The sequence below is a fragment of the Shewanella sp. SM71 genome (genome assembly GCF_025653905.1).
In the GTDB taxonomy this organism is placed as follows: Bacteria; Pseudomonadota; Gammaproteobacteria; order Enterobacterales; family Shewanellaceae; genus Shewanella; species Shewanella oncorhynchi.
In genome coordinates this window covers 173015-403700 of record NZ_JAKKRW010000001.1, presented here as the reverse complement: position 1 = coordinate 403700, position 230686 = coordinate 173015, and the positions used below count along the sequence as shown (strand labels likewise).

Genomic DNA, 230686 nt, shown 5'->3' with positions numbered 1-230686 from the left:
TGGGATAACTGGCGGCATTAGGAATAAGTTCAACCACTTTGGCCGTGTTCGTCACAAAATAGGTGAAATCGGTGGCCGCATCTTGATAGGATTTTACAGGCCAGAGTCCAACTTGATTACAATATGCCGCCCCAGATTGCACGCCATCAGTGCAGTTATGCAGCATATGATCGTAACTGTGATTTGCCAGAATATGACCATCATCTAGCAAGCGTTGTAGGGCGACAGCCGCTAACGCCTCGTTTTCATCCCCTTCACCATACATATGAAACGCATTAATAAAGAACGTCGCCTTGATATTGGCATCCTTTAACGCATCTAACAGCCCTAAGGTCGCGTCAATTGGACCATCATCAAAGGTAAGGTAAATGATTTTATCGCTGGCGTAGGCCGCACTTAAGCCAGTACTCAAGCTCGCAACACAAAGCCCAACTGAAACGGCTATCGATTTCAGTTTCATGATTTCATCCTATAAATAATGTTTAAAGATGAATAAGTTAGTTCTCTTTACGCACTGGTTAATTCATAACCTGTAGACAGCGAGTTCACTCATCCGTTTAGCTTATCTATAGTGAGTAATCCCACCAGCATTAGTTATACCATCCTAGCAACAAGCCATACTTTTCTACGCTAAGTCAATAAATCCTGCCTTTGCACCAGTTATACCAATCACATTAAATATCTAATCAGTTCAGAGCCTCACAGGCATTTCAATCCAAGGCGCATTGACGCAGAAATGGTCATTCCCTTTTAAGTCAATGCAACACCGGAGTGGGATGCCTGTGTGGCTCCCAAAGGGCGAGTTTCAACGCGCTTTATACTGCGTTTAAGGCTTTCGACAGAGCACCACTATGCCTTCAAGCCTTCGCCTTGTCTAAAGCGCGTTGAATTCCCGCTGAATGAACAGATATTTAATACGATTGGTATTAACTATCCCCTTACCCAAGGCTTCAAAGACAATAGAAAAATACCAATCCTAGTGTGAAAAGTACCGCATCAACAATTCGATAACAGGTAAGTTAACTGGAGAAAAAAACAACATAAAAGCACTACAGGGATGCAATAACATGTCAGAAGGTCAACTATTTAAGAGCTCTTTGCTCGCATTATGTATCGCTAACGCCTTGTTCGGGATGAGCTCAACCGCAGTCGCGGCGGAGCAACAAGAGGCAACCGCAGAAAATATTGAGGTAATCCAAGTACGCGGCATACGTCGCTCGATTGAAGCCTCAATGAATACCAAACGCTTCGCCGACTCCACGGTCGATGCCATCACCTCGGAAGATATCGGTAAGTTTCCCGATAAAAACATTGGTGATGCGCTGCAGCGCATTTCTGGGGTGACGGTCGATAGGCAATACGGTGAAGTGAGCGGAGTCACCATTCGCGGTACAGCGCCAGAACAGAGTCGTATTTTGCTGAACGGTCAAACCGTTGCGAGTACCTCTTGGTATGATCTTGGTCCTGCCACTCGTACCTTCAATATGGAATTATTGTCAGCCGAGCAAGTCAGTGCGGTTGAAGTCCACAAAACGCCAACCGCTAGCCTTGAAGAAGGTGCGCTAGGCGGCACTGTCAATCTCAAAACCCGTAAGCCCTTAGATCTCGATGCTCACACATATCAAGTGGCAGGTGAGTTGAGCCAAAGCAGCCTGTACGATGAAACAGATCCGAGTGGATCTTTCGTCGGAAGCTGGAAAAATGACGATGAAAAATTTGGTATTTTAGGCGCTTACTCAGTAGAAAAACTCACCAGTGGTCGGCATGTATTAGAATCACTCAGCGGTTACTATGAATACTTTGCCGCGGATCCTGCACAAAACCAAGAATCAACTGTCGGGGCGTGGGGGATTGGCTCACAGGCATTTAGGGCCGAACGTGAACGGACCAGTGCCCAAGTCACACTGCAATTTGTACCGACTGAAAAAACAGAGTTCACCTTAGATTACTTTAATTTTGAACTCGATATCCCCCACGTAAACCATAACTTCTTAACCGTTGGTGCCCGCGGTTCGGGCTCCACCAACGTAGTAAATAACGCCCAAGGCGGCACAGCATCGGCAACGATTCTGCCAGCGTATGCGTCGATTATTTATAACCCTGTGGTACGCCACGCGGTCAATATGAAGTCTGACGTACTCAACTTAACCGGAAAATACGTCGGAGACAGTTTTACGGTAAGTGGCGTCATTGGCCAATCGACCTCAGATGGCGGCACCCAAGGCGGCTCATCTTCTTGGTGGATCCCTGCAACGGATCAAGGTGGAAAAATTGGCGATCCTACCTTCCCTAATGGTCAAGGCAGTGTCGATGGTGGCTTTAGTTATGATGCCACAGGTCCCTATCAAGTGGTGCTGACGAGCTTAGATGCCAACGATGCTAGCCAGTTCAAGCATGCGCAGGAAGCCAACTACGAAACCACAGTGCAAGATCATAAAGTCACCTACGCGCAGTCTGACTTCGAATATCAACTCGATCATGATTTTATTAATAAAATTGCGGTCGGGATTAAGTACAATACCAGTGATTTCGAGCGTAATGCTTTCAACCGTAACCCCGCAGAAATCCTAGGTTTCGTGCCCAATGGCAACCTCGCTAACTGGAGCGATGGCGTGCTGTCTGGGCTACATTCCCAGAGCGGCGGCAATGTACTCGACTCCTATGCCAAGTTAGATGAAGACAAATGGTGGGCCTTTATCAGCGAGAAATACGCCAATGGTGAGTTAGTGGAAGTCGCCGATCTCGGTAACACCTTCACTGTCGAAGAGGATATGTTGGCCTTGTACGCCCAAGCGGATTTCAGCGGCGAATTCTATCGTGGTAACTTTGGTTTGCGTTACGTTAACACAGACCAAACCTCAACCGGTTTTGCCGATGGCAAACCCTACAATGAATCCGTTAATTACGATAATTGGTTACCGAGTATCAACGTCGCCTTTGATCTACAAGAAGATCTAATCCTACGTGCCTCGGCCTCTGCCGTGATGGCACGTAACAACTACAGCGATCTTAAACCTGGGTTAGCGATAGCGAAAAACTTTGGTACTGCGACTGGCGGTAATCCCAATTTAAAACCCTATAAGGCGAATCAAGCTGACCTTGGCATCGAATGGTACTTCACTGAATCTTCTATGCTGTCGGCAGCCTTGTTCTACAAAGATATTGATAACGTAGTGTTTGTAACTGAGTCGACTCAATACATTGAAGGTTGCGGCGCGTCAGAATCCGAGTGGGATAAATGCCGAGTCACAGCCCCAGCCAACGGCGGTAGCGGCTCTGTTACTGGGCTTGAAATCCAGCTACAACATAACTTTGAAAGCGGTTTTGGCTTCTTAACCAACTACACCTATGTGGACAGTAAGAGCACTCGCCCCGATGGTACCGAGCAGATGATTGAAGGCGTATCAGAAAACTCCTTCAACGGCTCACTCTTCTACGAAGATGATCTGTTCAGCGCCCGTATCGCCTATAACTGGCGTTCAGAATACTTAGGCGTAGGTAATATTCAAAACGTGTTAAACGACAGCTATCAACAAGTGGATGCCTCGATTATTTGGCATGCAATGGAGAACTTAGATATCTCACTCGAAGGGGTTAACTTAACCAATGAAGTGGTGCAATCCTATGATGTTAAATACGGATTAACCCAAAACACCATCGAATTTGGTTCACGTTATTTCGTCGGTGCCAGCTACAAATTTTAATCTTGAGTCACAGCATAGCCGACCTTAGGGTCGGCTTTTTGCGTTGATACTACAGAGATATAAACCATGAAAGTGAAGCAAGCAATCAGAAAAATCATTATCTTAGGGGGTGGCACCGCAGGTTGGATGGCAGCGGCTACACTAGCAAATAACCCCGTATTTGCCGCCATTGAACTCTGTTTAGTGGAATCGGACAACATAGGCACCATCGGCGTTGGTGAAGGTTCAACGCCACACTTGAAACGCTTTATGGACAACTTAGGCATTAGCGAAAAAGATTGGATGGAACAATGCCACGCCAGCTATAAAACTGGCATCGATTTCATCAACTGGAATGGGGACGGGCAGCAATACTTTCATCCCTTCTATTTTCAACTGGATGTGAAACCCGCCGAGGTTTTCTTTATCAACGCCAATGCAAGACGCCGCGGTCATGGCAGTGCCGTTAAACCCGATGCGTTTTTCTCCAGCGGTGTACTGGCCAAACATAATCTCAGCCCTAGGCCGAATAAAGCATTGCCCTACGCTAACGAATACGGCTATCACTTCGATGCCACTGAACTTGCCAACTACTTAAAAGAATACGCTTGCCAACGCGGCGTAAAACACCTCATCGGCGATGTCATTGAAGTTTCAACAACCCAAAACCAACATATAGACGCCTTAATGCTGGCGAATGGCGAACGACTTAACGCCGACTTTTTTATCGATGCCAGCGGCTTTAGCGCTAAGTTAATTCATAAAACCCTAGGCGTACCCTTTCAATCCTTCGCCAATGAACTGCTCAACGACAGCGCCGTCACTGTACCTGTTCCTGTACCTGCATTAATGGACTCCGCTCAAACACAGCAAACCCATGATCTACAAAACCATGCATTGCAAACCCAAGCACAGCAAGCCAAGTACCATACCCGCGCCACGGCGCTCAGTGCGGGCTGGCTATGGCAAATCCCACTCACCCACAGGCTTGGTAATGGCTATGTTTATAGCAGTAGCCACCTCAGTGCCAATGCCGCGGCCAAAGAATTATTGCACAGTGTTAATCTGCCTGAATCAACCCAAGTACGGTTTCTCAAGATGCGGGTCGGTGTCAGTGACAAGGCTTGGCACAACAATGTGCTGGCGATAGGACTTGCGCAAAGTTTTATCGAACCGCTCGAAGCCACGTCGATCATGATGACCCAATTCACCCTTGAAAAATTTATGTCGTTATTCGAGCGCTATCAATTGAATAAGCAGGCAGAGACCTTAAGTCGACAAACACTCAATCAGGCGGTCATGCAGTTAGTACTCGGCATAAAGGATTATATTCAGGCCCATTATGTCACCAGCCAGCGCAGCGAACCCTATTGGTTGGCGGCGAGAAAAGTCACCATTTCCCAAAGGCTGACACAACTATTGCAAGCTTGGTATCAAGGGGAAGACTTTGATTTACTGCTTTACCAATACGATCAGCAACTCGCCTACTTTCGCCCTTCTTGGTATGCGCTGTTAGCGGGGATGGATTATCGCGATCCTAAGCTTAAGCGCCCATTTGAGCCGATTTCAGCGGAGATCACGGCGCAAGCGATACGCTACAGCCAAACCTTAGTGGAGCAGTATTTTCAGCCTAAGCATCCGTGATAAGAATGGTTAAATTGCCCTTTGTTTACTGCTAAAGCACTGACGAAAACGACTCGGCGTGACACCTTTAAATTGAATAAAGCGCCGATTAAAATTGGATAAGTTGTTGAAACCACACTGATCGCTGATGGTTGATATCGGACTTTGATTTGACAGCAGTAACTTGCACGCCTTAGCTATCCTGAGTTGATTGATAAACTCAGTTAAGGTTTTCTCGGTGCGTTTTTTAAAGAAGCGATGGAAATGATTGGTGCTCATGTGCGCTAACTTTGCCAAATCCTGTGCCGACAAGGCCTGAGTGTAATTGTCATAGATATGCTCAATCACTTTATCGAGCTTTTTCACGGTAAAGTCGAGTTTACTACCGTGGGTAAACAAGGTGCTCGACAAGAGTTCTTGCTGACTATCCTGTTGTAATAACGCTAATAATTCCAATAACAAAATATAGCGTCTAAAAGGATTGGCCGTCTCCATCGCGATAAACACACTATGGGCCTTACGCGCCGTTTCCTCACTAAACAACACACCTCGTTTGGCATGGGTCAAAAGTGAATGCAAAGACGCTAACTCACGTTGCTCATTCACAATTTGGTGTAGCCAGACCGCTGGAATTTGTGCCACATAAACGACTTCCTGCACCCTCGCATTCGAAGTGCCGTCTTTTAGCGCGTTGCCATTTGATATCTCGTCAGTTGAAACACCAAGGTTCGCCTCGGATTGCCAGCCGTGGGGCATATCTGGGCCTATGATCACTAAATCATAATCGCCATAACGGGCAATATGGTCGCCCACATAACGCATACCATAACTGTTGAGGGTTAAGCAGATTTCGTACTCGGGATGATAATGCCAATTGAGATCCATGTGGTCCCATTCATAACGAAAGTAACGCCAAGAGCTGTTTTCATCGGGGATCACTTTTTCACACAGAGGTTTCATCCATTAAACTCCAGTTGCTCATTCCTTTACCTTAGCTTCAATCAGCTCTTATAGTTCAACGCCATTCACTCAAGCTAGCCGTTATGCCAACCTGTTAAATTATTCAATTACTTAGACCTTATTTTTAATGCCAGCCTTGACCTATCAGCGCGGCGAAATAGCTGTGCCTTCGCGCACTATTGTCTATAGCAAGTCAGCCTTGCAGTGATACTAAAATCCGCCACTCCAATACTATTCTATCCAATGTTAATTAAAGGTAACTATTTTACAAGTAAACACATTATCAGCAGAGGCTAAAACACCGTTTTATCTATGCTCATCCGCAGCAGCTATCTGCTGCCCACTATCTACAGCAAGTATTTACAGCACCTGATGTAAATCAGCCCAATCAGCGCGAACACGATTTGACTATGTGAGAAAAGTATCGACAGAGGCACCATTCGTATCACCACCAAGGCGAGCGTCAAGCCACAATGAATTTCACTTAATTCAATTGGCTAAGCACATGAAACACAAACTCATCATTCTGTTTGTCCTCTGCACTTTCTTTGTGATTTCCTTGATGACCAACAGCATGGGGCCGATTTTCCCTGCGTTAATTGACAGTTATGCTATCGGCCTGACGTTAGCGGGGTTATTTCCCTTTGCGTTTTTTATCGCCTACGGCGTGACATCGATTCCTGCGGGGATTTTGGTGGACAAGTACGGTGAAAAGCAGGTGATCATCTTAGCCTTTAGCCTAGCGTTTATCGGCGCTGTAACTTTTGTGTGTCTACCCACCTTTAGCATCGCCATGTTTAGCCTGTTTTGTATTGGCACTGGCATGAGTTTATTGCAGGTGGCAGTCAATCCCTTACTGCGCCAAGCCGCGGGGCCAGAGCATTTTGCCTTTTTCTCCGTACTGGCCCAACTTGCCTTTGGCGGCGCCGCAACCTTAGCGCCGCTGGTGTACCAGCATTTTGTCGCCTTAGATCAAGCCAGTGCAGCATCAGCCAACTATGTGCAACAGCTATTGCCAGAGAGCATGAGTTGGCTCGCCATGTACTGGTTATTTGCCGTGGTCGCACTCGCCATGGTGCTCTTTGCCAGCCTAGTGAAGATGCCCAAAGTGGATAAATTGGCAGATGAGTCGGCGGGTGCACTGGAGACCCATTTACGCCTTTTCAAAGATAAAACCGTTTTGAAATTCTTCTTCGCTATCGCCGCCTACGTTGCGCTTGAGCAAGGGCTTGCTAACAGTATCTCAGTCTTTTTGCTGCAATATCATGATCTTGACACCTTAAGTGTCGGCGCCAATGTGGTTAGCGATTTTTGGTTTTACATGACGCTCGGCTGCCTACTCGGTTTACTGCTACTTAAACTTATCGACAGTCAGATCTTGCTGCTCAGTTTTTCCCTTAGTTCACTGGTTTGTTTTCTGGTGGCGATTTGGGGACCGAGCCAACTAGCATTAATTTGTTTCCCATTGGTTGGCTTTTTCATTTCTATCATGTGGTCGGTGATCTTCTCGTTGGCGCTCAATTCGCGCACTCAAGATCATGGATCATTCGCTGGCATTCTCTGTACCGGCATTATCGGCGGCGCGTTTATCTCGCCGATCATTGGTGTTATCAGTGAGCTGTCCGGCGAGTTACGGCTCGGGATGTTAGTGCTGTTAATCCCTATGGCTTACATAGGTTATGTGGCCATAACGGCTCGCCCCTTGATTAAAAACACTACCCTATTTTCAACAAAAGCGGCCTCAAAGAATGACGAGCCGATGGCAACAAACAACACGAGAGGCAACAAGCTATTATGAGCGTCCTATGTTTAGATCTTGGGGGAACTAAACTGATGTTGGCACAGGTGGAAGGTAAAACCTTACTCGACACTTGGCGGTATCCTGTTCCCGCCGATGGCAATTTCGAACAGTTATTCGATTTCCTCGTGACCTGTATCCACAGCCACCTCACGCCTGAAACCAATGGAGTTTCCATCGGAGTGCCCGGTATGGTGGATATGCACAGCGGCACTTTACTCGAAGTGCTCAATATCCCTGCGTTGACGGCAACGCAGTTAGCCCAGCAACTTAAAAATACCTTTGAAATGGATGTTGTTGTGAATAACGATGCGAATCTCTTTGCCCTTGGCGAAGCTGTGCTCAATCGCAATCAAGACATGCTCGGGATTACCTTAGGCACAGGCGTGGGCGCTGGGGTGATTTTTAATGGTCAGTTGTATTCGGGTAAACATTGCGCCGCAGGTGAAATCGGCAGTTTGAGTTATCGCGATGGCATTATTGAGCACTACTGCTCGGGGCAATACTTCACCACTCATCACCAGATGAGTGGTGAGCATTTGTACCAAAAAGCCTGTGAAGGTGACAGCCAAGCGCTACAAGCCTTCGCCCATTTTGGCGAACACTTGGCGCACATGATCGCCCAAACCTTACTAGTATACGATCCCAAAGATATCATCCTTGGCGGCTCAGTCAGCCAAAGCTTTCCCTTTTTTATTGAAGCGCTTAAACAGAAATTGCAAAGTTTAGTCTATGGCCCGCAACTGACAGACTTGACGATTTCAGCCAGCCAACATCACAATGCAGCCCTCATAGGTGCCGCGCAGTGGTTTTTACAACAAAAGGACTCCGCTAAGTGAAAGGACAAATAACACAGAAAGGGAAAATAAAGTGGCAGAGGATTAAGACGGCCTTAGTCAGCGGCGTCATGGCAGTGCTTCCCTTGGCGTCGGTGCTTTCGATACTTGCTATACCATCAGTACAGGCCGCCAATGCTGTGCAGGAGGCAAATCATGTCGCGCTGAATCAATTGGCCGATAAACTCCAATTAAATTATCAGTTAACCGCCAGTTATCTTGAAACCTGTCCCGCTAAAGAAGCCCAATGCTATCGCTCCGCCATTGAGCTAACCCTGCCCACTCAGCTATCCAACGACAAGTTATCCAGCGAAGAGTTAAATCACGGCGACTGGCAAATTTATTTCAGCCAATTATCGCCCGTTTATTTCGTCGATGCGGGTGACTTTAGCATTGAGCATATCAATGGCGATTTACATAAAATCACTCCTAAAGCCAGCTTTAAGGGCTTCGTCGCCAATCAAGTTTATCGTATTGAGTTTTATAGCAAAGGCAGCCAAATCACCCGTTCCGAGTTTATGCCAAACTTCTTTATCGCTATGGGCGATAAGGCGCAGGTCATAAAGAGCACTCAAACAAGGCGCGATAAAGAAACAGGTTTAGCCGAGCAAGCCTACCTGGCGCCTTTTAATGCCGAAAAACAATTCTTACTGGCAAAAAACGATGCAACCCCCTTTGCCGATGGCCAGTATTTAGCTGAGCAATATCAAGCCTTAGCCGCAGACAAAGCACCTGACATTAGCGGCAAACTCATCCCCACGCCACTTCATAGCCAAAGCCTAAACTCGGCGCCTTTATCCCTTGCTAAAGGTTATCGACTCACGGCTGCAACTGTCGATTTTAAGGGACGGCAGGCGGCATTTGATTACCTCGATTATTTAGGCTTTTCGGCCAAGGACAAAGGCACGCCGCTATTATTGCAACTCGATGCTCAAGCTCCTAAAGTCGCAAGCACTGAAGCCCATGATAGTGAAATTAAAAGCAGCGAAGCCTATCGGTTAACCATAACAGCTGAGCAAATCAGTATTCGAGCGGGCACTGAGGCGGGACTCTTCTATGGCCTACAAAGCCTAGCTGGGCTAATCAGTTTAAGTGACGATCAACTCGTCGCCATCGAGATCCAAGACCAACCTCGCTACGCCTTTCGTGGCCTGCATATCGATTTAGCCCGTAACTTTCACTCGCTCGATTTTATTAAACGCATTATCCCACAGCTCGCCGCCTATAAAATCAATAAGCTGCATTTGCACTTAGCCGACGATGAAGGTTGGCGTTTAGCCATCCCCGGCTTACCTGAACTGACCGATGTGGGTGCAAAACGCTGTTTCGATTTAACCGAGCAAACCTGTTTATTGCCACAACTGGGCAGCGGCATAGCGGACGTAAACCCCGTCGATGGCTACTTAACCGTGGCGCAATACCAAGAAATATTACAACTGGCAGATGCTCACCACATCGAAGTGATCCCTTCACTGGACATGCCGGGGCATTCACGCGCCGCAATAAAATCCATGGAGGCGCGTTATCACCATTACCTCGCCAAGGGAGACAAAACTAAGGCGGAGGAGTTTTTACTGACTGAATTTGCCGATAAAACCCAGTATTCGTCGATTCAGTATTACCACGACAACACACTCAATGTGTGTCTGCCGAGCACCTATCACTTTATCGATACTGTGATTGATGAAGTTAAAAAGATGCACCAAGCCGTAGGCATTCCTTTAGTGCATTACCACATAGGCGCCGATGAAACCGCGGGCGCTTGGGTAGAATCCCCTGCGTGTATCGCAATGAAAAAACAAAAAGCCGATGAGTTAGCCGGACTGCATTCGCTCAATGGTTACTTTATTGAGCGCGTTGCTAACATGCTGGCGGAGAAAGGGATTATTGCCGCTGGTTGGAATGATGGCATGGGTGAAGTGCGCCCCGAAAACATGCCAGCCCAAGTGCAATCTAACGCTTGGTCGCAGATTTCAAACAACGGCCATCAAATCGCCCATAAGCAAGCAAATCTTGGCTGGAAGGTCGTTATCTCAACGCCAGAAGTCACCTATTTCGATTTCCCCTACGCTAGCCATCCAGATGAGCGCGGCAATCATTGGGCCTCGAGGGCAATAGACAGTTTTAAGGTGTTTAGCTTTATGCCCGACAACCTGCCCGCCCATGCCGAGCGCTGGCACAATAGCTTAAATCAGCCATTTGTGTCGGACGATAGCCACAGCCAGCTTAAACCGGGACACCGTTTTTACGGCTTGCAGGGGCATCTTTGGAGCGAAATGGTGCAATCGGACGAGCAAGCAGAATACATGTTATTCCCGCGCATGGTCGCCCTCGCCGAACGGGCATGGCATAGGGCGCCATGGGAATTAGCCTATGATTATCAAGGTAAAATCTATAGTCAGCAAACTCAACATTTCGCCCGCCAACTCAAGGGCCAAGCCGAGCAAGTGCTCAAACAGGATTGGCAAATTTTCGCCGCAGTTTATGCCAATAAGGTACAACCTAAGTTAGCTAAAGCGGGAATTTTCTATCGCATATCACCGCCTGGGATACGTGTTGAACATCAGCAGTTAGTGGTCAATAGCTTATATCCCAATGCCGAGTTGGAATACCAACTCGACTCAGGACCTTGGCTAAGCTACCGCCAAGCTTTCAAGCTTAATGATGTCAAACACATCCGCGCCAGAGTCAAAGATGGCGCACGTTACTCTCGCCCATCGACTTGGCAAAGCTCCCTCTAATCGTTCATCGCACAATGTCGGCCATCACATGTGATGGCCGATACGTTAATTGACTATTAATACCACTGGTCGATAGGTTAAGCATGAGCTTACATTGAGGCTTTTCAATAACAGCGTAACTCAGGCTATAATCTCGCTATTCGCGATGACACTCTCGTGATAATACTTTATCAAGCCTAAGGATCCGCCAACCGATGACAACTGCTTCTACTAGCCCCTTTGCCGTGTTAAACCAAACCACAGCAACCTCGTTCAATGAGCAGAAAAATCTGATTAAACGGGTATTTAAAGGTAAGCCAGTGCAATGTCCTAGCTGTAAACAGACACTTAAAGTGATATTGCCAGAGCAGGCAAAAGCAGAACAAGCGGCAGGGATCTACTGTGCTAAAGGCTGCACAGATATCGAACTCGATATGGAAGCCGTCGCGGGACTCTAATCATTCCAGATCCAACCCACACTGGCATTAGCTTCACATCGACGGCCAAGCGACGATTACAACAGTCACTGTAATTCGCCGTTATAAAGTAAATATCTTTCTAATTATCAATGAGATTATTTAAACTAATCACGGCAGTTGCTTAAGCTGCCCACGAAAATAGTGTCGATAATAGCCCACCAAATTACTGCCAATAAAGAGTACCTCCATTAACACTGCCACAGGCGATCCCACTAAGGCATTGTGAACGAGCCAAAAACTAGTTCCGACTATCATAAGCAGTCTGAGATCTTTATCACTTTGACAGAATGCGGCGCGGGTTTGAAACAAGGTGCCTATACAACTGATCACAGTCGTTACCCCATTAAAGGTCACAATGCTCATCACAAGTGCAGCAATAGAGAAACACCATAGGGCTACTTTTGAGGTGGTAAAAATACTGGTGAGATAACGCACTGTGGCTATGCCCATTAAGCCTGCGGCAGTCCATTGCTCCAGCAAACAAAAATGAATTGAAATCAAGATGCCAGACACAAAAAGGCAGGCGACTATCCGCTCCCGCGCCTTAAATTGAAACGAAATCAGATCGAAGATAATGGCTATCGCCACCAAAACTTGAGACAAAGTAAACGCAGTCAACTTATTAAGCTCCTTCGCTTTAAGCAATAATGCGCACTCTGATTGAAAGCCTTATAGACTTGAGCGCGCAACTTAAGGCGCAGCATCATGGGAATCGCGCTTTAGCGCATTAACTTAAGTTAACTGGGAGCAAAAACCGTTAAAGAGAGTCTTGAAGTCGTCGACGCATACGCGACAAACTGATTGCCGTAATGCCAATATAATTAGCTAGCTGACCTTGGCTTAACCGCTCAAGCCAAAGTGGTGAATGTTCGCGTAAATACAGATAACGTTGCTCAGGTGTGTGCAGCAGTAAAAAGGCTTCCTTTTGTTCTTTATACAATAATTGCTGTTTAAGTAACCCAAGTTGCACTGACTGCAGCGAAGAATCATCCAACACAGATAACGGCATTTGGATAAATTTACAGGCGCTTAAGGCTTCTAATTGGTAACTAGCGGGAATTTGCTTAAGCCAACTGACATACAAAAAACACAATTCACCCTCGAAATAAAACTCCTTACAGCGCTCTGTGCCCTCCTGAGTATAATGGCAAGCGCGCACTATACCATCCACAACAAAATATGCCTGTGACTGCGCCTCACCTTGGCTAAGAAGCACCTCTTCCGCCGGCACGTTCAACGCTTTAAACTGTGGTAAGTAACGTTCAACAGCAGCTTGACTCGCCCCTAACGCAATCAAATATTGTTGCAGTGGCTGGCAAGTTGACACTTGCAATACAGCAGTCTTTTTTACGTCATCAGGTTCAATCATGCGAGCAACTCAGCGATTTATCACTAAACACTTAACCACTGCCATTCGAGTAAGGGTGCAGCAGTCGCTTGCAGGCCACGGCTCAGCGTGACGTTAAATACACTTTTAGCGGGAATGCTTCCCACGCCCTTAGGCGTGCCTGTCATTACAATATCGCCCTCATCGAGACTGATAAATGCCTGTAGCTCGGACAATATGGTCTGAGGTTTGTAAATCATTAAATCGATATGCCCCTCTTGGACTAGCTTGTCATTGATACTCAAGGTGAAATGCAGCTGTGCCTCTGCATCATCAATCGCCACAAACGGACTGAATAACGCTGCACCATCAAAGGCTTTTGCTCGCTCCCAAGGCAATCCCTTAGCTTTTAACTTAGTTTGCAAATCACGTTTTGTGAGATCTAAACCGACGGCGACGCTACTGAAACGGCCATTTTGAAACATAAAACACAGCTCGGTTTCATAATGCAAGGTTTCCCCTTGATGCTCAGAATGAAGCACAGTCGAAATGGCCGAGTTGGGCTTTAAAAATACCACCATATCCTCGGGGATTTCGTTACCTAATTCATGGATATGCTCAACATAGTTACGCCCAATGCAGAGAATTTTTGTCGGTACGATAAGGTTTTCACCTAACATGACTGATTTCATCTTTAATCCTTTTCAAGATAGGGTTGAAATAATTTTAAATAATAAAACCAACTAGTTAACCTAAATTAAATCTAAACGTTCAATTGAACTAATCACTGTACTTATGACGAACTCTGCTACACTTAAATCAATATTTCAACGAAAACAGCGATCTAACCATTAATAAACCCATTTTACAGGGACAGTCATAGAAGAGGTTTTCGCACTATGTTAACGCTTACCATAAAACAAAAAATCATCTTTAGTTTTAGTGCAATTGGCGCGCTGCTCATCGCTGGTAGTAGCTTTTTCTACTATTCACTCTCCCAAGTACAAACCGCCTATCAAAATATTGAAACCTTAGCCGTACCCGTGCAAAAGCAGAGTAATAGCTTACAACTAGTGCTATTAAAAATGTCACGCCTTGCCACCTTGGCCCATAGTCAGCAAGACACTGCCGCCTTAACCAAAAGTCAGCAAGCATTTACCGCGCTGCAGAAGAAATATCAAAGTATCGAAAATGAGTTAATTGAGCGAGTTGCAGATCAACCTAAGATGCAAACATCCCTAAACGAAGCGCAGGCAAGATACCAAGCCTATTTGCAGCAAAGCCAAGCCATGTTTAGCGCTAAACTCGCCAATGAACAAGCAAAACGGCAGTACCTGCAACTCTTTGAGCGCTTTAACCATGCCAAGACCAACGCCAGTAATGCGATGATTGATCTCGAAACTCTTTCCATCCCCGATAATCCGACTTTACTCGAAGAAATTGTCGGCACAGGTACTCGCATTGACGACATGCTCTATACGCTAGCCAACACTATGGGGGAACTGATCCACACTCAAAGTTTGGATGTTATTCAATCGCACCAACAGGATGTCGGTATTTTACTGGGGAACCTCACCACTAACTTTACCTTTTTAAAACAACAAACTGATGGGCTTGATACCTTAGGCCTACTGCAAACATTCGAGCAAGAATATGCGATTATCAATACCTTACTCGCAGCGCCTGCCGAACTTTATAAAGTGCAGGAAGCCGTAGTTGAGGCACAACGACAAGCAGAGCAACATTACCTCGATGCCGATAAAGAGTTTAATGCGAATAATCTCGCCTTAGATAAGTTAATCAACTTAGCCGACCGCCGATTTACCAGCCTGCAAACCATCGCCAGTAATGATATTCAACAGGGTCAAACCTTAGCGATTGTACTAGCACTGGTATTTATCATCATGGTGAGCTTTATCTCTTTCTTCACCTCCAAGGCCATGCTCAATCCCTTGGCCTTAGTGAACGGCGCACTCGCCAGTATCGCCCGAGGGGATTTATCTAAACGCATTCGTAAACGCCATAACGATGAATTTGGTGCCCTAATCGATAACATGAATACCTTGAGTGACGATCTTGCCAAGCTGTTAACCAATATCAGCCAAAATGCCCATTCATTGGACAGCTCTGCCACGCAAACCAATGAGCAAGGCCAGCGCATCGCCAATGCCGCAACGGCGCAAATCAGTCGAGTCGATGAAACTAAAGCCTTGGCAGAACAGATGTTTACTAGCTCAAATCTAGTGACAGAACAGGCCAGTGAGTCGGCGAGACAAATCAGTCAAGCCTCGAAATACGGTAATCAAGTGAAGCAAATTGCCGATGATAATCGCAATAAAATTGCCGAACTGAGCGCCCGTTTAAGTAGCTCAGTTGAAGTCATGTCTCGCTTGAGCATTCAAAGCGATAATATTGGCAGCATTTTAACCACCATCAGCAGCATTGCCGAACAAACCAATTTGCTGGCACTGAACGCCGCCATTGAAGCCGCCAGAGCGGGGGAACATGGTCGTGGTTTTGCCGTAGTGGCCGATGAAGTGCGATCACTTGCCTCACGCACCCAAGCCGCTACCGCCGAAATTCAAACCATGATCACGGCCCTGCAAAAAGAAACGTCCACGGCAGCCGATGCAATTACTACGGGGCAAAATCAAGCAAATGAGTGTGTCGGACAAAGCCAAACCCTGCAGGATGCTATCGCTCACATAGAAAGCACCTTACATACCCTCAATAAAATGAGTCTAGAGATCACCCACGCCGCCCACGAGCAGTTAGATTACAGCCAGCGGATTGAGTCGAGCATGAGTGAAGCGGCACAATCTGCAGACCAAAATGCCAATGAAGCTATGGACATGGCCAAACGCAGCAACGAAGTCACTCTGCTTGCCCATTCACTCACCAGCTCAGTGGAACGGTTTAAACTATAGAGGTGATGGGACCTAGAATCTAGGCATATTCCATCAGGAATTCATCGAGCTGTTCGTTGGCAATTTCAATCTCGTCACCTTCGAACTGGGCGATATGAAACATGCCCTCACCTTCGTTAGTCACAGGGATATTACTTATTCCTATGATAATACCGTCGGTTGGCGCGCGAATGGCCACACTGTCACCGCCGTGGGGGCTGACGATATGGGCAATGATATAACCCTTAGTCACCCGCTGGCCAAGTTTAAGCTTCATATTCACTAAACCATCGGATTCACTGCGAACCCAATAACTGCGAATAGCACTGACACTCGCGCCTTTGTTACTCACTCGCCCTTTAAGCATGTCTAAACTGCGCATCACATTGAGCACACCTTTGAGGCCAGATTTTATCGACAACTCGCTAAAACGTAACGCCTCTCCAGCCTCATATAAAATGCAAGGAATGCCCTGTTGATTAGCATAACCTCGCATAGAAACACTGCGCGCTTTAGAATGCATAATAAGCGGTGCACCAAAGGCATTCGCCATGGCGAGCATAGTCTCATCATTAGTATCACAGCGAATTTGCGGCAAATTATCCCTATGGACGGCCCCAGTATGTAAATCAATCACATGGGTTGCATGAACTAATAACTGAGTGGCAAACAGATTAGCTAAACGGCTTGCGAGGGCCCCTTTGCTAGAACCAGGAAAGCAACGATTTAAATCACGACGATCGGGTAAATAACGGGATTGCTGAATAAAACCAAACACATTCACTATTGGCACCACAATTAACGTGCCCGTCAGATTCTTTGGATTTACTCTGGCTAATAAACGCCGACAAATTTCGATACCATTAAGTTCATCCCCATGAATGGCGGCACAAACCAGTAAAGTCGGGCCAGGTTTGGCTCCGTGAAACACTTCCACATGAATATCGAGTTGCGTATCGGTATACAACTTAGCGGCAGGTAGTTTGATCCCTAATTGCGTCCCGGCTGTGACTCGTTTTCCCGCTAATTCAAATGCTTCACGTCTTTTTACCATGGCAACTCCCTTGTTCTATCAAATGTTATCCCGCGCGGTTGGCTCATGTTTACCGCATTTTGCCAAAGTGATCCGCTATTGCATATCAGCCTACTTTAAAGACTAAAGTGGGATTTTAAACGAATTATTGCGGCTCAAATTGGTTCAGCCAAGATTTTAAAATCTGCAGCAACACAGGCCTATCTTCAACGCTCACGCCCGCAAACAACGCACTTTGACATTGAATATGCTGAGGTAATGCCTTATCAATGAGCGCCTTACCCTCAGCAGTTAACGAGACATGGACGGCGCGGCGATCTTCCTTACTGTGCTCCCGCTCAATCAGCCCCTTATTTTCGAGTCTGTCTAAACGACTGGTCATAGCGCCAGAACTTAGCATCATGCTCTGATAAAGTTGCGAAGGCGAGAGTGTGAATGGTTCTCCCGAGCGCCTTAACGTCGCGAGCACATCGAACTCCCCCTGACCTAAGCCAAATTCGGCGTGGCATTGCAGCAGTACCACTTCGATATATTTCGTTAAACGAGCGATTCGCCCGAGCACAGCCATAGGGATCAAATCCTCAGTCACCCCTTGCTGTTGCCACTGTTCAACAATTCTATCGAGGCCATCTTCTTTGGTATTCGAATCCGCTTTCTTTGTATCCGTAGAACTCGCGTTAGTATCCGCAGGACTGGCATTAGTTAGCGTCATTTTAGCTGTCATAGATTTATCTCAATATAAAGATTCTTTACATCATTCTTTACATCTTAGTCATTTTCTCGCAGAATTAAAATATCTTTATATCGAGATACATCTGAAAGAGATTCTTTTTGAATTGTAGTGATGTGGTTTCAACCTACTGTTGTTGAAAGGAAAGCATCATGAGTATGCTAAATGCTGCTACAAATCACTTTTTCAGCAAATCAAACTCAGCTTATTTTTGGAGACAATCCATGCGATCCCCCCAGACAGAAAAAGCGAATTTATTGCTGCTCGGACTCGCGTTCATCCTTATTGGTCTAAATCTACGACCCATTCTCGCCTCCGTTGGGCCTTTACTGCCCAGCATACAAAAGGATATCAGCTTAAGTTTTACCTTAGCATCTATGCTGACATTGCTGCCCGTGCTCGCCATGGGACTGGGCTGTTTTGCAGGCTTTAGTATCGCCAAACGTTTAGGATTCAATACCGTAATGACAGGATCATTGCTACTGCTGATCGCCGCTACTGCAATGCGCTTCTGGGCGATAGATGCCAATTGGCTTATCTGCTCGGCATTACTGGCAGGGGTCGCAATCGCCCTCATTCAAACCATCATGCCCGCCATGATTAAGCTTAATTTCGGTGAACGGGTGCCCTTAATGATGGGGCTTTACGTCACCGCCATTATGGGCGGCGCCGCATTAGCGGCGAGCAGTGCGCCTTTTATCGGGATGAACTTAGGTTGGCGCGCGGGTCTAGGTCATTGGACTTGGTTAGGCGTATTCGCACTCGTGCTGTGGCTCCTGATTAAACATAAAGCCGCATTACCGAGCCAAGCAAAAGAGCAAGCTTTGCAACTTAACTTTTGGCGTTTTCGTCGCAGTTGGCTATTGGCGATATTTTTTGCATTAGGCACAAGTTGTTATGTCTGCGTACTTGCATGGTTAGCCCCCTACGCGGTCGAGCTAGGTTATAGCCAAACTCAATCGGGATTAGTGTTAGGTTTCTTAACCAGCATGGAAGTGATCGCAGGCTTAGTGTTTCCTTGGCTTGCCAGCAAGTCGACGGACAGACGCGCCATCATAGCCCTACTATGCTTGCTACAACTCATTGGCTTTATGGGACTCGCACTCGCCCCTCAAGTATCGCTATTTTTATGGGCGGGACTTGCAGGATTAGGTATTGGCGGGATTTTTCCACTCGGGCTGATTGTCACTATGGATCATCAACAAAATCCTATGTTAGCAGGTAAATTAACCGCCTTTGTACAAGGTGTGGGATATACCATAGCGGCTATCTCCCCTTGGATTGCCGGATTAATTCGCGATAATTTCAACAGCTTTAACAGTGCTTGGTTATTACTCGGTGGCTTAAGTGTGATCGCGTGGATATTATCTTGGCAATTTAATCCGCAGGGCTATGCACGCCAATATCAAATCACCCGCTGCGTATCTTAAGCACCTAACTCAACATAAAAAAACCGCCATGTCGGCTAACGATCATGGCGGTTTTTATTGTGTTGAGCTAAATAAATCGCGCTCACACTAAGCGAAACTTAAGACTTTTTAACGAAGCATGTCAGAATCACAATACGAGTACCGTTAACGCGGCCTTCGATATGCTCTGGGTTGTTGGTCAAAGCAATGTTACGCACAGCTGTGCCACGCTTAGCCACAAAGCTAGTGCCTTTCACGTTTAAGTCTTTGATGATGACCACAGTATCGCCCGCATTGAGCACTGCACCATTACTGTCTAACGTTGGCGTCGCATCGTCACCTGCTGCGGCAACTTCGGCATCACCCCACGCTTTTAAATCGTCTTCAAGATAAAGCATATCCAGCAAATCTTGCGCCCAGCTTTCGCCATTTAAGCGCTTAAGCATACGATATGACATCACTTGAACTGCCGGTACAGGACTCCACATGCTGTCATTCAGACAACGCCAGTGGTTCATGTCCATGGTATCTGGTGCCGCAATTTGGCCACTGCAGGTTTCACAAATCATGATCTCATTGTCACGGCCATCGGAGGCTGGCAGATCATAAATAGAGAGTTCAAGCTCGCTGCCACACAGTTCACACTTGCCGCCACAGCGACTTAGCAATTCATTTTCAGTCATTTTTCTGTTCTATATGCCTAGTAAAACGCGGATTATGCCATAAACTGGCATTTTTCGGCAGGGGGCTGAGGCAATATAACCCTATTTTTTATGAGCTATATACCTAGTCCACACAGCCTTAGTGATTAGTCTTTAAAATTCATAGGCTAAACTCAAACGGACATCACGCCCAGCTGCGGGTATCCCATCGGAGAGAAACGGCACCACTTGCAGATCCGTAAGATTTTTTACCATCAAACGCACACTTAATCCCTTTAAGATGGCTTGAGGTTCATAGGCGAGATACACATTCTGTAGGAAATAATTCTCGCTTGGCGACTCGGCATTAAAGATATCACCGTGGGGAACATTGGTTTGCGCATCATACCAAGTGCCCTGCCAAGCGATAGAAATATCATCTGTGATATACATGCCTAAACGCAGACGAATATCGAGCGGGGCTATGTTAGCTAAATATTCATCGTCATCTTGGCTATCTCTGAGTGACCCATTGTGCTGTCCTTGCAGCCATGAAACCGCAAGATCACTGAACACATCTTGATAGCGATATTGGGCTTCAAAATCGGCACCGTAAATATGGTAACCATCAAGATTTGTGTAACCACTTTGAATTAACTGGTTTTTATCAGACTTAGCTCCGCGGCGCTGGGCAATATCATCACGACCTAAATTGGCAAACAGGGTGATTTGCGTCGACAAGGCATCCTCATTGGCAAGTACATGCTGATGCTGCGTCATTATGCCTAATTTGAAGGCATGTAAGCGTTCGACATCAATGTCGCGGCTCGTGCCGGTAATGCTGGCTTTAGCGTATTGCACGGCATAAATCTCATCCACCACAGGGGCTTGCAAGCTATAAGCGTAATCAAAGTTTAACCGAGCGTGATTTGTCAGTTGATAATCTATGCCTAATCTTGGTGAGAACCCCGAATGATGGGTTGAGCTATAATCATGGCCCGCAGCAATATCGTTGTAATCTGGTGCAATATTTGGTCGACCTATGCTGTAGATAAAGTCATATCGCAGCGAGGGAGTCACAGTTAAGTCATTAGTAAGATGAATTGCATCGCGAATATAGGCAGCATAGGTATCTTGACGGCCTTCAGGTTGGTAGTAAGGTGTGTACCAGCCAAAGTTTTTCTCGGGATTTGTTTCATAACTTTTGTTAAACACGAGCGAAGTGCGGTCAAGACTACGGTACTGTAATCCTGTGGTGATCTCATGATCGCCAATCAAGCTCAAGTTGTTGATATCAATGTAGTCACGTTTATAGTCTAGCCAAGATTCGTGACCGAAGTTGCCTACGGAAACCGTCATTTTCTCCCACGCGATATCGGGTCTTACCCAGTGGCGTGCATTCGCCGAATGGGAAATCACCACTTGAGTATCGATCAGGGGATTACTCGGCGAATAGCGATAATTAGCCGACCAAGTGTTGTCTTCATAGGTGTTGTAGGCGGTTGTGGCATACAGAGCCTGCTCGTAGGAGCCGTACTTTTTGATGTTGTAGTCCGAGATGGCAGGCATAGGGCCACGGCGATTAGCCCAAGGTTTGCGGCCCTCATCAAGATAATGGGTCACGCTCAAGGCTAATTGGTGATCGCCCTGCGCGTAATCCATCTTACCTAGGTAGTTATTTTGCTCATAACCTGAATATTCAAACTCTTCACCATTGGCTAAAGTGACATCCCCCGCATCGCGACGCGTAAGATGCAGCAAGCCAGATAGATGTGAATTCACGCGGCCATAAACTGTCCCCGTATAACCCATAGCGTCATTATTGCTGGCGTAGCTGGTTTTGGCTCGCGCGCCAAGTGATTGATCATATTTAAGAAAATCATCGGCCGATTTAGTGACCACATACATGGCACCACCAAAACCCCCATTGCCCGAGCGCACATCATGGGCACCCTTAATCACTTCCACTCGCTTGATGAGGTCAGGATCGAGGAAAAATGAGCCGTAGCGATACTGCTCAAATCCCACCGGAGCATTATCCACATAAACGTTAAAATCTTCAGTCTCGCCAAAGCCCCAGATATTAATCCGCTCACCGCCGCTGCGGGTACCACCATCGACATGCGCCCCCGCCATATCATCGATCACTTCGGCGAAAGTTGTCGCCTGCATCTCCTCGATTTGATCCATGGAAATAATCGCTTCACCGGGTTTAGCGACTGTGATGGCCCTGCGATATTGCTGCCCATGAACCTGCAGGATCTCAATCGGCTCAACCTTAGGCTCGCCCAATACCTCAGCGGCGTACAACGGTATTGAGGGCAATATACATAATCCCATAAGCGACAGATTTCTATTCGCTTTCCACTTATCACACTTAGGCAGGCAACCCATTCAACGTCATCCTATTAACAAACCAATCTAAAAATAGGGCGGCATTATAGGCACTAACGAACAAGATAAGAATAGTTCTCACTTAGCTTTACGTGTAAATAACCGACTAATTGAAAACAAGGTAGAAGCGGCACAATGCAAAAATTTAAGTGAAGATCTTGCCGAAGGATGGCAGTATTGGCACCCAACTTGGCAGTCTTAACTATCGTGTCTTAACTATCGTGAGTAAGAACGAGCGGGCGATACGGGAGGATATGTCAGCAACTCACCTTGCTCCTCAATCGGCATTAATACTGCTTATGCTCGGTTTATCTGCATTAATAAGGTTCTCTGATAATGGCCACTCTAACAACTAAAATCCCTATTGCGACTGGTGCAACGTTCAGCGCGGCGAGCCTGCAATTTTTAAATCAACTGGTACATAACAACTCCCGCGACTGGTTTAAAGCCCATCAGGCGGAATACGAAGAAACAGTGCGAACGCCTGCGCTGCAATTTATCGAGCAAATGCAGCCCAGTATTCTCGCCCTCTCGCCTAGGCTCACTGCCGTACCAAAAAAAGTCGGCGGCAGCTTGATGCGTCCCCAGCGAGACAGCCGTTTTAGCAAAGATAAAACGCCCTATAAAACCAATGTTGGCATTCAATTTCGCCATTTTCAGGGCAAAGACGTGCATGCGCCGGGACTATATTTACACATTGCCGAAGATGGCTGTTTTATTGCCGCAGGGATTTGGCACCCAGAATCGAAAGCCTTAAATGCCATTCGCACTTGTATCGATGAGAATCCCAACGGCTATAAAAAGGCGCTACAAACCTTACAAAGTCATGGATTTAATATGGATGGCGATAGCTTAACTCGACCACCAAAGGGATTTGATAAAAACCACCCTATGCTGATAGAGCTAAAACGAAAAGATTTTATCGCAGTTAAAAATATCGCCTTTGAGGAACTCTGCCGCCCAGATGCAGCCAGTTTTTGTGCCGAGCAATTTGCACACTGTACTCAACTGATGGCCTATCTGTGTTTTGCGCTGGACTTGGACTTTTAGAAATAGGCTTTTAGAAATAAACTTTTAAAAATAGATTTCTAAAAACATGGCCTAGGCAAAAACCTAGGCCAATCAAACTATGTCATTTGCAGTTATGCAGTCTGATTAGCACTCAAACTACGTAAATAGTCTTGCAATACAACAAACGCATTGTCTAACAACTCATATTCGCCCGCCTTGCCTAACACTCTAATCCCTTGTAATTGCAGCACTAAAAAAGCAGCAACTTGATGTGGTTGCACATGGGCTAATAGCTCTCCACGCGCTTGGCAAACTTGTAACACTTGGGTGAATGAGGTCTGTAATCGACAAAATAATCGCTGACATTCCTGCAGCACACTTTCATCGTTAAGGCTCTTTTCGAGCACAGCATTTTGCATAAAACAGCCGTACTTTTGCTCCCGCTGCAAAGCAACAAAGCGCGCTAAATAAGCTTCTATTTCAGCTAAGCCCGCTTTTTCATGCAGCAAAGTATCTGAAGCGCCAAAAGAATAATGATCAAGGTAGAAACTGAGGCACTCGCGGTAAAGATTCTGCTTGTCGCCAAAGCTGTTATAGAGACTAAATCGATTAATGCCTAAATGGCCGACGAGATCGGAAATTGAGGTTTCAGCAAAGCCCTTTTGCCAAAAAAGCTCCATCGCCAATATGAGTTTTTCTTGCCGATCAAAATTACAACTCCGTGCCATAGCCTGCGACCTAATCTCTTGAATACGCGTTCATGTTCAGCTTCACCATTCCTCTTTACTACAGAAAGTTGAGGGGTAAATCATTCTTGACTGTTCGTTTAGATATGGCGTAAATTCTAACCTAACCGAACGTTCAGAAAAAGCCTTATATGCCCGAATCGAGCATAAAGCACTGATAAAAACTACAGGACTTTAGATGAAACTCTACGAATTAGCTCCGACTCCCAGCGCACGCCGCGTCAGTATTTTTCTTGCGGAAAAAGGTATAGAAGTGCCAAGAGTGAACGTCGATATCCGTGGAGGAGAAAATTTAAGCGCTGAGTTTAAAGCCAAAAGTGTAAATGGCCGCATTCCACTGCTCGAACTCGATGATGGCAGCTACCTGTGTGAATCTGTTGCCATTTGCCGCTATTTAGACGAAATTCACCCGAGTGAGCATTCACTGTTTGGTAATACACCGCTTGAGCGCGCCAAAGTAGAAATGTGGCAACGCATCATAGAGTTACAAGGATTAATGGTCGGGTTTCAAGCCTTTCGTAATTTAAGCGGTGTCTATAAAGACAGGGAAAATTGTGTCGAGTCTTGGGGCGTAGAATCACGCCAAAGGGTCATTGACTTCCTACCAACCTTAGACCAACAATTGAACACGTCAGCCTTTGTGGCAGGCGATGCATTCAGTATTGCCGATATTTCGGCTTACGTTTTTATCAGTTTTATTAAAAATTTAGACATCGAAGTGGCTGATAACTTGCCGCATCTCAAGGCTTGGTTCAACACTATGACGCAGCGTCCTGCCATAGTATCGTTAACCCCTAAAAAATAGCGGCGCTAATGCCTGATGATGAATATTCATGGGCACTAAAGTGAGTAGCTATAAGCGTTATAACCTTAAGGAATCATCATGATAGATTTATACACAGCCGCGACCCCTAATGGTTTTAAAATTTCCATCGCACTGGAAGAAATGGGACTTGAATATCGCGTCCATAAATTAGATTTCAGTACCAGTGAGCAAAAACAGCCCGAGTTTATTGCCATTAATCCCAATGGTCGCATTCCCGCCATTATCGACCGCGATAACGAGGATTTTGTGGTATTCGAATCAGGTGCGATTCTGCTGTATCTAGCCGAAAAAACAGGTAAATTCCTGCCAGCCGATCCGAAAAAGCGCTCACAGGTGATCCAATGGTTAATGTTCCAAATGAGCGGCGTCGGCCCCATGATGGGACAAGCCAACGTATTCTTTAGGTACTTCCCTGAAAAAATCCCCGCAGCCATTGACAGGTATCAAAAAGAAGGTCGACGTTTATTCGAGGTTATGAATACTCAACTAGCTACAAATCAATACCTTGCTGGTGACGAATACACGATTGCCGACATCGCAACTTGGCCTTGGGTGCGGATCCACGAGTGGAGCGGCATCAATATGGAAGGTCTGACACATTTGCAACGTTGGTTAGATGAGTTAGCACTCAGACCCGCGTGCCAAAAAGGCATAGTCACGCCACCACCGGTGGAAATGAGTGATGAAGAACGGGCTAAGCAAATCCAAAAGATGGTGACGAAATAATCACCTTCTAAGCGGTAATTGAGCGATAGCCTGCAAATAACCCTTTGGTACTGAATACACCATGAGTCTAAGTGACTCAACCACAAAAAGCCCCGCAAGTTGATGCGACTTTGGGGCTTTTTTTCTGCCTGTTATCGGGCAAAACTGCTACACTCTGCGCCACTTATTTTTCCCCTCTGTTACAGTTATGCCTCCTACATAAGGCGCAGCCACAGAGAGCATAATTCAGGCTAAATTTATGGGTAATCCAAGCAGCTTCTCTTCCGGTAAAGCATCCAACTCAAACACATCGTCAGCATTAAATGCAGAGGCTAGCACCCCAGCGCAAAAACGTGCGCTCAGTTACGCCAGTACAATTAAGCAATTATTCGATGAAATTCAAAGCAGCAAAATGCCCGCCGACCGTATTCTGGCCAACTACTTTAGAGAACATAAAAAACACGGCTCGAAGGATCGTAAAGTCATTCGTGAATCTTTGTTTGGTCTGTTTCGCTGGTGGGGTTGGTTTCAGCGATTAGGCGATCAACAAGAATCAGCGACTTATTTTGCCAGCCTAAGTGCCAGTGCGTTATTGGAAGCCCATGCTTGGCAAGATATCGCCACTGCTTGGCATGAGTTATCGCAGTCACCTATCGATTATCAGCAGGCTCAAGCACTTGCCGTTAAAAGCCTCGACGACAAACTCACGCTAATGCAGCATTTATTTCCCGCGGCTGAGTTTAAACCACAGGACTTATTACCCGAGTGGTTCTGGCAAGTGTGCCCTGTAGATGCGGCGCAGCAAACCCAATTAATTGCTGCTATGTCCAGTCGCCCGCCGATTTGGGGACGCGCACAGGGGATCACTAGCCAAGATGCGGCGACACAACTGCAAGCGCTCGGTATAGAAGCGAGTTATGGTCATTACTTTAGCGATGCCATCAATCTTGGCAGCAAGAGTATGAATCTTAATGAAATCGCCCTGTATAAAGACGGTAACATTGAGATCCAAGATTTGGCTTCACAGGTCATAGGGCAAATTTGCGCGCCAGAACCCGATGCCCATTGGTGGGATGCCTGCAGTGGTGCAGGCGGCAAAACCCTGCAGCTGCGGTCTTTGATGTTGACCAAGGCTGCTGATAATAAAACACCCTCTACGGGCAGCATTATATCGTCAGATATTCGCTCCAATGCCCTAGAAGAACTGACTAAACGTGCCCAAAGAGCCCACTTTAACGGCATTAGCGTTGCCCGTTGGAAGAGCGATGCCCTGCCGGTACCAGCGGATCATTTCGACGGTGTGTTAGTCGATGCCCCGTGCAGTTGCACTGGCACTTGGCGACGTAATCCCGATATGCGTTGGTTGGATGGTGTTGAAGCCGTGGCCGATAAAGCCGCGTTACAGCTCGATATTTTAAGCCGTAGTAGCAGCGCAGTTAAAGCGGGCGGCATCCTCGTTTACGCCACGTGTTCCTTGTCGCCGCTCGAGAACCAAGACGTGGTGACAGCGTTTTTACAGCAACATCCAGAGTTCACGCTCACGCCAATACGCCATCCTTTTACGGGTGAACAAACAGAAATGTTGACCGTATGGCCCTTTGAAGCGAATAGTGATGGTATGTTTGTCGCGCGTATGCTGCGCGTCAAGTAACACTAACTCATTATTTTGTATCAAAACTTGGCGCCTTTCATTCTGGGCGCCAGTTTCAATCATATAATATAATTTCCGATGATAATTACACTTATCCTTTAATTATCATAATGATAATCCACATATTCCCCATTGAAATCTCAGATACGGCCATTTCAGTGGCAAGATATAGCCTTTGGACAAAACTTTTCACCATCAGTGATGAAATATTTCGCTTTAGCTTCATCTCTCCTTTGGGTAAAAAGATCGGGTGCTGCGAATGGCACAGGTATTTTTGGAATTTTGACCATGTCACACTCCTATGAATTTGACGACGATGATGCGCCATGGGGCGATAACGTCAAAGGTAAGCAAAAGAATAAACGCGTGAAACAGCGCCGCAGAGATACTAAGCGACGTTACTCGGACGATAATACAGAGGTGGATTTCTACCAAAATAAATCGAAGTAACTAAATCTAAGTACCCTTGCTCTCACGGGTTTGTTTTACAAATTCGTTCTGTGCTAAACCTGCCAAATCTGAGCAAGTTGGATAATATCCAACTTGCTACTCAACCCCGTTATCCCCTATCAAATACTTAATCACTCCAGTGTAAAATCAATGGGCTTAATTGCTTATTTGCCCTATGCTTTTTGGGCTATAACTCCCAAATCATTGGACTTACACTGAAATTTAAGGATGAACGCCATGGAAAAACAGCGCCCCGACTTTATTTATCCCCAAGGCAGTATGTTGATGCACTCGCCCTTAGTGCTAAATAAAGCCGATATGTACGGTTTTTTTCTTAAGGGGAAACAGGAAAACCTGCAACGCTCTATCGATAAAACCCTGAATCAAGTTGCCGGTAGCGCAATGTATTTTAAGGTGCTGTCTCCCTACGTACTGACAACCTTCACTCAAATTGAAAAAGCCTACTCCGCTTATCCAGAGGACAGAGCTAAGGGCTGGATCCAAGAAACGGACATCATCACTTGGGTCATGGTCGGGCGCCAAGATAGCAGCGACAGTAAACAAATCAGCCAAGTGTATTTTCAGCCACTACATATTTGGGTGAACGATGCCATGGCCTTAATTAATGGCAGAGAACTCTTTGGTTATCCTAAGTATTTATGTGAATACACTATGCCAGCGGTTGGCGAGCCTCTGACGCGATTATCCCTTGAGACCAAAAGTTTTTTACATTTCTCACCCGAAACCGAACTTGCCCTGCATCCATTAATTGAAGTGAATTGCAATGCCAAACCCGAGGCACAGCTCTCAACCCTTGAAGCGATAACCCAAACTTGGCAACTCTTTAAAGAACAAACCGATTTTATTCCAGAACTTGACCAGCTTGGCGAAGAGCAGCTATTTCATCTGTTATTTAAACCCGCTATCGATCAAGTATTTCTAAAACAGTTCCCCGACTCGTCAGGGCAAAAAGCCATTTATCAAGCCATCGTTGCCGCGCCAGCCCAAGTGAATAAAGTGCACAGTGTTGCCCTGCTAAAAAATGATTTTGTCGCGACCATTTTTGATAATGCCAGCTTCCCGTTAAAAGATACGCTCGGGGTCGAGATTGGTGAGCAGCACGTTTTACTCCCTTACCATGTGAACTTCGATTTTGAAGTGCCGCCCGGCGAGGTATTAGTCGATAACTCCGAAATCAAAAAACAGAAAATAGCCATTCTCGGTGGAGGTGTCGCGGCAATGACAGCAGCCTGTTATCTAACCGATAAACCCGGCTGGCAGAATCAATATGAGATTGATGTCTATCAACTCGGCTGGCGTATCGGTGGTAAAGGGGCAAGTGGCCGCAATGCCGCTATGGGGCAACGCATCGAAGAACATGGTTTACACATCTGGTTTGGTTTCTATCAAAACGCGTTTGCCTTAATGCGCAAAGCGTATGAGGAATTGGATAGGCCAGCAAACGCGCCGCTTGCGACTTTTTTTGATGCCTTTAAACCCCATAACTTCATCGTCTTACAGGAAGAAGTTGATGGCCGTTCTGTAAGTTGGCCAATCACTTTCCCAATGTTACCAGGCATCCCAGGTGATGGCACCGAAACCCTCACCTTCTGGAAAGTCGTTAAAGTCGCCTTTGCGTGGATCAAAGAATGGCTCAAAGACATGGATGACCTGCTCGATGCAGATGAAAATGCCATGGGAACACCTAAAAACTGGCTCGATAGCAGCTGGTTTGAACGCTTAAAAGATAAGTTAGAGGATTCGGTCGAAGATGCCAAAGAATCACTCGACGCGCTCGGTGATAAGCTTGAATGCCATTTTAATCAAATGATTGGCCGCGAGTGCGATGAGCATGTACACAGTGAAAGTGACGATGGTTTTGTAGAATCGGCCGTCGATGCCCTGCATCAAAGACTCGTGAAACGTTTTAGCGGACATTTAGATAATAATGACGAACTGCGCCACTTATATATAGCCGCCGATCTGGGGCTCACGATCCTCAAGGGCATGTTTGCCGACGATGTGTTTGAGAAAGGCTTTGACGCCATCAATGGTTATGATTATCGCGAATGGTTAACCAAACACGGCGCCAGCCTTAAGTACACAGTCGACAGTGCGCTAGTGCGCGGTTTTTACGACTTAGTGTTTGCCTATGAGAAAGGCAACTTCGACAAACCTAATGTCGAAGCGGGCACAATTATCCGCGCTATGTTGCGTATTGCCCTGTGCTATCAAGGTGGCGTGATGTGGAAAATGCAGGCGGGCATGGGTGATGTTGTGTTTACACCTTTTTACGAAGTGCTCAAACGCCGCGGAGTCAATTTCCACTACTTCAATCGAGTTGATAATCTCGAATGCCGTAATCAAAGTATTCAAGCGATTGAGATCACTGAGCAAGTAGCTCTGGCGCCGACTGTCACAAACTACGATCCTTTAGTCGATGTGAAAGGTCTCGCTTGCTGGCCGAGTACGCCCAATTATGAGCAGCTTGAGCCTGAGCAATCGGCACTGCTTAAAGCCCATAATATCAATCTTGAACACTTCTGGAGCGATTGGGACAGCGTGTATGAAACTCACTTTGGCAAAGCCCTGCCGAAAAAGCGTTTAGTCAAAGGCGTAGATTTCGACAAAGTGATCTTCGGTCTATCCATAGGTTCTGTGCCCCACGTGGCGAGTGAAGTCATGGCACAAAGCCCAGCCCTCAAGCTTTGCGTTGATAAGGTGCAAACTGTCGCCACTCAAGCCTATCAACTGTGGATGAACCAAGATCTGAATGGGATAGGCTGGCCTAATTACTCTGAAGATAGCGAGGAGCCCGTATTATCGGGCTTCACCGAACCCTTCGATACTTGGGCATCGATGAACCAACTGCTAGACAAAGAAGATTGGCGCGGCTTAGAACCTAAAAATGCCAGTTACTTTTGCTCGGCATTGCCTGTCGAGGCCTATCCACCAAGCTCGGATGTAGATTTCCAACAACGGAAAACCTTAGAAGCAAAAGCGGGTGCTATCCATCAACTCAATACCGAAATCCATAAACTTTGGCAAAATGTCGGTGATAGCTTCCCTTGGGAATGGTTACACGATGAACAAGACCGTCAAGGTGTTGCCCGCTTCGATAGCCAATATTGGCGCGCAAATGTAGACCCATCCGAGCGTTATGTCTTATCGGTTAAAGACAGCTCGCAGTATCGCATCACGACAGATGGCACAGGGATAGATAACCTGTATATGACGGGCGATTGGATAAAGACAGGCCTTAATGCGGGCTGCGTCGAAGCGGCGACGATGGCGGGAATGCACACATCAAAAGCGATATCGGGTCATCCTGCGGTGATTAAGGGCGAAAAAGACTTCTAAGCTCGTCCTTAAATCTAGCTAAGTCGTAAACTTGGACACTGCTCAGTCCAAGCAAGATGAAGCTAATAAATCTAAGATAAAAACATAAACGGCGCAGATAAATTCTGCACCGTTTATGTTTTCTAATGCTCTAATAATACCAATCATATTAAATATCTGTTCATTCAGCGGGAGTTCAACGCGCTTTAGACAAGGCGAAGGCTTGAAGGCATAGTGGTGCTCTGTCGAAAGCCTTAAACGCAGTATAAAGCGCGTTGCCATGTAGTAAACATCAGCCGCCCTTCGGGAGCCACACAGGTATCCCACTCCCGTGTTGCATTGACTTAAAAGGGAATAACCATTTCTGCGTCAATGCGCCTTGGATTGAAATACCTGTGAGGCTCTGAACTGATTAGCTATTTAATGTGATTGGTATAAAACGATTATTTTAAATTTTTCAATAGCTAGCTTAAATGTAGCCTCACATCGACACCGCGAGTATCTGCATACTCTTGACGACGCTTATCCATACGCGATTGATATAAGTGAGTGTCAGCAGAACGCAACCACTCATGGGGATCTGCGACCTCAGTGTTTAACGACATCCCAAAACTACACTGGCAATCTTTAAAACCATGGCTTGCTAATTCTTCACCTAAGCCACTCAAAGCACTCTGTAATAACTGGATACCAGCAGAAGGCGTCACAATCACAAACTCGTCACCACTAATCCGATAAACCTTCATGTGCGCTAAGTCTGTTGCTTGCAATAACTGCACTATCAACAGCAATAATCTATCGCCTTCTTGATGGCCGAGTGTTTCATTGACACTTTTCAGACTATCGATATTCAATAGTGCTAACGCCATCGGTTGCACGACTTTATCGGCAAATCCTAATTGTGAGTTCATATATTCGTCAAAGGCATAACGATTACCGACTCGCGTTAATCCATCTAAACGAGCCTTTTCCCATGCAATCGCTAACTCTTCAATATGCGCCTTACGTTCCTCAGCAAGTAATTTCAGCTTATTCGCTAACGCTAAGGACAGTAATAACGCATCAGCCGTACCGCCCATCAGAGTCGCAAGCTCTGCATGTTCAATGAAATCAGGAGTGAGCCCCATATTTCCGGGTAAAATAATCACCGCAGGCAACAGCAAGCAGGTAAAAGCAAGAATAAAATAACGTGCAGGAGCAAAGCCTTTCATCAAGCACACATTACCGCAGGTAATCGCTAAAGCAATCCATAGCATGATCAGTACAGAGGCAATAATTGCCGTATAGGACAACAACCAAATACTGGTCGGCAGAGCCACAATACAGGCAAACATTAAATACTGACTAAGACGCCACAGCCGCGGTGAGTAACTAGGCAACTGCAGGAAGTGCTTGTAAAACATGATATTAAAAATGGGCAAACTGATGAAAAACAGATGATGCAACTCAAGGTAATGAAAATTAAATAAGTGTGCGGGCAAATGGAAAGTCAGTGCCCAGCCACCAAAATAAGCAAATACGTAGAGGCCATAGTAGAGAAAGGCTTTATCAAGAATAGAGATATAAATCAAAATATTATATAAGGCGATAAACAATAATCCGCCTAAACACAGCAGCACTGCCATTGCGAGACGGTCAGACATAAGTTGATGATCCGCCACACTTTGCAATGCTATCTCAGGGGGAGAGGAGTAATAACGGCTACTCAGCTTCACCACCAGCCAATAATCCGTGCCCATATTCAAGGTGACCTTACGGCCATAATCGAATAAAAACTGGTATGGAGCACTGTAGCCACTGTGGGCATGTTGTACGCTGCCGTCACTGCCGAGTATCCAATAATCTACGGATTCAATAATCGAATTACTTGCATCCACTACCCAGTTTGATTGACGTTGATTGACCATCACAGGCGTGATCATCCAATAATCGCCACCGGTTAAGCTGACCGAACCAGCTTCGTCGAGTTGCTCCATCCAATGGGGCACGGTTTCAAACCGATCAGGAGGCTGTTGATCCGCTTTAGCATGGAACAAATACGGGGAGTCCAACGCAATTTCAGCGCTTAATACAGAGGGACTTAATGTCCACAAGAAAAGTAAAAAACACCAAAATAGAGTTTGTTTAAGTTTGTTCATCGGCTTATTTAGTTAAAGGGCCATAGATCATTTTTACAGCTATGAAGAAAATGCTAATGCTGTCAATCTTAGTCGATAGTTGGATTTGTAGGTTAACTTTATGGCTACATTTAGTTTTTTACAATCAGTTAGGCTAAATTAGTCGGATATACCATGCCTTATGATGCTATTTTAGTCTCAAAGTCCAAACAGCGGCATGAAATTCAAGATACACCTTAATACTGACTTATTTTTGCTGGGATCCTATGCAGCCTCTATTGATGATTTTAGCCGCACAACTACTGATTGCCAGCGGTAACCTATTGGTTAAGTTGCTTGAAACCAATGTGCCTGTTTTTCAACTGGTGCTCTACAGGCAATTATTTGCCACTCTGCTTGTACTGCCTTTTGTGTGGCACTTACAGGGTAATCTTAAACTGAGTCCTTTTTACAAAGTGCATCTCGCCCGCGCACTATTGATTGGACTGGGCAACGCCATTTTTATGCTTGCTATTCTGCATCTTCCGCTCGCGACAGTAACAGCGGTGATTTATACCTCACCCTTGTTACTGCTAGTACTATCGGCCATTTTTTTAAATGAACGTATTGGTTATCGACGCATGGTCGCAGGTCTTATCGGCTTTAGCGGCATTTTGCTTATCAGCCAACCAACAGAATTTAACCTGTATATAGGTTTAGCCTTTTTCGGTGCCATAACATCAGCATTGAATAGTTTGATTTTAAAGGCCTATTCGACCCATGAACATCCTTTTTCCATGCTCTTTTGGTCTAATGCCTTTGCGATGATATTTCTGATACCTGCGACCTTATACGAAGGCGCCGAATTTAGTTTACCAGTGGCGCAAGTGGGGCTGACTTTGGGACTATTTTACATTGCCATGACCTATCTCATCATCCATGCCTATCGACGTGCCGATGCGAGCCAAATGGCACCAGTAGAATATACAGGATTGATTTTTGCAGCCTTGTTAGGCTGGTGGATACTCGATGAAGAACTCAGCCTAGTGATTTTAATCGGGATTGGATTAGTCATTTTCTCATCCATATTGCCAAGCTACAGTGAGCTAAAGGCGAAATGGAAAAGCCGGCGAAGTTAACCTCGGCCGGCTCTTTAATTCGACATCTCGATCGCAATACAGCTAAATCAATATGCCTTGTGCTTAGAAACGGAATTTACCGCCAATATACACACCATCTTCGAAAGTAAAATTGCGGGCATCATCGTATTCGAAGGCAATCTTGCGGTAACCAACATAAAGTGCCATGTTTGGCGTTATACGGTATTGCACTTTTGAGTCTAATTCATAATGACCATCAACATTGCCAAATGACAATACAGACGGCGCATAGTAAGCCGCGGCGTGCAGTGAAATATTGGGTCCCATTGATAGTGCATAACGACCACCAACAGAAACGGCACTGCCATTGGGTGAATAGTCAGACCAAAGCTGGCTTAACTGAGCACCGACCTCAAAGTGATGCACACCCGCATCATGGGTCATGTGCATTGCACCTTGAGCGATATGGCCGCCTTCATCAGCATAGATATAACCCAAAACCGCGTTAGTATCTTTGTTCAATTGCAGTTCTAACTCAGTTGAAACCACATCGTTGTTCAACCCAAGATTAAATTCTGACGCATTCACTTGCAGCGCTGCGGCACTCAATAATAAGACACTTGCTACTCTGAACTTAGTCATAAAAAAACACCTCAATAATGACTGTGGGTAATAGCCGCGGATCATACCGAATAAATAAAGAAAATCAGCCTATTTGCGTATAAAGAGGAATTATTTGCGAGGAATATACAAATGTAAAACAAGATGAAAACACATTAAGATCTAAGTCTTTTCACTTAAAACACAATTAGACCACTGGGGTACGATCGCCAACTAAAGACTGCATTATCGCTTCAGCATCGACACTAGCGCTTAAAGCTAAGTAATACCAACCCACAGTATTTCCTGTGCCACGGATACTCAAATAATTACGCCAAAACTGAAAACCTGCCTTCAATAAATTAGCTTGACTCGACGTGTTCTCGGCGCGAATTGTGGCGTATAAAATCAATATCCCTAAAGCCTTAGCCACTTCGATACGTTTTTGCGTTAAACCTTGAGCTATGCCTTGACGCCGATAATAGGGCGATACCACCAGATAACCCAATTCACCGACAGTGCCTTTATCAACAGTGCCTTTACCGGCTTTTATCGCGGCGCAACCGACAATCTCACCCTCGATAGTTTTCGCTAAGATCACCGCACGAGAATGGAAAAAGACCTGATGATCCAACGGATGAGCATTATCATCACGTCCATCAATTAATTGTGCCGCCAGCGCTAATTCTTCCGGCTTTTCACCTATAACAAACTGAATGTTATTCATATCCAGATTAAACCGTTAATGTTCCCAACATACGGTGAATGCACACCAAATTGCCGTGCATTCATCTTCCAAACTCACCCAAGAGCCCACGCTACAGATATAACAACGTCGCCATACCTAAGAAAGTAAAGAAACCCACCACATCGGTCACAGTCGTTAAGATCACTGAACCCGATAACGCCGCATCTTGATTAAACTTCTGTAACACCATAGGCACTATCACCCCAGCAATAGCGGCAACGGCCATATTAATCAATATCGCACAGCCGATCACTATACCTATCGTCGCTTCACCGAACCACCAGCCAGAGACTAAACCTATCACTATCGCCCACAAAAATCCGTTAACTATGCCAATGCCGAGTTCGTTTTTCATTAGCGAAAACAAGTTACCCGCCGAAATCTGTCCCATGGCCATGCCACGGATCATTAGCGTTAGAGACTGGCTCCCCGCGATACCGCCCATAGAAGCGACAATCGGCATCAACACAGCTAATGCAACCACTTGCGATAGGACATTTTCAAATAAACCAATAGTCGCTGAGGCAAGGAAAGCCGTCAGTAAATTGATCCCAAGCCATACAGCACGGCGTTGAGCACCTTTCATAATCGGGGCGAACAAGTCGTCGGATTCATCCATACCCGCTGTTGCCATCAACTGCGCCTCATAATGCTCACGCACTAATGCCGTTGCGGTTCGTAGCGTCACGCGGCCGATTAACTCTCCGGACTCATCAATCACAGGCAATTCAATTTCGCGGCTGTGCTCTATCGCTTCAGCCGCTTCTAAAAGACTCGTATCGGCGGATAACGCACGGCAGTCCTCAGACAAAAGTGAAATCAATAATTCATCGGGATTATGTTTAAAAATATCATAACGACGAACAGTACCTTGATACTTATCCAGATCATCAACGATAAACAAATTGTCGTTACAATCGAGCTCTATACGACGAAAGAAGCGCTGCGCTTGAGCAACTGTCGCCTTATCACTGAGCACCAACATTTGATGATCGGTATAACGGCCGATTTCATTCTCAGAGTATTGATCATAAAGTTCGAATCGTTGTCGCTGACGCTCCCCCATCTGAGCCAAGGCACGATCGGTAAAACTTTCAGGAAGATAATCACTCCACTCAATTAAATCTTCTGGGCTTAATTGCGCAAATAACAGATCCACTTCATTGTCAGGCATCCGCTTCAGGATCCCCATGCGCGGATCGGCACGCATTAAGCTCAACACTGTCACTCGGTCAGCAAATTCAACTTGCTGCCAACGCTCGTAACGCTCATCCAAGGGCAAGGATTCAAGCGCTAAGGCTATGGTTCCAGGTTCTGAGTCATTCAGAATTTCACTAAACACTTCAGCCTGTTCTTCGCCTTCAACTTCAGTGAGTTGTTGAACGACTTGCCCCACATCAGCTTGCATGTTTGTTTCGTATTCTGCGTCATTTTCTATCACACAGATGCCCTTTTCTTTAGCCACAAAATTGCTGTAACTATATTGATAATTAAGTAAATTAGCAAACCCACAAAATAAATTGCGCGCAATTATATTGCTGAAAATTGTTTTAAGGTTTATGCTGTTTGGCTAAGATCCTACGGAGGTGAACATGACTACGAATATATACAGCCAATCAGCAACAGACATTCAAGGCAACGCGGTAAGCTTAGAGCAGTATCGGGGCAAAGTACTCTTAATCGTCAACACCGCCAGTGAATGTGGATTTACACCGCAATACAAAGGATTAGAAACGCTATATCAAAAATACAAAGATCAAGGATTAGTGATTTTGGGCTTTCCTTGCAATCAATTTGGCGCCCAAGAAAAAGCCGATGAACAAGGCATTCAAGCCTTTTGTGAATTGAATTTTGGCGTGACGTTTCCGCTATTTTCTAAAATAGAAGTGAATGGCGAACATACCCATCCACTTTATCAATACCTTAAGAAAGCCGCTCCCGGCGTATTAGGCACTCAAGGTATCAAATGGAATTTCACTAAATTTTTAGTTAATCGCCAAGGCGAAGCAATCGAAAGATTTGCATCAACGACCAAACCCGAAGCATTAGAAAGTAAAATTGCTGCTTTGCTAAAATAATTTAATCACTATCTATTTGAAATCTTGCAGTTTATAAAAATTTAGATTTATTTTAAATTTTTTATGGAACTTTAACCGTACAAGGCCCCTCAAATGTATTGAACAGTGAATGTCTTTTTCATGTTCATCATCTCCCTGGGGCTTCTAGCGCAGTCCCCTTGACCTAGGAATAGGTCATTAGGCAACCATTAGGTTGCCTTTTTTTATCCCTTTATTTTATATGTAAAATAAATGTAACAACTAAGTGTGGGCACTCAATATCTCTCAAAAACTTTTTTTGTCTTTTTTCTGATATCGGTGAACTTAATTAAAAATGGCGACTCTGAGTATAGGTAAGGATTAACGGATAAGATTAAATGCACCTTGAGAATGAAATATGTGAAGTCGCAGTTTCATGCACTCAAATGACACAGTTTCTGTTTTATCGCATTGAGTCGAATTGGTTGGTCGTTCATCATCATCTCCCTTTTGGGACACAATAGAAAACACGCTAGCGCACTGAATTCTATTTGTATCCCGCACTGATTTCCTTGTGGCAACCTTAGGTTGCCATTTTTTTTGCTCAAATTTCAACAAGCGCTAACGCTAGCTCATAGATTAATAAATCTGGCACGCATTTAATTTTTTATCCCCATGATTTTAATGTAAAACAAATGTAACACTTAAGTGCGAGTACTCAGTATTCCCCAGAAAAATGTCCCAGAAAATCTTTTTGAAACTTTTTGAGATTTTTTTCTGATATCAGTGAACTTAATTAAAAATGGCGACTCTGAGTATAGGTAAGGATTAACGGATAAGATTAAATGCACCTTGAGAATGAAATATGTGAAGTCGCAGTTTCATGCACTCAAATGACACAGTTTCTGTTTTATCGCATTGAGTCGAATTGGTTGGTCGTTCATCATCATCTCCCTTTTGGGACACAATAGAAAACACGCTAGCGCATTGAATTCTATTTGTATCCCACACTGATTTCTTTGTGGCAACCCATAGGTTGCCATTTTTTTTACCTAAATTTCTATAAGCTGAGTGATTTGTCCAATTGAACTTGAATCGAAGGATGATAGCCTGCACGCGCCTTTGTATAGATGTCTTTTAATTCAGAGTGATATCCCGCAATTTGTAACTCAGCATAGAGTGGCCGTACAAATTTACCGCGTCCAATACGCACTAAATAGGCACTTAATGCCGGCAACACAGGATCATAATGATTACGAATCGCGACTCGAAACCAATCACAGGCAATTTCTGCATTAGTCGATTGGGTTAATTGGAAGGTCTCATCCAGATCCATCAATTGAACTTGACTAACGACTTCAGGTAATTGGGTCAGAAAATATTGCCAATGGTGCACTCGCCAATCTTTAACGCTTAATCGGCCCGCTGCTGTTCCCTGTAAAAAACACGCCAGCGCATCATCGACTTTATCTAAACTCATGGATGTTGGTCCGCAATAGCCCTTAGGTAAGCCTTCACCATAAATCCACGTTAATAGTTCAGCTTCAGTGATTTTATCTGCATGTAATTGCAGTAAAGTTTGTTTTGCGTACTCGACAAACACTTCGGTGGTAATGGCTTTAAACGCAAAATGATTCACATAAGTGAGTAAAAATTTATCAAATTCTACTCGCCCTAGCCTGCGCTCTAAATCATGGACAAACATCGAAGCCTTATCATAAGTAAAACGATTAAAGGCAAGATTAGGATCGTCCTGCTGCACATTAGCGGGTAAAGTTTGCTTACCCTTAGGCAAAGACGCTATTTCTTCTTTTAAGCGACCAAACTCTATTACCCATTCTAATTCTGCCTGTTCTTTTCCGTAGACAGCCTCGACAATACGGTTAGTAAAATAGGTCGTGAAACCTTCGTTTAACCAGAGATCACGCCAAGTCGCATTACTGACCAAATTGCCCGTCCAAGAATGTGCTAACTCATGGGCAACGGTTGACACTAAGCTTTTATCGCCGGCGATGAGTGTGGGCGTTAAAAAGGCTAAACGCCGAGTTTTCCATTCCACCGAATGGGAAACTCGGCGGCAAGATAATCATGTCATAGCGGCCCCATACGTAAGGACCTAACAATGACTCAGCAACATCGAGCATATTTTCAGTATCTTCAAACTCTTTTGCGGCGGCCACTAACATGCTCGGCTCGGTATACACGCCGCATCTTGGACCTATCGCTTGAAAGGCAATATCACCCACAGCCAACGCCATTAAATGGGTCGGAATAGGCTGTTCCATCTCAAAGTGAAACACACCATTAAGTGGCGTATCGGGATGATTCATCGCGCTCATAACGGCGCGCATGCCTTTGGGCACTTGCACCTTAGCATCAAAAGTGATCCGCGCCTTAGGCGTATCTTGTAATGGGATCCAACTGCGGGCATTGATCGGTTGCGATTGACTAAAGAGGTAAGGTAACTGTTTACCCGCGGTTTGCTCAGGCGCTAGCCACTGTAATCCTTGGGCGGACGGCGAGGTTTGATAGTGAATACAAACCTGCTTGCATGGAGATTCTGGTAACGTGATACACAATTTTTGCCCGAGTATGGGGTCAGCTTCATTAAGCACAAAGTCGAGCGGTGCTTCATCCATTTCTGTTAATGCATTCACCCCCTCTGTAGCATTAAAGCAAGTCACAGCAAGTATGGTTAGATCTCGACTATCAAGCCAAAGCTCTGTTACATCACACTCAAGAAAATCCAAGGACAGCGTCGCTTTAGCGAAAAGACGCTGCGCGTCAAAATCCACCATGACATCCAAAGAGACATGGGTCACTTGCACTTGTTCGGTATTCGCAAAAGAATGGTAATCTCGGGCTAAATCCCAAGGGGCTACATCAGCTAATGTACTCTTAGTTGCTTGCAACACTGTCGCCTCGATATTCAAGTTTTGAGCGGTATGTTCTAAATAGTGAGTTATGAGTTACCTTGCTGTGGTGACGGGCTTGATAACTTATCACTAATCATTGGGAGGTATTATCGACTGCAAATTTACTCAGAGGCAAATCGTAACTGAACTCTAGAGCTCCTTAGGAACAAGTTTTTTGTAACAGTTCATCTTTAGGTGTAGGTACCGAGTTTGCAATAAGCTATCTCTAGCTTGCTGGATTTATCGGTAGTCACAGTAGAAGCAGCTAAAATTGAGACGTGCAAACTTGGCAAAAATCGAGTCAGCCTCTTTTTATAAAAACAAAATGCAAAATTATTTAAAATATTTCGCACTTTCCCTGAACTAATTTGATGATGCTGAGTCAGATATTATGAACCGAATCTTTGTAATGAGTTTCTTCGTTCATCATCATTCTCCTTTAGATGGTTTCTAGCGCGACCGTCCCAAGATTCCGAATTGGAATTTACAGCAACCTACTTAGGTTGCTTTTTTATGTCTTTAATTTGGTCTAAACCTGACATCATCACACATTTAAAACCACAAAAACAAAAAGGACCTCCTGAGAGGTCCTTGATTAACAAGCCGTTTGGCTTACAAGCGAATACCTACTTGCTCTAAATCTTTAGCAACTACGCTATTAGGCACAGGTACATAACCGTCTTTTTCTACCACTTGCTGACCTTGCTTAGACAACACATAACGCAGGAATTCTTTTTCCATTGGTGCTAAGTCTTTGTTTGGTTGCTTGTTCACGTAAACGTATAAGTAACGTGATAGTGGGTAAGTACCATTAGCCGCGTTTTCAGCTGTAGCTTCGATAAACTCATTGCCTTTCTTAGCGATGGCAACAGCTTTAACACCTGCAGTTTTGTAACCGATACCTGAGTAGCCAATCGCATTCAGAGATTGAGAAACAGATTGCACAACAGAAGCTGAACCAGGTTGCTCGTTTACGTTAGCTTTAAAGTCACCTTTACAAAGCGCGTGCTCTTTAAAGTAACCGTAAGTGCCCGATACTGAGTTGCGACCGTAAAGTTGAACGTCTTTGGCAGACCAGTTACCGTCTAAGCCTAAATCGCCCCAACGTTGGATGTCACTGCTACCACATTTGTGAGTTGAAGAAAAAATGCCATCAACTTGCTCAACGCTTAAGCCTTTGATTGGGTTATCTTTGTGCACGAATACGGCTAAAGCATCGATAGCTACACGAATCGCAGTTGGTTTATAACCAAAATGCTTTTCGAACGCTTCAACTTCATTAGGCTTCATCTTACGGCTCATAGGACCGAACTGTGAAGTGCCTTCAGTCAACGCTGGTGGCGCAGTAGAAGAACCCGCCGCTTGGATCTGAATGTTGACGTTAGGGTACATTTGTTTAAATTCTTCTGCCCAAAGTGTCATCATGTTGGCTAAGGTATCTGATCCTACAGATGATAAGTTGCCAGATACACCGCTCGCTTTTTCATAAGTAGGCAGAGATGGATCAATCGATGCCATCGCAGTGGCAGAGAATACACCAGCGGCTGTTAGAGTAATCGCGCCGACAAGCTTTTTCAGTTTCATTATGTGCTCCAGTAGTAAGCTAACTAATTTGTAACTTAAGTTTCTTCAGACGCAGCCAGTATCAATCGCTACAATGACAATTCTATGTCCGTGATATGACACTTAAATGACAATGCACTATTTATCGCTTTTTTCTGTCATTTATTAAAGACTCAATAAATCTAGAAATAAAAACAGGCCCTAATGGCCTGTTTTTATTATTTATTGTAAATATTTCACTCACACATACTATTTCTTACGTTCGATAAGATGCAAAGGGATAATAAAGCTAAAAGTACTGCCTTTACCGACTTCACTGCTGATTTTAAGCTTACTGTGATGGTGGTTAAGCGCATGTTTTACTATCGCTAAACCTAAACCACTACCACCGGTTTGCCTTGAGCGCGCACTGTCTACCCGATAAAAGCGTTCCGTTAATCGACCAATATGCTGAGCCGCAATACCTTCACCCGTATCCGTTACGCTAAAGATGGCACCCGTAGCCACACTGCACCACTGCACTGTAATTTTCCCGCCAGGTTCTGTGTAACGAATCGCATTAGAAATCAAGTTAGAACAGGCACTTCTCAGCTGCAATTCATTGCCGTGAGAATCAAGTCCAGGCTCACAATAGAAACTCAACTCATACTTATCTTGTGCCAGCGCCTTAGCTTCCTCCTTGAGCACCTCCATCAACTGCGTCATATTCACAGTGTTTTCGAGGTTAATATCAGCCGCATCTTCAATTCGCGATAACATCAATAGCTGTTCGACCATAGATTGCATTCGTCGTGTCTGCTGCTGCATCAATGCTAACGGCTTGACGTTCATCGAATCAGGCTCAGCCATGCTTTGCATCATTTCGAGGTAACCCTGTAGCACAGTGAGCGGCGTTTTTAATTCATGCGACACATTCGCGACAAACTCTTTTCGCATTCCCTCAAGCTGACGTATACGAGTGATATCCCGCGCAATTAACAGTAACTGCCTGTCACCGTAAGCCATGATACGGATTTCAAGCAAACGCCTATCCGATACCGGCGAAGGTAACTCCAGCGGCTCTTTGTATTGTGCGGATTTAATGTAAGCAGAAAAATCAGGATGACGAATTAAATTATCGATTCGTTGACCATTATCCTGTGGCCACACAAAACCGAGAATGAGTTGCGCTAACTTGTTACACCATAAAATATTATGCTCTGAATCAAGCACGACAGCGGCATCGGGTAACGCCTCAGCACCTTGACGAAATCGTGCCAGCAGTGCGGCCAGTTGACCGACTCGTCGACGATTCTTCCCTTGAAGGCGATAAATACCGTTAAATACACCTTCCCAGCTCCCACTGCCCTGCGGCGGCGTGAGTTTCCTATCCCGCCATAACCAAAAGTTAAGCCGTGATAATTGTCGGTAATGCCAGCAAACTAACCCTAGCGTGCCGATAAAGAGTATCCAGAGAAGTTTCCCTACCAATAAACCTATTAGCGCGCAAAGCAGTAGATATAAACCTAAGCGCGTAAACAACCGATACCCTGAATAAGAGTCAGACATAAATAAACCCAAACATCAGGCTAAATAAGAGGAGCACAAGATAGCGTAAAAGCTAACTTGTGCCTAACAGTTATTCAGCACTAAATGCGTGTAGAGAAACGATAACCAGCGCCACGAACCGTTTGGATCAAGCGGTCATGACCAGACTCTTCAACGGCTTTACGAAGGCGTCTGATATGCACGTCAACGGTTCTGTCTTCAACATACACATTGGTGCCCCACACATTATCGAGTAGCTGTTCACGGCTGTAAACACGCTCAGGATGGGTCATGAAAAAGTGTAATAAACGAAATTCGGTTGGGCCCATATCTAATACAGTTTCACCCACACTCACCCTGTGACTCACAGGATCGAGCATTAAGCCCTGTACATCAATGGTTTCTTCTAAACGAGTCGGTGCACTGCGACGCAATACGGCTTTAATACGTGCGACCAGCTCTTTAGGGGAAAAAGGTTTAGTGATGTAATCATCGGCGCCAACTTCGAGGCCTTTGACTTTATCTTCCTCTTCACCGCGGGCGGTTAACATAATGATCGGAATTTGGCGCGTAAACTCATCTTGCTTTAAGCGTTTCGCCAATTGAATACCACTTCCGCCAGGAAACATCCAATCCAATAAAATCAGATCGGGGTAAGGCTCCTTTAGCAGCGCAATGGCCGAATCAAAATCTTCCGCCGCAGAGGTGGTAAACCCATGCTGTTCCATTACAAAAGTCAGCATCTCGCGGATGGCCAACTCGTCTTCTACTATCAATATCCTTGCAGTCATAAGTGATTTTCTGTCAGTGAATGTCAACACGGCTATTATTAGTCATTTTTATTACAGATTTATGAATAAGCACGCCGCTTGAGCCATATAGTAGTAATATTTGTCATAATAAGTTTATATAACTGTTTGTTTATAGCAATAAAAAAGGAGGCTATATGCCTCCTTAATTGAGTTTTAATGCTAGATTTAGAATTTGTGTTCTAAGCCAACACCAATGTATTTGTCATCATCTGTAGACGCTTCTAACGAACGGTTCGTGTAGAAAGCGAATAGTTTAGTTGGCTTACCTAAGCTGTAGTCTGCACCTACCGACCATGAATCACCAAGTTCTTCCATATCTTGGAACTGAGCTTTTAAAGTAACAGCATCGATATCATAGGCAGCGCTTAATAGATAGCCGTTAGCACTTTCTGCAGTGACTTCAACTGGCATCGACGTTGCAGAATCAAATTTATAGGTTTGCTCTTGTTGCTGGTACATACCACCCAGTTTAATACCGGCTAACTTAGCTTGTAAGCTGGCACGAACAATCTCATATCCAGACACATCTGAGTCATAAGCAAGAGATGCATAAACGGGTGTTTTCTTCAGTTTCGCATCACCATACATGGCCGCTAAGCTAAAGCCATCTTGAGCAAATTGACCTTTTACATCATTTCCTTCGGCAACATAGGTAACACCAAATACAAAATCACCAAAGGAAGGCGTAAGGTAAGTCGCCGTTTGAGCAGCGCGAACTTCACCCTTGAACAGCTTACCTAAGTCACCTGAAAGGTCGTTAAACTGATCAACATCACCTTGAGAAATTTTCAACAAGGTATCATTACGACCCACAGAGAACGAACCAAATGCGCCTTTCAAACCAACAAATTGGTTACGTGCAGTAAAGTTATCGCTTGATGCTGCACCTGTATCAACTTGATATTCCACTGTGTAGAAAGCTTCCAGCGAGCTAGACAGCGCAAAATCACCCTTCACACCAAAACGAGAAGCATTACTTTGAATAGTTGTTGTAGCATCACCTTTCTCATCATTTGATTGAGCAGTGACATTCAACTTACCATAAACAGTCAGTGGCTCAGCGGCATTAGCTGAAGCCAGAGTTGCAGAAGCTAGCGCAGAAGCAAGTAGAGTTTTACAAAAAACGTTCATCATTTAATCCTTTCGACGTTATGTTCGTCTTGGTTATTGGTTTGGAACGACCGAAAGTTTGCAATGAATGTGTTTCAATTTTATTTCAATTGTGACCATTAACGTTGGCGTGCAAAAAAGCTGACGCGAAGCCAGGCATAAAACCCAGTAAAAATGCGGGCTGCAGCTAAGCTAATTATTATGTTACAGTTTAATGAATTCTGATCCTCAGTTAAAAATCAGCTATTGAACACAGGTTTACCCCGCCCAAACTATGCCGTAAACTGCCACTTTAATTTTCAATGGGCGCCTCTTATGTGGTTTAAAAATCTTACTCTTTATCGTTTCAATAAACCTTTTGCCGTCGAAACCGAAGCGCTAGAAACTGCGTTGGCCGATTTCACTTTTTCCCCCTGCTCAAGCCAAGATGTCAGTAAATTTGGTTTCTCAAATGCGTTAGGCAAAAAAGGCAGTTCTTTGGTCCATAGCGCTGACAATCGCCATCTGATCTGCGTGACTAAAGAAGAGAAAATTCTGCCAGGCCAAGTCATCAAAGAAGCCTTAGAAGAAAAAGTGGCTCTCATTGAAGATGAAGAAAATCGTAAACTGGCGAAAAAAGAAAAAGATGCGCTAAAAGATGAAATCATCACTAGCCTGCTGCCACGCGCTTTCTCGCGCCGAAGCCAAACCCACGCCTTGATTTTGCCTGAGCTAGAAATGATCCTCGTTGATAGTTCAAGTGCCACTAAGGCCGAAGAATTATTAGCGTTATTACGTAAAGCTCTCGGCAGTTTACCTGTGATCCCACTGAGCTTTAAAGCGCCAGTCGAATCCAATTTAACTGAATGGTTAAAACTTGGCAGCGCGCCATTACCCTTTGAAATGCAAGACGAAGCCGAGCTAAAATCTGAAGCTGATGAAGGCGGAATTGTGCGCTTTAAGCAGCAGGATTTGAAAGAAGACGAAGTGTTAGCTCACTTAGCAACAGGTAAGCAAGTACACAAGTTAGCGCTGCATTTCGGCCAATCGATTGCACTATTATTGCAATCAGATGCCAGCGTGAAGCGCCTTAAATTCTCTGAAGAGTTTAGAGCAGGGAACGATGAAGTCGGCACTGACGATCCTATGGCCCGTTTAGATGCAGACTTTGCCCTAATGGGCAGCGAGTTAGTCGCCTTGATGCATGCACTCGTGGCCGCCCTTGGTGGACTCGAAGACGCACAAGTTTAAGCAAAACTCGTTAAGCAGACGAGAGCTACGACTCGCTTGTTAGACTGAGCCGTACAAGATAAGAAAAGGCGCCCCCATCAAAATAATGGTTGCGCCTTTTTTATGACGATTTCACTTTAGGTGGCTTTAAGACAAAGGCATTTAAATGCTAAAGATGAAGCCCTAACCACATTAAGCTTTAATCGCTAACTCGCCTTTATTGTCAAACGGCCAATCAATGCCTAACCAAGTCTTGAAGAAAGCTTTTTGCTGTTTAGTCGCTTTTGCATCCCCCTTGAGCACTAGCTTACCGCTTTGCTGCTCGCCAAGGATGAGCTGTACGTGCTTGATTTTATCGTTGCTAAATAATACCACCTCTACACTATCGCCAACCTTAAAGTCTTTGATGCGCTTATAGAAACCCGCAGCAGTCACCTTGAGACCATTAATCGCTAATACTTCATCCCCCGCAACTATGCCCGCTTGCCAAGCAGGACCATTACGCAACACTTGGTCTAACACTAAAGAGCCATGGGTACTCCTCAAGGTCATTCCCGCAAATGCCTCAGCTTTTGAATCTTTACCATAGGACAGATTTAACCCTGCCTGTGATAATAACTCTGGGAAATCTAAACTCATGGGACGATTCACATTGGCTTGCCACCAAGGTGCATAATCTTTGCCGGATAAGTCTTTAAGAATATACTGAACATCACTAACACCATAGCCTTTTGGTACGCGATGTTCTTGATATAAACGACGGTGCACATCGCGATATGAATACTTAAGTTCGGAGTCTTGCAGTAATGAAAAATCTAAGGCTAAAGAGGTTAAGTAACCCTCTGAGTAAATATTTACACTGTGGTTAATAGCATAATCGCCACCGATGCTGCTCCACTCCCCTGCACTCGCCTCTGCCACAGATTGAGTTTCACGACCTGGATTGAGTTGGTTTTTCTCGACGCGCTTGGCTAAATCTTCGAGGAACTCTTTAACTGTTATGACTCCAGCCCGCAACAGCAACTGATCTTGAAAATAACTGGTAGAACCTTCAGCCATCCACAGTAATTCCGTCATGTTTTCATGTTGATAATCGTAGGGAACTAATCCCTCGGGACGATAAGCCTTCACGTTCCAGGTATGGATAAACTCATGGGATGCCGTGCTAATAAAGCGCAGGTAGTCCTTGCGTTCACGGAAACTAAAGCGCGGCAGCTGAATGACAGTAGAGTTTAAATGTTCAGTCGCACCACTGGCACCACTCGTTGCATGTACCATATAAACATAACGATCAAAAGGATAATCATCCCAAATCACCTTGGCTTGACCGCTTAAGGCTTTAAGATCTTTTACTATTTTATCCGTGTCATAGTTACCTTCCCCCCAAAACACCAATTCATAGTTTTTACCATTAGCACTAAATTGTTTATGGGTACTCACACCAGTTTCAATCGGGGAGTCGATCAACACATCATAATTAGGGGCAATAAAGGAATGAGCGGCTTTACCCGATGACATCCCAGAGTAACTTTGCCAATTTTTAGGTACTTTTAATTCTACGGATATTGGTTCAGAGCGAAATTGCGGACTGTACATGAACACACCGCTAGCATCTAAATAGGCATGGCTCGCGTCAATATGGCGCACCCTTTGGCCTAATTCATTAGCATACAATTGATAACTGACGGTAACACGGGTTGGCTGCGTGAGCGCCACTTGCCATTCACCGCTCGCGGTGCGCTTCCATTGCAGTTCATGACCTTGACTATCTTTAGCACTAAATAAGCGCACACCATCGGCCAAAGGCAATACTTGATATTTGCCCGTCCGCCACACAGGGAGATTCACCGTAAAATCGTTCGTCTTCACTTCAGGAAAAGTGACACTCACTTGGGCAATATGGTGTTCGGGTTTAATAAGGTCGATTTGGTATTTCACATCGGCCAATACTTGACCCGAAAATAATGCGCTTAATATCAAGATTGATAGTCTGTTGGGTTTCACTCTTGCTTCCTTCTGTTATTATGCTTCTTATGATTTTTCCAAGTATAACAAGTCGATGTAGCATCCTCATTAGGCGCTAACAAAAGCTAACAAAATAAGTTCCTTGACTAAAGGAATGAGGAATCACAGTTCAAATGCAAAAACTCACGGTTATTTTATTTACTTTGTTGCTGTCACTGCCTTTTACAGTCCAAAGCCGAGATCTCGAAGCGGATGAGGTTGAGTTAAGAGAATCACCGCAGCAAATGTATGATGCGCTCAACAAAACGATTTCCTTTCCCCTCGCATTTCAAAACCGTGACCAATTTGAGCGCGCAGCCCAAGAACAAGGCTACAATCCACTCGAATTTGAACAGATTTTGTATTTACTGGCCCGCCTCAATATGGAGCCGAACGTTAAAACCAAGGTCGATTTTCAAAACGCAAAAAGCTTGATTGAACTCCTATCGACTGCGGCGCAATCGCCCTATGAACTTGCCATGGTCGCCATGTTAAATGGCCGTTACCTTGGCCGTACGGAACAGAAATATCAAGAAGCGATTGGTCTTTATAACGAAGCGCTCACCCGCATCAACGACAGCTATGACATCGAAGCATTGATTCTTAAACACAATATTCATGAACATCTAGGTGGCTTACATTTATTGATCCGCCAGGAAGTGCCTGCACTGATGCACTTCCACACATACCGCGACATTGCCTATAAACTCAGAAACGATTACTTAATCGCGGCGGCTGAAGCGAGGCTTGGCTTTTATTACAATTTTAATCAGCAGCTTACAAAATCACTACAGCATTATAGTGAAGCGATTCGGATCTCCAATCGTTCTAATTACCCTTCAATGAAAACCAATCTGCAATTGCAACTTTCTAAGGTATACCGTGACTTAAAGCAGTGGGATGAAGCGCTTAAAAACGCTCATGAAGCCGCGGCTGGCTTTAAAAAGATGGGCAATGACACTTATCTTTCAAGTTGTATGACAGTGATCGCTATGGTCTATGGCGAACAAGGGGATTGGCATAAAGCGATTGATTACTACCTAAATGCCCAGCAATTAGATGCAAAACGCGGTAACTACATCGCACAGGGGCTTAATTTCCATAATTTAGGACAAGCCTACTCAAATATTAAAGACAATGTTAACGCCCTAAAATATTTACTGATGGCCAATCAAATATTCAAAGAAAAACAAAGCCATCACTATCAAGTTTATAACGAACTCTTAATTGGTGAAATCGCCCAAACCAACCAAGATTGGCCGCTGATGATGGCCCATGCCGATATCGCATTAGCACTCGCGGTCGATTTAAAACTGGTCGATGAACAAAAATCCGCACTCACCCTTATCGCCTCGGCGGCGCAAAAATTAGGTGAATTATCAAAAACCATCGATGCCCAAGCCCGTATCATTGAGCTAGGTAAAAAGCCAGCTGAGACAGATAAAGACTCCCCAGTGTCGGCCTCTGCCCTTGCAGAGCAACAACTTAAACTTGAGCTCAACATGCTACAGGGAAAACTCGTTGAGACAGTGAAAGAAAGCAACAACACTCACACGCTACTGCTCATTTGCAGCCTTATTGCCGGACTCTTGCTGCTCGTGATTATTTTCATGCTACAAAATCGTCGCAAAATAACAGCTAAAAACGCGGCATTAACTCAATTAACGCTACAGGAACCCTTCACTCACAATTTAGGATATGCCGCATTATTAGCACATTTAAGCCATAATCAAAGTCAGGAATCCACAACGGCACTCGCGATTATCGCCTTCCCCACCCAACTTACGGCGGATCTGGACTATGGCCAATATTTTAGTGATGCAGTAACAGCGCAAATTGCCAATCATCTAACGGATGCACTCGCAGCATCTGTTTATGTGGTACGCCAAGGGGTATTTGCGGTTCGTTTCACGCAACCTATTGAGCCGACACAAATACTCAGCCAAGTACGCCTGAAACTCGATCAACAGCAAATCACACATCATTTCCGTCTTGGCTTTGCGCATTTGCCACTTTTAGCGAAATCAGAAATTAAAATGGCCGCGAAATTAAAATTTGAAACAGTGCAGATGGCGCTTGCCTGTGCCCGTAGTTTAGGTGGTAATAACGACTATTATGTCGCTCTCAGAGCCCTCGACTTTGTTCCTTTGAGCTTATTTGCAAACCCGTTATTTTTGCACCTTGAAAAAGGCATTGAGCGTGGATTAATCAGATTAGAGACCAACGGCAATAAAGAGGATATTCGCTGGCCTTGCTGGGAAAATAACCAAGATAGGCAATTACTGGAAAATATTTGATCAATATCGGTAATTAATCACAGAGTCACTGGTAAATCGCATTTGCACTCTACGCCCAGTGTTATAACATTAGTATCATATGAGTTAACAGCTAATCTGGACATAGGATGGTCATGTTTTTTAGCCTTGCAGAGTTAGGACAATACTCAGGATGAAGGATTCAAGCGCTACAGTTTCACAACTTGCCTTGCTGCAACAGAAACTCCATTCGGCCAAACTTGCCCTTGATGAAGTTAATGAAGATAGAAATGCAAAGTTACAGACATTACTCCAATTTATTGGTCACTTAAGCCTCGCCTGTAAAGGGCAAAATCTTGAGCTGGATAATAAACTCGCCAAACTTCGCCATAACTTAAATACGTTTGAGCGAGTCGATGAGGCATTGCCAGAATTAGTTGATGTCGAGCGCCTGCTAAAAGGCCAATATCACCATGTGATGGTACAACTCGAAGAGAGTCGTACTGGTTTGTCACAGGTGATCCGTCAGATCCAACGCGTTAACTCTGCACCTGAAAAGCTCAAAAAAGAAGTCAATTACTTCAAGCAAGATCTGGCTAAACCTTTTCATACTGTGTGGGAATATATACCTAAAGTTAAGCAAATCATTGGCTTCTACGAAACCATATTACAGCTACAATTTAGCGAATCTGAAAAACTTGATGTCTTACCAAAGCACAGGCAACTAGCCCATGAGCTGGCGCAGATGATTTCGGAAATCGAGTTCCGTAAAGATCAACGTGACCAAGTATTAGTGATCAAAGAAGTACTCTCTTCTGAGATTGAAGTTGATAGCTTGCTCGAAGCCTACCAAACCATTTTAGCATTATTGCTTGATAACATCGCCCGCGAGAAATCGGCATCCCAAGAGTTTTTGTTTGCACTCAATGATGCCTTAACCGCGGTGCGTGAGGTGGTGAGCGAATCTTACAATCACAATCAACGTAGCTTCCAATTAAAAACCCAGCTAAATCGTGAGATTAACACCCGCGTCGACAACGCCGGTGAAATCATTATCGATGTGGAAGACGTCGTTGACCTTAAAGCTCAACTAACAGAGCAACTTAACTCTATCCGCTCGGCATTAGCCCGTAAAGAAGCCCTAGAGCAAAGAGAGCAAGCTCTGCTGCGCAAGTCGATGGAGACAATGCGCAAAGAGCTTAATGAGTTAAGTAGTGAGGCTAACACCTACAAAGAGCGTTTGTTTGAACAACAAAAACTCAACTTACTCGACAGCTTAACTCAATTGCCTAACCGTGCGGCATTAGAAGAGCGCATGGAGCTAGAATACCGTAACTATCAACGACATAAGTCCCCGTTGTGGGTTGCCGTTGCCGATATCGATCACTTCAAAACCATCAACGACAGTTTTGGTCACAGCACAGGTGATAAAACCTTGCAAGTTATAGCAATGGCATTGAAAAACTCCCTGCGAGATACAGAATTTGTAGCCCGCTATGGCGGTGAAGAATTTGTACTGCTATTACCTGATGTGGCCCCTGCTGATATCGCTCAACTTTTAAACAGAGTGCGCGAGAAAGTAAAAAATATTCCATTTAAATTTAAAAATCAGAGAATTACAGTTACAGTATCTATAGGGGCTGCGCAAGTTATGGGAAGTGAACTCATACATGAGACCTTTGAACGCGCCGATGCAGCACTCTACAAAGCGAAACACGAAAGCAGAGACAGGGTTGTGATTGACGTATAATTAAGCCCCACTATACGCCTCCTCTAATCACTCCTGTCATGACGAAGGAGTGGTAAATGATAGTAAAAGTCAGCCCAAAAGGCAGCATGGATCAGCTTTCGCAACTTGAAGTTGATCGACTCAAAAATAGTGCCAAAAGTGCCCTATACCAACTGTACCGCAACTGCTCCTTAGCAGTGCTTGCCGCGGGTTTAAAAACCGACAACTCTAAAGCCCTATTCGAGCAATACCATGATTTCGACATCAACGTTCTACAACGGGAGCGTGGTGTAAAATTAGAACTGATCAACCCCCCCGAACAAGCCTTTGTCGATGGTCAAATTATCACGGGAATTCAAGAACATCTATTCTCAGTCTTACGCGATATCCTTTATATCAGTGATAGATATGACTCACTAAAACACATTAATCTGACCAATGCCCACCATATCACCAATGTGGTGTTTGATATTCTGCGTAATGCGCGGGCGATAGCACCGATGAAAGACCCTAATGTGGTCGTCTGTTGGGGAGGACACAGTATTAATGCCAGCGAATACCAGTACACACGTGAGGTAGGTTATCAACTTGGCCTGAGGGAATTAGATATTTGTACTGGCTGTGGTCCTGGCGCGATGGAAGGTCCGATGAAAGGTGCGGCGATAGGTCATGCCAAACAACGGATTAAAAATGCACGATATATTGGTTTAACTGAACCAAGTATTATTGCCGCCGAACCACCGAATCAAATTGTCAATGAACTGGTGATCTTACCCGATATAGAAAAGCGCCTCGAAGCTTTCGTGCGCTTAGGCCACGGCATTATTATCTTCCCTGGCGGTGCTGGCACGGCTGAAGAATTGCTCTATATATTGGGTATTTTACTTAACGAAGAAAACCAACAAACGCCTTTCCCGCTGATACTCACAGGCCCAACGGAGAGCGCAGATTACTTCATTAAGATTGATGAGTTTATTGCCTCAACCTTAGGACCCGAAGCTCAGAAAAAGTACCAAATTATCATTGATAATCCCACTGAAGTGGCACGCATCATGAAGCAAGGAATGGAGCAAGTAAAAGCCTATCGCCGCTCAACAGGTGATGCTTACCAATATCAGTGGGCACTGAAGATTGAGTCTGAGTTTCAGTTACCTTTTATCCCAAGCCACGAAGTGATGGCAAACTTAGATCTACACTTCCAAACCAACAAAGCCGAACTTGCCGCCAACCTGCGTAAAGCGTTTTCGGGTATAGTGGCGGGTAACGTCAAGTCGGAAACAATCAAGCACATAGAGCGTGATGGCCCCTTCCAATTAAAAGGCGATCCTAAGCTCATGGATATGATGGATAAACTCTTAAGTGCATTTGTACAACAACAAAGAATGAAGCTTCCTGGAAGCGCCTATATTCCTTGCTATCAAATAGTGAAATAGAGAGCGAAGCAACAACACCCCATGAACAAGTTTTTAATCATCGATGGTCTCAACTTGGTTCGCCGCATCTATGCGGCGATCCCCAATGAATCCGATATGCAAAGCCTCACAGAGCGCGTCAGTTTAGCGTGCACTAAACTGCTGCGTGTGCATCGCCCAACCCATGTAGCTATCGTGTGGGATGGGGATGAAGTCTCATGGCGTAAACAGCTTTACCCCGATTACAAGAAAGGCCGTAAACCTATGCCGGAGCCGCTGGCAAAAGGCCTTGCTGCGCTGCAAGATCACTTAACCATGATGAACATTGGCTCTATTTATGCGGCGGCTGAAGCCGATGATGTGATTGCCACTCTAGCGATAAAAACCGCCAAAGCGCAGGGTGAAGCCATAATTGTGTCCACCGACAAAGGTTTTAGTCAGCTCAATCATCGCCAAATCAGCCAGTGGGATCACTTTAATCAGCAGTACTTAGATATCGCTGTATTGGAACAAAAACTCGGTGTCGAACGCAGTCAATTTCTCGACTTGATGGCATTAGCGGGCGATAGCGGTAATAAAATTCCCGGAATTGCAGGCATAGGCCCTAAATCAGCCGCCGAATTATTGAAAACCTTTAGAAGCTTACCAACCTTGTTTTCATCGCTATCTAACTTAGGTGCTAAACAAGCCAAAAAACTTGCCGAAGGTAAGGAGATGGCAAGACTCAGCTATAAGCTCGCACAGTTACAAACAGACCTGCCACTCAATATTAATTTAAAAGATTTTCGCGTGATGAACTCATTACCTGATAATAACTGCCTGCCTGAAAACCCAATCAATCCAGCCTAAACATCTGTTAATATAAAGTTGCAATTAACGCATTTACCTTAGAACAACAAAAGCGTATTTTATGGACGTAATAACGTGACTCATTTAATGAGGTAAAGGAATAACTGTAAATGAAATCAAAAGTTTCGGTAATCATCGGTAGCATTTTCGCCGCCTACGTCGCCTTTGTCGCTGTGGTGGTACTCGTTTATGAACCTACGCCAGATGACATGAGTTGGGAGGACCGACAGTCCTATAACAGCCAAAAAATGAACGAGTTAGCGCTAGGGCAAAATATCGTTTCAGTAAAACAGTTACTAGGTAAAGCTGACTTTTCAGAGGCCAAAGCCGTAAAAGAAACCAAGCTACAGGTGCTCTTTTATCGCACTCACCATGAAAAATCAGACGGTGTGACCACGAAAGAGGAATGTACCCCACTTATTTTTAAAAATGATCAATTGATTGCTTGGGGTCAAGATACCTATAAGCAATATCTCGATGCAGATACTGACACAGCCCTCAACTCTGCCCAAGAGACATTAACCAGTAAATAAATACGACTGACAGTTAAATAAAAACGCCACCGAATCGGTAGCGTTTTTATTTTGACAATCAATGAATTGACTCAATTGTAAAACAACTAAGCCAATTTCCTATTCATCATCGGCCTTATACTCAACATAGGCTTCACCTTTGCTGAGCCATTCTGGCGCAGGTTTTCCCTTCAGATAATGGTCGAAATATTGCATCATGCGAATGCTGTAATCGAGCTTGTTCGGGTACTTTTTCAAGTGATGCGGCTCATCCTCGTATTGCAAGAACACCACCTCTTTACCCGCACGGCGCATGGCTAAGTACATTTCAACACCTTGTTCCCAAGGCACTGCATCGTCCTTATCACCAAACATGATCATCAAAGGCGTTTGAATACGGTCAGCATAAAATACTGGCGAGTTTTCAATATACTTTTGCGGCGCGGCAAACAAACTTGCGCCAATACGACTCTGTCCGGTTTCATATTGGAACTGACGCGCAATACCTGTGCCGTGGCGAATACCGCTATAGGCACTGGTCATGTTCGATACTGGAGCACCTGCAACCGCCGCCTTAAACATCTTAGTTTGAGTAATGGCAAACGCCGTTTGATAGCCACTCCAAGAATGACCTTGCAAACCAATAGCATCGGGATCGGCAATGCCTATCTCAATCAGCTTTTGCACGCCAGACGTGAGCGCTTGTACTGAGCTCGCCCCTGGGTAACCAATTTCAAAGCGAATGTCCGGTAGGAACACCGCATAACCATTATTGATGTACCAAGCAAAGTTAGGTCTGTGGTTAATGTTCATCTGCGGAAAGGCGTGCAGTCTATCCGTCATAAAGCGATAGTAATAAACCAGTACAGGATAGCGCTTACCCGCTTGATAATTCGTCGGCTTGATCAGCACGCCATCTAACGGTTTACCATCGCCATTTGTCCAGTGAACTAACTCGGATTGGCTCCAGTTAAAGGCTTGACGCTGCTTATCTAAATCGGTTTGCTTAACTGCATTTTGCGGTGCGCTATAGCTGGTCGTATATAAGTCAGGGAATAAGTCAAAACGCTCCTTAGAAAACACGATAGTATCGCCGTCTTTACTGCGGCCTAACACGGTCAACTTATACTCGCCTTGCATCAGCGTTTTCACGCCCGCTTCGCCCAAGGTGGCTTGATAAAAACCATCGGCCTTGGTTTTATCACTATAACCGTGGAGTAACACAGTGGCGTTATAGGCAAGCTCTGTCGGCTCATCGGGATTATCGACTAAGCCCTCAAGGCGATATTGAATTTTCTGGGTACGCCCTTTACCTGCGGTTAAGGCAAAACCCGCCTTAGATTCGGTATTAAACTGCCAAACATCGTATTTGTCGTAAACCAAGAAACCTGCATCATTTTTAAGCCAAGGACCAAAACCATATCCTGGAGCACTGGATGGATAATCGTGGTCTTCATCGGCAAAACTGACCTTTAGGGATTTTGTAAGATTAGTACGACGATCCTCTGCAATATCATAGAGATACACATTACCTTGCTGATAATAAGCTACATACTTGCCGTTACCCGACAAACTTGGTTCGGCATCGCTCGGCTGCTGAGTCAAAAAAGGCACCTTACTGCCAGTGTTAATGTCGACCAGATAATAGTCTTGATAGAAGCCCGCCCACGTCGCCATCTTGCGATAGGGCAAATCTGAACTCGCCAACATAAAGCGCTTATGTTGCGAAATCGTCACATCTGGCACAGTTTTATCGCCAAGCTGCACCACGTTATTTGAGCCTAAATGCAATACCGCAAGGTAAGTCCGTTTTTGCTCATCATCATATTGCTTGATTTCGTGGGGTTTAATCCGTGGGTCGTCACCATGCCATACCTTAAGCCCGCGCTGTCCGGTAACAATATCGGCATTAAACAGGTCTTTTTCTTCGGTGATTTTCTGCAAACTAAGCTGCTGGCTCACCTCTGGCACACGGCCGAAGAACAGCCGTTCGCTGTCCAATGAGAAGCTTAAACTTGTGTGGCGATTAAGTTTCCACTCAGGTGACTCAGGAGTTTTGCTGATTTTACCCGATTGCAAATCGACCAGCGATAACTGATAGCTTCGACCATAGGGCAACTCGCTATCTTTGCCCTGCGTAAACGCCAGCCAACGACCATTTTTAGCCAGCGCTAACGCACCAACCTGTTGGCTAGGCGAATCAAAAACGACAGTTTTTTGGTGGGTATGTAAATCCACTAATTGCAATTGATGCTGTTTATTGGCGATATCATTCACCGCTAACGCAAGTCGGCGGCTCGCCTTATCAAACACATAACCTGTCACTTGCTCAACATCGATGCGCTTAGTTTGATCGTCTAAACTGATCAAACTAAAACGGCGGCCTTGGTCAAACTTATCAACCTTTGGCTTATCCGCTTTCGCTGGGGTTTGTGTGCCTGCTTCAGCGAGTTTTTCGCTGGCTTTAGGCTCAGCATCTTTTTTGGACTCTTCATCAGCCTCAAACCAAATCGCCAGATGCTTACCGTCATCACTGAACACAAATTCCTTCACACGCTCGAAGCGAGTTTGCGTGCCAGTTTGAGTATCGAGCAACACCATGTCGGACTTAAGTTTTTTCTTCGCCTTGGCATCACTCGTTTCACGCGTGAGCAAACTCGGTTTAACCACCACAGCTACATAACGACCATCGTGGTTCACCAAGGGATCTGACCCCCCCGCGATTTGATAGCTTTGCTGCGACAGGACATTTTTCACAATGACGTGACTATCCCCGCGATCGGGCGCAGACTCGACCGCGATGACTTGCCCCTTATCTGAGATAACCGGCTTTTCAAGGGATTCAAAATGCATAATGTCTGTTAGGGTGAGCGGTTTAGTGCTGGTTTCAGCCTGCACTGCTGGCAATATTCCAAGGGATAACAAAACCAGAGATGTGATAGGGATTAACTTCAATGTCTTCCTCTTTTATATATTTGTTAGACTAAAGTAGACTTTTTTAACCATTGGCTCTCCATCATGGTGAGAACCCAGTATTTTTACAAGTTATACCACATAAAAAATCGTGATATTGCTCACTATTTCCTGTGAAGTTTGACCAAAGATGGTTAAAATAATAGGCAGAAAAAATACCAAATTCATAGTCCTGCTATCCAGTTAGCACTGGGGCAGACAATTGCAGTAACGACGAACCGTGGAAGGACTTCTCCATGTCAAAAAGAACGATAACCGTAATTCCAGGTGATGGAATTGGCCCAAGTATTATTGATTCAGCCTTAAAAATTCTTGATAAAGCGGGCTGTGATTTTGAATATGAATTTGCCGATGCCGGCCTGACTGCACTTGAAAAGCAAGGAGAGTTACTGCCAGCACGCACTTTAGAACTCATTGAAAAAAACCGTATCACGCTGAAAGGGCCACTGACGACTCCCGTTGGTGAAGGCTTTACTTCTATAAACGTAACCTTGCGTAAGAAATTCGGTCTGTATGCTAACGTACGCCCAGTACTGTCTTTCAAAGGTACCCAAGCCCGTTACGAAAATATCGATATCATCACAGTACGTGAAAACACCGAAGGCATGTATTCTGGCCATGGTCAAAAAGTGTCTGAAGATGGTTTAACAGCAGAAGCAACCAGTATCGTCACTCGCCAAGGTGCTGAGCAAATCGCCACTTTCGCCTACGAACTAGCTCGCAAAGAAAACCGTAAGAAAGTCACTATTGTACACAAAGCTAACATCATGAAGTCAACGTCAGGCCTGTTCCTGAAAGTGGCCCGCGAAGTGAGCCTACGTTACCCAGACATCAAGACAGAAGAAATGATCGTCGATGCAACGTGCATGAAGTTAGTGATGAACCCAGAAAACTTCGATGTGATCGTGACGACTAACCTATTCGGTGACATTTTATCGGACCTGTGTGCCGGTTTAGTGGGTGGTTTAGGTATGGCACCTGGCGCAAACATTGGCCGTGATGCTGCGATTTTCGAAGCCGTTCACGGTAGTGCGCCTGATATCGCTGGCAAAAACCTCGCAAACCCAACCTCAGTGATTTTAGCGTCTATCCAAATGCTGGAATACTTAGGTATGGCTGACAAAGCTGAGCAAATCCGTAAAGCGGTATCTGCAGTGATCGAAGAAGGCGACCGTACGACTCGCGATTTAGGCGGCACTCACGGCACGACTGACTTCACGCAAGCTGTGCTTGAGCGTCTGTGATCTCAATGCTAAGCGCGTTTAAGACGAGCCTATAACGCGCGTTTTCAAGTAAAAGCTTAAAAGAAGCAAGCGCTTGAAACTCAAATGAGTAAACACGAAAAAGCCCCAAAGTTTCCTTTGGGGCTTTTTGTTATCTAGCTTTTAAACCTGCGTGGCTTTATACCCGCGTGACAATTACCATTCTAGCGACAACAAGCTCACCGCAGGGTTAGCACTGGAATTAATTCCAAGCGGTATTAGGGCGTAGCCATAAATGCACTGTCACTTCATCACGGTCGTGATAAAGATGCTTACACTGCACTTTAAAATCAGTCACGCCATTCTCTTTAAGAATCGTCTGCATGGTCTCAAGGATAGCAGTCACTTCTTTATAGCGGCTCTTCATCGGTAATTTAAGGTTAAAAATCGCTTCCTTAAACCAACCGTTAATCGCCCAAGCTTCAATCAGTTCGGCAACACGCGCAGGTTTCTCAACCATGTCGCACACCAGCCAATAGATATTTTTACGTTGCGGTTCGAAACGGAAACCGTCTTCACGGTAATGTTTCACTTGGCCCGTTTCCATCAGTTTTTCATCCATAGGGCCATTATCAACTGCCGACACAAACATGCCGCGACGCACCAGTTGATAAGTCCAGCCACCAGGGCAAGCGCCCAAATCCACTGAGTTCATGCCACTGCGAATACGCTCTTCTTGCTCTTCCTTAGGCACGAATTGGCCAAAGGCTTCGTCGAGTTTCAGACTTGAACGACTCGGTGCATCCGCCGCCATTTTAAGGCGTGGAATGCCCATAAAATGTGGCGAACTGTTATTACTGTAGGAATAACCCACATAGGCACGGCCGGGGCCAATAAAACACACGTGGATAATCGGACGTTTGGGATTTTCCTGCGCGAGCAAACTGCCCGATTTTTTCAAATGCTGGCGTAAAGGCACAGTGAACTTACGGCAAAAAGCCGAGAGCTCTTTCGCTTCGTTAGTGTCAGGTGTTTCAACCCGCACTTCACCCGCTTTGCTGACGTCACTGAGCGCCGCAACGATTGGGCTTATTCTGTCATTTTCAGGCAAGTCAACTAACAAGTCGCTAGCAGCAAACATCTGGCGGGCGAAAATGAGCGAATCTAAAGGTAATTGTTTGACTAACGTATCAGCAGCGTCGTCTTCAAAACATTGGTATACAACATAAGCGTCGTTATTGTTGGCCTTAACAAAGCCACCCACATTGAGCTCACCGGCTCGCTGTTGGATTTCTGCAGCGCATTCTTTTTCAAAGCCTGCGCGGCAAAATAAAAATAGGTTTTTCATGGGGATCCCTGAGAAATCCAAGCCAAAGCATTGGCTGACTATCGATTTGGGCGCCAGTATACCAATTTCAATCCACAAATGCCCTATTTGCCTACTGCTGAACCTTGAATTGCGATTAGAGAAATAAAAAAGGCTTAGGTGCGCCCTAAGCCTGTTAACTCACATAAGCATCAGCGATTAAGACTCATGGCCGTCGATAACTTTGTGACGCCATACCGCGGCGGCAAATAATAACCAACCGAGTAAAAAACAACCACCACCCATAGGCGTAATAGGACCTAACCACTTAGTCCCAAACAAAGCCAGTCCATATAGTGAGCCTGAAAATAGTACTATGCCTGCGACAAAGAGATATGCCGACCAGTCCAGTAAACGCGAGGTTAACCATTGGCCCGAGAAGGCAACCATGATGAGGGCAAAGGTATGGTAGAAATGATATTGCACACCTAAGTTAAAGACTTCAATTAAGTTTGGTGGCGCGACCGCTTTTAAACCATGGGCACCAAAAGCCCCTAAGGCGACGGCTAAGAATCCGCTCACGGCGGCGAGTAACAATAGACCTTTACGCATTTAACGCTCCTGCTGGAATGGGATTAACTCATTCAACATTTATTCGCTCAACATCAAGCTCACGAATAAAATCACTTGATAAATCAATAGCACGTGCAAGGTTAGCGGCTTCACTGGTGCCTGATGACTTTCTTGGGACAAAACTATGATCGCCATCGGTTATCCAAGCCAATCCTATCGCAGCTTTCAAGGGCCAGCTTGGGATCTGCGCTTTGCCACCAAACTTATCCCGCTCACCCTGTACGACTAATACTGGGACTTGGCATTCATTCAAAGGTTCCAATCTAGGCTCGCCGCCTTTGAGTGGCACAAAAGGATAACCTAAACAAATCACCCTATCGATGTGCGCCGCTGATGTAGGATCGCAGGCTAATAGGGCCGCCATACGACCGCCCATGGATTTCCCCATTAACACCACACGTTCAACTTGTGGTTGTGAGTGGGCGATATCGAGCATCTGTGTAAAACACGCGAGCAATTTAGGCGCACGGTCCGGTGGACGCCGTTTACCATCTACAGCATTCGCCTGCATATAAGGAAAATTAAAGCGCATCACTCGGAAGCCCTGAGCAACGAATCCCGCCGACATGGCCTGCATAAAATCAGAATCCATGTTAGCACCCGCACCGTGGGCCAATAAAATCAAAGTACTCGCAGGCTCCCCTTCTAATACATAACTCGGCTTATCCGGGCAACAACTCACTGCGAGACTCCTCGGCAAACATGTCTAACATCCATTCACGAAACGCCACCACTTTACCCAGCTCAGCATGGTTTTGCTGGCAAACTAAGTAGTAAGCATCTTTACTGACCAAGACTTCTTGGAATGGGCACACAAGCCGCCCAGCTTTGATATCGGGGCGTGCCAGCACGCTGTAACCCAGAGCAACCCCTTGACCGTGGGCCGCCGCCTGCAATACCAAAGACGAATGACTGAAAATAGGTCCTTGATTCACATTAATATCGGTAATGCCACATTGCCTAAACCACGCCTGCCAATCGTGACGATTCATATCATGTAATAGCGTGTGATACTTTAAATCACTCGGTTTTGAGAGTGGTTTAGGACCGTTGAGCAACATGGGCGAACACACGGGAATAAGCACTTCGTTTCTGAGCTTATCCGCACGTAGCCCAGGCCAATTACCTAAGCCATAATAAATAGCCACATCCACATCATCGGTTAATGAACTCGCTTCGGTATCAACGGCCTTAATTCGCACATCGATATCGGGATTTTTCTCACTGAATTTAGCCAAACGTGGCACTAGCCATTGAATCGCAAAACTGGGTGACATACTGACCGTCAGCGAACCAATCGCACTGCGGGCGAGTAATCTGTCGGTGGCATCGGCAAGCTGAATAAAGATATCTTTGATGTCGAGAAAATAGCTTTGCCCTTCTTCGGTTAATAGCAAAGAACGGTTCTTTCGACGAAATAATTTTAATCCGAGGAAATCTTCTAATGCCTTTATTTGATGGCTCACCGCAGCCTGTGTAACAAACAATTCTTCCGCTGCCCGCGTAAAGCTCAAATGCCGCGCGGCTGCCTCAAAAGCTTTAACCGCATTAAGCGGTGGTAATCGTCTCGACATAGTGATCTCAGTCTCGTTTTTTAATTAGTTTTTCTAATCCGTATTGTTACATTTAATCGTTTGTAAAGGCCAGCGTTTTTGGTTAAATTTTGCGCCAATGAAACAGCTTATCAACGAAACACCAATAGCGATGAAACATCCATAGCTATGAAATACCTAAGTTAGACAATCTCAAAGTTGATGATGGGAATGTCTGACAGCGTTAATTTGTCAGCCCGGAGGCGACTATGTTCAATTTAAAATCGGCGTTTGCGTTAATATTAGTCTCAGCACTCAGCTTCAATGCCAGTGCAAATGTACTCGTTGACGAAATCGTCATTGACACAAGCGACTTGCAAGCCAATATCACTGCAGATTTAACCGCTGCAATGAATAAAATGCACCAAGAAGTGCTACAAGAAGCCACTCTGCTGATTGCCACAGACGATGTCGCATCTCATCAGCAAGTCGTTAAAGCCGAATAACCTAAACGACACTGAAACTCAGGTCGCGCTCAGTAAGAGCAAAGAAAAAGCCGCATTAATATGCGGCTTTTTTGTACTTAAATAGCAAATCAATCCCACTGACGATATACGGCAATGGGCAGGTTTTCGCCCGACTTATGGACGATACACTTTCACGTTCGTGTAGCCTTGCTCGATTAAATACAATGCCTGCAATTTACTCATCACCCCACGCTCACAATAGAGCAAATAAGTCTTTTGCTTATCGAGATCGGCAAACTGAGTCGCTAACTTGAAGAATGGGATGCGCTTTATCTCAATACCTTCAATTTGCAGCGGTTTGCTTTCCTCTTCTTCAGGAGCACGAATATCAATGACCACTTGGTTAGTATCGATACTGGCAACCGTTTCTGTCTCAGTAATCCGAGTATCCATTTGTTCTGCGATCTCCCTGATATCGATAGTGACAGATTGGGCGATGATCTGATCGATCAAATCCTCAGAGAACTTTTTCTCTTCCGCTTCAACCTTAGCTAATACCGCTTTTACCGTCGGCTTTTGCGAAATTACGCCGCAATATTCAGGCATTGATTTAGCAAAATCTTCGGTGCCGATTTTACGGCTCTCGTTGATAATGTCTTGCTTATCCATGGCGATTAAGGGACGTAGAATCAATAACTCAGTACAACGGTCGATGACGTTTAAGTTGGTCAGGGTCTGGCTAGACACTTGGCCTAAACTTTCACCGGTAACTAAGGCTTGAATGCCCATACGCTCGGCGATACGCGCCGCGGTACGCATCATCATGCGTTTCAATACAACGCCCATTTGACCGTTATCGATACGCTCTAAAATCTCAGCAACCACAGGCTCAAAAGGCACAGAAATAAACTTCACTTTGTGGGATTCACCGTAGGTTTTCCACAAATGGTAAGCCACTTGTTTTACACCAATTTCGTGCTGTGCGCCGCCCAGATTGAAGAAGCAGTAATGGGTACGAGCGCCTTTTTTGATAAATTGATAGCTAGATACGCCAGAGTCAAAACCACCCGAAATCAAGGACAATACATCTTCCTGTGTTGCCATCGGAAAACCGCCTAGACCTTCAATACGCTTAGTCACCATATAAAGATTATCGCGCTCAATCTCTAAATTAACGGTAATGTCCGGATTCTTTAAACGCACGCCCAGCGCATCAGTAAACTGGTTTAAGCCACCACCGACATAACGTTCAACTTCAATAGAATTAAAATCATGATCGCCAGTACGCTTGACTCGCACGCAGAAGGTTTTACCCGCGAGTTGGTCACGGTAAACAGGCAAGACTTGCTGATAAATATCATCAACAGATTCAAAGCTGTACTCATCCACTTGCACTACGTGTGCAATGCCAGGAATACACGCCAGACGCTCACCGAAAGCTTGGGCCAATTCAGGCTTATCCTTTGGTACCATCACCATAATGCGGTCCCATTGACGCTGCACTTTTGCATCTTCGTCAACTTTTTTAAGCACATTACGGATGTTAGTTTCGAGCATTTTGGTGAAGCGCATGCGTACAGGCTTGCTCTTCATCATGATTTCTGGATACAGCTTTACAATAAACTTCATGGGATTTCCGCGGGCAATTTTAAAACAGCAAAATTGGTTAAAAGAATAATCGGGGGATTATATACCCAAGCAACCTAAAAAGGCGAGTTTCAGCGCACATAGCCAACAGCGACACAGGCCAAATTTGTGGCGTATTCATCGCGTATTAATGACTAAATCACGGCAGCTAATTAGGCTGAAATAATGTCACTAAAGCCTATTCGAATGGTGTGAATTTCCCTGCTTAAAATAAGTGATTTGAGATAAATTATTAACAATAAGTCGTTGAGGGATGGTCAAGGAAACTTAGGGATTACACACTCAATGTGATTAACGTAAAGCCCAAATGGATTTAAATCAACCACAGTGATTTGATGCATAACACGTTAACTAAAAGGGAAAAGTCCACATTAGCTCAATAAAAAAGCCGCAAGATTATTGCGGCTTTAAATTGGGAGAGTATCTAAACACTTAAGGCGAATTACCGATCTGAATTTCTTCAGACTCCTTAGCTTTACCTTGCTCAATAGCAATTTCAACCCTGCGGTTACGGGCACGATTTTCCGGAGAATCGTTAGGCACAATCGGATTGTTAGACGCCATACCAACCACTTTCATTCGATTAGAATCAAAGCCGCTGACCTGTACTAACTCATGGGCCACTGCCACGGCACGTTTGCTGGATAAATCCCAATTAGAACTATAGAGCTCATCGCTTATTTGCATATCATCCGTGTAACCTGACACTGTGATGACGCCTGGCACATCTTTTAACAATTCGCCGACTGAGCGTACCACAGGTTTAAATCGAGGCTGCAGGAAACCTGAGCCAGAAGCAAATGAACCCTTCTCACGTATACGAATAATAATCTGCTGACCTAATGACTCAATTTCAATCGCTCCATCGGTAATCTCTTTATTGAGCTCCTGCGCCATCTTCTTCACTTGCTGATTGATCTTTTCTTGCGCCGCTGCCGCTTCCGCTTTAACCGCATCGGCCACTTCTTGCGCCGTAGCACTCGCTTCGCCACCCCGCTGAGAACCATTTTGCTGCTGCACGCCGCCCGCACTATCGTCTTCACCCGCTTGGAAATCCAATACAGGTTCAGTCATTTCATTCGTTTGCTGGTTAATGATTTCAATCGGAGTCGGATCGGGGCGTCCTGGTCTAAATTCTAAGGCAATGACAGAAGTCCCTTTCGGGATATCTTTAACTTCCACCTTATTTTGCACACCAAAGGCATACTTCATTGAGCCCGCGATCTGCTTAAACTTCATCACGTCCATTTCAGAAAATGACAATAACAATACGAAGAAACACATCAACAGCGACATCAAGTCGGCAAATGTTGCCAACCAGAGCGGTGCTCCGGGCGGTGGACAATTGCACTTAGCCATGGGCTACTCTCCGTCCGTTGTATCGATTTTACGATTTTTTTCAGCGAGATAATTTTTCAAAAAGCCTTCAATCACCCGCGGGTTTTGTCCGTCTTGAATCGCCAATACCGCATCCATAATAAGGTTACGATTGAGCATTTCCTCCCCCATCCTGAGCGTTAGCTTATCCGCGATAGGAAGACAAACCATGTTAGCGACCATAGCGCCGTATAATGTGGTTAACAACGCAACAGCCATCGAAGGACCAATAGATTTAGGATCCGCCATATTTGATAACATGGCCACGAGACCAACGAGTGTGCCTATCATCCCCATAGCTGGCCCAACATCACCAAAGGCTCTAAATATGCCAATCCCCGTCCGATGACGTTCTTCCGTTAGAGCGATATCCTTCTCTAGAGCTGCACGCACTACTTCACCATCATGACCATCGACCAACATATCGACAGCCTTTTGCATAAAAGTATTGCTAATTTGCGCTTCTTCTAATGCCAAAAACCCCCCTTTACGGGCAGCATCCGCCATAGTCACTGACTGTTCAATCAAGTCTTCTGGTTTATCAATCTTAAATACAAAAGCTTTCAAAGCAATTTTAACGGCGCTTAAAAACTGTTTAAGAGTGAACTTCATCATTACCACGAAGAAGGACCCACCGAACACAATCAGGATCGAGGGCACATCAACGAAAATCATCAAGCCGCCACTGGTCACCATAGCGCCGAGAATAAAACCAAAGGCTCCCACAATTCCGATTATTGTTGCTAAATCCACAACGGCTCCTCAATTTTCGTAATAGACGACATAATACTTACTCTGGGTAAGCAAGAACACTCAGTTATTCTACCGAATAAGATAATCCCACCGACACACATACGAGCCTTGTTTATCCAGTTAAAAATTACCATACAAATGATGATACTATTGTCAGTTATCGGACACACACTAAGCAAGTTTAGCGACAATTTATATTTTCTGGAAAAATTTCAGTAACAAACCGTGCTATTGAGCAAATATCTTTAGTCTGAATTTGACCCTTACGCCGCCCTGATATACCTTGTGTCCGCTAAATCAAAGGAAACCTGAACGTGGCGAAGAAACCCGAAAATCTTAGTTTTGAAGAATCCCTTGGCGAACTTGAACGCATCGTTGCCGATCTAGAACAAGGCGATATATCCCTCGATGACGCGTTAAAACAATTTGAACGTGGCATCAATCTCGTTCGAAATAGCCAAGCAAAACTCGAACAAGCCCAACAAAAAGTGGCCATTTTACTGAAACAAGATGAAAATGCGCCCCTATCCCCCTATGCCGTTGAGGGCGAATAAGCGTGTTAGTCAGTACCATTCAAGAATATCAACAACGAGTTGATGATCAATTAAAACAGCGTTTTAGTACGCTTGAAGATACAGCTCTCCAATTAAAAGCCGCTATGACTTACGGTGCCTTATTGGGAGGGAAGCGCATTCGACCGTTCCTCGTATACAGTGTGGGACGCATGTTTGGTGTCGAACTCGAAAAGTTAGATGCTTGCGCCGCAGCTATTGAATGTATCCATGCTTATTCATTAATCCACGACGATTTACCCGCCATGGACGATGACGAGCTCCGCCGTGGCCAGCCGACAGTGCATATCGCCTTTGATGAGGCGACGGCCATTTTAGCGGGGGATGCTCTGCAAACCTTAGCCTTTGAAATTGTCACCGAAACCGTACCAGGGATCAGCAGCGAACAACATATCGCTATGGTAAGAGTATTGGCCAAAGCCTCAGGTTATCGTGGTATGTGTGGAGGTCAAGCGATAGACTTAGCCTCGACCGATAAACATATTGATCTTAACGCGTTAACTCAGCTACATAATATGAAAACTGGCGCCCTTATCAGCTGCGCCGTTGAGTTAGCTTTGATCGCCGCAAACGCGCCAAAAGATCAGTATGCTGCTATGATGGATTTTGCCCGTGCGGTCGGACTCGCCTTCCAAGTACAAGACGATATCCTTGACATAGTAGCCACCACCGAAGAGCTAGGTAAACCGCAAGGCTCTGATACTGAATCGAATAAGAGTACGTTTCCACAACTACTTGGACTACAAGGTGCACAAGACACCGCCAAACAACTGATCCAAGAGGCACTATCAGCGCTGGCTAAATTGCCATACAATAGCCAGTTAATTGCAGACTTCGCCCGCTATATCATTGAGCGAAGAATATAATAAGAGTCGAAGTATCTCGCTATGAGTTTGGACATTTCTCAGTTTCCCGTGTTGGCGCAGGCCAACACCCCCAATGAGCTCCGCCAGCTTCCTCAGGCACTTTTACCACAAGTAGCCGATGAACTGCGCGAGTTCCTTCTTAAGTCTGTTGGCATGTCCAGCGGACATTTTGCCTCTGGGCTCGGCACAGTAGAACTCACTGTGGCACTGCACTATGTCTACAATACCCCCTTTGATCGACTGATCTGGGACGTAGGCCATCAAGCCTACCCCCATAAAATTCTCACGGGTCGACGTGACAAGATGCACACCATTCGGCAAAAAGATGGCTTACATCCTTTCCCATGGCGTGAAGAAAGTGAATACGACACTTTCAGCGTTGGCCATTCAGGCACGTCGATTAGCGCCGCGCTGGCGATGGCGATAGCTGCAGAAAAAGAACAAGCAGGTCGTAAAGTTGTAGCTGTGATCGGCGATGGCGCTATGACTGGCGGCATGGTGTTTGAAGCCATGAACCACGCGGGCGACTTGCACAATGACATGCTCGTGGTACTGAACGACAACGAAATGTCGATTTCAGAAAATGTCGGCGCCCTCAACAATCATTTAGCACAACTGATGTCAGGCCGTTTCTACACCACACTGCGCGAAGGCGGCAAAAAAGTGTTAAAAGGTATGCCAGTCATCAAAGAAATGGCCAAGCGCACTGAGGAACACCTCAAAGGTATGGTCGTTCCTGGCACTCTATTTGAAGAGTTAGGTTTCAACTACATAGGTCCTATCGATGGCCATGATGTAGACGCTCTGGTCGAGACCATGCGCAATATGCGTAATCTGAAAGGTCCACAGGTGCTGCACATCATGACCAAAAAAGGTCGTGGTTATGAACCTGCTGAAAAAGATCCTATCGGTTGGCATGCTGTGCCTAAGTTTGACCCATCACTCTTTAAAAAGCCGGCCACCAAACCCGGTTTACCGACTTTTTCTCAAGTCTTCGGTAAATGGTTGTGCGACATTGCCGAACAAGATGAGAAAGTGTTAGCGATTACTCCTGCTATGCGTGAGGGTTCTGGCATGGTGGAGTTTTCCCAGCGCTTCCCGAAACAATATTTCGATGCAGCGATTGCCGAGCAGCATGCCGTCACCTTAGCGGCGGGTTTTGCCTGCGAAGGTTTCAAGCCTGTAGTCGCGATTTACTCGACTTTCCTGCAACGCGCCTATGATCAGCTTATTCACGATGTCGCACTACAACAATTGCCCGTATTATTTGCCATTGACCGTGGCGGTATCGTCGGTGCCGATGGTCCAACCCACCAAGGTGCATTCGATTTAAGTTTTATGCGTTGTATCCCTAATATGGTGATCATGGCGCCGTCCGATGAAAACGAATGTCGTCAAATGCTCTACACAGGCTATTGCTATGATGCGGGCCCAAGTGCGGTGCGTTACCCAAGGGGTAGTGCCACGGGAGCGATGCAAGTCGAGTCCATGACTGCGTTGCCAATTGGTAAAGGTGTCATTAAGCGCATCGGTAAGCGTATTGCCATACTTAACTTTGGTACCTTGCTCGCATCAGCATTAACCGCTGCCGAAAGCTTAGATGCGACGGTTGTCGATATGCGCTTTGTGAAACCACTTGATGTTGATCTGATAAAAGAAATGGCACTAACCCATGAAGTGTTAGTCACTGTGGAGGAAAATGCCATTATAGGCGGTGCGGGTGCCGGAGTGCTTGAACAGCTTCAAAAGCTAAAAATGCCTAAAGCCGTACTCCAAATTGGTTTGCCAGACGAGTTCATTAAACATGGCTCGCCAGAGGAAGTCATCCACGACTTGCAACTGGATGCCGAAGGCATACTGGCGCAAATCAATGCTTATCTAGCGCAATAGGCTGAACTTGCTTATCTCGTTAAGACGCTAAATGTTATCAATAAAAAATTCCGCCCATAAAAAAAGGACTGCAATTGCAGTCCTTTTTTGTTGCTGTCTTTTATAACAGCGGCTGATCCAATAAAGCTTAAGCTTCGATATCTATCGTTGCGCTTTCTTGGTTAGGGCCACCCTGTGACACCATCACCATAGCAGGGCGCAGCAAGCGACTGTTCAGCTCATAACCCTTTTGCATCACCAACATCACAGTGTTCGCAGGGAACTCGGCGCTTGGCTGCATGCCAATCGCTTGATGTTGGTCAGGGTTAAATGACTGACCTTGTGGATCAATTTGCTTAACACCAAATTTAGCCACCGCAGTGAGTAAGCTTTTTTGAGTTAACTCAACACCTTGATAAATCGCTTTCGTCGCTTCATCTTCTGGGTTTGTACCCATTAGCGCGCGCTCCATGTTATCAAGCACAGGCAAAAGCTCATTGGCGAACTTTTCCAAGGCAAACTTGTTCGCCTTTTCCACATCCATTGCGGCACGACGACGAATGTTATCGACCTCGGCTGCGGCGCGGATGACTGAATCCTTCTGCTCTTCAACTTTCGCCAAAGCTTCAGCGAGTAACTGTTCCAGCTCTTCAATACGGAAATTGGCCTGGGTAAGCTCATCGATCAGACTTGCTTCTGCGGTAGATACTTCAGACTCTACACCCTCTTGGATCAGATCCTGTTCTGCTTTAATCGATTCGTTGCTCATTTTCACTCCAGCTAAAAATGCTTTGTTTCTGAAATACTCTGGGCATATTATGGGGATCAATTTTGACGTTTCAAGGCCTAAGGCCAGATCTAGCATAAATATGACCACAAAGTTTCATACTATCGGCCTTATCGGCAAACCTCACCACCAAGGGACCAACCAAACCTTAAAGCGTCTGCATTATTGGCTGACAATGCAGGGCTTTGAAGTCTTAGTGGAAGAGCGTGTTGCTACCGAATTAGGACCCAATATCATAGCGGTCGATTTACTAGAAATTGGCGCGCGTTGCGACTTAGCCATAGTCGTCGGTGGTGACGGTAACATGCTCGGCGCGGCAAGGGTATTAGCCCGCTTCGATTTAGGCGTGATTGGGGTTAACCGCGGCAATTTAGGCTTTTTAACCGATCTGCCGCCCGATGCCTTCGAAGAGGCGCTCGCCAAGGTACTCGATGGAGAGTTCGATACCGAGCATAGATTCTTACTCGAAGCCGAAGTCTATCGCCACGGTATGCTCAAGGCGAGCAACACCGCCGTCAACGAAGCCGTACTTCATCCGGGTAAAATTGCCCACATGATTGAGTTTGAGGTCTATATTGATGATCAGTTCATGTACAGCCAACGTGCCGACGGCATGATAGTGTCAACACCGACCGGTTCAACGGCCTACGCCCTCTCCGCTGGCGGTGCTATCCTGACGCCTAATTTACAGGCCCTAATCTTAGTACCTATGTTCCCGCACACTTTGTCGTGCCGCCCGATTGTTGTCGATGCGTGCAGCACGATAAAAATGGTTGTGTCACCTGAAAATGGCGAAAACCTCGAAGTCAGCTGTGATGGCCACGTGCATTTAGCCGTGTTACCCGGCGATGAAATCATAGTGCGCCGCAGCTCTGAACGTTTACGGCTTATTCATCCTAAAGGACACAACTATTTCCACGTGCTGCGGACCAAATTAGGCTGGGGCAGCAAGTTGTTTTAAGTCTGTATCTGTTGGCTAAATCACCAATAAAAGAGACATATCACGTCTCTTTTTTATTTTGTAAATTTAACCTAGAAAGTTGCGATTAAAGCCTTATCTTTTCCCCTGCACAGTCTTTGGTGAACTTTTTAGCACTTCTCACAAACAACTAATATTCGCATTAATGGCGTTTGAGCATTAATGACACTAACCAGTCTGATAAAAGTTCAAACAGTATTTTTTAGTTTTGTTACTTAAAATTTCTGCTTCAATTTCACCCTGTTCTCTCAATTTCCCCTCTTAACCCATTAGAAGCGGTCACTTTTTATTTCAACTTTTCTGTTATTCGCTCAATATACTTGAATATTTGGGCTGGCTGTTCGCTCAAATAAACTGAAACTAAATTAAACAATGGTTATTAAATTTCATATTAAAGTAAAATTCATTAAGTGATATCCATCACAATAAAATCCCACCATTTTAAAACGTGCTCTAGATCACTATAAAAAACCATTCCAAAATGGACATATTAGGCAAACATTACAATAGCTTGATGAAAATAGAAGTAAATGAGTTAATCTAGCCACAACAATCTATGCGACCTTAATCACACCTTAAAAATGACTGAAAAAACCAATAACAGACTATTAATGAAATAAATGGATCAGTTAATTGCAATAATGACGATGAATATGAGTGATAGCTCTACTTTTAATAACCAGAAAAACAACAAATTTAATTTAATATAACCAAAGTAGATATGCACCCAACAGCCTAAGTGATCATTGTCACATATAAGAAAATCCCCCGAGAGAAGCACCCCGCAGCACTGTAAATTAGCATTTCATATAACAGCCAAGATGATCTAGATCATATTAGTCAAGCTCACAATAGCGTCTAGTACACAACACAGAATGTCGAGACCGTAAGTACTTGCAGTATTAACTGCTGATTTATTGGTCTGGGAAGTCGACATGAAGGCAGATGAAAAATCCTAATATCAATAATAAGACAGACCACTTTATGAAGAGGCAAGCATGACAATACTTCAACTCCTCGCTAGCTTGACGCCAGTGCTCAGTGTAATGCTATTTCTAGTGTTACTCAGAATGCCTGCATCTAAGGCTATGCCTATCTCCATGATAATCACAGCGCTCGCCGCCGTGTTTATTTGGCAAATGGATACCACATTACTGGCGGCATCGGTCCTCGAAGGACTGCTCTCAGCCATCACACCGTTAACCATCATTTTTGGCGCCGTATTCCTACTCAATACCCTGAAATACTCAGGTGCCATGGACACTATCCGTGCTGGGTTTACTAACATCAGTGCCGATGCCCGTGTACAAGTCATCATCATCTGTTGGTTATTCGGTGCCTTTATTGAAGGTAGTGCTGGTTTTGGTACTCCCGCAGCCATTGGCGCACCACTACTGGTATTGCTTGGTGTACCACCCGTTGCCGCAGCTGTCGTGGCTTTGATTGCTGACTCGGCCTGTGTATCCTTCGGTGCAATTGGCCTACCCGTACTTTTTGGGATGGAACAGGGTCTGATCCAAGGTGGCGTGAGCATGGCGGCGGAGCAATTTGCTGCCCATGGGGGTAACTATGCTGGTTATGCTCGATATATCGTCATGCATATGATCACTATCGACTTAATCACAGGGTCATTAATTCCTCTCGTAATGGTGACCATGCTAACTGGATTCTTTGGTCGCAATAAATCCTTTAAGGAAGGCTTAGCAATTTGGAAATTTGCGATTTTCTCAGGTCTTGCCTTTACCGTCCCCGCATGGATCATCAACTACCTTGCAGGCCCAGAATTCCCTTCGGTTATCGGTTCATTGATCGGTATGGCCTTAGTGATCCCGGTTGCGCGTAAAGGCTACTTACTGCCTAAAACGCCATGGAATGATTTCGCAGAGAATGACAGTCAAGAAAGCGGAAAAGTCGAAACAACGGCTAAGTTTTCCCAAATTGCCGCTTGGACACCTTACATCATCATGGCTGCGCTTTTGGTACTGTCGCGTACAGTGGCACCGTTAAAAGCATGGTTATCAAGCTTTAACATCAGCTGGACAGGCCTAATGGGCACTGAGCTTAAAGCCAGCTTCGCAACCTTATATGCACCAGGTGCCTTCTTTGTTGCCGTGTGTATTCTAGGTTTCTTCCTGTTCAAAATGAAAAGCCCTGCGATTCAGCAAACGGTCGGTGTTTCATGTAAGTCCATGTTGCCAACCATTATTTCATTAGGCGCATCAGTGCCTATGGTGAAAATCTTCTTAAACTCAGGCGCGAATGGTGCAGGTCTTGCCTCAATGCCTGTCGCTTTAGCGGATATGTTGGCAGGTTCCATGGGCGCAGTGTGGGCTTGGATGGCGCCTATCGTGGGGATTTTTGGTGCCTTCTTATCGGGTTCAGCCACCTTCTCAAACATGATGTTCTCCAGCCTTCAATACAGCGTGGCCGACAATATTGGCATGAACCACACACTGGTATTGGCACTACAAGGTATCGGTGCAAACGCCGGTAACATGATGTGCGTAATGAACGTGGTTGCCGCTGCAACAGTAGTGGGTATGGCAGGTAGAGAATCAGAAATTATCCGTAAAACAATGCCTGTTGCCATTGGTTATGCCTTACTGGCGGGCACAATAGCTACCCTGTGGGGTGGATTCTAAGCCGTTTTATTTTATTGAATGCCCGAAGTCACTCCCAGTGACTTCGGCTTTAATCTATTAATAAAGAGAATGATGCTATGTCGATTAACTATAAACTGGTCATCGATGATCTAAGAACGCAATTAGGTGATCATCCCGTGACGGATGATCCCGTTCGCCGTTTTGCCTGGTCCACCGATGCAAGCTACTTCAGGATAGTCCCAGAAGTGGTTGTCCATGCAGAAACCCTAGAACAGGTAAAGCTCACATTAGCCGTTGCCCGTAAGCATGATGCACCCGTCACGTTTAGGGCCGCTGGAACCAGTTTATCTGGCCAAGCTATCGGTGAAGGTATTTTGTTGATCCTTGGCCATGATGGTTTTAGAAAGATTGAAGTCAGTAGCGATGCCAAACAAATCACCTTAGGTGCGGCTGTCATTGGTTCCGACGCTAACGCCGTACTCGCGCCGCTTAACCGCAAAATTGGTCCCGATCCCGCCACCATAGGCTCCGCCAAAATTGGTGGTATTGTGGCAAACAATGCTTCGGGAATGTGCTGTGGTACTGCGCAAAACAGTTACCAAACTATCGCTTCCGCGAAACTTCTTTTTGCAGATGGTACTGAACTCGATACAGGCTGTGAAAAATCAAAAGCTGCCTTTGTTAAATCCCATGGAAAAATACTGGATGCGCTGACAGAACTGTCGCACATGACTCGCCATAACACAGTGTTAGCGGACAGAATTCGTAAAAAGTATTCCATTAAAAATACCACCGGCTACGGCATCAATTCGTTACTCGATTTTACCGACCCATTTGACATCATCAACCACTTAATGGTGGGGATGGAAGGCACCTTAGCCTTTATTAATGAAGTCACTTATCACACAGTGAATGAGGCTAAATTTAAAGCCTCAGCTATGGCCGTATTCCATAATATGGAAGATGCCGCACGAGCCATACCACTGATAAACGGTGAAAGCGTTTCTGCTGCTGAACTCCTTGATTGGCCATCAATCAAAGCAGTAACGGGCAAGCCTGGCATGCCAGATTGGTTATCAGAATTACCGGCCCTATCCGCTATTCTACTGATAGAATCCCGTGCTGATGACGACAAAACCTTAGAAAATTATACTCAAGATGTCACCGCGAAACTCGCCGGCTTTGACTTTATCCGCCCAATGGAATTTAGTACTAATCCAGCGGTTTATGACAAATACTGGGCAATGCGCAAAGGCTTGTTCCCGATTGTAGGTGGTGAGCGTCCAAAGGGAACCTCAGTTATCATCGAAGACGTAGCCTTTGAACTAGAGCACCTTGCTGCTGCGGCGCACGATATCACTGAGCTTTTCCATAAACATGGTTACCCTGAAGGCTGTATTTATGGCCATGCTCTTGCGGGGAACTTCCACTTTATCATTACCCCCACCTTCTCGACTCAAGCCGATATCGATCGTTTCCATGCCTTTATGGATGATATTGCCGACATGGTGATTAACAAGTACGACGGTTCAATGAAAGCCGAGCATGGTACTGGCCGTGCTGTCGCGCCGTTCGTCGAAAAAGAATGGGGACAAGATGCTTACACTTTGATGAAGAGCATCAAACAAGTATTTGATCCACAAGGCATTCTAAACCCAGGCGTTATTCTTAACGACGATAGCAATGTCCACGTTAAAAACATCAAGCCCTGCCCTGTGGTCGATGATTTTGTTGATAAATGTATCGAATGTGGTTTCTGTGAAAAAACCTGCCCAACATCGGCACTCAACTTCTCACCTCGTCAGCGTATTGCGACTCTGCGTGAAATCGAACGTTTAGAACAATCCGGTGATAAAGCCGCCGCAGCAGAAATGCGCGCCGCCGCTAAATACGATGTAGTTGATACCTGTGCCGCCTGCCAGCTTTGTACTATTGCTTGCCCAGTGGATAACAGCATGGGCCAACTGGTGCGTAAACTGCGCACGCCGTACATCAGCACTACTGAACAAAAAGTCTTAGATTTCCAAGCCAAACATTTTGGCGCAGTTAACCAAGTGATCAGCTCAGGTTTTGACATGCTCGGCGTGATCCACAAAATCACCGGCGATGGCATCACCAGTGCGCTGATGAAAACCGGCCGTCTGATTTCTAAAGAAGTGCCGTATTGGAATCCTGATTTCCCTAAAGGCGGCAAACTGCCAAAACCATCACCTGCAAAAGTGGGCCAAGAAACTGTGGTCTACTTCCCTGCCTGTGGCGGCAGAACCTTTGGCCCGACACCAAAAGATCCCGATAACCGCACTTTGCCAGAAGTAGTCGTCACGCTACTGGAACGCGCGGGTTATAACGTGATTACCCCTGAGAAAACCCGCGATTTATGCTGCGGCCAAATGTGGGAGTCTAAGGGCGATTTTAAAAACGCCGATGCCAAACGCCAAGAACTTATCGATGCGGTGAGCAAGATGACCAATGGCGGCAAGCTGCCTGTGGTCGTCGATGCGCTGTCTTGTACCTACCGGACTTTGTCGGGTAATCCAAAAGTGCAGATTATCGACTTAGTTGAGTTTATGCACGACAACTTGCTAACTAAGCTCAACATCAGCAAAAAAGTCAATGTGGCACTGCACTTAGGTTGTAGCGCACGCAAGATGAAACTTGAGCCTAAGATGCAAGCGATTGCCGATGCCTGCTCTATGCAAGTGCTCAAACCGGCGGGAATTGACTGCTGCGGTTACGCGGGGGAAAAAGGCTTGTATAAGCCTGAAATCAACGCCAGCGCGCTGCGTAATATCAAAAAGCTCATTCCTGTCGAGATCAAGGAAGGCTATTACGCCAACCGTATGTGTGAAGTCGGCCTCACTCAGCACAGTGGCATTTCCTATCGCCACTTAGCTTATCTGCTCGAAGAGTGCAGCCGCTAATCTGGTATGACAGTAGTAAACAACGGGGCGATATTTAGCCCCGTTTGTTTATATAAGCGAACTATTCTCATTTATTCATTTTTTAATATTATTGATAAATCTAAAGCTGAATAAATACATTTTTAAACCAACATAATCAGCAAGTTAAAATATTCTCATTTTTGCAAAAATCTACAAGCTCATTTACTAAATTAGGGCTACTTATTCCGCATAGATAGGCCTATATTTGATCAACTACCTTAGCATTTGTGTGGACTTTGGGGTCGCACAGCAAGGCAATGTCGTTCACTAACAAGAAAGAGAAAACACAATGAAAATCGCCCTTTTCATCCCGTGTCTAGTCAATCAAATGATGCCAGAGGTTGCCATTGCCACCTTGGAATTATTAGAGAAACTCGGGCACCAAGTGATTCTACCCGCGGGTCAAACATGCTGTGGCCAGCCGATGACAAACTCAGGTTGCTTCGATGCAGCGCGCAGCACCACCCTTAAATTGCTCAACGCCTTTAAGGGAGTGGAATGCGACGCTATTGTTTGCCCTGCCGCCTCTTGCTTAGTGGCCGCCAAAGAAAACTTCCACGAGTTTGATAGCAGCCCAGAAGCACAAGCTGTGATCAACAAACTCTATGAACTGACTGAGTTTTTACACGATATCGCGCCGATCCCCGCCTTTACCAAGCCCTTCGCGCACAAAATCAGCCTGCAACTGAGTTGCCATGGTATCCGCATGTTGAACCTCGCCACTCCGAGTGAGCAAATGGGGCCAAGATTCAACAAAGTCGAAGCCGTGCTCGCCAATATTGCTGGCATAGACATAGTGTATCCCGACCGCCGTGACGAATGCTGTGGCTTTGGTGGCACCTTCGCCGTCGATGAAGGCGCAGTGTCGGCCAAAATGGGCAAAGACAAGGCCCAAGCCCATGCTGCAACGGGTGCTGAATATGTGGTGGGTTTTGATCCCTCATGCCTATTGCACCTCGATGGCATGATCCGCAGACAGCAATTGCCGATTGAAATTCGCCACATAGCGCAAGTGCTGAACGCCGCGCTCTAGGAGACTCACCATGGCTTACAATCATAATCACGGGGCTCAAGGCTCACAGGTCCATGCCCATAAAGCCGATATTTTTTGCCGCGACGAAACCCGTGTCGACTGGCATTCAAAAGCCCTGTGGATGCTCAGAGAAAAACGCGACCGCGCCGCGGGTAGCATCCCAGAGTGGGAACAACTGCGTCAGTTAGGCTCAGAAATTAAGCTGCACACGCTAACCCATCTTGCTCAATATCTTGAAACCTTTGAACAAAACTGTATCGCCAACGGCATACAAGTCCACTGGGCCAAAGATGGCGCCGAGCACAATCGCATCGTCCATGACATTTTATCCCGCCATAAAGTCAAAAAATTGGTGAAGTCTAAGTCAATGCTGACCGAGGAATGCCACCTCAATCCGTACTTAGAACAGCGCGGCATTGAAGTCATAGATACCGACTTAGGTGAGCGGATTATTCAGCTCGCTAAAATGCCGCCATCACACATAGTCGTGCCCGCGATCCATATGAAGAAAGAAGAAGTCGGCGACCTCTTCCATGAGAAAATCGGCACTAAAGCGGGGGGATCCGATCCCTTGTATTTAACCCGCGCCGCCCGTGCCCACCTGCGTGAACAGTTCCTTAGCGCCGATGCCGCGATGACAGGCGTGAACATGGCGATTGCCGATAAAGGCGCCGTGGTGGTTTGCACCAACGAAGGCAACGCCGACATGGGCGCTAACCTGCCTAAGCTGCAGTTGCATTCAATGGGCATCGACAAAGTGGTGCCCGATATCGATAGCGCAGCCGTCTTGCTACGCACACTGGCGCGCAACGCCACGGGCCAACCTGTCACGACTTATAGCGCCTTTTACCGTGGCCCACAGCCCGAAGGTGAGATGCATATTATTATCGTCGACAATGGCCGCACTGAGATGCTCAAGGATAAAATCCTTGCAGAATCGTTGAAGTGTATCCGTTGTGGTGGTTGCCTCAATACCTGTCCTGTGTATCGTCGCTCTGGCGGTTACAGCTACAACTACACCATCCCTGGCCCAATTGGTATCGCAGTGGGCGCTAAGATTGATGACACTAACTCGATTGCTTGGGCTTGTACCTTGTGTGGCAGCTGTACCTATATCTGCCCGACTAAAGTGCCGCTCGATAAGATTATTTTCCATCACAGACGCCTTAAGGCCGAAGCCGGAAAACTCCCCTATGGCAAAAACAGTTACATGCCATTAGTGGGTAAATTTATGGCAAGCGAAACCATGCTGAACTGCTCTATGAGTATGGCGAGAACTGCGCTGCGCATTCTACCGGGTAGTCTGTTAAAACCCTTTAGCGGTGCATGGGGTAAATACCGTGAACTGCCCGTCGCCCCGAACTCCAGCTTCGAAGCTTGGTTTAAGAAACACAGGAGCCTATAAGATGTCTAGTAAACTTGAAATTCTCAATGCGCTCAAACTGTCGGCCTTAACAAATCATCCTATGCCAAGCATAGATGTGACGCCAAGGGTCGAAAATCTCGTCGGCCAGTTCGAGACCAACCTCAATACTGTCGCGGGTACGCTGCATAAAGATGGTGGCTTAGTCGCCCTGCAAGCCAAAGTCGATGAACATATCGCCCAAGGGTTACAGGTCATCTCCCTTGTAGAGGGTGTCACGGCAAACCGTGAAATGCCACCCACTGCCCACGAGCTCAAAAACATAGATTATGCAGTGATCCCAGGTGACATTGGCGTTGCCGAAAACGGTGCCATTTGGGTGAACAATAAGAATCTAGGCCACAGAGTCACGCCTTTTATCTGTGAAAACCTGATCTTAGCCCTGCCAGCGAATAAGATTGTGCCGACCCTACATCAGGCAGCTAAAGAAATCACGTTAGCCTCAGGTGAGTTCGGGGTGTTTATCGCGGGTCCATCAAAAACCGCCGATATCGAACAAGCCCTCGTCGTCGGTGCCCACGGCGCCTGCAGCTTGAACGTGTATTTGCTCTAATGCCTCGAGATTTAATGTAACCGAGAAAATTCAAGGGTTACAGGACAATCGAACACGAAAGCCGCCTTCATTAGCGGCTTTCTTATTGAGACTTCGCTGAATGATATTTGAGTTGTAGGCTGATAAACCACTAACACAGCTTACCAATTAACGTTTATTGACGAGCAGTTTACAGGCTTGCCATGGCATTCACTCGCCGACTCGGTGAATAGAAACCTAGGGCCTCTAAGCTTATGAACGAGAGCCATGGTCGTTCTCATGCATCCCTGCATTGCACGACATTCAGGCGTCCTGCCTATCAGATAGCGAACTGGTAGTTAAACACGGATGTTGTTCAAGTCAATCCGCGGATGCAGGGTCGCCCCGTCCAGCTCTTTGATGAACGGCGCCATCTCTGACATTTATCTGCATACGTTAGTGAACACTTAAATATCAATCCAATATTAAGATGTTGATTTAAAATGTGATATTGCTACGACCTATGGCAATCGCTAGTGATAAGTAGGGGATCTTTATCAAGTCGCTTTAACCACGTGCGATAGCGCACATACTGAGGATACCTTAGTAGTATCCTCGACTCGGTTGGCTGTATTCTCGACTATGTCTATTAGGCATTTATAGTAAAGGTGAGTAAATGAACGAGGTATTACTACAAATAAAGGCGCTCACCAATGGTGATCCTTTGTTGACGGCTGTCATTGTTGGAGTATTAACATTAACGTTAATTGGACTCGTAGGCTACATGCTAAAAGATGTCCCCGCGAAGCTGTTAAGTTGGCTCAGTTGCCTGCTGTTTGTGCGGCTCACTATCGACGATAGCCATCAGGCGCGCACAGAGGTATTCAATAAACTGTCCTTTTTGATCAGTAATACTACCATTCCGTTTTTTTCACGCTCTATCTCTGAGGCTGTGTACTTTGACTATAGTATGAGTTACGACGGGCGTGTCAGTGTTAAGTCTATCGGCTATGGTATGCATCTGTTTAAATACGGTGGTTGTTTTATGTTGGCAACCCGTACTAAGGTCGATAGTACGATGGCATACGATTCTATTACTGTAAGAGCACCATGGTGGGCAAAAGATAAACTATATAGTTTTTTAGAACATACTCGTGGAGACATCTCTACCGAGCCGAAAGTGAATATTTTCGAAGAAACCGAATGGTGTCGCTATGGCACATTGAAATCATCGGGTTTTAGTGAATTAGTGTTAGATGAAGAGTTTAAGCAGAAGTTGATGGGAGAAGTTGATAACTTCGCAAGTAGAGGGAAATCGGTTGTAAGTAAGCTAACCATACTGTTACATGGAAAAACGGGTACTGGTAAGACGGGTATAGCGAGAGCCTTAGCTGTTGAGTATCATCGCGATCTATACATATTGAATCTATCGACTGTAAATGATGCCACTATTCATAAGGCTATTAGAAAGGTACCGCCCGGAGCTATGTTGTTAATAGAGGACTGTGACTGTGTAAAGGCTACGGTATCACGTACTGCTGAAAGTAATGCAGATAACCCACCACTCACTTTAGGTGGCGTTCTAAACGCGCTAGACGGAATCATTCCTCTTGATGACTGCCTTGTAATAATGACCACAAATCATCCTGATAATCTTGACCCAGCGTTGATACGTAAAGGTCGTGTAGATGTCAGTATTGAAGTACCACTTATAAGTGCAAAACAAGTTAATGAAGACTACTTTGAACGTTTTGGCGCAGTTCTTAATAGAACTGAGCCATTGTTAGGTTGTGAAGTCTATGAACTCCATCGCAGAGCGAACTTAAGATATGGTGTGTGTTGTAAGCCAGTGTAGATGCTCTGGATTCAACAAACCATGAGGTCATGATAGCCATGAATAACAATAAACTGATCGTCTTCAATTAGTGGTAACTGGCCGAGTTGCTGTAATCTGATTTTTAATTCAGCAAGCAGAAATACATTGTCATCCGCCAAACCGGCGGGAAAAACGGTTTTCGCAATTCTAATCGCGTTAATGGATTTATAGCGAATACACCTTTGCACAAAAAGACAATCAGTAGCCATGATCTCGGATAACACTTGATTTGAGGCTTCATAATCGAGAGGAAAGTCCTCTTCACCGACCAACTGTAGTTGCAAATACACAGGACGAGAAGCTAACAGCGTCATACATTCGCGCCATTTAGTATTATTCATCATAGAACTCATAATGTTAAATTGCTTTTTTACCCCTGATGATTAACAAGTTACCTTTGGTGTTTAACTGCCCGTATAGGGATTAAAAATGGTAGCGAATAAAGTAAGCCGCTTAAAGTAATGGGCTAGACGTAAACTCGTTTAGTACATCTTCTGAGGTTGACTCATATTCAACCACCAGTTTATGGGGTGTAAGCCGATACACTCTCACCTCAATATTCCCTCGCACAGCATAAATTAAAGCGCCGCCATAGGTTGTTTCAGGCCCAAGATCTCCTGCTGGAACTTGCTCGGCGGCGCCAATATACAGGCACCCTGACAATATTGTTAAGTTTGCAGAGAGATAATTCGAATTGAGCCCAGCCCCACCTAGCTTACGGAAAATTTCAACCTCATAACAGCCATCGGCGCCAAGTCCTACGAATAGCACATGACCTTGATTGATTTCCAAAATTTCGTCACTCGGCACAGACCACCAATCAGCCGTATCTTCACAGCGATGAGTTAATGCCGCGGGATCAAATATCGCCATTGTGGCGGTATCTGTGTCAAACCGAGTTGTTGTATAGGGTTTACTCATCATCCTTGCCCACTAACAGAAATGATTCTGACTACCTGTTTTATCCTTGATAACTCCAAACCTAAAATAGAAAAATCGCCATAATTTTAGGCCGTTACTACCACTTACTTACAACAATCCTTTACATAAAGGCTTTAGTGAACGCTTCCTTCGACTGGCGAATGTAGTTACGGGCGCTTTTGGCGTGCTGCTCCCACACGGCGCGATCGCTAGGATCAGTAAAGGGGTTTTGCTCAGCGGCAATTGAGCGCTCAAATTTGTCGTAGAAGGTCAGCATGGCCGAAGTGATCTGATTAAAACGTTCCTTGAACTCTTGAAATTCATCAATCTTCTCAGTGGTTTTAATCATGTACTGCACTAACTCTGCATTGCTGTTCGAAGCCAATAGCGCCTCAGCTTTAGCACTGATATTGGCACTCGCCTCGGCAATCACCAGCGCGCGTGCCTGCTCGTCTTTACTCATCACTCGGCTGTAATTTTCAGGTGTGCGGGCAATACTGGCATGCTGTAAGTAACTGCGCAGATGCTTGTCGAGATCCTTACGGAAATTATCTAAGTTCTTCTGCATACTGACTAAATCATTGTCGAGTGCAGTGACTTGTTGCAGTTCTTTTTCGATTTCAGACATAAACCGTTCGGCCTGCTGATAAATTTTCAGGCCATTTTCTTCAGCAAACTTTTTATCACTACGGCTTAAGTCACTGTTGTCATAATTAGAACGATCAAAAGTCGCAGCTAAGAATGACTTAAAGGGTTCGGCAAAGGCAGAATACGCACCGGCACTGACCACGTTTAAGGTGGCAGTAGCCAAGTCACCAAAGGGTTTCACCATAGAGCCTAAACGCGCCTGTTGGAGAGGCGATGCCACACGTTTAGCGTCAGTTAAAACCGACCTAAAGGTGTTATATCCCATAGGGTTAGACATTTTATTGCGCTCAGACGTCGCCAACACAAAGGTGATACTTGAATAAATAGCATTCGAGTACTCGAGGTATTGTCTTTGGCTCTCGAGCTGGGCGGCATAATTTTTACCTAAAGTACGAAATGACTCAGACTGCACTTCGTAATTCTTATCAGCTTTCAGCTTATCTAAAATCCCGCCGATAATTTTCTGCTCATTTTTTTGCAGGGCCATATCAAGGCGAATTTTACCTAAGCTCAAATCGTCCAAACTGATAGGGCCATTAATGGCCTCAATATCAAGACGGATATATTGGCGACTCGGATCATCAATAGACACTCGGTGTGCTAAATATTCGTTAGCCCCAGGGGTGATATCGATTAAAGCAACATGCTGCCACTGGGCATCGAGCTTTAATACCGGAGAGGTCAATACATTGATTCGATATTGGGTTTGAGTATTCTGGGTTTTGACCCAAAACTCTAATAGACCCGCTTCAGAAATAGGGTACTTACTGACGATACTGCTATTGCCTTCGACGCAAAGCAGTGCACTTTCACCTGTGTGAGGTTCAGCGCCTTCAAATTGACAACCCATGATCCACGACCAAGGTTGAGATAAACGATTGCCTTCGAAGTCGCTGGCAAACACTAACTCATTCTCTTTGGCACTGGCATTAACTGTCGTTAACACGCCAAGCAACAGCATAGAAATGACTGCAGTGGTGCGCATAAGGGCCTCATAAAACATAAATTACTAAAATCAACGAGCGAGTCATTCGGCTCAATACCCAGTCATATCAACAATCAATCGACCCAAAAGCCTAAGCGAACTCAGTCTGTTAATTGAGGGCTATAGCCTCGGCTCAACAGCACGCTTGGATAAGTCATTTTTGATTGCAGATTAAACCAGCGAAATGTACCAGAGGCCATCATCCCACGCTAGCCCTAAGTCATGTTTAACGACGAAAGATATGTGGGCAATTACAATCGGGGCCATTAATCACCCCAATTGTAAAATTTACGTAAAACTAAACACTTATGCCCAAGCTACAGGTTACTTGCCTCGCCCCTTGTCTTGTCAATAAATCAGGCGAAACCAATACAAACCAAAGCAAGGATTAATGCAGACGTGCCTCGACTCGCTTCATGGCGTAAAACATCCATATCGTCAAGATAGTGCTACAGGTCGCGAGCGACACCCACACACCAATCACGCCGAACGCCCATGCAAAGCAGTAGATAATCGCAGCGATAAGAATAAGCTTAGCGCCCGTCAGCATAGAAGCTTGTTTCGAACAGTTAATCGCTTGGAAGAAACTCGCACCGACTAAGATTAAGCCTTCCATAGGCAAGCCCCAAAAATACCAGCGCATACCTTCAATCGCCACTGGTGTTAAATTCGGATTATCACCGGCAAACAAATACACTAACCATTCAGGGCGAGAATAAATCAGCGCTAAACCTAAAGCAGCGGTGAGTAACGTCATACCAAAGGCAATATTGCGCGCTTGTTTAACCCTGTCAAAGCGCCCAGCTCCCGCGTTAAAGCTATAAATGGGTTGAGTACCAAGCGCAATGCCCTCAAAAATCAGATAGAAAAACGCTTCGGTGTAACTCACCACACCATAGGCGGCCACATGTAATGGACCGCCAACCCACAAAAAAGCCGTATTATGCAGGGTTAACACTATCGACAAATACAGATTCATCAAAAAGCTGGGGAAACCAACGCGGGCTATATTAAGGCAATTATCGAGCTTGAGCTTCATCTGCTCAAAAGTGATTTTAAGCTGAGTGCGCGGACTGAAAAAATGCTGTAAACACAAAAGCCCCGTTACCGCCTGCGACAACATAGTCGCAATCGCTGCACCCGCTAAACCAAAGGGGAAAACCACAATAAACAGCCAGTCTAAGAAAGTGTTTAATACACCACCCAAAATCAGCACCCAAGTCACCATGGATGGCCTGCCATCATTACGCAGCAGTGTGGTGAAGGTCATTGAAATTATGGGGAAATGACACAGTGCAAAATACCAGAATAAGTATTCGTTAGCATTTTCGAGCATCTCACCTTGCGCCCCAAGGGCAACCAAAATATCTCGCGAGAATATCCCACCAACAAGGGCAAAAAAGCATCCCGTTAATAAACATAACGTAAAGGCATTACCCAGTAGTTTACGGGCCTTGACTACATTACCTTGGCCAAGATTGATTGACACTAATGCCGCACTACCCATACCTATCATGGCGCCAATAGCGTATAAAATCGCGCCCACAGGGTAAGCTAGCATCATCCCCGCCAGCCCTGTTTCACCTAAATAGTGGCCAACAAAGATGCCATCAATTGTCACATATACACCCGTGACCAACATAGAGGCTATGGTGGGTATGGTATAGCGCCAAAAAAGCTTCGCAATCGGCTCCTCGAGCAAGCTCATATCCGCAGGAGCATGATTAGATGTTGTTGCTGTCATTAGCGTTTCTCACAAAAAGGGGGGCTAGAGTCGTATCTATTTAGAAAAATGATCGGGTGAACAAAAATGCGACAATGGATTGTACCTAAAAATAGCGAGAACTCAAAGCATGTTCATTATGAATAATTAACAATAAAGATTAATCATCACAATGACTTAAGCGGAAACAGTCCAATTTCAGCCAAATGACAAACTCAGTACAGTTCAATAACAGATGTGGGTTAATTCATCATTTTCTGCTACTTTTTTGGTGTTTAAGGCCGAATTAGGTAAAGTATCCGTTCAAGCAAGCCCATTAACGTATTTAAGCAAGATGAAATCATTAACTTCATAAATTTAAGCTTTTGATAATTAATGGGTTAAACAGAAATAAATTCAATAACAATAATAAGGGAAGGACATGAGTCAGAATAGTCCAAATGCAGGCAACGATCTGCGAGAAGTCAAACAGCTCGGCATGTGGGCCTCCATTACTAGCTTAGGTTATGTGTTTTGGTTAGTTGGTGGTATGGAGTTAGTCGAGCGTATCGCCTACTACGGTGTTAAAGCCAGTGCTGGACTGTACGCTAAAGCGCCAGAGTCTGCGGGCGGCCTTGGGATCAGCCTAAGTGACTACGGCATTATTATTTCCCTCTGGGCGATCATGCAAACCTTTGTGCCCGTGTTCACCGGTGGCATGTCTGACCGAGTGGGCTACAAAGAAACCATCTTCGGCTCCACCATCATTAAAATCTTTGGCTATCTCGTCATGGCATTCTTCCCCAGCTTTTGGGGCTTCCTTGTCGGTGCATTACTCCTTGCCATAGGCACAGGGATATTTAAACCGGGCATTCAAGGCACCTTAGTGCTGTCCACTAATCGCAATAACACTTCAATGGCTTGGGGCATTTTTTACCAAGTTGTAAACATTGGCGGTTTCCTCGGACCCTTAGTTGCCGTGCATATGCGCCAATTGTCGTGGGACAATGTATTTTTCGCCTGCGCCGCGATTATCTCACTCAACTTCTTATTCTTACTCACCTATACCGAGCCAGGTAAAGCCGAGCGACTGGAACGCAATAAGCAAATAAAATCAGGTGAAGTCGAACAAGAATCCCTGTGGCGTGATGCTTGGCGCGAGTTGAAAAAGCCGATTGTAATCTACTATATGCTCGTTTTTTCAGGATTTTGGTTCTTGTTCAATGCCCTATTCGATGTGCTGCCTATCCATATTTCCGAATGGGTCGATACCAGCGTAATCGTCACATCCCTTTTTGGTAGCGAAGGCACCAGTAACGGCATTCTACAATTTTGGCTCGGCCTCAATAACGAAGGCACTAAGGTGATGCCAGAAGGCATGCTCAACCTTAATGCGGGCCTGATCATGACCTGCTGCTTTATCGTCGCGGCGCTGACGGCTAAATACCGAATTACCACCGCCATGTTTATTGGTTGTTTGCTGAGTATTTTAGCTTTTGTGTTTATCGGTGCTTTCCATGCGGCATGGTTTATCGTATTCGCGATTGCCATGTTCTCCATTGGCGAAATGATGATTAGCCCGAAGAAAAACGAGTTTATGGGTAATATTGCTCCCGAAGGCAAAAAAGCCATGTACTTGGGATTTGTGATGTTGCCCCAAGGGATCGGCTGGGGATTAGAAGGCTATTTTGGCCCTAAACTCTATGAGATTTATGCATCAAAGGAATTGTTTTCGCGGGATTTATTGCTAGAGCGCGGCATGAACAGCACTGAGGTCAGTGCCATTCCTCAAGGTGAAGCCTTTACTACCTTGGTGAGTTACACAGGTGAAAACGCACACGATCTCACCCAATTGCTGTACCACAGCCATAACATTGGCATGGCGTGGTACATCATCGCCGCCATAGGGACTATCTCAGCGGTAGGGATTTACATCTATGGTAAGTGGTTACTCACACTACAAAGAGCCCAGCAAGCCGCATAAGTGAAACTCGCTGACCTCATTCTGGGCAAGGACGACAAAGACAAGATAAGGGCTAGATATGGCAAGGTGAGGAGCGATCCTCAGCTTGCCTCGTCAGTGTCAGAAAGATCTTGTCAGCAACTCAGGCGTAAATTGTTCGGGCGAAAGCAATAGGCCTAAGCTCTCGATTTGCGCATTCAGACGATTAAGATCTTGAGTCAGTGCCGGTAAGGTCAGCGTATTGTCATCGAGTTCATACACTTGCCTTAAACTGGTGTAATAAAACAGCAGTATAATCAAAGCATTCACGTCATTTTGCGCCGCAGCGGCTTTAATCTTTATCAGCTTGCGATAAATACGATTATGGAGTTGCTTTAATTGCCACACATAATAAATTTCACTGAAAAAAGGTCGGTCTTTTAAGTTGTAAATCACAGCGCTACATAGACCCAGACTGAAAATTACGCCTAAGAGATTCAAGTGAAAATTACCTGTTGGCTCACCTGGCACTGGCGTCGCCCCAAACAGCGCAATGAGTCCAGTACCAAAAATCAGCGATAACACGACTAAGCTAACAACTAGAATCACAATGAATAAATTCATATTTTTACGATACAAGGTTTTATCTATTTCCTGCAGCTTCATAACATCCCGCTCAAATAAACCGCCCAGCATTGGCGTATAAATCAATGAATGGCAGAGCATACCGCAATCCCCTTTATTCGGCCTTAACTGATTTAAACGCATAAGGAAAATACATTTCTCCACCCCATCAGTGAATGATACAAACTGAAACCTTATAAGCGTAACTAAGCTGACTGAGGGATAGGATGACGTATCGATTGAAGATCAACGGCTTAATGCCCTTACGATTAATCTTCCATTTATTTCAAAACATTAAAATGTTAACGTGCAATCAAATCTGGGTAAAATTTGCTAACCTTAACCCTAGTGAATTGCATAACGATATCGCCGCTTTTACGAGAGACAGTGTTCTAACCTCCCGCATTCAAACCACACAAGGAATGCCATGATACTCAGCAAAGGCTTTGCACAAGTCGTCCTTTTGGCGCTCAGCTGCCTTTGCTTGACTGCACAGGCCAAAGACCTGCTCGCAGTGGGTTCGAGTTTCAGCCAAATTTTTGAACTACAAGCCAATGGAGAATATACAGGCTTAGGTGTCGATATTTTGAATCGCTTCGCCCAGCAGCAAAGTGTGAACATTCACTATCAAATTACCCCATGGCGCCGCGCTATCTCTATGGTTGAACGTGGCCAAGCGGATATTCTTATTGGTCCCTACGATACCCCAGAGCGTAATGCCAACTTGGTTTTTGCGGCGAAGGCATTTTACCGCGATGATATGGTGTTTTATGCTCGGGCAGACAATGAAATAGTGTGGAATGGCGACTATGCCAGTATCAAAACGCAACGGATTGGAAAAATGCAGGGCTGGAGTTATGGCACAAGGTTTACTGAACAAACTAAATCATTAAATATCAATGAATTTGTCGATATTAAAAGTGGCATAGAACGGCTTTCGCGGGGTGATTTAGATTTACTCGCCACCAATAGTCGCAATACCTATGCAGTGCTCGCCCAAATCAAAATCCCTAAAGCAATTACGCCAATCATGCCGATAATCGATGTCCGAGACGGCTTTATGGCTTTTCCGAAACAAGCTAAATTTGATCCGCTAAGAACTCGTTTTGACAGCTTCTTCGAGGAGATGATCCAAAATGGCACACTCACGACACTCGGCCAAAAATACCGCGTGACCTTGCCTTACTGAGCCGGCCTTACTATTCCCACCAAATCTGCCCCCTCTTACCTATGCTCACACCTGTAATAAAGAGTGATGGGGAACTCTGTTAGCTAAGACAAGCAATCAACTGCAGCTCAATCTCGTTCCAATTGACGTCGTCCATGGTAATCATTTCTAGTCTGGAATCTAAGGTGTCATCGAGTTCAACTACAGTAAACTCATGGTCAATCCAGTTAAATCCTGCAATTCCATCAGTAGTGATCATCACGGCCTTTAATCTAAGCAACACTTGCCCAACGTTGGATGACTGAGCTTGCCGCTGAATAAAATCCATTAATTTATCAAAATCAAATTCTTGACTCGGTTCAAACACCCAGCCGCAGCTAAAACAACCTTCACCTTGATTCTGCTTTCGCACTATACCGCGATCATCAAAATCAAGTGCGGCTTCGATTGCACCTTCGGCAAAGAGGCTCAACTCACTCAAGCGAGAACCACCAGCACGAAACAAGCTTGGAGCCGTCGTCGGTAGGCTGCCCAGCTTTAGGCCCGCGCTAGCATGCCCATTTATATTGAGTGACACGCGCCTTGGTTGGTTAAGATAGTCCAGCAAAGCGCTAGGTAAAGGCTGTTGATTTGAGTGGCTCACTACAGGAATATCAGTACGTTCAATATGGCTTAAATAAGTCTGCAATTCATAGAGTAACTTAGTATTTTCAGCATCATACAAGTCAGACTTAGTTGCGATGATCACATCGGCCACTTGCAACTGTTGGATAAAATTTGCATGTTCGCGATAGCGAGGATCGTGGATCTTACGCGCGTCCACCAAACATAGGGTGCTACGCAGTGAAATCACATTCTGATAATGGGGCGCACTCAATACTTTAATGATTTCATTAGGATGCCCAAGCCCAGTCGGTTCAATCAATAAGCGGTCAGGTTTCGCTTTCGCAATCAACTGATTGATGGCCACTTGTGTCGGTACGCCTGCTGCGCAGCACATACAGCCACCCGCAACCTCACGAATTTGTATGCCGTTATCAGAGGAATTAAGTAACCCCGCATCAATGCCGACCTCACCAAATTCATTGACCAACACAGCCCAAATTTCATCCGCGGGTTTAGTCGCCAGCAATTGCTTAATCAGAGAGGTTTTACCTACACCTAAAAAACCTGTAATGATATTGGTGGGAATCGCTTTGATAATCATAAGGAAACTCGCTCGAATAGAAAGCTTAGCGCTCGAGTGTAGAAGTATTGGCTTTGAAGCTCAACAAAAAGCGCATCGGTGAGGATGCGCTTTTAGAATCGCGACAGGCTATGTAGCAAAATATGCAACTGACTATTCAACAGTCAAATCAACAAACTAGGTAACCGTTAAACGGCTAAGCTAATAGGCACTTTGCACTTATTAGCCTTGATTGTTGGGCTTAGCTTATTTTGACTTATTGGTGCGAGAGCCAAAACCTGACTTATTGCTCACCAAATTCGACTTAGGTTTAGTTGCATTAAACGGCTTACCTGAGCCAGAAGCTGGCTTAGCACGGCTAGAGGATTTCTCTGCACCTGCTTTGCTGTCCAGCGCTTTACCTTTCGCGTACTTCCCTTGACGAGACTGACCAATAGTACGATCCTGCGGCGCCTTATGGCTCCACTTTCCAATAGGCTTAATCGGTGCCGCGGGCACATCACGGTAACGGGCAGGCAAAGGCGTGCCTTCTTCATAACCCGGTTGTACCGACACGGGCAGTTTCTGCTCAATCAAGGCTTCAATTTCAGCGAGCATTTCATCGTCAGAAGGTGAAACAAACGAAATCGCGCGACCCGTTAATCCTGCTCGGCCAGTACGACCAATACGATGGATATAGTCTTCGGCGAGGAAAGGTAATTCAAGGTTGATCACCATAGGCAAGGCATGAATGTCTAAACCACGAGCGGCCACATCGGTCGCCACCAGCACCCGCAATTTACCGGCTTTAAACTCTTCCAACACCCGATTACGGGCGCCTTGTGTTTTATCGCCGTGGAATACACCTGCGGCTATGCCATCCAGCTTTAATTCTTGTAACAAATGCTCGGCGCTTTCTTTCGTGCTGGCAAACACCAGCACTTGGCGCCAATTGTTGCGGCCAACGAGTTCTGACAACAGCTCGGCTTTGCGACGTTTATCAACGCGATAGACTTCCTGCACAACTGTGGATGCGGTAGTCGTGTCAGCAACATTCACCCACTGAGGTTCATTCAGCATTTTCTCGGCGAGTTGTTTGACGGCATCACTATAGGTCGCTGAAAACAACATGGTTTGATGCTGCGGCGCAATTAAGCGTTTCACTTTTTCAATGTCGCGCACAAAACCCATGTCTAACATGCGGTCGGCTTCGTCGATCACTAAGGTCGTGACACTCGACAAATCTAACTGGAATTGGCCGATAATATCGAATAAACGACCAGGAGTTGCCACCAAAATATCAACGCCCTGCTCTACCCCTTTACGCTGAGGATTCATGTTAGCACCGCCGTAAACGGCCAAGGTTTTCAGTGGTAGGAACTGGCTGTATTTTTGGATATTTTCGCAGACTTGAATCGCAAGTTCACGGGTGGGAGTCATCACCAACGCGCGTAAAATCGGTTTATCATTGCTGTCGCTTGTTAAAGACTCAGCCGCCAACTTTTCAAGTACAGGCAGAGCAAAGGAAGCCGTCTTACCTGTACCCGTTTGGGCGCAGGCCATAATGTCTTTGCCTTCAAAGGCAAGCGGGATCACTTTCTCTTGCACTTGAGTGAGTTGCTGATAGCCACACTCAGTTATCGCATTCAAAATAGGAGAAGATAAACCGAGTGTTTCAAATTTCATAGGGACTCTTTAGCTAAGTAGTAAAACTTTGATGCGAGGTGATACTCAATGCCCCAACGCGGGGCCGCGGAGTCTAGCAAAATTCGCGGCGTTTTTATAGGCAATTATCGCCACTAAGTTAATATCTCCTCAGACATGGGAGACTAAAAGCGGATCCTGTAAGTATTTTTGGCTAAATTCACCCGCAGGCACAGGTCTTGAGAACAAGTAACCTTGGCCGTAGTCACAGCCTGCAGCCAACAAGACTAGCCGCTGCGCATCGGTTTCGACACCTTCGGCAATCACCTTCATTCCCAACTTGTGGGCCATCACGATAATCGCCTCGCAGAGAATTTGATCGTTTGAATCGGTATCGATATGGCGGGTAAAAGATTGATCAATTTTAAGATAATCAATGTCAAACTTTTTCAAATAGGCGAGTGACGAATAGCCCGTACCAAAATCGTCCAGCGACACTTGCACACCCGCATCGCGGTAGGCCAGTAGTTTTTCGGTTACCCCCATACTGGCGTCCAATAACAGGCCTTCGGTAATTTCAACACAGACTCCCGCGCCTGTAATATTAAGATCTTGCAATAACTTCAACCAATCATTGAGCAGCGTGCCTTCATCACGAAATTGAATTGGGGATTTATTGACGCTGATTTGGATTTCAATCCCTAATTCATGACGCCACGCCGCACTCTGGCGAGCGGCTTGCTCGAACACCCAATTGCCGATTTCAACAATCAAGCCAGTATCCTCCGCCACAGGAATAAACTCAGCAGGCGACACAGCACCACGCTCCGCATGATGCCAGCGGATCAAGGCTTCAGCCTTAGTCACTTCACCCGTTGCTAAGGCAACAATCGGCTGATAATGCAGTTCAAATTCTTTATTCACGACCGCTTGACGTAAGTCTTGGATCAAGCGCATGCGGTATTTGGCGTATTCCTGCATCGATGGGGTGAAATAGTTGAAGCGATTACGCCCTTGATCTTTCGCCGCATACATAGCCTGATCCGCATGCTTGAGAAGCCCTTCAATACTGGTCGAATCATCGGGATACAAAGTAATCCCGATACTGACGCTGATATAAGCGGTTTCTTCCCCTAACACATAGGGTTCGGCAATTCTTCGCAAAATATTCTCGGCGACGCGCTCAATCCCCTTATGGTCTTCCATCGAACTTAACACCACAGTAAATTCATCGCCGCCAAGACGCGCCACGACGTCGGCATCACGCACACAGGATTTCAATCGACTCGCGGTTTCTATCAACAGTAAATCGCCCATGGCATGGCCTAAGGTGTCATTCACTTCTTTAAAGAAATCTAAATCCAAGAACAATAAGGCAAAGTGGTTGCGATTGCGGTCGGCATTTTTCACTTCACTGCTTAAATACTCCAACAACATGCGCCGATTAGGCAACCCCGTCAGCGTATCGTAGTTAGCCTGTTTCCAAATCAGATGTTCATTTTGCTTCTTATCGGTAATGTCTGAGAACAGGGCAACACGTCGATAGGGATGGCCTTCTTTATCATTAATCGTATTGATGGTTAACCAGATGACATATTCCTCGCCATTTTTGCGCCGCTGCCACATTTCCCCCTGCCATTGGCCCTTTTCACGGATCTCATTGTTCATTTGAGTGTAAAAATCACGGCCATTAAGGTCACAATAAAGCAGCCGAATATGTTGGTCCCGCACTTCAAATTCGCGATAACCCGTCATCACACTAAAGGCGGCGTTGACGGTAATAATCACGCCCTTTTCATCGAGGACACTCATGGCTTCAGAGCTGTTATCGTAAACCAGTGCCGACAACTTTAAGGATTCTTCGATAAGTTTTGCGTCGGTAATATCGGTATAGGTTCCACACATACGCAGGGCATTGTTGTTTGCATCTCTGCTCACGACTTTACCTGTATCAAGGATCCACCGCACCTTACGGTTTACGGTATTTAAGCGGTACTCCATCTTATGTTGCGCCGTTTCGCCACGAATATGGGCCTCAATCGAATGCAGCACTTTAGGCCTGTCTTCGGCGACTATCGCATCCATCCATTGGCGACTATTGGCGTTGAGCATATCAACATCGCAACCAAGAATATCGGCGCTGCGGGCGTTACGTTCGATACGATCATTACGAATATCCCAATCCCACACCCCAAGATCGCTACTGCTTAACACCAGTTCGAGTTGTTCACGGCTAGCGAGCACCTCTTGGTCAGCAATGGCCTGTGAGGTGATATCTAAATATCCAGCAATAACAAGCAACACGGCATTATTACCACCACGCTTACAGGCGACAGTCATATGGGTGTAAACCACGCTACCGTCTTTAACGATAAAACGTTTATCCATCTCGTAATTATCGATATCCCCCCGCAGCATAAGCTCAAATTTCAGGGCATCCGCTTCTAAATCATCGGGATGAGTAATTTGTGCCCACGTCATCCGTAGCAATTCAGCTTCTGAATACTTGAGCATTTGACATAATCGTGGATTCACCTTTATCCACTTTTGATCTATCCCCGTTATTGCAATACCAATATTGCCCGCGTTGAATTGGCTCCTAAAAAGAAAATCATCCTGCAGACGAATTTGTTCATCACGCTCTAATTCAAAACGTCGCGATAACAAGCGGCTCAATAGCCAAGTCGCAATCGGGAAAATGGTCAATACAGGGAGGGTCACTTTGGCGAGTAATGGCATTGCTATGCCATCGGGTAGAAATAAGAACCACAACAACATCACGATATGAACGGTATAGGCAAAGAGAAAAATTTCTCCACCTGAAATATTGGCTAACAGAGACTTACGATATTGACGCCAGATCACCCCGATTAAACCGGATGACACTATGACGCCGACGCCAATCCATATACCAGCGCCACCGATACTGATGCGATACAACGCCGTCATCACGACAGCCACTAAGGTCGGTAAACCACCGAAAAATAGACCAGAAATACAAAGAATAACCGAACGGGTATCAAAGAAAACGCCAGGCAAATATACCCAAGGCGTACTCATAATAGTGATACCAATGCCACCGATGAGCATCCCAATAATGATGCGCCACAGTAAAAAATACTGCCGCTGGTGTTTTTTAGGGATCACATCGTACAAAAATACCAACGCCAGCAATAAAGCCGCATTTTGTACTAACGGAAAGAGAATACCTTTATCCATAACTCAGAGAGCGACTCCAAAAATGAGGGGGCTTGATACCATTTTAACATTCCCCCACAAGTGTAGCAGAATCACTTAGAAATCATGCGTTAATTCCCTTTGCCGCATCACACTTTGGACTTACCACATTACATTTTGCAATAGAGTTGTTGACGATATTGCTCTGCAATAGAATGCCAGTCAAAACGCTGTGCCATGGCCGCAGCACGCACTTGTGGCCATGTTTTCCCCTCGAAACAAGCAATGGCTTGCATCAACCTTTGCAAAAACGCTTCGGCTTGCTCATTTAAGCTATTGCCGTTAAAAGCAAAACCATTAATTCCATCCTCAACGGTATCCTTTAAACCGCCTACACTATGCACTAAACATGGCTGTCCCGCGCGCATGGCCAACATTTGACTGATGCCACAGGGCTCAAAGGAACTTGGCATCAAAAATAGATCGCCATGCTGATACAGCGCTTCGGATAACGCCTCGTTGTATCCTTGCAAAAATAATAGGTTATCGTATTTAGCCCCTAACGCTTGGAAAGACTTAGCAATCGATGCATCGCCACTGCCGAGTAAAATCAGCAGTGCCGTCGGTTTTGTCTGCTTCAATGCTTTAAGTAAGGTCTCAAGCACAGATAAACCCGAGGGCAATTGATGGCGCAGCAGTAAGACTTTTTGATCGGTCAAGCGGCCCACCGAAGTCAATAACAGACTCGGTACTTGCTCCGCCATTGCTTGACGCCAATGGGCTTGAGTGCGCGCAAAGGCGATCATGTCCACGCCACTCACTTGCGTTTGATGCCCCTGCCATTGCACTAACGCAGTTTCAATCGCACTGAGCAATTGCTTGAACTCGGGTACTTGAATACGCGCAGGTGGCTTAGCGGGTAAATCCGATACTGACGAATACACACAGCCATTTAAAATCCCCACCACTTTGCCGTCATTGGCCTTGGCCTGTAAGTCTTGCTCTAACCCTTCACCACCAAAAAATCCCGCTTCGGGTTTGGAGGGCTGCAACACTTCCTTGGCATAACTGGGTGAGACTAAATGCACTTTGTCGCTCAGCACTATGCCCATGCGCATAGGGTTAACACAGTAGGGATAACGGGGATCGGTGATCAGCTGTTTTTGCCCCTGCGTCAAAGTGGCAAACAGCTCGGGAAACCAAGCCGCAAAGGAGGATGAGTCTTGGCTTAAGGGACGTATCCCCTGCAGTGCAAGATTGTGGATAGAGAACACACACTCAATTTCTTTGAGAACACTGAACCCAGGCACGAATGCTCTTAACATGGCTAAGCAGCCCGCATGCCAGTCATGTAAATGCAGCACAGTCGGCATAGGCACTCGGCCAGTAACTAATGCTGTCGCGACGCTCGCACAAAGGAAAGCAAACTTAGTCGCATCGTCGGCGAAAGGACGCTCGGCGCTGCCTTGGCTATAAATCTGCCCAGGTACGGATTGCCATAATGCATGTTCGAGCAGATAAATCATCGCCTCTGGCACATGGGGATGGGGCATGGCAAACACATGCACCCGCTCCAATCGGCCGCCAAAAGCCACAGTTAACTCACCCAGATCTTGGGGTTGATTCGCTACCGCAGTCAAAAAGCCATAGCTTGGCATGATCACATCGGCGCACAAATCAACACCCGCCAAAGCGGCGGGTAAATCACGGATGACATCCGCCATACCGCCAACCTTGGCGCCCGCAAGGGCACCGTTTTCAGCCGCGACCATCAAAATGCGTTGTTTCAATTAATTGGATACTCCCGCTACTTCAACTGTGCAGCTTTTATTAAGCTGCCTATACCTAAGCCATTTTTACTTTAATGATCAATTTACTTTAATGATCAAAGCACTATTCATAGCCTACAGGCAAACCTAGCATGTCACGGGTCACTAAAGTCACGCCTTTTTCGGACACCCTAAAGCCTTTAGCTCTGTCGTGATCATGGTTATAACCTATCACCATGCCTTCGGGAATAATGCAGCCACGGTCAAGTATCGCATTCTTGATTTTGCAATGGCGCAGCACGACTACATCGGGTAGCACTACTGAATCTTCAACCAACGAATAAGAACAAACGCGTACTTCGTTAAACAATACGCTACGGCGCACTGTCGCCCCCGAAATAATACAACCGCCCGAAACAATCGAGTCCAACGCCATACCACGTCTGTCATCGTCATCAAACACAAATTTAGCGGGAGGTAATTGTTCTTGGAAAGTCCAAATTGGCCATTTCGCATCGTACAAATTCAGTGCTGGCGTGGGCGATAACAGTTCCATATTCGCTTGCCAGAAAGAGTCTAGCGTACCCACATCGCGCCAATAGGCTTGCTCATTTGGGAAAGCACTCTTAAAGGGATAGGCAAACACATTATGTTTTTCGATGATCGCAGGAATAATATCCTTACCAAAATCGCGATCTGAGCTTTCATTTAAGGCATCTTTCTTGAGCTGGTCAAACAAAAACTCTGTGTTAAACACATAGTTGCCCATAGACGCTAAACACATTTCAGGATTACCCGGAGAATGTTTAGGCTGCAGCGGCTTTTCTTCAAAGCCTAAAATGCGCATATCTTCGTCGACTTCCATCACCCCAAACGAACCCGCAGCTTCGGCAATCGGCACTTCAAGGCAAGAGACTGTCATATCTGCACCCGACTCGGCATGGGCGGCTAATAACCCAGCATAATCCATGCGATACACGTGATCGCCAGACAACACCATTACGTATTTAGGCAGCTCGTGGCGAATGATATCGATATTTTGAAATACCGCATCGGCCGTGCCTTGGTACCAGTTTTCCGAATAGCGTTGTGAAGCGGGTAAAATCTCCACCGACTCGCCCAGCTCCTTCTTAAAATGGCCCCAACCGCGCATCACATGGCGGATCAAAGAATGCGACTTATACTGAGTCACAACCCCGACACGACGAATACCCGAGTTGATACAATTTGAGAGCGGGAAATCGATAATACGAAACTTACCACCGAAATACAGTGCAGGTTTAGCACGCCAATCCGTGAGTTCATGCAAGCGAGACCCGCGCCCACCAGCTAAAATCAACGCATAGGTTTCACGAGTTAAATTACTGATATAACGAACATTAGACATAGGCTCTTACTCCGAAATCGGCAAACTGATTGCCCATAAATGGCTTATCGATACGGCAGACACTGCCGTACTCCCCTGAGTATTTCTCACTTGCATTCCCCATTCCTTCCATTGATTGCTGCATTCCTTTCAAACACTTAACCTTTATACCCAAGCTACCTGAAGATACGAGTCCTGCATCTTCAGGTTGTTTGGGTATATACTCATCCGCTATAACAAGACTTATAACCCAGAGCCCAACCCCTACAGTTTCCAAATTTCATCGCGATAACCCGCGATCGTCACATCACTCGAAAAACGTCCACTGGCGGCGGTATTGCGAATACTCATCTGCGTCCACACCTGCGGATCTTTATAGGCCCGCGCCACGGCTTCTTGCACGACTCGGTAACTGTCAAAGTCGGCGGCCGTCATCCATTGATCGTCGCTACTTTCGATGGCGGCAATAATGGGATCGAAAATCCCCGGCTCAAGCAGATTGAAGTGACCACTTTTGAGTAACTTCATCACCTCAGATAACGCCGGTGAATCATCAATAATACTGCGCGGATGATAGTGACTACGTACCTGCGAGACCTGCTCCGCATTGAGTCCAAACAGGAAGAAGTTCTCAGAGCCCACTTCCTCTAACATCTCGATATTGGCGCCATCCATAGTGCCGATTGTCAGGGCGCCGTTCATCATGAACTTCATATTGCCCGTGCCCGATGCCTCTTTGCCCGCGGTTGAAATTTGCTCGGACAAGTCAGTCCCCGGACAGATTTTTTCCATGGCGCTGACGTTGTAGTTTGGTAAGAAAGCAAAGCGTAGGTAAGGCGTCACCATAGGATCGGAATTGACCATATGAGCAACATTGCTGGCGAGTTTGATGATCAACTTAGCCATAAAGTAACCGGGCGCCGCTTTACCGCCGATCAATACACAACGTGGCACCATGTTTTCGGTGTGGCCTTGCTGGATCTGATGATAGAGATGAATCACATGCAATATGTTGAGTAACTGACGTTTATATTCGTGAATACGCTTCACTTGCACGTCAAACAGCATAGCCGGATCGAACTCAACCCCACATTCCTTAACAATCATCTTAGCCAGCAAAGCCTTGTTGGCTTGCTTCACATCACGCCATTTTTGGATAAACGCATTGTCCTGTGTGAGAGCATTGAGCGCCGTTAACTGGCTTAAGTCTGTCACCCATTCTTGACCTAAATGGGCAGTCAGTAACTTAGCTAAGGCAGGGTTACAATGGGCAAGCCAACGCCTTGGCGTCACACCATTGGTACGGTTATTAAACTTATGCGGCCACAACTCATAGAAATCCTTAAACAACCCAGATTTGAGTAGTTGCGTGTGTAAACCCGCGACACCGTTGACCGAGAAACTCGCCACAATCGCCAAATACGCCATACGTACATGGGGATGTGGGCCATCTTGAATAATTGACATACTCGCCAATTTCTCACTATTTCCAGGCCAATGGTGGGCGACTATATCTAAGTAACGGGCGTTGATTTCATAAATGATTTCTAAGATGCGTGGCAACATTTGCGCCATCATACGCACGGGCCAACGCTCTAGTGCTTCAGGCAACAGGGTATGGTTAGTGTAAGCCATGGTCTGACTGGTAATCGCCCACGCACTGTCCCATTCCAAACCGTATTCGTCGATCAATAACCGCATCAACTCAGGCACGGCAATGCTAGGGTGAGTGTCATTCAACTGCATGACATTTTTAGCGGCAAACTGCGTAAAATCATGACCATGACGACTCACCCAACGTTTGAGTAAATCCTGCAAGCTAGCGGAGGATAAAAAGTATTGCTGACGTAATCGCAGCTCTTTGCCGTTCTCGCTCGCATCATTTGGATAGAGCACCATAGTGATCTGCTCGGCCAAGTTTTTACGGGCCACCGCTTCCGTGTAGTCGCCTTGGTTAAACTCAGCTAAATCAAAATCATCGGTGGCTTCAGCCTTCCACAATCTCAGGGTATTTACCCGCCCATTGCGATAACCGGGAACTGGCATGTCATAGGCGACGGCGAGCACATCTTGGGTTTCAACCCAAATAATGTGCCGACGGCCTTGTTTATCGACATAGGATTCGGTATGACCAAAAAATGGCACTATTACGTTGTGGGTAGGGACACGCACTTCCCACGGATTACCTTCGCGCAACCAACGGTCAGGGCGTTCAACTTGGTAACCGTCGACTATCTTCTGGGCGAACATGCCATATTCGTAACGTATGCCATAGCCGGTCACGGATAAGTCCATGCTGGCGCAGCTATCGAGGAAACACGCGGCTAATCGACCTAAACCGCCGTTACCTAAACCCGCATCATGTTCGGCCTCTTCTAACTCTTCTAGCGATACGGCATAGTTGCTCAAGGCATTACGGCTATCTTGTTGCAAATCTAAACTCAGTAGTGCATTACCTAGTGCTCGGCCCATCAAAAATTCAAGGGATAAATACGCCACTTGCTTGCGCTTAAAATGGCTGTCATCCACTCGGGTCTGACGCCAATTATCTAGCATCTGTTCTTTCACGCTGTAAGCTAACGCTTGAAATAATTCGCAGCTCACGCCTTCGCCACGGCTGAGTCCATAACGTAAATGGCGCTCAAAGGAAGCGGGCAAAGCATCGCAGGGTTCACAAGGCTCAGCGGCTTTAGACTTAGTCTGACGCTTAGCGGGCGCCTTCTTGCTCGCTGCTTTTGACTGAGCTAGTGTTACTGGTTTTTCGCTGGTATTGGGGCTCAGCTCGCTTTTGTCACTCATAGTTAATTCCTTCATTTCCTATAAAATCAGCATGAAAAAGCATGAGACTACGATCTTGCAGTAAGTATCGCGTCGCAGAGATCTGAACATCCAGCGGCTCAGTTTGGGTATGAATAAGGCATTGCCACGGACTCAAGTGCTCGAAAGTCGGCAGGGTAAAAGCGAGAGGATTGTCGTCGGCATTAACCATCAACAGCAAAGCTTGCTGCTTGCCTTGATCTTCTAAATCACCGGAAAGCACCACAGACAAACTGCGGCACATAGATTCGGTCCACAAGCTCTTGGTCATTTGTTCACCTTGGCGACTAAACCAATCTAATCGAGTACCAATATCGGCTAAGGATTCAGCCAATAACTGTTCGTGAATGAAGCGCTTAGCACATAACAGCGGGAAACGTTTCCGCAGGGCAATAAGCTGTTGAGTAAAGGCCAACAGCTCAGTGTCCATGCCCTTTGCCGACCAATCAAACCAGTTCAGTTCATTGTCTTGGCAATAGGCATTATTGTTGCCTTGCTGAGTGCGGCCCGTCTCATCACCGCTCAACAACATAGGCACACCTTGAGATAAAAATAGCGTAGTCAATAAGTTACGTTGTTGACGACTGCGAAGTGCCAGAATTGAGCTATCTTCGGTTTCCCCTTCAATCCCATAATGATGGCTAAAGTTTTCTTGGTGACCATCGCGGTTATCCTCCCCATTTGCCAAGTTATGGCGCTGGGTATAACTCACTAAGTCTTTAAGGGTAAAACCGTCGTGACTGGTTAAAAAATTAAGACTAGTCGCTGGTGGACGGCCACTGTGTTCAAAAAAATCCCCCGAGCCGTGAAAACGCCGAGCAAATTCGGGCAACATGCTGTGATCGCCGCGCCAAAAGCGGCGCATAGTGTCTCTATATCTGTCGTTCCATTCGCTAAAAGCCACGGGGAAATTGCCCAATTGATAACCACCAGGGCCGATATCCCAAGGCTCAGCAATTAATTTCACTCGGCACAAAACAGGGTCTTGCAACAGCGCATCGAAGAAACCTGAGCCGGGATCAAAACCATAGGCTTCGCGACCTAAGCAAGCCGCTAAGTCGAAGCGAAACCCATCGACACCCATGATTTCTACCCAATAACGCAGCGAATCTAGTACGAGCTGTAACATGCGTGGATGATTGATATTTAAGGTGTTTCCGCAACCCGTATCATTAATATAAAAACGCTTATCGTTAGGATGCAGGCGGTAGTAACTGAGATTATCTATGCCACGAAAACTAAAGGTAGGCCCAAGGCGACTCCCCTCTGCGCTGTGGTTATAGACCACATCGAGGATCACTTCGATACCTGCCCCGTGAAGTGCATCCACCATGGCCCGAAACTCACCAATATCGTCGGATGACAGATAACTCGGCTCAGGGGCAAAAAAGCCGATACTGTTGTAACCCCAATAGTTAGTGAGCTTTTTCTCGAGCAAAAATGGCTCAGTGAAAAAGGCCTGTACAGGAAGTAACTCGACACACGTCACCCCAAGTTCGGCCAAATAATCGATAGCCGGCTGAGTCGCTAAACCCGCAAAGGTGGCACGTTTATGGGGTTCAATCTCCGGATGCGCCGCCGTAAAGCCTTTAACATGCATCTCATAAATGATGCTGCGCTCTAGGGGTTTGGGCTGAAACCTCGACGCAAGGGGCTGAATCGACTGCTTGGCAGCTATCTCGATTAATGGACGAATGTCCACGACCTTGCATTTTGGCACATAGGCAGCGTTATCTAACTTGCTGAAAGATAAGTCTTCATCCATGTGGTTCAGCTCGTAACCATAGTTAGACTCATGGTCGCGATATTCACCGACAAGCTGGCGCGCATAGGGGTCGAGCAATAATTTATTGGGGTTAAATCTGTGACCAAGCTGAGGCTCATAGGAGCCATAAACGCGATAACCGTAGAGTTGCCCCGCCTTAAGCCCTTGCACAAACACATGCCAGATTTGCTGGGTTTGTTCAGTTAACGCAATACGCGCGACTTCTTGCTCGCCATTGTCATCAAATAAACATAACTCGACCGCTGTGGCGTTAGCTGAAAATAACGCAAAGTTGACACCATCGCCCTCAACATTAGCACCGAGCGGAAAAGGCTCACCTACCCCTAACGCCCATTTTTCGCTTTGAAATGGGTGGTTTTTAGCGTCAGGGTCGAGCTTAATATCATCAGCCGTGGGCTTTTGCATGCTAGTTCGCCTCAGCCAATCCGGTTAACGCAGGCCCTATGACTAGACAGCCCAAGGGTGGCACAGTGATCAGCGCGCTCTGCGCCATTCCCTGCCACGGTAGCGACTCAGCAACCACAGTGCCCGCATTACCTTGATTACTGCCACCATAAATCTGGCTATCGCTATTAAGATATTCGCGGTAATCCCCTGCCAAGGGCAAACCAATACGGAACCCAGTATGTAATTGGGGCGTCATGTTGATGACAAACACTAACGGCGCATCACCCACTAACCCGTAACGCACAAAGGTAAAGATGCTGTCGCGGCTATTCTCACAATCTAGCCAACTAAATCCTGCGCCCTCGTAATCCTGAACCGATAAGGCTGGCATTTTTTGATATAAGTGATTGAGATCTTTAAGCCAACGCTGGACGCCTTGGTGCGGCTCGTAAGCCAATAAGTGCCAATCTAAACTCTGGTTATGGTTCCACTCATTTCGCTGACCAAACTCGCAGCCCATAAAGAGTAATTTCTTACCGGGATGCCCCCACATAAAACCGTAATAGGCACGCAGAGTTGCAAATTTCTGCCAATCATCACCGGGAATCTTATGCAGCAACGAGCCCTTACCATGGACCACTTCATCGTGACTCACGGACAGCATAAATTGCTCGGTATAGGCGTACATCAAACTGAAGGTCAATTGATGATGGTGGAATTGGCGGTAAAGCGGGTCACGGCCTAAGTAGCTTAAGCTGTCGTTCATCCAGCCCATATTCCACTTAAAACCAAAGCCAAGACCTTGCTGATCCGTCGGCTTAGTCACCCCCGCAAAAGCGGTGGACTCTTCGGCAATCATGCAAATGCCGGGGAAAGCTTGGTACAAGCGTTGATTCAAAATTTGTAAGAAACTGATAGCCTCGAGATTCTCCCGTCCACCATAGGCATTCGGTAGCCATTGGCCCGGCTCGCGGCTGTAATCGAGGTACAACATAGAAGACACGGCATCGAGACGCAGGCCATCAAAGTGAAATTCCCGCAGCCAGTAACAGGCATTACTCAACAAGAAGCTGCGCACTTCACCGCGGTCATAGTTATAAATCAGGGTATCCCAATCTGGATGTGTGCCCTTGCGAGGATCTTCATGCTCATACAAACAAGTGCCATCGAAACGCACTAAGCCGTGGGGATCCTTAGGAAAATGCGCCGACACCCAATCGAGGATGATACCAATTCCCGCCTGATGGCAGGCATCCACAAAGGCCTTTAACCCATTGGCATCGCCAAATCTGTGGGTCGGCGCATAAAGACCCACAGGCTGATATCCCCACGAACCATCAAAGGGAAACTCGCTGATCGGCATCAGTTCGATATGGGTAAAGCCTTGCTCCTTCACATAGGGAATAAGCTGTTCAATCAAGTCTTGATAATCAAGATATTGCTCGCCTTGCTCTCCCTTACGACGCCACGAACCTAAGTGCACTTCGTAGGCCGACATGGGCGCTTTATGCCAAGCTGTCGCCGCGCGCTTACTCATCCAAGCGGTATCATTCCAGCTATGGTGGGCTTTTTGGGGCACGATAGATGCATTGTGGGGCGCGCATTCCATTTGGGTTGCCATAGGATCGGATTTAGTATGGCGCTCACCATTTTGATAAACCAAATCAAACTTATAGTGTGCACCCTCAGCCACATTGGGTAAAAATAGCTCCCATAAACCATTGGCAATATGTTGGCGCATCACATGGCGAGTATCATCCCAATGGTTAAAGTCTCCCACCACAGAAACCCGCTTAGCATTAGGTGCCCACACACAAAAATGCACGCCTTCGACGCCTTGGGTTTGACGCCAGTTGGCCCCCAAAAATTCATAGGCGCGCTCGGCGCTGCCTTCACCAAACAGGTAAATATCATCACTATTGAGCAATGAATCAAACTGATAAGGGTCGACTATATCTAACTGACACAGGGGATATTCCACCCGTAGCAAGTAGAGAAACGGCTTGACGCGTCGTCCCAGAGTGCCGGCGAACAGTCCCTGCTCGTTGAGCTTGTCCAGACTCGCCACTTTGCGGCCATCTTTAATACTGATCACATCCACACTGAGGGCATTGCGAAAAAAACAACGAACAATTAATGCCTTACCCTCGTTGGCACTGTGCATACCCAAGAGCGAAAAAACATCAGTGTATTGACCATTAAGTAGGGCGACGTCGGCACCATCGTAGAAATAGGCATTGGCTTGAGTCATCATTTTTCTTCCGTTTATCAGTCAATTAAACTTGCAAATTGGCACTCTTTACCCACATAACACCCCCCTAATAATCTCATCTTTAGGGATGGCATAATGTGGTGCGACATAGGCAGCCTTTCGCTAGTGCTAGATTTAGCTCGGTAGCTGTCTCGCCACAGCGATATTTTGTAATCGCTGCAGTATCTCTGGCGAAGTAGATACTTGCGTTAAATTCAGCGGCAGGCGACGCTGCCAATTTGGATATTCGAGCCAAGTACCGGGAATATTCACCGCATGGCGATCGGCTAATAAATCGCACAGTTGCACGCTGTATAGCGCACTATTACCGCGAGCTCCTAGGGTCATCCAAGCCGTGAGCAAGGTTTGAATATCGAGTTCGGCTATCACCGCCTCGGCTAACAGACCTTGAGAGACTAACAGTGAAATGAGTTGCTGCTTTTCATGTTCACGCCCAGCAAGCGCCTCGCCTAGCTGCTCGTCAGTTTCAAACAGGGATAACTGTCGACGCAGGTGTAAATCACTGCCACACCACCAAGCGACTAAAGTCGGCACATCGTGGTTCGCCAGCATCATTAAGCTTTGGGACTTATATTGATCCGGTGATTTAAAGCCTTGATGGTCTTTGCAGAAATAGAACAACTCGTTGGAATAAATGCCAGAAGTGTAGAGACGATGAATAATGTCAGGTGGCACCAGTCCTAAATCTTCGCCAATCACCACACAGCGAGCACGTTGGCTCTCAAGGCAAACGATGGCAAGCAAGGTTTCGACGGAATAATACACATAGGCACCATGACCGAGTTGCTTATCCAGCGGCCACCACCAGAGTCGCAGTAAGCCCATCACATGATCGATACGCAAGGCGCCACAGCTTTCCATATTGGCGCGGATCAAGGCGATAAAATGGCTGAAATTATGTTGTTTTAACTTCACAGGATCGAGTGGCGTTAAGCCCCAATTTTGTCCTTGGGGTGCAAAGGGATCGGGCGGTGCACCTATGCTGGCATTCAAACAAAACTGCTCGGCATTAGCCTGTACTTCACTGCCCTGCAGCGCTGCACCGACGGCCAAATCACGGATCAATCCCAGCCCCATCCCAACCTCTTTAGCTTTTAGCTGACAGAGGTGTAACTGCTTTTCAGCCACAAATTGCAGGTAAAGATAGAAACCTTCCTCTTGCACAAACGCTTTAGGACTACGCAAATATTCCGCTTGAGCAAACTCTTGTAGCGCACAGCCCTGCTCACGCACAAACTCATGGAATCTTTGCGCTCTGGGCGTGTCGTTCGCCAGATGCGTATCACAAAAAACGCGATATAACTGCTCAAAGGCACGGTATTTCAGCTCGCTCACTTTAGGATAATCGAGCCAATTATCACGATTCAGTAAGGCGATAGCCTCTACCCAAGAAGCGCTTGAAAATTCAGTGGCAAGAACTTGGTATTCAGGAACGCTTTGTAATTGAATATAAAGAGGATTAAGTCTGCGGCGATCGCACGGACTATAAGGACTCGGATGCTCTGGCGCTGCGATATCGAGGGCATGCAAGGGATTGAGTTGAATAAAATCCGCGCCTTGCGCCGCCACCAGCCCGATCAGTTGTTCTAAATCACCAAAATCGCCAATGCCCCATTGGCTCTCGCTGCGCAAACTGTAGAGTTGAACGCTGATCCCCCAAGGTTTATGGCGTTTACCTTGGGCGACAGCCGTGAGTACGCCTTGGTAGGCGGCCCGCGGCGCCACCATTAAGGTGCCAGAAAACAAAGTGCTGGTATCAGCTTCAGCCGTCACACAGCTCTCTAGCGCCAAGCTTGGCGCTTGTGTACTTGTCGATAGGGCATGTTTTAAGCTTAAGGCTATGCGATGAAAGCCCAAACCTAACATAGATAAATCACTCGCATTTTTGTCGGCTGCATGCGCAAATGAGTCTTGGTTTTTTGTAAATGCAGGGTTGTTAGTGAACTCTTGGCTGCTCAGGAAATAGGACGCTAAATTCACCGCCTCAGTATCGGCGGGCATTAAGTTGTCAGGGTAAGCTTGGGTCTTGGCCTCAGCTAAATCGAGGCGTGCGAATCCCAGTTGCGTAAGATCAAGGCGATAGTGTAGATAAAGCGTTTGTTCAATGCGGTAATCGCCAATGGACTTAAGCGCCGAGAAAGGCACATCGAATACAATAGACTCACCCTGTTCGCATTCAATCGCCACACTCAGATCTGAGGTGTAGGTTTCCGGTAAACAAAGGCTTATCCAAGGTTCATCCACAAAACACCAATGGAATTCAGGTAGCACCTGAGTCCAAGGACGGGCATCCAGTAAATCAATTTGCGACGCGATCAGTGCTTCGGTCAATACCGTATCGACACAGGTCAGCCCAGCATCACTCGATAACGCTTCTGTAGCAGGAGCATCAATGGCAGTCCCTGCCACGCTGTTTTTTTCCTGTAACATACAGGTCAAGATACCTTGCCTGTCTACCTCGGAAATATGGATATTTTGGCCAAAACAATCAGTAAATTCTGCTCCAACTCCCCGCAAATACAGCAACTTTTCCAGCCCCATATTTTGTCGCCCCCGCGACCGCTCATCCATAGCTTTAGATATACAGTAACCATGCCAACGAAAAGTAACAAGAAGATGACATAAATATTTCAGAGAAATAACAAAAAACTTTTTCAAAAAATCAGTAACTTACTAGAAGCACTCAGTTAAGTTGGCGCTCAGTAGCTATCAGGATATAAAGAGTGGAATGCACTAAATTGGGGCATGCGTTCAGCAAGAGGGCAAGCATGGCTCCTAAAGCATGCAATAAGTGAAGAGCAAATGGGTAGAAATAACATGACAAGCGTAAGTCATTTTTATGTCATTGCGTTCAGACTAATACTAACAAATACGTCAGGTGACATATTAACCACAGACATCAGTGCAACACTTTGTATCAATTGCGTTTTATAACTTGAACAGCCTATCTCTCCTCTGTCAACATCTCGTCTCGCTACAGCATAGAAACATAATAACAACATTACATTCATGGAGCCTGATATGCCCTCGCATATACGCCAGTGGCTCGCTCCCATGGAATGCTAAAGCAAAAACTCCCCAATGATGATTGAGAATAAGGATATGAAATGAAGAAGTTATCAGGATTACTATTTGTCGGCTGCATTGCCTTGACGGGTTGTGAAGGAAGTACAGATGGTGATTTAACGCCGACGCCACCGACGCCCGATCCCACTCCGCCAGCCTTAGCTGCGGATGTATGTTATTTAATGAAAACCACGAAAGGCGATATCACACTTGCCATTGACTTAACTAACATGCCAATCACAGGTAAAAACTTTAAGCAGTATGTTGATAAGTCATTCTATAACGGCACCTTATTCCATAGAACCGTTAATAACTTTATGATCCAAGGCGGCGGTTTTACCACTGGGCTCAAAAGCAAACCAGGCGATGCCCCCATCAAGAATGAAGCCGCTGTCGGTATTAGCAACAAACGTGGCACTATCTCCATGGCTCGCACGGATGATCCTAACTCTGCAACATCACAGTTCTTTATCAATGTGTTAGATAATCCACATTTGGATGCGTCTGCGAGTAATTATGGTTATGCCGTGTTTGGCAAAGTGGTCGACGGCATGGATGTGGCGGATCAAATCAGCATAGTACCGACAAAAAACAGCGGTGGTTTTGCTAATACGCCAGTGCAAGAAATCCTGATTAACTCTGTTGCTAAAACAAGCTGCCCTGCTGCTTAAGCATCTAAAAGACGCACAGCTAAACGACATCTAACTAAAAGCAAAAAAGCACTGAAGATTCAGTGCTTTTTCATTTTAAAATCTAATCGATTTTAACGTCTAATCAATTTAAAGCATGAGCTAAACGATTACTCATCCCCTTGGATCTTCCCCACCAAGAGCATAGGCGCCGCATCAATTTTATCGGCGTCCATCATAGTCGCGATACGCTCAACGGCTGAGAGCAATTGACTCTGCTCCCATTCTTCAAGATTCTGATAACGCTTAATAAAATGATCCTGTAACGGTTTAGGAGAGTCCTGTAACAGCGCTCGTCCCGCATCGCTAAGATATAAATGCACCTTACGTTTGTCAGTCTCACTGCGCAGACGGATCACTAAACCACGGCCCTCGAGTCGATCGATAATGGTCGTTACAGTCGCAGGGCTGAGCGTAATTTCTTCCGCCACGGTTTTAGCCAATGGCGCATCCAATTGGGCGATTTTCTGCATCACCATCAATTGCGGCCCAGTTAAACCTGAGTGTTTGTTCAGCTGGCGAGAATGAATGTCGATAGCGCGTATCACTCGGCGCAGCGAAATAAGCAGTTGTTCGTACTTTTCCATCGTTCTTTTCATTCTCCCCATTCTAAGCAACGAGTGCACCTTACCAGAAAGCGCGACTGAACTCACCCACGGGAGGCGCTTTTAAGGCAAAATCCCTGAGGTTACAACATGAATTGACGCGATACCGACAACACTAGACGCTCGTCACTGGTATCTAAGTTCATGCTAGTATCTTCGGCAGCAAGACTGAAATCAAAGCCACTCCAACTGGTCAGATAGGCGATACGGAAATGATTAAAAGATTTGCCACCATCCCATGACCATTTATCCTTATCAAGTGATGTCGAGCGATCGACACTAAAGCGAATATTATGCCCTTCAGCGACACTGACAGTATGGCCAAGCAACATAGTGTAATGCTCACCACCCAAACCAAAGTAATCCCATGTATAGGTCAACTTAGCCTCAGAGTGACCCAGTGAACTATCATACCCTAACTTGCTATACAGCTCAGGATAGTTGTACTCATCGGAAAACGACTCGCCGTGGTAAGTGTAATAAGCCAGTCCGACATCGAAACTCAGTTGCTCATTGAGCTGATAAAACTTACCCGCATAGGCATCGAGTTCCAACCAAGTGCTGTCGTTCCCCCCAAAGTCGACGTTCGAGGTAAAGCCACCCACATACCATCCCGAATCAAAACCATAATCCAAATTGCCTTGCAGCGCTGGGCCGCTGTCAGTTTGGCTGACACCGTTAAAAGTGTAATCCGACGTCGCCGTCACAGTGGCCGATAATCCGGCATTGGCCGCTGTTGACACCAATAACAACCCTCCAGCGACAAGATAAAAACATTTTGATTTCATTATTAATTTTTCCATTAGTTGGCTAGCTCAATTTTAGTAAAGTCGATTTTGTTCTCTTTTGGCGAGCGCTCAATGGCACGAACAGTTTGCAATTGCGTCATCATGATGTAACCAAAACAGCTAAAGATCAGGCCCAGTGCGATTGCACCAACCCATTGAATTTGAAGAAAGTCTAATTGAAAAAGTAATGTCAGACTGCAGAGCAAGACTAAGTTAAAACTGACATATTTAAGCTTGCCTAACCGCTCAATGGTCAAATTAAGATTATCGGTATACAGGCGCACCAGTGAGTCGAGTGAATTAATTACAAAGGTAATTCCCACAATCACCATCGCCAGATTATAGAAGCCCGAGGTATCTAAGCCATTGGCGCTGTAGTAATAAAGTACAGTGAACCAAATCGCGATGGGGATAGACGGAAACACCATCATGGCCAACAGCACTTGATAGGTTTTCATGCCGCCGACAAAGCGCGAGGTAAATTGACCGATCATAATGCTCCACGCAAACCACCAGAACAGATAAAACTCATGGTAGTCATTGATGGGTAACACAAAATATTGAATATTGCCGAAGTAGTCACCTAACATGGCGAAGGTCGTAAAGAACTCACCCACACTCGAGTCAGCCGATAAAAATGCACTGGCCCACATGATGGCAATCAGGCCTAAAAATAACCAGGTGCTCGCCAGACTCAAGATACGCACATAACGTATGCTAGTGCTGGAATACACCGCCGCGGCGATCACCATAAATACGATTAAATAGAAGCTACCGACTATGGTTTCGCCATCGCCTAATTCGGGTAAATACCAAGGTAAATTGCTCAATAGCAAATAGGCGGTAAAGGCGCAGGTGCCAATAATTACGATATTATTGATGAACTTAACCCAAGGAATATCGAAGAATCTCACCCTAGGCTCGATGACACAAAAATAAAAACAGGTTAAAAAGTAGAAGCTCCAAATCAAGAAGGCCCAGAAGCCAAACTCAATCGCCAGTGGATTACTAAAGCCGTATTCAGGACTCGCCGCCACATTGGCGTAACCCGCAAACTCGGTGAGCGGAAACATGATCAAGCCAACATCAAGGCCTGAGGTAAACAGAATCGCGATAAAGGTAAAAGTACGCACAGGCGTCACGCCGATACAACGAATATTGCCCCAACGGTAAATCACAAACGCAATCGCGGTAAAAGTGAACAGTATCCCTGCGGATAATAACCAAGTCATAATGAGCACTCAGTCCCAGTCGATACTGGGTATAAGTCGGCATCTGGATATAAACCCATAAAATGTAACTCCATGTTTTTATTTAATAATAAAAACTGAACCATTTTTAAAGGCAACGTTTTGCCCTCAAGCCTTAAATATCGCTACTTAAAAACACTCCGCGATAGTTAAACCCTGATAGATGATCAGTCGTGAAAGCGGTCATTTGCACACTCACTGCGGGCTGACCGACCCTTTAGATAAAATAAATCATGACCCTTTTGAGTCATCAATTAATGAGTTTTGAGCCATCAATTAATGAGTCACTTCAAAATTGAAGCCGCCAGTCCGTCGATACGACGGACTGAACAGGCGTGTTGTGCACTTATGGCGTTAACTTATGGCTTTAACTTGTTGCAGTACTTCTTTGTGTGGTTTGCCAAGCGTCGGCAACCACAACGGCACAGTCTGCTGACGCTAACATCTCAGCCTCTAAAATCAGATCCGCGGCGCGCTCAGCTAACATTATGGTCGGCGCGTTCAAATTGCCGTTCGGGATAGTCGGGAAAATAGAAGAATCCACCACCCGTAAATTCTGCAATCCATGCACGCGGGTTTCGGGATCCACCACCGCCATCGCATCCATGCCCATCTTGCACGAACAAGAAGGATGGTAAGCACTCTCAACCGATTGACGCACAAAGGCATCGATTTGCGCATCGGTTTGCACTTGTATGCCGGGTTGAATTTCCTCACCGCGATACTCATCGAATGGCGCTTGATTGATGATCTCACGGGTCAAACGCACGCAGGCCCTAAAGCCTTCAATATCATCGGGATGCTGTAAATAATTGAACTGAATTTTGGGCGGCACTTTTGGATCTGCCGACACTAAGGTCACGGCACCACGGCTTTTAGGCTTGTTATGGCCTACATGTACCTGAAAACCATGACCCGCAAAGGCTTCTTTACCATCGTAACGCATGGCCGCAGGTAAAAAGTGGTACTGTAAATCTGGCCATTCCAGACCCGCTTTTGAGCGAATAAAACCACAGGACTCGAAGTGATTCGTGGCCCCTAGGCCTGACTTATCTAAAATCCACCGAGCACCGATTAAGAACTTGCTGAAAGGATCTAACTTGCCATTGAGTGAAATCGGTTTAAGGCATTTGAATTGGAAATAAAACTCTAAATGATCCTGTAAATTCTGACCAACACCGGGCAACTCATGTTGTAACTCGACCCCTGCATCGGCCAATACTTGGGGATCGCCAATGCCTGATAATTGCAGTAAATGCGGCGAACCTATTGAGCCCGCGGCTAAAATCACGTCTTTGTTACAACGAATATCTTCAACTTTACCTTTGTGTTCAATGCGAACGCCAACAGCCGTTTGTCCTTCCAATAACACTTTATGCACTAAAGCGTGGGTCACAACCGTGAGGTTACGTCTAGCCATCGCTGGGCGTAAATAGGCGTTGGCGGTTGACCAGCGTACGCCTTTTTTGACCGTCATGTGCATAGGGCCAAAACCTTCTTGCTGCGCGGCATTATAATCGGCGGTCGATAAATACCCCGCCGCGATGCCCGCACCCACAAAGGCTTGATATAGCGGATTCTGCATCTGATTGCCGTTATTCACCCCTAACGGCCCTGACTCACCGCGATACTCATCACCACCAAAGGCCCAGGTTTCCGCCTTCTTAAAGTACGGTAAGCAGTGGCTATAATCCCAATTGGTCGCCCCTTGCGCCTGCCACTCATCAAAGTCCCTAGCATGACCACGAACGTATACCATGCCATTGATCGACGATGAACCGCCAAGCACCTTGCCCCGAGGACAATGCATCTTGCGATTATCTAAATACGGCTCAGGCTCAGTTTCAAACTGCCAAGCATATTTAGGGCTGTTCATCGGAATTGATAACGCCGTCGGCATTTGAATAAAGATACTCTTATCACTGCCTCCGGTTTCTAATAACAGCACTTCGTTTTTAGGATCCTTTGACAAGCGATTGGCGAGCACACAACCCGCTGATCCTGCACCAACTATGATGTAGTTATAATATTTTTGCTCTAATGACTGAGTCAAAATGCCTCCTTAAAATGGGCTTTCTAAGGGCTGTAGACCCACATAAACGGCTTTAACTTGGGTGTAATGCTTGAGTGTCTCGCTACCGTTTTCACGGCCAATGCCCGACAACTTATAACCTCCCACGGGCATTTCGGCTGGCGAGGCGCCATAGGCATTGATCCAGCAAATACCCGCCTGTAACTGATGAATGACCCTATGAGCACGGCTGATATCTTGGGTAAACACCCCAGCGGCCAAGCCCATGGCGGTATTATTTGCCCGAGCAATCACTTCGGCTTCATCTTTAAAGGTAAGCACGGACATTACAGGGCCAAAGATTTCCTCTTTACAGATGCGCATCTCGTCCGTGCAATGGGTGAAAATCGTCGGGGCAACAAAGTAACCATTGGGAGCATTTTCAGGTGTTAATGCTGTGCCACCGGTGAGCAGAGTTGCGCCGTCATCGATACCTTGCTGAATATAATCGAGTACTTTTTGCTGGTGGTCTTTGGAGATCAAGGCGCCAAAGTTAGTCTCTGGCGCCATAGGATCGCCCACCACAATATTAGTTTGAGTACGCATAAGCAGTTTTTCGATAAAGCGTGGATAAACTGACTCATGTACAAACACCCGCGTCCCATTGGTACAGACTTCACCTTGGGTATAGAAGTTACCGAGCATGGCACCTGAAACCGCATTGTCGATATCGGCATCATCAAACACGATAAGCGGTGATTTACCACCGAGTTCCATAGTGACGTCTTTTAATGAACTTGCCGCCGCGGCCATGACTTTTTTACCAGTACCGACTTCGCCCGTGAAGGACACTTTGGCAATATCCGGATGCCCCGTTAACCAAGCGCCAACCTTGCCATCGCCCATTACGACATTAAATACGCCATCAGGTAAACCCGCCTCACTTAAGAGTTGCGCCAATTTCAGTGCGCCAAGCGGCGTTTCTTCCGAAGGTTTAAAAATCATCACATTGCCGCTAGCTAAGGCAGGGGCGGCCTTCCAACAGGCGATTTGCAATGGATAATTCCACGCGCCAATGCCAGCACAAATGCCTAAGGGCTCGCGGCGGGTGTAATAAAAATCCCCACCGACTTGCTGCTGCGCGCCTTCAAGCCCTGGGGCAATATGGGCGAAAAATTCGATAGCATCTGCGCCTGTGACCACATCAACCACTGAGGCTTCTTGCCAAGGTTTACCTGTGTCGCGCACTTCGATTGCCGCGAGTTCATCATTACGAGCACGCAATAATGCGACCGCCTTTAACAGAATACGACTGCGTTCGGTGGCGCTCATGGCAGACCAAATCGCAAAGCCTTTTTTGGCGCTTTCGATGGCCGCTTGCTGAATTTTTTCATCGGCCACTTGCACTCGATACGCCAATTGCCCGGTGGCAGGATTGACGACGTCGAAGGTTTCGCCGCTGTCGTTAGCGAGTAACTGACCCGCAATAAAGTTGTACTGTACTTCTACTGACATGTGTTGACTCCATGCTGCTTTATCACATTGTGGATAAAGGTTTTGCATAATTTTTCGGCCTGAACAAAATCCTGCTCAGGGGTTTCACTTAAGGCGCTGCGTAACCAAAATCCATCGATCATCGCCGCCGTTTGCTCAGCAGCCATCAGGGCAAACTCTTTGGGCAACACGTGCCGAAAGGAAAAATGTAAGTTGCTGTATAAGCGGCGACTATTGATATTCTGCAAACGGGCTAACTGGGGATCGTGGACGGCCTGTGCCCAAAAACTCAGCCAAGTGTGAGTGACATTTCGCGAGCGTTGTAACTCGGTAAAATTCGCTTCAACTATCATCATTAAGCGCTCTGTTGGCGCCAACACTTGTCCTTGGATTCGATTGAGCAACGCTTGCTTTAACTGCTCGAGCAAGTGGCGCAGCGTCGCTTGGATCAAGCCCTGCTTACCACTGAAATAATGACTGATGATCCCCGACGACATCCCCGCCAACTGACTAATGCTGTTGATGGTCGTGTGCTGCAATCCATGCAAGGCAACCGATGCTAATGTCGCATCAATAAGCTGCTGTCTGCGTATCAATTTCATGGCGGTTTTAGGCATAAATACTCAAGGAATAACCACTCTCTCAATACTCTGAACGACGTTAATTGAACGTTCAATTAACAATCATGATAATGATTAGTGATGTAACTATCAACCTAAAATAGCACAGTGATAAAGCTCACAAGTTAGTTATGTAAAAAAGAATTAATCTGTAAAAACAAGATAAATGTATAGATTTCTTTGACTTACGGCCCTACCACAACCACAGCAGCACGCATAAATTAATATTAGATGTCAAACTAATTAATTGGAATTAATGCTACAAATGAGAGTATTTATGAGGTTTAACCTCTGTTAGATTTAACAATTGAGCCGTCAAACTCTGGATAAAAAGTGGGATAAAAAGTAAACGAAAAATGCACAGGAATGATGCATCACCAGGGGCGCTAACAACGCTAAAAAACCATATCGTACGCCAACACTAATACCCGTCATAAAAGTCCGAAATTTAGTTACCCAGTTCCAACTTTAGTGGGAAATTACCCTCAGATAAGCGCCGAACTCGATCAAGCTCACACTTTCACTACCTCCAAATTGGTAGCTTGATCACCAGAAAAGAACACAACTTAATCTTTACAAGCAAATAGGTGGATTTTATGGCTGCTAAATTTTTTATTCCTTCTGTCAACGTATTAGGCCAAGGCGCAGTGGATGATGCTATCGGTGACATCAAAACCTTAGGCTTTAAACACGCACTCATAGTGACAGATAAACCCTTAGTCAAGATTGGCTTAGTGGGTGAAGTGGCCGAAAAACTCGGTCAAAATGGTATTACCTCCACCATCTATGATGGTGTACAACCTAACCCAACCGTGACGAACGTCGAAGCGGGTTTAGCCCTGTTAAAAGCCAACAAGTGTGACTTTGTGATTTCACTCGGCGGCGGCTCACCCCATGATTGTGCCAAGGGTATCGCCCTTGTTGCCACCAACGGTGGCAGCATCAAAGACTACGAAGGGTTAGATCAATCCGCGAAACCACAGTTGCCGTTAGTGGCCATTAATACGACGGCAGGTACTGCCAGTGAAATGACGCGCTTCTGTATCATTACCGACGAAGCCCGCCACATTAAAATGGCGATTGTCGATAAACACACCACGCCTTTGCTGTCGGTCAACGACCCTGAGTTAATGCTGAAAAAGCCTGCGAGCCTAACTGCCGCAACAGGTATGGATGCACTGACTCACGCGGTTGAAGCCTATGTGTCTATTGCAGCGAACCCGATCACCGACGCCTGTGCGATCAAGGCTATGGAATTGATTCAAGCTAACTTAGTCAACGCAGTTGAAAACGGTCAAGACATCAACGCCCGTGAACAAATGGCCTACGCCCAGTTCTTAGCAGGTATGGCGTTTAACAATGCCAGCTTAGGTTATGTGCATGCGATGGCGCACCAATTAGGCGGTTTCTACGATCTGCCCCACGGCGTGTGTAACGCTCTGCTGCTGCCACATGTGCAGGAATACAACGCCCAGGTCGTCCCTGCTCGCTTAAAAGACATTGCCAAGGCTATGGGTGTCGATGTGTCTGCGATGACAGATGAGCAAGGTGCTAGTGCGGCGATAGCGGCAATCAAAAAACTGTCTGTTGCGGTTAAGATCCCAGAAAACCTGACCTTGTTAGGCGTGAAAGCGGAAGATATTCCAACACTTGCGGATAACGCGTTAAAAGATGCCTGTGGATTCACCAATCCAAAACAAGCGACCCATGCGGAGATCTGTCAGATCTTCACTAATGCGCTGTAATTGTGCGCAGTAATCGCCATACCTTACCAATCGCAAGTTATCGCACTGTAATCGTGCGCTAACTTGCTGGATAACGACTTATTGTCCTGCTAGTGCGTAAACACGACTTCATCCTCCAATGAATTCGTTTTAGGCTCCAATAGTGCACAGATTATTGCTGCACTATTGGGGCCTTTTTTACACCTGTATCAACAAGATGGTGAGGTAAGTTACTATCTTAAAAATTGAGTAACAAAAACCAACATAAAACTCAGTGTCTATGCACCTTTGCACTGACAAAACACTCACAAATCAGCATATTCAAGAAGAAAGGATCTGAACCTAAAATATTCATAGCAAAATGATATAAAAAACGTGATCTCTGTGGGTTACAGACTGTTACAGATCCGATAAGATGGCCCCAGTTCGCTTTTTCCCTGCAAAAGATGAAGCCAGCTGAGAGGCCCGTTCTAACGAATGGGCCTCTGTCCATTCTGCCTTCTGCGTTTCCTCTGCAACAACTTATGCTGCCACTTAATCGTATTGCGCCCACCAAAGCCTAATTAACCTATTTACTCCGCTGTTCGCTCTTTTTATCAATAAGACTTACTGACGACCAAGTTGTTGCTTTATTAATCAGTAATTCAGCAAAAGCGAAACTTCACCCAAAACTGAGATCTAGCACAAAGTTATTGGCATAAAACTCATGCTAAATAGAGACATGACAGATTAAGTAAATGGTTAATTTTCATGCAGTAACTATCCTTCTCCGTCAAAAAACATCAAGGCTATATAGACTTAATTAATGATTGACCGAATTCAAAAACGATGCCTATGATGGCAACAATATCCTCGAACAGGTAGGTACGCTATGACTGCAATCACCCATGTATATAACTACACAGTTAGATGTCCACATTACAAAGATCCTGAACATCCCGTTACTTGGTTAAATCATATTGAAATGAACCAGTCCTGTGAGATCGCGTTAAATCGCATCACTAAATGGCACGAGCTTTCTGGGGAAAAAACCTTCGAAACGAATAAGTTTGTGGTTCGTAAAGCCGAAAATGAAGACGCTTACTTCTCAATGCAGAGTGACAGACTCAAAAATGACGGCCATGCCTTAGTCACCTTTAAAATCTTTTTAGACGATTGCTGTGACGATGCGGCGCCAGAAGAAATCATGCAGCACCTGATTGAAGACTATCAACAACGCTTAGCCAAACTCGAATAATCTTTGCAGTATTATTTAGCGACCTTAGACGCCAGTGCGCAAAACGCCACTGGCGTTTTTATTTGTCGAGTTCGATAACTCAACCCACGACGTCATTTAATGCTCTTAGTTTCACTCACTCGGTTGATACTCGAACAGAAGCATTGCAACAGCGACTCAGCAGATAATGTCGCCATAGCGTGATTCAGCTCAAGATCTGTTATATTGTCCCGAATGTCATTTAGCACAGTAAAAATGGCAAGGCCCAGTAAATTGAGTTACGAACTTAAATTGAGGATTGGCATCACAATGAATAAAGCGACGCTCATTATTATTCCTTTATTACTCGCTACATCCGCCTGTGCGGATTTAAAGGACGCAGGCCGTGCCATCGGCACAACGACTAAAGAAGTCACCACTGAGATAGGCCACGCGACTCGAGACACGACAAAAGCCATAGGTCATGCTTCACGGGATGCGGTCAAATCGGTAAAAGAGGATTTAACCAAAGACTAATGACAGTGACGCCTAGGCGTCACTGCTCATTTTAAGCATCTTATACATTTAAGCATCACGCATTTTAAGCGCCACGCCCCTTAAGCCGCATTCGCCCGAATACCATGGGGCACAGGCAATCCTTGGGCATTAACATGCACAAACACCATCTTATCTATGCTCACCACTGGCGCCTGCGTCATCTTATTGCGTACTTGACAGCTGACAGTAATCGAGCTGTGGCCGAGACTCACGAGCTCCAGACCAAACTCAATCACATCTCCTTGATGCGCTGGCGTCATAAAGTTGATTTCAGAAATCAGCTTAGTCACATGACTGGTGCTCTTCATCTGGCAGGCAGCAAAAATAGCGGCTTCCTCATCTATCCAGCTGAGCAACTGACCGCCAAACAAGGTATTTGCTGGATTTAAATGTTCAGGTTTAACTAAACGGCGACTGTAATATTTCATGGCGGTGACCTCAATGTGAATGCCAACAATCAGCTTTAATACTCTATAACTTCCCACTGTATTCAGAGCATTTTTCAGGCCACAATTGATCGCCATTAAATAACAATGAGATAGCAATAAGCTGCTGTAAAATAATCCGATTATTGCACCAAGTCGCATCAGAGTTGCACCATATTAATCAGCGCAATAGTGAACCAATAAGCAAAAAAATAGCGACTCATAGAGTCGCCAAGCTAAGGCAAGCAAAAACTTACTGGGTAGGAAGTTAAGTCACAAGGTTTGACTTAAAAACCCGCGCAGCACATGTAGGCGAACTGCACGGGGACAACAGCTGCAAAGCAGCTAAACACAGGTTTACGGGTAACACTCTTTCACACTCGAAATTTAAGTCGCAAGCTCGGTAACTCATCACAGTCCGCCTTGCCCTTTACTTCGAGTTTTACCACCACGCCTCACCACAAACATCAGCATAAGGCGTGCTAAGGATTGATCCACAATCACAATGGATCATCCTAAGCGCTGCTTACTGCTTAAAACTGCTCTTCTTCGGTAGACCCAGTCAGTGCAGTCACTGAAGAATGGCCACCTTGAATAACCGTAGTCACTTGGTCGAAATAACCTGTGCCCACTTCCTGTTGATGCGCGACGAAGGTGTAACCTTTCTTCGCTGCAGCAAACTCAACTTCTTGAACTTTTTCAACATAATGCTTCATGCCTTCGCCACGAGCATAATCGTAAGCGAGGTCGAACATGTTGTACCACATGTTGTGGATACCGGCTAACGTGATGAACTGGTACTTGTAGCCCATGTCTGACAATGCTTGTTGGAAGCGCGCGATAGTGGCGTCGTCCAGATTTTTCTTCCAATTGAATGAAGGCGAGCAGTTATAAGCAAGCAGTTGATCTGGGTATTGGGCATGAATCGCTTCAGCAAAAATACGCGCTTCTTCCAAATCAGGTTTGGCGGTTTCACACCAAATCAAATCCGCATACGGGGCATAGGCCAGACCACGAGAAATCGCTTGGTCAAGACCGGCTTTCACACGGTAGAAACCCTCATTGGTACGCTCGCCAGTCACGAAATCACGGTCGTATGGATCGCAATCTGAAGTTAACAAATCGGCCGCGTTAGCATCGGTACGGGCGATAACCAGTGTATCGACACCGCTCACGTCCGCCGCTAAACGTGCAGCAACCAACTTTTGAACCGCTTCTTGGGTTGGCACTAATACTTTGCCGCCCATGTGACCACATTTTTTCACTGAAGCTAACTGATCTTCAAAGTGAACGCCGGCAGCGCCCGCGTCGATCATCGACTTCATCAGTTCGAAGGCATTTAATACGCCGCCAAAGCCCGCTTCTGCGTCAGCAATAATTGGCAGAAAGTAATCAACAAATTTTTCATCTTCTGGATTAACGCCATTGCCCCACTGAATTTGGTCGGCGCGACGGAATGAGTTATTGATGCGTGACACCACAGCTGGCACTGAGTTGGCTGGGTATAAAGATTGATCTGGGTACATAGTACCGGCTAAGTTAGCATCGGCTGCCACTTGCCAACCTGAAAGGTAAATCGCTTCGATACCCGCTTTCGCCTGTTGTACCGCTTGACCACCCGTTAACGCACCCAGTGAATTCACATAGCCTTTTTTAGCGCCACCGTTAACCAATTCCCATAACTTCGCAGCACCGCGCTTAGCGATAGTATTCTCAGGCACGATTGAACCGCGAAGCGCAACCACTTCTTCTGCGGTATAAGGACGACGCACGTGTTTCCAACGTGGGTTTTCAGCCCAATCTCGCTTGATTGCATCAATCTGTTCTTGACGTGAAGTCTGAGTCGTTGCCTTAGTCATAGTGTCGCTCCTTTATCTTTGATGTTGTAGCTATCATGAAACTGCCCCCCAGTTTCACTCTGCTAAATTGTTTGGTTGGCGGTAGCCCCGCCACAGCTAAATCTGATTGATATAAAACGGTTCAAGTAAATGAGTTCATCCTAGGCTGTCAGCATTTCGTAACCGGGTAAGGTTAAGAAATCGACCAACTCGTCGGAAGTGGTAATGTCTTCGAGCAATACCGCCGCTTGGGTGAATTTGCCATGGGTGAATCTGTCGCTACCCACTTCTTTTTTCACGTTCGACAGCTCTTCAACCAACATGTCTTTAAAGAGTTGCTTGGTCACGAGTTTGCCGTTTGACAGCGACTTACCATGTTGGATCCATTGCCAAATTGATGCTCTAGAAATCTCTGCCGTAGCTGCATCTTCCATTAAGCCGTAAATAGGTACACAACCGTTGCCGCTGATCCACGCCTCTAAATACTGCAGGGCGATACGAATGTTCAGACGCATCCCTTGTTCAGTGCGCTCACCATCGCAGGTTTTAAGTAACTCACTAGCCAGAATTGGCGCGTCTACATCACGGGTAATATGTAATTGATTACAGTGATCTTGGCCTATGTATTCGTTGAAAATCCCCATAGCGGTGTCGGCAAGGCCAGGGTGCGCGACCCAAGTGCCATCGTGACCGTTACGCGCCTCAAGCTCTTTATCCTTACGCACCCGCTGCAATACGGCTTCGTTCTGAGCAGGATCTTTAGCAGGAATAAAGGCTGCCATGCCGCCCATCGCTAAGGCACCGCGTTTGTGGCAGGTCTTAATCAAGAGTCTTGAATAAGCGCTTAAGAAAGGCGTATCCATAGTGACGGCTTGGCGATCCGGTAAGACTCGGTCGCTATGACGTTTTAATGTTTTGATATAGCTGAAGATGTAATCCCAACGACCACAGTTCAGTGCGACGATATTGGAACGTAGTTCATAGAGAATTTCGTCCATTTCGAACACGGCAGGCAAAGTCTCAATCAAGCAAGTACATTTAATCGTGCCCGCTTGCAGACAAAACCTTTCCTCAACAAAAGCAAACACTTTTGCCCACCAGCGCGCTTCAATATGACTTTCTAACTTAGGAATATAAAAATATGGACCACTGCCCTTGGCCAAAAGTTGGCGATAGTTGTGGTAGAAATACAGTGCGAAATCAAACAGTGAGCCAGGAATCGCTTTGCCATTAAACTGTACGTGTTTTTCTTTAAGGTGCAGACCACGAACGCGGCAGATAAGCACTGCCGGATTTGGTCCTAATTTATAGTGCTTACCCGTGTCCGGTGCTGTGTACTCAATATCACCACGCACGGCATCACGTAGATTGATTTGACCTTCGACGACTTTTTCCCAGCTTGGTGCTAAGGAATCTTCAAAGTCGGCCATAAACACTTTGGCGTTGGCGTTGAGTGCGTTAATCACCATTTTACGTTCAACGGGACCTGTGATTTCCACGCGGCGATCAAGCAAGTCATCGGGAATACCGCGAATCTGCCATGCACCATCACGGATAGCGCGGGTTTCAGGCAGAAAGTCAGGTAATGTTCCTTTATCAATACGTGCTTGTTTATCTTTACGTTTAGCGAGTAAGGCGGGTACTTCGTCGGCAAACTCACGACAAAGGGATTCGAGTAAGGCGACAGCCCCTTCGGTAAATATGACTTCTTGGCCTGGAATGTCACGACCCACAATATTAAGCGTGGCGTTTGCTGTAGCTTTACCCAGTGTCGAATTCAATTGCTGTTCACTCAAAGTGTGTTCCGTCATCTTGATGCCCTCCCAAGAGGCTCCACTATCACAGGCTTAACGCTGACATATAAAGCAGTAGCATCCCCAATCACCGCTGCTTATAAACTCACCAAAAAACCATCAAATGTTTGTTTCGAACTAAAACTTACCGACAAACGTTTGTATTTGCAACAGTCCAAGATTGACAAAAACATGCATTAACCTAAGTAAAAACCATGCTAAAATTGGTCTGACCAAGCAATAAAACAAACAACAAATAACTGATAAATATGTAATTAAACATTTTAATCACATATGACAATTGCAGTTAAATGAAACTTGTAAGACAACTTTACCAATCAATACGCAAAGTAATTAATTACGTAATTAAATAACTAATAGTAAATTTATTATTACATCATTTTTACTCTATTAGACCTAAGTAGAAAATGCTCAATGTTTTGAACTAACCTAGAGGTAAGTCAGATAAATTCATATAAATCATAATGATAAAGACTGTTGCTATTGCCACAAATTAAAACGACCGTTTCATTTTGACGTTTACGTAAACGAAACAAGTATCATGTGCGATTCAAACTAAGTACCAGGTTGCGTTTCCCGATCAACAAGGTGGGATGTGATGGTTAACTCAAAAAATAAATCACTTTTTTATAAAAAAAATGAAACAAATTTGACATTACAGCGGGATGGAACTTAGACGCGACTTTTTATGAAGCTTTTCTCCTGCGAGAACCCATACCTTACTTCCTCAAATACATGCCTTTTCATAACACTTATTCGCAGCACTGCACATTTCAACCACGACATCTGAAACATATGTTGCCAACTTAAATGCAAATCATTACTATTCGCGACCTATTTATTTGGGGGAACCATTAATGAAATCATTTCGTTTGTCACTAACTGCACTCGCCTGCCTTTCCGTTTTATCGCAAACTGCATCCGCCGAAGCTAACTCGGTATCAGCAAATACTGAAGCCAACGTTGAGCGCATCACGGTTTATGGCAGACAAAACTCAGTGGTGAAAAATTCAGGGCTAGCGACTAAATCCGACATGTCTCTCATGGAAACCCCTGCAGCTGTAGTGATTGTTGACCAAGAACTGATCGAAACCCAAGGTACAGATAATCTGCAAGACTTGATCCGTAACATCAGTGGTGTGACTCAAGCGGGTAATAACTATGGCATTGGTGACAACATAGTCATCCGTGGTTTAGGCGCAAATTACACCTATGACGGTATGTATGGCGGTGCTGGCCTTGGTAACACTTTCAACCCCACGCGCTCTTTAACCAACGTTGAATCCGTAGAAGTATTAAAAGGCCCAGCGACTGGACTCTATGGCATGGGGAGTGCTGGCGGCGTCATCAATTTAATTGAGAAAAAACCGCAATTCGAGTCAAAAAACAAATTTACCGCCGAAGTTGGGCAATGGGATACCTACTCCCTTGCTCTGGATAGCACGGGCGGCCTGAGCGATGATGTCGCCTACCGTTTAGTGGCAAAATCCGGCCGCAGTGATGGCTATCGCGATATAGGTACAGACAGAGACGAAATCTATGGCGCCTTGAAATGGGTATTAAGTGATAGCCAAGATGCAATGCTTTCAGGTGCTTACATTAAAGATGCTATTGCCGTTGACTCTATTGGCCACCCAATTCGGATTTACAATGCAGAATCTGTCGGCGGTAAGAGCGCGGGCGAGGTCACGTGGCAAGATTTGATCAACGATCCAAGTGGTAAGGGTCTACAACTCACCGATGCACAGCGTCAGCAGTTAGCGGCCTCGTTATCTGGCGCTGACGGCTTAACCCCCTATTCGTTTGGTGATGCAGGGCTGATTTCGCCAATGGCGAAGGACAATGAAGGCGAAGAGTTAAGATTTAAACTGACCCATAATATTTACTTCAACGATAATCTTTTTCTTAATCAGCAGTTGCAGTATCGCGACTACACGTCAGGTTTCGCCCGCCAAACTGGCGCCTATAACTACGTCTATTGGAAACAAGACAAAAACCCGATCAATACCGATCCTCGCGCGCCATTAGTTGAAAACGGCGTACTTTATCCTTTTGCTGCAAGACGTCAGGAATACCGTAAAGTGGATGCCGACGAGACTTCGTGGCAGTACTTTGCCGATCTACGTTATGATTTCCAAATTGGCAATATAGACAATGAATTATTGGTCAATGCCAACTATGAAGACCGTAATATTCGCTTCCAGCAATATTCTATCTACGATGCCGATCAAATCTTTAAAAACAAAGATGGCAAAATCATTTACCAAGGTTCCTTGCCTTATATTTACGACATCCGCAATCCTAATTGGGGCACAGGTAAGTTCGAGGACTATGACCCACTCAAAACCGCTAACTATGATAAAAAAGTCAGTGCTTGGGGCGTAGGCTTACAACATGTCAGTTATCTGCCATACGGCTTTACCACACGTATTGGTGTTGCCTTTAATGAAATTAAACAAGCCTATGAGCACTTTGGTGTTGATCCACGCTATAGCACTAGCCAATCCCAAGCGACACCAGAAGCCGATACCACAGATAACGGTATGACCTATAACCTAGGGTTAACCTACATGCCGATTGAGGATTTATCATTTTTCATCAACCATTCTAAAGGGCGTACCGCCTACAGTGTACTTGATGCGGTAAAAGATAATGCTACCGACCGAGATGATTCAGAATCAATTAGCAATGATCTAGGTATGCGCTTTAAAGCATTTGAGGATCAATTGCTTGGCTCACTGGTATTCTTTAAAAGCTCGCGTACTAATGTCGCCTATAACAACCCTGATTATACCAATGGCATATTAACCCCTAATATTCCCGTGTATTTTTACGATGGTAGCGAAGATACTCAGGGGGTCGAACTCGATCTCAATGCCCACCTGAATGATCAATGGCGCGTTAACCTTAATGGCATGTACCAAGATGCAAGGGATAAACAAAATCCAAATACTTTAACCTACAATAGCCGACAAAAAGGCGTACCTTATGTCACTGCCAGTGCTTGGGTTACCTATGGCGCCGATTGGTTTAGCTTATCAAGCCCACTCGAATTAAGCCTTGGTGCTAAATTTGTCGATGATCGCAGCACGCACTCAAGCTCATTTGGTATTCCAGACGGTTACGTGCCTAGTTATACCGTCGTTGACTCGGCGGTGAGCTACAACGCGGATTCTTGGAAAATCCAGTTAAACATCAATAACCTTTTCAATAAAGACTATTACAGTAAAGCCATGTTCCTCGGTGGTATGCCGGGTGAAGAACGCAACGTCAAACTGCAATACAGCTATAGCTTTTAATACCTAAACATCAGCGTTAAATTTGATGTTGTAAACCAATAAAAAAGAGAGCATTTATGCTCTCTTTTTATATCCAAATCAGAGTGACAACATTAGCTCACATTCTCCCTATCGCCACGCATGAGGGATTCCAACTCTGCCTTACCCTTATTCGATAGATTGATTAACGTCGCTAAATCATTTTGATGAGCCGCACTCGCAATCACCAGTTTCTTATCATGTTCAGCAAAAATTTTTACCCGCTCGTTGGCTTGTACCTGCGATAAACCTAGACCTTGGAGAATCTTCTCACTGGCCGATAGCGCCGAACCAAAGGTCTCACGAAACACATCCGTCACCCCAAGGCTCATCAAACGATAAGCATGGTTACGGTCCCTCGCCCGCGCGACAATGTTGATATGGGGAAAATGCGTTTTCACTTGCAGAGCAATTTCAATGGAATCCTCAACACTGTCCACGGCAAGCAATAGTAATCTAGACCGAGCAATCCCCGCCGACATCAACATGTCTAAGCGTCTGGCATCACCAAAATACACTTCACCACCGTATTTACGAATAACATCCACATGACTCGCATCCTTATCCAAGGCGACAAAAGGGATACCTGATGAGGCCAAAATACGCCCCGTGATCTGGCCTACTCGACCAAATCCAGCAATCACCACTTCAGATTCGGTGACATTAATCGTATCTGGCAGACGAGTATCCACCACTTTGGCTTTAGTTGCTCGGAACAAAGTAAACAATAGAGGTGTTACTGCCATAGACAAACCAATAGCAAGCACAAGGACTTGCGCAATTTTATCGCCGACAATACCAGATAGCTGCGCCTGAGATAACAGCACAAAGGCAAATTCGCCCCCTTCAGCAAGGATCAAACCTAGTGCAATACTAGGCCGCCATTTGTGGTGCCGAATGCGACCCAACACCATAAGCACAAAGGTTTTAATCAGCAACATAGCCATTAAAATGCCCAGAATAAGTAACGGATCAGATATCAATAATTTCAAATCCATACTCATACCGACAGCCATGAAAAACAGCCCAAGCAATAAGCCTTTAAAAGGTTCTATATCAGTTTCGAGCTGGTGCCGATAACTTGAGTTAGCGAGCATAATACCCGCCAAAAATGCCCCCATACCCGCGGAAAGTCCCAACCACTCCATTAACTCAGCGCTACCCATGACCAACAATAATGCAAAAGCGGTGAGCACTTCACGCACCCCACTGCTTGCCACTAGTTTAAGGAATTTAGGCAGTAAATATTTCCCCACTAACACAAAACCAACGAGCGCAAGACACGTCCAGTACCAAGGCACCGCATGATGTTCAATCTGAGCAGAATTGGGCGCCAAATATGCTGTCAGCAGCAACATAGGGATAACCGCAAGATCTTGCATTAACAAGACCCCAAAAGCATCACGTCCAAGTGGGGTTGTGAGCAACCTATGCTCACTCATTAACTGCACGGCAAAGGCTGTCGATGATAAAGATAGCGCGGCACCAACCACTAAAGCCGCCTCAATAGACAAGCCAAAGCCCCAAGCCAAACCTCCAATCGCAGCCCATGACAACAACAGCTGACCACTGCCTAAACCAAAGATAGCACTGCGAAGTTCCCATAATTTACTTGGATTCAATTCGAGTCCAAGTACAAACAGCATAAGTACCACACCTAACTCGGCAAAATGCAACACGGCTGCAGGATCAGAAACCAACGCCATACCACCTGGGCCTAAAATAATCCCTGCGGCCAAATAGGAAAGAATAGGGCCAGCACCAAAACGTTTACCCAAGGGAACAAAAATAACCGCCGCCAATAAAAATAGCAGCACCGACGTGAGTAAACTCGACTGTTCCATGAAGGCTCCAACGGAAAAAGGAATGCGCATTGTTCTATGTAAGGACCCAGCAATAGCTAGGCAATTATCAGCTATGATATCCCATTTATTTATTAACAAGGTCAAGGCAATTCATTAAAAATGAGAAATTTTTGATACGAAAAACACTTAAGCGTGGGGGAAATCAACTGGAGCAACAAAGCAAAGTAAAAGAGCGCTTAGAGACACCTTAGACTGTTATTGCATTTTAGTGAGTGGCTGCAAAATAAAAAACGAGCAATAAACTAAGGAAGGATAAAACCAGTAAGGGCCTAGCAACTCTGAATGAGACTAAATGCTCACTCGACTTACATTACACAGAGGGCGATGCAATATGACGCCGTAAATCAGTTGCCTGCTTGTCACATTTTAATATGTCAGAATAGCGTACTACGGTGTTGCGGCCATTGGCCTTAGCGGTATAGAGCGCCATGTCGGCTCGGTGAAATAATGGATCCAAACTCAGATCATCAGCCATTAAACCGCTCACGCCAAAACTCGCCGTTATGACGAACTTATGCCCTGAATGTTGGGTATCAATGGCCTCGATACGGGCTCGGCACTGCTCCGCCACTTCCATGCCTTTATCTTCATCGGCATAAGGTAATAAAATCGCAAACTCCTCACCGCCGATACGAGCAAAAACATCACCATTTCGGATATGGGATTTAAGGGAGTCAACCACCTTTTTAAGCGCCCAATCGCCAGTTCCATGACCAAAAGAATCGTTGATGCGTTTGAAGAAATCTAAATCGAATAAAATGACACAGAAATCCCCGCTACGCGCCGTGGCTTGCACAAAAAGGTTTTCTCCCAACTCTTGCCCTGCACCACGATTCAATATGCCTGTTAAGGCATCCATTCTCGCCATACGCATAAACTTACGTTTCTGCATCTGACCTACGACTAACAAAATCCCAAGGAAGAACAGCCCACCCACTAGAATAGTGATAAACATCAGCATATTGGTGTATTCCCGCTCTTTTACCATTTGCTGAGCGATGTAAAGTTCACGCTCTTTATTGAGTAAATTGATTTCACGCGACTGTTCATCAGCATTAAACTTAGCCGCCTGATAAGCGAGGGTTTTCATTCTAGATTGGTCAAAAATCAATTGATTATAATATTGTTCTTTTCTTGTGTATTCATAGGCTTGCTCAAATTGTTTATCCGCCGCCATCAGTTCGGCAAATACCTTATATGCAATATGCTTATGTTCGATGTAGCTATTATCATCGAGAAATGAAAGCACTTTAACGGCGTGACTTTTCGCTTGAACCTGCTCATCCATGGCAAAGTAATTCTCGGCAAGTAGTGCATGTACATGGCTAATTTCTAAATGAAATTGAAAAGCTTCATACCCTTTTAAAGCTAATAGCAGAATCGCTCTCGCGCCTAAAAAGTCGCCCCGCTCCTGCAAAACCATAGCTTTGCCTTTCATCGACATAGTCGCCAGAAGGGGGAATTGCTTCGCATCACAGTATTGACGGCTATCTTCGAAGGCATCGAAGGCGTCGGGATTTTTCACGCCGAGTAAATAAATAGCGCGCAGCAATTTGGCATGGCAAATATCGCGGACATCGGTTTCCTTTGCGAGTTGTAGCACCTTATTGGCATAAAGGCCCATATCGCTATAAGCATCCATTTCGGAATAAATATTGGCAATTCTTAAATATGAGTGCCGTTTAATCGTGACATCATCAATATTCACCACTAGGGCTAATGCTTGAGCGACTGCAGCCAAGGCTTTGTCATAGTCACGCATACCTATATATACCGTGGCTTTATAACTATAAACTGACGCCAATAAATCAGTATTTGTCACTAAGGTTTCGGCTTGGTGAAGATCATCTAACGCTTTAGTATATTCACCGATGAAAAAATAACCTATCGCTCTATCTATCCTCAGTCGTCCTTGTTGTATTGTAGTTAAACGACTGAATTCTTTCTCATATTCGGCAAGCTTTTTCTGCGCAGCACTAAGATCAGATTGCAGTAATACATCAAGCTCATTAAGTGCCTGATCAAAATCGAGAGAGTTAGCCATCAAAGCTGTCGAACACAAGGCGAAAATGGCTAATAGGGCACAACGTAACCGTTTCAAGATTAGTTAATTATTACCATGATTGACTAAAATAAATGTTTGATAATTTTGGTCGCCACTCAAAACTTTTAGTTTTGTCATATCCCCAGTCATTACAGCGCCAATTTCTTCATCAGTTAACCCATGGGCGCGCATTACGGCCTCAGGGTCCTGTTGATACGCTTCCATCAGTTGTGCATCTTGGCCTAACTGGGTAAAAAAATCGGATAATGCAGACATACCTTTCCTTATTTATATGGTGACTCCCGAATTCAGCTCAGAAGTACAGCATTCACAATTAGCCTAAATCTTCAGGTCTAATGCCTAATTTAGTTAAAATAGCATAGTTGTATTCGAGTTTTTTTGCTGGCGGGATCAGTAAGGTACTGATCGGAGATAAGTTTGCCTCGGGCAGCTTACTCAACGGCAAATACTCAATTCTAGGGGCTTGAACTGGCAGATTAGCAGCTTCGTAGATCACCACTTGATGATCTCGCGGATACCATTGATTCAGTTGTTCAACCAAAATCTGCAGCCTGTCACTCGTAGTATGAAACTGAGTTAAGGTATGTTCACCAGCAATCGCAATTTGCCATAACAATAAATGGGTTGTCGGATCGGGCACATGATTAAAAAACATAAACTGGCTAGCTTCAAAGCTTTGATGCCCAGAGCTGCCGGGGTCAATACCCAGATCAGCCCATAAACACGCCTCGGCCGAAATCCCCGGCTCCATCTTCGCTGAAAACCCTTCTGCCCTAGCCCGCGTAATCGCCATATGGGAAACACAGGCAAAGACTCCAGGATGACCATAGAGCGCACAAACGGTTTTTTTGCCAGCCTTCACGGCCTCCAATATAGAATTAACCATTTGTTCGTAGGTTTCTCGGCGATTTTTAACTTCACCATTTTGTGCATAAAACGGCTGTAAATTGATGACATTGGGATTAATGTTCTGGATCCAACGCTGCGAAAAACCATCGGGCAAGAGTGAAAACACGACATCAGCGTGCTCAATATAACTACGACTCATCACACTGATCTGTCCGGCCAGTTGTAAACCCGTACCTACGCAAACTAAAGAACCCAATGCATCTATCCCACTATTTTATTTCGAACACTGCAAACTTACGGCAAAAAAGCCACAGTACAAGAACACAATAAAAACATATCGGTAACTTTAATCTGATTTTAATGAGATTACTATGTTTATCGCCACACATACTGCCTATCGACTTGCTAACTAATTGCTTGGCTTTAAAGAAGAAATCGCTCACATTTACTCTTTTCCCAATCCAACCAACAGTAAACCTGTACGGCTCTGAAGCAGAAAATCATACTCATAGCCCCATATGACTTCAGCGAATAAATATCCTTAAAGATTGAGAACTAAAGCCAACATACTGGGTCGAAAAGTCACACAATTCGATCTATGACGGTTGCAAAGCCCGATTGCCCTTGTCATGAGGGGGAATGCTTGGGTATTATGGCCGCCAGATTTTCAGAAGTAGCGCATACAATGATCAATAAAAAGCAAAGTCTTACCCTACTGGGCGCTGTGGCGCTCTCTGTTTCACTCAGTGCCTGTAGCGTGTTCGATTGGTTGATTTATAAGCCCGATATTCCACAGGGCAACTACATGGAACCGCAACAAGTTGAAAAGTTGCGCATTGACATGACCAAAGAACAAGCCGAATACATTCTCGGCCGTCCGGTATTACGAGATAGTTTTGCTGACGATACTTGGTACTATGTGTATCACTACAAGAGTGGACGTGATGCCAGCATTACGCATAAAGAACTCATACTGCACTTTACGGGCGATAAACTTACCTCAGTGAAAGGCGATTATGAACTGAGCAAAGAATTTAGTACGCCGCTAGAACAAAGCAGCTTGCCAACAGGTAATAAAACTGAGCTAGTGCCACAAATTCCAGCACAGCGCGCCGATGAAAAGCCATTAGTTAAAGAAAATCAAGCTGAAGCGCAAGTTCAAAAACCAATTAAGTAATATCCTAAACTTTGCTTATGCTCTTCTCAGTCAATCAAATACAAAAAAGCGCCCAAGGGCGCTTTTTTATTGAGCTATGATGTCAATATTTAAGCTCGTCCACCCGTCACTTTATTCGCGCGGCCTTCATCTTTAGCTTTATCTGCTCGGCGACGACGCACATCCTTAGGATCAGCAATCAAAGGACGATAAATCTCAACCCTTTGCCCCGGTAAAATCACTTGGTCATGCTTAACCACATTACTAAACACACCGAGCTTAACCGTATCTAAATCGATCTCAGGAAAAAAGCTTACAATGTTACTTAAACGCACCACCTCAATCGCCGACGTGCCGGGATTCACATTCACCGAAATCACTTTTTGCTGTGTAGGCAAGGCATAAACCACATCAACTACAAACTTATCTGTCTCATTTGTCACTGTAAATCACCTTAGCGCGACTCGTAAATGCCGTCACCATTGATACCATAAGATCATTAAACACTTTACCAAAGGCCATATCGGCTAACGAACTTGAAAACTCAAAACTCAGCTCGAATTCTACCTTGCAGGCCTCTTCAGTCAGCTCAGTAAAACGCCACTGCCCCAATAAATGCTTAAAGGGCCCATTTTCCAATGTTAAATCAATACTCTTACCAGGAACCACTTGGTTGCGAGTCGTAAATGTCTTACGGATCCCCGCTTTACTCACATCAACAGATGCCAGCATAGTCTTGCCATCAAATTCTAAGACTTTTCCACCCACACAACCGGGTAAAAATTCCTTATACGACTCGACATCATTCACTAAGTCATACATTTGCATCGCACTAAAACGGACTAACACACTTCGAGAAATTTGCGGCATAGGACTTAGTACTCTTCACTAACGTATTCACAGCAACCTAAGCAAACTCAAACGCACGAAAATAACGCACGTGCAATAAACAACTTAGGCCAGCAATCAAAATTTGCACGGATTTTATCACGATACGTAAAAAACGCACCCCTTGTGCACTTAGGCTGATACTCAACACTCTAATCACGTTCAAAAAACCAGCAATAACACGATAGAGGCTTGAAATTAACTAAATAAACCCTTATATCAATACCAAATTGATTCACCGTGCGTATAATGGCGCCACTATGGTAAAGAAAAATTCAAGCAAAGCCGCGCCTGCGACTATCGCACGTAATAAGCGCGCAACCTTCGAATACCGTTTCGAAGAGAAAATGGAAGCCGGCCTATCCCTCATGGGATGGGAAGTTAAATCTATCCGTATGGGTAAAGTCAACTTGTCCGACTGTTACGTATTCCTGAAAAATGGCGAAGCCTTTATGCATGGCTGCACCATTATTCCCTTGAATACGGCATCGACACACGTTGTCTGCGATCCTCTACGTTTGAAAAAACTGCTACTCAGCCGTAAAGAGCTAGATAAACTAGCGGGCTTAGTTGAGCGCCAAGGCTACTCTATTATTCCTATATCAATGTACTGGCGTAAAGGTGCATGGGTAAAAGTGGAAATTGGCCTAGGTAAAGGTAAGAAAGATCACGATAAGCGCGAAGATACTAAAGCGCGTGAATGGGAAGTTGAAAAAGCCCGCGTGATGAAAAAAGAAAAAACGCACGGATAATGAACAAACGATTGAACTTGAAGCAAATGATGCTAGGTGATCATAGTGCTACGGGTTACAATCAAATTCTTGGGGGCGATTCTGGATTCGACAGGATTCACGAAACCCTGGGAGCATGCCGAGGGGCGGTTGGCCTCGTAAAAAGCCGCACAGTTATAGTTGCAAACGACGATAACTACGCTCTAGCAGCTTAGGCTAGCTAGCCATCTGACACAGGTCTCTCAAATGGGCGGTGTATACAGATGGTCATCTTACATTTGATAGCGAGGGAACTCCGTCCGGGGGTGAACCGCGAAATAGTACCGGACTCGCCCGATGAAATCCTGTCTTTCGGAGTTTATTCGGGTTAATTAAAAGAGAGACTAAGCATGTAGTGCCTTGGATGTAGGTGTTCTGGACGCGGGTTCAAGTCCCGCCGCCTCCACCAAATAAAACAAGGGCTTAGCGGAAACGCTAAGCCCTTTTTCTTTTCAGTGGCGACAAAATGGCGGCAGCGAAAACCTAGGCTTACTGTTTTATCTCCTTATCCCTCTGATAAATTCATTCTCTTAAATTATCAAAAATCATTTCAGTTTTTGATCGTCTTAAGTTGTTGATTATTCTTACTTAGATCTTTTTCAATATTTTCTCATCATTCATAAAAACCCCACGAAATCCACGTAAAACCCTATTAAATCAATACTTAGATGTTTTACACCATCACCAAACGCGCTGTATGGAACTGTAAAACAGTGAAATAAACCGCGATCATTTCAGATCTTTGATCCTTTAAAACCCCTAGGAATGGCGCTGGCTGCGCCTATGAACTGCAATAAACTAAAACTGAAAAAAAATTAACATACAAAGCGCGCAGGAGGGTGAGGAAGAGTGCGGATTTCGTGTCGTGGTTTCTCTGTTGCGCTGGTTTTCGTGGCGGAAATGGTCGGTGCTGGTGTTTGTGTGGCGATGATGTGATGACGTGGCCAACATAGTCGTCGGCATCTTTACTCGATATAGATGCGGGTGGCTTTGCTGCAGCAAACAAAAAGCCCAGCACTTTGGCTGGGCTTATGCGTGGAGCTTATGCGTTAACTTACTTTGTATGTGCCTGCGCTGCTGCCTGCTGTTACGTTAACATCGGCGTTGTCGGTGATTTCATCAATGACGGCTTTAGCAATGGCGGCGGCCATCTTGCCCACGAATGCGTGCTGGCCTTCGGTTACAAAGTCCTGTGCTTGTAGTTCGCTGATGATTTTCGCTTCTAATGATCCGCTGCTTAATGCCATTGGCCTTTCCCCTTATTTGCCTGCGCTAACTGTGGATGATCCGTCGCCATGTGGTGATCCCGTAAAGTGGCAGATATGGGCACAGGTGACAACGGGCGCACCGCCGTTTAGTTTGATGGTGTCGGCATCTTCGGTAATGTTCTTTGCTGTGATGCGCAAGTCCTTAGTGATAGTCATGGTCATTTGGCCCATGACTTCTGTTATCTGGTCTTCTAACACTTTGATGCGCTGATTAAGACATTCAATAGTGCTGTCTTTATCGGTCACGCTAAAGAAGTTGCCCGCGTCATCTATGTGCTGATAAACACCCTCGCGTGTTTGAGTGCGAGACTCACCCGCTTTGATGGCTGGAAGATCCCAGCCGAACGGCAACACACAACGGATGAATGGTTTATCTGGTCTGCCGTATGCAAAGGCGATTTCGACGATGGAACCAATAGCGGGTGGTTCGAGTCTGCCTGCTTTGTCGCCTGCTCCATTGAGTGGCAATGGTACGGCTTGCAATACTTTCGATTTGGTAGCGGTGCCGTGTTCGTCGAGCAGCTGCACGTCAACGGCATAGCGTGGGTAAAACGCATCGCTGCCGCGTTCGCCGTCTTCTGTTGGCAGCTCTGGCAAGGCGACGACTTTAGCCCAGCGCGGTAAGTGCAATTGCGCACTGAGTTCTGGGAATAATCGCAACACGATTTTTTTGATGATTTGTTCCATGTTTACCAGCTTATCGTCATGTTAGTGCCCTTAAACTCGACCTTGGCAATACGTGCGCCGTTGGCGGTGACGTTAGGGCGCAGTTTTGGCACGGCTGGAATGGTGGCGGTTTTACCTGCTTGCTGGTCTGTCATTAGGCTTTGTGGGATGGTGATGTCTTTACCTGCCCAAAACGAGTCTTGATAACTGCCTAAGTATATTTTGCCATTGCCCTGCTGTTGCCAGATAAAATCTGGCACTTTGTACGTGCGGCCAAGGTTGTCTAGCATCGCATAGCCTGAGGTATCACCATAAAAACAAGGGATGGCGGTATCTGCGTAAGGCTTATCTGGTAATACAAATTCAAGGCCCACTTGGGCTTTGATTTCGTCGCATACGTTGCGCAAGGTTGGGTGGCGCAATGTCACGCTTAAGTTGTTCGCTAATGCCGACGATAACTCCCGACAAAATACGGTATACAAGCCGTTAGCCGCTGGCATTATGCGCTCGATATAGCCGTAAAATACCCGTTCAATCATTTCACCCCAGCCCATTTCAAATGCGACAGGGGTAAAGCGTTCGGCGGATTTGTCGACGGTTAACTGACAAGTACCTGGTGATGATGCTTGCAACACTAGCCAGTAATCGCTTACTGCGACTTTCTGGCTACCGAGATAAGCTCGGGTGATAAATTTCGCGTTAGGCTCGGCCATTATGCTAACCCGTTATCGACTTTTTTGAGGAAGCCCATTAAGCCAGTGAGTTCAACTTCTGTCGCTGGCGGTGAGGTTTCATCTGCTAATACCGTGCCTTGGCCAGTGCTGCCCTGCTGCGCTGCTGCTACTTGCGGCGCGCGTTCTTCCTTTTTCTGCGGCACGCTGCGTACTTCGGCTAAGGTAAAACTCACGTTCCATTGGCGGGTGGTTTCTTGCTCCACCGCTTCAATTTTGCTGGCGAATTTGACTTGTTTAATGCCCAGTGCCGAGGCGGTTTTATTGCTAATTCGGTAAGTGGCGCGCGCGCCACCTTCCGTGGCTTCAGCCATTTTAAACAAGTTAGTTAACTGCGGTTCATCCATAAATGGGATAAAGCCCGACACGGCCAACATCTTAGCTTTAATGCCCGTTTCAGCAGCATCCGTGCTCGAACTTTGGCCGCTGGCGTCCTCAGTCGCCAGCTCTTGGCTGGCGGTGATCCGCAAAGACTTAAGGCTGATTGCAGTTGCGTTAAGAGTTAGCATGATCTAGACCTTAATATCCATGATCACGATATTGTGCGCGGTTGAGTTTATTTGACGCAATGTCACAGAACCATTAGTGTCAAGTGATACATAACATACATCTGATGTAACTAGATCAGTACTCATTGCAGGGAAGTTTCTAGACTTACTCGTTTTGGGTAATTTTAAAATTTCAGAAGCTTCCATTAAAGGAGTGCTATTTGAAAAAGAACCGCATATTTGCCACATACCATCTATAACTCGATAAGCTGCATCTGAGCTTACCCATCCATTTTTCAACCATCTTTTAGGTATTGTAGACCAATCATGTCTTATTCTAGCCATGTCAAATAATATGTGTTCAACAGCGTTTTTGGCTTTTAACTGATTTCCTAAACACGAAGGATGCATATTATCGCGTATTATTGGGTCATTCTCAGTACCCACTAATCGATAATCAGGAACTGGTTCAATTTGTGTGGTGCGAACATAAATATGACCTCTAGCAGATACGGTATACTGAGCCATAGCTCTATGGCCTGCACCGAATTCATATCTAGCGGTATCAACGCCAACATTATCCACTATAGCTTTTGGATACCATAGGCTCGGCTCAATAAATATTAGTCTTTTTTTATGAAATTCAATATATGAAATTATTGCGCTTAGAGTAGCTTCGCTATCTGCCATAGGGATATTTGCTTGTATGTCATTAGTCAGCCCTACCACAATTACATAATTACCCACATAGTTACTCAGACCATCATCTTGCATTCGTTCATATATCTCAGAAAGCTGTGTGCCTGCGACAGCTCTATTAACGATAGTGATGACGTTAGTGCCATCGGCCCCTACCATTACTTCTTTCACGTGTTTTTCAAACGCACCGTGAAAATCTGCGGCCATAGAATCACCGTATATCAGCATCTGTTCTTGCGTATTGAACCCTTTAAATGTTTTTGACTTTTGTGAAGACATACCTACAATTTCAATATTAATGTCAGAACCGCCCGATATTGCGATAAAACCAACTTCGCTAATATCGCCAATTTCTATAAACTCTTCATTTAAACGAGTTCCATTTATCGATACATAGCATGCCGAAATACTAACTCTTGTTACTGATATGACAGAGTTCTGTAATTCATAACTACTTAATTTATTTTGGAATGGATAGGACAGCTGTTCAACAGGGCTATCAACACCGTTAAAACGTCTATATTTTTGAATATTTGAAAAGTTTGTCAGCGGGTCTTTTGTTACCAAATAGTAACCACTGTTAGACTTAATGCAAACGCCTAAATCGTTTCCAGAAAAAACATCATTACGAACGTGCGCTGAAATAGTCTGACCAACTTCAATATTTGTAAAAAGCCCTGCTGTTTTACCATTGAAAGCTGATACCTTCTTACTATATCCATTATCGATGTAACTGATATCTGTAAAATTATCTGTCCCATTATCAAATTCATAAGCAAATAATTCAAACGGTGATAGATACTCTGTTACCCCATCTATATGGCTTGCTACAACTGCATTTTTAACCCCGCCCATAGCTGTGGCTTTATCATTTTTTACAGCCACAAAATCAAAATTCCTATTACGATAATGTAGATTTACATTGGTTTTAAATTCTGCTCCTCTATTTATCAGATAATCATCGTTATCTAACGAAATAGTTACATTCGCATCGGTGTAAATTTTTAAGCCATCAAAGTCGGCGGCGGTTATTCCATCAATCAAATAACGCGTATCACCACCAACTGATGGAAAAAATACTTCGCCGCACTGTGCTTTAGCTTTTCTTAGGGCGACAAGGTTATCAGCGCCATTTTTTTCTGGTCCACCGTCATAAAGTACGATTGACTTTAAGTCACTCTTTTGCTGTTTTTCTATCTTCTGGGCTATGCCGTTTGTGTTGCGTAAATCTTCCACTGTATCGGCGGCGGTTATGCGTGCCAGTTTAAACACGTAGTGGTTGCGACCGTTGACATCGATATAGTCGTCCATTTCACCGTTCGTCACTGTAAACGCGGTTTTTGGTGTCCATACGCTTTCGCTGGTGCCATCAAACCATGCGTCAACATACACAAACTGCGGATAGCTACTTAAGGTTAAAACCTGCTCTGCTTCCAGTGCTACGCGCAGGCCCGAGACATAACCCGCGCCAGCGGTCACTTTAAATGTATTGAGCGTTGAGCGTGGCACCACTTTAAAACCATCATCAATAAACCAGTCTTTGCCGTTCATGTCTGCGGCTAATTGGCGGGTCAGTTCGTCCATGCCGTTGAGGCGGGCTTCGAAGTCATATTGCCAAGTCGTTGGGTCAACGGTTATCCCTGTTAACTCCGAAATTCCACTGTACTCAATCACAAAGTTGCGGTTTAAGATGTTGCCCGCTGCACCTGGCACTGTGACTGTTTTTGACACGGTTGGCGTGTGGATAATGGCGATCAATGTTTGGTTAACTGATGAATACAGCCCTACCCAGTTGAAATCGAACGGGCCCGTTAAGCTATCAAGCACGGATGAATAGACCACGGCATTTTCATTAATCAAGCCCGTTTGCTGCACAATTTGCGTGTGCACACGTTGGCCAATTGGTGGTAATCCTTCATTGCGGTCAATCGGCGCGCTTGAGTCTTGCCCCGGCACGAAAGCAAAAATAAAGGTATCAATGTCTAACTGCTGGTTGTTTTGCGCTTTCAGTGCAAATAAACGTTCGCCTGCTAATGTGATCACTTGTGCCATGGTATGGGTTCCTTTGTCTTAGTTCTGTTTAATTTTTGCAACGTGGTAGCTAGAGTCGCAGTCCATCGTCATAAAGCGTTTTGCAGGTAACAGGTTGGTATTGACTGTTGCCACGTTAAAATTGTGTTGATGCTCAAATGTGTGCAGCGGTGCGATCAGCGGCATTTTTGAAATGGTGGTCAACTGATAGCGGCGCGTGGTGCGGCCGTATTGGCGGCAAATGTAATCAATTAGCTTTTGGCGGTTGCCAAAGTCGCTATCCAGCAACTGCAGATCAACTACATCCCAATCTGTTTGGCTGATGCGCTCATCTATGCCCACCCATGTCATGCCGAGTTTTTTAAACATATCGAGCCAACCGCTTTTACTGCCTGCGCCCTTGGCGAACGGCAAGGCGTATTTCACCCGAGTGCGGTACATGAGTTCGGTTTCACTGGGGATTTGCTCTATATCCCGCTCCCATGCCAATAAGTGCACAAATTCAAGCTCTGCGGTCATGGGGTCTAGCTGCTTAGCGGGGAATGCGAGCATATCGACAAAGCGCTGCCAAAAACGCACCGCGCCTTTGCGCAGTTTGTCTAACTCGCTGGCTGGACGTGCCAGCCAGTACGGCATTTTGGTGAGTGCTTCCCAGTCGATGTTGATGCTCGCGCTTTGTTTAGTGCTCATTGGTCGTTACCATTTTCAATGGTGAGCGTGCTTAAGCGCGGTACGTTGTTGGCGCTGGTGATATCGATTTGGTGCCAGTTGAGCGACTCGATACCCGCAAATTGGCGGTGTAACTCTTGGCCTAACTTACTAAAGCTAAAGCGGATAAAAGGTTCGGTGCGGGTGGCTGTGTAGTCGGTATTCTCGCGAAACGCGCAGCGGATAAAGTTTTCAATGTCGGCTAATAGCGTGACAACTTCGGCTTCTAATAAGTAGCTGTATGGGTAAACCGTGACGCCGACAGTGACATCAACACCTGCCATGGCGAGCACTAGCAGATCATCACCATGGCCGTGGTAGCCCTTGTCCATCACATATTGATTTAGATCGGCCAGCATGGCGGCTGATGGTTCACCCGTGTCTAATAAAATATAGGCGTTAGCTGTGCCCGGGCCTCGCGGTGCGTCGTGCTCAAAATAGACGTTATCGGTGTCCAGTCCTGCGCGTTCTGTCAGTATTGCGCGATAAACTGCGTCGATATGCCAAGGCGCGGCGGCGGTAAAGGCGTTGCGAGTGCGCAGCTTTAAGTCGTCGTTAGTTTCGCGGTCGCTGCCGAGTTCATCTAGCCATTCTGCTTCGTTGGTGACGCTGCCGATGCCAGTGACTGCCGTTGGTAAAATATGCAAATAGCCGGCGCCTAAGTTGTAGGCCGCGCCCGCGTTTTCGGCGATCACTGGCACTAATACGCTAAGGCTATTTTGCGGCAAGATCACATCTTCAACCGTTAGCACACGGTAAACCGTGCCGTTAATTGCGTCGGTTTGGATCACAGTGGCGGCGGGGATTAATAAACTTGGGCCACTGGATGCTGCGCGGTTAAAGCGTACTTTGCCTTTGGCTTTACTGTCTGTTTTGCGGGTTAAGTCGTGCTCCCATGCTTTGGCCTCGATAAAGCCATCGTCGTTAGCAGTGAGCAAAAACAGGTTGGGCAAGATCACCCCAATCAGCACTTTATTGACTATCCACGTTGCTGGCTTGGCAATAATGGCGGTGATCAAGCGCCAGAACGGCGAGTAAGGCGAGTCGTTTGCAATGATGCTGCCCTCGGCTTCAACGTCCTGCTTAAATAGCGCTTTCCAGCCTTCTTCCGTGGTCGGTATGCCTGCGGCTTCGACGATTTTGGCAAAGTCGATTGTTGGCACGTCGATTTTATCGGCCATTTAAAGTGCTCCACCTTGGGTTATTTGTGCGGTAACTGGTCCAAAGTCGATGGTGTCGGCAAATACCCACCATTGGCCGCTTGATGATTGTTCTATGCGAACCGTGCCCGGCATGATGCGCACATCGTCCTCGACCAATAACTTGAGTTTGATTTGTGTGTCGGCGGTAACTCCTGTGCCACGGTCGCTAATGAGTAAGTGCGCTAAGCCTGTGTCTAAAATGGCGTGCACTATGTCCTGCGCGATGGCGGCGCGGTCGGTTAAATAGCTGGGGTTTAAGCCCACATCTAACACCACGTCGCCGTGTTCTATGTGCAAATCGATATAGAGGCTCATGAGTGCATCTCGGCATAGGTTGCAAAGTTGGTGTCGACCTTTTGCGGGTAGATTTGAATTGCGCCGATATGAGTCGATTTGCTGTTGTTGGCGTTGGCGATTTGCTGGCTAACGCCGCCGCGCGTGAGGTTGGCTTGCACGGGTGAAATGGCGTCAACGCTGGGCATACTGCCTGCTGTGATGTTGCTGCTAATGTCGACACCTGGGATTAAATTGAGTTTGTCGATAATCCAATTGATGGTGTCGTTAAAGACGGATTTAACCCCGCCCCAAACGGTGTCGAAGATGCCGACAATGGATTGCACCCAGCCCCATTCGCCCATGGTGGCTTTGAGGTCGTCCCAGTAGTAAATCAGCGCGCCGACAGCAATCACGGCGGCGGCAATACCCGCGACAATCAGGCCGATAGGGTTGGCGTACATGGCGATATTAAGCGCCAACAATACTCCGCGCATGGTGGCTAAGCCGCTGGTAAACAGTGCACTTGCCCCTGTCCACGCCATCACGCCTAGGCCCCATGTGGTCATTGCCATTTTGCCCGCGCCCATCATCACAGTGAATAAGCCGCCAGCGGCCACGGCGGCAGCAAACGCAACACCGATATATCCAAGATGGCTGGTAATATTGGGAAACATATTGGTAAACCAGATCACCGATGTGCCCATGTCGGCAATCTTGCCAACAAAGCTATTAAACGCGGGTAAGATGGCGCTACCGATGGCAGCGCGGATCACGTACCAGCTTTGGGCGAGGCGTTCGCTTTGTGATGTCATAGCTTTCGCCATGTCTATAGCAGGATCTAATCCATTAACGCTTTTAAATCCTTGTATGGTGCTTTTAAGTCCGTCTAAGTTTTTCATCATATTGATGATCATTAGCGAGCCGTCACCTAAGCCAGCATCGTCAAGAAACTTCCTTCCTTGAATCCCTGACATGCCTTGCATCATGGGTTTTAATTTTTCAATTACATCAATCACTGGCAGTAAATTGCCTTTGCTGTCAGTGAGTTTTACGCCTAGTTTTTCTTGCGCCCCTGCTACACCTTCTAAAAAGTTTGTGTATTGGGTTACCGCATCGCCTTGCCCCATGGACTTATTAAGCGTTGCTAACACGGCAAATTGTTCTTCAAGTGCAACGCCTAGCGTTGAAGGTAATGAGTGCATGCCGTCAATCATGCCCTCTAGATCACTCATTTCTGTGCCAAGTGTCTTTTTAGCGTAAGCCGTCATGCCTGCGATTTGCGCAATAAATTTATCCTGCCCCATGGCATTGGCTTGGCCGCCATAGTTGCCATAGAGGGTTTTAAAATATTTGCTGGTAGTGTCAGCGTCTGACTTCATCGCCATAGCTAAAACGGCAGAACTTTTGGTAGCCGATGCCAGTACATGGTCTGGCATTTCGCCTAATACACCGCGCAATTTTGCGGCATGGTTAATGACATCAATGCTGGATTGACCAAACTGCAATGAAAAATCCATTGCTGTGTTAGTAATCTGTTTGAGTGCAGAGTCGGCAACGCCAACACCTTTGGCGTCACCTAATGCTTTGTCAATTTCTAACGCAGGTTGCAAGGCTTGGTATAACCCATAACCGCTGGCCGCGATGCCACCAATGCCGGAGGCCATTTGCATGGTTCCAGCTTGATAGTTGGACGCTAGACCGCTTAATCCTTGGCTGATTTTGGCAATCGGCCGAGTGATTTGGTCTATCAGTCCAATCGTGAACATTAGCGGTGCGGGTAAACTCATGCTATCCACTTCCCTTATTTGCCACTAAACGCCTTACAAATGGCGTTGGTGACAACGGCTTCTAGGTCTTCGCGCTGGCGTTTCATTAGCCAACATGCCCTTGCTAAACTCTGTTCATCGTCGCTTTCGTGCGGTAAAAAGTGGCGGCGGAAAATGAACATTTGTTCAAGCTGATTTGAGTCGATCGACTCAATCAGCTCTTCTATTTTTTTACGGTAATAGTCAGTTCAGGTGAGTATTCAGCCCGTAGTGCTGCGGCGACTTGCAATGGCGCACCAGGTGAATCTTCAAGTAACTTTTTAAACTGTTCTTTTTGGCTGTCATCAATCGTGCGCATCACAAAGTTATGTGATGCTGCTGATATCGTTCCGCGACTGATAGCATCGACATAATCACCGTGGGCTGTTGGTGTAACGTTGAACTTGAAATCTGTTCCTGCGATTGTTAACTCGATAGTGTTTTTCATGCTGCATCCTTATCTTTTCTGTTTGTTAAGAAGGTTTTTAGGTTTTCAAAGCCTTTTTCCATTTGCCGTTCCATGCGGTCGCCAAGCTCTTTTACGTCGTGCTTGGTTGCATAGGTTTCGGCAACGTGGGTTTTATGGTTGCTGAGTTCGGTGCGGGTTTTATGCGCCACGCTGTTTAGGTAGGCGATTAATGGCACCACTATGGTGAGGAATATGCCGATAAAGCCGACGATTACTAATAGCCAGTTTGTTAGCTGCTCCATGCGCTAGGCTCCTGCTTTTGTTGTGCTTGACGATGGATACAGATCGGCAGGCCTTGTCGGTACTCCGGTTGTTTGCGTTTGCCCTTGGCTGGCGAGCGTCATTAATTTTTCGCGGTTGTTGGCGTCTTTTGTTGAGCTCACCCAGTACGTGACTGCCCCTGTCACTAGCGGCAATAAGTTACCCGCCAGATAAACAATTAAGTCGCGATTTTCATTGGGGATAGGGAAGAAAAACAGCACGGCAATCAGTGCGGCCAGCATAGTCAATAAGGCGATAGTGAGCGCCGATGGCATCCAATGGTCTTTATGCACTTGGCGCGCGTTCTGGCGGTCGCTGAGTTCGGCTTTGTATTCATCTAGCGCAAGGCGTTGCAACTCTAAATGGCCTTGGCGAATTTGTTCGCGCTCTGCCATCGCCCACTCTTGCAATTTAAGCGCGGCGTTAGGGTCGCGTTGCAATGCGGCTGCTACGGCTTCCGGCGTGTTATCTGTGCCCAATGCGCCCGCAATTTGGCTGCCAATGCTGACGGCCAAACCGACAGGGCCACCCAGTAGCGGGGCGACTGCGCCAGCGATGCCGCCGACGGTGCTTGCTATATCTTTCCAGTTCATAAGATCCCCGCTTATAAATTTACGATGCGTTGTAACCAGCCAAAGCTGTACTTTTCTTGGCTTTCGTCATTGGCGGCTATATCGATACAAAAGCTAATCCTTTGGCCTCGAACAGCTTCAACGAGCACTTTTAGCCCCGCTTGTTTGCGCTGGCTTACATAGGTTTTTAAGGCCGCAATACTGCGGCTACCCATTACCCCGTCTTCGATTAAATCGGGATACAAGGTTTGGCGATTATTGAGCACGTTTAAGGCGCGTTGCAGGCTGCGGCCTGCGTTGCCTGCGCCTGAGTTAACCCCAAAATCGAACAACTGCTCGGTGAGTGCTTCGCTGATGACTTGGATATCATCCAGCTTTAACGGCGACCAATAGATGGCCTCGCAAATCATAAAGGCCAGCTCATAGGGCAAATCTTTCATCGCGCCTTTGTAGCCATACTGACGCGCGGTTTTTAGAGTGATTCCGTACATGGTTTCGCCGCCGCGATCCGTTGGGTCGTTGACGTAGCCGCCTTCACGTTCGATCAAGTCTTCAATCAAGTGGTTTTTAATTTGGCTCATGTCATTTCTCACTTAGGCTTTGGCACTCAGTGCACAGTTGCACGCCTTTTATTGCGCTGCGGCGGCCTTCTGGTATGTCGTTGCCACACTCGGCGCAGTCCGTTGCGCTTGGTGGTACTGGCTTGGCTGCTAGTGCTTTGCGGTGCTGCTCGAAGCGGTGCTCTGCGCGTAGCTGCTCACGGGTGACTAAATCCACTGCATCCATTCTCTATCTAGTCCTTACTGCTTGATGTTTTCGATTTCTTCAGGGCGCAGGTATGGCACGCCGTTGATATGCACAAAGTCAGGATCCGTTACATCAAACGGGATTTTGAACAAACTGGCTTGGCCGCCTTTTTTGTCGACGTCGAGCAAGTCGCTTAATTTGATGCGGCAGCCGAACGCTTCGACTTTCACTTCATCCTTAGCGGTTTTGCCATAAAACATCATGTCGAACACTTTCATGCCGCGCCAAGATCCTGCTGATTTAGCCTCGTTAGAGATCAGGTCAAATTGGCTGGCATTAACTGACAGTTCACCGCTGGCCGCGACGTCGCCGTCGACAAAACCATCCGGTATGCCGCTGGTTTGGCTGACCGCGCTGTTGTCGGTGATGGTTAAGGTGCAAGTGTCAACATGGATCATGGTGTCGCCCATGGTGACGTTAAAATTCATTCCAGATAAACGCATGGCGGCGACTCCTAGTTAGTGGACAGATCTAGCAAGATGTTGACGGTGATTTCTTTAGGGCTGTCGTACGGACGGATGATCATGTAAATGGTCACCGCTTTGTTACTTGTCCACACAATGGTGATGTCGCCATCGCGTGGCGGCTGAATATCACCTGGGAACTGCCTACCTAAAATCACCGTGCTTTTGCTCATGTTGCGCAGCGGCTTCATAAAGTGGGCTTTGTTTAACTCGATGCTGGCTGGCGTGGAGTTAAGCGCGCGATCAGCAATGCGGCGAATCGCTAAAATACGCACTTCGCGGCTGGCTTTGTGCACAGGGCGCAAATGCTCAATGTACTGATAATCACCGCCTGCGGCGTCGAGCGTTGTTCCGTCTCCCCAGTAGATGCCCTCTAGGTCTGGATACCACTGCGGCACGCTAAAGCGCGCATTGGCTAAGGTTTCGAGCGTGGCTAGCGTGAGCGGTTTTTCGGCGCTATCTACTGGCGCAACACCTAAGCCCATCACTGAGCCCGTGGCGACGCGCATTGGGCTGTCGGCAATGCTGACGGCACGATTGCATAAGCGGCCAGCGAGTACGCCGACGTTATTGCCATGCAGCTGCGGCACAGGGATGACCAAGTGCGCGGCAATACCCGCTTGCAGTCCCACCATTGCGGTTTCGTACTGCTGCCACGTTTGGGTGGCAACGTCGATACCCGCAACGGCGGCGAGGCCTGATACAAAGCGGCCGTGGCTGGCTTGTAGGCTGGCTAAGTAATCATGCTTGGCGCTTAGGTTTGCTGCGCTGATTGTGATGTCACAGAACACCACCATTTCAAAGCTTTGCACTTCGTTGGCGGCGGTGATGGCGTCGAATAGGTCTTCATCGGCGGCCAGTGGATACACAGCGGCGGTCCAGTTTTGTCCGGCATTAAGCTGGGCGGCTATCAACTGTTTACGCAAGGCGCTATCAGCAAAGTTCGCCTCGATATCGGTTTGCGCGCCAATACTAAATAGCTGGCTTTCTTCATCGACATGACCTGCACGTCCGATATAAAGGAAGTGGCGCTCGATGGCGTTAATGTCACCTTGGCCTTGATTGAGATTGTTAACTTGAACTTTACCTAGTGACATTTTTAGCCCCTTATGTCTTGTTTTTTAACGTTCCAGCCGAAGTTAATGCCTTGCATTACCCGCTTGAAAATCTTGTTTTGCTCAGCTTCTGTTGCACCTAGCGTGTTGCGTTTTGGCAATTTGATAGTCCATGTTTGGCTAGTGCTTTTGCTTGCATCATTTAGTTCGGTGATTAAAAAGCCTGCCTGTATGTAACTCAGGTTTGCGGTTATCCAACCTGCCGTGGCGCGAACGTATGCCCCGCGTTTTTTACGCTGGGTCGTTTCTTCTTTAGAGACTCGACGGCGCATACCTAATTTGACGAGGAAGCGCGCTTGATTTCTGGTCGCGTTACCTTTATCGAGGCCTTTTTTTGCTTCATAGCGCGCCATTGCTGCCGAATAGTCGGCTTTATTTCTGGTGATGCTCGCGCCCTGTGCGTGCATGTTGGCGATCACCCCTGTGGAGTAATTGCCTTTGCCCGGTATCGATGGTTGAAAATACACTTTTGCGGTTGGTTCATTGTCTTTTGGCTTACTAACCGCCATGTATTTAGGTAATGTCCTAAACATTTTGTCGCGCTGCTTTCCGCCTTTACGCTTGCGCTTAATTGGCTGCCACGGTGAACCGTCAGGATCCCTTTGCTGTTTTGCATTGGTTTTTGATTTGTTGCGCACGCTATCCGCGATACGCCACATTGCCCGAGCGCGTTTTTTTGGTGGCAGTGCTAACGCTGCCAATTGCAGTAAGGTGTCATCGAAGTGACTTACATTCACTTTGATGTTCATTGCTCACCCCGATTAATCAGATCAACCTGTTCAGCCCAGTTGATGGGGATATTTTCAAGGCGGTATTTTTTACCCATGTAAGGAATATTGCCTTGCTCATCTTCGACGATGCCTAAGTCATCCACTAAGTCGATGCTGATGATCATTTGGGCGTGGTCGTCGCTGATGATGTCGATATCAATAGCTGGCTCTGATAGGCCGTATTCTTCCTGCGGCCAGTCGTTGTCAGATAGCCATGCGGCTAAAATCGCTAAGATGGTGTACGGGTTAAATTTTGTGTGTGGTAAACGCTCAATAGCGATCACTGCACTGTGCCGCCATTTAGCGATATTGATGCCTTCGCCTAAGTCGTCTTGGATAATGTGCAGTTGGCCGTCTGTTTGCCATGCGTCGATATCGTTTGGCTTAACGTATGGTTTTAATGTGTTGAGTAAGTGCAATGTCAACGCGTTAAGTTGGCTCATAGCGAGTGCACTCCGGCACGGCCAAGGCCGAGCAATAGGCGCACGCCGCGGTTAGATTGCGCGAGGATCGCTTGTTGCTGGTCTACGTCTTGGGCTTTGTTGTTGCCCGCATCTTTTTGGTCGACGGCAGAAAAATAACCCAGCAAATCGGCATGGGAACGGGCGTACACAGCCCCGCGGTAAATGCTAATTTGCTGCGCACTAAAGTTAGGCGCCAGACTCGCGTCTAGGGTAAAGGGGACGTCCGTGTCAGTGCTTGCCTGCCCTACAAGGTTGCCTGTTACATAGTTACCTGTTACATAATGAAGAATTTGCTGCTGGATTTCGGCCACGCTGCGGTTGAGTGAGTCTTCAATGGCTTTTTCTGAAAAAAATTCAGGGATGCGGCGCAGTTCGCGAAATTCGCCTGTCGATAATTCGGGCCAGCCGCTAGCCGCATCGATAACGATGCTTGGCTCTGCTGGTGCTTGAAATCCGAATCCGCTCATTGCTGGCCTGCTCTCTGTTCAAAAGAGTAAGCCGCTCAAGGCTGTACTCTTTGCTTAAATTGGGTTCAGTGCGGTTAACGTCGACGTGGTTTTTAACAGTCACCCGTTAAACACTCGGTTAGCGCACTGGAGGGTTGGGAGTCGTTCCCGTGCGGCTTAGGTGCTTTTTAAGCTGTCATCAACAATGCCTTGGCTGGCAAAGTCTTCTAACGCCCTAAGTCGCATCGCTATCTTGTTACGTACCGTTTTTACTTGAGCATGCTTGTGCAAGCTTGCGGCCTTTTCGAGCAGTCGATCCGCTTGAGTAAGCCGCTCCACGTCACCGATGTGGCTTGGGGTAATGTCGCCGTTTGCTGCGCGTAGTAATGCGAGGCCCGCAAACTTGTAATATTTGGCGGTAACAGGTTCCGGCAGTTTCCAATCGTTGCGAACGCGCGTAAACACAGTGCCGAAATACGGCTCAATACTGCTGCCGTTTTCCGCTTGAGCCTCCGCCCAATCGAATACGGTGTCGGAAATAAAGCTCGGCCATTTGCGGCGAATGGTTTGCGGCATGGGTTGACCAAGTGCGATCGCTTTGAAGGCGTACTCGATACCACGCCCCAGATCGCCCACGTCAAATAGCCACACAGCGCAATAAGCAAAAATAGGGTTATCGCTAATTCCATCATTTGGTTTGCTCGCTTTCTCGGTTAAATACTCTTCGACGATTGGCAGCCATTTAGGCAGTAGTACGTCGCGTTTGTGGGCGATTTTGTCGGCCCGTCGTTCAAAGGCTTTGAGCCGCTTGAGGTCTGCATCTAACTCGATGAGTTGTAAATGCAGGCTGGGCGCGTGCTCGGCGTTGCCTGTTAGCTTTACTTTTTCGAGCTGCGTTTGGGCGCGGCGGCTTTCGCGCCACGCGAGGATGCGGGCGCCGCCGACGGCTTTTTTAGCTCTGCGGTCGCTTCTTTCAGTTCGGCCGCCACTTGGCCGAGATCGTCGGTGGTGTAGGCAAGCGAACTGGCGCTATCGTCTACAGCGCCAGCGGCGTTTTCTAAGTTGGTGGCGGCGGATTCAATATCACCGGCTGCGCTGCTTACCTTGTCGGCGGATTCGCTGACTTTATCGGCGGCATCAATGGCGGTTTCTGCAGCGTCACTCACAGTGGCGGCGCTGTCTTCGAGTTCTGCTGCGTGATCGATGATGCTGGTGATGTTGCCTTGTTCGTCAGTGGTGACGGTGGCTTGCGCGGTTTGGTCTGATTCGTCAGCGAGGTCAAATTGCCGATTCATTTTTTCAAAGAATTTCTCTTTTTCTTCTGCTGCATTACGGCCTTGCTCAATGGCGCCATCAACATCACAGCCGAGTAGATATGCAAGTAAGTGCAGCGCTTCGTTTTCTGGCGCTGGCGCGGCTGTTGTTTCATTAGCTGTTGGGCTTTGTTGGGCTTTTGCAGCCTCACGGCGCTTTTTAAAATTGGCGATGGCACTCATGGCAATGTCCTGCGTTGGTGTTCGGTGGAGTTGATAGCTAGGCACTGATTAGGTGCCTAGGCTTGCTTACTTATTGATTAAGCTGGCTGCGCGCCGATGGTCATTAAATCTTCATCGACTGCGGCATAGGCTTCATACTCTTCAATCGCATAACCTTCGTTGCGCCAGTATTTGTCCTCATGCTGCTTGCGGTCTTCGCTGTTTTCAGACTTACGTGATGAGGTATTTTTCTGGGTGTAAAGGTGCATGTTTGATAACGGCGTAACGACAATGCGTTTACCTGGGAAAAACGGTGGTGTGTAGGCGCGCAAACCACCGATTGATTTATCCATTTGCTGAGCGGCCACTTTTTCAGAGGGCTTATCGGCAAGGTTCATCATCTTAATTTGTGCTGCGGCAACTAGGTCGCTGCCGACTAACACCACTAAACGAGGGTCATTACGCATTGATGGATGAATTAACGTGAGGCGCAAATCGGTCACGATTGCATCTAACGTTTTATATTCGTGAGATTTTAAGGCGTTTACGTCTGCATCTGGGTTAAAGTAAATTTCCTCACCCATGATTTGGTCTGGTGCGTTTTCTTTTACTAACTGATGCCAACCTTTGTTAACGTCTTCACCGTTCGGGTTAGCGACAGGATCAGTATCACCAGCGGCGATAGTTTTACCGTTAAAGCCGATGCGGATCATGTCTAACGCGAAACGCTTAGTTGCGTTTTCTTTCATGAGTTTTAAAAACTCATTTGGATTGCCGCTGTTTGCCCACGTTGATAACAGGTTCCATTTTAGTGATGCACAAGAATCTGTTTCTTTAAGTTCAAATTTGTTGCCACCTACGCCCTGATCGGTATTAAAGCGGCCATTCACTTTTCGGCCCGTTGCAATACCGTAATCGCCCACGTTAACGACTTGACCTTGCATTTGGTCTACTTGCAATGCGGTGATCATGCCGAGGAAATCGACAGACTCTAGTAACGCTGCTCGCAGCTTGGTTTCCATCGGCGCGCTAATGCTGAACTGCTTACTGGCGTCGTCTACGCCGTAGGCTTTTGCTACACCTGCCGAGTATTTAGGCAGTAACTTTGCCGCTTCGGCGTTTAAAATTTGCATTTGGCTCATGGTTCTTTTCCCGTTCTAAAATTCGTTAAGGCGTTAATTTCGCGCCAAGTTAGATAAAGCTAATGCTTTCGCCAGTACCTGTTGGGTTTGGCTCTTGGTTCGGCGCTTCGGCGCTTAATGCGTTGAACTTGGTTTCCATGCCGCCCACTTTCGCAACAAGGCCGTTGATGCTTTCGCTTAACTTGCTGAACTGTTCGGCGGTGATGCCTGTGGCTTCAGTCGTGGCCGCTGGCACTGTGGTGGTAACGGGTTCAGTTGTGGTTGTGGTCGTTTCCGCTTCAGGCTTTTTGCCAAAGGCTTCTACCTTGCCGTCCAGTTCGCCTACTTTCGTTGCTAGGCCATTAACTACGCCCATGAGCGTTTCAAATTGCTGTTTGTCCATTGGTGGTTCCTCGGGGTGGTCTGTTGCCGCTTCCTGTTTAGGGTCTGGCGCTTGAGTTGAAAATAAGCTAACTAACTTGCTGAACAGGCTGGCGGCTTCCGTGGCCTTATCCGTTGGTTTTTGGTCTTCTGTGCTGGCGAGTGGGTAGCTCATAACAAGCTGTTCCGGTGCGCCATATTTATGATTTGCTAAGCGGTCTTTAACTGAGAACTTAAGGCGATCAGTACCTAGGCTTGCTGGTTCGTCTGTGACGCCAAGGCCTGTTAGATAGGCTTTTCCAGTACCCGCAAAATTAGGATCGAGTTCGATTGATGAGTAGACTTTCTGGTCTTGTTCGTTTGCTAATATCAGTTGTGAATTAGGGGTAAGTTTGCAGAATAGGCATAATTTGCCGTCAATTTCTTCGGCTTTAACTTCTACTACATCACCCCACGCGCCATACCAGCGACGATGATCAGGCCAAATTCTGGCGCCATAGGTTTTTGCGTTATAGGTTTCGGCAATGTCGACAATCCATTGGCGCTGAATAGGTACGTTTTGAAAGGTGTTCCCTTCTGTGGCGATACGTAGCCAGTCTGTCACCAGTTGAGTCATGTTTTTGCCTGCCCATTTGCTAAAAAATTACCTTTAAGGCCTACAGCTTAAGGCGTTTGCAAGTGGGCGGCACTTGGCAAACTTCGGCGCAATTCCGATTTTTGCTAAATCGGAATTGATAGGAAAATTAGTCAGTTAATACGGCTCTGCAAACCAATACACTGGCGCTATGTATTCGTTAACGATGGCGTTTGACCGCATTTATGGCCTATTCACCCGAGATCCGCGAGGCAGCAAAACGGCTGTATTTAAAGCGTTGGACGCCCGAGGAGATCCGCCTCGATTTAGACCTGCCTAATACCCGCATAATTTATTTTTGGGCGGCGAAATACGGTTGGAGTGATTTGCTGCGTGAGGAAGAAGTCGACGAGGCGATTGCGCGCCGCATTGTGCTGTTGACGGATATTCAGGATAAAAGCGGTAATCAGATAAAAGAGTTAGACATGCTGATTAACCAGCATGTGCGGCTTAAAAAACAGCGGGTAGATTCTGAACGTAAGTTATCAGCTGATGATAACCAAGGCACTGGTGAGCGCCAATCTGGCGCTAAGTCAGGCGCTCATGCAAGTAAGTCGGGAGCTGATAACGGCAAAGCGCCGCGCAATGGCCGCAAGCCTAAAAACGATATTAGCGATTTAACGCCTGAGGATTTCGAGCCTTGGGTTGATAGCTTGTTTGAGTATCAAAAGCTAATGCGGGCGGTGAAGAATGATCCCACTAAGCCACGAACGCGCAACGTGCTTAAGTCGCGGCAGATTGGTTTTACCTATGGCTGTGCGGGTGAAGCGTTTGAAGATGCGGTACTGACTGGCGAAAACCAGATATTTATCTCAGCGACTCGAGCACAGGCTGAGGTGTTTCGTTCGTACATTATCAAGATCGTGCGTAACTTTTTTGAAATTGAGTTAACAGGTAATCCGATTGTATTAAGCAATGGTGCCGAACTGCACTTTTTAGCGACTAGCGCTAACTCTGCTCAATCCCGCTCTGGCAACGTTTATGTCGACGAATATTTCTGGATTAAAGACTTTAAAAAGGTGAGCGCAGTTGTTACCGCTTGTGCAACTCAAACCCGCTTCCATAAAACCTATTTTTCAACTCCCAGCGCTAAAAACCACCCTGCTTACCCGTTTTGGACGGGTGAAGATTGGAAGGGCGACAATAAAACCCGTGAATTTATTGAATTCCCCAAAGATGCTGAATTAAAAGACGGCGGCCGCGTTTGCCCTGATAAGCAATGGCGCTACATCATTGACGTTGAAACCGCTGTGGCTATGGGTTGCAACTTAATCGACCCTGCAGAGTTGCAAGAAGAATACAGCCCTGAGATTTATGCAAACCTGTATTTGTGTGTGTTCGTTGATGATAGCGCCTCGGTGTTCAAGTTCGATGCACTTTCTAAGCTGATGATTGAGGCGAGCAAATGGCAAGACTTTAAGCCCGGTGAAGCGCGGCCGTTTGGCAATCGTGAAGTGTGGCTTGGTTATGATCCGTCGCGTACTCGTGACAATGCCTGCTTAGTGGTGGTTGCTCCGCCGATTGGCGATAAAGAAAAGTTTCGCTGCCTTGAGCGGCATTACTGGCGCGGGCTCAATTTTCAGCATCATGTGAGCGAAATAGAAAAAGTGTTTAAGCGTTATAACGTGACCTATTTGGGTGTTGATACTACCGGTATTGGTGGCGGTGTTTGGGACACGATTCACGGACTGCACCCACGCGAGGCGGTAGCAATTCACTACAGCAATGAAAACAAAAATCGCCTGGTGATGAAGATGATCGATGTGGTGGAAGGTAACCGCTTACAACTCGATCAAGATATGAAGGATTTACCTGCGGCGTTTATGGCAATTAAGCGCGGCATGAGTGGCAGCGGCAATATGATGACATTCAAAGCTGATCGCTCTGAAAAGGTCGGCCATGCCGACGGATTTTGGGCGTTAAGCCACGCCATTATCAATGAACCCCTTAACTATTTACATAAGAGAACATCATCATGGGCGATGCAACACTAACGGCCGCGAACGACGACACACTGACTACTGACGCTAATGGCCCCGCTAAAACGGTGGTGTTTAGCATGCCCGAAACCGTGATGCCGAATATGTGGCTAACGGATTATGATTCGTTGTATTTCAACCAAAACTACGACTACTGGGAACCGCCTGTCGATAGGCAGCTGCTGGCGAACTTGACCCGCCGTAATGCGCAACACGGCGGCATAGTGCAAAGTCGGGCGAATATGGCGACGGCGCGCTATACGGCTGGCGGCATGAGCACGCAGGAAATTGGCGCGGCGTTTTTAAACTGCATTCAGTTTGGCGATGTGGCGTTACTGAAGATCCGCAATGGCTTTGGGCAAGTGCTGCGTTTGTTCCCGCTTCCCAGTTACCGCACCCGCGTGGCGGGTGACGGCGGCGCAGTGGTGCTTGAGCGGGAAAACACGGTTAAGACTTATAAAGCCAAAGACATTATTTGGGTGCGAGTGTATGACCCAGTTCAGCAAGTGTATGGCTGCCCCGATTATTTAGGCGGCTTACAATCAGCGCTATTGAATGAAGATTCAACCTTGTTCCGCCGTAAATACTATATTAACGGCGCGCACATGGGCTTTATCTTGTATTCCACTGACCCGAATTTAGATGCGGAAGTCGAGAAAGATATCAAAGAGAAAATCCAAGAATCGAAGGGCGTGGGTAATTTTAAGTCACTGTTTGTGAATATCCCTAACGGTAAAGAGAAAGGGATTCAGATTATCCCTGTGGGTAATTTTGAATCGAAAGACGAGTTTTTTAACGTCAAGGCGGTATCGGCGCAAGATGTGTTTAACGCGCATCGGTTCCCCGCGGGTTTGGGCGGGATGATCCCGACGAACACGGCTGGCCTTGGCGACCCGACTAAGTATGATGAAGTGTATTTTAAGAGTGAAACCCGCACGCTGATCAACATGTTTGTGGATGCGGTGAATCGTGACCCCGAGATCGGCAGCAAGTTAAAACTGGTGTTTGATATGACCACAGGCAGCCAAAGCGCAGCGGTTTAGTGCTCATTTACTGATTTGTATTGTGCAAAAGCCCTCAATTGAGGGCTTTACTGTTTAAAAAAACAGTGTGTTGGCTTACACTATGCGCAGCTCATTTTGCAGACGATTGGGAGATCGGGATGCGGATTTTATGCCCTACGTGCCACAAGAAAGCGATTATCGGTAAAACTTACCGCTTAAGTGCTGCCCATGCGAATTTGTATTGCTCGTGCACGGACCCCGAGTGTGGCCATACCTTTGTGACTAATGTGTCGTTTAGCCACACGTTAAACCCATCTGCAAAAAATACCACCGAGATTATTACCGCGTTAGCCAAAGCGCTGTCCCCCGATCAGCGCAAGGCTTTGCAACGTGAACTAGCTTTCTAGATTATCTTGCTGATAATGCGCCAGAACCTGCGCCATCATTAATACAGTCAAATCTTTTTTATTTTGGTTAGTTTGCTCGGCATATAAATCAACCAACATCTGCATTTGTTCTACTAATAGCGCTTTTTCGTCCATTTTATTTGTCTCGATTGGCACACCTTATGGTGCCTGCCCTATTATTCACATCTTCAAAATCGCGCAACCCCCGAAATTTCCTTAGGAAATTTTAATTATCTTCTGTGACAATCAAGCCCTCTAATGAGGGCTTTTTGTTTATTGATTTAGGCATTCATTCGATATTGCCGAATATCCAGGCTGGCGTTGTATTTGGCTAAGTGCTCGTGAATGTTTTCCCATAATTCGTCGATATTGCGAAATACCAAGTTTACATCAGGCAAGCTAAATACATTGTGCTGACGAGTAAAACGCGGCGTGGTGCCGTCTTGGTTGCCAATGCCAAAACTGATACACGCGCCATGTTTTCCGCTGGCGGTGGGTTGCACCACGACGCGCACGTGCCATATCCAAAAAGTGGGTACGTGACAGCGTTCTATTCTGGCGGGGATCCAGTTTGAGTCGAAGTATTCTGGCAATGGTGTGTGGGTAAGTTTGTACTGGGCTTGATAGCTTGCGTATTGGCGTGGCGGCTTGGGTGGCTGGTTTTTATGGGTTATTGCAATACTGGCGCTAAGCTGTTGTAGGCGCTGTGCCATGGCATTAAAGCGCTCGATATAGGCTTCTTTTATCGCTGCGGCTTTTTTACCTGTAAAGCCCATCACCAGAAACATAAAGCCGTCTTTTGTTATTTCCCACATCGGCAACTTTCTACCCGTCGAGTCACGGTATTCACTGGCCGTAAAATTGCGGTCAGTGAAGTCGGCAGAGCAATCGAGTGATTTTAATTTTCGTAATACGTCGTCATGGCGTTTGCCAAAGGCTTCGGCAATCTTTATGGAAGTGGTGCGAACGTCGCCGTGGTGTTCGATAACGGCATCATTGGGAAGCAAAGCGATATGATTCATGGTGATACTCCTTGGGTTTAGTAAGAAGCCATCACTTTCAGGTTCGAATCTGAGTTGGTGATGGGCTGAGCAAGGTTCGAACTACCGTCCCAAGGAAACGGCCAGCCAAATGGCTGCCTCACCCAGCCCACCATAGAAGTGGTGCGCCGAGTCACGCAATAAAAAACCAGCTCTAGGCTGGCGACAATTGCGCCTTGGGATAATTCAGGGTTCGAATCCTGACACTGGATTTTGCCAGTGCAAGCGGATAATAGCCCCTCTTTAGGCGTATTGTCAAAGTTTGCGCTTTATGTTTTTAACACCTTTTATCTGGTGTGGTTTTCTGTTGTGGCTGTTACCGCCATGCTTTTGGCGGCGACGTACTGCATAGCAAGATCCGCTTTGCTGTTTAATTTAGCGAGTGCGGCGCTAAAGTGCTGCTGGGTTACGCCGTAACGGGCATAGCAACGGCTCGGTGGGAACCCTTCGACTAAGTGCGCCCTCAGCGCATTTTGCTTGGCTTCACTGGTGATGCCTGTCATTGCAAGTAGTAGTTCAAATTGGTCAGGCTTTTCACAGCCTTGTATGAGTACTTTTATTTTCTTAACCATGATTCTTACCTGTTCTATTGGCTAACGCTTGGCGCAATGCTTCGCGTTCGGCTGGTGTTGGCATAGCCTCATGTTGATCTAATGTTGGCGGTGTTGGCTGGCCGCTGGCTTTGACTGCGGCATAGTGGCGCTTGGCGGCTACAATACCGTTGAGCACTTTTCGACAGCGTTCGCGTTCTTCCTCAGGCTGAGATTCAAGCCATTGTTTTATTCGGTTCTTGCCATCTTTAAATTTGGCGTTCATATCGAGCACTTCTTTACAGCGCTGATAACTTGCAAGGCAATCGGCGGTTTCTGTATAGGCCGCTTCGATTTTTTGGCGTTCTTCCACTGTGATTAGGTTAAAAAGGCTCATCATCAAAGTCCTCTTGTGGTTGTTCACTTTCGGCAATGATAATGGCGGCCATTTGTTCAGGTGTTGTGAAGATATACGCCATTTCAGCGGCACACTTAGCACAGGCATTAGTTTCATTACGTTGTTCTGCTGTGATAAAGCAACCACAGGAACAGCAGTGTTGTTGACGCAATCGCTTAGCTTTTGGACTTTCTTTTAATGTCGAAAAGTGGTTAGCGTTTATTTTAAAATTCTTCATCATCGTCCTCATAGTCATCGTCGAAAGCGGTTGATTTTTCAATTGGTTTATCTATGTATGGGAAGGCGTATTTGTCATTTTTATGCAGTTTTATCACCTCGCCCAACTGTGCCAATGCGACTTTGGCGGTGGCTGGCGACATGTCGGCAATCCAGTGCTCTACGTCGCGATCACCATCGAGCACACGCCACGCTTGCTGGCGCAACTGCTGTTTAAGGTCGTTATCCATAGTGCGTTGCATGGCATCGAACTGATTATTTAATCCGGCATCGTCGTAATCGCCGACGGTACGGGAGTTAAACGGCTGGCGACTGACGATAAGCATGCCGCTGCGCAGCCGAATGAACTGATGCGAGCCGTTAACGACGGAATCAATCACAGCCCCCGCACGTAGGCGTTTAAGATCATCCGCGTCGAGCCCCAGTTTTTTACCCTCTTGGATTAAGAGACGATCCTTATTCGGGATCTTTTCACTGGTTTTGATCGACTGCGTACAGTTATTGCCAGTGCTCCAAGTGGCGCGGTTGTCACCGCTTCTAACGTCAAGAGCAGGAGCAAGATCAAAAGCACAATCAAAAGCCAAGTCAAAAGCCCGTTCCTCGGCGCTGGGTGGCTCTTTGGCTGACTCTGGCGAGCGGATTTCCCAGCCGTCGAGGCGGGTATTGATTGGGGTGTGGTTTTCGAGCGACATCACGCCCATGATTTTTTGCACGTCTTCGCCGTAAGTATTGGCGCCGTCGTGGGTGACTTTGGCGAGTTGTACTGGCCTTTCGGCACGTTTGCAGAATGTGCCGCCCATGACCTCGACATAGCGCGACCAGTTGCTATTGTCGGCGGCGTGGCGTGCCAGTTCGATAATGTCGTCAAAGTCGATGGCCTCACGTAGGCGGCGCAGCTCGCGCCAAACCGTAACGCTAGGACCACCGATTTGTTGAAACTGGCGAATATTCCATGTGCTGGCCCACGCCGCGACATTTTGCGCGCCGTGTTCGCCGCTGGTTTCGGCTTCGTAGTCGTCATCGACTTGAAAGCCGTCGATATTTTTGGCGATGTATTTAGCGATGTAACCTGTGGCGCTGCCCTTGGCTGGATCAATGGTTTTAAAGTCAAAGCGTGGCTGATAACGCTTATGTTCGTTTTCAATGTCATGCGGCGCGTTACCAAAGTCGTGCAAATCATGCTGCAGCGCATAACTGCGGATGATTGATCTGGCAGCCTCTAACTGTTCCGGCTTGAAAAATAGCAATAGATGCCAATGCGGCGTGGCGTCGTGGTGCGGCTCGACCACACGAAAGCCAAATACTTCGATATCTTCGCGGGCTAATTTGCTGCGGGCTTTGGCCCATTGATGGCAAAGATAGGCTTGGGTTTGCTTTGGGGTTGCGCCGTCGTAACGCTTGTTGGAGTAGGTTTTGCCCTTTTTGCTTTTACCCCATGAGTGATAACGGCTTGGGGCTGTCCATGTGTAAAACTCGCCTACGCAGCCTTGCTCGACGGCTAAATCTTCAAAGCCGCGCATACGGACCATGAGTTCAGCTCGGCGCACTTCTGGGTTAGCAATAGATGCGGCAACGGCATCGGCAAGGCTTAACTCGATGCCGTGTTCTTCGTTGACGACCATCATGCTATTTAGCCATGCGGCGTTAGCGCGCTTGCGGGCTTTGTACTGTTTAAAGGCGTGATGGCTGACGTAAGGCGATACACCGCCGCGCACTTTGCCGACGATGATGGCGACGTGCTCTTCGTAATGGGTATAGGCTTTGTCGAGTTTGCGTTGCCACCAAGCCTCGTCGGTTAGGCGTGCAATCGCGCCCGCGATCATGTCGTACATGGCGGGCGATTCATCAAATAAACCGCTGGCTTTTTTATCGCCGTAGTTTTTAAAGCTGGGCAACATGGGGCAAAACTGCCATTGGTCGGCGGGTTGCTTTACGCCTTTTAGCAGTTCAAGTGCATCAACTTGCACTGTGCCAAACTGCGTCATGTTGTTGAGTATGCTGGCGCAACGGTCGGCCCATTCGGTGCCGATGCTGGCGCGGCGGTCGTCGGTTTTTAGGTGGTAAATGGGGATCGGGAATTGCTGCATGATGAGGCGCAGCGACTTACAGCGTTTACGCAGCCAAATGTTGGCGCTACGGCCAAGGTTAAGCGCACGGCGCTTGCGGCAGTATTCACGAAAGAGGGTTACTGCCACATCTTCGGGTAAGTCGATAAGCTCTTTTACCGACCAGTTTAGGTCGGTAATCGCGTGCGGCGTGGTAAAAATAGCCGTCACATTGACGGCTGATTTACGGACCAAATCATCGTGAGTCATTAGGCGTCGTCGCCTTCTACGTCATCGTCGGCAAAGTCATTTATATCGATACCGATACAAATGCACTCGGCTGTTGGCGGGGCTGTCATTTGTCGCCAGTTCGGTTCTAGGCAGTCGTCTAAAAACATTTGGCTTGCAAGTTCACCCATGCGCCCATGTGCGCAAACATAATCGATCAGCTCTTGGGCGTATGGGGTGATTTGTGACTGTGATTCTGTGGTTAAAAAGCGAGTGCTCATAAGCCACCCAGCTTTTTAATTTCGCGTGATAATCCTCGTGATAACAAAGCCCACTCGATGGCGTCTTGACGGAAAAAGATTTCATCGTCTTGAATACCTGCGATTTTTGCCGTATTCAAAAATTCTTTTGAAAGCTTACGCTCTATATCTGCAAAATTTTTAATGTATTCCAAGTTAACTGGCTTCATTTTATTGATGGCGCAATAGTGATTAAACTCATCGCGCGTCATCCAAACGAGGTCTTGGCTTGGGAATAGAAACCACTTCTTTTCTATTTCAGCAAAGCAGCGGTCAATATTTGCGTGCAATTTTGTTTGCATTTCTTCTGGCGTTGCTGGCTCGCCGACTTGATCGAAACCTGCGAAAAAATCACCGATTTCAGATTGGATAAGCTGTTTAAATTCGATAATTGATTGATGGTCGCTCATAGGCCACCCGCTTCAACTGAAACTGAATGATTTTCTTTGCGATACTGCTCTACTGTTTTCCCAAAGTGCTCTTCTGCACATGCATGACAAAACCACTCTTTACAGTACAGGCACTTATACATGAGCATCAAAGATCGGCTTAAGCCACAGCCACATGTAATGATGGCTAACCTTACAGTTACCCCTTCTAATTCCTGTTTAACTGTTTCTTGAATTTGCTTATCAACACGATGCTTTTTTTCTTGAAAATCATTTATATCTATGTCAACTAACTCAAAACTTTGTTTATTATCTAATAATATTTCTGTTGCCGTTTTTAACGTATCAGCTTCCGTGAACCACTTTGCGCCCTCTATTGACTTCGCTACTATTAAAGTGCCCTCTGAAAAACCGCAGTAATAAGGCTCTCCTAATATTGTTTTTATCTTTATAGCGACTGTTTTATGGCTCATAGCGTTCCCCTTAATTCTTCCAAACTGATACCCATCTCTTTGGCGATGGCAATGTCTTCGATGCGGCGATTGATTTCACGCTGGGCACGCTTTTGCGCACTGACGTTGACACGAGTGGCGAACGGCTGGCCGTCGCTGCGAATGCCGTTAACGACATCGGCGCGTCTTGGATTTCCGCGCTTGTAGCCGAACTCGGCTAAGATTTGGCTGTGCTGGCTCATGCTTTATTCACCTTATCGTCGCCAGAAACTTCTTTAGCTGCTTCATCTTCTATGGCGTTTAACCATTGGCACATAATGGTTCCAAATCTATCCAACTCTTTTACTACTACCCCATAAGTAACAAACTTTGCCTTTTCACAGGCATCATCCGAATTGGCATATTGAATTGCATGATTTACGGCTTTCTCCTGAAAGTTTTTATTTAACTCCAAAAACGCTTCATACAATTTATTTGATGATTTGTTCATGCCGCTGCCCTCGACAGGTATAAATCGTTAAAATCAAACATGGCGTTATTTAATGCATTGCAAAGGTCCGATAATGTGGGATCTGCTAATGCAAACAGCGCAACACTCTCTAACCCCATGCCCATACCGCGATAGGTTGCTGCGCTGGTTGGTAAACCTCGTTCTAGCGCGTTGGCGTGGCGTGAATACACATCTGCCATGAGTTTGCGCATGGCTAAATGCTGCGGATTGCTTAAGTCAAATTGCGGCCCGTTGGCCGCTGTGGTTTGTGTGCTCATGATCAAGCCGCCTGTATTTGTTGAACTGCGATGTTATTGCGGATGGCGATTAAGCGAATGCCAATGGTTTTGCCGACGGCTGGCGCGAGAATGTCGGCCACGGCTTTGAGGGATTCGAGCACTGCTTCGACCATTTCGCGGTCAGCTGGCGTGCTGAGTTTAAGAGTGGAGATAACGCGGTTGGCCTCGTTAGTGATGGCTTGCGCTGGGGTGATGTGTGCTGCTATGCTTGGTTTCATCATTTGGTGTGTCCTCATTGAATGATTGGGCCATAACCGTTACCGCGGTTGTGGCTTTTTGCTTTCTAGTGTTTTTCAATCTCGTTAATGTCAGCGCTGAGTGAGGCTGCCAGTCTGTTAATTTCTGCAAGTGTGTTATCCACATCGCTATTGACCTCACGTTCTATTGGCGCGGCTTGACTGCTGGCGACGGGTTTAAGTGCGCGTGGCGGGAAAAACTGGTCACGCGATAACGGCACACAGCCAAAGGCTTTGCCGAGATCGAGCAGCGCGATTATCGCCACGCGAATGGCCTCGCGTTCTTCTAAATTCAGGCTGAGTAATGGCAGGTTGATGTATTTAGCGGGGCGTAAACGGGCGGCGAATAAGATCATCGCGCGCTGTTGTTGGTTAAGTTTGTCGTACTGACTGGCTGCGCTGCTTTTACCTAACATGCTGCGAATGGCGGCTATCGCGGCTTGCCCCGCTTCGCCGTGGTGTTCGTTGGCGGCGTGCAGTGGTAATGCGGTTGGCGCTGGCTTAGTGGCGGCTTGTCTCATGATGTTTCCCTCTTACGCTGCAACAAATTCAAGGCGCATTCTTGCCGCCATTGATTCGATATAGTGGGTTAACTGGGCGCTAAGGCTGACGAGTTCTAGCTCTACTGTTGCGGTGGCGATTAGTTCTTTTTCTTCTGGCGTCATGGCGTCAGCATCAATCAAATGAGTCACGCTATCGCCATCAAAAGATGCTTCTGTATAAGCCTCTGATGCAATCCCCGCTTTAAAGCAAACAATGCGTTGCTGCGAGAAAGAGAAGTCACTGAACTGGCCTAGTGCATTGCTGATATCACTACTCAAGTAACGGATTTCTTCCGCTAACTCATTCATGCAGCGTTCTTTTTGCGCCTTAATGATTTCAATCTGATTTGCGGTTAAGCCTTGATAAATTTTCATCATTAATCCTTACATTACGCCCGGCATGGGCATGGTTTGCACTGCATCAAACGCGACGGACAACACGGGTATCGCTTGGAATTTCTGTTCAACGTCATGCACAAATAACGCGAGTTGCGACATTGCTACGCTGGCGCGTTTTACTGCTTCATGGCGCATGCGTTCGGTGATGCCACCGCGCCGCGCTTTAACATCTAATGCCATGTTGCCCAGCCATCCCGCGTTGGCGCTGATTTCTAATGCGCGGTCGGTCAGTGACATGCGTTCGCACTGGTTTAAATCATCAATCGACATTGAGGGCGCGCAGCCCAGTTCGAGCAACATGCCGTCGATAATGCAGCGATTGCCGCTGGCTTTAGCGATGTCCACAGCTTCGTGGATGCTGAGCTGATGTGGCTGGCTCAGTAGCAATTTATTACGCAGCATTTGCGGCTTATTGAAGTGCGCCGCTTTGGCGATTTCGCTCAATTGCTCGCCGTCGGCAAACTGCCTCAGCGCACCCGCGATATGCGGCTGGTGCGCTGCTTTTGCTGGGTTTTGTGTGCATGGGCTGGTGCTATACATGGCCGCAAATCTCCGTTTTGCTTATGCTTTTGTTACTTAGCTGGCAGAGGGTGATTGCTGCTCTTCATAAAGCGCGGCGGCTTCTGCCAGCAAGGCGACCATGTTGATTTGCGGGTGCCCTTTTGGGGTGTCTTTTGGACGAATTGGCAGTTTGCCAATGCGGACTAAATAGCGAACGTTATCAACAGTGGTGTGCGTTCTGCGGGCGTATTCCGCATAAGATAAAAATGGGGCATCTACAGATATGGTTATCAGGCTCATTGTGGTAGTCTCGTTTTATCTATGCTTATGTGTAATTGGCGTTACACAGTGTTAAAATTCACTTCGAATGGATTATTGATCAAAATGTCAGACTATTACAAGCTAAAAAATAATAAATTTCGATTTCCGCTAGATCAGACATTGCAAAGTGATGGTGGAAGGGTGCTTATCGAAAGGTTGATACACTTATTTAAAGTGAAAAACCGTATAGAGCTTGCTGACTTAATCGGCGTTACCGCTGGAACACTTTCAACTTGGACCACTAGAGAGACTGTTCCACATGAATTACTTATAAGAATTCATCTTGCAACTGGCGTTTCGATGGAATATTTGTGTTTTGGTACAGGTTTGTCATATGGCGAAGATCTTTTTCAAGTGAATGAATCAACACCTCAAACGAAAGTTAAAACTGAGCCAGATGAGGCTTATAAAATGCCTTTGCTTAATACATTCGACATTGAGAACGGAAAACTTAGGCAAATTGAAAGATTCAGGGTTGATGACGGTTTCTTTTTTATTAACCGCATATCCCCTCGTTCGGATGATTTCTTGCTTAAGGTTGATGGCAAATACTGTTTCGTGAATGCAAGTGAAACCATCGTGACAAAAGGCACTTATCTTTTCAGTGTTAATGGCAGTCACCAAGTTGGTGATTTACGCCAAATGCCTGATGGCAACATTTACTTTTTCGATGGTGATGACAAATACCCAATCAATCCCAACGCAACCAAGATCCACGGCAAAGTTGTGTCAGTAATAGAAACGGTTTAAGGAAGAATGTATGAAAAGGATTTTAGCTATAACGGTTTTGCTAGCACCTCTATCTGCAAGTGCATTAAATGCAAATTTAGACAGGCTAACGCTTATGTCTGAAACAACCCTTGCAGGTAAACCTGCTGTTGTTTTTTATCTTGGCAGCGATGCAGAGGAAAATTACTGCTCTATCACTGCAACTCAGGACTATGTCCTTAATGCTAATGGCCGGCTACTCAATATTAAAAGAGACCAGCCCGAGTTTGATGTGAGTTGCAACTGGGATGGTGAGTATTATGTACTATCAAGCAATCATATTACCCGTGCGGAAGTTGTATTTACCAAGTCTACAAAGACGACTCCAATGGCTATTAGTTTAAATGCAATGCTCACGACGACTAAAGGTGAGCTAGCTACATTTAATAGCCAAAATATTGATGTTGTCGCTAAATAATCAAGTTAACCAGAACGCCACCAAGATCCACGGTAAAGTGGTTTCAGTTTTAGAAACGGTTTAATTAACTACAAAGGAAGTAATGATGTTCAAATATAAAATGGTTCAAATCCCTGCCAACATTACCGTGCAAATGAAAGCGCACAAAGGCAATGAGGCGGCGGCTTATATGGAGCAGGTTGTTAACCAGTGGGCGGCTGATGGTTGGGAGTTTTATCGAGTTGATGCCGTAGGTGTGACATTACAACCGGGGTGTGGTGGTGCAACATCTGGCAAAAATGCGGAAAGCTCTGTTTACCATGTCATCTCTTTTAGGAAAGCTGTTTAATGGTGTGGTTGTCTATTCGTTGCATTTATCTGTATCGGTATTTTGCACCGCAACGGCTGCGCGATTCTTGCCTGTTTGACCCCACTTGCTCTGAGTACGCCATATTAGCCTTGCGCAAATATGGCTTTTTTGCTGGCTGGAAAAAAGCATTAAATCGTATTGATCGTTGTAGACAGCCTAACGGCGGGATTGATTGGCCTTAACTTTTTAAGTTGATATAAATGTCAGTTCGCAATCTAAAAGACGGCAGCAATTTTCCTTGGCTATGCGAGTGCTACCCGAACGGCCGCGATGGTCGACGGGTGCGCAAAAAATTTGCGACAAAGGGCGAGGCGACGGCGTTCGAGTTGCACACCATGAAAACCATCGACGAAAAACCCTGGCTTGGTGAAAAGGTCGATAACAGACGCTTATCTGAATTAATCCAGCTTTGGCATGATTTGCATGGGCGACAACTGGCCGAGCCTGAAAACCGTTTGCGTAAGTTGCAGCTGATTTGCATCGGCTTAGATGATCCGATTGCCAGCAAGTTAACCGTGAATGATTTTGCACATTATCGCCAACAGCGCTTAAGCGGTGAAATTGTCGATATGCAAGGCAATAAGACAGTGGTTAAGCCGGTGACGGTAAACCATGAGCAAGCCTATTTGCATGCGGTGTTTTCTGAACTTAAAAAGTTAGGCGAGTGGCGGCACCCTAACCCGATGGAAGGGCTTTCGGCTTTTAAGATTGATGAAACTGAACTGTCTTACTTGTACCCCGAGGAAATACCACGCTTATTAGATGAATGTCGCAATGCCAAGTATGAACATTTAGTCACGATTGTGATGATTTGTTTGTCGACTGGTTGCCGCTGGTCTGAGGCTGAAGGATTGCGCGGTAGTCAGATTGCCAATAACCGCATTACCTTTGTAAAAACTAAAGGCAAGAAAAATCGCACTGTGCCGATTTCTGATGCACTGATTGAACTTATCCCGCGCATGCGAGGCCCTTTGTTTAGACCTTGCCGTCGTTCGTTTGACCAAGCCATCAAACGGGCAAAGATTGAGTTACCCGAAGGCCAGATGACCCATGTGTTACGCCATACTTTCGCCAGCCACTTTATGATGAACGGCGGAAACATTTTAGTGCTTAAGGAAATATTGGGGCATTCTGATATTAAAGACACGATGCGCTATGCCCACTTTGCGCCAACGCATCTTGAAGATGCGATCACCAAAAACCCGCTAGCTCAATTACGAATTACTTAGCCACAATGGCGACAAAGTGGCGGCATTGATTTACATCGGCTAACGCCATTTAACACCAACAATCATTTAACTTACTGTTTTTAATATAAATCATTGTTTTTATAATAGTATGAGTAAAATGTAGGTGTTCTGGACGCGGGTTCAAGTCCCGCCGCCTCCACCAATTTTACCAGAAGGGCTTAACCGCAAGGTTAAGCCCTTTTTGTTTGAACTTTCAGGCTATTTTGAGCTATCGATTCAAATGCGGCGGCGGGAACTGAACTGGCGTCAATAAATGAATCATGTCACCACTTGATCTAATATCTATTAGATTCAGCCATTCAGACGCCACACCTAAAAACCTACCTTTTCCCCTTTCCACCCAAAGCCCGTTTCTTCGCTCTTTGCTTCTGAGCCGCTTTACCGTTACGTCTAGGTTCGGTATCCATCTTATTAAAGTCGGGTTCGAAGCCTAGTAACCATTGTTGTGGTAGACGCTTGTCGAGCACAACTTCAACTTCTTCCAATAATAGGGCGTCCTCTTGACTAAAGAGGGTGATGGCAAGCCCTGCACTACCCGCTCGGCCTGTGCGGCCAATACGATGAATATAATCTTCGGCGATAAAGGGTAGCTCAAAGTTGATCACATATTTTAGCTCGACGATATCTAGGCCTCTGGCGGCGACATCCGTTGCCACTAGCACTTGAATTTTGCCTTGTTTAAATTCCTGCAAAACTCTCTCGCGCGCACCTTGGGACAAGTCACCGTGAAACGCCTGAGTGATAATATCGGCTTTATTGAGTTGCTGAACCAGTTTATCGACACCTTGCTTAGTGCGGCTAAAAATCAGCACTTGATGCCAGTTTTTACTGCGCACCAGATGGCTGACGAGTTCGATTTTACGGTCGGCGTCGACGGCATAAACCACTTGTTCAATTTCAGCAGCGGTCGTATTACGCTTGGCAACTTCAATCAACTTAGGATCGCGCAGTAAGGTTTTACTTAAGCTGAAGATAGCGGCATCTAAGGTGGCAGAAAATAACAGGGTTTGTCTGTCACTCGGTACTTGCTTGAGCACGGCTTGAATTTCATCCATAAACCCCATGTCGAGCATACGGTCGGCTTCATCGAAAACAAGCACACTCAATTGCTTAAGATTTAATGCACCTTGCCTAAGGTGGTCAAGTAAGCGGCCCGGTGTTGCGATTAACACATCAATCCCTGCATTAAACACGGCGACCTGCGCATCGATACTCACGCCGCCGTAGGCGATGCCGATACGAATATCAGTCCCTTTAGCGTACTTAACAAAACTCTGCTGTACCTGCACCGCCAGCTCACGTGTCGGCACTAAGACTAATGAGCGTATGGGTCTCACAGCCGTTAACTCTTGCGCAGGGCTGAGTGTCATCAAATGATGCAAGATAGGCAAGGCGAACGCAGCGGTTTTGCCTGTACCCGTTTGGGCGCCAGCCATCACATCCCGTTTAGCTAAGATGGCAGGGATCGCTTCTAACTGGATTGGCGTTGGCGATTCATAGCCAAGAACCGCTAAGGTATTCACTAACGTGGAGTTTAAGGATAAGGCACTAAAAGACATTGCGGTTAACCACTGAAAATAATGGCTAGAATTTTAGCAGACACAACCCTAAGCGACTAGCGGCATAGCGCTAGTCCTATTGTTATATGCAAACTTGTTTTACGATAGAAATGTGTCGAGATCTTCAGCTAGCTGCGGACGACTAAAGAGATAACCTTGGGCTTGATCGCACTGGTTTTGTTGCAGAAAATCAGCTTGCTCTTTAGTTTCAACCCCTTCGGCGATAATTTCCAGCTTCAACGCATGTCCAAGAGCAATCACAGCCTTAGCGATAGCGGTATTGTTGGTATCGAAGGGAATGTCCCGCACAAAAGATTGATCAATTTTCAATTTATGAATAGGCAGTTTTTTCAAATAGTTGAGCGATGAATAGCCAGTACCAAAATCATCAACCGATAATTCGATACCCAGATCGCCAAGTCGCTTTAAGTCACGGATAGCAAGATCAGGATTCTGCATCATCACACTTTCGGTCACTTCAAGCTCTAAATGCTTTGGGGGCAAACCCGTTTCAGCTAAGACACGTTTCACATCATCCACAAAGGAACTGCGCTGTAACTGTTGTCCTGCCACGTTCACCGCAATGCGGCCAAAATGTTTGCCTTCACCAAGCCAACGCATGCCTTGACGACAGGCAGTTTCTAACACCCATAAGCCAATTTCATGGATAAGACCAATTTTTTCCGCCACGGGTATAAATACCGCAGGCGAAATCAACCCCAGTTGAGGATCGTGCCAACGCAGTAATGCTTCAAATCCCACGGTTTGTCGAGTCACTAAATCGAGTTTTGGCTGGTACATTAAGTACAAAGCATTTTGCTCAATCGCGCCATAGAGGGCACTTTGCAGCTTAAGATGCTCAAAAGATTGTTGAGTTAAGGACTCTGTATAAAAAGCATAATTATTGCGGCCATCATTTTTGGCACGATACATGGCCGCATCGGCGTTACGCAGTAAAGTGTCCGCATCGGTTCCATCATTCGGATACAAAGAAACGCCCATACTCGCCGTTAAACGTAAGTGGTCGCCCGTGCTCACAATAAAAGGTTGCTCAAACACTTGGCGCAATTGATTTATGGCAACTGCGGCATCTGCACTATTGTCGATCCCTGAAATCAATGCCACAAACTCATCGCCACCAATCCGTGATAACACATCCTGATCACCCACTTGACTGCGTAAACGCTTGGCAAGCTCGACCAACATCTCATCGCCTATACTGTGGCCAAAACTGTCGTTGATATGCTTGAACAGATCGACATCAATCATCACAGTCGCTAATTGCAAATTCAGCCGCTTAGCTTGTCGCACTTCTTGCTTAAGCTGCATCATGAACTTCATGCGATTGGGCAAATGCGTTAGCGGGTCAAAATACGCTAAGTGCGTGAGTTGCGCTTCATTCTCTTTCTGGGCTGAAATATCGGCAAATACAGCGACAAAATAACGCACATCTCCAACGTCATCATAAATAGTGCTTATGGTGATATTTTGCGGAAAAATCGTGCCATTTTTACGCCGATTCCAAATTTCGCCATTCCATTTACCTTGAGTAAGCAAGGCATTCCAGAGTTTATCGAAAAAATCTTTATCATGCCGACCCGAACTAAAAATCCGAGGATTCTGGCCGAGTAACTCTTCCCTCACATAACCTGTGATCTCAAAAAATGCACCGTTAACGTCGGTAATATTGCCATGCCGATCGGTCACAACGACACCTTCAACCGAGTTTTTAAACACATTGGTCGCCAGTGTCAGCTGTTCTTCAACTGCTTTATGCTTGGAGATGTTGCGAGTCATACCGATAACGCCCACGAGCTCCCCCTTGGCATTGAGTGTTGGGAGTTTTAGCGTTTCTAACCAAAGATGATTTTTAGCTTCACTGCCATCTAAACACTCAGCGACAATGATAGGCGTACCAGACTCGATAGCGAGCCTATCACCCTCTAGAAAAATCTCTGCAATATCAGCACCAAAGAGTTCAACATCGGATTTACCAACAATCTCACTGCGGGGCATTTCCCACGCATTCTCAACACTACGATTGCAAAGAGTGTAAATGCCAGCGGCATTTTTCATCCAAATATGTTCGTCAAAACTATCGATAAAAGTTTGTAAATCGACCGTATCGACACGACTCGGTGAACCTCGGCTTAATGTTTCAGCCGCATTATGTTGGCTCAATATCTCGCCTAACTGGTGTTGAATGCTATCGCTGATAAGCTTGGCAAATTGTAGCGTTTTTGAATCTACGCCGTGAGCCTCGTTGTGATAGAAGCATAAAAAGCCAAAATGTGCCCCAGATGGCCAAGCGAGAGACAAACAAATCACGCTGCCGATTGCGCTACAAGTGTGCCAATCTGAGTGCTGCCGAGTATCCATAATTAACAGAGGCTCACGTACCTGCTCAGTTAGCTGTGATACAGATAATGCAGCCGTGATTTGATGACTGCCTAATCGGGGCAATGCTGAAATTGGCTCACTCAGGCTGGACAACTTAGCATTGTTTAGAGGGGGAATAGTAGATTTATCAATAATATCAAAGGGATTGGAAACGATTTCTGATGGTGTGAGCATTGAGGGCATCACAACGGACTGGCTTATCGCAGGCTGGGGGTTGCCACTTAGGTGGCTAAGTATTGCCTGTATTTCACTTTCAGCCGCAGAGTCTGAACTTAACATGCAGCTAAGTTCACCCGCAGCATTCCATGCTAATAACATTGCTTTACTGCTTGATATCTCAGCGACTAAATTTAAGTCACTCAACCAGTTATCCAGCTGTTGCTGCGTAATAGGTACATCTATCATCATCTTGCCAACTCAGATCTCGTTACTGCTCAATCGGCCTACGGCGAGAATACCGTAAGACCTTAAACACATGCCCAATATTGCTACAGAGGGAAAACGCTAACCAAGCAGTAAAATCTCATAAAATTTTACGTTTAACATCAAATCAATACATCTCAATTGGCACTATGGTTGGATCTAAAACTTACTCCATCATATCCACCTTTTAGGGTGGTAGAGGTCAAACCATCAAAATTCACACTAACTTACTCACACTCAGCAGACTGCTTGCACGGGTAAATCCAACTAACATTGCATTTGCTACTTTAGCACAAAATTTTAGTGTCAGTATCGTGATAAGTTTATTGAGTAACAATTAGTTAGACTTAATCAATTAAGTCTTCCCCCGATAATTCAGCACTTTCTTAGCGAGAGAAAACCATCCCTAAAGACATATATCAGCAATAACAGGGTTTTGATTGACAAAAATGCTATCTTATTGTCTACAATGGAAATAATAAGGCTGAAAAACCAAGGATATTTATGCCCACTGACGTCGTATCAAGCCAAGCTACCCTGCTCAACAGTAAACAATTATATCGCATTTGCGAACTCGACCAATTAAGCACAGATTGCCAATCGACAGCAGAACTCACACCTCTCAATGATATTGTCGGCCAAGAACGCGCCCAGCAAGCGGTAGAGTTTGCAATGGGAATTAAAGAAAAGGGTTACAACATCTACGCCATAGGTCAGAACGGCCTCGGCAAACGGACCATGATGCTGCGTTACCTAAGCCGTCACGAGCCAAACGACCATACCCTGTACGATTGGTGCTATGTGGTTAATTTCGATGATACCCGTTGCCCTAAAGTGCTGAAACTGAGCGCAGGGACGGGGCTTGAATTTAAAAAAGCCGTCGAAAAGTTGATGCTTAAACTTGTCAAAGCTATGCCTTTAGCCTTTGATAATGAAATGTATTATGCCCGGACTGAAAAGCTCAAAAGCCAATTATCACAGAAACAAGAAGTCGCACTCACTGAATTAACCGAAGAAGCAAAACAAAAAGGCATCAGCCTCAGTTTAACCATGCAGGGTGACTATCAAATGGTAGCGCTCAATGGTGAAGAACCCCATGACGAAGCTTCATTCGAAGCATTGACAGAGACTGAACGTAGTCAATTTGAAAGTAATATCAATGGCCTAGAAGTTAAACTGCGCGGTATTATTCGCCAAATCACTGAATGGGAAGAAGAATTCAGCGACAAGCAGCAAGAGCATGACGAACAAGTCGCCAAAGAAGTGTTAATTCATTTTATTAAGCCACTCAAAGATAAGTTCAAGCACCAGCCCGAAGCGCGGACTTTCTTAACCGGTATGCAGGCGGATATCTTAGACAATTTAGATATCTTTTTAGAAGAAAGTGAAGAACAACTGGGCCTAGCCTACGCTTCCCTTGAAAAGAAAATGCCCCGCCGCTACCAAGTTAACGTTTTGGTCGCTCAAGGGACTCAAAAATTCCCTATTGTCGTAGAAGAAAGCCCAAGTTATCACAGCCTATTTGGTTATGTGGAAAACGCTACCTTCAGGGGGACAGTGTTCACCGACTTCTCACTTATCCGCTCCGGCAGTCTGCACAAAGCTAACGGCGGCGTGTTATTGATGGATGCGGTAAAAGTGTTAGAACGCCCTTACGTGTGGGACGGGTTAAAACGCGCCCTGCGTTCACGCAAACTCGATTTAAGTTCGCTCGAGCGTGAAGTGTCACTGTCGGGCACGATTTCATTGGCGCCTGAGCCTATCCCCTTAGATGTGAAAATTATTCTGTTTGGCGATCACGAAACTTATCAGCTGTTACAGCACTATGATCCTGACTTCAGTGAGTTATTCCGCGTTACCGCCGATTTTGAAGATGTGATGGACAGAACCTCAACTTCTGAGGCGCACTATGCCCGCTTTATTTCGAGCATAGTTCACGACAACAACATGCTACATTGCGACCGTGCGGCTATAGCACGCATCATCGAATACAGCTCGCGGGAGGCCGAAGATCAACAAAAACTGTCGCTACACTCAGCCAATATTGCCAACCTACTGCGGGAATCAAACTACTGCGCTAAATCGGCAGGCAGTCAGCAAATTTTAGTGCCGCACGTTGAGCAAGCACTGCGAAATCAAGAGCAAAGAGTCTCGCGTCTGCACGACAACATTATGCAAAGCTTTACCAACGGCACGACCTTGATTAGCACTCAGGGCAAAGTGGTTGGGCAAATCAATGCCTTATCCGTCATCTCGACCTCAGATCATCAGTTTGGTATGCCCAATCGCATCACAGCAACCACTGCGTTTGGTAAGGGTGAAGTGATGGATATCGAGCACAGAGTCAAACTTGGAGGCCGGATCCATTCTAAGGGCGTGTTGATCTTAACCGCTTATTTAGCCTCAGTTTTAGGTAAGACGGCGCAAATCCCGCTCACCACTTACCTCACCTTTGAGCAATCATACAGCGGAGTGGACGGTGACAGCGCATCCATGGCCGAATGCTGCGCCATTATCTCGGCTATTAGCGAGCAAGCAATTAGGCAAGATATTGCCATCACAGGTTCGATGAACCAATTTGGTGAGGCTCAGCCGATTGGCGGCGTGAATGAAAAAATTGAAGGCTTCTTCGATGTCTGCAAAATAAAAGGCCGTACGCCAGAGCAAGGGATGATTATTCCTGCCTCGAACATGGCCAACCTTATGCTGCGCAAAGATATTGTCGATGCAGTGGCACAGGGGGAATTCCATATTTGGGCTATTACCCATGTGACTCAAGCCATGGAATTACTACTCGGTAAAACCGCAGGAAGTTTGCCGCAAACGGCCGCACCTAGCCAAGGGCAATATTCTCCCGAGAGTATTTTCGGCATAGCTCAGCAAAAGCTCACCGCACTCAGATCCTTAGTTAAAACGGATTAAATAAAAGGCACGAGATAAAATAAACAAAAAGGGTTAGCCAATGCTAACCCTTTCTTTATAAAGCTATTAAGCGAAATTACACTAAACTTGCTAGCATTTCATCGCTGTAAGGAACAAGTGCAACGCCATCACGCACGCGAGCGACATAGTCAGGATTGGCAATAAATGGGCGACCGATAGCAATCAAATCAAACTTATTCGCTGCAATCGCTTCACTGGCGGTTTCAGCGCTGTAGCTTCCAACTCCCACTAAGGTTTTGCCATAGTGTGCGCGCACATAGCTTGAAGCTCTGCCGCCTAGATAGTCGAATTCCATACTGTCATCGAAAATCCCAATATGCACAAAAGCGATATCGCGGGATTCCAGCTCTGGCAAGAAGTAATCGAATACTTCGCGGTCACGACTATCTGCCGCCATATTGAAATAAGCCCCTGGAGAAATCCGTAAACCGGTTCTGTCTTTGCCGATACGAGCCACAACAGCATCGACAACTTCAAGCGCAAAGCGGGACATATTGGCTGGAGTGCCACCGTATTCATCGGTGCGGCGATTGCTGTCATGGTGTAAGAAGGTATCAATTAAATAACCATTTGCACCGTGGATTTCTACGCCATCGAACCCAGCTTCAATGGCATTTTCCGCCGCTTTGGCGTAATCACGCACTAGGCCTTGAATATCCTCAAGTGTGGCAGGTTTTGGCGTGACATAAGTCAGTTCGCGCATTCTTGGCACACTGCCTTCAATCTTCTGTGCTGATGCCGCAAGCACATCACCACCACCGAAAAAGTGTGGATGAGCAACACGGCCCGTATGCCATAACTGCACAAAAATCTTACCGCCATTGGCATGTACCGCATCGGTCACTTTACGCCAGCCAGCAATTTGCGCTTGAGTAAAAATACCAGGAGTATTTGGGTAACCTTGAGCATCGGGACGAATAATAGTCGCCTCTGTGATGATCAAACCCGCTTCAGCGCGGCGTGCATAGTAGGCAACCATATCATCGGTCGGCACTAAATCGGCATCCGCCATACAACGGGTTAAAGGTGCCATTAAGATACGATTATTTAAGGTAATAGTGTCATTAAGTGAGTAGGTATCGAACAGATTTACCAATGAATTTGGCGTGGTTTGTGTGGTCATTTTCTCAGTTCCATTCTTGAATATGCATTCAAGATATTATTATTTGAACGATCATTCAAGTTCATTTTTGAATGTTTGTTCAAATTTAGGTAGAATCTGGCCTAAGCGTTTCTATACAAGTGAATTAAATTCGATGCGTAATGCAGAGTTCGACCGAGAACAGGTACTTCGCGGCGCTATGGCCGCCTTCATGCACAAGGGTTACACCAAAACGAGCATGCAAGATCTTACTCAAGCCACGGGATTACATCCGGGGTCGATTTACTGTGCCTTCACCAATAAACGCGGATTACTAATCGCGGCCATTGAGCAATATCAACTCGACAGAAACGAGCAATTCAACAATCTATTCGGCAATGGCGAGAATGTGCTGACTAATTTGAAAACCTACTTAGATCATCTCGTTATTGAATGTCTGAGTTGCGATAGCGCCCAGGCTTGCTTACTGACAAAAGCGTTAAATGAAATTGCAGAGCAAGATGTTGAGATTCGAGACATCATCAATCAGTATCTACAATCTTGGCAGCAAGCACTCACACTACAATTTGCCACCGCAACGTTACAAGGACTCCTCCAAGGCAATCGCAGCAGCGAGCAAAGAGCCCAATATTTAATGATGGGAATTTATGGTTTAAGAACCTTCGCCCACACCCATCCTAATGCCGAAACCTTACAGTACCTTGCAGACCAATTATTGGCAGAAGTCTGCCATTAAAGTGCGTTAATTTGTGGGACAGTAAATATCTGAATGACTAACCGAATATGATTAGGCGAACAAACGCTAACATTAATAGAAATAGATGGATTGAATAGAATTTTTGCAGAAGATGTCGGGACGATAATTTAGCAAAGCGAATTATTCGTCCCAAGAATGACGATTAGTTTAAAATGTTAACCTATATTAGCTTGAGCAAACACTCGCTCTCCTAATGAATTCAATATCTTACACTCACCTTCAAGTACAGCAATGATAGATTTTCCCTTGCGGAAACTTGCAGGTATCATCACACGCCCAGCTTCACTCACTGGTAAATTACCTAATACGGCGTTGTGCATAATTAACCCTACGGGCGCATCATAATATAAAACAGTTACAGTCGCTTGATTTGCTTGCATCACATTTAACTCACATTAAGCAGCATCTACTGCGTTATATTTACATCGCAAGAGAGCTCCCTGTCCTCAACATTTTAAAATATCCAGAAAGATATTTTAAACATTTTAAATCAATTACTTAAGGTCTTATTCAAATTTTATGATTTTTTATTGGATACAATACTGTCTTATACTGTACACCTTGGGCTATTTAAGCACTTCGGCAAAAAGATGCCAATCTATTTCTATTATGTTAATCGATTACCTACTATCGATCACATATAAGACACAAATAAAGATGCGTTTTTATGCATTTTTTAGAGTAAATAACCTAAATTTGAGTTATCAGTAATCTACTTAGCTTTAAATCCCACTCGAAATCCGCCCCAATGTTTACCGTTTACAAAAATGGGCACCGACAAGTCGTGCATCACTTCGCCCGTATCGCGTTTATAAGTTTGCAATAGCACAGGTTCAGTATGGGCGCCGCAACGGATCCCTGTCGGATCATTAAACAAGCGTTTGGTTCGATTGTGCACCATATCAACCTCAACTTTGCCTGTCAGCGCTTGGCTAAAGCGTTTATTATGGGTCGGAAAATAACCTTTCCTATCAACGGCTCCCGCATAAATAATTTCGCTGTGTTTTGCCAGAATGGGCTCTTGAATTGTTGGAAAATGCTGATCGGTATAACGATCGAAAGCCGTGCTGTATTTCTGCGGCTGAGTATTGGTAATAGGTTGGTATTTAGGATTAAACAAATCAGCCTCGCTAAAACTGCCACTGGCTAAACCTTGTGCTAACTTGTCACCGCACGCTTTAGCGGCAACATTCGCCAATTGCAGAACCTGCTGATCGAAGGTTTGTGTATCCCATTTAGACAACGCTTTAAAAATACCCTCAGTGGTCAAGGATAAAGTAAAGGCCTGCTCGGATACGCTATGACTCTGTTTACCCGTCGAATTTAACGAGTCACGTATTTGAGTCACCGAGCGGCTAATGTCGTTAGTAGTGTTGTTATATTGTTTGAGTGAATCTTCCATATCACCTAAGGCATGGGCCGATTGGGTCACAGAAGCCGAAATCTCAGTGAAGTGCGCGTCTAACTCGCCCATGGCGGCGACCACATCGGCGGTTTGCGTCACGACTCGCTCCATCAGCCCAGAAGTTTTATCCGTTTCACTGCGGATTTCTAATAGCATTTTGCCAATATCTTGGGTTGCACCCGCGGTTTTACCCGCAAGGCTGCGTACTTCGTCAGCTACTACCGCAAAACCTCGACCCTGCTCTCCCGCTCGAGCCGCTTCGATGGCCGCATTTAACGCCAACAGATTCGTTTGCTCGGCAACGGAGTTAATCACCTCGGTAATTTTTTGGATTTCTTCGGCTCTTGATTTAAGCGCCTGCACTTGCTCAGCGGCGGTATCAATATCCGTACTCAGTGAACGAATGGCCGCAACACCTTTCTGAGCTTGACTTCGTCCCTGCACGCTAACGCGCTCAGCCTCTTGAGCTTGGCCTAAAATGTCGGCTGCATTATCACCAAGTTGGGCCGTAGTGTGGCTCAATTGCCCTGCAGCAACCGCAATGGCACTGGCATGCTCGCCATTTGATTCAATTGATTTATTCAATAAATCAATAAAATGCGACACCTCAGCCGAACCGATAGCAATTTTGCTGGTTTGCACACTAATGTCGTGGGCGGGGATGCTTTGCTCTTGTAATGCCTTAATGTTTGCCTCATCGGTGTCGAGCTTAGCCTTAGATGCGCGCAAACACACTCTCACCACTAAGCCACAGGCAAGAACGCCCAAGATCAACGCCTGCACAATACTTGGAAGATGCAGTCCCTCAAGTAATAAACTCCCCAGAGTTACCAGTATGAAACTGATGAAAATTAAAATTTTGTGCTGTATTTCCATATACTTCCCGTAACTGCGCAAGGTAAAAATGAAAGGGAAATGCTAAGAGTCGAATCATTAGCCTTCGTTCAGTTGGTATCAATTACAGCAGCTATTGATTACAACTGACGAGGGAGGACTAACTATGATAGCGCTCAAGATTTATAGTTTTAGTCTATTTCTCTGAATAAGCTAGATAATTTATCTCGCTAAATAAACAAAGTAGAAGTTAGCTATCATCAACAGTCTCACGAGCGTATGGCATTAGACATTAGTATTAATCTATCGCGATATAGTCCTAGCCTATCTAAAAGCGGATCTTCTTTGATAAAACCAACTTTGCCCTGAAATGCGTGCCCCGTCGCCTTCTAGGTAATAAATCACATAGGGACGACTGCACTTATGCCAAGAAAACTGCTAATATCGGCGCAATTTTTTTGAGCTAACGAGATCAAGATGGGCAGAGCATATCAAAACAAGAAAGAATCCATGGCGAAAACAGCCGGTCAAAAAACCCGCATTTATTCACGCTACGGTAAAGAGATTTACGTTGTCGCTAAGCAAGGCGGCGTTGAGCCCGATGGAAACTTATCACTGCGTCGCTTAATTGAACGCGCTAAGAAAGACCAAGTGCCTGCGCATGTTATTGAACGCGCAATTGAAAAAGCCAAAGGCGGCGGTGGTGAAGATTACGATACCGCCCGTTACGAAGGTTTTGGTCCTGGCAACTGCATGGTCATTGTTGACTGCTTAACCGATAACGTAAAACGTACCTTCACAGAAGTGCGTCAAGCCTTCGTGAAAAACGATGCCAAACTCGGCGGCCCTGGTACAGTTGGCCACATGTTTGATCATCAAGCCGTGTTCGTGTTTGCGGGTGATGACGAAGATGCGATTTTAGAACTGCTGATGATGGCTGACGTTGATGTAAGCGATGTTGAGCTTGAAGATGGCTTAATCACAGTTTACGCGCCGCACACTGAATACTTTAAAGTCAAAACTGCGCTGACCGAAGCGATGCCAGAGGTTAACTTTGAATTTGACAATATCACCTTCGTACCGCAGGACATGACTAAAGTTGAAGGTGAAGATGTCGTTATGTTTGAAAAGTTTATTGCCGCACTTGAAGATTGTGACGACGTACAAAACGTCTATCACAATGCGGAAATTGATGACTAAACGTTTCTTTCGCCTGAAACAAGAACGCAGCTAAAAGCTGCGTTTTTTATTTATAGATCAAAACATTAAGCTTCAATAAAGCAACCATGGAACCCTAGTGGCAATACTCTGTTCATTTGAGCCGAAGCGATGGGGCCCGCACTGATATCACTGGCACGAAACAAAGACAAACCAGACTGTGCATTATGGTAATCGAGCCAAGTCATCAGTAAATAAGCTTCGTGCTGCTCAGTGGCGGGGATATAGAGCGGCTCTTCGGCAATCTTGCCTTTGCCAAGATAAAACGCGCTATAGCTCGCGTCGCCAAGTGTATCCGCCCTGTGCTTGCTGCTGTCTTTTGCATTATGAATACAATACAAAGTGTTACTTAGCCCTGATTCAGAGCCAGATTCTGCTTCATATTTAAAGTTGGAGCTGGAGCCAGAGTTAACAGCTGAATCTGTTCTTGCTCCAACGCCAAATAACGGAACAAACGCCGAAGCCCCGCCTGTTTTCTCTGCAAACGCTTTTTCACCGCTAGTTTGTTTTTTACCCATAATGTGCTGCGAAAACTGGGGAAACTCCATCATCACGCCGCTGCGGTTAATACGTGCAGAGGAATACAAGGTCTCCGCAAACTGCGCTTTGCTAGCTGCTGTAAGTGCTACTGTGAGCGGTACTGTGAGAGGTACTGTGATCGTCACTAACTCTGCATGGGGTGTCTTAGTTTTACGCTTCCCCGTCAGTAACCCCTTCATCCCTTGGGTTAAAATCGCAGAATTGGGATAGAGGCAAAGCTGCACCGAAAGTTCGTCATTCTTCTCAATGGCTTGACCAAAGTGAAACACAAATCCTGCAGGTAGCCGGTGTAACTGGCGCACGCTAAAATCGGCTTTGTCAATAACTAGTAATTGCGATGGCAATTCGGGGCGCCATTTAAAGGCATCAACATAGGTTTCGCCCTCTTCATACACGCAGGATGAAATGTAAAACACCAGCTTATTCTCACTCTGCGCGAAGGCATGTAAGTAACTCGCCTGTGGTAATTCAATCACTTCCATTCTGGCTATGCTGTCATCGGACGCCACTTGATACACAAGTAATTGCTTCTCACCGCCGACATACCAGACGCCAAAATTCCATAGTCCACCTTGTCCGTCATCGAGCGGGTGAGCAGAAAAGGGCAAGCCCTTAAATTTGTCACCAAAGTTTTTCACGCCAAGCGTGGTTAAGGTCTGGGCATCAAGTCGATAGGGTGAACCCGCCTCCCATAAGGCGAGCAACTTGCCGTGGCGCGGCTCAAAGAGTGCAAGTGGGATTGGATTTAGTCCCACCTTTAGAGGCACTGATGACCCGCTTACCCAGCGTGACTCTTCACTGCAAAGGGATGAAGCCACTGCAATCAGCCGAACTGACTCAGGCACTGCTGTTAGTGCTGCAGGAAGGCATCAGCAACGCCGTACGTCACGGCAAGGCGAATCAACTGCAATTGAGCATGCAAGACTCTCAAAGCGCGCTGGTATTGCAACTAAGCGACAACGGCGTGGGGCTAACACGGGGAGCCGCGCGAAACGCATCAGCTAAAAGCGGCACAGAGCTAAACGGTCCAGGACAGTTCGGCACTAGGCAGTTCGGTACTGGGCTCGGCGGCATGCAGGAAAGGCTACAACCCTTTAATGGCACCTTGGAGTTAAGAGCAAATGACTCGGCGCCCGGCTGCCAACTCACCCTCACACTCCCTGCACTCGCTTAACTTTTTATTAAAAACGCTTTGGGATCTCTATGGATACGCAAAACAACATTATCAGTGTCGGTTTAGTAGAAGATCAACAATTGGTTCGCCAAGGTATCGCCAGCCTGCTCGCCATTTCCGACAACATTCACGTGTTGTGGCTGGCCGAAGACGGCCAAGATGCACTCAAAAAGCTTGCCAGCAATCCCGTCGATGTACTGCTCAGTGATATCCGTATGCCAAATCTTGATGGTATCACCATGCTCAAACAAATACGGCAAAGTGCCAATCGCTTACCTGTCATCATGTTAACCACCTTCGACGACAGTGAGTTATTCCTCAATAGTTTACAGGCGGGAGCCAACGGCTTTTTGCTCAAGGACGTGTCACTCGACAAGTTACTGCACGCCATCGAAACCGTCGCCAAAGGCGGCTACTTGATAGAGCCTTCGGTGCTCAAACAGATGAGAGAGCCTAAGCCCACACCTAGCGTTGGGGTAACTAGAAATGAATTATTGTCGGAACGGGAGCGGGAAATTCTCAGTTTTATGGCGGGTGGCTTCTCCAATAAAGAAATCGCCAATGCGGTATTTTTAGCCGAGGGAACAGTAAAGAATCATGTCTCTAACATACTCACTAAACTCGATTGCCGAGACCGTACCCAAGCTGTGCTCAAGGGATTGCAACTGGCATTGATCTAACCTAATAGCATTCTGCAAAAGCCAATTGCCAACAAAAAGGGCCATTTAAGGCCCTTTTTGTGCTCATCTAAAGCGATGAGTTATAGCTAAAACCTAACGAAGATCCATCTCTTGGATAATTTCATGGGCAATAGCTGGCGTTGTACAGCTCGGGGTTTCATGCAAATCCGCTTTTAACTGACCTTTACGGTGCTTAAGTGCTGCATCTAATTTTTTCGATGCGGCTTTGATTGCTGGGTACATAACCTCATCGGTACCTGAAGCAGAAATACGGCTTCCTTCATAATTCGTACGAAGCTCAACCTGATACTCGCCATGCTCTTTCGCAATAATAATGTCCAGTGCGATCAGAGAGGGGAAATGGGTGGCGATTTTTGCAAATTTTTCGTTAACATCTTCTCTAATAGAATCAGTAACATCGACGTGGTGACCAGAAATATTTATTTTCATAGGTTGTCCCTTTTAGTGTCATTACTTTTATTTTTGCTTCACTAATAGAGCTTGGGGCATGCAGGATAAAACACAAGGGTTATTGGCAAATATTTCGGTCAACTCAGGTATTAGCATCTCCTAAATGTGACCTCCATCAAGAAGTCAAAAATAAAACAGCGAGAAAAACATGATTAAGTGATTGATTTATAAACAGGCATTAATAATAAATCAATCACAAAATGCAATACGACATAAGGTAAATACGCTTAATATTTACGTTGCACACTCTGCTGCCAAAACTGTTGGGACAAATGATGCGTCTTGGTCGATAAACGCGACACTTGATCACCCCGCGCTGCCGCATCGAGCGTCTGCTCTAAACTCTGTTGAGCCAAGTCGCTGATCACATGGATAGCTCGGCTAATTTCTGCGGCCACGGAAGTCTGCTGCGTCATCGCCGCCGCATTATCATCGCTCAAAGAATTAATTCGCGAAATAGATGAAAGCAACTCGCCAAAAGCCACACTCGCATCTTGCGCTAAGCTTACCGAACGTTTTACCTGTTCCTGCCCTGCCATCATGGTCGAGGTTGCCCTTTGAGTGCTTTCCCTAAAACGACTAACAATTAACTCAATTTGTGAGGTTGATTGGCTAGTACGGCTCGATAATTGTCTGACCTCATCGGCCACCACGGCAAAACCACGACCACTCTCCCCAGCCCGCGCCGCTTCAATTGCCGCATTTAAGGCTAATAAGTTAGTTTGGTCGGCAATGGCACGTATGACTTCGAGCACTTGGTGAATCGCACTGCTATCTTGTTCAATAGCTTGTACAACATCGGAAAAGTGGCTCACTTGCACACTTAACTGGTGTATCGCATCAATAACCGTTTCTAAACGAGAATGCCCGCGTTGAGCCGCCTCATGGCTCGACACCATTTCCGAGGCTGTGCGATGAATGTTTCCCGTCACTTCAGCAAAACTGGCACTCATCTGCTCCATCGCAGTCGCAGCTTGCGTGGTTTGTTCACTCTGACTATCGGCGTGCTCCCAAGTGTTTGTAATGGTTTGTTTAAGGCTGACACTTTGTGCTTGGATCTCACTGGCAGAATCAGCCATACGGCCAACAACGCCACCAATTTCAGTGATCAAAAAACGTAGGGCGAGGTCTAATTTACCGATCTCATCTTGGCGGCCGGTGTACACGCCCGTAGCGACGGGATCGTCAATAATGTTGGTTGCCATAGACACAAGCTTTTGCAGCGGCTGCATCAGGTAATACCATGCTAGGCACGCGAGACTCATCCCTACCATCGCGGCAACTATAGGGGAATAACTGGCAATCATCGCCGTAGCCGTAATCGAAACCAACATGGCCAGCAGTATTTTACCACTGAAACCTAACCTATCTTTACGCAATACTTTAGGTTGCTTGCCCTGATTAATATCACGGTAAATACTCTCAGCGGCTTTAATCTGCTCAGGGGTAGCTTGGCGACGAACAGATTGATACTCATGAACTTTACCATCTTCATACACTGGCGCGACGTAGGCATTCACCCAATAATAGCCGCCCGTTTTGGTGCGATTTTTAACTATCCCCATCCAAGGCTTGCCCTGCTTAATTCGCTCCCAGAGGATCTTAAATGCAGCCGCAGGCATATCTTGATGGCGCACTATGTTATGTGGATTCCCTTGCAACTCAGCAACACTAAACCCACTGATCTGCGAAAAGGTCTGATTCACATATTTAATGTTTCCCTTCAGATCCGTCGTTGATAGTAAAATCGCATTATCTGACAGGTGTGTTTCACCATTTGTAGAATTTTTATGCATAGGGTTATCAGGCTAGGTCTCGGTAAAAAAGATAACGCATTCTGCCAAAACCGTCGTCTATCAAAATTGATAAAGCTCACATTGGCAGCATAAAAATTAACCTAACGCTAAACAAGCAGTAACCACTAAACACATATCAACAAATAAAAACAAACAATTGTGACAGGGCGCTCGTTACGCTACATACGTTAAACTCGTCACCCTACACTCGCTAAAGCAGATCAGCTTAAGATCACAAATTCACATTCGAATCTAAATGATATCGTTTATCATTTGAATTAACTAAGTTATACTTCTCGCGGTTAGCTATCTACTGCTATAGAAATGCATTTGTCGTTAAGCCAAAAAGCTCAAGCACACTTTGCAGAATCAACAGTAACGGATAGCCATAACAGACCCATATTGGCTCGAAATGAGAAGTGGCACTTATGTCTAATACACCCGCGTTTGAAACCTCAACGCAATCTTCTACAACTCAAATGCGCTCGTTCTCGCTGATTTCGCGGGGAATTGTGCAATGGTTTAAACAAGAGCAATCGCAGTTTGCCTTCAAAGTCTTTGCCCGTGCGAGTGCCGCTCTAGTGGCGGGTTATGTTGCGGCAGCAACCTTGGCTTGCCTGCTGACATTAGTGCTACCTATGCCGCGCTTTGAAAGCACGATAACAGCCAATATGTTAGCTTTCCTGTTTTATGCCATCGCTATTATTTATGCCTTTTGTGTGCGTAAAACCTGGCATGCATGGCGAGATTTAGGCTTAGTGAGTTTGTTATGTTTTGGATTGATCAAAGTATGTGGGCAATAAGATGAAAGAGACATTTTTTAGAACTTTATCTTGGCTACATACCTGGGCAGGCTTGCTCGTATGTTGGGTATTATTGTTGATCTTTTTTGCCGGTAGCTTGAGCTATTTTCGCCATGAGATCAGCCTTTGGAATGAACCCGAATTACACAAAGGGGTTTATCAAGACTACCGAGCCGATACCCTCGAAAACCAATTAGATAAAGGTCAAAGTTACATAGAAGCGCATTCGCCGGCAACAGCGCAGCGCTGGATGATAGGTTTTCCAACTGAACGAACCCCCTTTCAAAGCGTTAGCTGGCAACTGCCACCAGAAAAAGGTCAGCGTCGTGGCAAGACTGAAGAACATGTAGCCTTAGCAGATGGCAGCGGCATGATCTCTGAAGTGCGTGAGAGTCGCGGCGGTGATTTCTTCTATCGTCTGCACTTTGACTTGCACTATATGTCCGCTATTACAGCGCGTTATATCGTCGGCGTTTGCACTATGTTTATGCTGATCGCCCTTATCAGTGGCATAGTGATCCACAAACGGATCTTCAAAGATTTGTTCAGTTTTAGACGGGATAAAGGCGCTCGCTCTTGGCTAGACGCGCACAATGTGAGCTCTGTCATCGCCCTGCCCTATCATTTGATGATCACTTATACAGGGCTTATTACCCTAATGCTTATCTATATCCCATGGACGGTTAATACCGCCTATTCGGGTGATAACCAAGCTTTTTTAAAAGAACTTAATCCCGCCAGACAAACCGAGAAAGCTGCAGGGATTAGTGCGCCACAGGTGCAACTAAGCCAATTATTACCTCAAGTGAAAGCCGCATGGGGCGATGCGCCAATTAAGCAAGTGATAGTGTCATACCCTAAAGATCAAAATAGCCAAGTGACCTTTTACCAAAACACAGGTAAAGATGTGACCGATGAAGCCAATATTTTGATATTCAACGGGGTAAATGGTGAGCTTAAATATACCAGCCCGCACGAAGCCTCAGGAGCCTCCGCGACTTACGATACTATGATGTCGCTGCACACGGCACGTTTTGCCGCCCCGCTGCTAAGATTTTTATTCTTTTTCTGCGGTTTATTAGGCTGCGCTATGATCGCGACAGGCACTTTGATGTGGGCCATTCGTCTACGTCAAAAACAGCAAAAATTGATCGATAAAGGCGAGAAACCAAGCTTTGGATTACGTTTAGTTGAAGGGTTAAACTTCATGTTTATCTTAGGACTACCCTTAGGCACTGTCGCCTTCTTTTACGCCAATCGTCTCTTATCGACAAGTTTTGCAAGCCGCTCTGAATGGGAAGTTCACAGTTTCTTTCTCGCGTTATCGGCAATGGGAGTTTGGGCTTTCTTGGGTCGTTCACGTCGCCAGTGGCAAACCGCATTACGACTCACAGGGACCTTGTGCTGTGCGCTGCCCGTGCTCAATGCCTTCACATCACCAAGCAATATCATCGACAATATCCAATCCCACCAATGGGCTTTAGTCGGATTTGACGTGCTCGCAGTGCTACTTGGTGGCGCTATGCTATTTGCCAGTAAAAGAGTGACTTTGATTGCTAAGGCCCCCGCTAAACGCCCAGCAAAAGCAAAAAATGCACGTAGAAGCGAATCCCAAACATCCCTTGCCAGCGACCTTAGTTCGTCATCTTCATTGGAGGAAGCCAAATCATGATGCCAGAATTTATTCCCCTACTTGGGATCTTAGGTTTGAGTTATCTTTCCCTCGCCCTGTTTGCCTTAGCTAAATTTGGTCACTTCAAAGATGTGTTCAATCGTCCACCAGCACAATGGCAAAGTCGTTTGCTAACCTTGTTTGCTTGGTTACTACTAGCATTTAGCTTAAGTGCCTGCGCGAGCGATCAGGGCTGGGCCTACGGGAGCATTTTGTTTATGGGAATAATTTCCCTCGCGGCAATGCTGGTCATCCTAACGTTAAGCTACAGCCCGCGCCATTTACCGATAGGAATCGTCACTGGCAGCGTGCTCACTGGCACTCTATTACTGAGTGCTGGGATCTAATGTCCAGCTAACACTGGCATGGCGATCATGGCTAAGTGAGCACCGCTAGGCTATAGTGCCCTGATGTCCTTCAGATAGGAGAAAATAATGGGCTTTAACTTAACGGTTAACTGGCAAACCTCGCCCGCCGAAGAAGGCGAATTTTGTCGAGACCACAGTATTACCTTTGGCAGCGGCCAGACGATTCAAGCCTCGTCGGCACCGGAATACAAAGGCAATGGGCAAAATGTCAATCCAGAGGAAAGCCTGTTGGCTGCATTATCCTCATGCCATATGTTGACCTTTCTAGCAATTGCGCATCTTAAGCGCTTACCTGTAACCTCCTATGTGGATAATGCCACTGCAGAGCTGGGTAAAAACGAGGCGGGCAAGTTGGCCGTGACAAAGATGGTGCTCAATCCTAAGGTCATTTTCGCTGAAGGGGTCGAAGTCAGCCAAGAAACCCTTGAGAAAATTCACGAGAAAGCACATGCAAATTGCTTTATCGCTAATAGTTTAGCAACAGATATTCAAATCAAGTTTTAGGATTTGAGCAGATCTTTATGGCCCGCAGATGCTTTTCCTAAGCGGGCTTTTTTATTGCCGCACCGTAACTCAATACCTGTCTGAATCATTGCTATCACCGAATTATCCGCGCCACCTAACCATCCACAGAGTCTAACTTTTCACCATTATTCAGCTCAGGTCCAGCTTTTAAACAGTACGATAGAAGCCAATCTTAGCTTGGTATCATCTGTTGGAATTAAAAGATGCACATTCAACCACTGCGAAATTCCCCGTCTGTCAGCCCACAAAAAAATGTCTCCACTGCTGAATTTACACAGGTTAAAAATCCAGTTCAAACCAGCGCACCAGCATCAACTGATACAGTAACGCTTTCTAGCGATGCAAAACAATTGGCGGCGAATACGCAAAAACCAGCAGAAATGCCAGCACTGAGGGATAACATAGAAACCTTAGTCGAATTGAAACACGCGAAGATGAAGTATCAAGTGATCGCCGACATGACCAATTTAGCGACAGGAACGAGCCAAGGGATTTCAGCGCCAACGGCCTATTATCTAAGCCATAACGAAGACGCGAGAGCAATGACAGTTAATCACCTTGCCCAACAACAGCAAGTGAACACTATGCAGATCTATGCAGAAACAAGTAAAAATGGGAATAGAAGTATTAATGAATGGGCATAAAAATGGGTGTTGTCTCGGGAACCAAGAGACAACACCCTAACTTTGTACGCGGACATGCTAGCCGAGATACCTTAAATTTCGGTTAAATACTGAATTTAAATATCAATTACTTAGCTTTAATATCCTGTGCCATACCTTTTACAGGCAAAGGTTGCACTTTTAAGGCTGGGATTGGCTGTTTAACCAACTCATCCTTCAAATAACTTATTGCAGTTTCAAGCTGCGCATCTTTGCCATTAAAGGTAGCGAAAGGTAAGTTATCGACTTCAATATCCGGCGTTACGCCATGGCCTTCAAGCACCCAGCGGCCATCCATTGCATACTGTGGATACTCGGCCACCCGCGCCATCCCTTTATCGGTCAACGCATTTCGCCCAGATAACCACACACCCGCCCCTGCCGTTTGTTTACCAATTAAGGGCGCAATACCGAGTGCTTTAATCCCTGCGGAGAAGGTTTCGCCGTCGGAATAGGTCAGTTCATCGGTTAACACCACTAAATGACCACGGAAAGTTTGTTGCATATTGGTGTTTGGCGTGCCGTGGGTCGGTTGCCAAAACGCCCAAGCGCGGCGTAGTAACTTCTCAATAATCCAACTGTCAATATTGCCACCGCGGTTACGGCGAACATCGATAATCAAACCCTCTTTATCGTAGTTGGCATAAAACTCACGGGCGAAACTTTCAATATCACCACCGCCCATGGCATATAAGTGCAAATAACCCATCTTGCCCTGACTTGCATCCTCGACCACTGCCGCGTTATGGCTCACCCAATCTAAGTAACGTAATTGACTGTCCACCACAGCGCTAACGGGCATGACGATGGTTTTATGGGTTTGGCTACCACGCTTAAGCTGTAGTAATACTTGCTTATCCTGTTGATTGCGTAAATGACGCGTGACGTCGGCCACATTTGCCACTGGCGTGCCATTGATAGCCAGTAACATATCGCCTTCTTTAGCATCGACTTCGATACGATTTAACGGTGAAGCATTAGCAGGTAACTCAGGATCGTTACTGTAAATGTGCGCAATTTTAACGCCATCTGCAGTTTGTTGTAGGCGCGCGCCAAGACTTGCCGCTTTAGCCGCATCGGGATCTTGAGGTATGTCACCACCGCGCACCTGTGAGTGCAAAGAATCTAACTCGCCCATCATTTGCATGAAAATATCATTCAGTTCGTTACGATCGGTCAGGCGGTCGAGCAAAGGCTGATACTTAGCCTTAGTGGCTTGCCAATCGAGGCCGCGCATTTTTTTGTCGAAGAAAGATTCTCGGTGCATCAACCACGCATCTTCAAACATTTGCTGCCATTCAAGCTGCGGAGAAATCGCTAACTGCCATTGTTCCGTTTGCACTTTGGCATTATCCGTATCGCCTAATTTATCGCCGCCATCAACAATCAGGAGTGATTTCTCATTACTGTGCTTACGTAGCATCAGCTTTTTACCATCGGCAGAAACCTCATATTGGCCAATGTCCTCGGCAAAAACCTCGACTTTGGGGCTTAATCGGTCAAATTTGATGGTCATTAAATTAGGGGCGACATCGTCACCAATAGCTTGATCTAACAGATAAAGTCTATCATCGATGACGCGCAGCTTACTGTAATTGCCTGAATCGACAGGCACTTGCCATAAACGCTGGGAGATCCCTGCCCAATCGATTTTCACTGGACTCGGTTTATCCTTAGCATCGGTTTTTTCAACTTGATTCGATTCGAGTTCATTGGGTTTACTAAAGGGGAATTTGGCATTTTTGACCAGTGCGATGGCAAAAATTTGGCTGCGTTTATCAAACACAGGGCCCATGTTTCTATCGCCCCAAGGTGAACTTGGTGTTGCGCTGAATTGGCGATTCGATAGGAAATATAGCCACTGGCCGTCACTGCTAAAGGTTGGCGAATAGGACTCGTATTTGTCGCTGGTGAGCGTCTCGGCCTTATTTTCATCCACAGAATAAAGGATGATTTGCGGACGTTGTTTACCGATTTCCGACTTAGTGAATGCAATAAAACGGCTGTCACCGGACCAGCGGATATCGGCGTAAGGCCCAAGTCCCTCGCCGTTAGTGATGATTTTTTGATTGGTATTTTTCTTTAAGTCGAGCAGCCAAACATTACCATCGTTATCGTCATGGGCGATAAATCGACCGTCACTAGACAAATTAAGACTCATTCTTAAAGTATGACCATCTTTGGTTAACTGTTTAGCGCCACTGCTGCCATCAGCAGGGAATTGCCAAATTTCCTGCTGACCTGTCATGTCGCTAATCGCATAAACCGACTTGCCATCTTGGCTCAACACCGCTTCCCTTATGCGATAAGTCCCCGGCAGTGCAACTTGAACTAAACGCGAGCCATCAATACCCGCGATCGCCACGTGGCTGCGGGCGGTGATCACCACTTTATCGCCAGCGGGGGCCAAATTAGTTGAAGAAGCGTAATCCATAGGATCTTTTACCCAATGCTCACGGCGCTCGGCAAAATCGGAAGTGAGTTCAATATTGAGTAACGAGTCTTTAGCGGCAGCAATATCAAACACATGGATATCCGCACCTAACTGGAATACCACTTTGCCTTGGTCCATCCGCGCACCGCGGACTTGCCAATCTTTAAATTGGGTTAACTGTTTTGCATCTGAACCATCGAGCGCCATCGACCAGAGGTTGTCGTTGCCATCGCTGTCGCTGATAAAATAGAGTCTCTCCTGCCATAGCATAGGTTGGCGTACTGAGCCGTCGTGTTGGCCGCTGAGCAACTGGGCTTCGGTTTTGCTGCCAAGTTTAAAGCGCCATAATTCGCCCTTTGCGCCGCCACGGTACACTTTGGCGTTATCCCCAGTGACTTGTAGACCAAAGCGGGTGAAGTACACGTATTCGTTGCGATCATCAATCACACCTTCGACCGCATCGGCTAAGGGTAAATCTGTAGTCGTGAGGGTTTTAGGATCGACGCTGCGCAGCATCCAATTATTAGCAGGACCAAAACCAGTGTCGGTAGAATATAAAATCTCGCCTTTGGCAGTCCAGCCCTGAACTCGTACACGGCTATTCTCAAAACTCACCCGTTTAGCCACACCGCCCGTAATAGGGATCACATACACTTCGCTCGCGCCTTCATAGTTGGCAACATAAGCAACCCACTTACCGTCGGCCGAAATAGTCGCCCCTAGCTCTTCTGCGGGTAAACTCGTTAAGCGAGTCGCCGCTTTTTGACCTAAGGTCTGAGTCCATAAATCCCCTTCTGCAGTAAAGACTAAGGTTTGAGCGTGCAACGCTGGCGCACGGTAATACCCTTGATTGCTCACCGCATCGGCAGCGATGGTTTGGAACGCTGTTAATGTGCCAAGGGCAAGCATGCAGCAGGCGACAGAATGGCGAAGTTTCATGTATGACCTCTATCCTATTGTTATTTTAGCAATAGACTCTTTACTACGAGATTTTGCTAGCAGATTTAGCGAAGAAATTCTTGCCATGGGCTTTTGTAAAAAACCACAATCAAGTCCAAAGCATGACAATTGAGCCCAACAAGCTAGCAGAATTTGATAGAGAGTTCAGTAACTTCGAGTCAGAGAAGTTTTAGCAAATGTGTCACATCTTAAATCGCGGAGGAACAACTGAATAAAAGACAAGATTCTTTAGAGGAAAACATCAAAGATCATAGCGTTACCATATTGCACTAGGATAAAAATATACCAGAGTCGGACATGAGTGGCTAACGTGAAGGGCTAATGTTAAGGGCTGACATACAGCGTCTTTAGCGGACTGTTTAGGCGGCTCATATTAGACTGTTTCGCCAGTGTCATTTGTTGCCATTTATTGATCACTCGTGCAATTTCACCGTTATCCATCAATGCCTTAATCGCATGATTAAACTGCTCTAACTGGCTTGTCTTGATACTCGCTTTACTGAACATTAAATGAATATGATTTTGATCTAATACTAACTTAAGTGGCACTAGCTTGATGCGTTGATGCTGGCTGGCGATATAGGGCATGGCTAAGGTATCTCCGACTATCATATCTCCTCTACCGTAGATAAGCATTTGCACAGACTTATCTGAGTCGGGACTTAATACTAACAAGTGCTCCTGCTCTAATCGATATTGAGATTCTTGATAATCTGCACCATACCAACCGCTAGAAGGGACAAGTAGACGCAATTTTTGGGTAAAAATGTCCTCCCATTTATCGATATTAATCTGATCTTTTTGCTCATAAAGTACAAATAAGCGCAGCTCTTCATCTCGGTAATAGGTTGAAAAAAGAGCATAGTTTTGACGTTCATCCGTCATAGTCGCTCCCATCAACACATCTAACTGTCCTGCTCGCAACATCTGATGCGAGCGCTTAGCGGGCACATTAATAAAATGAACTTCACAACCAAGATACACTGCAAATGCCCGCATCAGATCCACATCTAAACCTTGGGCTTCTCCTTGAGGATCTTGCCAAGCATAGGGAGGCCAATCGTTGTAACCGACTTTAATCGTGTTCTTACAAGGTAAAGGGCTATTGACCTGCGACGCACTTACAGCGGGCAAGACTAAAAAAAACATAAATAAGACAGGAACGTATTTAAACCATGGCATAGGCTAAGTTACTTGCCTCTTAAGTTGATGATCCTCTCTTGATTAAGATGAAGTATAACGATTCAGTGTCAGACTTCCGCGAGGGGGTTCTACCTCAGTAAGCGTAGTTGTCACTTAGATAGCGCGCCATAAACACCGGCGAGATCACAGTAATTAGCCTAAAAAAGGACGGGGGATAATAACAAAAAAGCACAACAGCCAATAGTGAGATCTAAACGACTCACTATACTGCGATAAAGGCTAAGCCGGAACGCAGGAAATAAAATAAAGTTTTATAAATTTAAATCAGACACTTATAAATAATAGCAACAACTTTAGTGGGATCCCCCATATCGACTTGTAACCAAACTATGTGTGTCCCCCCCAATTCCTCACCCTGAGCCGTGGCGGACTCTTTAGCTTCATCAAGCTGGTTTTCATGGCGGCTCACCCCAGTGACTAAAGCAAAACTATCGCAGTGGGTGACTTCAAAATCGTAGGCCACGTTAATGCGACGATATAGTTCATGCTGCTTGGTCGCACATCCAGATATTAAAACGCAAAAACATGTACTTAACAGAAAAAATTTAGACAAATCAATTAACCCACAGATTAAACACGCGGGTGAACATAACTAATTGCAACCGATAAAATTGTGAACAATGTCACATATAAGAAACCAAGGATAATACAGAAAGTTACAAATATTAATTAAATATCATGTAGTTAACTAAGGGTTGTTTTATGTTCGCTGGTAACACAAGCTCATCAATTCCCCACCATAAAACTCACACTTGTAAAAAAAGGGAGCCAAGCTCCCTTCCTGCTTTTACGCCATGTTATTCCACTGCTAGGCAGACATCAGTAGGGCTAAAGCCCTTAAGCTAATATTTTGAATAAATGCACTTTTAATGCAGCAAAATCTGCCGCTAATTCCGCGGATAAGATGGGCTTACTCGCAACAGCTTCAAGCTCAGGCGGCAAGGGTAAGTTAAGCGTTAATTCTCTATCCACAACATCCTTAAATTTAGCGGGATGCGCCGTCCCCAAGAATATGCCCACTTCATCGGGCACTAAGGTTAAAGATAAGGCCTTAGCTGCAATCGCCGCATGGGGCTCAGACACATAACCCTGTGCATGCAACTCAGCTAATGCCTGTGACGTTTGTTCCTCCGATAAGCGAATACCCACTAAGCTACTCAGTGGCCAGCCTAATTTCTCACAAATGGCTTCCACACGCGGCCAGTTACTGGGTTCACTCACATCCATGGCATTGGACATAGTCGCTTGAGTCGGATTGGGCTGCCATTGGCCATTGTCTAAATAACGCGGCACTGTATCGTTGGCATTGGTCGCGGCAATAAAGCGTTTAACTGGTAATCCCATCGCTTTAGCGAATAAACCTGCGGTGAGGTTGCCAAAGTTACCACTTGGCACTGAAATCACAGGATCGGCTTCATGGCGCTGTTTAGACTGGGCAACCGCTTCAAAGTAATAGCAAATTTGCGCGAGTAAGCGGCTGATGTTGATAGAATTTGCCGAGTTTAAGCTCAACCCATCGCGGACTTCGGGATCATCAAAGGCGCGCTTAACCAGATCTTGGCAGGCATCGAAATCGGACGAGACGGCAACTGTATGGATATTCTTGCCCAAAGTCGTGAACATCTTTTCCTGTAGTTCACTGATCTTGCCCTTAGGATAGAGCACCACCACATTGACTTTCTCAAGTCCATAGAAGGCATCGGCAACCGCGGCGCCAGTATCGCCCGAAGTCGCAGTCAGAATGGTTAAGCGTGTGTCGCCGACAAAGGCATTGACGCATTGCGCCATAAAGCGCGCCCCAAAATCTTTAAACGCCAGTGTTGGACCGTGGAATAATTCGAGGCAGGCACGCTGCTCATCGACGGCAACCAAAGGTAAATCAAAGTTAAAGGCACGCTCAACTAATTCATCGACCGCATCTTGGCCTAACTCAGAGGCAAGCCATGCGCCGAGTACTTTTTTACTGCGCTCAACGAATGGCAACGCCAGCAGCCCTTCAATATCGTCTAGTACGGGTATTTGACTAGGAAAGAACAAACCTCTGTCTTTACCTAACCCCAGTTGTACCGCTTCTTTAAAGCTCACTTTCTGCGAAGGGTATTTTAAATTATATAGTTCCATGCTCACTCAACCTTTTGATGCTAAACCTTAAATGCTAATTTGGGGTACTTAGTCTTAGCTAAATTAACTATTAATCGACTCTACGCGTACCTTGCTCATCGAGGCGACACACGTGGGCAAAGCCACCCACCTCGGTGAGATAATGCTGTTCTAACCAGGCTTTAGCGGTATTTGCCGTGGCTAAATCATCGGTAATCGAAAACAGCGTTGGGCCGCTGCCCGAAATCCCCGTAGTCAACATGCCTAAATCGGCTAAAGCGGCTCTGGCCTTGCCGTAACCCGGAATCGCGGCGGCGCGATAGGGCTCGGCTAACACATCCTTTAATACGCTGATCGCAAGCTTGGCATTCTGCTGGTATGACGCATGAACAAAAGCGCTTAAATAACGGCCAAAATCGATAGTGACACTTTTATCATATTGATCCGGCATGAGTTTGCGCATCATTGCCGTTGAAAGTGAAATCCCTGGATAGGCCACAACCCAATACCATTCTTTAAAACTCGGTATCGCTTCGCAAACTGTGCCCGGCACATTGAGCATCAATTGCATGCCGCCCAAATAACAGGGGGCAACATTGTCATAGTGCACACTACCGCTGATCTTCCCTTCAAACTCGCCCATCAGTTCAAGCAGTGCTTGCTCGTTATAGGGTCTATCAAAATGTTCATTCAGGGCATATAACGCCGCCACGACAGAGCTTGCACTCGAACCTAAACCACTGCCGACGGGCAGGTTCTTTTCCAGTGTCAGCGCTACGCCTCCATCTGCTTTACCCTGCGCAGTTAAAAACTCCTTACTCATGGCTGTTAAGAAGAATTCGGCACATTGGTACACAATATTGTCTTGCGGATTATCAGGTAGTTTATGGGCCCAAGCGCCGGTCTGTATCAGACTCACACCCGACGCTGCCGCGGCGATAGTCACTCTATCGCCCAGTAAACTACCATCAATCGGCGCTAATGCTGCACCGAGTAAATCAAATCCGACGCCCACGTTACCCATAGAGGCTGGAGCGTAAACGGTCAAACTCATACACTCACCTCACGAGTCCAATTCAAGGTTCTTAATACATCGGCAAAGGCACCAGCAGCGGTCACTTCAGTCCCTGCGCCATAGCCGCGTAGCACAAAGGGAATGGGCTGATAATAACGGCTATAGAACGCCAAGGCATTTTCGCCGCCTTTAACGCTATAAAGTGGATCATTTGCATCCACTTCGGCGATACGCACACGGCACACACCATCCTCGATTTGCCCAACATAACGCAGCACTTTACCTTGGGCTTTGGCCTGCGCCACTTTTGCGGCAATTACGGCATCAACTTGCGGCAATCGTGCCATAAAGCTTTCAACATCACCTGAATCATCAAACTCGGCAGGCAATACAGATTCCACCTGCACGTCACTGAGCTCTAACTTTAATCCCACTTCACGGGCAAGAATGAGCACCTTACGCGCCACATCCATACCGCTCAAATCATCACGGGGATCGGGCTCAGTAAAACATTTTTCCCGCGCAAGACCGGTCGCTTCGGACAGTGTCATGCCTTCATCGAGCATGCCGAAGATAAAAGATAAAGAACCCGATAAAATACCGTTAAACTTATGCAGTTTGTCACCCGCAAATAACAGTTTTTTCAGGTTATCGATCACAGGTAAACCCGCGCCGACTGTGGTTTCGTATAAGAATTGGCGACGCTGTTTTAATGCCGTTTGGCGCAGTGCTTGGTAATAAGCATAATCGCGGGTATTAGACTTTTTATTGGGCGTGACTACATGCAAACCTGCGTTCATCACATCCAAATACAGGTTCGACACTTGCTCGCTCGAAGTGCAATCCACCAGCACTGGGTTAAGCAATTGTTGCTCTTTCACCCATGCGAGTAGCACAGGAATATCACAGGCTTGCTGACTATCGGCAAGTAAACTAGACCAGTTGCTTAAGTCGATACCCGCGCTGTCGAGTAACATCTTGTTCGAATTCACTATACCGCAAACACGGATACTGATGTGCTGCTCTTTAAGCATGGCGGACTGTTGTTTTATCTGCTCGAGCAGGCCTGCGCCCACATTGCCGCAACCCACTAAAAACACATCTAAATACTGCTGCACATCGAAAAAGCCTTGATGACAAGCCGCCACCGCATGCTTAGTCTTACGCTGCTCGATCACAGTCGAAATCGAGCGCTCGGACGAACCTTGGGCGATGGCGATAATGTTCACGCTTGCCTGCGCTAACGCTTGGAAGAAACGCGCCGCCACTCCTTTATGGGTGCGCATGCCATCACCAATCAAGGATACAATTGCCAGTTCATGGCGCATAGCGATAGGCTCAAGCAAATCACTTTTTATTTCTAATTCAAACTCTTGCTCTAAGGCCCATTTCACTTTGGCCGAGTCAGACGTCGCCACACAGAAACTAATACTGTATTCAGAAGAACTTTGAGTGATTAAAGACACAGACACGCCGCTGCGGGAAATCGCCGCGAGAGTACGGCTCGCCATGCCAACCATGCCTTTCATGCCCGGGCCTGATATATCGAACATGGTCTGGTTATCTAAATTGGAGATAGCTTTAACCTGCAAGCCGGTTTCATCGGCTTGGTTTGATACCAGAGTGCCGGGCGCATCGGGGTTAAAACTGTTTTTGATATAACAGGGAATATGGAACTGGGCGATAGGCGCAATCGTCTTAGGATGCAGTACCTTAGCGCCAAAATAGGAGAGTTCCATCGCCTCTTGATAGCTGAGTTGTGATAACAGCTTAGCATCGGCAACCACACGGGGATCGGTATTATAAACACCGTCAACATCGGTCCAGATTTCACAGCTCGAAGCATCTAAACAGGCGGCGAGCACGGCAGCAGAATAGTCAGAACCATTACGGCCTAACGTCACCACTTTGCCCTGTTCATCGGCGGCGGTGAATCCCGGCATTACCCATACGCGCTTTTCACCTAATGCCAACGCACGAAACCTTGGCTTACTCACAGCGATATCGACCACGGATTCTAACGGCCGACCACGACCCAGAAACAAGGCGCGAGGATCGAGTTGAGCAGACGTGATCCCCTTAGATAGCATCACTTGTTCCATCAAGGCTGCAGATAAACGCTCACCTGCCACCACGATTTCAGCACGTATGCCATCGGGACACTCTTGCAGTAAGCTAATGCCACGTAATCTATCCTGCCAAATCACCAGCTGCGCATTAAGTCCAGAAAAGAGCTGTTCACTCTGCTCACTCGACAACATTGAAGTAACAGCATCTTGGTATAGCGAGGTAAATACCCGCTCAACATGCTGCAGCACAGACGAATAATCTTCACCTTTAACGGCTACATCAACCATTTCTAGTAACGCATTTGTCACAGTCGCCGGGGCCGATAGCACAGTGGCTATGGGTTCAAGCTTAGATGACTTAGCAACGATATCCGCCGCCATCGAGAATCGCTGCCAATTTGCAAGCGAGGTACCACCAAATTTCATTACTTTCATCTTGTTCTCCTGTACCGCGCCCGACTTAGAAATAAGAGCTAGAAACAAAAAAGCCCGCTTCTTTGTGGGAAGCGGGCTCATCGTTAAAATTCTTTAGGGTGTATCAGCCCGCCCCCACTGTTGTTGTAGTGGTGGTTGTAATAATGGTAGTTACTACGAAACCTAGGCTATGCATGTGTTTGGGCTAATCCATGTTAATTTCTTGATAAACAGAATTGCTTTTTTTACCCGCGCTTGTCAACCCCTAAAATGGATTATTTATAGGCAAATATTAACGCTCGATAAAATACTGTATCAAGATTCGTTAATATGAAGTTTTCTAGGGGTAAAAATGCGATTTACGCAATAGATAACTGTTGACGTCAACGTAACATGGCACGAAAACCATTATGTAATCACTTGTTTTACATAAAATTATTTATAGTGCACTTTAAAACAATGCGTTATTTGTTCTACCTCATCACTCAGGCTAAATTGACAGGCTAACGAGCAAAAATCACATTACTCATCCTTTCTACCGTAAAGCACCGACAAATTTGCCTAAAAAAACCTGTGCGATATCTAACATAAGCCACTTCAAATTATCGCCAGCACTAAAAAAGCACGTTATTATGCGCGCACATTACGAATTGGAGGCGATATGAAGATCACTCAACACAGCGCGGTAACCATTCATTACCGTTTATCAGATCAAGAAGGCAGACTATTAGAAGACTCTTTCGACTCTGAACCTATGCTATATCTACACGGCACTGAAAACCTGATCCCAGGTTTAGAAGCCGCATTAGATGGTAAAAGCAAAGGCGAAAAACTCGATGTCACTATTAGTGCCGAAGAAGCCTATGGCCCTTATCACGATGGCCTACGTCAAGCCGTGCCATTAGAAGCCTTTGGTGATATCGAAGATATCGTCCCAGGTATGCGCTTCATCGCTGAAACTGAAATGGGTCAACGCCCTGTTCAAGTCATGGAAGTGAAAGACGATGTGGTTATCGTCGATGGCAACCATCCTTTAGCGGGCCAATCGCTCAATTTCAGCGTCGAAATCGTTGACGTTCGTGAAGCCTCAGCCGAAGAAATCGCTCATGGCCACATTCATGCCCAAGGCGGTTGTGGAAGCCATGGACATGATCACGACCACGGCGGTGGATGCTGTGGCGGTTCAGGTAAACAAGAAGCGGGCGGATGTTGTGGTGGTTCAGACCACGATCATGGACACCACCATGAAGAACACGAAGCCTGCGACACACCTAAAACAGGCTGTGACGGCAATGGCGGCTGTGGTTGCCGCGGCTAAACAAAGCCTGATACCAGAAGTTAAACGAGAAGTTGTTTATCCGTAAGTGATTAAACAGCCATTGTTTAACCTTTTAAGATGCACGCCCTTAATTTAAGGTCGTGCATTTTTTATACACAAGCGTTTATAATATTCGTAATAGATAAATAACTGACTGGTAAATTGAAGTATTCAAATTTTATATGAATATTTTCAATTAGATATTGATATCAACCTAAGTTAAGCGACGGAGTGCTTATGTTAACCAAACCCCTTTACGAAATTTTGCCTTTTGGCTACATGGCGCTTGGTAGTTCGAGTTTTATTGCACTCGACATCAACTATGCCTTGATAGCGGCAACTGTGGTATTTGTATTAGGTGCGAGGATCTACGTTATGCGTTCTCAAAACCGTCGAACAGACTCGGCTAAGCGGCGTAAATCGGGTTATCTTCCCGAGATAATTTATAACTTCCTACCTTTTATCTATCTCTTAGCAGCGCTGGCTATCTTTAAATTCCTTCCCAAGGATCTTTACCCAATTCTGGCTATCTGTTTACTCAGCTACGGCTTATACATTCTGGTTCGTCGTTCCCTCTATCGTCGTCATAAGCTTCCCATCACGCCTTAAGACTTAGTTCTATTCACCACAGTAGGAGCAGATGATATTCACAAAAGTTGTATCCACATGAACACTAACCAATTAATTTTTGAACTTTCGCCCTATGCTCAGAAGACATATTCTTCAAATAATTAGAACAACGTGTAATCGTTGCAATACTGACTTCATATTCCGCAGCGATATGCCTTTGACTCATTTCCCCGTCTAGCAGCAATTGAAAGACCTTCAAACGTCCAGCAACGGCACTACGTTCTTCTTCGGTTAACAGTAAATGAAACAACACAGAAAGATCTTCATAATTGCTGTGGCTCAAAATTTTTTCTAATACTAGATCCCAGTTAGCTCGCATAATCACCCTCATAAGTACTGTTCAAGCATTACATTAGCAGTCTAACAGATTTCGCCTACTTACAAATAAATTGTTACGTTTAGCCGTCTTATCCAAACAAAAACTGACAAAATTGCTTCTAGTACATCAAGTTAATTTGTGTACAATAGGAGTGCAATGTCACACTTCGACGCTAATTTGTGAGAATACGATGAAAAAATTACTACTTACTCTCGTTGCCAGTACCTTATTGGCTTCAACTGCTCAAGCACACAATTTCGAAGACTCTAAAGATGCAATTGAATACCGCCAATCTGCATTTGGTCTTATTGCTTATAACTTCGGCGATATGGCTGCCATGATGAAAGGTAAAAAACCTTTCGAAGCAGAAACCTTCGCAATGCGCGCAACGAATGTTGCTGCATTATCCAAAATTCCTTTCGAAGGTTTTATTGATGGCTCAGACAAAGGTGATACCGAAGCCCTAGCCAAAGTTTGGCAAGACAGAGCTGATTTTGATGCAAAAATGAAAACCTTCCAAGAGAATGCTGCCATTCTGGCTACTGTAGCTCAAAAAGGTAATCAAGCTGAAATCAAACAAGCCTTTATGGACACAGGAAAAAGCTGTAAAAGTTGTCACGACATTTATAAGAAAGATTAGTTTGACGTTGTTTTTCCCAACAAAAAGCCTGCTAAATAGCAGGCTTTTTGTTGTTCCCAAAATGAGTATAAATCTACAGAACTTGCACTATTGGCCACATTAAATAGCCAAAGACCACAGCAGCGCATACTGTGAACAGCACTAAAGCAAGCCACTCAGACTTGAATCGAAGCTCGCTCTTCGCACTTGATGAAAAAGCAACCTTCGAGACTTTCTTGTAACCACTGATCATAGCACCAACTAACTTATCCCCTTTCATGGCATGAATAATCACAGCCAGTACATGAATGGCACTCAGCAAGAGAATAAGGTTAAAGTTCGTTTTGTGTAACCAAGTCAAAAACCCACTGGTATCTGAACTGACATAGCTATATAGCGGACCTTCGGTAAAAATATCATCGGTCGCAAAAAGGCCTGTAACTAATTGAAGGCTAATGATCCCAATCAACGCGATGACCATATAGCCACCGATAGGATTGTGTCCAAGTACCACAGACATCCCTTTAGTTCGAATCGATCTCAAGTAATCGAGTACAACTTTGGGGTGATGAACAAAGTGGCTAAACCTTGCCGTATCACTACCAATGAGCCCCCAGAGGATCCTAAATCCAATAAGGATCAGCAAACTATAAGCAAAAATTTGATGCCACTGCATTTCGCCCGCATCGGCACTCCACCATAAAAGTGCCAACAGACACACCATGCCCCAATGGAAAATTCGCGTGGGTAAATCCCAGACCTTAATTTTAACGTGTTCAGTATTCATAAAATGGGCAAACTCAAAGTGACCGAATGGAATAAGTAGAGGTATTTTATCGGGATTCGGGATGAAACTTAAAGTAAATATAAGTAAATAAGGGCAAAGACTGCGGAGTTATCCCATCGAATATGACCCCATTTAGCTGGCAATACAAGGCTTTTGGGTCAAGAATTATTGATATTTGTCTAAGTGATCAAATATCCAACGAACAGTATCTAATGGGCACAAAAACGTGATCTACATCTCGTTTTATAGTGCGAACCTTGGTAATCTGAAATCCAAGGAAACAACAGAAGGTTCGAAATATGCTAAAGATTACTAGCAAGCAACTTGAAGTCACATCTCCTATTCGCGAACGCATTGAAAGCCGTTTTGAAAAACTTTCAAGGCATGATGTGCAAATGATAAATCCCCATGTAATCATTACGGAGGAGAAACCTGGTTTCAAAATTGAAGCATCGGTTGGCATCCCAAATGGAGAACTCTTCGCTCAAGCAAAACATGAAAATTTATATACTGCGATTAACGCTATGGGCCAAAAATTAGAGAAGCAGCTCAATCGCATAACACACAAACCTGAAGCTCAACGCTCCACATCACTAACACCGACTAATAATGTTGTTGAAATTGACGACGAGTACGAGGAGGAAGATGCGGCATAATTTAAATCTAGTGAGTGCGAGAAACGCATCACTTTGAGAGCAATAAAGTAGAAATATTTAATCAGATCACAGTTTTTACAAAAGCTTAGTGCAATCATTTTAATGATGAAAAAAAACAGTTCTTTTGACTAAATACCTACTACACTTTACAAAGTGACAGCAAGAATCGAAGTGGTGCGGATTTAAATCGTTTCAAATGTTGATTTACTTTAAATTTTGATTTACAAATATTGATTAACAGATCTTAATTTCTAAATAACGTTACTGGATATAACTAAGGAGCACGACCAATCTAAGCCTTATAGTTTTAAGCACTAAGGTTTTAAGTACTAAGGTTTACTGTTAATGATTAATTTTACTTATAATTTCTACGTTTAAAAGTTCAATTTTTATTTTCAACTAGGTTCCACTTTCAATAGCAAGTTTGGAAAGGAGGCAACACAAGAGCGAACAATTTGATTTTAGAAACAATCAAGTATGTTGGCATTCACTAAAAGCAGTACTCAATTTTGACCCAATATCAGGATGACCACCAGAAACAGGCGGCATTGCTGAATACCAGAGTTAACATAAGGAGCCGAGTACAGTACAACGAGTACATTAGCAAAACCTTTAACTATCAAACTTTTTATATCCACAATGGAGGCTCAGGTAAACATAAACAAAAATCACATTTACAAAAGCTACATGAATAAAAGCGTTTATTGTAAAACGGGTCAGCACCAATGCGTGCTAAACACTGAGATAAATGAGGTAACAACTGTCACGTTTAGTTAGATGTAGATTAGTTATATGAAGAGAGTCATATTTACACTGATATGTTAGTTAGCGTTTTTAGCGTGTGATTTAATGTAAGTGTTTAATGTAAGTGTAATACGTTGGTTCGATTAAAAGTCATTAGTTTACTTAGTATTATTTGTATAGTAAGAACTGTAAATCGTATAAATGTTTATTTATGTAATGTGTTAACGTTTACCATTAGTTGAGTTTTGATATTTATAGACACCTTAAATAATGTTTACTTATCAACTAAAAAGGAGGAAATCTAGACTTGACGAAAATTGTAATAACAGTAAACAAGAGCTTTTTATACGCTCCATGTATTAACATGTTAGGTTTTAAAGTAAAAAGTAATAATGGTAATAATGGTAATAATGGTAATAATGTAAGTAGCAAGACCTAAACGCGTGACAAGGCTAAGCTGTTCTTACAGCAAAATGTACCTAGTACAACCAATGAGCCGTAAATCGTTTATTTTTAAATGTTCGTTTTGTTAGTGTTAGTTTTTAATGTTATAGCTCCATGCAAGTGTTAATTGTTAAAATATAAGTGCAAGACATGTCAACGTAAGTTCGCTGGTACTGCAAACTGCATAGTTTCAAGGTTATACGCTATGCTGCATAAAGTACTTGTTAATGTTCATTGTAAATGCAAGTCGTTATCTAGTGAGTTGTCAACGTTTTACTGTTACACGTAAATGTAAGATAAACGAATGTGTTACCTTGTCCCACACTGACCATAAGGAGGATAAACTCGCTTGACCATATATACATACTTGAACCAAACCAGCGCACCCTCGGGTGCGCTTTCTTTTTAGATTACCTTTAAGAAAGTTTTGATTGACAGCTAAGCCCTAGCCCTTTAGTTTTAAGACCATGAAAATGATAACAGCAGCTTTTTTTACTTTCTTTTTTACACCCCCACTCTAGGAGGCGGATTTACTGTGTAAAAACGAAAGTAAAAATCCAAAGCCTCCCAACTGGGAGGCTTTTTTGTCTTAAACGATTGATAAAATACATGGCGGCAATTGAGGTCAGAATGCATACACCACAGCCTTTAAATCAAACCCGAGAGCAGATCACCCATCTGGATAATGAACTGCTGGCATTACTCGCTGAGCGCCGTCGCTTAAGTTTAGAAGTAGCCCGTAGCAAAGAAGTGGATGTCAGACCCATCAGAGATACTCAAAGGGAAAAAGAACTGCTCGCTCGACTCGTGAAAGAAGGCAGAGAGAAAGGATTAGATGCCCACTATGTTATCTCCCTTTACCAGAGCATCATTGAAGATTCAGTATTGAATCAACAAGCTTACCTTCACGGCCGCGCCAATCCAGAGACACAAAAACAACAGTATTGTATCGCTTACCTCGGTGCTAGAGGTTCATACTCTTATCTCGCAGCGACACGCTATTGCCAACGTCGCCAAGTTGAAATGCTGGACTTAGGTTGCCAAAGTTTCGATGAAATAGTGCAAGCCGTTGAGTCTGGACATGCTGATTATGGTTTCCTGCCGATTGAGAACACATCTTCAGGTTCAATCAACGAAGTCTACGACGTGCTACAGCACACCAGTCTGTCGATTGTTGGCGAAACGACGATTGAAGTCAGCCATTGCCTACTAGGAAAAGCTGGCAGTAAATTAGCTAAGATCAAAACTGTCTATGCCCACCCTCAGCCTATTAGCCAATGCAGCAGATATTTAACTCAACACAAAGACTTGAGACTGGAATACTGCTCAAGCAGCGCAGAAGCAATGGAAAAGGTAAACCAAAGTCCAGATAACAGTGCAGCAGCGATTGGCAGCGCCGAAGGTGGTGCACTCTATCAACTTGAGTCCATAGAAGCAGGTTTAGCGAATCAGAAGATCAACCAAAGTCGCTTTATCGTTGTTGCCCGCAAAGCCGTTGCCGTACCAGAGCAGTTACCCGCGAAGACTACATTGATCATGGCAACAGGCCAAAAAGCTGGTGCTTTAGTGGAAGCCTTACTGGTTCTAAAAGCGCATCAGTTAAACATGAGTAAATTAGAGTCACGCCCGATTCCAGGAACACCTTGGGAAGAAATGTTCTATTTGGATATCGACGCGAATATCTCCAGTGAATCTATGCAGGCAGGTTTAAAGCAACTAGAGCGGCTCACCCGGTTTATCAAAGTATTAGGCTGTTATCCTTGTGAAACAGTCAAGCCCACACAGCTAAGCAACAGCCAGCTACTGATTGAGCCCAGCACCTCTAAGGATCAAGTCATCAGCGAAAATGGTGCTAATGCCAGTCCAGTTCGATATAGCAAAGCCTATAAAGAGCAAGCCAGTGAAATCAACTGCGGCGCAATGACAATCGGTGCAGGGCATGTCTGTGCCATAGCCCAAATCACACTGAATAATGACATTTCACATTTAGCATTATCGGCTTTCGAGCAGCAAGTGAAGCAGCTTAAAGAAGCGGGATTCCAAGCCGTTTTGCTCAGCGCTGTTAATCAACTGACTATGGCAGAAATTACTCTCGCTAAACTACGCCAAATCCTGCATCAATATGGCCTAGTGTGCATTATTGCCATAGCGCAAGAAGCCGATATGCCATTAGCAGTCCAGCACGCCGATATGTTATTCCTCGCAGGCAAGCAGATGTTTAACCAAACTTTACTGACTCAAGCAGGAACCCTACCGATACCATTAATACTTGAGCGTAACGATATGGCAAGTTTTGAAGAATTACTCACGGCAACAGAAGTCATTTTAAGCCAAGGCAATCAGCAACTGGTTCTGTGTGACTCAGGCATTAGAACCTTAAATAACGCCAATCTACCTTCACTCGATTTAGCGAGCCTGATCCAGATTAAAGCCACGAGCCATTTGCCGATTTTAATCAACCCAAGTTATGCCGTATCAGATGATGCCCTATTGGTTCAAACACAAGGAATTAAGCAGCTTAAAGTGGATGGATTGATACTCAATTGTCCACTAGCTAGCAGTGATGACCATGAGTCGCTTAACTTAATAAGCGCTGTGGTACGGGAATTATATCGGGCAAATTAAAGCTTTGATCTTGAGTGATTTAATTTAAAGTGAAATGTGGTTAGTTCGAAGTGTGTTAAGGGATAAATGAGGCTTCTTTTATCCCTAATTGACTCAGACAAGCTTGCTAGCCAGTGTGATGACTAGCAGGCTTAATATTGTTTAGTATTGCAGCGCAGTGATCCTTTATGCATTTTAAGAAGAGCTAACGGTATTACTCCTACGGATAAGCCCTGTCATAGTAGAGCCCTGCACTAAAATCGAAAATACGACGACGGCATAGGTCATCACTAACAACAACTCCCGCAGCTCTACACCACCAATAGCATCTATGACGATACCCTCAGGCAAACTCATCGCCATAGCGAGGGCTAATCCTCCCCTTAAACCACCCCAAATCAAAATCGTCTCTGCATAGGGGTTGTATGACTTAAACAATCGAAAGCCCAAATAAGGTAATAACACACTCATTGCACGCGCCAACAAGACTATTGGTATAGCCACAAACATAAACCACCATAATGGTGCTTTGAAAGTGACTAACAAAAGCAATAAACCAAGCAATAGGAAGAGTAAGGCATTAAAGAAGGATTCAATCAGCGACCAAAAAGCAAATAGTTTCACTCGCTCGTTACGAGCAAAAAACTTAGGCACGCTGAAATTTCCTATGATCATCCCCGCACTCACCATAGCTAAAGGACCTGAAACACCAAGCACATCCGCCATGACATATCCCGCGGTTGGGATCAGCAGGGTAACCAGCATTAATTGCGTTTCTTCCTCGCAGTAGCGGAAAAAATGATGCAGCAGAAAACCAAGCACGCCACCGTAAATAACCCCACCTACCGCCTCACGAATAAATAACTCAGAGATATGGATAAACGTCAGTGGCTCGGTGGAGAAAGCCAATTGCGATATTGCCACAAAAATCACTAACCCTATGCCATCGTTAAATAAAGATTCACCTTCTACTTGAATCGCAATATCTTCCGGCGCACCCATTTTCTTTAAAATAGCCAAAACAGCGATAGGATCGGTGGGCGAAATCAAGGCGCCGAACAGTAAGCAGTGGCTGAATTGTAGCGGGAGACCCAGCATAGGCGCGAACCAAAATAACAGCCCACCTATAATAAATGTCGACAATAAGGTGCTTATAAAAGCAAGGATTAGGATCTCCCACTTTTGATGCCTCAGTATTTTTAAGCGGATTTGTAATGCGCCGGCAAAGAGTAAAAAACCGAGCATGCCATTGAGCAGTAAAGCTTGAAAATCGAGTTTCTCTAAGCCAGAGACAAAATACACATAAACGTCCCCACCTAAGGCCTTTCCCCCAAAGAGCAACAACAAACTCATTCCTAGGGCAATAGCAGTAATGGCCACAGTTTCCTGAAGTTTATGGACGCGAGAGGAAATAACCGAAGTCACTAGCGCCAACGCGCAGAGGACACACAGAATTTGGTAGCTGGACATAAGAGCCTCTAAAAATCATCAATTTAGAGACTCTAGCACAAGTTTAGATTTCTAAACCATCCAATAGACTTAACCACCCTTTAATGATCCTGTGGCAAAACCAAATGATCCCAAAGAGATAAATCGAAAGACTGAGCCAAGTCAGTGGAACGCAATAGCCGAGCACTAGCAAGCCAAGAAAGGCGAGATTAGAATGCCGTTGCCAACGCAAATGCGACGCCAATAATGGATTACCATGGAATTGGCGTTGGGAAAGATTAATGAACAAACTTAGCAGCACAGGAAGTAATAATAAGGGAAAACCCGACATCAAGGCGTACAACAAATGTCCCAGAGTACGGTCTTCAATTTTTGCGGCATAAGTGGTTGTCATTGTCATTGAGAGACTCCAGCCAGACTAATAGACTGGGCGCGAACATCATACGCCCTTGTCATTAACCTTACGTTCTCACTGAGATAAGCGCAACTAAGGATTAGAAATATTTCCATCCATTTAAAAATAAGTCACAAGTAAATGATGCTAATTAGCAGCACGTTAAAGTTTAAGTGTCACGTCGGATGCTAATGTTGTGGAGCAAGCGAGTACAAAACCGGCTTCAATTTCTGCAGTAGTCAGTGTCATCACGCTTGTCGATACCGTTTCGCCCTCCAAGACTTGACACTTACACGCGCCGCAAACGCCCGAACGACAGGCCGCAATAATCGGCAAACCTTCCGCCTCAATTCCCTCCAGCAGACTTTGTCCTTGATTTAGCGTCGTGCTTCGATCGCCAATAGACAAGGCGAAAGCCACTTCTGGTGGGTTTTCACTCGTTCCATCTGACGAGTTTGCTTGCATAAGCTGACTGCGGGCAACTTTCTCGGCCGTGGCAAAACTCTCATGGTATAACCGACTCATATCAAAATTGAGTTCGACCAATAAGGTTTTTACCGCTTGCATATAAGGTTCTGGCCCACAAAGGTAGATAGTACGCTCTGCAAAATCAGGTACTAAGGTTTGTAGCATCTGTGCACTTAACCGCCCGAAATCGAATGCTATCTTTGGTGAACACCCCAGTGTTTCAGTGACAGTCTCAAGTGCGTAGCTGAGCTTAAATGCATTAAAACGGTTGGCCATAGTCGCCAATGATGACTTAAAAATAATATCATTCTCTGATCGCGCACTGTGCACAAAGGCAATATCGGCATCAATTTGTGTATCAGTCAGATAACGCGACATAGAGTACATGGGGGTAATACCGCAACCAGCACTCAAAAAAAGGTATTTCTGCGCCGTTATAGCTAACAGATTAGCATCTAACTTTTCAGTCTCTGGCTGTTTATGGCTTAGCCGAGCAATATCAAACAGATTAAATTGCCCCGCGGGCGGCAGCACTCGCACACTCTGGCCGAGTAATAGATTGTCGATAAGATAATTAGATACGAGTCCACCCGCAACACGCTTAATCGTCACCATCAAGGAATATGGCCTAGATGGCGATGATGACAAGGTATAACTGCGGCACACTTGCTCGCCATTAATCTCAAGCACAAAGGTCATAAACTGACCGGGTTTATAGTCAAACTTCATCGGCTCGCCCGCTTGAAAACGAAAACTCACGACATCCGAGGTTTCATTCCAGCGTTCGACGCACACTAATTGATTAACACTTCCGGGTTTATGGGGCGAAACCGATAATGCCCGCGCTCCCGCTATCACACTCATGTTCATAGCATTTACCCACAAAACACTGCGGCCTCAGTAAACAAGCCAAAACCGCAGTTCAGCAACAATTCTTGGTTGATTTAAGCCACGTTTAACATATTTTTTAAATCGGCTTCGACTGTCGTGGTATTACGCAAGCCAAACTTATCTTCCAAAACTTTGGCTAAATTGGCCGTCAGGAATGCAGGTGGCGTCGGGCCTGTTCGAATATTTTTAACGCCAAGTGACAACAGCGTCAGCAGTACTACAATGGCTTTTTGCTCAAACCAAGAAAGCACTAAGCTCAGAGGTAATTCATTGATATCACATTCAAACACTTCAGCTAATGCAATCGCTAACTGAATCGCTGAATAGGCATCGTTACATTGGCCCACATCGAGCAAACGTGGAATACCGTTAATGTCACCAAATTCGAGCTTATTGAATTTGTACTTACCACAGCCTAGCGTCAGGATTATTGAATCCTTAGGTGTGGATTTAGCAAGTTCAGTGAAGTAGCTTCTGTCAGCTTTGTCGCCATCGCAACCGCCAACAAGGAAGAAATGCTTAATCGCACCACTCTTCACATTTTCAACCACGGCGGGCGCTGCGGCCATCAAGGCATTACGGGCAAAACCAATAGTGATAGTGTGTGGGATTTCATCATAGATAAAGCCTTCTAAGGCTAACGCTTTATCAATGACAGCCGAGAAATCATCTCCTTCGATATGCACCACACCAGGCCAGCCCACTATGCTGCGAGTAAAGATACGATCACTATAACTACCCACATTTGGATCGATAATACAGTTAGATGTCATCACCACAGCGCCAGGGAAATTGGCAAATTCTTGCTGTTGATTCTGCCAAGCACTGCCGTAATTTCCGACAAGATGTGCATATTTTTTAAAGGCTGGATACGCCAGTGCAGGAAGCATTTCACCGTGGGTAAACACATTGATACCCTTGCCTACAGTCTGCTCGAGAATAAGCTCTAAATCCTTCATGTCATGGCCAGAGACTAGTATGGCTTTGCCCTTAACTGACTTAGTGTTGACCACAGTTGGCTCAGGATGACCAAAGGCTTGAGTTTCACCCGCATCCAGCATTGCCATTATGTGGTAGTTCAACTGACCTATGTCCATAGCCGTAGTAAACAGCTTATCGCCATCAACACTCGGCTCACCTAAGAAAGACATAATTTCATGGAAGCGCCCTGCCACATCAGCATCAGTCTGACCCAACACGCGAGCATGCTCCATATAAGCAGCCGCGCCCTTAAGACCATATAAACACAATAACCTCAATCCCATGATGTCTTCATGAACTTCATGCTTATCTTTATTCAGCAATGCAATCGGTGCCTGCGCTAGCATTTCAATCTTACTGGTCCCCAGCACTAACTGAGCGACTTGCGGCACTTGCTCAGCAGCAATACCGGCTTGTTCACAAGCCGCTTCGTAAGAAGCTTTTAACTGAGCACGATACTTAGCCGCCTGCTGGATATAAGCCATAATGCGCTCATCATCGAAGTTGACGTTGGTGAGGGTCGCGAAAAAGGCTTTAGGCACAAAACTATCAATTTCAGCATCGATAATGCCCAGCTCGCGAGCTTTAACCGCATAAACAGACACGCCTTGCAGCATGTAAATCAGCAAGTCTTGCAGATCGGACGTTGCCGCCAACTTGCCACACATACCTTGGGAATAACTACACCCATTGCCAGCGGGTGTACGAATGGTTTGCTCACACTGAATACAGAACATGGATAGACTCCTAATTTAAATTCATGCTTTATTTTTGCATGTTTAAAGCTAGTCTACCTAAACGTGCCATAAGCGACACTCATTTCTAAAGTGAGATGCTAAATGTTAGAGAAAGATCACCTTAAGCAATTACTAATAAATACAATGTGACCTGTTAAAAATCCATAAAAAAATGCCCATCAATGATGGGCGTTTTAAAGAGTAACTGTTTATTTATTAATTGATTTTCATATCATTAACCGATTGCAGCATAATACGGCTTTCGCGTTGGAATTGAGGGGCAAAATCCCCAAACCATTTGGCGACACTTTGGAACTGCTTAATAAACTCGTTCCTGTCACCCCGTTTTAGTAGCTCTAACGCTTCACGGTAGTTGTCTAAATAATCACCAATAGCATGCTGACTATCTTGCTGGGCAAAAATAATATCGGCGTAAAGCTCTGGGCTTTGGGCGAATAAGCGCCCTACCATAGCCAATTCTAATCGGTAAATCGGCGAGCTAAATTGCAGTAAAGTATCGATATCTGCCTCTTCCTTACACAGATTCAAACCATACACAAAGGTCGAGAAGTGACGCATTGCCTGCACTAGCTGCATCGCATTGTCGTGACGCTCTGGTTCTGCTTCGACAATCCGCGCGCCCCAAATGGCGATCTGCTCAAGCAACCACTGGTATTTTTCCGGCAAGCGACCATGACACACCACCACGACTTGCTTCGCCAGACTGCCCACATCAGGACCAAACATAGGATGAAAACCAACGACAGGACCAGAATGCGCCTCAAGCATGGCTTTAACCGGCTCAGTCTTGATGGAGGTCAAATCTGCCAGAATGCAATCTGCTGGTAACTGGGTCAGTTTTTCACGAATAAGCTCACAGGTAATCGCAATAGGCACTGTCACTAACACCATCCCCGCATCGGCAAATAAGCTATCCGCTTGCCGCCAATCATCTTTATCGAGCAGATTCACTTGGTAGCCAGATAAGGTCAGCATTTGTGAAAATAGCCCACCGAGTTGCCCTTTACCGCCGACAATCACCACTGAGCCAAGATCTTTTTTAACTTGCTTAAAACCAACATCTTTTTCATTGAGGTAAGACTCACGCATCAAGCGACGCAAAATATCTTCGATCAACTGCGGCTCGATCCCCATAGTTTTTGCTTCTTCACGACGTTTAGCCAGCATGGCGGCTTCACGCTGAGGAGCATAAATAGGTAAACCGGCGCCGTGTTTCACCGTGCCCACTTGCGCAACGAGATCCAAGCGCTTACGCAGTAAGTGCAGTAATTGCTGATCAACACCATCAATCAGGCCGCGAAGGTGTTCTAATTCGGCCGTTGTTTTTTCATTCATACCTGAGTCCATTAAGCTGTAACCAATTTAAGCGTTAGCTACTTTAAGCATATCGAAACGCGTTGGAAGTATTGAAGATAACTTCGCTGCGCCTTCCCGTAAAATGGTTTCTGTTTTTTCCCAATTAATACAAGAATCTGTTACAGAAACACCGTAAGCTAGCTCGCTTAATGGCCTATCACAACTTTGATTGCCTTCATTTAAATGACTTTCTAGCATGACGCCAATAATCGACTTATTGCCGTTATAAATCTGCTCGAACACATCTTCACAGACAGGCTTTTGGCGGCTGTAGTCTTTGGATGAATTGCCATGGCTGCAATCGATGATCAAACGTGCATTGAGTTTGGCTTTGTGGAGCTGCATTTCACATTCAGCCACACTCGCCGCATCATAGTTGGGCGTTGCACCACCGCGTAAAATCACATGGCCATCGGGATTACCTGCAGTTTGCAATAATGCGACTTGGCCCTGTTGGTTAATACCCATAAATCTGTGACTGCTGGCCGCCGATTTTAGCGCATTAATCGCCACATCGAGCTTACCATCGGTGCCATTTTTAAAGCCCACCGGCATAGAAAGACCCGATGCCATTTCCCTATGGGTTTGCGATTCAGTGGTGCGAGCGCCAATGGCAGACCAAGTCACTAGCTCAGAAATGTACTGAGGACTGATAGGATCGAGTGCTTCGGTAGCAACTGGCAGTCCTAACTCGGCCAACCAAATCATTAGCTCACGGGCCATTTTCAGGCCTTTTTCGACATCGAAGGATTCATCCATATCGGGGTCGTTGATCATGCCCTTCCAACCTACCGTGGTACGCGGCTTTTCAAAGTACACTCGCATTAAGATGTAAAACTCATCACTGAGTTCATCGTGCAGAGTTTTAAGCCTTAAAGCGTATTCTTTTGCGGCGGCGATATCATGGATTGAGCAAGGGCCAGTGACAATCAATACTCGATTGTCACGCTTATGAACAATATCAGCCACGGTTTTGCGGGCATTGAGGATATAGCGATAAGCATGCTCAGAGAGTGGCAAGGCATTTTTAAGCTCTTGCGGCGTGATTAAGACTTTCTCTGAACTGATGTGTACGTTGTTAATCGTATCTTGTTGCATGCTTACCACCTAAGACTTAGTGTTTAACCCAGTTGTCGAAGCAGGACTTCAAGTCAGCTTGGGTATTCATTTCGGATAAAAAATAGCGTAAATCCATCGCAATGTAATTCTGTAACACTACACCATTACAGTAATGGCGACCACTATGCCTGTTCATTCTCTTTAGATCAAGTATAAATACTCAAAAAACAGCAACAAAAAACCGCCACTAGGGCGGTTTTCTGTGCGAACACTACGTCTTGTTTTCTGTAGCGGTAACTATTACTTAGTTGCCAGCTTCTCACGGATACGTGCAGATTTACCTGAACGATCACGCAGATAGTACAGTTTGGCGCGACGAACGCGACCACGACGCTTAACTTCAATGCTAGCGATCAGTGGGCTGTGCGTTTGGAAAGCACGCTCAACACCTTCGCCATTAGAGATTTTACGTACTGTGAATGCAGAGTGCAGACCACGGTTACGCTTAGCAATTACAACGCCTTCAAAAGCCTGTAAACGCTCTTTATCGCCTTCTTTAACACGAACCTGAACGACTACTGTATCACCAGCACCAAACGCAGGTACGTCTTGTTTCATTTGCTCATCGTTGAGCATTTTAATGATGTTGTTCATAACTTACTCCGTTCTAGAATTAACTGAGCTACGACTAAGCATGCTTGTTCATTGCTTCAACGAACTGCGCTAATAGAGTCGTTTGTTCGTCAGTCAGAGCTAGATTTTGCAATAATTCTGGCCGTCTAAGTAAAGTCCTACCAAGGCTTTGCTGTAAACGCCAGAGTCTAATTTGTTCGTGGTTGCCACTTAGCAGCACTGCCGGTACGTCAAGACCATCAAGGCTTTCAGGGCGAGTGTAATGTGGACAATCCAGTAAACCGTCGGAGAAAGAATCTTGCTCCGCCGAAGCTTGTTTTCCTAGCACGCCAGGAACCAATCTCGATACTGAATCTATCAGAGTCATCGCCGGTAATTCGCCGCCCGAAAGCACGTAATCCCCTATCGACCACTCTTCATCCACTTCCGTTTGAATGATGCGTTCATCAATACCTTCGTATCGACCACAGACCAAAATCAAACGTGATGATTGAGCCAACTCAGTGACGCCTTGCTGATCCAGCTTGCGTCCTTGAGGTGACAAGTAAATCACCTTCGCACCTTCACCCGCTGCGGCTTTCGCTGCATGGATGGCATCGCGCAAGGGTTGCACCATCATCAACATTCCGGGACCACCGCCGTAAGGCCTGTCATCTACCGTATTGTGTCTATCATGGGTGAAATCACGGGGATTCCACGTGTGCAACTCGAGCAGGCCGTTTTTCACGGCTCGACCCGTAACACCAAAGTCTGTCACGGCACGGAACATCTCTGGGAACAGGGTTATTACCCCTAACCACATCTGTTGTACCTCGACTTAGAAGTCAGGATCCCAATCCACTAAAATCTGTTTACCTTGCAGATCCACCGTTTTGATGAACTGCTCAGGGACAAAGGGGATCATACGTTCCACTTTGCCGAAACTATCTTTAGCGTTGGCTTTAACGAGTAATACGTCGTTCGATCCTGTTTCCACGATCTGATCGACAATCCCCATGTTATAGCCTGTTGTATTGACCACTTCGCAACCGATGAGATCACGCCAGTAGAATTCATCTGCTGGCAAATCGTTCATCTGTTCCGGCAAAATCGCAATCTCACAATTTGTGAGCATTTGCGCTTGCTCCCGTGTTTCTACGCCATCAAGTAAGGCAACAACGGCCTTGCCTTGATAACGCCACTGGGTGACCTTTATTTCGCGCCACTCACCATTTTCTTTAATAAGCCAAGGTGAATAGTCAAAGATACCTTCAACAGAATCGGTATAGGCGGTGATTTTCAGCCAACCTTTAATGCCATGACAGGAGCCTAATTTCCCCAGTACGACTGGCTGTTGGTTACTGCTCATCAATCTATACCTTAACGCTATTAAGCTGTTGCTTTACGAGCGTCTTTGATCAGTTTTGCTACACGTTCTGTAGCAGCTGCACCGTTAGAAACCCAGTGCTCAACGCGAGCTAGGTCTAAACGTAAAGTTTCTTCTTGGCCACGGGCCAATGGGTTGAAGAAACCAACACGCTCGATGAAACGACCGTCACGAGCGTTACGGCTATCAGCAACAACGATGTTGTAAAATGGACGCTTTTTTGCGCCGCCACGAGCTAAACGAATGGTAACCATGCGTTTTCAATCCTCTAATGATTTGCTTGAAGCAAAAATAAAAACTGGAACCCCGTGTTCGCGAAGAGTCCCAGATAGAAAGCCGGAAGATTTTACCTGACTTTCCAACGAATGCAACCAAAGATGGCGATTATTACGCCTGCGCCCTCAGTAAGCGGTTCATTGTTGCCAGAGTCAACCGACTGATAAAGTGCTAAGTTTAACTAAAAATGCCCGATTAACGTCCCGGAAATTTCATTCCTGGCGGCATCATGCCACGCATTCCGCGCATCATTTTTTGCATGCCGCCCTTAGCAGACATTTTTTTCATCATCTTTTGCATTTGAGTAAACTGTTTCAATAAACGGTTTACATCTTGAATTTGCGTGCCAGAACCAGCAGCGATGCGACGTTTGCGTGAGCCCTTGATTAAATCAGGGTTCTTACGCTCCTTGGAAGTCATCGAATTAATGATGGCTTCCATTTGGCCTGTCATCTTGCCGTCTTGGATTTGCGCTAAGGCTTCAGGGGGCAATTGACCCACTCCGGGCAATTTTTCCAGCATATTCATCATGCCGCCCATGTTTTTCATTTGCTGTAACTGCTCACGGAAATCTTCTAAATCGAAACTGCCACCTTGCTTCACTTTCGAAGCCAGCTTCATGGCCTTTTCTTTATCGACGCCGCGCTCAACTTCTTCGATAAGCGATAACACATCGCCCATGCCCAAAATGCGTGAGGCAATACGGTCTGGATGGAATGGCTCTAACGCGTCGGTCTTTTCACCCACACCGAGGAATTTAATCGGCTTGCCCGTAATGTGGCGAATCGATAACGCCGCACCACCGCGCGCATCACCATCGACTTTGGTTAAAATCACCCCTGTCAGTGGTAAAGCTTCGTTAAACGCCTTAGCCGTGTTCGCCGCATCTTGACCTGTCATAGCATCAACAACGAACAAGGTCTCGATAGGCTTGACCGCTGCGTGTAAGCCTTTGATCTCGTCCATCATGGCTTCGTCGACATGCAGACGACCCGCGGTATCGAGGATCACCACATCGATAAACTTTAATTTAGCGTGGGCAATCGCCGCTTTCGCAATGTCGATTGGCTTTTGGCTAACGTCCGATGGGAAAAACTCCACCGCCACTTCTTGGGCTAACGTCTCAAGCTGTTTAATCGCCGCGGGGCGATAAACGTCAGCACTGACGACTAATACCGATTTTTTATGGCGTTCGCGTAAAAATTTACCCAGTTTGGCCACACTGGTGGTTTTACCTGCACCTTGTAAACCCGCCATCATAATCACAGCTGGCGGCTGAGTGGCTAAATCTAGGGCTTCATTCGCCTCACCCATGGATTTTTCAAGTTCACTTTGAACTATCTTAATAAAGGCTTGACCTGGGCTTAAGCTTTTAGAGACTTCTTGGCCAACGGCACGTTCTTTTACATTATTAACGAATTCGCGCACCACAGGCAGGGCAACATCGGCCTCCAGCAGTGCCATACGCACTTCGCGCAGGGTTTCCTTAACGTTTTCTTCAGTTAAGCGACCACGGCCACTGATATTTTTCAGTGTGCGTGACAGTCTGTCGGTTAGGTTCTCAAACATCGTCCTGTTCTATACCTTTAAGAATCTCGATTGATGGGCTGTATTATAACGATGCATGCGCATTATGCTACTGCTGCACCCATCTTGATTGTGGTTAAGTGTTTTACTTGCGCTGAGTCATGTTTTATTGTCATCGACACACTATTTAACCCTAACAATAAGAATCTGCTAAATTTTGCAACTCATGTCACTGCCCATTTGCCGACTGCTCATGTTATTCTAGGGAAAATATTGATCTGTATGCCCCGTTTTTAAGGCACCTTTAACTACACAAATAGGTTAATTACCCATGGTCATCTTTTCTGCCTCAGCCATGTTTTTTTATTGCATTGCATTGGTACTAGTGACGAGTAGATTGTTTCACCCAGACGGTCCGAATCGCCGTGCTGTCGCAGGTTTTGCCGCTATTGCGGTTATTTTACATGCCGCAGCATTATCACAAGTGATTTTCACCACAGATGGCCAAAACTTTAGCCTGACGAATGTGATTTCCTTAGTGAACTGGATTATCGCTTTTACTTTTACGATATTGATGTTCAGGCTGAAAGTCATCGTCGTCGTGCCCGTGGTTTACGCCTGCTCAGTGCTTTCGGTTGCCCTACTCTGGTTATTGCCACCTAAATTCATCACGCATTTTGAGCTTTATCCTGAAGTATTAGCCCACGTCGTATTGTCACTCATGGCCTACAGCGCCCTGATGATTGCCGCCCTGTATGCGATACAACTGGCGATGATCCAAAATAAACTGAAGAAAAAACAATTTATGCTGAGCCCTGGCATTCCGCCGCTGATGACAGTTGAAAAACAGCTTTATCATCTGGTGATTATCGGCGTTATCTTGCTCAGTTTGTCGCTCGCGACTGGTTTTATCTTCCTTGAAGATATGTTCGCCGATGGTAAAGGTCATAAGGCAATTCTGTCGATAATGGCTTGGTTTGTATACATTACTATGCTGTGGCAACAGTATTGGGTCGGTTGTAAAATTCGTACCGCAGTCATTTATACTCTGACTGGCGCATCCTTACTTTCGCTCGCATATTTTGGCGCGCGCATTGTCAAAGAGTTAATCCTCAACTAAACATTTATGTCGGCTGGGGCAGTTATTGCTGCGGCCGACTTGACACTTTTTTTAAATGTCGGTATTTACTTAAGTTTACTGGCCACATTGGAGCCTTTTTTGGACGCTATATCGACAAGCGCACTCCTGATCGTTTTACTAGTGCTTATCCTATTCTCTGCCTATTTTTCAGGCTCAGAAACCGCAATGATGACTCTCAACCGTTACCGTCTACGCCACTTAGCCAACAATGGCCATAAAGGGGCGATTAGAGCTTTGAAGTTACTTGAGCGTCCTGACCGTTTGATTGGATTGATCTTAATTGGCAATAACTTAGTCAATATTTCCGCATCTGCTATTGCGACTATCATTGGGATGCGTCTTTGGGGCGACTTAGGGGTCGCTGTTGCAACTGGCGTGCTTACATTAGTCGTGCTCGTTTTTGCTGAAGTCACGCCAAAAACTATCGCCGCGCTAAATCCTGAGCGTATTGCTTTTCCCTCTAGCATACTGCTACTTATACTTTCCTCGACCTTTGCCTATGTTGTCTCAAGCGTTAATTTAATAACCACAGGTATCTTACGTTTGATGGGGATAAAAACAGTTAATAGTAGCGATGCACTAAGCCAAGAAGAGTTGCGCACAGTGGTACATGAGGCTGGGGCACTCATCCCCCGACGCCACCAAGAAATGCTGTTATCTATCTTGGATTTAGAGAAAGTCACCGTTGAAGATATTATGGTGCCACGCTCAGATATCTACGGAATTAACGTCAATGACGAATTTAAGGTTATCAATCGTCAAGTGATCCAAAGTCCACATACCCGAGTGTTAGTGTATCGCGACACCATAGACGATGCAGTGGGCTTTATTCATCTACGCGATGCCCTGCGCCTCCAATCTAAAGAGCAATTTAGCAAGTCATCTTTGCTACGTGCAGTGAAAGAACTCTACTTTGTGCCAGAAGGTACGCCACTCAATGTGCAGCTAGCTAACTTCCAACAAAATAAAGAGCGCATCGGCTTAGTCGTTGATGAATATGGTGATATTCAAGGTCTAGTAACACTCGAAGATATTCTTGAAGAGATTGTCGGTGACTTTACCACTTCTATGTTGACCACCCCGAGTGAAGACATTAAGGTGCAGCAAGATGGCAGCTACTTAGTCGATGCGGGCATTACGATCCGCGATTTGAATAAAGAAATGAAGTGGAACTTTCCCACCGATGGCCCTAAAACCCTCAATGGTCTGATTCTGGAGTATCTGGAGGAAATTCCATCTGCGAATACCAGTTTACGTTTAGCAGGTTATCCATTAGAGATAATTGATGTGTCAGAAAATATGATTAATACAGTGAGAATCATCCCGCTGTATTATCATCCCCCCAGAGTTTAATCCTCAATTTTGAGCATAAAAATTGGCCGAACCACACAAGTTAAGATGTGGTCCGGCCGATGATTTCCTCCAAGCGATGATGCTCCCCCGAGCTATACCTTTAGTGCTAATCTATCGACTCTAATTCACTATCTAGCCAAGCTATGCAGACTTTTTCGCCTCAAGTATACGACGCTTCTCAAGCGCGATTGGCGTTATCTGGGCATTCAGCGCCTTTTCTAAGCCCAACATAAAATACACTTCCGCCATTAAGAAAAATGGCCCAATTAATAGCTGATTTAAGTCATCCACAAAGGCTGGCTTGGCTTTTTCATATTGATGGCCGATTAGCTGGAACACCCAGCCCACCACAAATACCCCTAGGGCAAGCCAAGTGGCACCGGCGATATGCGCCGCCCACTCAGTCGTGAGCAGCACTGGTACCATGAATAATATGAGCCCCATTGAAAGCCTTAAGTGTAAACGGACATAATAGGCCAACACGAATATACCGACTATCACTGCTAAACTTGTCTCCCCCATACTGCCCAGCGGAATACGCACTGTGGCCAACAACAGGAAAGCAGACCAAATAATCAGTGGGATGCCAATAAAATGGGTCTGAATATTACGCTGATTTAAATGCACACTTTTGTAGGTCGATAACTGCTCTGCGGCGGATTTCATGTCGGGTTCCTCTTCATTTGCCCCTGCTTTTGCCTGCGCCAAATTGAGCGACGCGCAAGCCATAAACTAACGTAAAACAATTAAGCTGAACAGTAAAAGTAAATAAATTGTTGCATTCGCTGATTTAGCACTTATTTGGATACCCATCCAGAAATGAAAAAAGGAACACTAAGGTTCCTTTTTTACCGCCAACAGACACAAACTCGGGTTTATTGAGACTCTATGATTACCGTCGCAATCGCGTAGGATTTTTCATCGGCAATAGAGATATGCCCAACCGTCGCTTTAAGCTGCTGTAAGCGCGTTAACGCCCCCTCGGTAAAGTGAATCGTCGGTGCACCATCCTCATTGTTGCCAATGTGAATATGCTGAAACGACACGCCGCGGCCAATACCCGTACCGAGGGCTTTGGCTGCGGCTTCTTTTGCAGCAAAACGCTTGGCAAGATAACGACTTGGCTGACTATGGGCAGTATAAATGGCTAACTCAGACTCGGTCAGCACACGTTTCGCCAGCTTGTCACCTGCGCGTGCCACATGGACCTGAATACGCTCAATCTCGACGATATCTGTGCCTAGGCCGACAATCGCCATTACTCGCCCCGACGACCTTCAAGCATTAACACTTTCATGTCTTTCACTGCTGTCGCTAAACCGTCAATGGCGGCACGTGCGACAATCGCATGGCCGATATTGAGTTCATATAACTCAGGAATCGCCGCGATGGGTTTCACGTTGTGATAATGCAAACCATGACCCGCGTTAACCACTAAACCTTTGCCATGGGCGTATTTTGCCATTTCGCGAATACGCGCTAACTCAGTGGCTTCTTCTGCTTCCGTTTTAGCATCGGCATAACAGCCCGTATGAATTTCAATAAGCGGTGCGCCAGAGGCAACGGCGGCATCAATTTGAGTTTTATCGGCATCGATAAATAAGGAGACTTGAATACCCTCAGCGGCTAAACGAGTCACTGCGGCAGTGATTTTATTTAACTGCCCCGCCACATCTAAACCGCCTTCAGTGGTGACTTCTTGACGTTTTTCTGGCACTAAACAGACATAGGTCGGCTTAATTTCACAGGCGATGTTAAGCATTTCTTCGGTCACAGCGCATTCAAAATTCATGCGGGTTTTCAAGGTTTTTGCCAACAAATATACATCGCGGTCTATGATGTGGCGTCTGTCTTCACGCAAATGGATAGTGATGCCATCGGCGCCAGCATGTTCAGCAACGGCAGCAGCATGCACAGGATCAGGATAACTGGTGCCACGGGCTTGGCGCAGAGTAGCAATATGGTCGATATTCACGCCCAATAAGATACGGCTCATCGGGAACTCCTTAATGTTTAACGCTGATATTGCGGCCTATTGTACTTAGGCTCACGCTAAAAAACAGGAGCTAGGGCGAATTATTCCCATCAATCTTAGTTGGTACGGCTGTGCTGGCGAACAATTGTCGACTCAACAAAGGTTTAGTCCCGAGTAATGGCGTTAACAGGGAGCGCATCAACAACTTGGCGCTCAAAAAATGTGCGTCGGTGAGCTGGTTATCGTTAAGCGCCGTCAACATTGCCCCTTGGTAGGCGTTGCGAGCACGGGAGTTGAGCACAAATTGAAAACCTAACTCAGGCACGAGCTGGTAATAATCGTCAGGTACGAGTGGTTCACCTTGAGTATCGCGACTAAGAGAAGGCATAAAACCTAATTCCCGCAGCAAGGCGAGCTCAATATAACGCAGTTGGGATTGGCAAAACTTCGCGGCAAGGCCGACTAAGGCTTGATGATAAATGAGGAACAACTCTTCAGCATTGTGCTGTACAGACAAAGTGCGAACCAATAACTCATTGATATACATGCCAGCAAACAAGCTTTGACCAGAAAGAGGCACAGCAGGCGCAGCGGCTTCGACTTGAGTTAAGGTTTTTAATTCAGACTTACCGCTAAATTCGAAGATCAGCGGTTGAAAGGGCTGGAGAATACTCTTGATAGAGCGCTTACCGCTGCCGGTTCGGGCAACCACATCAACCCGTCCAATGCCGTCAACTAAGAGGTTAACTAAGACACTGGACTCTCGATATGGGCGATGATGTAAAACGTAACCACGTTTCATCGGTAAGCGCGCTCGCTGAAATTAATGCTTAATCGTCGCCGTAACCTAAGCTACGCAAGGCGCGTTCATCATCGGCCCAACCGGATTTCACTTTCACCCACACTTCGAGGAAAACTTTATTATCAAACAAGGTCTCCATGTCTAAGCGAGCTTGAGTTGCGATAGTACGAATACGTTCGCCCTTGCTACCAATCACCATACGTTTTTGACCTTCACGCTCAACAAGGATCAAGGCATTGATTTGATAAACACCATTTTCCATCATCTTGAACTGTTCAATCTCAACTGTCGCATCATAGGGTAATTCATCACCTAAGAAGCGCATCAGTTTTTCACGCACAATTTCCGACGCCATAAAACGTTGCGAACGATCGGTAACATAGTCTTCAGGGAAGAAGAAAGGTCCTTCAGGAATAGACGCCGCCGCTAGCTCTAAAATGCGCTTAACGTTGGTACCTTTACTGGCTGAAATCGGCAAAATTTCATCGAAAGGATATTTTTTGGCGACTTCTTCCAAATACGGGAACAGCGATTCTTTGTCTTTGATATTGTCGACTTTATTGATCGCCAGAATTGTCTGACGCTCTTCACCACCACGGCGTAATTTACTCAACACCATCTCATCATCGGCGGTCCACGTCATGCCATCGACCACAAAAATCACCATAGCCACATCGGCAAGCGAACTGGCTGCTGCGCGGTTCATCAGGCGGTTAATCGCCCGCTGCTCTTCTATGTGTAAACCTGGTGTATCGATGAACACGATTTGCTTCGGACCATCGGTATGAATACCCATGATACGGTGGCGCGTTGTTTGTGGCTTTTTAGAAGTAATACTTACCTTCTGACCAAGCAAACGGTTGATTAACGTTGATTTACCGACGTTAGGGCGACCAATGATCGCCACCATGCCGCAATAAGTGACATCGTATTGGGCCGACGGCGTTGGCGCGGCCGCATTCATCCTTGCCAGTAATTCATCTAAACTCGGCTCAGTTGCCGCTTTTGCAGCATCGATACCTGACAAGTCTGTTTTTTTGGTCATTTCTTTAGTAACTCCAATACTTGAGCGGCCGCGATTTGCTCGGCTTTACGGCGTGAACTCGCCACACCAATGACGCTTTGGCTCAAGTCTTCAATACGACATTCAACAGTAAATGTCTGATCGTGGGCATCGCCTTCTATGTTGATTACTTGGTAATCAGGCAGCGGCTTTTTAAACCCTTGTAAATGTTCTTGCAGTAATGTCTTAGCGTCTTTCTGGCTGATCCCGGGTTGGATTTCGGCCAAACGCTCGGCATACCATTTCAACAGTAATGCACGGCAAACTTCGAGATCGGAATCAAGGTAAACGGCGCCAATAATGGCTTCAACCGCATCGGCAAGAATCGACTCGCGTCTAAATCCGCCACTTTTCAACTCGCCAGGACCGAGATATAAATAATCGCCGAGCTTAAACTCTTGGGCGATGATAGTTAGGGTATCACCGCGAACTAAGGTGGCACGCATCCGGCTTAAATCGCCTTCGGTTGCCTTCGGAAACTGATGATACAAAGCATCAGAAATCACGATAGATAAAATTGAATCACCTAAAAACTCTAAGCGCTCATTATGCTTATTTGCCGCACTTCTGTGGGTCAGCGCTTGAGTCAAAAGCTCAATATTCTTGAACTCATAACCTAAGGTACGACACAAACGTGGCAAATTTTTAATCGGTTCCATGCTATTTAATTCCACCTACACGCTCAAAACGCACACCGCTAGGCACCCAAGTTGGGAGGAAGTCGGCTTTTGAACGGTCAAATTCAAAACTAATCCAAATCGCTACCGCTTTACCGACCAGGTTTTCTTCTGGCACAAAGCCCCAGAAACGACTGTCGGTACTGTTATCGCGGTTATCGCCCATGGCAAAGTAATGGCCTTCTGGCACTAAAAACTCACCCGCGGGTAAATTACCTTCGCGCTTAAAATACCCCAGCATGTCAGGTCGACTTGGGTTGATCAAAATATCGTGGGCAACATCGCCCAATTCCTCTTTATAACGCAGTAATGGCACACCATCTTGGCTGTAATCACCACGACTGATCTCTGTGCGGGCGATAACTTGCGGTTCTGGACAAGCTGTTTGCTCAACACCACAAGCCTTTTGGATCATCAACTGTTTATTACGGTAAATAATTCTATCACCCGGCAAACCGACTACACGTTTAATGTAGTCAATGGCAGGGTTTTCAGGATATTTAAATACCACCACATCACCGCGTTTGGGCTCGCCAGTTTCAACCAACTTGGTTCGCCATACGGGATCTTTAAGCCCATAACTAAATTTTTCCACCAGAATGAAGTCGCCCACTAAGAGGGTTGGCATCATAGAGCCCGATGGGATTTGAAATGGCTCATAAATGAATGAACGTAGGATCAACACAAAGGCAATCACAGGGAAGATAGAGTGCGCGGTTTCGACTATGGTCGACTCACGAATGATTTGGTACTCAGCTTCTTCAGTTAAATTCGCTTGTGATGCCTTTGCTAACGCTAAACTCTCACGACGCTTTGGCGCGAAAACGAGCACATCGACTAACCATATAAGTCCTGAGATCAGGGTGATTAGCACTAGAATAATGGAAAAATACGCTGCCATTGCTTATTGAACTCCTGCCTTAAAAATAATTAAAGGTGCCTAACTCAGCGAATATCATACTTTAGTTAACTTACCGTATTCGACCTTGGTAAACCAAAGTGATAAACCAATGCGATAACCTAACTAAAGCGCCGCAAACAGCGGCGCAATAGTCAACTAAATTGTCACTTCTTATGCTAACGATTACTCGTTTAGCTTAAGTACCGCTAAGAATGCTTCTTGTGGCACCTCAACGTTACCTACTTGCTTCATCCGTTTCTTACCCTCTTTTTGTTTATTTAAGAGTTTTTTCTTACGAGAAACGTCGCCGCCATAACACTTAGCCGTTACGTCTTTACGCAGGGCTTTCACGGTTGAACGGGCAATAATTTGACTGCCCACCGCCGCTTGAATCGCAATATCAAACATCTGACGTGGAATAAGTTCTTTCATCTTATCCACTAAAGCTAAACCACGGTGACGAATGTTTGATCTATGGATAACCATAGCCAAGGCGTCGACTCGGTCGCCGTTGATGAGAATATCTAAACGCACCATGTCTGCAGGATCGAAACGAATAAAGTTATATTCGAGTGATGCATAACCACGGCTAGTGGATTTCAAACGGTCGAAAAAGTCCATGACCACTTCCGCCATTGGCAGATGGTAAGTCACAGCCACTTGGTTACCGTGGTAAACCATGTTCACTTGGGTGCCACGTTTTTCAATACACAGGGTAATCACGTTACCTAAGTATTCTTTTGGCACTAAAATGTTGGCCTCAACAATCGGCTCACGCATTTCTTCAATGTTGTTAATCGCAGGCAGATCAGACGGGTTATCAACGTAAATCGTTTCACCGCTGGTCATGACAACTTCGTACACTACGGTTGGCGCAGTGGTGATCAACTCTAGGTTATATTCACGCTCTAAACGCTCTTGTACGATTTCCATGTGGAGCAGGCCTAAATAGCCAATGCGGAAACCAAAACCGAGTGCAGATGAACTTTCAGGTTCAAAGAATAATGACGCATCGTTCAGGCTGAGTTTGTTCAGCGCATCACGGAAGTTTTCATATTCGTCGGTCGAAATTGGGAATACGCCAGCGTATACCTGTGGCTTCACTTTCTTAAAACCAGGTAACGGCTTTTCAGCACCATTTTTGGCTAAAGTTAACGTATCGCCCACGGGCGCGCCGTGAATTTCCTTCAGACCCGCAATCACAAAGCCGACTTCACCGGTTTTAAGTTCAGTTTTGTCAGTTTGTTTTGGCGTGAAAATACCCACGCGATCCGCAGTGTGGTTTTGCCCTGTAGACATGACCTTAAACTTGTCACCTTTTTTCAGGCTACCGTGTTTAATTCGCACTAACGACACTACGCCTAAGTAGTTATCAAACCAAGAATCGATGATCAAGGCTTGCAATGGTGCGTCAGGATCGCCTACTGGCGGTGGAATTTTGGCAACAATGACTTCTAAAACCTCATCGACACCGACACCGGTTTTAGCCGAACAACGCACAGCATCCATCGCATCAATACCGACGATATCTTCAATCTCGGCAGCAACACGTTCCGGATCGGCTTGTGGTAAGTCAATCTTGTTTAAAATGGGTACCACATCTAGATTCATATCCAGCGCGGTATAACAGTTTGCCAGTGTCTGAGCTTCAACGCCCTGACCCGCATCAACCACCAGCAAAGCACCTTCACAGGCAGCTAATGAGCGCGAGACCTCGTAGGAGAAGTCAACGTGACCTGGGGTATCAATAAAGTTGAGTTGATAGACAAGGCCATCTTTGGCTTTATAATCCAAAGTGACACTTTGTGCCTTAATCGTAATACCACGCTCACGTTCTAGATCCATAGAATCTAAAACTTGAGAATCCATTTCACGGTCGGTTAAACCGCCACAAACCTGAATAAGACGATCTGATAGCGTCGATTTACCATGGTCGATATGGGCAATAATTGAGAAGTTTCTAATTTGTTTCATTATGCTGCAATGACTAATACTGAAAATGGATACGGTTCAAAGGAGCGAAATTGTACCTGATTGCGGTTTCAATACCAATCACATTCACTCCTACTTAAGACAGGCC

The 230686-nt window shown here is 45.9% G+C and carries 203 protein-coding genes, 1 other RNA gene, 2 pseudogenes and 1 other annotated feature (1 of these 207 only partly in view); of the genes and pseudogenes, 70 read left to right on the top strand and 136 right to left on the bottom strand.

The features are described from left to right. Positions 1-460, bottom strand: the 5' end (the start) of a protein-coding gene (locus L5L97_RS01770) for a polysaccharide deacetylase family protein (RefSeq protein ID WP_263180942.1). 680 nt of this gene lie to the left of the window's left edge; 460 of the gene's 1140 nt are visible here — the first part of the coding sequence; the start codon lies at positions 458-460; the stop codon falls past the left edge of the window. Between the two features lie 324 nt (positions 461-784). Between L5L97_RS01770 and L5L97_RS01765 the strand changes: the two genes are divergently transcribed. From L5L97_RS01765 to L5L97_RS01755, 3 genes are all read left to right on the top strand, one after another. Beyond that, entirely contained in the window at positions 785-985 is a 201-nt protein-coding gene (locus L5L97_RS01765; protein ID WP_263180941.1) for a hypothetical protein, read from the top strand. A gap of 82 nt (positions 986-1067) precedes the next feature. Continuing rightward, positions 1068-3704 (top strand): TonB-dependent receptor, encoded by a 2637-nt coding sequence (locus L5L97_RS01760; RefSeq protein WP_263180940.1) that lies wholly within the window; start codon positions 1068-1070, stop codon positions 3702-3704. A gap of 66 nt (positions 3705-3770) precedes the next feature. Then, on the top strand, positions 3771-5327 hold the full coding sequence (locus tag L5L97_RS01755; protein WP_263180939.1) for a tryptophan halogenase family protein: 1557 nt from the start codon (positions 3771-3773) through the stop codon (positions 5325-5327). A 9-nt stretch (positions 5328-5336) separates the two neighbouring features. Here the strand turns inward: L5L97_RS01755 and L5L97_RS01750 are convergent, their stop codons facing one another. Continuing rightward, complete coding sequence (locus L5L97_RS01750; protein WP_106649980.1) at positions 5337-6266, bottom strand: AraC family transcriptional regulator; 930 nt, start codon at positions 6264-6266, stop codon at positions 5337-5339. Positions 6267-6771: 505 nt separating this feature from the next. Here L5L97_RS01750 and L5L97_RS01745 point away from each other — a divergent pair. The 4 genes from L5L97_RS01745 to L5L97_RS01730 all read left to right on the top strand — a co-directional run bounded on the left by L5L97_RS01745 (position 6772) and on the right by L5L97_RS01730 (position 12078). Continuing rightward, positions 6772-8064, top strand: a complete 1293-nt coding sequence (locus L5L97_RS01745) for an MFS transporter (protein ID WP_263180938.1) — start codon at positions 6772-6774, stop codon at positions 8062-8064. Next, a complete protein-coding gene (locus L5L97_RS01740; RefSeq protein WP_263180937.1) occupies positions 8061-8903 on the top strand; it encodes an ROK family protein in 843 nt (280 codons plus the stop codon). Before L5L97_RS01745 ends, L5L97_RS01740 begins: the two co-directional genes overlap by 4 nt. Beyond that, the gene (locus tag L5L97_RS01735; protein WP_263180935.1) at positions 8900-11641 is read left to right on the top strand and encodes a family 20 glycosylhydrolase; all 2742 of its coding nucleotides are present in this window, start codon (positions 8900-8902) and stop codon (positions 11639-11641) included. Before L5L97_RS01740 ends, L5L97_RS01735 begins: the two co-directional genes overlap by 4 nt. A 194-nt stretch (positions 11642-11835) precedes the next feature. Beyond that, complete coding sequence (locus L5L97_RS01730; RefSeq protein ID WP_006080930.1) at positions 11836-12078, top strand: hypothetical protein; 243 nt, start codon at positions 11836-11838, stop codon at positions 12076-12078. 129 nt (positions 12079-12207) lie between these two features. Here the strand turns inward: L5L97_RS01730 and L5L97_RS01725 are convergent, their stop codons facing one another. The 3 genes from L5L97_RS01725 to L5L97_RS01715 all read right to left on the bottom strand — a co-directional run bounded on the left by L5L97_RS01725 (position 12208) and on the right by L5L97_RS01715 (position 14118). Continuing rightward, positions 12208-12717, bottom strand: a complete 510-nt coding sequence (locus L5L97_RS01725) for a YgjV family protein (protein ID WP_263180934.1) — start codon at positions 12715-12717, stop codon at positions 12208-12210. Between the two features lie 139 nt (positions 12718-12856). After that, complete coding sequence (locus tag L5L97_RS01720) at positions 12857-13468, bottom strand: Crp/Fnr family transcriptional regulator (protein ID WP_263180933.1); 612 nt, start codon at positions 13466-13468, stop codon at positions 12857-12859. 23 nt (positions 13469-13491) lie between these two features. Further along, positions 13492-14118: a fumarylacetoacetate hydrolase family protein gene (locus tag L5L97_RS01715; protein WP_263180932.1), complete on the bottom strand. Its 627-nt coding sequence runs from the start codon at positions 14116-14118 to the stop codon at positions 13492-13494. Positions 14119-14325: 207 nt separating this feature from the next. Here L5L97_RS01715 and L5L97_RS01710 point away from each other — a divergent pair, with 207 nt between their 5' ends. Next, positions 14326-16353: a methyl-accepting chemotaxis protein gene (locus tag L5L97_RS01710; protein ID WP_263180931.1), complete on the top strand. Its 2028-nt coding sequence runs from the start codon at positions 14326-14328 to the stop codon at positions 16351-16353. A gap of 19 nt (positions 16354-16372) precedes the next feature. On the opposite strand, the gene L5L97_RS01705 is transcribed toward L5L97_RS01710, so the two are convergent. Both L5L97_RS01705 and L5L97_RS01700 read right to left on the bottom strand, forming a co-directional pair. Continuing rightward, positions 16373-17386, bottom strand: coding sequence for a succinylglutamate desuccinylase/aspartoacylase family protein (locus L5L97_RS01705; RefSeq protein ID WP_028760658.1), 1014 nt, complete (start codon positions 17384-17386; stop codon positions 16373-16375). A 124-nt stretch (positions 17387-17510) separates the two neighbouring features. After that, a complete protein-coding gene (locus L5L97_RS01700) occupies positions 17511-18089 on the bottom strand; it encodes a MarR family winged helix-turn-helix transcriptional regulator (RefSeq protein WP_263180930.1) in 579 nt (192 codons plus the stop codon). A gap of 230 nt (positions 18090-18319) precedes the next feature. Here L5L97_RS01700 and L5L97_RS01695 point away from each other — a divergent pair, with 230 nt between their 5' ends. Then, on the top strand, positions 18320-19525 hold the full coding sequence (locus tag L5L97_RS01695; protein ID WP_263180928.1) for an MFS transporter: 1206 nt from the start codon (positions 18320-18322) through the stop codon (positions 19523-19525). Positions 19526-19623: 98 nt separating this feature from the next. Here L5L97_RS01695 and L5L97_RS01690 read toward each other — a convergent pair whose 3' ends face one another. Both L5L97_RS01690 and L5L97_RS01685 read right to left on the bottom strand, forming a co-directional pair. Then, entirely contained in the window at positions 19624-20187 is a 564-nt protein-coding gene (locus tag L5L97_RS01690; protein WP_011790067.1) for a PhnA domain-containing protein, read from the bottom strand. Positions 20188-20319: 132 nt separating this feature from the next. Then, positions 20320-22539, bottom strand: a complete 2220-nt coding sequence (locus L5L97_RS01685) for a TonB-dependent receptor (protein WP_263180927.1) — start codon at positions 22537-22539, stop codon at positions 20320-20322. Between the two features lie 336 nt (positions 22540-22875). Between L5L97_RS01685 and L5L97_RS01680 the strand changes: the two genes are divergently transcribed. Then, positions 22876-23589 (top strand): DUF2461 domain-containing protein, encoded by a 714-nt coding sequence (locus tag L5L97_RS01680; protein ID WP_263175391.1) that lies wholly within the window; start codon positions 22876-22878, stop codon positions 23587-23589. 92 nt (positions 23590-23681) lie between these two features. Here the strand turns inward: L5L97_RS01680 and L5L97_RS01675 are convergent, their stop codons facing one another. After that, entirely contained in the window at positions 23682-24278 is a 597-nt protein-coding gene (locus tag L5L97_RS01675; RefSeq protein WP_263160715.1) for a TetR/AcrR family transcriptional regulator, read from the bottom strand. Positions 24279-24474: 196 nt separating this feature from the next. On the opposite strand from L5L97_RS01675, the gene L5L97_RS01670 reads away from it, so the two are divergent. From L5L97_RS01670 to L5L97_RS01660, 3 genes are all read left to right on the top strand, one after another. After that, a complete protein-coding gene (locus tag L5L97_RS01670) occupies positions 24475-25101 on the top strand; it encodes a glutathione S-transferase (protein WP_173497076.1) in 627 nt (208 codons plus the stop codon). 78 nt (positions 25102-25179) lie between these two features. Further along, complete coding sequence (locus tag L5L97_RS01665) at positions 25180-25848, top strand: glutathione S-transferase family protein (protein WP_014610189.1); 669 nt, start codon at positions 25180-25182, stop codon at positions 25846-25848. Between the two features lie 238 nt (positions 25849-26086). Next, positions 26087-27478, top strand: coding sequence for an RsmB/NOP family class I SAM-dependent RNA methyltransferase (locus L5L97_RS01660; protein ID WP_219253594.1), 1392 nt, complete (start codon positions 26087-26089; stop codon positions 27476-27478). Between the two features lie 155 nt (positions 27479-27633). Here the strand turns inward: L5L97_RS01660 and L5L97_RS01655 are convergent, their stop codons facing one another. Then, positions 27634-27768 (bottom strand): hypothetical protein, encoded by a 135-nt coding sequence (locus L5L97_RS01655; protein WP_263180925.1) that lies wholly within the window; start codon positions 27766-27768, stop codon positions 27634-27636. Between L5L97_RS01655 and L5L97_RS01650 the strand changes: the two genes are divergently transcribed. After that, the gene (locus L5L97_RS01650) at positions 27767-27928 is read left to right on the top strand and encodes a hypothetical protein (RefSeq protein ID WP_006080915.1); all 162 of its coding nucleotides are present in this window, start codon (positions 27767-27769) and stop codon (positions 27926-27928) included. The two genes, L5L97_RS01655 and L5L97_RS01650, sit on opposite strands and share 2 nt — an antisense overlap. 237 nt (positions 27929-28165) lie before the next feature. Continuing rightward, positions 28166-31288 (top strand): NAD(P)-binding protein, encoded by a 3123-nt coding sequence (locus L5L97_RS01645; protein ID WP_263180924.1) that lies wholly within the window; start codon positions 28166-28168, stop codon positions 31286-31288. A gap of 42 nt (positions 31289-31330) precedes the next feature. On the opposite strand, the gene L5L97_RS01640 is transcribed toward L5L97_RS01645, so the two are convergent. Both L5L97_RS01640 and L5L97_RS01635 read right to left on the bottom strand, forming a co-directional pair. Then, positions 31331-31549 (bottom strand): hypothetical protein, encoded by a 219-nt coding sequence (locus tag L5L97_RS01640; protein WP_263180923.1) that lies wholly within the window; start codon positions 31547-31549, stop codon positions 31331-31333. Positions 31550-31731: 182 nt separating this feature from the next. Beyond that, positions 31732-33405, bottom strand: a complete 1674-nt coding sequence (locus L5L97_RS01635) for a diguanylate cyclase (protein ID WP_263180922.1) — start codon at positions 33403-33405, stop codon at positions 31732-31734. 245 nt (positions 33406-33650) lie between these two features. Here L5L97_RS01635 and L5L97_RS01630 point away from each other — a divergent pair, with 245 nt between their 5' ends. Next, positions 33651-34502, top strand: a complete 852-nt coding sequence (locus L5L97_RS01630) for a DMT family transporter (RefSeq protein WP_131525349.1) — start codon at positions 33651-33653, stop codon at positions 34500-34502. A gap of 63 nt (positions 34503-34565) precedes the next feature. Here the strand turns inward: L5L97_RS01630 and L5L97_RS01625 are convergent, their stop codons facing one another. The 3 genes from L5L97_RS01625 to L5L97_RS01615 all read right to left on the bottom strand — a co-directional run bounded on the left by L5L97_RS01625 (position 34566) and on the right by L5L97_RS01615 (position 37252). Further along, positions 34566-35105: a YfaZ family protein gene (locus L5L97_RS01625; RefSeq protein ID WP_263180921.1), complete on the bottom strand. Its 540-nt coding sequence runs from the start codon at positions 35103-35105 to the stop codon at positions 34566-34568. Between the two features lie 166 nt (positions 35106-35271). Beyond that, the gene (locus L5L97_RS01620; protein ID WP_263180920.1) at positions 35272-35790 is read right to left on the bottom strand and encodes a GNAT family N-acetyltransferase; all 519 of its coding nucleotides are present in this window, start codon (positions 35788-35790) and stop codon (positions 35272-35274) included. Positions 35791-35881: 91 nt separating this feature from the next. Continuing rightward, positions 35882-37252, bottom strand: coding sequence for a magnesium transporter (locus tag L5L97_RS01615; RefSeq protein WP_028760672.1), 1371 nt, complete (start codon positions 37250-37252; stop codon positions 35882-35884). Between the two features lie 151 nt (positions 37253-37403). On the opposite strand from L5L97_RS01615, the gene L5L97_RS01610 reads away from it, so the two are divergent. After that, positions 37404-37889 (top strand): glutathione peroxidase, encoded by a 486-nt coding sequence (locus L5L97_RS01610; RefSeq protein WP_263180919.1) that lies wholly within the window; start codon positions 37404-37406, stop codon positions 37887-37889. A gap of 1018 nt (positions 37890-38907) precedes the next feature. Here L5L97_RS01610 and L5L97_RS01605 read toward each other — a convergent pair. The 5 genes and pseudogenes from L5L97_RS01605 to L5L97_RS01585 all read right to left on the bottom strand — a co-directional run bounded on the left by L5L97_RS01605 (position 38908) and on the right by L5L97_RS01585 (position 45798). After that, positions 38908-40762 (bottom strand): annotated as a pseudogene (locus tag L5L97_RS01605) (M1 family metallopeptidase). A 612-nt stretch (positions 40763-41374) separates the two neighbouring features. Further along, positions 41375-42346: a PstS family phosphate ABC transporter substrate-binding protein gene (locus L5L97_RS01600; RefSeq protein WP_113941039.1), complete on the bottom strand. Its 972-nt coding sequence runs from the start codon at positions 42344-42346 to the stop codon at positions 41375-41377. Positions 42347-42574: 228 nt separating this feature from the next. Continuing rightward, positions 42575-43873 (bottom strand): phosphate regulon sensor histidine kinase PhoR, encoded by a 1299-nt coding sequence (gene phoR, locus L5L97_RS01595; RefSeq protein ID WP_105249762.1) that lies wholly within the window; start codon positions 43871-43873, stop codon positions 42575-42577. An 80-nt stretch (positions 43874-43953) separates the two neighbouring features. Then, positions 43954-44643, bottom strand: coding sequence for a phosphate regulon transcriptional regulator PhoB (gene phoB / locus L5L97_RS01590; protein ID WP_006085167.1), 690 nt, complete (start codon positions 44641-44643; stop codon positions 43954-43956). A gap of 186 nt (positions 44644-44829) precedes the next feature. Further along, positions 44830-45798 carry a porin gene (locus tag L5L97_RS01585; RefSeq protein ID WP_168823290.1) on the bottom strand — a complete coding sequence of 323 codons (969 nt, stop codon included), beginning with the start codon at positions 45796-45798 and terminating at the stop codon, positions 44830-44832. Positions 45799-46089: 291 nt separating this feature from the next. Between L5L97_RS01585 and rdgC the strand changes: the two genes are divergently transcribed. Next, a complete protein-coding gene (rdgC, locus tag L5L97_RS01580) occupies positions 46090-47004 on the top strand; it encodes a recombination-associated protein RdgC (protein WP_113941038.1) in 915 nt (304 codons plus the stop codon). Between the two features lie 171 nt (positions 47005-47175). On the opposite strand, the gene L5L97_RS01575 is transcribed toward rdgC, so the two are convergent. Further along, on the bottom strand, positions 47176-48987 hold the full coding sequence (locus tag L5L97_RS01575; protein WP_263180918.1) for a M61 family metallopeptidase: 1812 nt from the start codon (positions 48985-48987) through the stop codon (positions 47176-47178). 134 nt (positions 48988-49121) lie between these two features. On the opposite strand from L5L97_RS01575, the gene L5L97_RS01570 reads away from it, so the two are divergent. From L5L97_RS01570 to L5L97_RS01550, 5 genes are all read left to right on the top strand, one after another. Beyond that, positions 49122-51284, top strand: a complete 2163-nt coding sequence (locus L5L97_RS01570) for a tetratricopeptide repeat protein (protein ID WP_219250139.1) — start codon at positions 49122-49124, stop codon at positions 51282-51284. Between the two features lie 151 nt (positions 51285-51435). After that, positions 51436-52992, top strand: a complete 1557-nt coding sequence (locus L5L97_RS01565; RefSeq protein WP_113941035.1) for a GGDEF domain-containing protein — start codon at positions 51436-51438, stop codon at positions 52990-52992. 56 nt (positions 52993-53048) lie between these two features. Further along, the gene (gene ppnN / locus L5L97_RS01560) at positions 53049-54404 is read left to right on the top strand and encodes a nucleotide 5'-monophosphate nucleosidase PpnN (RefSeq protein WP_263180917.1); all 1356 of its coding nucleotides are present in this window, start codon (positions 53049-53051) and stop codon (positions 54402-54404) included. Between the two features lie 21 nt (positions 54405-54425). Continuing rightward, positions 54426-55232 (top strand): flap endonuclease Xni, encoded by an 807-nt coding sequence (xni, locus tag L5L97_RS01555; protein ID WP_263180915.1) that lies wholly within the window; start codon positions 54426-54428, stop codon positions 55230-55232. Between the two features lie 110 nt (positions 55233-55342). Beyond that, on the top strand, positions 55343-55765 hold the full coding sequence (locus L5L97_RS01550; protein WP_219234256.1) for a DUF3192 domain-containing protein: 423 nt from the start codon (positions 55343-55345) through the stop codon (positions 55763-55765). A gap of 99 nt (positions 55766-55864) precedes the next feature. On the opposite strand, the gene L5L97_RS01545 is transcribed toward L5L97_RS01550, so the two are convergent. Then, positions 55865-58699 carry a prolyl oligopeptidase family serine peptidase gene (locus L5L97_RS01545; protein WP_263180914.1) on the bottom strand — a complete coding sequence of 945 codons (2835 nt, stop codon included), beginning with the start codon at positions 58697-58699 and terminating at the stop codon, positions 55865-55867. A gap of 254 nt (positions 58700-58953) precedes the next feature. Here L5L97_RS01545 and L5L97_RS01540 point away from each other — a divergent pair, with 254 nt between their 5' ends. Beyond that, positions 58954-59961 (top strand): isocitrate dehydrogenase, encoded by a 1008-nt coding sequence (locus L5L97_RS01540; protein ID WP_113941031.1) that lies wholly within the window; start codon positions 58954-58956, stop codon positions 59959-59961. Positions 59962-60181: 220 nt separating this feature from the next. On the opposite strand, the gene rlmM is transcribed toward L5L97_RS01540, so the two are convergent. From rlmM to L5L97_RS01520, 4 genes are all read right to left on the bottom strand, one after another. Then, a complete protein-coding gene (gene rlmM / locus L5L97_RS01535; RefSeq protein ID WP_011846285.1) occupies positions 60182-61267 on the bottom strand; it encodes a 23S rRNA (cytidine(2498)-2'-O)-methyltransferase RlmM in 1086 nt (361 codons plus the stop codon). Positions 61268-61444: 177 nt separating this feature from the next. After that, a complete protein-coding gene (locus tag L5L97_RS01530) occupies positions 61445-61837 on the bottom strand; it encodes a DUF423 domain-containing protein (protein ID WP_011918954.1) in 393 nt (130 codons plus the stop codon). A gap of 28 nt (positions 61838-61865) precedes the next feature. After that, on the bottom strand, positions 61866-62540 hold the full coding sequence (locus tag L5L97_RS01525) for an alpha/beta family hydrolase (RefSeq protein ID WP_263180912.1): 675 nt from the start codon (positions 62538-62540) through the stop codon (positions 61866-61868). Continuing rightward, positions 62521-63432, bottom strand: a complete 912-nt coding sequence (locus tag L5L97_RS01520; protein WP_105249769.1) for a transcriptional regulator GcvA — start codon at positions 63430-63432, stop codon at positions 62521-62523. Before L5L97_RS01520 ends, L5L97_RS01525 begins: the two co-directional genes overlap by 20 nt. A 227-nt stretch (positions 63433-63659) precedes the next feature. On the opposite strand from L5L97_RS01520, the gene L5L97_RS01515 reads away from it, so the two are divergent. Continuing rightward, positions 63660-63896, top strand: coding sequence for a hypothetical protein (locus L5L97_RS01515; protein WP_028760686.1), 237 nt, complete (start codon positions 63660-63662; stop codon positions 63894-63896). 135 nt (positions 63897-64031) lie between these two features. Here the strand turns inward: L5L97_RS01515 and thiI are convergent, their stop codons facing one another. The 3 genes from thiI to pomA all read right to left on the bottom strand — a co-directional run bounded on the left by thiI (position 64032) and on the right by pomA (position 67634). After that, positions 64032-65486 (bottom strand): tRNA uracil 4-sulfurtransferase ThiI, encoded by a 1455-nt coding sequence (thiI, locus tag L5L97_RS01510; RefSeq protein ID WP_028760687.1) that lies wholly within the window; start codon positions 65484-65486, stop codon positions 64032-64034. A 450-nt stretch (positions 65487-65936) separates the two neighbouring features. Beyond that, positions 65937-66863: a flagellar motor protein MotB gene (locus tag L5L97_RS01505; protein ID WP_113941028.1), complete on the bottom strand. Its 927-nt coding sequence runs from the start codon at positions 66861-66863 to the stop codon at positions 65937-65939. 3 nt (positions 66864-66866) lie between these two features. Next, positions 66867-67634, bottom strand: a complete 768-nt coding sequence (pomA, locus tag L5L97_RS01500; protein ID WP_173497062.1) for a flagellar motor protein PomA — start codon at positions 67632-67634, stop codon at positions 66867-66869. A gap of 314 nt (positions 67635-67948) precedes the next feature. Here pomA and xseB point away from each other — a divergent pair, with 314 nt between their 5' ends. From xseB to dxs, 3 genes are read left to right on the top strand one after another with little or no spacing between them, the layout of a single operon-like run. After that, entirely contained in the window at positions 67949-68188 is a 240-nt protein-coding gene (xseB, locus tag L5L97_RS01495; RefSeq protein ID WP_006080884.1) for an exodeoxyribonuclease VII small subunit, read from the top strand. A 2-nt stretch (positions 68189-68190) separates the two neighbouring features. Next, on the top strand, positions 68191-69072 hold the full coding sequence (ispA, locus tag L5L97_RS01490; protein ID WP_263180911.1) for a (2E,6E)-farnesyl diphosphate synthase: 882 nt from the start codon (positions 68191-68193) through the stop codon (positions 69070-69072). Between the two features lie 21 nt (positions 69073-69093). After that, positions 69094-70962: a 1-deoxy-D-xylulose-5-phosphate synthase gene (dxs, locus tag L5L97_RS01485; protein WP_168823303.1), complete on the top strand. Its 1869-nt coding sequence runs from the start codon at positions 69094-69096 to the stop codon at positions 70960-70962. 127 nt (positions 70963-71089) lie between these two features. Here the strand turns inward: dxs and grpE are convergent, their stop codons facing one another. Beyond that, positions 71090-71710, bottom strand: a complete 621-nt coding sequence (grpE, locus tag L5L97_RS01480) for a nucleotide exchange factor GrpE (RefSeq protein ID WP_028760692.1) — start codon at positions 71708-71710, stop codon at positions 71090-71092. A 100-nt stretch (positions 71711-71810) separates the two neighbouring features. Here grpE and nadK point away from each other — a divergent pair, with 100 nt between their 5' ends. From nadK to L5L97_RS01445, 7 genes are all read left to right on the top strand, one after another. Continuing rightward, the gene (nadK, locus tag L5L97_RS01475; RefSeq protein WP_081729057.1) at positions 71811-72689 is read left to right on the top strand and encodes an NAD(+) kinase; all 879 of its coding nucleotides are present in this window, start codon (positions 71811-71813) and stop codon (positions 72687-72689) included. Between the two features lie 1016 nt (positions 72690-73705). Next, a complete protein-coding gene (locus L5L97_RS01470; RefSeq protein ID WP_049821741.1) occupies positions 73706-75349 on the top strand; it encodes an L-lactate permease in 1644 nt (547 codons plus the stop codon). Positions 75350-75426: 77 nt separating this feature from the next. Further along, on the top strand, positions 75427-78231 hold the full coding sequence (locus tag L5L97_RS01465) for an FAD-binding and (Fe-S)-binding domain-containing protein (RefSeq protein ID WP_263180909.1): 2805 nt from the start codon (positions 75427-75429) through the stop codon (positions 78229-78231). A 310-nt stretch (positions 78232-78541) separates the two neighbouring features. After that, on the top strand, positions 78542-79285 hold the full coding sequence (locus L5L97_RS01460; RefSeq protein WP_107404114.1) for a (Fe-S)-binding protein: 744 nt from the start codon (positions 78542-78544) through the stop codon (positions 79283-79285). A gap of 10 nt (positions 79286-79295) precedes the next feature. Beyond that, the gene (locus L5L97_RS01455; protein WP_263180907.1) at positions 79296-80690 is read left to right on the top strand and encodes a lactate utilization protein B; all 1395 of its coding nucleotides are present in this window, start codon (positions 79296-79298) and stop codon (positions 80688-80690) included. Position 80691: 1 nt separating this feature from the next. After that, entirely contained in the window at positions 80692-81261 is a 570-nt protein-coding gene (locus L5L97_RS01450) for a lactate utilization protein C (protein WP_263180905.1), read from the top strand. A 634-nt stretch (positions 81262-81895) separates the two neighbouring features. Then, positions 81896-83074 (top strand): AAA family ATPase, encoded by a 1179-nt coding sequence (locus tag L5L97_RS01445; RefSeq protein WP_263180904.1) that lies wholly within the window; start codon positions 81896-81898, stop codon positions 83072-83074. Positions 83075-83085: 11 nt separating this feature from the next. Here L5L97_RS01445 and L5L97_RS01440 read toward each other — a convergent pair whose 3' ends face one another. From L5L97_RS01440 to L5L97_RS01425, 4 genes are all read right to left on the bottom strand, one after another. After that, on the bottom strand, positions 83086-83439 hold the full coding sequence (locus tag L5L97_RS01440; protein ID WP_242068336.1) for a hypothetical protein: 354 nt from the start codon (positions 83437-83439) through the stop codon (positions 83086-83088). Positions 83440-83548: 109 nt separating this feature from the next. Further along, positions 83549-84016: a DUF6386 family protein gene (locus tag L5L97_RS01435; protein ID WP_263180902.1), complete on the bottom strand. Its 468-nt coding sequence runs from the start codon at positions 84014-84016 to the stop codon at positions 83549-83551. Positions 84017-84137: 121 nt separating this feature from the next. Beyond that, entirely contained in the window at positions 84138-85649 is a 1512-nt protein-coding gene (locus L5L97_RS01430) for a hypothetical protein (protein ID WP_113941018.1), read from the bottom strand. A 388-nt stretch (positions 85650-86037) separates the two neighbouring features. Further along, positions 86038-87393, bottom strand: coding sequence for an MATE family efflux transporter (locus L5L97_RS01425; RefSeq protein ID WP_028760699.1), 1356 nt, complete (start codon positions 87391-87393; stop codon positions 86038-86040). Between the two features lie 400 nt (positions 87394-87793). On the opposite strand from L5L97_RS01425, the gene L5L97_RS01420 reads away from it, so the two are divergent. Next, positions 87794-89335 (top strand): MFS transporter, encoded by a 1542-nt coding sequence (locus L5L97_RS01420; RefSeq protein WP_028760700.1) that lies wholly within the window; start codon positions 87794-87796, stop codon positions 89333-89335. Positions 89336-89434: 99 nt separating this feature from the next. Here L5L97_RS01420 and L5L97_RS01415 read toward each other — a convergent pair whose 3' ends face one another. Next, positions 89435-89959, bottom strand: a complete 525-nt coding sequence (locus L5L97_RS01415; RefSeq protein ID WP_113941071.1) for a DUF3087 domain-containing protein — start codon at positions 89957-89959, stop codon at positions 89435-89437. A gap of 385 nt (positions 89960-90344) precedes the next feature. Here L5L97_RS01415 and L5L97_RS01410 point away from each other — a divergent pair, with 385 nt between their 5' ends. After that, positions 90345-91106, top strand: coding sequence for a substrate-binding periplasmic protein (locus tag L5L97_RS01410; RefSeq protein ID WP_113940616.1), 762 nt, complete (start codon positions 90345-90347; stop codon positions 91104-91106). Between the two features lie 79 nt (positions 91107-91185). Here the strand turns inward: L5L97_RS01410 and L5L97_RS01405 are convergent, their stop codons facing one another. The 9 genes from L5L97_RS01405 to malQ all read right to left on the bottom strand — a co-directional run bounded on the left by L5L97_RS01405 (position 91186) and on the right by malQ (position 110009). Next, a complete protein-coding gene (locus L5L97_RS01405) occupies positions 91186-92292 on the bottom strand; it encodes a CobW family GTP-binding protein (RefSeq protein ID WP_219250126.1) in 1107 nt (368 codons plus the stop codon). Between the two features lie 225 nt (positions 92293-92517). Further along, the gene (locus L5L97_RS01400; protein WP_263180900.1) at positions 92518-93936 is read right to left on the bottom strand and encodes a DEAD/DEAH box helicase; all 1419 of its coding nucleotides are present in this window, start codon (positions 93934-93936) and stop codon (positions 92518-92520) included. Between the two features lie 129 nt (positions 93937-94065). Next, on the bottom strand, positions 94066-97113 hold the full coding sequence (locus L5L97_RS01395) for an EAL domain-containing protein (protein ID WP_263180898.1): 3048 nt from the start codon (positions 97111-97113) through the stop codon (positions 94066-94068). 128 nt (positions 97114-97241) lie between these two features. After that, positions 97242-98861, bottom strand: a complete 1620-nt coding sequence (locus tag L5L97_RS01390) for a glycogen synthase (RefSeq protein WP_263180897.1) — start codon at positions 98859-98861, stop codon at positions 97242-97244. 103 nt (positions 98862-98964) lie between these two features. Then, a complete protein-coding gene (gene glgC, locus L5L97_RS01385; RefSeq protein WP_263179079.1) occupies positions 98965-100227 on the bottom strand; it encodes a glucose-1-phosphate adenylyltransferase in 1263 nt (420 codons plus the stop codon). Positions 100228-100470: 243 nt separating this feature from the next. After that, entirely contained in the window at positions 100471-103005 is a 2535-nt protein-coding gene (locus tag L5L97_RS01380) for a glycogen/starch/alpha-glucan phosphorylase (RefSeq protein WP_263180895.1), read from the bottom strand. Beyond that, positions 102998-105214 (bottom strand): glycogen debranching protein GlgX, encoded by a 2217-nt coding sequence (glgX, locus tag L5L97_RS01375; RefSeq protein WP_263180893.1) that lies wholly within the window; start codon positions 105212-105214, stop codon positions 102998-103000. Before glgX ends, L5L97_RS01380 begins: the two co-directional genes overlap by 8 nt. Before the next feature lies 1 nt (position 105215). After that, positions 105216-107450 carry a 1,4-alpha-glucan branching protein GlgB gene (glgB, locus tag L5L97_RS01370; protein WP_263180890.1) on the bottom strand — a complete coding sequence of 745 codons (2235 nt, stop codon included), beginning with the start codon at positions 107448-107450 and terminating at the stop codon, positions 105216-105218. A gap of 132 nt (positions 107451-107582) precedes the next feature. After that, positions 107583-110009: a 4-alpha-glucanotransferase gene (gene malQ / locus L5L97_RS01365; RefSeq protein ID WP_263180889.1), complete on the bottom strand. Its 2427-nt coding sequence runs from the start codon at positions 110007-110009 to the stop codon at positions 107583-107585. 566 nt (positions 110010-110575) lie between these two features. On the opposite strand from malQ, the gene L5L97_RS01360 reads away from it, so the two are divergent. Next, positions 110576-111205 carry a peptidylprolyl isomerase gene (locus tag L5L97_RS01360; protein WP_173497052.1) on the top strand — a complete coding sequence of 210 codons (630 nt, stop codon included), beginning with the start codon at positions 110576-110578 and terminating at the stop codon, positions 111203-111205. Positions 111206-111333: 128 nt separating this feature from the next. Here the strand turns inward: L5L97_RS01360 and L5L97_RS01355 are convergent, their stop codons facing one another. From L5L97_RS01355 to betI, 6 genes are all read right to left on the bottom strand, one after another. Then, positions 111334-111810, bottom strand: a complete 477-nt coding sequence (locus L5L97_RS01355; protein WP_006080852.1) for a MarR family winged helix-turn-helix transcriptional regulator — start codon at positions 111808-111810, stop codon at positions 111334-111336. Between the two features lie 101 nt (positions 111811-111911). Then, entirely contained in the window at positions 111912-112616 is a 705-nt protein-coding gene (locus L5L97_RS01350; protein WP_263180888.1) for a TorF family putative porin, read from the bottom strand. Positions 112617-112630: 14 nt separating this feature from the next. After that, on the bottom strand, positions 112631-113848 hold the full coding sequence (locus L5L97_RS01345) for a BCCT family transporter (protein WP_263180886.1): 1218 nt from the start codon (positions 113846-113848) through the stop codon (positions 112631-112633). A 385-nt stretch (positions 113849-114233) separates the two neighbouring features. Continuing rightward, positions 114234-115919 carry a choline dehydrogenase gene (gene betA / locus L5L97_RS01340; RefSeq protein WP_263180885.1) on the bottom strand — a complete coding sequence of 562 codons (1686 nt, stop codon included), beginning with the start codon at positions 115917-115919 and terminating at the stop codon, positions 114234-114236. A 9-nt stretch (positions 115920-115928) separates the two neighbouring features. Further along, on the bottom strand, positions 115929-117392 hold the full coding sequence (betB, locus tag L5L97_RS01335; protein WP_168823354.1) for a betaine-aldehyde dehydrogenase: 1464 nt from the start codon (positions 117390-117392) through the stop codon (positions 115929-115931). Next, entirely contained in the window at positions 117383-117988 is a 606-nt protein-coding gene (gene betI / locus L5L97_RS01330) for a transcriptional regulator BetI (RefSeq protein ID WP_263180884.1), read from the bottom strand. Before betI ends, betB begins: the two co-directional genes overlap by 10 nt. A gap of 599 nt (positions 117989-118587) precedes the next feature. Between betI and yiaY the strand changes: the two genes are divergently transcribed. The 3 genes from yiaY to L5L97_RS01315 all read left to right on the top strand — a co-directional run bounded on the left by yiaY (position 118588) and on the right by L5L97_RS01315 (position 121447). Beyond that, a complete protein-coding gene (yiaY, locus tag L5L97_RS01325; RefSeq protein ID WP_028760717.1) occupies positions 118588-119736 on the top strand; it encodes an L-threonine dehydrogenase in 1149 nt (382 codons plus the stop codon). Between the two features lie 850 nt (positions 119737-120586). After that, the gene (locus L5L97_RS01320; protein WP_028760718.1) at positions 120587-120952 is read left to right on the top strand and encodes a hypothetical protein; all 366 of its coding nucleotides are present in this window, start codon (positions 120587-120589) and stop codon (positions 120950-120952) included. 288 nt (positions 120953-121240) lie between these two features. After that, complete coding sequence (locus tag L5L97_RS01315; RefSeq protein WP_028760719.1) at positions 121241-121447, top strand: hypothetical protein; 207 nt, start codon at positions 121241-121243, stop codon at positions 121445-121447. Between the two features lie 80 nt (positions 121448-121527). Here the strand turns inward: L5L97_RS01315 and L5L97_RS01310 are convergent, their stop codons facing one another. From L5L97_RS01310 to aceB, 3 genes are all read right to left on the bottom strand, one after another. Continuing rightward, positions 121528-121896, bottom strand: a complete 369-nt coding sequence (locus L5L97_RS01310) for an acyl-CoA thioesterase (RefSeq protein WP_006080843.1) — start codon at positions 121894-121896, stop codon at positions 121528-121530. Positions 121897-122426: 530 nt separating this feature from the next. Continuing rightward, positions 122427-123752 carry an isocitrate lyase gene (gene aceA / locus L5L97_RS01305; protein WP_198572101.1) on the bottom strand — a complete coding sequence of 442 codons (1326 nt, stop codon included), beginning with the start codon at positions 123750-123752 and terminating at the stop codon, positions 122427-122429. Positions 123753-123892: 140 nt separating this feature from the next. Further along, entirely contained in the window at positions 123893-125542 is a 1650-nt protein-coding gene (aceB, locus tag L5L97_RS01300) for a malate synthase A (RefSeq protein ID WP_263180882.1), read from the bottom strand. Between the two features lie 860 nt (positions 125543-126402). Here aceB and L5L97_RS01295 point away from each other — a divergent pair. Further along, positions 126403-128844, top strand: a complete 2442-nt coding sequence (locus tag L5L97_RS01295) for a TonB-dependent receptor (RefSeq protein WP_263180881.1) — start codon at positions 126403-126405, stop codon at positions 128842-128844. A gap of 92 nt (positions 128845-128936) precedes the next feature. Here the strand turns inward: L5L97_RS01295 and L5L97_RS01290 are convergent, their stop codons facing one another. From L5L97_RS01290 to L5L97_RS01275, 4 genes are all read right to left on the bottom strand, one after another. Further along, positions 128937-130706, bottom strand: a complete 1770-nt coding sequence (locus L5L97_RS01290; RefSeq protein ID WP_173246041.1) for a monovalent cation:proton antiporter-2 (CPA2) family protein — start codon at positions 130704-130706, stop codon at positions 128937-128939. 331 nt (positions 130707-131037) lie between these two features. Beyond that, positions 131038-132771, bottom strand: coding sequence for a GGDEF domain-containing protein (locus L5L97_RS01285; RefSeq protein ID WP_263181010.1), 1734 nt, complete (start codon positions 132769-132771; stop codon positions 131038-131040). Positions 132772-132834: 63 nt separating this feature from the next. Next, the gene (locus L5L97_RS01280; protein ID WP_263180879.1) at positions 132835-133047 is read right to left on the bottom strand and encodes a hypothetical protein; all 213 of its coding nucleotides are present in this window, start codon (positions 133045-133047) and stop codon (positions 132835-132837) included. A gap of 58 nt (positions 133048-133105) precedes the next feature. After that, entirely contained in the window at positions 133106-133897 is a 792-nt protein-coding gene (locus tag L5L97_RS01275) for an SAM-dependent methyltransferase (protein ID WP_263180878.1), read from the bottom strand. Positions 133898-134326: 429 nt separating this feature from the next. Here L5L97_RS01275 and L5L97_RS01270 point away from each other — a divergent pair, with 429 nt between their 5' ends. Beyond that, on the top strand, positions 134327-134818 hold the full coding sequence (locus L5L97_RS01270; RefSeq protein WP_028760727.1) for an outer membrane protein assembly factor BamE: 492 nt from the start codon (positions 134327-134329) through the stop codon (positions 134816-134818). An 89-nt stretch (positions 134819-134907) separates the two neighbouring features. On the opposite strand, the gene L5L97_RS01265 is transcribed toward L5L97_RS01270, so the two are convergent. Both L5L97_RS01265 and L5L97_RS01260 read right to left on the bottom strand, forming a co-directional pair. After that, positions 134908-135240 (bottom strand): RnfH family protein, encoded by a 333-nt coding sequence (locus L5L97_RS01265; protein ID WP_006080834.1) that lies wholly within the window; start codon positions 135238-135240, stop codon positions 134908-134910. Beyond that, complete coding sequence (locus L5L97_RS01260; protein ID WP_028760728.1) at positions 135230-135667, bottom strand: type II toxin-antitoxin system RatA family toxin; 438 nt, start codon at positions 135665-135667, stop codon at positions 135230-135232. The genes L5L97_RS01265 and L5L97_RS01260 overlap by 11 nt, the downstream gene beginning before the upstream one ends. 278 nt (positions 135668-135945) lie before the next feature. On the opposite strand from L5L97_RS01260, the gene smpB reads away from it, so the two are divergent. Together smpB and ssrA are read left to right on the top strand one after the other, a co-directional pair. Beyond that, complete coding sequence (smpB, locus tag L5L97_RS01255) at positions 135946-136437, top strand: SsrA-binding protein SmpB (RefSeq protein ID WP_006080832.1); 492 nt, start codon at positions 135946-135948, stop codon at positions 136435-136437. A gap of 71 nt (positions 136438-136508) precedes the next feature. Beyond that, positions 136509-136864: a transfer-messenger RNA gene (ssrA, locus tag L5L97_RS01250) on the top strand. A gap of 640 nt (positions 136865-137504) precedes the next feature. On the opposite strand, the gene L5L97_RS01245 is transcribed toward ssrA, so the two are convergent. From L5L97_RS01245 to L5L97_RS01135, 24 genes are all read right to left on the bottom strand, one after another. Beyond that, on the bottom strand, positions 137505-137702 hold the full coding sequence (locus L5L97_RS01245) for a hypothetical protein (RefSeq protein ID WP_263180877.1): 198 nt from the start codon (positions 137700-137702) through the stop codon (positions 137505-137507). Between the two features lie 12 nt (positions 137703-137714). Then, a complete protein-coding gene (locus tag L5L97_RS01240; RefSeq protein WP_263180876.1) occupies positions 137715-138410 on the bottom strand; it encodes a hypothetical protein in 696 nt (231 codons plus the stop codon). A gap of 2 nt (positions 138411-138412) precedes the next feature. Then, positions 138413-139102 (bottom strand): hypothetical protein, encoded by a 690-nt coding sequence (locus L5L97_RS01235; RefSeq protein WP_105252766.1) that lies wholly within the window; start codon positions 139100-139102, stop codon positions 138413-138415. Next, positions 139102-139629 (bottom strand): adenine glycosylase, encoded by a 528-nt coding sequence (locus L5L97_RS01230; protein WP_263180874.1) that lies wholly within the window; start codon positions 139627-139629, stop codon positions 139102-139104. Before L5L97_RS01230 ends, L5L97_RS01235 begins: the two co-directional genes overlap by 1 nt. Positions 139630-139632: 3 nt before the next feature. Then, positions 139633-142359: a phage tail protein gene (locus L5L97_RS01225; RefSeq protein WP_263180872.1), complete on the bottom strand. Its 2727-nt coding sequence runs from the start codon at positions 142357-142359 to the stop codon at positions 139633-139635. A gap of 18 nt (positions 142360-142377) precedes the next feature. Further along, entirely contained in the window at positions 142378-143028 is a 651-nt protein-coding gene (locus tag L5L97_RS01220; protein ID WP_263180870.1) for a hypothetical protein, read from the bottom strand. Further along, complete coding sequence (locus L5L97_RS01215; protein ID WP_263180869.1) at positions 143025-144227, bottom strand: baseplate J/gp47 family protein; 1203 nt, start codon at positions 144225-144227, stop codon at positions 143025-143027. The genes L5L97_RS01220 and L5L97_RS01215 overlap by 4 nt, the downstream gene beginning before the upstream one ends. Beyond that, positions 144228-144563, bottom strand: coding sequence for a DUF2590 family protein (locus L5L97_RS01210; protein ID WP_263180868.1), 336 nt, complete (start codon positions 144561-144563; stop codon positions 144228-144230). It abuts the gene before it with no gap. Continuing rightward, entirely contained in the window at positions 144560-146311 is a 1752-nt protein-coding gene (locus L5L97_RS01205; protein WP_263180867.1) for a phage tail tape measure protein, read from the bottom strand. The genes L5L97_RS01210 and L5L97_RS01205 overlap by 4 nt, the downstream gene beginning before the upstream one ends. Before the next feature lie 14 nt (positions 146312-146325). Beyond that, positions 146326-146472 carry a DUF6890 family protein gene (locus L5L97_RS22915; RefSeq protein WP_411568954.1) on the bottom strand — a complete coding sequence of 49 codons (147 nt, stop codon included), beginning with the start codon at positions 146470-146472 and terminating at the stop codon, positions 146326-146328. Positions 146473-146513: 41 nt separating this feature from the next. After that, positions 146514-146777, bottom strand: a complete 264-nt coding sequence (locus L5L97_RS01200; protein ID WP_011790157.1) for a putative phage tail assembly chaperone — start codon at positions 146775-146777, stop codon at positions 146514-146516. After that, positions 146774-147040, bottom strand: a complete 267-nt coding sequence (locus L5L97_RS01195) for a hypothetical protein (protein ID WP_263180866.1) — start codon at positions 147038-147040, stop codon at positions 146774-146776. The genes L5L97_RS01200 and L5L97_RS01195 overlap by 4 nt, the downstream gene beginning before the upstream one ends. Before the next feature lie 3 nt (positions 147041-147043). Next, complete coding sequence (locus L5L97_RS01190; RefSeq protein ID WP_263180865.1) at positions 147044-147652, bottom strand: DUF5367 domain-containing protein; 609 nt, start codon at positions 147650-147652, stop codon at positions 147044-147046. A gap of 11 nt (positions 147653-147663) precedes the next feature. Then, positions 147664-148212 (bottom strand): glycoside hydrolase family 108 protein, encoded by a 549-nt coding sequence (locus tag L5L97_RS01185; protein ID WP_263180864.1) that lies wholly within the window; start codon positions 148210-148212, stop codon positions 147664-147666. Between the two features lies 1 nt (position 148213). Continuing rightward, positions 148214-148417, bottom strand: coding sequence for a TraR/DksA C4-type zinc finger protein (locus L5L97_RS01180; RefSeq protein ID WP_263180863.1), 204 nt, complete (start codon positions 148415-148417; stop codon positions 148214-148216). 14 nt (positions 148418-148431) lie between these two features. Then, positions 148432-148881 carry a DUF2597 family protein gene (locus tag L5L97_RS01175; RefSeq protein WP_259578095.1) on the bottom strand — a complete coding sequence of 150 codons (450 nt, stop codon included), beginning with the start codon at positions 148879-148881 and terminating at the stop codon, positions 148432-148434. An 11-nt stretch (positions 148882-148892) separates the two neighbouring features. Continuing rightward, positions 148893-149999, bottom strand: coding sequence for a DUF2586 domain-containing protein (locus L5L97_RS01170; protein ID WP_263180861.1), 1107 nt, complete (start codon positions 149997-149999; stop codon positions 148893-148895). A gap of 2 nt (positions 150000-150001) precedes the next feature. Continuing rightward, positions 150002-150766: a phage virion morphogenesis protein gene (locus L5L97_RS01165; protein WP_263180860.1), complete on the bottom strand. Its 765-nt coding sequence runs from the start codon at positions 150764-150766 to the stop codon at positions 150002-150004. Then, positions 150763-151230 carry a phage tail protein gene (locus tag L5L97_RS01160; protein ID WP_263180859.1) on the bottom strand — a complete coding sequence of 156 codons (468 nt, stop codon included), beginning with the start codon at positions 151228-151230 and terminating at the stop codon, positions 150763-150765. Before L5L97_RS01160 ends, L5L97_RS01165 begins: the two co-directional genes overlap by 4 nt. Further along, positions 151227-151718 carry a head completion/stabilization protein gene (locus L5L97_RS01155; RefSeq protein WP_263180858.1) on the bottom strand — a complete coding sequence of 164 codons (492 nt, stop codon included), beginning with the start codon at positions 151716-151718 and terminating at the stop codon, positions 151227-151229. The genes L5L97_RS01160 and L5L97_RS01155 overlap by 4 nt, the downstream gene beginning before the upstream one ends. Before the next feature lie 156 nt (positions 151719-151874). Further along, the gene (gene gpM / locus L5L97_RS01150; protein WP_263181009.1) at positions 151875-152528 is read right to left on the bottom strand and encodes a phage terminase small subunit; all 654 of its coding nucleotides are present in this window, start codon (positions 152526-152528) and stop codon (positions 151875-151877) included. Positions 152529-152575: 47 nt separating this feature from the next. After that, on the bottom strand, positions 152576-153193 hold the full coding sequence (locus L5L97_RS01145; protein ID WP_263180856.1) for a hypothetical protein: 618 nt from the start codon (positions 153191-153193) through the stop codon (positions 152576-152578). A 77-nt stretch (positions 153194-153270) separates the two neighbouring features. After that, the gene (locus L5L97_RS01140; protein WP_259482037.1) at positions 153271-154314 is read right to left on the bottom strand and encodes a phage major capsid protein, P2 family; all 1044 of its coding nucleotides are present in this window, start codon (positions 154312-154314) and stop codon (positions 153271-153273) included. A gap of 49 nt (positions 154315-154363) precedes the next feature. Next, on the bottom strand, positions 154364-155290 hold the full coding sequence (locus L5L97_RS01135) for a GPO family capsid scaffolding protein (RefSeq protein WP_263180854.1): 927 nt from the start codon (positions 155288-155290) through the stop codon (positions 154364-154366). Between the two features lie 191 nt (positions 155291-155481). Between L5L97_RS01135 and L5L97_RS01130 the strand changes: the two genes are divergently transcribed. The 3 genes from L5L97_RS01130 (at position 155482) to L5L97_RS01120 (ending at position 158698) form a co-directional block, all read left to right on the top strand. After that, positions 155482-157302, top strand: a complete 1821-nt coding sequence (locus tag L5L97_RS01130) for a terminase large subunit domain-containing protein (RefSeq protein WP_263180852.1) — start codon at positions 155482-155484, stop codon at positions 157300-157302. Beyond that, on the top strand, positions 157284-158330 hold the full coding sequence (locus L5L97_RS01125) for a phage portal protein (RefSeq protein WP_263180851.1): 1047 nt from the start codon (positions 157284-157286) through the stop codon (positions 158328-158330). Before L5L97_RS01130 ends, L5L97_RS01125 begins: the two co-directional genes overlap by 19 nt. Positions 158331-158449: 119 nt before the next feature. Next, positions 158450-158698 carry an ogr/Delta-like zinc finger family protein gene (locus L5L97_RS01120; protein ID WP_263180850.1) on the top strand — a complete coding sequence of 83 codons (249 nt, stop codon included), beginning with the start codon at positions 158450-158452 and terminating at the stop codon, positions 158696-158698. Here L5L97_RS01120 and L5L97_RS01115 read toward each other — a convergent pair. The 17 genes from L5L97_RS01115 to L5L97_RS01035 form a co-directional block, all read right to left on the bottom strand. After that, positions 158687-158854: a hypothetical protein gene (locus tag L5L97_RS01115; RefSeq protein WP_263180848.1), complete on the bottom strand. Its 168-nt coding sequence runs from the start codon at positions 158852-158854 to the stop codon at positions 158687-158689. The two genes, L5L97_RS01120 and L5L97_RS01115, sit on opposite strands and share 12 nt — an antisense overlap. A gap of 125 nt (positions 158855-158979) precedes the next feature. Then, positions 158980-159720: a Rha family transcriptional regulator gene (locus L5L97_RS01110; protein WP_263180847.1), complete on the bottom strand. Its 741-nt coding sequence runs from the start codon at positions 159718-159720 to the stop codon at positions 158980-158982. Between the two features lie 305 nt (positions 159721-160025). After that, positions 160026-160310, bottom strand: coding sequence for an adhesin biosynthesis transcription regulatory family protein (locus tag L5L97_RS01105; RefSeq protein WP_263180846.1), 285 nt, complete (start codon positions 160308-160310; stop codon positions 160026-160028). After that, positions 160303-160668 carry a hypothetical protein gene (locus L5L97_RS01100; RefSeq protein ID WP_263180845.1) on the bottom strand — a complete coding sequence of 122 codons (366 nt, stop codon included), beginning with the start codon at positions 160666-160668 and terminating at the stop codon, positions 160303-160305. Before L5L97_RS01100 ends, L5L97_RS01105 begins: the two co-directional genes overlap by 8 nt. Further along, on the bottom strand, positions 160652-160906 hold the full coding sequence (locus L5L97_RS01095) for a hypothetical protein (RefSeq protein ID WP_263180844.1): 255 nt from the start codon (positions 160904-160906) through the stop codon (positions 160652-160654). Before L5L97_RS01095 ends, L5L97_RS01100 begins: the two co-directional genes overlap by 17 nt. Continuing rightward, the gene (locus L5L97_RS01090) at positions 160890-163217 is read right to left on the bottom strand and encodes a replication endonuclease (RefSeq protein WP_263180843.1); all 2328 of its coding nucleotides are present in this window, start codon (positions 163215-163217) and stop codon (positions 160890-160892) included. Before L5L97_RS01090 ends, L5L97_RS01095 begins: the two co-directional genes overlap by 17 nt. After that, complete coding sequence (locus L5L97_RS01085) at positions 163217-163456, bottom strand: hypothetical protein (RefSeq protein WP_263180842.1); 240 nt, start codon at positions 163454-163456, stop codon at positions 163217-163219. The genes L5L97_RS01090 and L5L97_RS01085 overlap by 1 nt, the downstream gene beginning before the upstream one ends. Beyond that, positions 163453-163884, bottom strand: coding sequence for a hypothetical protein (locus L5L97_RS01080; RefSeq protein WP_263180841.1), 432 nt, complete (start codon positions 163882-163884; stop codon positions 163453-163455). The genes L5L97_RS01085 and L5L97_RS01080 overlap by 4 nt, the downstream gene beginning before the upstream one ends. Continuing rightward, positions 163881-164336 carry a hypothetical protein gene (locus tag L5L97_RS01075; protein ID WP_263180840.1) on the bottom strand — a complete coding sequence of 152 codons (456 nt, stop codon included), beginning with the start codon at positions 164334-164336 and terminating at the stop codon, positions 163881-163883. The genes L5L97_RS01080 and L5L97_RS01075 overlap by 4 nt, the downstream gene beginning before the upstream one ends. Next, positions 164333-164557, bottom strand: coding sequence for a hypothetical protein (locus L5L97_RS01070; protein ID WP_263180839.1), 225 nt, complete (start codon positions 164555-164557; stop codon positions 164333-164335). The genes L5L97_RS01075 and L5L97_RS01070 overlap by 4 nt, the downstream gene beginning before the upstream one ends. Then, positions 164554-164805 (bottom strand): hypothetical protein, encoded by a 252-nt coding sequence (locus L5L97_RS01065; RefSeq protein WP_263180838.1) that lies wholly within the window; start codon positions 164803-164805, stop codon positions 164554-164556. Before L5L97_RS01065 ends, L5L97_RS01070 begins: the two co-directional genes overlap by 4 nt. Beyond that, complete coding sequence (locus L5L97_RS01060) at positions 164802-165083, bottom strand: hypothetical protein (protein WP_263180837.1); 282 nt, start codon at positions 165081-165083, stop codon at positions 164802-164804. The genes L5L97_RS01065 and L5L97_RS01060 overlap by 4 nt, the downstream gene beginning before the upstream one ends. Positions 165084-165085: 2 nt before the next feature. Next, complete coding sequence (locus L5L97_RS01055; RefSeq protein ID WP_263180836.1) at positions 165086-165325, bottom strand: hypothetical protein; 240 nt, start codon at positions 165323-165325, stop codon at positions 165086-165088. Positions 165326-165387: 62 nt separating this feature from the next. Further along, positions 165388-165861 carry a hypothetical protein gene (locus L5L97_RS01050; protein WP_263180835.1) on the bottom strand — a complete coding sequence of 158 codons (474 nt, stop codon included), beginning with the start codon at positions 165859-165861 and terminating at the stop codon, positions 165388-165390. A 12-nt stretch (positions 165862-165873) separates the two neighbouring features. Beyond that, positions 165874-166260 (bottom strand): hypothetical protein, encoded by a 387-nt coding sequence (locus L5L97_RS01045; RefSeq protein WP_263180834.1) that lies wholly within the window; start codon positions 166258-166260, stop codon positions 165874-165876. 6 nt (positions 166261-166266) lie between these two features. Then, positions 166267-166821, bottom strand: coding sequence for a phage regulatory CII family protein (locus L5L97_RS01040; protein WP_263180833.1), 555 nt, complete (start codon positions 166819-166821; stop codon positions 166267-166269). Between the two features lie 36 nt (positions 166822-166857). Continuing rightward, entirely contained in the window at positions 166858-167082 is a 225-nt protein-coding gene (locus tag L5L97_RS01035; RefSeq protein WP_259504663.1) for a DNA-binding protein, read from the bottom strand. A gap of 84 nt (positions 167083-167166) precedes the next feature. On the opposite strand from L5L97_RS01035, the gene L5L97_RS01030 reads away from it, so the two are divergent. From L5L97_RS01030 to L5L97_RS01015, 5 genes are all read left to right on the top strand, one after another. Beyond that, positions 167167-167853 (top strand): helix-turn-helix transcriptional regulator, encoded by a 687-nt coding sequence (locus tag L5L97_RS01030; protein WP_263180832.1) that lies wholly within the window; start codon positions 167167-167169, stop codon positions 167851-167853. Between the two features lie 10 nt (positions 167854-167863). After that, on the top strand, positions 167864-168289 hold the full coding sequence (locus tag L5L97_RS01025; RefSeq protein WP_263180831.1) for a hypothetical protein: 426 nt from the start codon (positions 167864-167866) through the stop codon (positions 168287-168289). An 82-nt stretch (positions 168290-168371) separates the two neighbouring features. Next, positions 168372-168617 carry a hypothetical protein gene (locus L5L97_RS01020; RefSeq protein WP_263180830.1) on the top strand — a complete coding sequence of 82 codons (246 nt, stop codon included), beginning with the start codon at positions 168372-168374 and terminating at the stop codon, positions 168615-168617. Next, the gene (gene yidD / locus L5L97_RS22910) at positions 168617-168820 is read left to right on the top strand and encodes a membrane protein insertion efficiency factor YidD (protein ID WP_411568953.1); all 204 of its coding nucleotides are present in this window, start codon (positions 168617-168619) and stop codon (positions 168818-168820) included. Before L5L97_RS01020 ends, yidD begins: the two co-directional genes overlap by 1 nt. A gap of 18 nt (positions 168821-168838) precedes the next feature. After that, entirely contained in the window at positions 168839-169867 is a 1029-nt protein-coding gene (locus L5L97_RS01015) for a site-specific integrase (RefSeq protein WP_263180829.1), read from the top strand. Between the two features lie 341 nt (positions 169868-170208). Here the strand turns inward: L5L97_RS01015 and L5L97_RS01010 are convergent, their stop codons facing one another. Both L5L97_RS01010 and L5L97_RS01005 read right to left on the bottom strand, forming a co-directional pair. Next, a complete protein-coding gene (locus tag L5L97_RS01010) occupies positions 170209-171447 on the bottom strand; it encodes a DEAD/DEAH box helicase (RefSeq protein ID WP_263180828.1) in 1239 nt (412 codons plus the stop codon). A gap of 99 nt (positions 171448-171546) precedes the next feature. After that, the gene (locus tag L5L97_RS01005; RefSeq protein ID WP_263180827.1) at positions 171547-174255 is read right to left on the bottom strand and encodes a putative bifunctional diguanylate cyclase/phosphodiesterase; all 2709 of its coding nucleotides are present in this window, start codon (positions 174253-174255) and stop codon (positions 171547-171549) included. 519 nt (positions 174256-174774) lie between these two features. Here L5L97_RS01005 and L5L97_RS01000 point away from each other — a divergent pair. Continuing rightward, the gene (locus L5L97_RS01000; protein ID WP_263180826.1) at positions 174775-177192 is read left to right on the top strand and encodes a Lon protease family protein; all 2418 of its coding nucleotides are present in this window, start codon (positions 174775-174777) and stop codon (positions 177190-177192) included. A gap of 76 nt (positions 177193-177268) precedes the next feature. On the opposite strand, the gene L5L97_RS00995 is transcribed toward L5L97_RS01000, so the two are convergent. Continuing rightward, positions 177269-178336, bottom strand: a complete 1068-nt coding sequence (locus tag L5L97_RS00995; RefSeq protein ID WP_263160782.1) for an alkene reductase — start codon at positions 178334-178336, stop codon at positions 177269-177271. Between the two features lie 133 nt (positions 178337-178469). On the opposite strand from L5L97_RS00995, the gene L5L97_RS00990 reads away from it, so the two are divergent. Continuing rightward, entirely contained in the window at positions 178470-179051 is a 582-nt protein-coding gene (locus L5L97_RS00990) for a TetR/AcrR family transcriptional regulator (RefSeq protein WP_028760776.1), read from the top strand. Between the two features lie 176 nt (positions 179052-179227). Here the strand turns inward: L5L97_RS00990 and L5L97_RS00985 are convergent, their stop codons facing one another. Further along, positions 179228-179452, bottom strand: a complete 225-nt coding sequence (locus tag L5L97_RS00985; protein ID WP_028760777.1) for a TIGR02922 family protein — start codon at positions 179450-179452, stop codon at positions 179228-179230. 332 nt (positions 179453-179784) lie between these two features. Further along, a complete protein-coding gene (locus tag L5L97_RS00980) occupies positions 179785-181353 on the bottom strand; it encodes a methyl-accepting chemotaxis protein (RefSeq protein ID WP_263160783.1) in 1569 nt (522 codons plus the stop codon). A gap of 435 nt (positions 181354-181788) precedes the next feature. Between L5L97_RS00980 and L5L97_RS00975 the strand changes: the two genes are divergently transcribed. Next, positions 181789-182511 carry a YebC/PmpR family DNA-binding transcriptional regulator gene (locus L5L97_RS00975; RefSeq protein ID WP_028760779.1) on the top strand — a complete coding sequence of 241 codons (723 nt, stop codon included), beginning with the start codon at positions 181789-181791 and terminating at the stop codon, positions 182509-182511. Between the two features lie 65 nt (positions 182512-182576). Here the strand turns inward: L5L97_RS00975 and L5L97_RS00970 are convergent, their stop codons facing one another. Further along, on the bottom strand, positions 182577-183824 hold the full coding sequence (locus L5L97_RS00970) for a carotenoid oxygenase family protein (RefSeq protein WP_263180825.1): 1248 nt from the start codon (positions 183822-183824) through the stop codon (positions 182577-182579). Here L5L97_RS00970 and L5L97_RS00965 point away from each other — a divergent pair. Next, positions 183788-184243 (top strand): annotated as a pseudogene (locus tag L5L97_RS00965) (sensor histidine kinase); the annotation flags it as partial. The gene L5L97_RS00970 and the pseudogene L5L97_RS00965 overlap by 37 nt on opposite strands. A 29-nt stretch (positions 184244-184272) precedes the next feature. After that, entirely contained in the window at positions 184273-184923 is a 651-nt protein-coding gene (locus L5L97_RS00960; RefSeq protein WP_263180823.1) for a response regulator, read from the top strand. Positions 184924-185016: 93 nt separating this feature from the next. Here the strand turns inward: L5L97_RS00960 and hpf (L5L97_RS00955) are convergent, their stop codons facing one another. Together hpf (L5L97_RS00955) and L5L97_RS00950 are read right to left on the bottom strand one after the other, a co-directional pair. After that, positions 185017-185373: a ribosome hibernation-promoting factor, HPF/YfiA family gene (hpf, locus tag L5L97_RS00955; protein WP_028760784.1), complete on the bottom strand. Its 357-nt coding sequence runs from the start codon at positions 185371-185373 to the stop codon at positions 185017-185019. Between the two features lie 248 nt (positions 185374-185621). Beyond that, a complete protein-coding gene (locus L5L97_RS00950; RefSeq protein ID WP_263180822.1) occupies positions 185622-187190 on the bottom strand; it encodes a methyl-accepting chemotaxis protein in 1569 nt (522 codons plus the stop codon). 428 nt (positions 187191-187618) lie between these two features. On the opposite strand from L5L97_RS00950, the gene L5L97_RS00945 reads away from it, so the two are divergent. The 5 genes from L5L97_RS00945 to L5L97_RS00925 all read left to right on the top strand — a co-directional run bounded on the left by L5L97_RS00945 (position 187619) and on the right by L5L97_RS00925 (position 191202). Continuing rightward, a complete protein-coding gene (locus L5L97_RS00945) occupies positions 187619-187993 on the top strand; it encodes a DUF3649 domain-containing protein (protein WP_212600001.1) in 375 nt (124 codons plus the stop codon). A 1-nt stretch (position 187994) separates the two neighbouring features. Beyond that, positions 187995-189665 (top strand): PepSY-associated TM helix domain-containing protein, encoded by a 1671-nt coding sequence (locus tag L5L97_RS00940; protein WP_263180821.1) that lies wholly within the window; start codon positions 187995-187997, stop codon positions 189663-189665. Further along, entirely contained in the window at positions 189662-190012 is a 351-nt protein-coding gene (locus L5L97_RS00935) for a DUF3325 domain-containing protein (RefSeq protein WP_113940646.1), read from the top strand. Before L5L97_RS00940 ends, L5L97_RS00935 begins: the two co-directional genes overlap by 4 nt. A gap of 87 nt (positions 190013-190099) precedes the next feature. Then, the gene (locus L5L97_RS00930; RefSeq protein ID WP_028760789.1) at positions 190100-190537 is read left to right on the top strand and encodes an OsmC family protein; all 438 of its coding nucleotides are present in this window, start codon (positions 190100-190102) and stop codon (positions 190535-190537) included. A 224-nt stretch (positions 190538-190761) separates the two neighbouring features. Continuing rightward, entirely contained in the window at positions 190762-191202 is a 441-nt protein-coding gene (locus L5L97_RS00925) for a hypothetical protein (protein WP_028760790.1), read from the top strand. Between the two features lie 106 nt (positions 191203-191308). On the opposite strand, the gene L5L97_RS00920 is transcribed toward L5L97_RS00925, so the two are convergent. The 6 genes from L5L97_RS00920 to thrA all read right to left on the bottom strand — a co-directional run bounded on the left by L5L97_RS00920 (position 191309) and on the right by thrA (position 201436). Continuing rightward, positions 191309-194593, bottom strand: a complete 3285-nt coding sequence (locus L5L97_RS00920) for a S41 family peptidase (RefSeq protein WP_263180820.1) — start codon at positions 194591-194593, stop codon at positions 191309-191311. Between the two features lie 345 nt (positions 194594-194938). After that, positions 194939-195796 (bottom strand): substrate-binding periplasmic protein, encoded by an 858-nt coding sequence (locus tag L5L97_RS00915; RefSeq protein WP_263167120.1) that lies wholly within the window; start codon positions 195794-195796, stop codon positions 194939-194941. Between the two features lie 280 nt (positions 195797-196076). Continuing rightward, the gene (locus L5L97_RS00910) at positions 196077-196370 is read right to left on the bottom strand and encodes a hypothetical protein (protein ID WP_113940650.1); all 294 of its coding nucleotides are present in this window, start codon (positions 196368-196370) and stop codon (positions 196077-196079) included. Positions 196371-196654: 284 nt separating this feature from the next. After that, on the bottom strand, positions 196655-197938 hold the full coding sequence (gene thrC, locus L5L97_RS00905) for a threonine synthase (RefSeq protein WP_263180819.1): 1284 nt from the start codon (positions 197936-197938) through the stop codon (positions 196655-196657). Between the two features lie 70 nt (positions 197939-198008). Then, the gene (thrB, locus tag L5L97_RS00900) at positions 198009-198971 is read right to left on the bottom strand and encodes a homoserine kinase (protein ID WP_219250096.1); all 963 of its coding nucleotides are present in this window, start codon (positions 198969-198971) and stop codon (positions 198009-198011) included. Further along, entirely contained in the window at positions 198968-201436 is a 2469-nt protein-coding gene (gene thrA / locus L5L97_RS00895; RefSeq protein WP_263180818.1) for a bifunctional aspartate kinase/homoserine dehydrogenase I, read from the bottom strand. Before thrA ends, thrB begins: the two co-directional genes overlap by 4 nt. A 640-nt stretch (positions 201437-202076) precedes the next feature. Between thrA and slyD the strand changes: the two genes are divergently transcribed. Both slyD and L5L97_RS00885 read left to right on the top strand, forming a co-directional pair. Then, positions 202077-202733, top strand: a complete 657-nt coding sequence (gene slyD / locus L5L97_RS00890; protein WP_028760797.1) for a peptidylprolyl isomerase — start codon at positions 202077-202079, stop codon at positions 202731-202733. Between the two features lie 237 nt (positions 202734-202970). Then, the gene (locus L5L97_RS00885) at positions 202971-203342 is read left to right on the top strand and encodes a hypothetical protein (protein ID WP_028760798.1); all 372 of its coding nucleotides are present in this window, start codon (positions 202971-202973) and stop codon (positions 203340-203342) included. A gap of 64 nt (positions 203343-203406) precedes the next feature. Here the strand turns inward: L5L97_RS00885 and trpR are convergent, their stop codons facing one another. Continuing rightward, complete coding sequence (gene trpR, locus L5L97_RS00880) at positions 203407-203682, bottom strand: trp operon repressor (protein WP_028760799.1); 276 nt, start codon at positions 203680-203682, stop codon at positions 203407-203409. Between the two features lie 190 nt (positions 203683-203872). Between trpR and L5L97_RS00875 the strand changes: the two genes are divergently transcribed. After that, complete coding sequence (locus L5L97_RS00875; RefSeq protein ID WP_028760800.1) at positions 203873-204322, top strand: c-type cytochrome; 450 nt, start codon at positions 203873-203875, stop codon at positions 204320-204322. Between the two features lie 73 nt (positions 204323-204395). Here L5L97_RS00875 and L5L97_RS00870 read toward each other — a convergent pair whose 3' ends face one another. After that, positions 204396-205088 carry a cytochrome b/b6 domain-containing protein gene (locus L5L97_RS00870; RefSeq protein ID WP_113940655.1) on the bottom strand — a complete coding sequence of 231 codons (693 nt, stop codon included), beginning with the start codon at positions 205086-205088 and terminating at the stop codon, positions 204396-204398. Between the two features lie 299 nt (positions 205089-205387). Here L5L97_RS00870 and hpf (L5L97_RS00865) point away from each other — a divergent pair, with 299 nt between their 5' ends. Both hpf (L5L97_RS00865) and L5L97_RS00860 read left to right on the top strand, forming a co-directional pair. Then, the gene (gene hpf / locus L5L97_RS00865; RefSeq protein ID WP_105249847.1) at positions 205388-205744 is read left to right on the top strand and encodes a ribosome hibernation-promoting factor, HPF/YfiA family; all 357 of its coding nucleotides are present in this window, start codon (positions 205388-205390) and stop codon (positions 205742-205744) included. 1660 nt (positions 205745-207404) lie between these two features. Continuing rightward, positions 207405-207521, top strand: a sequence feature (Phe leader region). 41 nt (positions 207522-207562) lie between these two features. Further along, the gene (locus L5L97_RS00860) at positions 207563-209557 is read left to right on the top strand and encodes a chorismate mutase (protein WP_263180817.1); all 1995 of its coding nucleotides are present in this window, start codon (positions 207563-207565) and stop codon (positions 209555-209557) included. A gap of 174 nt (positions 209558-209731) precedes the next feature. Here L5L97_RS00860 and L5L97_RS00855 read toward each other — a convergent pair whose 3' ends face one another. From L5L97_RS00855 to ffh, 11 genes are all read right to left on the bottom strand, one after another. Beyond that, a complete protein-coding gene (locus L5L97_RS00855; RefSeq protein ID WP_263180816.1) occupies positions 209732-211006 on the bottom strand; it encodes a cation:proton antiporter in 1275 nt (424 codons plus the stop codon). Between the two features lie 43 nt (positions 211007-211049). After that, positions 211050-211385, bottom strand: a complete 336-nt coding sequence (locus L5L97_RS00850; RefSeq protein WP_028760805.1) for a hypothetical protein — start codon at positions 211383-211385, stop codon at positions 211050-211052. A 156-nt stretch (positions 211386-211541) separates the two neighbouring features. Then, positions 211542-212717, bottom strand: a complete 1176-nt coding sequence (locus L5L97_RS00845; protein ID WP_263180815.1) for a hybrid-cluster NAD(P)-dependent oxidoreductase — start codon at positions 212715-212717, stop codon at positions 211542-211544. A gap of 74 nt (positions 212718-212791) precedes the next feature. After that, positions 212792-214456 (bottom strand): hydroxylamine reductase, encoded by a 1665-nt coding sequence (gene hcp, locus L5L97_RS00840; RefSeq protein ID WP_263180814.1) that lies wholly within the window; start codon positions 214454-214456, stop codon positions 212792-212794. Between the two features lie 216 nt (positions 214457-214672). Further along, the gene (tyrA, locus tag L5L97_RS00835; protein ID WP_263180813.1) at positions 214673-215812 is read right to left on the bottom strand and encodes a bifunctional chorismate mutase/prephenate dehydrogenase; all 1140 of its coding nucleotides are present in this window, start codon (positions 215810-215812) and stop codon (positions 214673-214675) included. Between the two features lie 27 nt (positions 215813-215839). Further along, the gene (locus L5L97_RS00830; protein ID WP_263180812.1) at positions 215840-216931 is read right to left on the bottom strand and encodes a 3-deoxy-7-phosphoheptulonate synthase; all 1092 of its coding nucleotides are present in this window, start codon (positions 216929-216931) and stop codon (positions 215840-215842) included. 261 nt (positions 216932-217192) lie between these two features. Further along, positions 217193-217546 carry a 50S ribosomal protein L19 gene (rplS, locus tag L5L97_RS00825; RefSeq protein ID WP_006080791.1) on the bottom strand — a complete coding sequence of 118 codons (354 nt, stop codon included), beginning with the start codon at positions 217544-217546 and terminating at the stop codon, positions 217193-217195. A 34-nt stretch (positions 217547-217580) separates the two neighbouring features. Next, complete coding sequence (gene trmD / locus L5L97_RS00820; RefSeq protein ID WP_028760810.1) at positions 217581-218327, bottom strand: tRNA (guanosine(37)-N1)-methyltransferase TrmD; 747 nt, start codon at positions 218325-218327, stop codon at positions 217581-217583. 15 nt (positions 218328-218342) lie between these two features. Next, positions 218343-218873 carry a ribosome maturation factor RimM gene (gene rimM / locus L5L97_RS00815; RefSeq protein ID WP_006080789.1) on the bottom strand — a complete coding sequence of 177 codons (531 nt, stop codon included), beginning with the start codon at positions 218871-218873 and terminating at the stop codon, positions 218343-218345. Between the two features lie 20 nt (positions 218874-218893). Continuing rightward, positions 218894-219145, bottom strand: a complete 252-nt coding sequence (rpsP, locus tag L5L97_RS00810; RefSeq protein WP_006080788.1) for a 30S ribosomal protein S16 — start codon at positions 219143-219145, stop codon at positions 218894-218896. Between the two features lie 217 nt (positions 219146-219362). After that, positions 219363-220736 (bottom strand): signal recognition particle protein, encoded by a 1374-nt coding sequence (gene ffh, locus L5L97_RS00805; RefSeq protein WP_006080787.1) that lies wholly within the window; start codon positions 220734-220736, stop codon positions 219363-219365. A 289-nt stretch (positions 220737-221025) separates the two neighbouring features. Here ffh and L5L97_RS00800 point away from each other — a divergent pair, with 289 nt between their 5' ends. Beyond that, on the top strand, positions 221026-221814 hold the full coding sequence (locus L5L97_RS00800) for an inner membrane protein YpjD (RefSeq protein WP_028760813.1): 789 nt from the start codon (positions 221026-221028) through the stop codon (positions 221812-221814). A 99-nt stretch (positions 221815-221913) separates the two neighbouring features. Then, positions 221914-223188 (top strand): HlyC/CorC family transporter, encoded by a 1275-nt coding sequence (locus tag L5L97_RS00795; RefSeq protein WP_113940661.1) that lies wholly within the window; start codon positions 221914-221916, stop codon positions 223186-223188. Positions 223189-223329: 141 nt separating this feature from the next. Here the strand turns inward: L5L97_RS00795 and L5L97_RS00790 are convergent, their stop codons facing one another. The 8 genes from L5L97_RS00790 to lepA all read right to left on the bottom strand — a co-directional run bounded on the left by L5L97_RS00790 (position 223330) and on the right by lepA (position 230580). Continuing rightward, positions 223330-223854, bottom strand: coding sequence for a DUF962 domain-containing protein (locus tag L5L97_RS00790; protein ID WP_263160818.1), 525 nt, complete (start codon positions 223852-223854; stop codon positions 223330-223332). A 209-nt stretch (positions 223855-224063) separates the two neighbouring features. Beyond that, on the bottom strand, positions 224064-224447 hold the full coding sequence (acpS, locus tag L5L97_RS00785) for a holo-ACP synthase (RefSeq protein ID WP_028760816.1): 384 nt from the start codon (positions 224445-224447) through the stop codon (positions 224064-224066). Next, entirely contained in the window at positions 224447-225184 is a 738-nt protein-coding gene (pdxJ, locus tag L5L97_RS00780; RefSeq protein ID WP_263180811.1) for a pyridoxine 5'-phosphate synthase, read from the bottom strand. Before pdxJ ends, acpS begins: the two co-directional genes overlap by 1 nt. Before the next feature lie 70 nt (positions 225185-225254). Further along, positions 225255-225965: a DNA repair protein RecO gene (gene recO / locus L5L97_RS00775; RefSeq protein WP_263180810.1), complete on the bottom strand. Its 711-nt coding sequence runs from the start codon at positions 225963-225965 to the stop codon at positions 225255-225257. Positions 225966-225993: 28 nt separating this feature from the next. After that, positions 225994-227010, bottom strand: coding sequence for a GTPase Era (gene era / locus L5L97_RS00770; protein WP_028760819.1), 1017 nt, complete (start codon positions 227008-227010; stop codon positions 225994-225996). Further along, positions 227007-227687: a ribonuclease III gene (gene rnc / locus L5L97_RS00765; protein ID WP_012088603.1), complete on the bottom strand. Its 681-nt coding sequence runs from the start codon at positions 227685-227687 to the stop codon at positions 227007-227009. Before rnc ends, era begins: the two co-directional genes overlap by 4 nt. Position 227688: 1 nt before the next feature. Then, positions 227689-228606: a signal peptidase I gene (gene lepB / locus L5L97_RS00760; protein WP_028760821.1), complete on the bottom strand. Its 918-nt coding sequence runs from the start codon at positions 228604-228606 to the stop codon at positions 227689-227691. Between the two features lie 183 nt (positions 228607-228789). Continuing rightward, entirely contained in the window at positions 228790-230580 is a 1791-nt protein-coding gene (gene lepA / locus L5L97_RS00755) for a translation elongation factor 4 (RefSeq protein WP_263180809.1), read from the bottom strand. Positions 230581-230686: the final 106 nt, after the last annotated feature.

Coding starts and splice junctions, on each gene's coding strand:
- L5L97_RS01045 (WP_263180834.1), bottom strand. CDS start 166,260: ATGATGAAAATTTATCAAGGCTTAACCGCAAATCAGATTGAAATCATT.
- L5L97_RS01230 (WP_263180874.1), bottom strand. CDS start 139,629: ATGCTAACTCTTAACGCAACTGCAATCAGCCTTAAGTCTTTGCGGATC.
- L5L97_RS01425 (WP_028760699.1), bottom strand. CDS start 87,393: ATGACAGCAACAACATCTAATCATGCTCCTGCGGATATGAGCTTGCTC.
- L5L97_RS01110 (WP_263180847.1), bottom strand. CDS start 159,720: ATGAATCATATCGCTTTGCTTCCCAATGATGCCGTTATCGAACACCAC.
- L5L97_RS01550 (WP_219234256.1), top strand. CDS start 55,343: ATGAAATCAAAAGTTTCGGTAATCATCGGTAGCATTTTCGCCGCCTAC.
- L5L97_RS01140 (WP_259482037.1), bottom strand. CDS start 154,314: ATGAGCCAAATGCAAATTTTAAACGCCGAAGCGGCAAAGTTACTGCCT.
- L5L97_RS01290 (WP_173246041.1), bottom strand. CDS start 130,706: ATGGAACAGTCGAGTTTACTCACGTCGGTGCTGCTATTTTTATTGGCG.
- slyD (WP_028760797.1), top strand. CDS start 202,077: ATGAAGATCACTCAACACAGCGCGGTAACCATTCATTACCGTTTATCA.
- L5L97_RS01645 (WP_263180924.1), top strand. CDS start 28,166: ATGGAAAAACAGCGCCCCGACTTTATTTATCCCCAAGGCAGTATGTTG.
- hpf (WP_105249847.1), top strand. CDS start 205,388: ATGCTAAAGATTACTAGCAAGCAACTTGAAGTCACATCTCCTATTCGC.
- L5L97_RS01105 (WP_263180846.1), bottom strand. CDS start 160,310: ATGGTTAAGAAAATAAAAGTACTCATACAAGGCTGTGAAAAGCCTGAC.
- L5L97_RS00985 (WP_028760777.1), bottom strand. CDS start 179,452: ATGCAAGCAAATCAAGCGACTGTAACTGTTTTATATTATGATGCGCCC.
- L5L97_RS01640 (WP_263180923.1), bottom strand. CDS start 31,549: ATGGCAACGCGCTTTATACTGCGTTTAAGGCTTTCGACAGAGCACCAC.
- L5L97_RS01200 (WP_011790157.1), bottom strand. CDS start 146,777: ATGAAAAACACTATCGAGTTAACAATCGCAGGAACAGATTTCAAGTTC.
- L5L97_RS01360 (WP_173497052.1), top strand. CDS start 110,576: ATGAAGAAGTTATCAGGATTACTATTTGTCGGCTGCATTGCCTTGACG.
- thrC (WP_263180819.1), bottom strand. CDS start 197,938: ATGGAACTATATAATTTAAAATACCCTTCGCAGAAAGTGAGCTTTAAA.
- thrB (WP_219250096.1), bottom strand. CDS start 198,971: ATGAGTTTGACCGTTTACGCTCCAGCCTCTATGGGTAACGTGGGCGTC.
- L5L97_RS01345 (WP_263180886.1), bottom strand. CDS start 113,848: ATGACTTGGTTATTATCCGCAGGGATACTGTTCACTTTTACCGCGATT.
- L5L97_RS01695 (WP_263180928.1), top strand. CDS start 18,320: ATGCGATCCCCCCAGACAGAAAAAGCGAATTTATTGCTGCTCGGACTC.
- L5L97_RS00845 (WP_263180815.1), bottom strand. CDS start 212,717: ATGAACATGAGTGTGATAGCGGGAGCGCGGGCATTATCGGTTTCGCCC.
- ppnN (WP_263180917.1), top strand. CDS start 53,049: ATGATAGTAAAAGTCAGCCCAAAAGGCAGCATGGATCAGCTTTCGCAA.
- L5L97_RS01720 (WP_263180933.1), bottom strand. CDS start 13,468: ATGATTGAACCTGATGACGTAAAAAAGACTGCTGTATTGCAAGTGTCA.
- L5L97_RS01755 (WP_263180939.1), top strand. CDS start 3,771: ATGAAAGTGAAGCAAGCAATCAGAAAAATCATTATCTTAGGGGGTGGC.
- L5L97_RS01705 (WP_028760658.1), bottom strand. CDS start 17,386: ATGGTAAAAAGACGTGAAGCATTTGAATTAGCGGGAAAACGAGTCACA.
- nadK (WP_081729057.1), top strand. CDS start 71,811: ATGACCACAAAGTTTCATACTATCGGCCTTATCGGCAAACCTCACCAC.
- L5L97_RS01420 (WP_028760700.1), top strand. CDS start 87,794: ATGAGTCAGAATAGTCCAAATGCAGGCAACGATCTGCGAGAAGTCAAA.
- L5L97_RS01650 (WP_006080915.1), top strand. CDS start 27,767: ATGTCACACTCCTATGAATTTGACGACGATGATGCGCCATGGGGCGAT.
- L5L97_RS01455 (WP_263180907.1), top strand. CDS start 79,296: ATGGCTTACAATCATAATCACGGGGCTCAAGGCTCACAGGTCCATGCC.
- L5L97_RS01585 (WP_168823290.1), bottom strand. CDS start 45,798: ATGATGAACGTTTTTTGTAAAACTCTACTTGCTTCTGCGCTAGCTTCT.
- glgC (WP_263179079.1), bottom strand. CDS start 100,227: ATGTCTAATGTTCGTTATATCAGTAATTTAACTCGTGAAACCTATGCG.
- L5L97_RS01165 (WP_263180860.1), bottom strand. CDS start 150,766: ATGAACATCAAAGTGAATGTAAGTCACTTCGATGACACCTTACTGCAA.
- L5L97_RS00935 (WP_113940646.1), top strand. CDS start 189,662: ATGATGCCAGAATTTATTCCCCTACTTGGGATCTTAGGTTTGAGTTAT.
- grpE (WP_028760692.1), bottom strand. CDS start 71,710: ATGAGCAACGAATCGATTAAAGCAGAACAGGATCTGATCCAAGAGGGT.
- L5L97_RS00830 (WP_263180812.1), bottom strand. CDS start 216,931: ATGCAACAAGATACGATTAACAACGTACACATCAGTTCAGAGAAAGTC.
- L5L97_RS01395 (WP_263180898.1), bottom strand. CDS start 97,113: ATGGATAAAGGTATTCTCTTTCCGTTAGTACAAAATGCGGCTTTATTG.
- L5L97_RS01660 (WP_219253594.1), top strand. CDS start 26,087: ATGGGTAATCCAAGCAGCTTCTCTTCCGGTAAAGCATCCAACTCAAAC.
- L5L97_RS00790 (WP_263160818.1), bottom strand. CDS start 223,854: ATGAAATCCGCCGCAGAGCAGTTATCGACCTACAAAAGTGTGCATTTA.
- L5L97_RS01540 (WP_113941031.1), top strand. CDS start 58,954: ATGTCAAAAAGAACGATAACCGTAATTCCAGGTGATGGAATTGGCCCA.
- L5L97_RS01680 (WP_263175391.1), top strand. CDS start 22,876: ATGGCCACTCTAACAACTAAAATCCCTATTGCGACTGGTGCAACGTTC.
- ffh (WP_006080787.1), bottom strand. CDS start 220,736: ATGTTTGAGAACCTAACCGACAGACTGTCACGCACACTGAAAAATATC.
- L5L97_RS01625 (WP_263180921.1), bottom strand. CDS start 35,105: ATGACTAAGTTCAGAGTAGCAAGTGTCTTATTATTGAGTGCCGCAGCG.
- L5L97_RS01430 (WP_113941018.1), bottom strand. CDS start 85,649: ATGCGCACCACTGCAGTCATTTCTATGCTGTTGCTTGGCGTGTTAACG.
- L5L97_RS01520 (WP_105249769.1), bottom strand. CDS start 63,432: ATGTCGAGACGATTACCACCGCTTAATGCGGTTAAAGCTTTTGAGGCA.
- L5L97_RS01020 (WP_263180830.1), top strand. CDS start 168,372: ATGATGTTCAAATATAAAATGGTTCAAATCCCTGCCAACATTACCGTG.
- L5L97_RS00915 (WP_263167120.1), bottom strand. CDS start 195,796: ATGCCATGGTTTAAATACGTTCCTGTCTTATTTATGTTTTTTTTAGTC.
- glgB (WP_263180890.1), bottom strand. CDS start 107,450: ATGATGACTCAAGCCAATGCCTATTTCTACGATGGTGCCGACGTCGCC.
- L5L97_RS01160 (WP_263180859.1), bottom strand. CDS start 151,230: ATGAGCCAACTTAACGCGTTGACATTGCACTTACTCAACACATTAAAA.
- yiaY (WP_028760717.1), top strand. CDS start 118,588: ATGGCTGCTAAATTTTTTATTCCTTCTGTCAACGTATTAGGCCAAGGC.
- xni (WP_263180915.1), top strand. CDS start 54,426: ATGAACAAGTTTTTAATCATCGATGGTCTCAACTTGGTTCGCCGCATC.
- rpsP (WP_006080788.1), bottom strand. CDS start 219,145: ATGGTTACCATTCGTTTAGCTCGTGGCGGCGCAAAAAAGCGTCCATTT.
- rnc (WP_012088603.1), bottom strand. CDS start 227,687: ATGGAACCGATTAAAAATTTGCCACGTTTGTGTCGTACCTTAGGTTAT.
- L5L97_RS01120 (WP_263180850.1), top strand. CDS start 158,450: ATGCGGATTTTATGCCCTACGTGCCACAAGAAAGCGATTATCGGTAAA.
- L5L97_RS01465 (WP_263180909.1), top strand. CDS start 75,427: ATGTCGATTAACTATAAACTGGTCATCGATGATCTAAGAACGCAATTA.
- L5L97_RS01570 (WP_219250139.1), top strand. CDS start 49,122: ATGCAAAAACTCACGGTTATTTTATTTACTTTGTTGCTGTCACTGCCT.
- rdgC (WP_113941038.1), top strand. CDS start 46,090: ATGTGGTTTAAAAATCTTACTCTTTATCGTTTCAATAAACCTTTTGCC.
- L5L97_RS01260 (WP_028760728.1), bottom strand. CDS start 135,667: ATGCCGCAAATTTCTCGAAGTGTGTTAGTCCGTTTTAGTGCGATGCAA.
- L5L97_RS01295 (WP_263180881.1), top strand. CDS start 126,403: ATGAAATCATTTCGTTTGTCACTAACTGCACTCGCCTGCCTTTCCGTT.
- L5L97_RS01670 (WP_173497076.1), top strand. CDS start 24,475: ATGAAACTCTACGAATTAGCTCCGACTCCCAGCGCACGCCGCGTCAGT.
- L5L97_RS01435 (WP_263180902.1), bottom strand. CDS start 84,016: ATGAGTAAACCCTATACAACAACTCGGTTTGACACAGATACCGCCACA.
- L5L97_RS01135 (WP_263180854.1), bottom strand. CDS start 155,290: ATGACTCAACTGGTGACAGACTGGCTACGTATCGCCACAGAAGGGAAC.
- L5L97_RS01450 (WP_263180905.1), top strand. CDS start 80,692: ATGTCTAGTAAACTTGAAATTCTCAATGCGCTCAAACTGTCGGCCTTA.
- L5L97_RS01055 (WP_263180836.1), bottom strand. CDS start 165,325: ATGATGAAACCAAGCATAGCAGCACACATCACCCCAGCGCAAGCCATC.
- L5L97_RS01070 (WP_263180839.1), bottom strand. CDS start 164,557: ATGAGCCAGCACAGCCAAATCTTAGCCGAGTTCGGCTACAAGCGCGGA.
- L5L97_RS01635 (WP_263180922.1), bottom strand. CDS start 33,405: ATGAACAAACTTAAACAAACTCTATTTTGGTGTTTTTTACTTTTCTTG.
- L5L97_RS01225 (WP_263180872.1), bottom strand. CDS start 142,359: ATGGCACAAGTGATCACATTAGCAGGCGAACGTTTATTTGCACTGAAA.
- L5L97_RS01050 (WP_263180835.1), bottom strand. CDS start 165,861: ATGAGACAAGCCGCCACTAAGCCAGCGCCAACCGCATTACCACTGCAC.
- tyrA (WP_263180813.1), bottom strand. CDS start 215,812: ATGAATGAAAAAACAACGGCCGAATTAGAACACCTTCGCGGCCTGATT.
- L5L97_RS01610 (WP_263180919.1), top strand. CDS start 37,404: ATGACTACGAATATATACAGCCAATCAGCAACAGACATTCAAGGCAAC.
- rplS (WP_006080791.1), bottom strand. CDS start 217,546: ATGAACAACATCATTAAAATGCTCAACGATGAGCAAATGAAACAAGAC.
- L5L97_RS00875 (WP_028760800.1), top strand. CDS start 203,873: ATGAAAAAATTACTACTTACTCTCGTTGCCAGTACCTTATTGGCTTCA.
- L5L97_RS00950 (WP_263180822.1), bottom strand. CDS start 187,190: ATGCATAAAAATTCTACAAATGGTGAAACACACCTGTCAGATAATGCG.
- L5L97_RS01470 (WP_049821741.1), top strand. CDS start 73,706: ATGACAATACTTCAACTCCTCGCTAGCTTGACGCCAGTGCTCAGTGTA.
- L5L97_RS01025 (WP_263180831.1), top strand. CDS start 167,864: ATGAAAAGGATTTTAGCTATAACGGTTTTGCTAGCACCTCTATCTGCA.
- thiI (WP_028760687.1), bottom strand. CDS start 65,486: ATGAAGTTTATTGTAAAGCTGTATCCAGAAATCATGATGAAGAGCAAG.
- L5L97_RS01685 (WP_263180927.1), bottom strand. CDS start 22,539: ATGGGTTGCCTGCCTAAGTGTGATAAGTGGAAAGCGAATAGAAATCTG.
- glgX (WP_263180893.1), bottom strand. CDS start 105,214: ATGCAAAAGCCCACGGCTGATGATATTAAGCTCGACCCTGACGCTAAA.
- L5L97_RS00920 (WP_263180820.1), bottom strand. CDS start 194,593: ATGAAACTTCGCCATTCTGTCGCCTGCTGCATGCTTGCCCTTGGCACA.
- L5L97_RS01075 (WP_263180840.1), bottom strand. CDS start 164,336: ATGAGCCATAAAACAGTCGCTATAAAGATAAAAACAATATTAGGAGAG.
- L5L97_RS00855 (WP_263180816.1), bottom strand. CDS start 211,006: ATGTCCAGCTACCAAATTCTGTGTGTCCTCTGCGCGTTGGCGCTAGTG.
- L5L97_RS01085 (WP_263180842.1), bottom strand. CDS start 163,456: ATGAGCACTCGCTTTTTAACCACAGAATCACAGTCACAAATCACCCCA.
- L5L97_RS01190 (WP_263180865.1), bottom strand. CDS start 147,652: ATGAACTGGAAAGATATAGCAAGCACCGTCGGCGGCATCGCTGGCGCA.
- L5L97_RS01410 (WP_113940616.1), top strand. CDS start 90,345: ATGATACTCAGCAAAGGCTTTGCACAAGTCGTCCTTTTGGCGCTCAGC.
- L5L97_RS01690 (WP_011790067.1), bottom strand. CDS start 20,187: ATGACTGAAAATGAATTGCTAAGTCGCTGTGGCGGCAAGTGTGAACTG.
- trmD (WP_028760810.1), bottom strand. CDS start 218,327: ATGTGGTTAGGGGTAATAACCCTGTTCCCAGAGATGTTCCGTGCCGTG.
- era (WP_028760819.1), bottom strand. CDS start 227,010: ATGACCAAAAAAACAGACTTGTCAGGTATCGATGCTGCAAAAGCGGCA.
- L5L97_RS01620 (WP_263180920.1), bottom strand. CDS start 35,790: ATGAATAACATTCAGTTTGTTATAGGTGAAAAGCCGGAAGAATTAGCG.
- L5L97_RS01155 (WP_263180858.1), bottom strand. CDS start 151,718: ATGAGCGGATTCGGATTTCAAGCACCAGCAGAGCCAAGCATCGTTATC.
- aceA (WP_198572101.1), bottom strand. CDS start 123,752: ATGACTAAGGCAACGACTCAGACTTCACGTCAAGAACAGATTGATGCA.
- L5L97_RS01030 (WP_263180832.1), top strand. CDS start 167,167: ATGTCAGACTATTACAAGCTAAAAAATAATAAATTTCGATTTCCGCTA.
- L5L97_RS01235 (WP_105252766.1), bottom strand. CDS start 139,102: ATGGCCGAGCCTAACGCGAAATTTATCACCCGAGCTTATCTCGGTAGC.
- dxs (WP_168823303.1), top strand. CDS start 69,094: ATGAGTTTGGACATTTCTCAGTTTCCCGTGTTGGCGCAGGCCAACACC.
- L5L97_RS01095 (WP_263180844.1), bottom strand. CDS start 160,906: ATGATGAAGAATTTTAAAATAAACGCTAACCACTTTTCGACATTAAAA.
- L5L97_RS01675 (WP_263160715.1), bottom strand. CDS start 24,278: ATGGCACGGAGTTGTAATTTTGATCGGCAAGAAAAACTCATATTGGCG.
- L5L97_RS01505 (WP_113941028.1), bottom strand. CDS start 66,863: ATGGCTAAGTGCAATTGTCCACCGCCCGGAGCACCGCTCTGGTTGGCA.
- hpf (WP_028760784.1), bottom strand. CDS start 185,373: ATGAAAATAAATATTTCTGGTCACCACGTCGATGTTACTGATTCTATT.
- malQ (WP_263180889.1), bottom strand. CDS start 110,009: ATGGGGCTGGAAAAGTTGCTGTATTTGCGGGGAGTTGGAGCAGAATTT.
- thrA (WP_263180818.1), bottom strand. CDS start 201,436: ATGAAAGTAATGAAATTTGGTGGTACCTCGCTTGCAAATTGGCAGCGA.
- L5L97_RS01060 (WP_263180837.1), bottom strand. CDS start 165,083: ATGAGCACACAAACCACAGCGGCCAACGGGCCGCAATTTGACTTAAGC.
- L5L97_RS01440 (WP_242068336.1), bottom strand. CDS start 83,439: ATGATGAATAATACTAAATGGCGCGAATGTATGACGCTGTTAGCTTCT.
- L5L97_RS01280 (WP_263180879.1), bottom strand. CDS start 133,047: ATGTCTGCATTATCCGATTTTTTTACCCAGTTAGGCCAAGATGCACAA.
- betI (WP_263180884.1), bottom strand. CDS start 117,988: ATGCCTAAAACCGCCATGAAATTGATACGCAGACAGCAGCTTATTGAT.
- yidD (WP_411568953.1), top strand. CDS start 168,617: ATGGTGTGGTTGTCTATTCGTTGCATTTATCTGTATCGGTATTTTGCA.
- L5L97_RS01355 (WP_006080852.1), bottom strand. CDS start 111,810: ATGGAAAAGTACGAACAACTGCTTATTTCGCTGCGCCGAGTGATACGC.
- L5L97_RS01655 (WP_263180925.1), bottom strand. CDS start 27,768: ATGGTCAAAATTCCAAAAATACCTGTGCCATTCGCAGCACCCGATCTT.
- aceB (WP_263180882.1), bottom strand. CDS start 125,542: ATGACGGAACACACTTTGAGTGAACAGCAATTGAATTCGACACTGGGT.
- L5L97_RS01100 (WP_263180845.1), bottom strand. CDS start 160,668: ATGATGAGCCTTTTTAACCTAATCACAGTGGAAGAACGCCAAAAAATC.
- L5L97_RS00975 (WP_028760779.1), top strand. CDS start 181,789: ATGGGCAGAGCATATCAAAACAAGAAAGAATCCATGGCGAAAACAGCC.
- trpR (WP_028760799.1), bottom strand. CDS start 203,682: ATGCGAGCTAACTGGGATCTAGTATTAGAAAAAATTTTGAGCCACAGC.
- smpB (WP_006080832.1), top strand. CDS start 135,946: ATGGTAAAGAAAAATTCAAGCAAAGCCGCGCCTGCGACTATCGCACGT.
- L5L97_RS00925 (WP_028760790.1), top strand. CDS start 190,762: ATGCACATTCAACCACTGCGAAATTCCCCGTCTGTCAGCCCACAAAAA.
- L5L97_RS00850 (WP_028760805.1), bottom strand. CDS start 211,385: ATGACAATGACAACCACTTATGCCGCAAAAATTGAAGACCGTACTCTG.
- L5L97_RS01400 (WP_263180900.1), bottom strand. CDS start 93,936: ATGAAATTTGAAACACTCGGTTTATCTTCTCCTATTTTGAATGCGATA.
- L5L97_RS00870 (WP_113940655.1), bottom strand. CDS start 205,088: ATGAATACTGAACACGTTAAAATTAAGGTCTGGGATTTACCCACGCGA.
- L5L97_RS01175 (WP_259578095.1), bottom strand. CDS start 148,881: ATGCGTTTATCTGGAATGAATTTTAACGTCACCATGGGCGACACCATG.
- recO (WP_263180810.1), bottom strand. CDS start 225,965: ATGAAACGTGGTTACGTTTTACATCATCGCCCATATCGAGAGTCCAGT.
- L5L97_RS01565 (WP_113941035.1), top strand. CDS start 51,436: ATGAAGGATTCAAGCGCTACAGTTTCACAACTTGCCTTGCTGCAACAG.
- L5L97_RS01015 (WP_263180829.1), top strand. CDS start 168,839: ATGTCAGTTCGCAATCTAAAAGACGGCAGCAATTTTCCTTGGCTATGC.
- L5L97_RS00945 (WP_212600001.1), top strand. CDS start 187,619: ATGTCTAATACACCCGCGTTTGAAACCTCAACGCAATCTTCTACAACT.
- L5L97_RS00980 (WP_263160783.1), bottom strand. CDS start 181,353: ATGGAAATACAGCACAAAATTTTAATTTTCATCAGTTTCATACTGGTA.
- L5L97_RS01630 (WP_131525349.1), top strand. CDS start 33,651: ATGCAGCCTCTATTGATGATTTTAGCCGCACAACTACTGATTGCCAGC.
- pdxJ (WP_263180811.1), bottom strand. CDS start 225,184: ATGAGCCGTATCTTATTGGGCGTGAATATCGACCATATTGCTACTCTG.
- L5L97_RS00940 (WP_263180821.1), top strand. CDS start 187,995: ATGAAAGAGACATTTTTTAGAACTTTATCTTGGCTACATACCTGGGCA.
- L5L97_RS22915 (WP_411568954.1), bottom strand. CDS start 146,472: ATGTTCATTTTCCGCCGCCACTTTTTACCGCACGAAAGCGACGATGAA.
- L5L97_RS01240 (WP_263180876.1), bottom strand. CDS start 138,410: ATGGAACAAATCATCAAAAAAATCGTGTTGCGATTATTCCCAGAACTC.
- L5L97_RS01320 (WP_028760718.1), top strand. CDS start 120,587: ATGACTGCAATCACCCATGTATATAACTACACAGTTAGATGTCCACAT.
- L5L97_RS01185 (WP_263180864.1), bottom strand. CDS start 148,212: ATGAGCCAAATTAAAAACCACTTGATTGAAGACTTGATCGAACGTGAA.
- L5L97_RS01065 (WP_263180838.1), bottom strand. CDS start 164,805: ATGAACAAATCATCAAATAAATTGTATGAAGCGTTTTTGGAGTTAAAT.
- L5L97_RS01125 (WP_263180851.1), top strand. CDS start 157,284: ATGGGCGATGCAACACTAACGGCCGCGAACGACGACACACTGACTACT.
- rlmM (WP_011846285.1), bottom strand. CDS start 61,267: ATGAAAAACCTATTTTTATTTTGCCGCGCAGGCTTTGAAAAAGAATGC.
- L5L97_RS01170 (WP_263180861.1), bottom strand. CDS start 149,999: ATGTCACTAGGTAAAGTTCAAGTTAACAATCTCAATCAAGGCCAAGGT.
- L5L97_RS01745 (WP_263180938.1), top strand. CDS start 6,772: ATGAAACACAAACTCATCATTCTGTTTGTCCTCTGCACTTTCTTTGTG.
- L5L97_RS01750 (WP_106649980.1), bottom strand. CDS start 6,266: ATGAAACCTCTGTGTGAAAAAGTGATCCCCGATGAAAACAGCTCTTGG.
- L5L97_RS01080 (WP_263180841.1), bottom strand. CDS start 163,884: ATGAGCGACCATCAATCAATTATCGAATTTAAACAGCTTATCCAATCT.
- L5L97_RS01195 (WP_263180866.1), bottom strand. CDS start 147,040: ATGGAGCAGCTAACAAACTGGCTATTAGTAATCGTCGGCTTTATCGGC.
- L5L97_RS01040 (WP_263180833.1), bottom strand. CDS start 166,821: ATGTATAGCACCAGCCCATGCACACAAAACCCAGCAAAAGCAGCGCAC.
- acpS (WP_028760816.1), bottom strand. CDS start 224,447: ATGGCGATTGTCGGCCTAGGCACAGATATCGTCGAGATTGAGCGTATT.
- L5L97_RS01035 (WP_259504663.1), bottom strand. CDS start 167,082: ATGAGCCTGATAACCATATCTGTAGATGCCCCATTTTTATCTTATGCG.
- L5L97_RS01730 (WP_006080930.1), top strand. CDS start 11,836: ATGACAACTGCTTCTACTAGCCCCTTTGCCGTGTTAAACCAAACCACA.
- L5L97_RS00885 (WP_028760798.1), top strand. CDS start 202,971: ATGTTAACCAAACCCCTTTACGAAATTTTGCCTTTTGGCTACATGGCG.
- L5L97_RS00990 (WP_028760776.1), top strand. CDS start 178,470: ATGCGTAATGCAGAGTTCGACCGAGAACAGGTACTTCGCGGCGCTATG.
- L5L97_RS01315 (WP_028760719.1), top strand. CDS start 121,241: ATGAATAAAGCGACGCTCATTATTATTCCTTTATTACTCGCTACATCC.
- lepA (WP_263180809.1), bottom strand. CDS start 230,580: ATGAAACAAATTAGAAACTTCTCAATTATTGCCCATATCGACCATGGT.
- L5L97_RS01460 (WP_107404114.1), top strand. CDS start 78,542: ATGAAAATCGCCCTTTTCATCCCGTGTCTAGTCAATCAAATGATGCCA.
- L5L97_RS01445 (WP_263180904.1), top strand. CDS start 81,896: ATGAACGAGGTATTACTACAAATAAAGGCGCTCACCAATGGTGATCCT.
- L5L97_RS01530 (WP_011918954.1), bottom strand. CDS start 61,837: ATGCGTAAAGGTCTATTGTTACTCGCCGCCGTGAGCGGATTCTTAGCC.
- L5L97_RS00930 (WP_028760789.1), top strand. CDS start 190,100: ATGGGCTTTAACTTAACGGTTAACTGGCAAACCTCGCCCGCCGAAGAA.
- L5L97_RS01740 (WP_263180937.1), top strand. CDS start 8,061: ATGAGCGTCCTATGTTTAGATCTTGGGGGAACTAAACTGATGTTGGCA.
- L5L97_RS01600 (WP_113941039.1), bottom strand. CDS start 42,346: ATGAAACTGAAAAAGCTTGTCGGCGCGATTACTCTAACAGCCGCTGGT.
- L5L97_RS01180 (WP_263180863.1), bottom strand. CDS start 148,417: ATGGATGCAGTGGATTTAGTCACCCGTGAGCAGCTACGCGCAGAGCAC.
- L5L97_RS01350 (WP_263180888.1), bottom strand. CDS start 112,616: ATGAAATCAAAATGTTTTTATCTTGTCGCTGGAGGGTTGTTATTGGTG.
- L5L97_RS01000 (WP_263180826.1), top strand. CDS start 174,775: ATGCCCACTGACGTCGTATCAAGCCAAGCTACCCTGCTCAACAGTAAA.
- L5L97_RS01515 (WP_028760686.1), top strand. CDS start 63,660: ATGTTCAATTTAAAATCGGCGTTTGCGTTAATATTAGTCTCAGCACTC.
- L5L97_RS01090 (WP_263180843.1), bottom strand. CDS start 163,217: ATGACTCACGATGATTTGGTCCGTAAATCAGCCGTCAATGTGACGGCT.
- L5L97_RS01205 (WP_263180867.1), bottom strand. CDS start 146,311: ATGAGTTTACCCGCACCGCTAATGTTCACGATTGGACTGATAGACCAA.
- phoB (WP_006085167.1), bottom strand. CDS start 44,643: ATGACTGCAAGGATATTGATAGTAGAAGACGAGTTGGCCATCCGCGAG.
- L5L97_RS00800 (WP_028760813.1), top strand. CDS start 221,026: ATGGTCATCTTTTCTGCCTCAGCCATGTTTTTTTATTGCATTGCATTG.
- L5L97_RS01700 (WP_263180930.1), bottom strand. CDS start 18,089: ATGACAGCTAAAATGACGCTAACTAATGCCAGTCCTGCGGATACTAAC.
- L5L97_RS01665 (WP_014610189.1), top strand. CDS start 25,180: ATGATAGATTTATACACAGCCGCGACCCCTAATGGTTTTAAAATTTCC.
- L5L97_RS01005 (WP_263180827.1), bottom strand. CDS start 174,255: ATGATGATAGATGTACCTATTACGCAGCAACAGCTGGATAACTGGTTG.
- L5L97_RS01245 (WP_263180877.1), bottom strand. CDS start 137,702: ATGGCATTAAGCAGCGGATCATTAGAAGCGAAAATCATCAGCGAACTA.
- L5L97_RS00860 (WP_263180817.1), top strand. CDS start 207,563: ATGCATACACCACAGCCTTTAAATCAAACCCGAGAGCAGATCACCCAT.
- L5L97_RS01145 (WP_263180856.1), bottom strand. CDS start 153,193: ATGAGTGCCATCGCCAATTTTAAAAAGCGCCGTGAGGCTGCAAAAGCC.
- L5L97_RS01415 (WP_113941071.1), bottom strand. CDS start 89,959: ATGAAGCTGCAGGAAATAGATAAAACCTTGTATCGTAAAAATATGAAT.
- L5L97_RS01220 (WP_263180870.1), bottom strand. CDS start 143,028: ATGAGCACTAAACAAAGCGCGAGCATCAACATCGACTGGGAAGCACTC.
- L5L97_RS01710 (WP_263180931.1), top strand. CDS start 14,326: ATGTTAACGCTTACCATAAAACAAAAAATCATCTTTAGTTTTAGTGCA.
- rimM (WP_006080789.1), bottom strand. CDS start 218,873: ATGAGCAGTAACCAACAGCCAGTCGTACTGGGGAAATTAGGCTCCTGT.
- L5L97_RS01285 (WP_263181010.1), bottom strand. CDS start 132,771: ATGGCTAACTCTCTCGATTTTGATCAGGCACTTAATGAGCTTGATGTA.
- L5L97_RS01760 (WP_263180940.1), top strand. CDS start 1,068: ATGTCAGAAGGTCAACTATTTAAGAGCTCTTTGCTCGCATTATGTATC.
- L5L97_RS00995 (WP_263160782.1), bottom strand. CDS start 178,336: ATGACCACACAAACCACGCCAAATTCATTGGTAAATCTGTTCGATACC.
- L5L97_RS01215 (WP_263180869.1), bottom strand. CDS start 144,227: ATGGCCGATAAAATCGACGTGCCAACAATCGACTTTGCCAAAATCGTC.
- L5L97_RS01010 (WP_263180828.1), bottom strand. CDS start 171,447: ATGTCTTTTAGTGCCTTATCCTTAAACTCCACGTTAGTGAATACCTTA.
- betB (WP_168823354.1), bottom strand. CDS start 117,392: ATGTCAGTAGAAGTACAGTACAACTTTATTGCGGGTCAGTTACTCGCT.
- L5L97_RS01270 (WP_028760727.1), top strand. CDS start 134,327: ATGATCAATAAAAAGCAAAGTCTTACCCTACTGGGCGCTGTGGCGCTC.
- lepB (WP_028760821.1), bottom strand. CDS start 228,606: ATGGCAGCGTATTTTTCCATTATTCTAGTGCTAATCACCCTGATCTCA.
- L5L97_RS01310 (WP_006080843.1), bottom strand. CDS start 121,896: ATGAAATATTACAGTCGCCGTTTAGTTAAACCTGAACATTTAAATCCA.
- L5L97_RS01405 (WP_219250126.1), bottom strand. CDS start 92,292: ATGATTATCAAAGCGATTCCCACCAATATCATTACAGGTTTTTTAGGT.
- L5L97_RS01715 (WP_263180932.1), bottom strand. CDS start 14,118: ATGAAATCAGTCATGTTAGGTGAAAACCTTATCGTACCGACAAAAATT.
- L5L97_RS00960 (WP_263180823.1), top strand. CDS start 184,273: ATGGATACGCAAAACAACATTATCAGTGTCGGTTTAGTAGAAGATCAA.
- L5L97_RS01380 (WP_263180895.1), bottom strand. CDS start 103,005: ATGAGTGACAAAAGCGAGCTGAGCCCCAATACCAGCGAAAAACCAGTA.
- L5L97_RS01210 (WP_263180868.1), bottom strand. CDS start 144,563: ATGAGCCTCTATATCGATTTGCACATAGAACACGGCGACGTGGTGTTA.
- hcp (WP_263180814.1), bottom strand. CDS start 214,456: ATGTTCTGTATTCAGTGTGAGCAAACCATTCGTACACCCGCTGGCAAT.
- phoR (WP_105249762.1), bottom strand. CDS start 43,873: ATGTCTGACTCTTATTCAGGGTATCGGTTGTTTACGCGCTTAGGTTTA.